Origin of the sequence: Leifsonia sp. C5G2, assembly GCF_013359685.1 — a bacterium.
Classification (GTDB): domain Bacteria; phylum Actinomycetota; class Actinomycetes; order Actinomycetales; family Microbacteriaceae; genus Leifsonia.
This window is the reverse complement of the sequence record NZ_JABFMV010000002.1, coordinates 230,360-397,827: the sequence shown is the minus strand read 5'-3', so window position 1 is coordinate 397,827 and position 167,468 is coordinate 230,360. Positions and strand designations below refer to the sequence as shown.

The following is a 167,468-nucleotide window of genomic DNA, read 5'->3' as shown; positions in this document are numbered from 1 at the left end:
ACTTCAGGATGTCGTCCGCCGCGTGGACCATGGTGTCGAAGCGGTAGTTGATCTCGGCCTGGCCGCCGGTGCCCACCTCGTGGTGCGCGCGCTCCAGGATGAGGCCCGCGTCGATCAGCTTCAGCGAGATGTCGTCGCGCAGGTCGGCCTGCTTGTCGACGGGGGAGACGGGGAAGTAGCCGCCCTTGTAGGGGGTCTTGTTCGCCAGGTTGCCGCCTTCTTCGACACGGCCGGAGTTCCAGGCGCCCTCCTCCGAGTCCACGGAGTAGAAGCTGGAGTTCTGCTTCACCTCGTAGCGGACGTCGTCGAAGATGTAGAACTCCGCCTCCGGGGCGAAGTACGCGGTGTCGGCGATTCCGGTCGACGCGAGGTACTTCTCGGCCTTCTTCGCGACCTGGCGCGGGTCCTTCGCGTAGATCTCGCCGTTGCGCGGATTGTAGATGTCGAACACCATGATGAGGGTGCGCTCGGCACGGAACGGGTCGATGTAGGCGGTCGACACATCCGGGATGAGCTGCATGTCGGACTCGTGGATCGACGCGAAGCCGCGGATCGAGGAGCCGTCGAACAGCTGGCCGACGGAGAAGAACTCCTCGTCGACGGTCGAGGCGGGGATGTTGAAGTGCTGCTGCACACCGGGAAGGTCGGTGAAGCGGATATCAAGGAACTTGACGTCGGTGTCCTTGATGAACTTGAGCACCTCGGAAGAATCACGGAACATACGGACGACTCCCAATGGCTTTGCGGGTGACCGGACTGCGCATGCAGTCCACCGACCACGCTAGGGGGAGGCCGTTTCCCCGCGGTCACGCGAATGTTTCCGGCATGTTACGTGTACCCCGGACGGGGATGGGGCGTCCAGGTCGGCGCGAACGGCGCTCGGTAGACTCGGCTGGTGCCCCAGAACCCGTCGAACCGCCCTGGCGACATCGCCCCCAGCCGTTACCCGGGGGAGCGCCTCGGCCTCCCCGAGTCGGGCCCGCGGTCGATCGGCCGGGTCGGGCGGCGCATCGGGGCGATCGTCATCGACTGGGCGATCGCATCGTTCCTGTCGTTCGCGTTCTTCCGCTACGACAGTTGGGCGACGATCGCGATCTTCGCCGTGCTGCAGATCCTGTTCATCCCCACGATCGGCGGCAGCATCGGGCACCGCATCGTCGGGATGCGCGTCGTCGCGGTCCGTGGCGGCTGGGTCGGCGTGTGGCGGCCGATCGTCCGGACGCTGCTGCTGTGCATCGTGATCCCGGCGCTGGTCTGGGACTCCGACCAGCGCGGCTTCCACGACAAGATCGCCGGAACCGTCCTCATCCGCGCCTAGCTGCCGCATCCCCACCGTCGAGTACACGAAGACTGCACGGATCCGGGCGGATTCCGTGCAGTCTTCGCGGAGTGGATGCTTGGGCGCAGGGAGCGCGGGTCAGCGGGCGCGCTGCGCGCGGACCTTCATCGGGTCGATGCCCTTCGGGATCGGCATCTGGTTCTCCATGGACTGGAGACGGTTGCTGATCGCGATGACCTCGGCCTTGGTGAGGGTCGGCTTGATCTTGGCGAGCGTGCGCGGGACCTTGTGCAGCGGCACCGAGTCGGCGTCCGGCCCGACGGTGATGATCGTGACGGGGACGTTCGGCAGCACGCGGTTCACTTTGCGGCGCTCCTCGTCCACCATGCGCTTGGTGCGCGTCGCCGGACCCTCGCTGATCAGCACGACGCCGCCGCGCCCGGTCGCCCGGTACACCGCGTCCTGCGTCTTGCCGTTGACGGCCACCGGCATCTCGGAGCCGCGCCAGCTGCGCTTGAGCGATGAGCGCAGCACGGCGCCGACGGCGCCCGGCTGGCCCTCGATCTGCGAGTAGGCCGCGCGCTCGGCACGCCGGCCCAGGATGATGAGGCCGATCAGGACGCCCGCGAGCACGCCCGCGACGATCCACAGCACCATCGTGAAGACATTGCCGCCGGACAGGAAGATCGCGAGCAGCACGCCGGCGACGATGGGAAGGACAACCCCGAGGACGATGTACAGCAGCGCGCGGTCGTCGTACCGGCGGGTCATCTGGAAGACCTGCCACATCTGCTTCAGACGGCCGGGCTCCTTGGTGGACTTGTCCTTTGCCATACCACCAAGGATACCGGCTCGCGGGTCCTCCAGATGACCTGTTCGCCGCTGGGAGAGTGCTGTCAGGAGACCGCCTGCGCGAAGCCGAGCGACGCGTCGGCGAGGTGCCTCAGCTCGTCCGGGACCGGCCGTCCCTTCGCCTGCATCGACTGCGCCCAGAGCCGCCCGGCACGGTACGACGACCGAACGAGCGGGCCGGCCAGCACGCCGAGGAAGCCGACCTCCTCCGCCTCCTGCTTGAGCTCCACGAACTCGTCCGGGTGCACCCATCGGGCCACCGGCAGGTGCCGCGGGCTCGGCCGCAGGTACTGCGTGATCGTCAGGATGTCGGTGCCCGCGTCGTGCAGGTCGCGGAGGGCGGCGCTGACCTCGTGCCGCTCCTCGCCCATCCCGAGGATCAGGTTGGACTTGGTGATGAGGCCCGCCGCGCGTCCCTGGGTCAGCACGTCGAGCGAACGCTCGTACCGGAACGCGGGCCGGATGCGCTTGAAGATGCGCGGAACCGTCTCGACGTTGTGGGCGAACACCTCGGGCTGCGCCGAGAAGACCTCGCCGAGGTACTCCGGGTTGCCGGAGAAGTCGGGCACCAGGATCTCGACCCCGGTCCCCGGCGACTGGCGGTGGATCTCGCGGATCGTCTCTGCGTACAGCCACGACCCCTCGTCCTCCAGGTCGTCGCGCGCGACGCCGGTCACCGTGGCGTAGCGCAGGCCCATCCGCTGGACGGACTCGGCGACGCGCCGCGGCTCGTCCCGGTCGAAGTCCGCGGGCCTTCCGGTGTCGATCTGGCAGAAGTCGCAGCGGCGGGTGCACTGGGAGCCGCCGATGAGGAAGGTCGCCTCCCGGTCCTCCCAGCACTCGTAGATGTTCGGGCAGCCGGCCTCCTGGCAGACGGTGTGCAGCTCCTCGGTCTTCACGAGGGACTGCAGCTGCCGGTACTCCGGGCCCATCTTCGCCTTGGTCTTGATCCACTCGGGCTTGCGCTCGATCGGCGTCTGGGCGTTGCGGACCTCGAGGCGCAGCATCCGGCGCCCCTCGGGTACGGCGCTCACGCGACGGCCTCGGCGGTGGTGAACTCGAGGTCGAAGGCCTCCATGACGAGCGGCGCGACCTCCTGCGGCGTGACGGTGCGGCCGAGGACGCGGGAGATCGTGGTGACTCCGGCGTCGCGGATGCCGCAGGCGACGATCCGGTCGTACGCGGCGAGGTCGTTGGAGCAGTTGAGGGCGAAGCCGTGCATGGTGACGCCCTCGGCGACTCGGATGCCGATGGCGGCGATCTTCTCGTCCTGCTGCGCTCCCGGGTTGTGCTCCGGGCGCATCCACACGCCGGACCGGCCCTCGATCTGCACGCCGGTCACGCCGAGGCGGGCGAGCACGTCGATGAGGACGCGCTCGAGCGCACGGACGTAGCCGACCACGTCGACGGGTTCGTGGAGTCGGAGGATCGGGTACCCCACGAGCTGCCCCGGCCCGTGCCAGGTGATCTTGCCCCCGCGGTCGACGTCGACGACGGGGGTGCCGTGGTCGGGACGCTCGTCCGGGGAGGTGCGCTTGCCGGCGGTGTACACCGGCTCGTGCTCGAGGAGGATGACGGTATCGGGCGCCTGGCCTGCGACGACAGCGGCGTGCACGGCACGCTGCTGCTGAAGGGCCTCGAGATACGGCACGGAGTTGGCGCTTAGCCCCGTGACGTCATACGTGGTCACCCGGTCAGTCTACGTCGGGCTTCGGGAAGGTGCGCACAGCTCCACGACGGCGCGACTTCTCCACAGATCTCCGGATGCCGCTCGCCGGCTTGCCCGCATCGACTGGGATGAGGGCATGACTCCGATCATGGCCTCGTCCAGCTCCCGTCCCGCTGCCGACCGCGCGGAGCTCCACCGCATCGCGGCCTCTTGGGCGCGCGCCGAAGGGTGGGAGGCGGCGGGCCCGCCGGCAGACGACCCGGGCGGGGGAGTGTTCCTGCCGCTGACGGGAGCCGCGCTGGATGGACGGGCGCGACTGCGCGTGCGCGAGCGGCGGCCCGGCGAGACAGGGCCGTCGGCCGAGCGCGAGCTTGCGGCGCGGAGGCAGGCCGCGAGCGAGCATGTCGTCGGTCTCGTGAAGGAGGTGGGCCGACGCCAGGTCCGCGGCCGCGAGGTGGATGCGGTTCTGCTCGCCGACGCTCCCGGCGGCACGCTGGCGGAGCTGATCGCGCGCCGCTCGGGGGTACCGGGAGGCGAGGCCGCGACGGTGCTGCTCTGCGTCGCGCGGGGGATCGCCGCCCTGCACGCGGCGGGCTGGGCCGGGCCGACCCTGTCACTGGAGGGCGTGGAGTTCGCTGCCGACGGATGCCCGACTCTGGGAATCCTCGACATGGTCGTGGCGCTGCAGCCCGAGGCCGCGGTGGCCGATGCGGAGGCGTACCACGCTTTCGCTCGCTGGCTATGCCTGCGCGTGGTCGACGGCTCAGGCATGCGCCTTCTGGCCGCGGTGGAGGGCGCGCTCCGCAGCGGGCGGTGGTCCGCGGTGGCGGAGGCGGTGGCGGCGGTGGCCCGGCCGGTCGCCGTGAAGCTGACGGCCGAGGGGGAGGCGTCGTCCGACGCGTCGTCGGCGAACGCGGCGGCAGCCCTCGACGTCGGCGGTTCCGCTCGCGCCCCGGCACTGGCTCGTCCGAGCGGCAGCGAGCAGGCCCGTGCTCCGCGCCTCGCTGCGGTCGTCGACCTGCTCGATGACCGTCCCCTTCACCGAGTCGGTGCGCGGCTGCTCGCTGCCGTGCGCAGGCGACCTGCCCTGGCCGTGTTCGCCGCCGTGCCCGTCATCGCCGCACTGGCAGCGGTCGCGCTTATCCCGGGTGCGCCCGCTCCCAGCGCGGCGGTGAGCCAGTCGACCGCGACGAGCGCTCCATCGGTCGGCCGTTCGGCGGCGGTAGAGGGGCGGTCCGTGGGGACGGGAACGCCGGTCGCCGACTCCGGTGCAGCCTCCACCCCGGCGGCGGAGGGCGGTGGGGAAGCCGGGACGGACGCGGCACCCGAGGGCGAGAAGCCCCGCGCTGACAGCGACGACCCGGTGGACGCAGCGGTCACGCTGCTGGACGCCCGGAAAGCCTGCTTCTCGGTGAAGCCGGCAGTCCCGGCCTGCCTCGACGACGTGCTCGAAGCCGGAGGCGCCTTGCGGACGGGCGAGGCGGCAGCCCTCGGCAGAGCGGGGGCGGCGGACGAACGCGACTACAGAGGCGCTCAGCTCTCTCTCGTGGAGCGCTGGGGCGATGCGGCGTTGGTGGCGATCTCGCCGGACGCGTCGCGCACGCCGAAAAGCGAACCGGCCTCGCTCCTGCTGGTGAGGAGCGAGGCCGGTTGGCGGCTACGGGCGGTGTTCCCGTGAGGCGATCAGATCCCGAGATTGCCTTCGAAGTTGCCACCCTCGAGACGGTTCTTGACCGCGACGAGGAAGCGGGCCGCGTCGGCGCCGTCCACGATCCGGTGGTCGTACGAGAGGGCGAGGTACACGGTCGAGCGGATGGCGATCGAGTCGCTGCCGTCGGCCGAGACGACGACCGGCTTCTTGGTCACGATGCCGGTGCCGAGGATCGCGACCTGCGGCAGGAACACGAGCGGGGTGTCGAACAGTGCGCCGCGCGAACCGGTGTTGGTCAGCGTGAACGTGCCGCCGGCGAGCTCGTCCGGCTTCAGCCGGTTGTCGCGGGTGCGCTCGGCGAGGTCGCCGATCTCCTTCGCCAGGGCTGCGATGTCGAGCTCCGAGGCATTGCGCACCACCGGGGTGAGCAGGCCGCGCTCGGTGTCCACGGCGATCGAGAGGTTCTCGTGGTCCGGGTAGACGATGCTGTCGCCGTCGACCGTCGCGTTGATGACCGGGTAGGTCTTCAGCGCCTCGGCGGCGGCCAGCGCGAAGAACGGCAGGAAGGAGAGCTTCACGCCGGTCTTGCTCAGGAAGTCGCCCTTCACGCGATCGCGGAGGGCGGCGACCTTGGTCACGTCCACCTCGACGACGCTGGTGAGCTGCGCGGTCGACTGCATCGAGACGACGGCGCGCTCGGCGACGACCTTGCGGAGGCGCGACATCGGCTGCGTGGTGCCACGCAGCGGCGAGACTTCGGGGGCCGGAGCCGCGGCGGCGGGAGCCGAGGCAGAGGCGGCGGGAGCGGCGGCCGAGAGGATGTCCTCCTTGCGGATGCGCCCGCCGACGCCGGTGCCCGTGACGGTGGAGAGGTCGACGCCCTGCTCGTTCGCGAGCTTGCGGACGATCGGCGTCACGTAGCCGGCGTTGCCGGCGTGGGCTCCGCCCGATGATGCAGGAGCGGCGGCCGGGGCAGCGGGGGCCGCCGGGGCGGCGGCCTGCGGAGCGGCAGCCTGCGGAGCGGGGGCGGCGGCAGGAGCGGCCTGAACCGGTGCGGCCTGAGCCGGAGCGGCGGGTGCTTCCTGTGCCGGAGCCGCGGGAGCGGCGGCGGCCGGCGCGGGCGCGGACTCTTGCGCGGGAGCGGCCTGAGGGGTCTCCTGCGCCGGAGCAGCCGGTGCCTCCTGGGCCGGAGCGGCCTGCGCGGGGGCGGGAGCCTCCTGAGCAGGAGCAGCCGGCTCGGCGGGCGCGGCCTCGGCGGGCGCGGCCTCAGCCGGCGCGGCCTCGGCGGCCGGGGCGGCGGGCGCCTCGGCGCCGGCACCCGAACCGTCGCCGATCGTCACGAGCGCGGTCCCTACCTCGACGGTCTCGTCCTCCTGCACCAGGATCGCCTCGATGACGCCGGCGACCGGCGACGGGATCTCGGTGTCGACCTTGTCGGTCGAGACTTCGAGCAGGGGCTCGTCCACCTCGACACGGTCGCCAACGTTCTTCAGCCAGCGGGTGACCGTGCCTTCCGTGACGCTCTCGCCGAGCGCCGGGAGGCTGACGGATTCGCTCATGAGCTTCTCTCCTTCAAAACCTGATCGTTCAGTAGCTTATTGCAGGCGGGTCCGCGCACGGCGGACCCGCCCGATACGTCCTAGAGGGTGTGCAGCGGCTTGCCCGCGAGGTAGAGGAAGGCCTCGCCGAGCGACTCGTTCTGCGTGGGGTGCGCGTGGATCAGCGGAGCGATGTCCTCCGGGTACGCCTCCCAGTTGACGGCAAGCTGCGCCTCGCCGATCAGCTCGCCGACACGGGCGCCGATCATGTGCACGCCGACCACGGGGCCGTCGTTGACGCGGACGACCTTCACAGAGCCGTTCGTCCCGATGATCTCGCTGCGGGCGTTGCCGGCCAGGCTGTAGTCGTAGCTGCTGACGCTGTCGGCGCCGTACTTCTCGACGGCCTTCGCCTCGGTGAGGCCGATAGAGGCCACCTCGGGGTCGCAGTAGGTCACCTTCGGGATGTTCACATCCGGGACGACGATCGGGTTGAGGCCCGCGATCTCCTCCGCGACGAAGATGCCCTGCTGGAAGCCGCGGTGCGCGAGCTGCAGGCCGGGGACGATGTCGCCGACGGCGTAGACGCCCGGGATGTTGGTGTGCAGACGCTCGTCGGTGATGACGAAGCCGCGGTCCATGGTGACGCCGACCTCGTCGAACCCGAGGCCCTGCGTGAGCGGGCCGCGGCCGACGGCCACGAGCAGCAGGTCGGCCTCGATGGTGTTCCCGTTCTCGAGGGTGACGACCACGCCGTTCTCGTTCTGGGTGACGCCCTGGAAACGGACACCCAGGCTGTAGTCGATGCCGCGGCGGCGGAACGCGCGCTCCAGCGACTTGCTGATCGACTCGTCCTCGTTCGGGACCAGGTGCGGCAGCGCCTCGATGATGGTGACGTCGGAGCCGAACGACTTCCACACGCTCGCGAACTCGACGCCGATCACACCGCCGCCGAGCACAGCGACCTTCTTCGGGACGAAGTCGAGCTCGAGCGCCTGCTCGGAGGTGATGACCCGGCCGCCGATCTCCAGACCGGGCAGCGAGCGCGAGTACGAGCCGGTCGCCAGGATGACGTTCTTGCCGACGATGCGGTCCTCGCCGACCTGCACGGTCGTGGGGGAGACCAGGCGGCCCTCGCCCTCGATGACCGTGATGCCGCGGGCCTTCACCAGGCCCTGCAAGCCCTTGTACTTCTTCGCGACGATGCCGGTGCGGTACTCGGTCACGCCGTTGATGTCGACGCCCTGGAGCTGGGTGACGATGCCGTACTTCGCCGACTCCCGCGAGTAGTCGGCGATCTCGGCCGCGTGGAGCAGCGCCTTCGTCGGGACGCAGCCGCGGTGCAGGCACGTGCCGCCGACCTTGTCCTTCTCGATCATGCCGACGGTGAAACCGAGTTCGGCCGCACGCAGCGCTGCTGCGTAGCCTCCACTCCCACCGCCGAGCACCACAATGTCAAAGTTCTGCTCAGACACCCAGCTACTCCCTCGCGCATCAGGATCATGTGACACGATTTGCCGCCCAGAGGGGTGGCTCCGGGTGACGTGTTGATGGGCGGGATTTCCCGCCCATACGACCCTACTACTTCCCGGAAATGGTCTCGGCCAGACGCAGAAGCGCACGTACGCTGACGGCGGACGGCCCCTTGCCGGTGAAACCGTAGGGCGCCGCGGGGCTCTTGGCGGGACCGGCGATGTCCACGTGGGCCCACGGGATGCGCGGCGCGTCCTCCTCGTCGCCGGTGCGTCCGACGAACTCCTGGAGGAACACCCCGGCCAGCAGCGCCCCGCCGGCGGTGTTCCCCGGGTTGGCGTTGGCGATGTCCGCGACGTCGGAGTTGATGGTGGCCCGAAGCTCGCCGGGGAGCGGCATCGGCCACAGCAGCTCGCCGGACTCCTTGCCCGCGGCGAGCACCTGGTCCACCAGGTCGTCCGACCCCATGACGGCCGCGTAACGCGTGCCGAGCGCGACCATCGCGGCACCGGTCAGGGTCGCCACGTCGACGATGGCGTCCGGGCGTTCCTCGCTCGCGGCGACCAGGCCGTCGGCGAGCACGAGCCGACCCTCCGCGTCGGTGTTGAGTACCTCCACAGTGCGCCCACCGCGGATACGGAGCACGTCGTTGGGCCGGATGGCCGAGCCCGACGGCATGTTCTCGGCCAGGCACAGCCAGGCGGTGACCCGCACCGGAAGTGCGAGGCGGGCGGCCGCGAGCGCGACGGCGAGCACGGTGGCGGCGCCGGTCATGTCGTACTTCATCCCGACCATCCCGGTCGCGGGCTTGAGCGACAGGCCGCCGGAGTCGAAGGTGATGCCCTTGCCGACGAGTGCCACGTGGCGGGCGGCCTCGGCGGGCGCGTACGACACCTTCACCAGCCGCGGCGGGCGGGTCGAGCCCTGGCCGACGCCCAGGATGCCGCCGAAGCCGTCCGCCGCGAGCCGCTCCTCGTCCCACACCTCGACGGTGACGGGCAGGTCCGCCGCCGCGGCCTGCGCCCGCGACGCGAAGGTCTCGGGGTAGAGGTCGAGCGGGGGCATGTTGACGAGGTCCTTGACCAGCGCGGCGGCCTCGGCGACCGCGGTCGCGCGGGCGACGAGCGCCTCGGCGCCGGGAGCGGAGCCCAGCACCTCGATCGAGCCGACCGGGTCCTTGACGCCCCCGCGGCTCTTCTCGCGGTACTCCGTGAACGCGTACGCGCCGAGTGCCGCGCCCTCCAGCACCGCGCCGACCTCGACCGCGTCCCCGGCGGGCAGGTCGAGGGCGACCGCCGCCGTCCCGGCCAGCTGCCGCACGGCGCTGCCCGCGGCGTAGCGGAGCGCGTCCGTCCCGTCCTCGGGGAGCCCGATGACGGCGAGGGAGGCGCCGGCGCCACGACCGGGCAGCCGCACCAGTTCGTCCCGGCCGCCGCCGAAGCCGACCTCGCGGAGCTGCTGCTCCAGCTCCTCACGGCGTTCGCCCGAGAGCACGGCGACGGTGTCGCGCGCCACGCGGGCGGCGACGACGAGCACGTCGGCGGAGGTGGCGGGGGTGGGGGCGTCGGTCAGCGTCAGCGAGGGAACGGTCATGCTCCGACCCTAACGCGCGTGTTCGCTGAGGGCGTGGCCGCGGAGCGTCCTGAGCAGGGCACGCCTCTGGGATGCCGCTCTAGAGTTGACGTATGCGAGACCCCGGCGAACTGTTCGAGCTCAACCCGGCACTCGATGTGCCGGAAGGCCTGCCGCTGGTCGCGGGACTGACCGGTTTCGCCGACGCGGGCTCCGGCGTGAGCCAGCTCGGCACCTACCTGCTCGGCACCCTCGACAGCGAGGTCGTCGCCACCTTCGACGCCGACATCCTGCTCGACTACCGGGCGCGCCGGCCCATCATCTACTTCGACCAGGACCACCTGACCGACTACCAGCCGGCGACGCTCAAGCTCTACCTCGCCTACGACGAGCTCCGTCAGCCGTTCCTGCTGCTCTCCGGCTTCGAGCCCGACTTCCGCTGGGAGGCCTTCACGGAGGCGGTGCTCGGCCTGATCGAACGCTTCACGGTGTCCACGATCACGTGGGTGCACTCCATCCCGATGCCGGTGCCGCACACCCGCCCGATCGGGGTCACGGTCAGCGGCAACCGCCAGGAGCTGATCGACTCCATGTCGATCTGGAAGCCGCACACCCAGGTGCCCGCCAACGCCCTGCACCTGCTCGAGTACCGCCTGCAGCAGCAGTCGTACCCGATCGCCGGCTTCATCCTGCTCATCCCGCACTACCTCGCCGACACCGAGTACCCGGCGGCCGCGGTCGCCGCGCTCGACTCCATCAGCGCGTCGACCGGCCTGATCTTCCCGACCGACCGGCTGCGGCAGGAGGACCGGGAGTTCGTGGCGAACATCGACGAGCAGGTCGCCGGCAACCCCGAGCTCGGCCGCCTGGTCGGCACGCTGGAGGAGCGGCACGACTCCTACATGGAGGACACGCAGCTGCGCTCGCCGCTGACCGACAGCGACGGCGAGCTGCCGAGCGCCGACGAGATCGCCGCGGAGCTCGAGAACTTCCTGGCCTTCCGCCGTCACGGCGACGAGGACAACCCGCGCGGGGATCGCTGACCGCGCGCTCAGCGCATACCCGGTTCCCGGCCGGTGCATAGCCGGGCGTAGGATCGTTCGGTGAATTCGCGTCGCTCCTGGATCGTCTACGGGATCGGCGTCTTCGCCTACCTGATCGCCGTCATGCAGCGCACCACCGTGGGTGTCGCGGGTGTCGCGGCGACCGAGCGCTTCCACGTCTCCGCGTCCGTGCTGTCGACGCTCGCCGTCGTGCAGCTCATCGTGTACGCCGGCATGCAGGTGCCGGTGGGCGTGCTGATCGACCGGATCGGCTCCCGTGTCCTCATGCTCGTGGGCACCGCCCTGATGGTCGTCGGACAGGTGGCCGTCGCGCTCGCGCCGAGCATTGCGATCGCGATCGTCGGCCGCATCCTGGTGGGGGCGGGGGACGCGACGGTGTTCACCTCGCTGATGCGGCTGGTGAACTCCTGGTTCCGCGGCCGCATCGTGCCGCAGCTGTCGCAGTGGATCGGCAACGTCGGGCAGCTCGGCCAGGTGCTCTCCGCCGTGCCGTTCGCCCTGCTCCTGCACCTCTCCGGCTGGACGGTCGCTTTCCTCTCCGCCGCCTCGCTCTCTGTGGTCGCGCTCATCGGCATCGTGCTGGGCGTGACCGACCGGCCGGTCGGCGCGAGCGAGGGGCCCCGGCCCGCGACGTGGTCCGACTCGCTCCGCCAGCTGCGGATCAGCCTGGCCCGGCCCGGCACGCAGCTCGGCTTCTGGTCGCACTTCGTCACCCAGTCCTCCGGGACCGTGTTCAGCCTGATGTGGGGCATCCCGTTCCTCGTCTTCGCGATCGGGATCGAGCCGGCCGAGGCATCGGCGCTGCTGACGGTGCTGGTCGGGGCGGGACTCGTGTCCGGGCCCATCCTCGGCATCCTCACCGCCCGCTTCCCGATGCGGCGGAGCAACCTCGTGCTGGGCATCGTGGCGCTGATGGCCGCCGCCTGGACGCTGGTGCTGCTGTGGCCGGGGAAGCCGCCGCTCTGGACGATCATCGTGCTCATCGCGGCCATCGGGATCGGCGGCCCCGGCTCGCTGATCGGCTTCGACTTCGCACGCACCTTCAACCCGCTGCACAGCCTCGGGTCGGCCAACGGCATCGTCAACGTCGGCGGTTTCCTCGCCAGCTTCGTGATGATGTTCCTGATCGGCGTGTCGCTCGATCTGCAGGCGCACGGCGCGGAGGGGGACGCGCAGCTCTACCAGCTCGACCACTTCCGCTGGGCGTTCGCCATCCAGTACGTGATCGTCGGGATCGGCGTCGCCTTCCTCGTCCGCGCACGCCGCCGGACGCGCCGTCATCTCCTGGAGGAAGAGGGAATAGAAGTGGCCCCTCTCTGGGTTGCACTCGTCGGAGCGTGGAGGAGGCGCGGCGGCCGCGAGGCTCTGTAACGACGTGGTCGGGGGAACACGGGGAACGTGCAATAATTGATTCCTGGACCCGTTCATCTCCTGGGGCCGGAGCATTAGACGATGCACGGCGCAGACCCCCAGGACTTGACATGGGTCTTAGTAGTGTCCGCACGCAAACCCTGAGCCAGGCCCGGCCGTCAGGATCCCGGCCCCTCCGCTTGGTATGAAAGGTGTTCACATGGCAACCCGTGCAGCAACGAAGACCCGCGAGCCGGAGGTCGAGGTCGACGAGACCGTGACCGCGGCGGCGGGCGAGGAGACGGCGAAGCCCGCAGCCAAGAAGGCGGGCACGAAGGCGGCGCCCAAGAAGGCTTCGCCCAAGTCGACGGCTGCGAAGAAGCAGGCCGCCCCGAAGGGCAAGGCTGCGGACGACGAGGACGACGATGTTCTCGACGACGAGGCCGAGGTAGTGATCGACGAGGACGACGAGACGGAGGCGGAGGGCGACTCCGACACGGAGGCCGCTGCCGAAGGCGACGCCGACACCGAGTCGGAGGAGACCGACGGCGACGAGACCGGGAGCGCTGCGCCCGTCGCGGCGCCCGCCGGCGACCTGCCCCTGCCGACCGACGCCCTGGTGCTGCGCGCCGTCGACGAGGAAGACGACATCCCCGTCTACTCGACGACGATCACCGGCGCCACCGCCGACCCGGTCAAGGACTACCTGAAGCAGATCGGCAAGGTCCCGCTGCTGAACGCGGCGGAGGAGGTCGAGCTCGCGATGCGCATCGAGGCGGGCCTCTTCGCCGAGGACAAGCTCGCGAACACGCCGAACCTCAGCAAGGAGCTCGAGCGCGAGCTGAAGTGGGTCGCCCGTGACGGCCAGCGCGCCAAGAGCCACCTGCTGGGCGCCAACCTGCGTCTCGTGGTGTCCCTCGCCAAGCGCTACACCGGCCGTGGCATGCAGTTCCTGGACCTCATCCAGGAGGGCAACCTGGGCCTCATCCGTGCGGTCGAGAAGTTCGACTACACGAAGGGCTTCAAGTTCTCCACGTACGCCACCTGGTGGATCCGTCAGGCGATCACCCGCGCGATGGCGGACCAGGCGCGCACCATCCGCATCCCGGTGCACATGGTGGAGGTCATCAACAAGCTCGCCCGCGTGCAGCGTCAGATGCTGCAGGACCTGGGCCGCGAGCCCACTCCCGAGGAGCTGTCGAAGGAACTCGACATGACCCCGGAGAAGGTCATCGAGGTGCAGAAGTACGGTCGCGAGCCCATCTCGCTCCACACTCCTCTCGGTGAGGACGGCGACAGCGAGTTCGGCGACCTGATCGAGGACACCGAGGCGGTCGTCCCGGCCGACGCGGTCGGCTTCACCATGCTGCAGAAGCAGCTGGAGAGCCTGCTCGACTCGCTGTCGGAGCGCGAGGCGGGCGTCATCCGCATGCGCTTCGGCCTCGGCGACGGGATGCCGAAGACGCTCGACCAGATCGGTGACACGTTCGGCGTGACGCGCGAGCGCATCCGCCAGATCGAGTCGAAGACGATGGCGAAGCTGCGCCACCCGTCCCGCTCGCAGTCGCTGCGCGACTACCTCGAGTAAACCGGTGCGCTACCGACTGGCGGTCATCGCCGGCCGCCTCGCCCGCTGGCTTCTGCGCCTGCGGGGAGGCGGCTCCGCGGTGCCGGGCCGCGTCGCGCTCGCGATCGCCCCGAAGTTCCTGGAGCGTGCGGTCAGCCGGCTGCCCCTCGGCGTCGTGTTCGTGTCCGGCTCGAACGGCAAGTCCACGACGACCAACATGCTCACTGCCATCTTGCGGGAGCACGGGCTGGACGTCTTCACCAACCCGTCCGGCGGCAACCTGCCGCAGGGCATCGCGTCCGCGCTGCTCGCCGATGTGCCGCTCGACGGCTACGTGCGCGGCGACGTCGGCGTCATCGAGGTGGACGAGGCCTACGGCGTCGACCTCGCGCGCGTGCTGAAGCCGCGCGGCTCGCTGCTGCTCAACGTCCAGATCGACCAGCTGAACCGCTTCTTCGAGCCGACCCGCGTCATCGGGATGCTGCGCTCGATCGCGGATGGCTCGTCCGAGTTCGTCGTGGTGAACGCCGACGACGACAGCCTCGCCCGCGTCGGTGCGGAGCTGGCGGCGCAGGGGCGCGACGTGAGCACGTTCGCGGTCGCGCCGTCCATCATCGAGGCGTCGCCGAACGGGCTGGCCAACGTCAAGGACCTGACGGGTGCCGCGGCGGGGGCGCTCCCCATCCCGTCGGTGTTCGTCAGCAAGCTGGAGGTGCAGAGCGCCCAGCTGACGATCGGCGGCGAGAACGTGCGCATCGGGCTGCCCGCGCGCGGCCTGCACTACGCGGTGGATGCCGCCGGCGCGACCGCGATGGCGCGTCGCCTGCTCGGTGACCGGTTCCAGCCGAACGCCGTCGTCGCCGCCATGGCGGCGCTGCGCACGGTCTACGGACGCGGAGAGACGCTGAAGGTCGGCGACGAGGACGTCGAGATCATCATGATGAAGAATCCGCCGAGCCTGCAGCTCAATCTTGATTACCTGAGCGAGTCGCCGGAGCAGGTGTTCGTCTCGGTCGATGAGGGCACGCCCGACCCGTCGTGGATCTACGACATCGACCTGTCGAAGCTGAGCCACGTGGATGTGATCTCCGGCACGAAGGCCTGGCAGTTCGCCACCCGCTTCGCCTACGCGGGTATCGATGTCGACCAGGTCGTGCCCGAGCTGAAGCCGGCGCTGCAGGCTTTCCTCGCGCTGCCGAAGCCGTCGCGCGGCACGAAGACCATGATCGTCAACTACGAGCAGATGATGCTGATCCGCAAGCAGCTGGGCTTCCTCGACCTGGAGGGCGGCGAGCGATGACCGTGCTGCGCATCCTGCACCTGTACCCGTCGGAGCTGGGCATCAATGGCGACGCGGGAAACGTGCTCGCCCTCGCCGAGCGCGCCCGCTGGCGCGGCGTCGATGTGGAGACGGTCAGGCACGCGCCGGGCGCCGAGCTGCCGCCGAGCGCGGACATCGTGCACATCGGCTCGGGGCCGCTGTCAGGTCAGCGCGCGGTGCACCAGGACGTACTGCGCATCGCGCCGAAACTGCGCGAGTGGCGCGATGCCGGCGTCCCGATCCTCGCGATCGCGGGAGGCTGGCAGCTGCTCGGCACGGAGCTCGAGACCGCAGAGGGCGAGGTGCTCGCCGGGGCCGCGGTGTTCCCGACGCGCGCCGCACTCGGCCCGAAGCGCCACGTCGGCGAGGTCGTGGCCCGGCTGGCCGACGGCACCGCCATCGCCGGCTTCGAGAACCACTCCGCCCGCACCGTGCTCGAGGGTGCGGAGCCGCTCGCCCGTATCGTGAGCGGGACGGGCAACGACGGCTCGACCGAGGGCGTGGTGGTCGGAGCGTCGATCGGCACGCACCTGCACGGGCCGCTGCTGCCGATGAACCCGGTGCTCGCCGACCGCCTGCTCTCGACCGCCCTCCGCGCCGAACTGCCGCCGGTGCCGCAGACGGAGCGCGTCGACCGCTACGCCACGAACGCGCGCCGAGCCATCGCCGACCGCCTCAGCGTCTCCCTCTAGCAGTCATCAGCTCCTGAGTTCTTCGACCCCGCACCGGCGTGTCGGGTCGAAGAACTCAGGAGCTGATGGCTTCGGGGGTCAGTTGATGTAGACACGGGGGACGCGGGCGGAGACGCCGGTGACCATCTCGTCGGCGATCGTCTCGGCCCAGTCGGCGTACTGCTCGGCGGTCGGCTCGCCGGCGGTGCCCGGGCCGAACAGGATGGCGGTGTCGCCCACCTCGACGCGGTGCGGGCCCGCATCGACGAGCATCCCGTCCACCTCGACGGAGATCACCGGGCAGCGCCGGCCGTTCAGCTGCACGGAGGTCTTCGCGATCCCCAGCGTGGGGACGCCGTCGCCGTACCCGATGCCGAGCCGGACGTGCGTGGTGCCGCCCACGTGCACCTCGGTGACCGGAGCCTCCAGCCGCATCACCGGGATGAGGCCGAGCTCGGCGCCCGTCGAGTCGTCGAACGGGGAGAAGCCGTAGGCGGCGATCCCGAACCGGACGAAGTCGAAGCGCGCCTCGGGCATCCGGATGCCGGCGGAGCTCGCGGCCAGGTGCAGCACCTCGAAGCGGGCGCCCAGCGACTCCGCCTCGGCGACCGCATCCCGGAACTCGGCGAGGGCCGCCTCGTCGTCCGCGATGGACGCGTCGGCCAGGTGCGACCAGGCCGCCCGGATGCGGAGCACCCCGCGCTCCTGCAGTTCCAGCGCCGTGCGGATCAGCCCCGGCCAGTCCTCGCGGGTCGCGCCGTTGCGGCTGAGTCCGGTGTCGACCTTGAGGTGCACGACGGCGGGACGGTCGGCGCCGGCCACGGCTATCGCCTCCAGCTGCCACACGGCGGAGATGCCGAGTTCGATATCGGCCTCGATGCCCGCGCGCCAGTCGGTGTCCTGCCCGTGCAGCCAGGCCAGGATCGGGACGTCGATGCCGACGCTCCGCAGGATCAGCCCGGCGGGGATCTCGAGCACGGCGAACGAGGTCGCCCCGGCGTCGAGTCCGGCGTCGGCGATCGGCAGCAGCCCGTGGCCGTAGGCATCCGCCTTCACCGCGAGCATGGTCTGCGCGGGTGCGATGAGCCCGGTCAGGTGCGCGACGTTGTGCCGGAGCGCCGCGAGGTCGATGACGGCGCGGGGGAGCGGCTCGGCGATGGCATCCACGATGGTCATGCGGGCGTCCTCACTCGCTGTACGTCCTCTCGATACGGCGCCCGAGCCGGCTGGTGATGACCGACGCCGCGACCCCGAGCGCGTCGGCCCAGTCGAGCACGGTCGGCTCGCCCAGCGCGGCATCCCCGAACAGGATGACCGCGTCGCCGGGCTCCGCTGTGTCGTCGCCGATGTCGACGACGAACTGGTCCATGGCGATGCGGCCGGTGATCCGGCCGGTGGTCCGCCCGACCCTGACGGGGGCTTTGTTCGAGGCCACCCGGAGGATGCCGTCGGCGTAGCCGAGCGCGACGAGCACGAGCGTGCTCGGCCGTTCGGTGCGATACGTGTAGCCGTAGGAGACGCCGCGGTGGGCGGGGACGCGCTTGACCGCGATCACCTCGCCCTCCAGGCGCATCGCCGGAGCGGACGGCCGCGCCGGGTCGAGCCCGAGCAGCTCCGGACCGAGCAGCACCCGATCGTGGAGGGCGGACTCCGCCTGCCCGGCGACCGTCACGTCGACCGGCAGCCCCTCGTCGGCGACGGCGGCCGCATCCTCCACCCGGGAGACGACGAAACCGCCGACCCCCGCATCCGTCAGCGTACGAGCGACGGGGATCAACCCGTGTCCGTACGCGTCGGCGCGGAGATCGGCGGCGCAGTCGGGGAGCGGTGTCGCGAGCGAGGCGACGGTCGAACGGATGACGGAGAGGTCGATGTGGGCGCGCCTGCGCACGCCGGTCCTGATCGTCATCGCCCGGTCGGACTCGCTGTTCGCGACGGCCGCGTTAAGCGCGCTGCTCTTCGAACAGGCGAGCGGTCTCGTCGTGCCAGCTGTGGGCGATCTGCGAGAGCTTCTCCTGGTGCTTCTTGCCGTGGTGGGCACAGAACAGGAGCTCGCCGTTGTTCACGACGACGCGGATGTACGCCTGCGCGCCGCAGCTGTCGCAACGGTCCGCGGCCGTCAGTTGCGGCCCCGATGCGAGCTCGTCAACCGCCCCGTTCTCCGAGGTGAGTGTCGACATGTGATGCTCCTTCCGTCGCAACCGGTGAACTCGGTACGTCTATAGAACCACGGATGTTCGGCAATCAGGCGCGCATTGGCTGCTATTTCGCTCAACGCGTAGCCTCCCGGGCGCACCCGTGTCGTGGCGTAGGCTCCACCGCCCGGCGCTTAGGCTGGAGGGGCACATGCGCCCGGACCCGCGGTGGGCGCATCGATCCACAAGGAGCGCTCGTGGCGAGTTCGGACTATTCGGCCAGGCACCTCTCGGTGCTCGAGGGGCTGGAGGCCGTCCGCAAGCGTCCCGGCATGTACATCGGCTCCACCGACTCCCGTGGTCTGATGCACTGCCTCTGGGAGATCATCGACAACTCCGTCGACGAGGCGCTGGCCGGATACGGGTCGGACATCGAGGTCATCCTGCACCCGGACGACAGCGTGGAGGTGCGCGACCAGGCGCGCGGCATCCCGGTCGACATCGAGCCGAAGACCGGACTCTCGGGTGTCGAGGTCGTCTTCACCAAGCTCCACGCGGGCGGCAAGTTCGGCAGCGGCTCGTACGCCGCCTCCGGCGGCCTGCACGGCGTCGGCGCCTCGGTCGTCAACGCGCTGTCCGAGCGCCTCGACGTGGAGGTGGACCGCGACGGCAAGACCTACGCGATGTCCTTCCACCGCGGCGAGCCCGGCGTCTTCGACGACAAGGGCGGCGAGGCGAGCCCCGACAGCCCGTTCGCGCCGTTCGTCAGCGGAAGCGAGCTGCGCGTCGTCGGCAAGGTCAAGAGGGGCGTCACCGGAACCCGTATCCGCTACTGGGCCGACCGGCAGATCTTCACGAAGGGCGCGGAGTTCTCCACCGACGACCTGATCGGACGTGCGCGGCAGACCGCGTTCCTCGTGCCGGGGCTGTCGCTGTCGATCGACGACAAGCGTCCGGCGGCCGGCGGCGCAGAGCCCGCGGGACGCACCACCTTCCGGTACGAGGGCGGCATCTCCGAGTTCGTCGACTTCCTCGCGCCGGACAGCCCGATCACCGAGACTTGGCGCCTGACTGGCGAGGGGCACTTCACCGAGACCGTCCCCGTGCTGTCGGAGACCGGAGCGATGGTGCCCACCGAGTTGAAGCGCGACTGCCAGGTCGACATCGCGCTGCGCTGGGGCACCGGATACGACACGGTGATGAAGAGCTTCGTCAACATCATCGCGACGCCGAAGGGCGGCAGCCACCAGGCCGGATTCGACCAGGGGATGCTCAAGTTCCTGCGCCAGCAGGTGGAGCTGAACGCGCGCCGGCTCAAGGCGGGCAACGACAAGCTGGAGAAGGACGACGTGATGGCCGGCCTCACCGCCGTGCTGACCGTCCGCCTCCCGGAGCCGCAGTTCGAGGGCCAGACCAAGGAGATCCTCGGCACCCCCGCGGTGCGCGCGATCGTCGCGAACGTGGTGCAGAAGGCGATGTCGGAGCGGTTCGGCTCGTCGAAGCGCGACGACAAGGCGCAGTCGGCGCTCGTGCTCGACAAGGTCGTGGCCGAGATGAAGTCGCGCATCTCCGCGCGCGCCCACAAGGAGACGCAGCGCCGCAAGAACGCGCTCGAGACCTCGTCGCTTCCGGCGAAGCTGGTCGACTGCCGCTCCAACGACGTCGCCAACAGCGAGCTGTTCATCGTCGAGGGCGACTCGGCGCTCGGCACGGCCCGTCGCGCGCGGGACAGCGAGTACCAGGCGTTGCTGCCGATCCGCGGAAAGATCCTCAACGTGCAGAAGGCGTCCATCTCGGACATGCTGTCGAACGCGGAGTGCGCGGCCATCATCCAGGTCATCGGCGCGGGATCGGGGCGCAGCTTCGACCTATCGACGGCACGCTACGGCAAGGTCATCATCATGTCGGACGCGGACGTCGACGGCGCCCACATCCGGACGCTGCTGCTCACCCTGTTCTTCCGGTACATGCGGCCGATGATCGAGGAGGGGCGCGTGTTCGCGGCCGTCCCGCCGCTGCACCGCGTGGTCGTGGTGAACCCGGGGTCGAAGCCGAACGAGACGATCTACACCTACTCGGAGGCCGAGCTGCACGCGGTGCTCGCCGACCTGAAGAAGCGCGGCAAGAAGTACCAGGAGCCGATCCAGCGCTACAAGGGACTCGGCGAGATGGATGCGGACCAGTTGGCGACCACGACGATGGACCGCGCCCACCGCACCCTGCGCCGGGTGCGTGTCTCGGACGCCGAGTCGGCCAACCGCGTCTTCGAGCTCCTCATGGGCAACGACGTGGCCCCGCGCAAGGAGTTCATCATCGCCGGCGCCGACGACCTCTCGCGCGCCCGCATCGACGCCTGACCCAAGCCAACAGCTCCGGAGTTTTTCGACCGAATCGCGGCGATTTGGTCGAAAAACTCCGGAGCTGGCGGCTGGGGAGTCGGGGGAGAGGCGGGCGGTCAGCGGATCTGGCGGCCGAGGGAGCCGACGACCGTGTCGAGCGGGGTGCCGGAGCCGTCTCGGCGTGAGCCGCCCTCCGGGAGGCTGCGCGCGACGCCGTCGGGGGCGACCGCGAGCGCGGGCCCGCGGCCGGCCCAGGCCAGCACCAGCTCGCTCTCTCCCTTGAGGAAGCGCTGGGCGCGTACGCCGCCGGTGGCGCGTCCCTTCGCCGGGTACTCGGCGTAGTCGCTGACCTTCGCAGTGCCGGGGTCGGCGCCCGGCAGGGTCGCATCGCTCGCCGCGATGGTCGCGACGACCGCCTGCTCGGCGTCGTCCGCGGCGACCGCGCCGAAGAAGATGACCCGCGCGCCGGCACCGAGGTTGATGCCGGCCATGCCGCCCGCCGCCCGGCCCTGCGGCCGCACGGACGACGCCGCGAAGCGCAGCAGCTGCGCGTCGCTCGCGACGAACACCAGCTCGTCGTCGTCGGTGACGGTCGTCGCGCCGACGACCTCGTCGCCGTCCTTCAGGCCGATGATCTCGAACTCCGGCTTGTTGGCCCAGTCGCCGGCCGCGACGCGCTTCACGACGCCCTGCTTGGTGCCGAGGGCGATCGTCCGCTCGGTGTCGGTGAGGGAGGCGAGCGCCAGGATGCGCTCCTTCTTGTCCGCGAGCGCCAGGTAGTCGCCGATCTTCACGCCGGCGCCGAGCTGGATGGAGTTGGCCGGCACGCCCGGCAGGTCGACGGGCGAGAAGCGGATGAGCCGGCCGCGGTTCGTGATCGCGCCGATCTCGCTGCGGCTGGTCGTGTCCAGCTGCGACAGGATCGCGTCGTGCTTGCTGCGGCGCGCCGGCGGCTGGATGCGGTCGAGGCCCTGCTCCTCCGTCGCACCCGCGTCGACGCGCAGGATGCGGCCGGTCGTCGACAGGTACACGCGGGTCGGCACGTCGGCGACCTCCAGCTGCACCGTCGCGGCCTTGCTGCGCGACGCCCCGGCGATGGAAGGCTTGGCCTCGGTGAGCAGCGTGCGGCGCGGCGTTCCGAAGGTCGTGGCCACGCGCTCCAGCTCGTCGGAGACGAGGTCGTTGATGCGCTGCTGCGAGGCGAGGATCGCCTCCAGCTCCTCGATCTCGGCGCGCAGCTGGTCGCGCTCGGTCTCCAGCTCGATGCGGCTGAACTTGGTCAGCCGGCGCAGGCGCAGCTCGAGGATGTAGTCGGCCTGCAGCGTGCTGAGGTCGAACACCTGCATGAGGCGTCCGCGTGCCTGCTCGGTGTCGTCGGAGGTGCGGATGACCTGGATGACCTCGTCGATGTCGAGGATCGCGATGAGCAGGCCCTCGACCAGGTGCAGGCGCTCTTTGCGGCGGGCCAGACGGAACCGGGAGCGCCGGGTGACCACGCTGATGCGGTGGTCGAGGTAGACCTGCAGCAGCTCGCGCAGGCCGAGGGTCTGCGGGCCGCCGGCGACCAGGGCGACGTTGTTGATGGAGAAGCCCTCTTCGAGCGGCGTGTGGCGGTAGAGCTGCTCCAGCACCGCTTCCGAACTGAAACCGGTCTTGATGCCGATGACCAGCCGGAGGCCGTGCTGCCGGTCGGAGAGGTCGGTGACGTCGGAGATGCCGTTGAGCTTCTTGCCGTTGACGCCGTCCTTGATCTTCTCGATGACCTTCTCGGGCCCGACGCCGTAGGGGAGCTCGGTGACCACGAGCCCGCTCTTGCGCGCGGTGATCGATTCGACGGACACCTTGGCGCGCATCCGGAAGCTGCCGCGGCCGGTCGCGTACGCGTCGCGCACGCCGGACAGGCCGGCGATGATGCCGCCGCTCGGCAGGTCGGGGCCGGGGACGTACGCCATCAGGTCGTCGAGGGTCGCGTCCGGGTTCTCCAGCAGGTGGCGGGCGGCGCCGACGACCTCGATCAGGTTGTGCGGCGCCATGTTCGTCGCCATGCCGACCGCGATGCCGCTGGCGCCGTTGACGAGCAGGTTCGGGAAGGCGGCGGGCAGCACGTCCGGCTGCATGAGCTGGTTGTCGTAGTTGGGGACGAAATCGACGACGTCCTCGTCGAGGTCCTCGGTCATGGCCAGCGCGGCCGCAGCGAGGCGCGCCTCGGTGTACCGGGCGGCGGCGGGGCCGTCGTCGAGGGAGCCGAAGTTGCCGTGGCCGTCGACCAGCGGGACGCGGAGGGTGAAGTCCTGCGCCATCCGCACCAGGGCGTCGTAGATGGCGCCGTCGCCGTGCGGGTGCAGCTTTCCCATGACCTCGCCGGTGACGCGGGCGGACTTCACGTGGCCGCGATCGGGCCGCAGGCCCATCTCGGTCATCATGTAGAGGATGCGGCGCTGCACCGGCTTCAGGCCGTCGCGCGCGTCCGGGAGGGCCCGGGAATAGATCACCGAGTAGGCGTACTCGAGGAACGAGCCCTCCATCTCGGTGGTGACGTCGACGTCTTCGATGCGCTCGGTCGTTCCGGCGGCGGGCTGGTCGTCTGCGGGGGTCATTCGTGCAATCTGTGCTGTGTGGCCTCTGGGGGAGGGGCGGGGGCCGGCGGAGCTGGCTGTGCCAGACTGGGCCGGATGCCCCCCATGCTACCGGCCGCGTTCTCCACCCGAGCGAGCCTCGCCACGGTTCTCCCGAGTTCGCTGGCCGCGCTGTCCGGGGACGCGAACGAGCTGTCCCTGCCGCGGATGGAGCACGTCGTCGTCATCCTGGTCGACGGCCTCGGTGCCGCCGCATTGCGGGCACGTTCCGGCCACGCCAGGACGCTCGCGCCGCTGCTCGGCAAGACGACCACGATCGACGCCGGCTTCCCGACGACGACCGCCGCCGCCCTCACCACCCTGACGACGGGCACGACGCCCGGCGTGCACGGGATGGTCGGCTACCGGGTGCGCGACGCGGCGGGTCGTCTCACGAACCAGCTGTCGGGCTGGGACGGCCGGATGGATCCCGCCACCTGGCAGCGCTCGCGCACGGTGTTCGAGCGTGCGGTCGAGCAGGGGGTGCGCGCCCGCGCGATCGGGCTGCCCAAGTTCGCCGGGTCGGGGTTCACGGAGGCGGTGCTGCGCGGCGCGGAGTTCGTCGGCGTCCAGTCGCTCGCGGAGCGGTTCGAGGTCGCGGCCGAGGTCGTCGCCTCCGCCGGGCCCGGGCTCACGTACCTCTACGTCGCCGAGCTCGACGCGCTCGCGCATGCCCGCGGCTGGGAGTCACCGGCCTGGACCGCCGCCCTGGAGACGCTGGACGCGCTGGTCGCCGGCTTCGCCCGCCGGCTGGGCCCGGGCCGCGGCGCGCTGCTGACCGCGGACCACGGTGTGGTGGATGTGCCCGAGAGCGGCCACATCCTCTACGACACCGCGCCGGAGCTGCTGGAGGGCGTGGCGGAGATCGCCGGCGAGCCGCGGATGCTGCACGTCTACACCGAGACGGGAGAGGCGGAGGCTGTCGCCCGGCGCTGGCGGGACGCCGAAGGGGACCGCTCGTGGGTGGCCACCCGCGAGGAGGCGGCGGAGGCCGGCTGGTTCGGAGCAGCCGTCGATCCGGAGGTCGCGCCGCGGATCGGCGACGTGCTCGTCGCCGCCCGCAAGCGCATCGCCTACTACGACGGCCGCGACCCGCAGCGCACCGGGCGCAACATGGTCGGCCAGCACGGCTCGCTCACGCCGGAGGAGACCCGCGTCCCGCTACTGCGCTTCGGCGCCGCCGGCTGATCCCTGCGCGGGGTCAGGCCAGGTCGTCGTCCGTGCGGGCGCCGAAGACGATCTCGTCCCAGCTGGGCATGGAGGCGCGGCCCTTCTTGCGGGCCGAGGGCTGCGGGCCGGAGTCGTTCGTGGAGGCCGGGGTCGTCGATGACGAGGACGCAGGGGGAGCGGGCACATCCAGCGGCAGCGGCGGCTGCTCCACGACCGGGATGGGCTCCTCGACGACGCGGAACGCCGGCGGCAGAGGCTGCACGGGCGCGCTCGCCTCGGGCTCGGGCGCAGCGGGCTGGTCGTCGTAGCTCGCGGACTCGCGCTCGCCCCGGCGGCGGCGCAGCGCCTCCAGCAGGTCGGCGGTCTGGTGCAGGTCGCGCGGGGTGCCGTCGTCGGCGCGCTTCATCGCCGACACCGGGATGGAGTTGTTGGCACCCGGGATGCGCCCGGACGGCAGCGGCTCGATCGGCTGGGTGATCTCCGGGCCGAGCAGGTCGACGCTCGGCGCCGGGAACGTGAAGGCACCGCTGTCGAAGCGGGAGGTGTCCGGCTCGGTCTCGTGAGGCAGCACCGCGCGCAGCCGCGGGATGAGCGCCCCGCCGCGCAGCTCGCCCGCCTGCGAGAGCGTGGTGGCCTCGGAGTTGAGCGGCGCGAGCGCGTGCTTGCGCACGTCGTACGACCAGCGGGCGTCGTGGTCGATCGTGTCCGCTGTGAACTCCAGCTTAACGATCCAGCCCGTCTCGCTGTCCTTCCAGCTCGCCCAGCGCTCGCCCACGACGCCCAGCGATGCCAGCCGGTCGCGGATGACGGACCCGAAGGTCTCGCCCTCGCCCAGCGGGTCGACGGCGTCAGTGGTGTGCACGGGCACGCTGAGCGCGCTCGCGACGATGTGCTCGCGCTCGGCGAGGATGGGTCCCTCGAAGCGCTGGACGTACTCCAGGGGAGCGCCGGTGACCGCGGCGACGTCCTCCGCGGACATGCCGGACCGGATGTGCGCCTGCACTTCGCGCGGGGAGAGCTTGGGTGCCTCGGCGGACGTCTCCTGCCGCACCTGGCGCACCTTCGACTGCAACGCCTCGTCGACGGCGATGCGGAAACGCTCACCGTCGTCGCCGACGGCGACCAGCGCGCCGTTCTCGACCCCGATGACCTTCAGATCCTGCATGTGGATTGCCTTCCGAGCTCGTTCGTACCGGCCCAGAATGCCACGGGAGCACAGGCATTCCGGGGAATAGCGCGGGCGTGCCGGAAGTTGCACATCCAGCAATCGCTGAGAGGCTCCTGAACGGTTTTGCTATTCGGGGGCTATTGATGCAAACTATGGCCGCCGATTGCGAGAATCGGCCGTTACGACGAGAAGTGGATGGGCATGGCAACGGATTACGACGCACCGCGGAAGACCGAGGACGACTCCGAGTCGATCGAGGCCCTCAAGGAGCGTGTCCCGGACAAGATGTCGGGGGTCGTCGACGTCGAAGATGCTGACAACCCCGGCGGATACGAGCTCCCCGGTGCCGACCTCTCCGACCTCGACCTCGATGTCGTGGTGCTGCCTCCCCAGGCGGACGAGTTCACCTGCGTGAACTGCTTCCTGGTGAAGCACCGCTCCCAGATCGACCACGAGACCAAGCTCGGGCCGATCTGCGTGGAGTGCGCCGCCTGACGACAGGTCGACTAGGAAGCGAGGCGAGCCTCATCGAGAACCCGGACCAGCTGGTCCGGGTTTCTTGTCGAGAGGAGCCAGTAGGGGGCCGGGTCGTCGGTATCCAGGACCGGCACCTTCACGACCGGCTTGATCCAGCCGCGGATGAGCAGCCAGGCCCGCGCGTCGAGGCGCCGTCCGCGCTCCAGCACGGCGTCTTCGCCGCGGTAAGCGGTCGGCTCGCCGGTGAGCGCGAGCGGGATGCGGGCGCTGCCGGCGACCAGCTCGTCCTTCGTCACGCGGACGGTCGGGGCCGTGGCGACCAGGAAGACGGCCCAGGCGGCGTAGATCGCGATCGCGAGCACGATGCCGATCGTGAGGTTGATCGGGGCGAACACGAGCATCACGGCAGGGATGACGAGCAACGTGGAGATGAACAGCCAGGGGGTCGCCCACAGCCGTTCGCGGTAGAGGTCCATGCCCCCTATTCGATCAGACTTCTGCACTAGCCTCGACACGTGACCGATACCGTCGACATCCCCATCATCGCCACGTTCCCGCCCGCCTACGCGCACCCGGGCGACGCCGGCGCCGACCTGTCGGCGGCCGAGGCGGTCACGCTGGGCCCGGGGGAGCGGTTCACGATGCCGACCGGCGTGTCGATCGCCCTCCCCGAGGGGTATGCGGCGTTCGTCGTCCCGCGCAGCGGCCTGGCCATGCGCCACGGCCTGACCATCGTCAACGCGCCGGGCACGGTGGACGCCGGGTACCGCGGCGAGATCCGGGTGACCCTCCTCAACACGGACAGGTCGATGCCGTACGATATCGCCGTCGGCGACCGGATCGCCCAGCTGATCGTCATGCCGGTCACGCGAGCCCGGTTCATCCCCGTCGACACCCTCCCGGACAGCCACCGCGGCACCGCGGGCTTCGGCTCGTCCGGGTACACCGTGACCGAGGCAGGAGAACACGCGTGAGCGACACCAGCGACACCCCTCGCGGGGCCGACCGGGGCGCCGAGCTCGAGCAGCAGACGGCCGAGGCCGAGGAGTTCGAGAAGTCGGCGCCGGAGGACCGCGCCACCGAGGGGCCGCTCGACGAGAGCGAGGCGAACCCGGTTCGCCCGTACGTCGACCTGGGCGGCGTGAAGATCCTCCCGCGCGAGGGCCTGCACCTGCGCCTGGAGGTCGAGGAGGAGTCGCAGCGCGTCGTCGCCGTCGGCCTCGACTACGCCAACTCGACGCTGCAGGTGCAGCCGTTCGCCGCGCCGCGGTCGAGCGGGCTGTGGCACGAGATCCGCGATCAGATCACCGATCAGATCCAGCGCCAGGGCGGCCGGGTGTCGGAGCGCGACGGCGCGTTCGGGCCGGAACTGGTGGCCGAGATCCCCGTCGCGGCGGAGCCGAACGGCGCGGTCGAGACGCGGGTCGCGCGCTTCGTCGGCGTCGACGGACCCCGCTGGTTCCTCCGCGGTGTGATCGCGGGCGACGCGGCGGTGAAGCCGGAGGCCGCGGCGCTGGTCGAAGACCTCTTCCGCAGCATCGTGGTCGTGCGCGGCTCGGTGCCCATGCCCCCGCGCGACCTCATCCCACTGCGCATGCCGACCGCTCCGACGGCCGGCAACGAGAACGACTACTCCTCTCTTTAAGGCGTCACCATGACCGATCAGGACCGGCCGGACCCGACGACCGGCGGACCGCAGAGCGGCACGCCCGCGGCGGACGAGCCCATGCCGGGCGAGCCCACGACGGACGGCGCGCCGCGCCTCGGCGACAGCATCGCCGCGGCCGCGCGCCGCTCCGGCCTCGGGCAGCTGACCGAGGCGGACACCTCGACCGGCGCGGCCCTGCTCGGTGCACTCGGCGGCATCCGCGGCCTGTGCGAGACGATCCTGCCCGGGCTCGTGTTCCTCGTGCTCTTCACCTTCACGCAGAACGTGCCGCTCTCGATCGTCGCCTCCGTGGCGGTCGCTGCGGTCTTCACGGTCGTCCGCATCGTCGGCAAGACGCCGGTCACTCAGGCCATGGCGGGGCTGATCGGCGTGGGCATCTCCGCGATCCTGGCGCTCATCACCGGCCGCGGGGAGGACAACTTCCTCCTCGGGATCTGGACCAACGCCGCGTACGCCGCTGCCATCCTGATCTCCATGCTCGTGCGGTGGCCGGTCATCGGCCTGGCCGCCGGGTACCTGATGGGCGACGGCGTGGCCTGGCGCAAGGACAAGCGGAAGTTCCGCGTGATGCAGGCGCTGACCTTCCTCTGGTTCCTCCTGTTCGCCGCTCGGCTGGTCGTGCAGGTGCCGCTGTACCTCGCGCACACGGACGCCGCCACCAGCGCGCTGGCGCTCACGAAGCTCCTGATGGGCGTGCCGCTCTATGCGCCGCTCCTGCTGGTGACCTGGTTCGTGGTGAAGGGACAGTTCCCGCAGAAGCCCGCCGAGGGCGCCCGACGGACCACGTCGGCGGGGTAGAGCGGGCGTACGAGGGGGACGGATGCCGGAGGTGGGGACGCGCGACGGGCTGACCGCCGCTGAGGTGGCCAGGCGTGTCGCGGACGGCCGCGTCAACACCCAGACCCAGCCGAGCTCGCGGTCGCTGGGCGACATCCTCCGCGAGAACATCTTCACGCTGTTCAACGGCATCCTCACCGCCTGCTTCGTCGCGGTCCTGCTGCTGGGCGACCTGCGCGACGGGTTCTTCTTCGGCATCGTCGTCGTCAACGCGCTCATCGGGATCGTGCAGGAGTACCGCGCGAAGCGCGTGCTCGACCGCGCCGCGCTGCTCGCCGCACCGCACAGCCGCGTGCGCCGCGACGGCCAGGCCGTGACGGTGGCGCTCGAAGACGTGGTGATCGACGACCTGCTCGTGCTGCGGCCGGGCGACCAGATCCCCGCCGATGCCGTCGTGGTGGAGAGCACCGGGCTGTCCCTCGACGAGTCGATGCTGACCGGGGAGTCCGACCCGGTGTTCAAGGACGAGGACGCGCTGCTCCTCTCCGGCTCGCACGTCGTGACGGGCACTGGGCTCGCGCTGGTCACCGCAGTGGGTGCCGACTCGTACGCCAGCCGGCTGACGAGCGAGATCCGCAAGCACTCGCTCGTGCGGTCGGAGCTGCGGGAGGCGACCAACCGCATCCTGGTCTACCTCTCGTGGGTGCTCGGCCCGCTCATCCTGGTGACGCTCGTCGGCCGGGTGCTCACCTACGGCGGGTTCTCCGAGGTGTTCGTCGACGACCGCTGGCGGCGCGCGCTGCTCGACGCGGTCGCGGCGGTGGTCGGCATGATCCCGGAGGGACTCGTGCTACTGACCAGCCTCGCCTTCGGGGTGGCGGCCATCCAGCTCGCCTCGCGCAAGGTGCTGGTGCAGGAGCTCGCCGCCGTCGAGGTGCTCGCCCGCGTCGACGTGCTGTGCCTCGACAAGACCGGGACGCTGACCACCGGCGAACTCGACCTGCACGGCATCGAGCCGCTGTGCGCGCCGGCGGGGGAGGAGCTCGCCGAGATCGCTCTCGCGGCGTTCGGGTCGGACGAGGCTGGGAACGCGACCTCGGGCATCCTCGGCTCGACGTTCCGCAGCGACCGCTTCCACGTGAGCCGCCGCATCCCGTTCTCCTCCGCCACCAAGTACAGCGCCCTGACGATGACCGTCGACGGCGAGGAGAGCTCCTGGGTGCTCGGCGCGCCGGAGCGAGTACTGGAGGCGCACCCCGAACAGCTCGCTCGGGCCACGGAGCTCGCCGCGAGCGGCCTGCGGACCCTGGCGCTCGCCCGCGCGATCGACCCGCTGCCCGCTGAGGTGCACACGCCGCTCGCCGGGACGCGCGTCGAGCCGGCCGAGCTCGTGCTGCTCGCCGAGACCCTCCGCCCGGAGGCGCGCGACACGCTCGGCTACTTCCGGGAGCAGGCGGTGCGGGTCGTCGTCATGTCCGGCGACAATCCGGTCACCGTCGCGGCCATCGCGCGGGAGCTGCAGTTGGAGGGCGAAGCGGTGGACGCGTCCACCCTGCACACCGACGAGCAGCTGGCCGACGCGCTGGAGACCGCGAGCGTGCTGGGCCGGGTGAGCCCGGACCAGAAGCGCGCGGCCGTGCGGCTGCTCCAGGAGCGCGGCAGGACGGTCGCGATGACCGGCGACGGCGTGAACGACGCGATGGCGGTGAAGGACGCCGACCTCGGGATCGCGATGGGCACCGGAACCGCGGCGACCAAGGCGGTCTCGCGCGTCGTGCTGCTCGACGACCGGTTCGACCGGCTTCCGGACGTGCTCGCATCCGGGCGGCGGGTCATCGCCAACGTGGAGCGTGTCTCGAACATCTTCCTGGCGAAGACGACCTACGGCATCCTGCTCGCCCTGGTGAGCGCCGTCGTGCTGTGGCCGTTCCCGTTCCTGCCGCGGCAGCTGACGCTCGTTTCGACGCTCGCCATCGGCATCCCGTCGTTCTTCCTGGCGCTCGCGCCCAACAAGCGCATCTACACGCCGGGGGTGCTCGGCCGCATCCTGCGCTACTCCGTGCCGACCGGCCTCATCGCCGGGGTGACCGCGATCGTCGCCTACGCGCCGCTCTACCACAGCGTCCCGCTGCACGAGGCGCGCAGTGTCACCACGGTCGCGTTGTTCTGCGTCTCGCTGTGGATCCTGTGCGTGCTCACCCGGCCGCTGACGGGAGCGCGCTGGCTGCTGCTCGCGGCGGTGGCCGCGGCGTTCGTGCTGGTGTGCGTCATCCCGTTCACCGCGTCCTTCTTCGAGATGCACGTCGCACTGGATGCCGCACTCGCCTGGGGTGTGCTCGTCGGGGCCGCCGGGGCGGTGGGCGTGGAGCTGTTCTACCGGTTCGCCAAGCGGCGCGGCCTGGTCTTCGACCGCCTCTGAGCGTGGTAGATTTATCTCGACGTCAAGATACTTTCCGTTCACGGTGAATTAGGCTTACCTTGCTGGAAAGGCGCTTCGACGGACGACGAAGATGGACGAGGCGTGCGTGGACATCGCCTGCCGACGAAGGAGAGGGCATTGTGGCTGCTGTGAACAGCTTCGGCGCGAAAAGGGCGCTGACCGTCGGGGATCGTGACTACACGATCTTCGGAATCGACACCGTCGAGGGGTACCAGCGACTGCCGTTCAGCCTCAAGGTGCTGCTCGAGAACCTGCTGCGCACCGAGGACGGCGCGAACATCACCGCCGACCACATCCGTGCGCTCGGCGGCTGGGACCCGACGGCCGAGCCGGACACCGAGATCCAGTACACGCCGGCGCGCGTGATCATGCAGGACTTCACCGGCGTCCCCTGCATCGTCGACCTCGCGACCATGCGCGAGGCGGTCTCCGCCCTCGGCGGCGACCCCAAGAAGATCAACCCGCTCGCGCCGGCCGAGATGGTCATCGACCACTCCGTCATCGCCGACCTGTTCGGCACCGAGAACGCGCTGGAGCGGAACACGGACCTCGAGTACGAGCGCAACGGCGAGCGCTACCAGTTCCTCCGCTGGGGCCAGACCGCGTTCGACGACTTCAAGGTCGTCCCGCCAGGCACCGGCATCGTGCACCAGGTCAACATCGAGTACCTGGCGCGCGTCACCATGACCCGCGAGGTCGACGGCGAGCTTCTGGCCTACCCGGACACCTGCGTCGGCACCGACTCGCACACCACCATGGTCAACGGGCTCGGTGTGCTCGGCTGGGGCGTCGGCGGCATCGAGGCCGAGGCGGCCATGCTGGGCCAGCCGGTCTCCATGCTCATCCCGAAGGTCGTCGGCTTCAAGCTGACCGGCGCCATCCCGACCGGTGTGACCGCGACCGACGTCGTGCTCACCATCACGCAGATGCTGCGCAAGCACGGCGTGGTCGGCAAGTTCGTCGAGTTCTACGGCGCCGGCGTCGCCGAGGTCCCGCTCGCCAACCGCGCCACCATCGGCAACATGAGCCCGGAGTTCGGCTCCACCGCCGCCATGTTCCCGATCGACGACGTCACCCTCGACTACCTGCGCCTCACCGGCCGCAGCGAAGAGCAGGTGAAGCTCGTCGAGGAGTACTCCAAGGCGCAGAGCCTGTGGCACGACCCGGCGAACGAGCCGGTCTTCAGCGAATACCTCGAGCTCGACCTGTCGACGGTCGTCCCGTCGATCGCCGGCCCGAAGCGCCCGCAGGACCGCATCGAGCTCAGCCAGGCGAAGGACCAGTTCGAGAAGGACCTGGTGGACTACGCGGACGTCTCGCACGACCTGGTCGACCTGACCATCTCCGAGTCGTTCCCGGCGTCCGACCCGGGGGAGCTGCAGCCGGAGGACGACCGCAGCATCCACGTGCACACGCACCACAGCCACGCGCCGAAGGCCGCGTCCAACCCGACGCCGGTCACGCTGGCCGATCAGGACGAGTCGTTCGTGCTCGACCACGGTGCCGTCGCCATCGCGGCCATCACCTCGTGCACCAACACGTCGAACCCGTCGGTCATGCTCGCCGCCGGCCTCCTCGCCCGCAACGCGGCGAAGAAGGGCCTCAAGGCCAAGCCGTGGGTCAAGACCACGCTCGCCCCGGGCTCCAAGGTCGTCACCGACTACTACGAGAAGGCCGGCCTCACGCACGACCTGGAGGCCCTCGGCTTCTACACGGTCGGCTACGGCTGCACCACCTGCATCGGCAACTCGGGCCCGCTGCTCGACGAGATCTCCGAGGCGGTCAACCAGAACGACCTCGCCGTCACCGCGGTGCTCTCGGGCAACCGCAACTTCGAGGGCCGCATCAACCCCGACGTGAAGATGAACTACCTGGCGAGCCCGCCGCTGGTCATCGCCTACGCGCTCGCCGGTTCGATGAACTTCGACTTCGAGGTCGACCCGCTGGGTCAGGACTCCGAGGGCAACGACGTGTTCCTGAAGGACATCTGGCCGGACGCCGCCGAGGTGCAGGAGACCATCGACTCCTCCATCAACGAGGGCATGTTCGTGGACCAGTACTCCTCGGTCTTCGAGGGCGACGAGCGCTGGAAGTCGCTGCCCACCCCGACCGGCTCGGTGTTCGAGTGGGACGAGAAGTCCACCTACGTGCGGAAGCCCCCGTACTTCGACGGCATGACCCTCGAGACCACCCCGGTCACCGACATCGTCGGCGCCCGTGCGCTCGCGAAGCTGGGCGACTCGGTCACCACCGACCACATCTCGCCCGCCGGCTCCATCAAGGCGGACAGCCCGGCCGGCCGGTACCTGAACGAGCACGGCATCGACCGCAAGGACTTCAACTCCTACGGCTCGCGCCGCGGCAACCACGAGGTGATGATCCGCGGGACGTTCGCGAACATCCGCCTGAAGAACCAGCTCCTCGACGGGGTGGAGGGCGGCTACACCCGCGACTTCACCCAGCCCGACGCCCCGCAGTCGTTCATCTACGACGCCTCGCAGAACTACCAGGCTCAGGGCACCCCTCTGGTCATCCTCGGTGGCAAGGAGTACGGCTCCGGCTCGTCGCGCGACTGGGCGGCCAAGGGCACCAGCCTCCTCGGTGTCCGTGCGGTCATCACCGAGAGCTTCGAGCGCATCCACCGCTCGAACCTCATCGGCATGGGCGTCGTCCCGCTGCAGTTCCCGGCGGGCGAGTCGGCCGACTCGCTCGGCCTCGACGGCACCGAGGTCTTCTCGATCACGGGCCTCGAGCAGCTGAACGAGGGCACCACCCCGAAGACCGTGCACGTGGTCGCCGAGCCCAGCGAGCACTCGCCGGCCGGCAAGCAGACCGTGGAGTTCGACGCCGTGGTGCGGATCGACACCCCCGGTGAGGCGGACTACTACCGCAACGGCGGCATCCTGCAGTACGTGCTGCGCAGCCTCGTCTGAGCGGACCCTGCTGAACCCGAGCCCCCGGTCGTCGCGTCTGCGGCGGCCCGGGGGCTCAGTTCGTCCGGGCGAACTCGGGCCAGTCGGCGTAGAAGTCGTCGAGCGCCGGCGAGAGCGGCTCGTGCTCGACGAACCAGCGGCGGGCGGTGGGGCTGATGCTGTTGAGGACATCGCGCATCGCTCGCCGTTTGCCTCGCAGGTCGAGGGCGAAGACCGGTTCGTGGTGGGCGATGCGGTTGCGGAAGTCGGACACGATCGCAACTGATCGCGCGATCTGGTCGACTCGGACTCCTTGGCGGTTGGCGAACGCGTGCTGGAGGGCTTCCTCCCACAGCGCCTGCTTCCAGCGGTGCCGCTTCGATGGCAGCAGATTGCGCCACACACCCAACGTGATCTGAGCGATCACATCGTCGTGCGTCGGCCGCCGACGGCCCCGGACTGCTCTAGCGGCGTCGAGGCCGGCTCTGCGGAGGCGGTCGGCCGGGATCACGGATGCGAGGAGGCTTCCAGGCTCGAGCGCCCATTCGGTTGTTCCGTACACCGAAAGATTCCAGGTCCGCAGCTCCCGATCGAGCGCATTGCGGAGCATCACCTCGAAATAGTGGATCGCCGCATGGGCCACTCCGCTGATCTGAGCGTTGGCGCGATACAGCTCGAGCGCGCGCACCTCGTCGCCACCGCATCGCGCGCGGTACGTCGCGATGCGCGGTTCGCTGAAATAGGTCACGATCTCCGCCGTCATGCCGCGAGCGTAGTAATCTTCTGCTCAGGACGTCGGCAACACTAACGGCGTCACGCTCTCAGCGGCCCGGGTTCTCCCGGGCCGCTGTGTTTAACCCGGTGCTCTTGCGGACAGCATCCGGTCGGCCGGTCCGAAGTCAAGGGGAGGCCCGGAATGCGTCCTTCTGAGCCTCTCTTCATACGGGCGCGCCTAGACTCTGAGCATGGGCATCCTCGAGACGATCCACGGCCCCCGTGACCTCGACCGGCTGACCGAGCAGGAGCTCGTGCAGCTGGCCGCAGAGGTCCGGGCGTTCCTCGTCGCCAACGTTGCGAAGACGGGCGGTCACCTCGGACCCAACCTCGGCGTCGTCGAGACGACCATCGCCATCCACCGTGTGTTCGAATCGCCGCGCGACGCCATCGTGTTCGACACCGGCCACCAGTCGTACGTGCACAAGCTGCTCACCGGGCGTCAGGACTTCTCCAAGCTGCGGCAGCGCGGCGGCATGGCCGGCTACCCTCAGCGCTCGGAGTCGGAGCACGACATCGTCGAGAGCTCGCACGCCTCCTCGTCGCTCTCGTGGGCCGACGGCATCTCGCGCGCGTTCGAGCTGACCGGCCAGAAGGACCGGCACGTGATCGCGGTCGTCGGCGACGGCGCCCTCACCGGTGGCATGACGTGGGAGGCGCTCAACAACATCTCCGACGACAACAACCGCCGGCTCATCATCGTCGTCAACGACAACGGCCGCTCCTACGCCCCGACGATCGGCGGCATGGCGCGCTTCCTCAACACGGTCCGCACGCGGAAGAGCTACCGCAGCCTGTACCTCACGTCGCAGCGGGCGTTCGACAAGCTGGGCACGCCCGGCCGGTCGTTCTACCGCGGCGTGCGCGGCGGCCTCCACGGCTTCCTCAGCCGGTTCTCCAACAACGAGGCTCTGTACTCGAACCTCGACATCAAGTACATCGGCCCGGTCCACGGCCACGACATCGAGGCGATGGAGGAGGCGCTGCGTCAGGCGAAGAACTACGGCGCCCCGGTGATCGTCCACGCGATCACGCAGAAGGGCCGCGGCTATGAGCCGGCACTACGCGACGCGGCCGACCAGTTCCACTCCGTCGGGCAGATCGACCCCGAGACCGGTGAGCCGATGGAGGGGTCGAGCAAGCCGTCCTGGACCGGCGTCTTCGCCGACGAGATCGTCCGGCTGGCCGAGCAGAACCCGAAGATCGTCGGCATCACCGCGGCCATGCTGCGGCCGACCGGACTGCACAAGCTGGCCGAGCGGTTCCCCGAGCGGGTGCACGACGTCGGCATCGCCGAGCAGCACGCGGCGACCAGCGCGGCCGGCCTCGCCTTCGGTGGGCTGCATCCCGTCGTCGCCATCTACGCCACCTTCATGAACCGCGCGTTCGACCAGGTGCTGATGGATGTCGCCCTGCACAAGGCGGGGGTTACCTTCGTGCTCGACCGCGCCGGTGTGACCGGGCCCGACGGGCCGAGCCACCATGGCATCTGGGACCTCGCCATCCTCCAGGTCGTCCCCAACATCCGGCTGGCCGCGCCGCGCGACGGCACGCGGTTCCGGGAGGAGCTGGCGGAGGCCGTGGCGGTCGACGACGCGCCGACCGTGCTGCGCTTCCCGAAGGGGTCCGTGCAGCCCGACATCGACGCCGTGCGGCGCCTCGAGGACGGCGTGGACGTGCTGCGGGAGGGCGAGCGCAACGACGTGCTGCTCGTCACTGTCGGCCCGATGGCCGACCTCGGCCTGAAGGTCGCCGACCGGCTGGCCGCGCAGGGCATCGGCGCCACCGTGGTCGACCCGCGCTGGGTGGTCCCGGTGCCGAAGAGCATCCTGTCGCTGGCCGCGGAGCACCGCATCGTCGTCACCATCGAGGACGGCATTCGGGTCGGCGGCATCGGCACGCGCGTGCGGCAGGACCTCCGCGAGGCCGGAATCGACACGGCCGTCGACGAGCTCGGCCTGCCCGACGCGTTCATCGAGCACGCCTCCCGCGACCAGATCCTCGAGGACGCAGGCCTCACCCCGCAGAAGATCGCGCGCGACCTGGTGGCCCAGGTGCTCGGCAGCCGCGTCCCGATCGCGCGCCCGCTGCCCGACGACTCCGCGGTCCCCGACGACGCCCCGGCCCCGGTCAAGAAGCGCCGCGCCTGACCCCCGACATTCGTGCTGAATGTGCGCAATGGTGACGCCATTCCGGAGATTCGGCACGAATCTGCGGGCGGTTGACTTGGAGTGCGCTCGAAGTTCTACTGTGGCGGTATGACCGACACACGAACGGCGATGTCGATCTCCGACGTCGCCGAGCGGACCGGGCTCACCACCCACACGTTGCGCTACTACGAGCGGGAGGGGCTCATGCTCACCCCGGTCGGGCGGGCGTCGTCCACCCATCGCCGCTACACGGAGGCCGACGTCACCTGGGTGACGTTCCTCACCAAGCTGCGGTCGACCGCCATGCCGATCGCGACGATGCGCGAGTACGTCGTGCTCGCGCGGCAGGGCGACGGCACCCAGGCCGATCGGCTGGAGCTGCTGCTCCTGCACCGGATGGCCGTGGTGCGGCAGCTGGAGGAGATGACGGCGAGCCTGGCGGCCATCGACTACAAGATCGACCTGTACCGGCGCAACGTCGGCCTGGTCACGGAAGGGAACGACGCATGAAGAGGATCGCACTGGGAACCGAGAAGCTGGAGGTCTCGCAGCTGGGACTCGGCTGCATGGGGATGTCCGCGTTCTACACGGGAGCCGGGTCCGACGAGGCGGGCTCGATCCGCACCATCCACCGCGCGATGGACCTCGGCGTCACGTTCTTCGACACCGCCGAGATCTACGGCCCGTACGCGAACGAGGAGCTGCTGGCGAAGGCGTTCGCCGACGGCCGCCGCGACCGCGTCGTCATCGCGACGAAGTTCGGCACCATCCTGCACCGCGGGAACGGCGAGCGCGGCCTGGACGGCTCTGCTGAAAACGTGCGCCTCTCGGTCGAGGGGTCGCTGAAGCGGCTGCAGACCGACCACATCGACCTGTACTACCAGCACCGGATGGACCCGGGCACCCCGGTCGAGGAGACCGTCGGCGCGCTGAAGGAGCTGATCGAGGAGGGCAAGATCCGCCACTACGGTCTGTCCGAGGCCGCGCCCGAGACGATCCGCCGGGCGAACGCGGTGCACCCGGTGACCGCCATCCAGACCGAGTACTCGCTGTGGACGCGCGACCCGGAGGCCGAGGTGCTGCCGACCGTCCGCGAGCTCGGCATCGGCTTCGTGCCGTACTCGCCGCTCGGCCGCGGGTTCCTCACCGGCACCATCCGGTCGCTCGACCAGCTGTCGGAGGACGACTTCCGCCGCTTCAACCCGCGCTTCGAGGGCGACAACCTGGAGACCAACATCCGGATCGTGGAGCAGGTGGATGAGGTGGCGCGCGAGGCGGGAGCGGCGCCCGGCCAGGTGGCGCTCGCCTGGCTGCTGTCGAAGGGCGACGACATCGCCCCGATTCCGGGGACCACGAAGGTGGCGAACCTGGAGCAGAACGTCGCCGCGACCGACCTGGTGCTGACCGAGGACCAGCTGGCCCGGCTCGACGCCATCGCCGCGCCCGTCGGCGACCGGTACCCGGACATGTCCGGCGTCAACCGCTGACCCGCTGACACACCAACAGCTCCGGAGTTCTTCGAGCGATCAGACGCGATCGGCTCGAAGAACTCCGGAGCTGTTTGCTTGGGGTGTGCCTACGCGACACCCTTCACCGGCGGGTGGTGGAAGGTATCGCCGAAGACGCGCTCGGAGGCGCCCACGCGGTCCAGGTACGGCGTGATGCCGCCCATCTGGAACGGGAAGCCCGCCCCGAGGATCATGCACAGGTCGATGTCCTCCGGAGCCTCCACGACGTGGTCGTCGACCAGCATGCGGTGGATCTCGTCGGCCAGGCCGTCCTCCAGCGTGCGGAGGATCTGCTCCTTCGACCACGGGTTCTTGCCGCCCGAGACGATCTTCGCGGCGCCCTTGTCGAGGCCTTTCACCTTGCCCTTGGCGTCCTTCTCCAGCAGCGTGCCGTACTCGGCCAGCTTGTGGAGGTTCTCCGACCGGTAGAACCGGTCCGGGAACGCGGCGTGGTGGGTGTCGAGCACGTGCGCGCCGACCTTCAGCCCGACCAGGTCGAGCAGGGCGGAGGGCGCCATCGGCAGGCCCAGCGGCGCGATGGCCTCATCGACCACCTCGAACGGCGTGCCGTCGTCGACGGCGTGCATCGCGTCCCCGAGGATCTTCGCCAGCACGCGGTTGACCACGAAGCCGGGGGTGTCGGCGGTGATGACGGCGTTCTTCTTCAGCGCCGCCGCGGTCACCATCGCGGTCGACAGCGTCGCCTCGTCGGTGTGCGGCGTCCTCACGACCTCGATCAGCGGCATGACCGCGACCGGGGTGAAGAAGTGGAAGCCGACGAGCCGCTCCGGATGCTTCAGCTTCGCGCCGATCTGCTCGACCGACAGCGACGAGGTGTTGGTGGCGATGACGGCCTCGTCGGAGAGGAACGGCTCCACCTCGGCGAAGACGTCCTGCTTCACCGACAGCTCCTCGAAGACGGCCTCGATGACCCAGTCGCAGTCGGCGAAGTCGGCCTTGTTCGTCGTGCCGGTGACGAGCGCACGCAGGCGGTTGGCCTCGTCGGGGGAGATGCGGCCCTTCTCCTGCAGCTTGCCGATCTCGTCGTGGATGTACGCCACGCCCTTGTCGACGTGCGCCTGGTCGAGGTCGGTGATGACCACCGGCACCCGCAGGCGGCGCACGAACAGCAGCGCGAACTGGCTGGCCATGTAGCCGGCGCCGATGACGCCGATCTTGGTGACCTTCTTCGCGAGTTTCCTGTCGGGCGCGCCGGCCGGCCGCTTCGCGCGCTTCTGCACCAGGTTGAAGGCGTAGATGCTGGCCTGGAACTGGTCGCCCGAGATCAGCTCGGCGAGGGCCTCGTCCTCCAGCTCGAAGCCGGCGGCGCGGTCGTTCGACTTGGCGGCCTTCAGCAGGTCGAGCGCCTTGTACGGCGACTTCGGGACGGTGCCGATGCGCGACTCGAGCATCTTGCGGGCGATGCCGATGGCGGCGTCCCACTTCACCATGCGCTCGATCTTGCCCGGCTCGTTGGGGCGTTTCACGACGACGTCGCCGGTGAGAACCTTGTCGGCCCACTTCAGCGAGTCCTCCAGGAAGTTGGCCGAGTCGAAGATCGCGTCCGCGATCCCGAGGTCGAACACTTCCTGCGCCTTGAGCATCCGGTTCTGCTTGAGCGGGTTCTCGACGACGACCTTGAGCGCGTTCTCGATGCCGATCAGGTTCGGCAGGATGGTCGCCCCGCCCCAGCCCGGGATGAGGCCGAGGAACACCTCGGGCAGGGCGAACGCGGCCGTGTTGCGGTCGATGGTGCGGTAGTCGGCGTTGAGGCCGATCTCCACGCCGCCGCCGAGCGCGAGGCCGTTGGTGAACACGAACGACGGGACGCCGAAGGTCGCCTGCTTGCCGAGCACGTAGTGGCCCAGCTGCGGGAGCAGCTTCGCCACCTCGACGCTCGGGATGTCGCTGACCCGGCTGAGGTCGGCCCCGGCGGCGAGGATGAACGGCTTGCCGGTGACCCCGACCGCGTCGATCTCGCCGCGCTTCGCCCGCTCCGTCAGCTCGTCGAAGACGCGGCCGAGCTCCAGCAGGGTCGCGGGGCCCAGCGTGTTCGGGCGGGTGTGGTCGCGGCCGTTGTCGAGGGTGACGAGCGCGAGGGTCTTGCCGCTGGGCAGCGGCACGTCCTTCACGAACGCGTGGGTGACGACCTCGTCGTCGGCCACGGCCTCCAGGGGGCTGAAGTCGATGGTGCTGTAGTCCGTCACGTGTCTCAGCCCTTCCGCGCCGCGCGCTTGTCGTAGTTCGGGTTCTCCCAGATCACGGTGCCGCCCTGGCCGAGGCCGACGCACATCGCGGTGATCCCGTAGCGCACCTCCGGGTGCTCCTGGAACTGGGCCGCGAGCTGGATCATCAGCCGGACGCCGCTGGCCGCGAGCGGGTGGCCGATCGCGATCGCGCCGCCCCACTGGTTGACGCGCGGGTCGTCGTCATCGATCCCGAAGTGGTCGAGGAACGACAGCACCTGGATGGCGAACGCCTCGTTCAGCTCGAACAGGCCGATGTCGTCGATGGTCAGCCCCGCCTTGCGCAGCGCCTTCTCGGTCGACGGGACCGGGCCGATCCCCATGATCTCCGGCTCGACGCCGGCGAACGCGAAGCTCACCATCCGCATCTTCGGGGTCAGGCCCAGCTCCTTGACCGCATCGTGCGAGGCGAGGAGCGACGCGGTGGCGCCGTCGGTCAGCGGGGACGAGTTGCCCGCGGTGACGCGCCCGTGCGGGCGGAACGGCGTCTTGAGGGTGGCGAGACCCTCCATGGTCGTCTGCGGGCGCATGCCCTCGTCCTGCGTGGCGAGGCCCCAGCCGGACTCGGAGCGGATCGCGACCGGCACGAGGTCCGGCTGCAGCTTGCCCGCTCCGTACGCCGCGGCCGTCTTCTGCTGGCTGCGCATTGCGAAGCGGTCGGAGCGCTCCTTGGTGAGCGCGGGGAAGCGGTCGTGGATGCGCTCGGCCGTCATGCCCATGTTGAGCGCGTCCTCGGCGACCATCTTCTCGGAGAGGAAGCGCGGGTTCGGGTCGGCGCCGAATCCCATCGGGTGGCGGCCCATGTGCTCGACGCCACCGGCGATGACGAGGTCGTAGGCGCCGAACGCGATGCCGGAGCCGAGCGTGGTGACGCTGGTCATGGCGCCCGCGCACATCCGGTCGATTGCGAAGCCCGGCACCGACTTGGGGAGCCCGGCGAGCAGCGCCGCCGTGCGGCCGAGGGTGAGCCCCTGGTCTCCCTGCTGGGTGGTGGCGGCGATCGCCACATCGTCGATCCGGTCCTTGGGCACCTCGGGGTTGCGCTCGAGCAGACCGATCATCGCCTTCACGACGAGGTCGTCCGCCCGGGTGTTCCAGTACTGCCCTTTTTCGCCGGCCCGCCCGAACGGAGTACGGACTCCGTCAACGAACACGACTTCGTTCCTATCGGCCACAGTGCCTCCCAAATCAAGGTCGGAAACGATCCTAGGTACACGACTGTGCACGAAAAGAATCGTTTGATCCTTCCTACGAAACGGGGTCGGACCCGTCGTCGGCGCTTTGGGGCCCTTCTACAAAAGCCTGGGCGATCACCTGTGCGGTTGCATCAACCTGCCAGGGTCGTGCGCCGTGCGCCGCGAGCGCCTCTCCGACGGTCTGCGGAGTGATCTCGGCCGGCGGCGCCCAGGCCACCCGGCGCAGCGTGTCGGGGGTGAGCAGGTTCTCCAGCGGGATGGCGCGTTCCTCCGACACGGCGGTCAGCGCCGTGCGGGCGGCCTTCAGCCGGGCGTCCGCGTCCGGGTTGCGGTCGGCCCAGGCGCGCGGCGGTGGGAGGCTTTCGCCGGTGCCGCGCAGCACGGGGAGGTCGTCGGTGGTGCGGCCGGCCTCGATGGCGGCCCACCAGCGGTCGAGCTCGGTGCGGCTGGCGCGACCGGTGAACTCCCGCATGGCCGCGAGCGCACGCTTGCTGTCGGGCATCGCCTTCGCCGCGGCGGTCAGCGACGCGTCGGGGACGAGGCGGCCGGGGGCGGTGTCGAGCTCGCGCGCCAGCGCGTCCCGGCTCAGCCACAGCTCGCGTGCGACCGCGAGGTTGCGCAGGCCGCGGATCGAGTGGATGCCGGACAGCCGGCGCCACGGCTCGGCCCGCACGGGAACGAGGTCGCGCACCAGCTCGTCGGCGAACTCCTGCCGCGCGATGTCGAGCTTGCCCGCCTCCTCCAGCAGGGCGGCGATGGCGTCGCGCAGGTCGGGCAGCAGTTCCACGTCGAGGGCGGCGTAGGTGAGCCACGGTTCCGGCAGCGGGCGGGTGGACCAGTCGGCCGCGCTGTGCTCCTTCGCCAGGTGGATGCCGAGCAGCTCCTCGACGACCGTGCCGAGGCCGACCCGCGGCATCCCGAGCAGGCGCGCGGCGAGCTCGGTGTCGAACACGATCGACGGGTCCAGCCCGACCTCGCGGAGACAGGTGAGGTCCTGCGTCGCCGCGTGCAGCACCCACTCGTCGTCGTGGATGGCCTCGTTCAGCTCGTCGAAGCGGCCGACCGCCGGCGGGTCGAACAGGAACGTGCCGGCGCCGCGGCGGAACACCTGGATGAGGTACGCGCGCTGAGAGTACTTGAAGCCGCTCGCCCGCTCCGCGTCCACCGCGATCGGGCCGTCGCCCGCGGCGATGCGCTCGACCGCGGACAGGTAGCCCTCGCGCGTGTCGATGACGGAGTGTTCAGCCACGCGGTGCCTTCCTCGACGCGGACGTGCGCGAACTCAGCAGGCTCACACCCTCGCCCGTCGGCGGCAGTCCCGCGAGCATGCACAGCAGCTCGCCCCAGCCCTCGACGTGCGCCGAGATGTCCGACTCCAGCGGGCTCCAGGAGGCGCGCAGCTCGATCTGGGAGCCGTCGCCCTGCGCGGCGAGCTCGCCGAAGCCGGTGGAGATGATCTTCGTCGCGGTGCCGCTGGCGGCGGTGTAGTGGGCATGCCGCGCGTCCAGCGCATCCACCAGCCACGACCAGGCGACGTCGGCGAGGAACGGGTCGAGCCCGATGTCGGTCTCCAGCGGCGCCTGGGCGAAGCAGACGATGCGGAACGGGCCGCCCCACGCCTCCGGCTCGTCGGGGTCGTAGAGCAGGATGAACCGTCCGGTGCCGAGGTCCGAGTCGCTGCCGTGACGTGCGGGCCGCACGTCCGCCGCGAGCGCGACCGAGTACGGCGCCAGCTGCGCGGGCGCGGGGATCTCCTCGATCACGAGCTCCGGACGCGACACTGCGGCGCGGATCGACTGCAGCGCCGTGGCGAACTCCGCCGGGGGGATCGGTGGGGATGTCGGTGTCGGCACGCTTCGAACATTAGAAGCCTTTCCGGCGTCCCGTCTGTAAGGCACGCCGCCTGGGGAAGTCCTGAGGGTGCTCCCGGGGTCGCGCCGGTACGCTGCTGACCATGACGGCACGCGGCACGGGATCGGCGTTCGGCAGGGCACTCGGGACCGCGGCGGTCGTCGCAGGGGGACTCGTGCTCGCCACCGCGGCGGGGGCCGCCTGGGTGACCACCCGCGTCGCCCGCACCGTCATCACGCCGGTGCGGCGCCGGCCGCAGAACCAGACCATCCGCTCGTTCGACGAGACGCTCGGGACCGTGACGCTGCGTGACACCCCCGACGCGGCGATGCCCGGCCGGTTCGGTCTGTGGTGGGGGAGCGAGACCGCCTTCGCCAAGCTCGGCGGCCTGATCGAGCGCGGCGACGGGACGGTGACCCGCGAGCTCGAACGCGTCGAGTTCGGCGAGCTGCGCGAGGGACGCGCCCGCATCTCCGGGTACTACTACCTTCAGCCGGAGGAGCTCGGCCTGCCGGTGAACAGCGTCGAGATCGCCACCGACCTCGGCCAGGCGCCCGCGTGGGTGTTCCCAGCGCCGGAGGGCGCCGGCGACGACCGCTGGGTGATCCAGGTGCACGGCTGGGGCGCCACCCGCCAGGAGGGTCTGCGCGCCGTCCGCGTGTACCACGAGGCCGGCTTCACGTGCCTGCTCGCCTCCTACCGCAACGACGGCGACGCCCCCGAGAGCGAAGACCGCCGCTACGGCCTCGGCGGCACGGAATGGCGCGACATCGAGGCGGCGATCGGCTACGCGGCCGAGCACGGCGCCCGATCGATCGTGCTGATGGGCTGGTCGATGGGGGGAGCGGTCGTGCTGCAGACCATCACCCGTTCCCGGTCGCTCGACCTCGTGACGGGCATCGTCCTCGAGTCGCCGGTCATCGACTGGGTCGACACGCTCGAGTACCAGGGCACCCTCCTGCGCCTGCCCGACATGGTGACCCGCGCCGCCATGCGTCTCATCGAGTCCGAGTGGAGCGGGCCGATCACCGGCCAGGGCGCTCCGATCGACCTGCGCAGCATGGATTTCGTCGCCCGCGCCTCCGAGCTCAGCCTCCCGATGCTCATCCTGCACAGCGACGACGACGGCTTCGTCCCCTCCACCGGATCGCGCGCGCTCGCCGCGGCCCGCAGCGACATCGTCACCCTCGTGTCGTTCGACGTCGCCCTCCACACCAAGCTGTGGAACTACGACGAGGCGAAATGGACCGCCGCCATCGCCGGTTGGCTCGCCGAGCACCTGCCGGCGGAGTAGAGCCAGACATGTCCCGCGTCACAATCACGGAAGCTCGCGCGCACCTCGCGTCGATCATCGACGACGTCCGTGTCGCACCGGTCTATCTGACGCGCCGGAACCAGACCGTCGCCGCCGTGGTCGAGGCGGGCCACCTGGAGCAGTTGCTGGAGGATTCTGCGGAGCTCGCCGATATCCGCGCGGTCGACGCTGCGTGGGAGGAGACAGCGAGCGGCGGCGAGGCGGCCGTTCCTTGGGACGAGGTCAAGCTCGACCTGGGCTTGTCTCGCTGACTTGTTGGCGCCCGTCGTCGCTAGGCGGCGAGCTTCTCCCGCACCTGGCGCTTCGCCCGGCCGAGCAGCGCCGACATACCGCGCAGGCGGAGCGGCGACACCGCGGCCGCCAGCCCGAGGGTCTGCGGGAAGTCGTCCGGCACCGCGAGCACCTCGTCCGCGGTCAGCCCGGCGAGGCCCTGCACCAGGATGGACGCGAACCCGCGCGTCGTCGGCGCCTCCCGCGGGGCAGTGGCGAACAGGTGCACGACTCCGGCGGCATCCACCTCGACGAAGATGAACACGGGCGCTTGGCACTCCTCGACCCGCTCCAGCAGGTCGGGGTGGTCGCGGTAGCGCTCCGGAAGCTCGGGCAGCTCGTCCGAGAACTCCAGAAGCAGCTGCAGCCGGTCGTTCTGCTCCAACGCCTGGAAGTCGTCGCGGATCTCAGCCAGAGTGCCGGTCAGTTCGGTCATCCCTCAAGGCTACGTCGGATTCGACTCAGCGCGACGGGACCTCGCCCGGCTCGCTGCCCGTCACGATCGGGACGCGCACAGCCGAGCCCCACTCCGTCCACGAGCCGTCGTAGTTCTTCACGTTCTCGAAGCCGAGCAGGTGCGTGAGCACGAACCAGGTGTGGCTGGAGCGCTCGCCGATCCGGCAGTAGGCGATGACGTCGTCGCCGGGCTTGAGCCCCGCGCCGTCGAAATACACCTCCTCGAGCTCCGCCCGGCGCTTGAACGTGGCGTCGGGGGCGGCGGCCTTCGCCCAGGGCACGGACTTCGCCGACGGGATGTGGCCGGCACGCAGCGCGCCCTCGGTCGGGTACCCGGGGATCTCGGTGCGCTCGCCGCTGTACTCCTCGGGCGAGCGGACGTCGATCAGCGGCTGCCCGAGGTGGGCGAGCACGTCCTCCTTGAAGGCCCGGACGACGGTGTCGTCGCGCTCCACCACCGGGTACTCGGCCGCGGCGGGCGTCGGCACCTCCCGGGTGATCTCCCGGCCCTCGGCGATCCACTTGTCGCGGCCGCCATCGAGCAGTCGCACGTCTTCGTGGCCGAAGAGGGTGAACACCCACAGCGCGTAGGCGGCCCACCAGTTGTTCTTGTCGCCGTAGATGACGACGGTGGTGTCGCGCGCGATGCCCTTCGAGCCGAGCAGCTCGGCGAAGCGCTCGGAGCTGACATAGTCGCGGACGACGGGGTCGTTGAGGTCGGTGTGCCAGTCGATCTTGACCGAGCCGGGGATGTGGCCGGTGTCGTAGAGGAGCACATCCTCGTCCGACTCCACGACCGCGAGACCGGGTTCGCCCAGGTGCGCGGCGAGCCATTCGGTGCTCACCAGCCGCTCGGGGTGCGCGTAGCCGGCGAACTCGGGCGACGGGTCGGTCTCGATGGTCATGATGTGTCTCCTCGGAAGGTGCGTCCAGGATCCCGTCCGCATCGCGGGACTAGGCTGGATGAGCCCCGCGAGCGCCGGCGATCTACGTCCAGCGTAGGCGGCCGGAAGAGGCCGCGGGTAAGACTTCGACACAAAGGTGCACAACACGCCATGACCCTCGAACAGACCGGCGCCCTGCCCCGTCTCGCCGACCGTTCGCCCGAGATCACGGGCACCGAGATCGCCGGCAGCCTGGTCCCTCCGTCGCAGTTCGAGCACGCCAGCTTCGAGTCGTACCGCCCCGACCACGACTACCCCTCGCAGGCCGAGGCGGTGGCGACCCTGAAGCTGTTCGCCAAGTCGTGGGAGCCGCAGCGCCCCGCGGGCCTGTTCAGCCGTAACCGCAGGAAGGTCGAGGCGATGAAGCCCGGCGTCTACCTGGACGGCGGCTTCGGCGTCGGCAAGACTCACCTGCTGGCGGCGCTCTGGCACGAGGCCCCCGGACCGAAGTACTTCGGCACCTTCATCGAGTACACCGCGCTCGTCGGCGCGCTCGGCTACGCGGGCGCGGTCGACCTGCTCCGCGGCTCCACCCTGATCTGCATCGACGAGTTCGAGCTCGACGACCCGGGCGACACCATGATGATGACCAGGATGCTCGGCGAGCTCGTCGCGTCCGGCACCCGCATCGCCGCCACCAGCAACACCCCGCCGAACGCGCTCGGCGAGGGCCGGTTCGCCGCCAGCGACTTCCTCCGCGAGATCCAGTCGCTCTCGTCGAACTTCCAGACCATCCGCATCGACGGCCTCGACTACCGCCGCCGCGACACCACCGGCACCGCCATCGCCGTCGACCGGACCGACTACGACCGCGCGCTCGCCGCGATGGCCGGGCGGGGAGAGACGGTCACCAGCGACGGCTTCCAGGACCTCATCGCGCACCTGGCCACGGTGCACCCGTCCCGCTACATCAAGATGATCGAGGGCGTGGATGTGATCGGCCTGACCGATGTGGAGGTGCTGCACGACCAGATGGCCGCGCTGCGCCTGGTCGCGTTCATCGACCGCGTGTACGACGCCGAGATCCCCGTCGTCCAGACCGGCCTTGCGCTGAGCGAGGTGTTCGACGACGAGATGCTGAGCGGCGGCTACCGCAAGAAGTACCTCCGCTCCACCTCGCGCATGATCGCGCTCACCGCGGGGGAGCTGCCGCCGCACGACGAGTGACCCGGCAGCCGCGCCCGGCGCGCACCCCGGCGAACGTGAGGCACTGTGCGAGCACATCGGCAGCCTCCCGAAACACAGTGTTTACACGACGCCCGGATGCGTAACACCCGCGAAACACGACCAGCCCTCTGTCGAAACCTCCTGGTCCAAGACTGGCTCCACCCCGAAACCCGAGGGGTGCACGCACAGAGAGGTAGACAATTCGCATGGTGCTCCACACAGCAGCGGACTACGCGGAGGCGGGGACGGTCAACGCCCTATGGCTCCTGGTCGCCGCAGCCCTCGTCCTGCTGATGACCCCCGGTGTCGCCTTCTTCTACGGCGGCATGGTCCGAGCGAAGAGCGTCATCAGCATGATGATGATGAGCTTCGGGGCGATGGCCCTGGTCGGCGTCCTCTGGGTCGTCTACGGCTACGGCCTCGCGTTCGGTCCCCCCAGCATCCCCCACTGGCTCGGAACGCCGGACTGGTTCCTCTCCAGCCTGATGGGCAAGGACGGCATCACGCCCGACCTGGGCGGCCTCGCCTTCGCCGGCTTCCAGGCCACCTTCGCCATAATCACCGTCGCCCTGATCTCGGGCGCGATCGCCGACCGCGCCAAGTTCGGCTCCTGGATGGTGTTCGCCGGCATCTGGGTGACCGTCGTCTACTTCCCGGTCGCGTACTGGGTCTTCAACCTCGCCGACGGCTGGGCCCCGGCCGTGCTCCACGTGAACGACTTCGCCGGCGGCACCGCAGTGCACATCAACGCCGGTGCCGCGGGTCTCGCCCTGGCCCTCGTCCTCGGCAAGCGCGTCGGGTTCCAGAAGGGCATGTCCAAGCCGCACAACGTCCCCCTGACGCTGCTCGGCGCGGCTCTGCTGTGGTTCGGCTGGTTCGGCTTCAACGCAGGCTCCGAGGCCGCGGTCGACGGCGTCGCCGCGATCGCCTGGGTCAACACCCTGGCAGCTCCCGCCGCGGCGACGATCGGCTGGCTGATCGTGGAGAAGTTCAAGGACGGCAAGCCGACCTCGATCGGTGCCGCGTCGGGTGCCGTCGCCGGTCTGGTCGCGATCACCCCGGCCTGTAACATCCTGACCCCGGGCTTCGCGATCCTCCTCGGCCTGGTCGCCGGCGCCGTCTGCGCCCTGGCCATCGACCTGAAGTTCCGCCTCGGCTTCGACGACTCGCTCGACGTGGTCGGCATCCACCTCGTCGGCGGCCTCATCGGAACGCTGTGGATCGGCGTCTTCGGCTTCACCCACATCTACAACTCGAAGGGCGAGGCGACGGACCAGTTCTCCAGCCTCCTCTACGGCGGCAGCTTCTACCAGCTGGGCGTCCAGGCGGCGGGAGCCTTCGCGGTCCTGATCTACTCCTTCGTGCTGGCCTACGCCATCGGCTGGGTCATCCAGAAGACGATCGGCTTCCGGATCAAGAACGAGGACGAGCTGGCCGGTGTCGACACGGTCGTGCACGGCGAGGAGGGCTACGCGCTCGAGACGGTCTGAGCGCGCGTCTTCCAGGCATCGGACGGGGTGCCGCCTTCGGGCGGCGCCCCGTTCCGCTGTCGCTAGGGTGTGGGTGACGGTTTCCGGCGAAGGAGAGGCATGGCTCACGCGACGCCCGACCAGGTGGACGCGCTGCTGCTGTTCTTCTGCGGCGCGCTCGTACTGCTGGCCGCCTTCGGACTGGCGCTCTTCTCCGGCGGGATGGCGGGCCGCGCCCGGGCGACACGCGCGTTCCGGTTCGTGCTGGTGGGGGCGGCCGTCGCGGTCGTGCTCTCGGTGCTCGGCGGGTATGGCGCGGTGACCGGCCGGCCGCTCGTGCGGCACCTGCTCGGCGTGCCGGACCCGGGTCTTGCCGCCGTCGCCGGCACCGACCCCGCATCCTCGTCGCCATACCCTGCGGCGCGGGCGGGCTACCTCATCGCCGTGCTGGTCCTGGTCACCGCCGTCGTGGCGGTCGCGGTGGCGTCGCGCGTGACCCTGCGGGCCTGGATCGTGTTCGCCGTGTTCTGGCTGCCGCTCGTGGTCTACCCGGTGGCGTACGGGGTGTTCGCGCTCGACGACGGCTGGGCGGTCGCGGGCCTTCACGTCGTCGACTTCGGGGGAGCGCTCCTGGTCGTCGCCGCAGGCGGCAGTGCGGTCGGGCTCCTGCTGGCGGGCGGGCGGAGCGAGCACCTGCCGCCGCTGTCGCCGCGCCCGACGCTCATGGCCATCGGCGGGGCGATGCTGTGGGTGGGCTGGCTGGGCCTCATCGTCGGCTCCGAGGCCGCGCTCGACGCCTACGCGTCGCTGATGGCGGTCGGCGGCTTCCTGGCCTCGGCGACCGGGGTTCTGATGTGGATGCTGGTGGATGCCGTGCTGCTCCGGCGTCCCACCCTCAGCAGTGCGCTCTGCGGTGCGTTCGCCGGTCTGGTGGCCGTGACCGCCGCATCCGGTGTGCTGACGCTCGGCTGGTGCATGCTCGTCGGCGCGCTGTCGTCGCTGGCCTGCGCGACGATGCTCGACCTCGCGGCCCGGGCGCGCTTCGGCCCGGCGCTGAGGCTCTGCGTCATCGCGATCGTCGGCGGGCTCGTGGGCCTGCTCTTCCCCGGCCTCTTCGCGACCGGCAGCGGGATGGTCGACAGCGGCAACTTCGACCTGTTCATCGCGCAGGGGATCGCCGGGATGGCGGTGCTGCTGTACTCCGTCACCGTGTCGCTGCTGCTCGGGCTGGCCCTGCGCTTCACGATCGGGCTGACGCGCGTCCGCTATCGTGCCCGACGTGGCATCCGTGAGAAGCATCCTGTCGGCAGTGACCGCGCTGTTCCGCCCCTCCCGCGCGGGCAGGACCGCCCCACCATCGAGTGAGCCGGGTCGTACCGGCACTACCGCGACCGTGCAGGTCGACCCGCGGCGCCTCGGTCGCATCCGCACCGCGTACACCCCGAGTCTCGACGGCGACGCCGACCCCGGCGAGATCGTCTGGACCTGGGTGCCCTACGAGGAGGCCGACGGCCGCGGGAAGGACCGGCCGGTGCTGGTCGTGGCCGCGGAGCCGTCGGGCGCCGTGCTCGCCGTGCCGCTGACCAGCCAGGAGCATCCCGGGCGCCCGGAGTACCTGCCGATCGGCACGGGGGAGTGGGACGGCCGCCGCCGCCCGAGTTTCGTGCGCCTCGACCGCGTCTACCGGGTGCACCAGGCCGGCATGCGCCGCGAGGCGGCCGCGCTGGACGCGCGCCGGTTCGCGCTCGTGCGCGAGGCGCTCTCGGCGCGCTACCGCTGGCGCTGAGCGGCCGCGATTCGTCACGAATACGTGCCGTTCGTCACGAATACGTGCCGTTCGTCACGAGTCGGCACCGGCTGCGGAAACGGCGAAACCCTCGGCGGACCGGGGGTTTCTGGTGGTGGGCGATACCAGACTCGAACTGATGACCTCTTCCGTGTGAAGGAAGCGCGCTACCAACTGCGCCAATCGCCCATCCGCACCCGCTTCAGCGGCTGCGAGATTCGATACTAGCCGACTCGGAGGCCCGGATGCACATCGACACGGGCCCGCCCGGCGACACACCCGGACGGCCTGTCCGGTTTTGTCTTGCGCGCGCGGATCGGCTAGAGTCTTTCAAGTGCCGCAGGGAACTGCGGAACGAAATGCGGATGTAGCGCAGTTGGTAGCGCATCACCTTGCCAAGGTGAGGGTCGCGAGTTCGAGTCTCGTCATCCGCTCGAGTCGGCCCGGTCTTCGGATCGGGCCTCTCGGGTACGGTACGGTTTTTCCGTGTTGTGGCGTTCGGTGGATTGGCCGAGAGGCGAGGCAGCGGCCTGCAAAGCCGTATACACGGGTTCGAATCCCGTATCCACCTCGAATCTGACGCAAGTCAGACTCGGGCGATTGGCGCAGCGGTAGCGCGCTTCCCTGACACGGAAGAGGTCACTGGTTCGATCCCAGTATCGCCCACAGAGACAACAAGAAGCCCTCGGCGAAGCCGGGGGTTTCGTCGTTTCCTGGTTGCGGCGCAGGGCTCTGGTGGCTGTGATTCGCGAACGGTCACGCGGACAGCCCACTGGCAAGACCGTCGACGGGCTGGGGCGGAAAGGCGAAGAGCTCGTCAGGGTCGTGTTCCCTGCGGACCTTCACGAGTCGATCGCGCTGCTCGACACTCCACGATCCGGCGACGGCGGCTGCTGTGTTGGCCCGGCCGACGAAGTTGATCAGCGTCGTCGGCCCCTGCCACGGGGTGGTGGAGTCCAGCGCGGTGCGGACAGCGGCGAGGCGCGTGTCATCGGCGATGCCGGCCGCCTGCGCCGCGTAGACGTTGAGGATGTGTGACGCTGACCGACCGCCGACGCTGTCGTCGCCCCCTGTCGGCTGATGGGCGGCGTGTCCGAGAGTGCGGATCTCGACCGACGACAGCGGCAGGTCGGAGTCGGGCCCGGCGGCGGTGAGCAGAGCGTCGATGGTCGCAGGCGTCAGCTTGTCGAGCGAGGCGGTCCCGTTCGCGACGGGCATCGGTTCCGTCGGGTCGTTGTGGACCGTTCCGATGCGGGCGTAGGGGAGTGGTCCGACCGTGTTCAGCAGTGGCCGCGCTGCGCCGGTGAGGGCGGCGAGTTGGCTGTCTGAGTTGCTGATCGGGTCGAGGGAGGCGAATCGCACCTGGGCGATGTGCCGACCGCGGATCTCTGCGGGGACGGTGTCGACGGCGGGCAGGCGCAGGAGGGCGACGGATGTCGTGGAGGTCGCGGGGAGGCCAGGCGCCCACTCGGCGTAGGTCGAGAGCACCTTCGGGACATCCTCGGCGGCGAAGAAGAGTCCGCCCCCGACGATCTCGCTGAACGGGAGCAGTCTCACGACGATCGAGGTGACGACGCCGAAACCGCACTTGCCACCGCGCATGGCCCGGAACAGCTCGGGGTGGCTGTCTGCCGAGACCGTGATCGGCCCGTCGGCCGGCGTGACGACGTCGAAAGACAGGACATAGTCCGAGCTGAAGCCGATGCTGCTGATGAGGGGCCCGCATCCACCACCGAGCAGATACCCGGTGACTCCGACCGACGGGGCCGAACCGCACGGCGCTGCGAGCCCGTGCTGCGCGGCCGCGGCGACGACGGGATCCCAGCTGCAGCCTGCACCGATCGTCGCGGTCCGAGCCGCGGGGTCGATGCGCACGCCGGTCAGCGACCGAACGGTGATCGCCAGCCCGTGGTGGATCGGTCGGAGCAGTCCGTGGCCGGAGCCGAGCACGGTGACCTTGGTCGTGTGGTCGGCGGCGACCGCGACGGCGGAGGCGACGTCTGCGGCTGTCTGCGCGTCCACCACGATGTCTGGTCTGATCGGCTGGCCAGTGTCGAAGCCGGCCACCGCGTCGCTGTAGCCGTCATCTCGCGGCTCGAGCACGCGGGACACTCCCGCCTGGCGGAGAGTCGTACTCAGGCTCATGCTCGTGTCTCCTCGATCCGATGCGAGCGAGCGGACGCTGAAGGATTCGGCAGTCACCCGCGACCCGTACGCGGTTAGCGTACCCACAGCGGATGCCCGCACCCAGGGGGAGATCGACGCAGAACGGAGCAGCCATGAACGAGCACGAGCACTCGCGAATCCCGGTGAAGGGCTCCACGTACGGCGTGCAGTACGCAGGCTGGACTCCTTCGGCCGTGGCATTCGAGGGGTTGGGCTCGCGCACTCTCCCCGATCAGTTCATCCCGGTGGGCGACGGCGCCCGGCTCCATGCCGACGTCTACCTGCCCAAGAAGGAGGGACGCTACCCCGCGGTCGTTTCGTTCGCCGCGTACACCACGGAGGGCCACACGGCGGGGATTCCCACGGGATCGAACGAGATCGGTTCACCGCCGGTCTTCACGGACCGAGGGTATTGCCCGGTGATCGTGGAGCGACGCGGCATGGGGCGCTCAACGGGGGAGCAAGTGGTGTTCTTCGACCCGCAGGACGTCGACGACCATGAGAAGGTCATCGCCTGGGCGGCGGAGCAGCCGTGGTGCAACGGCGACGTCGTGCTGTTCGGGACCTCTTACTACGGGATGACGCAGCCGTTGGTGGCTGCGCGCCGGCCCCCTGCGTTGCGCGCCTTCTTCGCGAACGAGATGTGCACCGACTTCTACCGCCACCTCGTGGCTTTCGGCGGGGTGCCGGCGCTGTTCTTCCTCGATGTCTGGATGGGCGCGAACTTCACGCAGAAGGACTACGACGAGCGCATCTCGCCCGACCGGCGCGCGCTCATCAGCCATGTGACCAACAGCATGGCGCATCCGCTGCTGGAGAAGCTGGTGCACAAGAACGTGCACCGGATGTTCGACTCCTTCATGTCCAAGACCCCGGTCGACGCGGTCCGGCGCATGTACGTGAATTGGATGTTCGACGGCAAGACCCGGGAGACCTCCACGATCCCCACCGGGTCGACGGACGTGCTGGGCGATATCGAGGTGCCTTTCGTGGTGGTGCAGAACCTGGGCTACTTCAACCTGCACCAGTTCGGCAGCTACGACCTGTTCGAGAATGCCGGAACGCCCGATGATCAACGGTGGATGATTCTGGGCGCCCCGCAATTCGACCTCCCGGTGTACGCGTGGCAGGGCGAGGCGCTCGCCTTCTTCGACCATGTCCTCCACGGCGTCGAGAACGGCTACCGCGGCCAGCCACGGGTGCGGTACTGGGTCGAGGGCGCTGACGAGTTCGACGCCGCGGACTCGTTCCCTCCACGGGACGGGGAGGCGCTCCGCCTGTACCTGGGGTCGTCCGGCCCAGACGCGGACACGCACGTCCTCGCAACGGAGGAGACCCCGGAGGGTGCGAACACCTGGGTCGCCGTGCCGATCGGGCTGCCCGTGCTCGGCGGTCTGGACGACGTGGCCGCGCAGTCCCTCGGCTTCGAGCTGGTCGCCGACCACGATACGGTGCTGGCCGGGCCGGTGACGGCGAACCTGCGGTTCAGCTGCAACGAGATCGACTCGTACGTCGTCGCGCGGCTCTCCCGAATCGACCGCGAGGGCACGCGACACCAGCTGTCAATGGGAGCGGTCCGTCCGGCTGCGCACACCGAGGACGTCGGACGCTCGACCGCGAACGAGATCGCCATCGACTCCGGGGTTCGCAGGCCTCTGACCCCTGGCGAGCCGGTGACGCTGCGGTTCAGCCTCACTCCCGCCCCCACCCGGATCAGAGCAGGCGAAAAGCTCCGACTGGACGTCGCCAGCCGGACCGACCTGCTTCGGATGGACCCGAGCGAGGGCTACGCGCAGTTCGACCTGCCCGTCCCGCCGTACCTCTGCCGCAACACCCTCCACTTCGGCGGCGATAGCTGGATCGACGTCGTGGAGGTGACGAGAGGGGAGGGCGTCTAGAGCGCGGACAGGCCCGCCATCGATCCGACGTCCTTCGCCGTCAGGAGCACACGGCGTCGCGGGCGGGCGTCAGCTCGCCCAGAACGTCGGCGATGACACCGGGAAGCTGGGCGATCGCCATGTCGCCGTTCGGGCCCGACAACGCACGCACCTGTTCGTCGAGTTTCCCTGCGGCGTCGTGGGGGCGTGAGGCCGTCGCCGTGTCGCCGGGCGTCTCGGCCTTCAGAGAGTTCTCGATCCCGTTCACCCATCCAGCCGCGGCGGCCGCATCGTGGTGGTCGACGCACCACGCTCGGAGCGCCTCCAGGTTGGTGGCGGTCGAGCGCAGGTTGAGGCAGGCGACGCCACCGGACGCTGTGGCCTCCGGGTCCGGGAGCGTGGAGCAGCCGGCGAGGCCGACGGCCAGAGCGAAGGCGGCGACGGTCGTGGTGCCGAGTGCGCGGGCGCGCGTGTTCATGGTTCCCCCTGTCGACGATGACATCCACCGCGATCCTACGACCCGGGCGTCGCCGCCGGTGTCGGGACGATGAGACGTCCATCGTCGGCGTCGCCCACCTGGAGGCGCCCGTCCGGACGGGTCGCGACATCCCGGTCATGCCGACGGGGAGTGGGTGGAAGGATCCCGCGACAGCCTGTCCGACGGGCGCTCCGGAGCCGGTTGCGCACGGTACTCCCACGCTTTGCGACGCCGCTGGTCTAGATCTCCCAGTCGGAGCGGTACGTCCGGTGCGCCAACAGATCGCGCAGTTCCTCGTGCACGGCGACGGTCTTCGCAAGGCGGGCGCGGAGACTGTCGGTGAAGCCCTGCTCTGGGCTCAGGTCCCGGTCCGAGGCATAGACCACGTACGGGTTCACGACGCATTTGAAGTCGAGCATCATCGACGCGGCGATCTGGCTGTACGCCATGTAGGAGTGCGGAAGCCCGCCGGCGCACAGGAAGGTGATCACCTTGTCGAACCACGCCGCGCGGCGGCCCTTCTCGCCGGTCGCGCCGGTGAGTTCGATGAAGTTCTTGGCCGAGCTTCCGGCGCCCCAGTTGTAGATGGGCATGGCCATCACGATGCTGTCGGCCTCCGCGACGAGCGCGTGGATCCTGCGGAAGGTCTCCCCGTCGAAAGCCGCTCCGTTGTCGAACGGCGGCAGTGACAGATCCCGCAGGTCCAGCAGGTACGCTGTGCCGCCCCCACGTTCGAGCTCGACCTGCGCCTCCCGGGCAAGAAGCGCACTCCGGCTCTCGGTGTCCAGACTTGTCGAGACCACCAGGGTGTATCGCGAAGGGTCGGCGAGCGACATGTCCCGATCCTTCCACGTCACCGCCCGGTAAGTGAGAGCGCAGGCGGTGACGCGGAACGCTACGCGCTCAGCCGCGGGTAGTCCGTGTACCCCTCGGCGCCGGTCCCGTAGAAGGTCGCGGGGTTCGGCTCGTTCTCCGGGTGCTCGCCCTTCCAGCGCTCGACGAGGTCGGGGTTGGCGATCGCGAGGCGTCCGACGGCCACCGCGTCCGCGTGCGCGTCCTCGACCAGGGCGATCGCCTCGTCGCGCGTCGTGACCGAGCCGAAGCCGCTGTTCACGATGAAGGGACCGCCGAAGCGCTCGCGCAGGTCCTGGACGAGGGAGCCCGTCGGGTCCTTGTGGAGCACGCTCACGTAGGCGAGGCCGAGCGGGGCGAGCCCGTCGACGACGGCCTCGTAGGTGGCGGTGACGTCGGCGAGGTCGGTCTCGTGCACATCCTGGATGTTGTGCATCGGCGACAGGCGGATGCCCACCCGGCCAGCGCCGATGGCGTCGGCGATCGCCGCGGTCACCTCGACGACGAAGCGGGCGCGCGCCTCCGGGCTCCCGCCGTACCGGTCGTCGCGCACGTTCGACACCGGCGAGAGGAACTGGTGCAGCAGGTAGCCGTTCGCGCCATGCACCTCCACCCCCTCGAAGCCGGCCGCGATGGCGTTCTTCGCCGCCGCGACGAACTCGTCGCGCACGGTCGCGAGCTCCTCGATCGTGAGCGCGTGCGGCACCGGGTAGGGCATCTTGCCCGCGGGGGTGCGCGCCTCGCCGTCGATGGCGACGGCGCTCGGGGCAACGACCCGGTCGACGCCGTTGATCAGCGGATGCGAGACCCGGCCGCTGTGCATGAGCTGCATCACGATGCGGCCGCCCTCGGCGTGAACGGCGTCGGCGACCGCGCGCCAGCCGGCGAGCTGCTCGTCGGTGACGATGCCCGGCTGGCCCGGGTAGGCGCGGGACTCGTGGCTCGGGTAGGTGCCCTCGGAGATGATCAGGCCGACGCTCGCCCGTTGCGCGTAGTGCTCCGCCACCAGCGGCCCCGGGATGCCCGCGTCGCCCGAACGGGTGCGGGTCAGCGGCGCCATCACGACGCGGTTGGGGAGGTGGAGGTCGCCGAGCGATACGGGGGAGAACAGATCCATCGAGGGGGAGCCTTTCGGTGTTGCGGAGGGGAGGCGACCCGGGCGCCGCCGTGAAGGGCAACGGTGTGCATAGCCTAGCTATTCCATCCCGGCATCGCCGTCTATCGCCGCCCGGCGGAGCGTCGCTACCGTGACCGCATCCACGCAACGCTGAGGAGAGAGCCGGCATGACCATCCAGACCGACACCGTGCACACGCCCGCCGTCGCCGCCACCGAGCGCGGCCCCCTGGAGTTCCCGCTCGGAGCGCCCACCGCCGAGGCCGCGGACCGCGCCTACGACATCCTCGACCGGGAGAACGCCTACCGCGCGTACCGCAACGGCTACCCGGCCGTCTCCGAGTGGATGCTGCGCAAGGGGCTCGTCGAGGCCGGCGTCCACGACGGCGACGTTCTGATCACCCGGAAGCTGCTCGACAGCCGGTCGCTGTTCCTGACCGCGAATGCCGACACGGTGTACTTCATGACCTACCTCGACCTCACCGACGGCCCGGTGATGATGCGGGCGCCGGAGGACGTGCTGACGGTCGTGGACGACATGTGGTGGCGCTGGGTGACCGATGTCGGCATCCCGGGGCCCGACCGCGGCGCCGGCGGCCTGTACCTGTTCGTCGGCCCGGACTACGACGGGCCGCTGCCGGAGGGCGGCTGCTTCGTCCGCCGCTCCCGCACGCACCGGGTCAGCGTGCTCGGCCGCGCCTTCCTGGAGGACGACGATCCGGCGCCGGCGGTGGAGCGGATCACGTCGACGCTGGCGTTCGGGCGCTGGCAACCGGGCGGGTTCGGCTTCTCCATCGGGGCGTTCCTGGAGGGCGATGGCCCGCTCGGCGCGCTGCAGCCGCTGGCGAGCCCGCGGTTCGTCGAGGGCTCGGGACTGGTGGTCGACACCATCCCGCCGTCCGACTCCTCCTACTTCGACCTCCTGAACGACGCCGTCCAGGCCGAACCGGCGAGCGCGCTCGACGCCGAACTGGCCGGCCCGATCGCGGCGATCGGCATCGTGCACGGCTCGCCGTTCGCGCCGGACGACCGGATGCGCGAGCTGCTCGCCGAGGCGGTCGCCCGGGCCGACGCGGTCACGCGCGCCGTGGCGTTCCGCCCCCGCGCGTCCGAGGGCTTCGAGTACTACCCGGGGACCGGGCTGCACTGGTCGAACCCGCTCTTCGCGGGCGGGTACAGCTTCCAGGTGCCCCCGCCGCGGATCGGGCCGAACGGGCTCGTGCCGTTCCCGGACCACGGCGCCAAGCTGACGACCGCGCGCTCGTCGTTCCTCTACCTCGCGACGGGGATCACGCCGGCGATGTGCATGAACCTGCCCCATGTCGGCTCGCAGTACATCCTGGCGACGGTGGATGCGGCCGGAGACGCGCTCGACGGCGGCGCGCACTACACGCTCAGCCTTCCCGCGGGCATCCCGGCGGAGAAGTTCTGGTCGGTCACCCTCTACGACAACCGGACGCGGTCGATGCTCGTCAGCGACCAGCTGTATCCACGCGCCGGCTCCCAGGCCTACCCGACGCCTGCGGCCGTTCCCGGTCCGGACGGCACGACGGTGCTGCACCTCTCGCCCGAACGGCCGGACGGCGTCGAGCCGGGCAACTGGGTGCAGACGGTCCCGGACGAGGGGTTCTTCGCGATCCTGCGCTTCTACAGCCCGGCCCGTGCCTTCTTCGACCGGTCGTGGGAGCCGTCGGACATCACGCGCGTGTGAGCAGGGCCTGCGGTGCTGCGGCCGCACGGCGAGGACGCCGGCGCGGGCGCACTAGGCTTGAGCCATTCCTCTTACCAACGACACAAGGAGTGGACAGGTGGCCGACGGCTTCGAGCTCTTCACCGACCGTTCCGTTGTCGCGATGCGCGTCAACGGTGAGCTGAAGGATCTCGCGACCACCGTCACGACGACCGATGTCGTCGAGCCTGTCACCATCGACTCGCCCGACGGCCTCAGCATCCTGCGCCACTCCACCGCGCACGTGCTGGCGCAGGCCGTGCAGGCGATCAACCCGGAGGCGAAGCTCGGCATCGGCCCGCCCATCACCGACGGGTTCTACTACGACTTCGACGTGCTCGAGGCGTTCACGCCGGAAGACCTGAAGGCGCTCGAGAAGGAGATGCAGCGCATCCAGCGCGCGGGCCAGCGGTTCGTGCGCCGGGTCGTGACCGACGACGAGGCGCGCGCCGAGCTGGCCGACGAGCCCTACAAGCTGGAGCTGATCGGCCTCAAGGGCGGCGTGCAGCATGGCGACACCGCCGCGTTCGACGAGAGCGAGTCGGTGGAGGTCGGCTCCGGCGAGCTGACCATCTACGACAATGTCGACCCCAAGAGCGGCGAGACGGTCTGGAAGGACCTCTGCCGCGGCCCGCACCTCCCGAACACCCGCATGATCGGCAACGGCTGGGCGCTCACCCGCGTCGCGGCGGCCTACTGGCGCGGCAACGAGAAGAACAAGCAGCTGCAGCGCATCTACGGCACGGCGTGGCCGAGCAAGGACGAGCTGCGCGCCTACCAGACGCGCATGGAAGAGGCCGCCAAGCGCGACCACCGCAAGCTCGGCGCCGAGCTCGACCTGTTCTCCTTCCCCGACGAGATCGGCTCGGGCCTTGCGGTGTTCCACCCCAAGGGCGGGATCATCCGCAAGGAGATCGAGGACTACATGCGCGATCGGCTGATCGCGAACGGCTACGAGCTCGTCAACACGCCGCACATCACCAAGGCGCACCTGTTCGAGACCAGCCAGCACCTCAACTGGTACAAGGAGGGCATGTTCCCGCCGATGCACCTCGACGAGGAGCGCGACGCGGACGGCAACATCACCCGGCAGGGCCAGGACTACTACCTGAAGCCGATGAACTGCCCGATGCACAACCTGATCTTCCGGGCACGTGGGCGCAGCTACCGCGAGCTGCCGCTGCGGCTGTCGGAGTTCGGGACGGTGTACCGCTACGAGAAGTCCGGCACGCTCTCCGGGCTCACCCGCGTCCGGGGCCTCACCCAGGACGACGCGCACATCTACGTGACCGAGGACCAGATCAAGGACGAGGTCGCCCGCCAGCTGGAGTTCGTTCTCGAGACGCTGCGCGGCTACGGCCTGACCGACTTCTACCTGGAGCTCTCCACCAAGGACCCGGACAAGTACGTCGGCAGCGACGAGTCGTGGGAGACCGCGACCGAGACGCTGCGCGAGGTCGCGATCGAGTCCGGGCTGGAGCTCGTGGACGACCCGGGCGGGGCGGCGTTCTACGGACCGAAGATCTCCGTGCAGGCCCGCGACGCGATCGGGCGCACCTGGCAGCTCTCGACCGTCCAGCTCGACTTCAACCAGCCGGAGCTGTTCGAGCTGGAGTACAACGCGGCCGACGGCACGCGCAAGCAGCCGGCGATGATCCACCGGGCGCTGCTCGGCTCCATCGAGCGGTTCTTCGCGATCCTGCTGGAGCACTACGCGGGCGCGTTCCCGGTGTGGCTGTCGCCGGTGCAGGTGGTCGGCATCCCCGTCGCCGACCAGTACGCGCCGTTCCTCGACGACGTGATCTCGCGGCTGAAAGCCCGCGGGGTGCGCGCCGAGGTCGACCACAGCGACGACCGGATGCAGAAGAAGATCCGCACGCACACCAAGGCGAAGGTGCCGTTCCAGCTGATCGTCGGCGAGGAGGACGCGTCGGCAGGCACGGTCAGCTTCCGCTTCCGCGACGGCACGCAGCGCAACGGCGTGACGGTCGACGAGGCGATCGAGCGGATCGTGGAGAGCATCCGCAGCCACGAGCTGGTCGACACGGCATGGCACGACTGAACCTCGGCTCGTACGAGGACGGCGGCGGTGCGGACGGGGCCGACGGTCCCGTCCGCATCGACGACCCGTCGTACCTGGTCGGGGTGCCGGACGAGTTCCAGCGGCTGTGGACCCCGCACCGGATGGTCTACATCCAGCAGGGCGACCCCGGTCACCACGACTGCCCGTTCTGCGTCGCGCCCACCCTGAGCGACGAGGATGCGCTGATCGTCGCGCGCGGCACCCATGCCTACGCGCTGCTGAACCTGTTCCCGTACAACAGCGGCCACCTGCTGGTGTGCCCCTACCGCCACATCGCGATGTACGACGAGGCGACGCCGGAGGAGGTCGCCGAGATCGGCAGCCTGACGCAGACGGCGATGCGCGTCATCCGTGAGGTCTCCAAGAACGACGGCTTCAACATCGGGATGAACCAGGGCGCCGTCGCCGGCGCCGGCATCGCGTCGCACCTGCACCAGCACATCGTGCCGCGCTGGGCGCAGGACGCGAACTTCCTCCCGATCATCGCCAAGACCAAAGCGCTGCCCCAACTCCTCGGCGAGGTCCGCACCGCCCTGGCCGCCGCCTGGCCGCACTCCGCCTAGCCATCAGCTCCTGAGTTCTTCGAGGTTTTCGCGGCGATTCGCTCGAAAAACTCAGGAGCTGACGGTTGGGGATGCGGAGGAGGGGGCGCGGGTCAGCGGACGCGGCGGACGGTGAACTGCTCGCGGGGGTGGGCGTAGGAGTCCTGGGACTCGACGAGCTGCAGTTCGCGCTCGCCCGAGGCGAGGGTGCGCTCCAGGAGGTCGAAGACGCTCGAGACGGTCTTGCCCAGGGCGAGCGCGGCGTCGCCGGTGCGGACGTAGTGCGCGGTGAACAGCGCGGCCGTCACGTCGCCCGAGCCGTTCGCCTTCATCGGGAGGCGCGGGGTCTGCACGATCCAGGCGCCCTCGTCGTCGACGGCGAGCATCTCGATGGTGTCCGCGGGCGCATCCGGCCGCTCGACGCTCGTGACCAGCACCGTGCGCGGGCCCATCGCGCGGGCCGCATCCACCGACGCCAGCGTCGACTCGAGGGTGTCGGGCTCGGTCCCGGTGAGGAAGCCGAGCTCGAACTGGTTGGGCGTGATGATGTCGGCGACCGGCACGACGCGCTCGCGCAGCAGCACCGGGATGGCCGGCGCGACGAAGCAGCCCGACTTGGCGTTCCCCATCACCGGGTCGCAGGCGTACACCGCGTTCGGGTTCGCCCCCTTGACGCGCGCGACCGCGTCGATGATGACGTCGCCGATCCCCTCGCCGCCCTGGTACCCGGACAGCACGGCGTCGATCTGGCCGAGCACCCCGCGCTCTTCGATGCCGGTGATGACCTCGCGGACGTCGTCCGGCGAGATCAGCGGGCCGCGCCACGCGCCGTAGCCGGTGTGGTTCGAGAAGTTCACCGTGTACACCGGCAGCACCTCGACGCCGATGCGCTGCAGCGGGAAGACGGCGGCCGAGTTGCCGACGTGACCGTAGGCGACCGCGGACTGGATCGAGAGGATCTTCATCCTCCCATCCTCTCATCGGCGCGGGCCCTCACTTCCCGAGGGCGGCCTCGGTCAGGTCGTCGAGCAGGCGCCCGGTCTCGTCGTCGTCCAGGTCGTGCACCGTCAGCCGGAGGTGCTGGGAGGGCGCGGGATGCTCGGCGAGCTGGAACTCGTCCCCGGTGCGCGCCAGCCAGCCGCGGCGCATCAGCCGTTCCACGACGACCCGCGCCTCGACCGGCAGCGGCACCCACAGGTTGAGCCCATCGCCGGGCTCGGTCGGCAGCCCGCGCTCGGTGAGGCGCGCGGCGAAGGCGGCGTTGCGGTCCGCGTAGTACCGCCCGGCGTCCGCCACGCGGCCGAGCACGTCGTCGTCGGTGAGCTGCGCCAGCACGAGGCGCTGCAGGATGTGGCTGACCCAGGTGGTGCCCGGGCTCAGCCGGAAGGCGAGCCGCTCCGCGGTCTCCGGGTCGGTCGCGGCCACCGCGAGGCACACGTCCGGGCCGAGCGACTTCGACACCGAGCGGACCAAGGCGTACCGGCGGTGCGACGGGCCGATGAGGGTCTCGTAGCCGCGCTGGGAGAGCATCGAGAAGTGGTCGTCCTCGATCACGAGCACGTACGGATGGTCGGCGAGCACCGCGCGCAGCGCGGCGGCGCGCGCCGGGGAGAGCGAGGCGCCGGTCGGGTTCTGGGCGCGGGGTGTGCAGATGACGGCGCGCACGCCGGCGTCGAGAGCGGCGCGCAGGCCGTCGACGGTCATGCCCTCCGCATCCACCGGGACCGGGACCGCGCGGTAGCCGCCGAGCCGGACCGTGTGGATGGACGCCAGGAAGCACGGATCCTCCAGCGCGACCGCGTCGTCGCGGTGCAGGGCCTGAGCGAGCAGCCGCTCGACGGCATCCACTGCGCCGTTGGTGACCGTGATGCGCACGTCCGTGCCCGGAAGGTCGGCGCGCACCCAGGCGAGCGCGCGCTCCTCGAGCTCGGGGTCGATGACGGGCTCGCCGTAGAGCACCGGGCGGCCGATGGCACGTGCCAGGGCGGGGGAGAGGTCCGGGATGCGGCCAGGGTCGGGGTTGCCCGTCCCGATGTCGCGCAGCACGCTGTCGGCGGCGTAGCCCTCCTGCGCGACCGCCTCGCGTCCTGCGACGACGGTGCCGGCGCGGCCGCGCGCGGTGACGACGCCGGCCTGCGCGAGCATCCGGTAGGCGGCGACGGCGGTGTTGCGGTTGACGCCGAGCATGACGGCGAGCTCGCGGACCGGCGGGAGCGCGTCGCCCGGCCGCAGGGCACCCCGCTCGTGCAGGGCGCGCACGCTCGCGGCGATCTCCGACGCGGTCGTGCCCGCGATGCTCAGCTGGTCCATCGGGTCGAGTCTAACCAGCCGCGACGAGGATGCTATCGTTCGGCATAGGCCAAAAGATTCTTTGTTCCGCACGAGAGGGCGACGATGACAGACAACGACCAGGGCACGTTCACCGGATCGAGCCGCGTGAAGCGCGGACTCGCCGAGATGCTGAAGGGCGGCGTCATCATGGACGTCGTCACGCCCGAGCAGGCTCGGATCGCCGAGGACGCCGGCGCCGTCGCCGTCATGGCTCTGGAGCGCGTCCCCGCCGACATCCGCGCGCAGGGCGGCGTCGCCCGCATGAGCGACCCCGACCTCATCGAGGCCATCATCGCCGAGGTGTCGATCCCCGTCATGGCGAAGGCCCGCATCGGCCACTTCGTCGAGGCGCAGGTGCTGGAGGCGCTCGACGTCGACTACATCGACGAGTCCGAGGTGCTCTCGCCCGCCGACTACGTGAACCACATCGACAAGTGGAAGTTCACGGTCCCGTTCGTCTGCGGTGCCACCAACCTCGGCGAGGCGCTGCGCCGCATCAACGAGGGCGCGGCCATGATCCGCTCGAAGGGCGAGGCGGGCACCGGCGACGTGTCGGAGGCGACCAAGCACATCCGCAAGATCACCTCGGAGATCAACGCGCTGAAGTCGATGACGAAGGACGAGCTGTACGTCGCGGCCAAGGAGCTGCAGGCGCCGTACGAGCTGGTGGCCGAGGTCGCCGAGACCGGCACGCTCCCGGTCGTGCTGTTCACGGCGGGCGGCGTCGCCACCCCGGCGGACGCGGCGATGATGATGCAGCTGGGCGCGGACGGCGTGTTCGTCGGCTCCGGCATCTTCAAGTCGGGCAACCCGGCGCAGCGTGCGGCCGCGATCGTCAAGGCGACCACGTTCTACGACGACCCGTCGGTGATCGCGGAGGTCTCCCGCGGCCTCGGCGAGGCGATGGTCGGCATCAACGTGGGCGACCTCCCCGCCCCGCACCGCCTGGCCGAGCGTGGCTGGTAACGGTCCGCGCGTCGGCGTCCTCGCCCTGCAGGGCGACTTCCGCGAGCACCTCGCCGTGCTGCGCGGGCTGGGCGCCGACGCGGTCCCCGTGCGGCGTCCGGCCGAGCTGGACGCGGTGGAGGGCCTGGTCATCCCGGGCGGCGAGTCGAGCGTGATGGACAAGCTGTCGCGTGCGTTCGGACTGGCCGAGCCGCTGCGCGACGCGATCGCTGGCGGGCTGCCGGTGTACGGGACGTGCGCCGGGCTCATCATGCTGGCCGACCGGGTCCTGGACGGGATCGCCGGGCAGCAGAGCCTCGGCGGCCTGGACGTCTCGGTGCGGCGCAACGCGTTCGGGTCGCAGGTGGACTCCTTCGAGACCGACCTCGAGATCCCGGCCGTCGGGGCGGAGCCGATGCATGCCGTGTTCATCCGCGCGCCCATCGTCGAGGAGGTCGGGCCGAGCGCGACAGCGCTCGCCCGTGTCGACGACGGCCGCGTGGTCGCGGTCGAGCAGGGCAACCTGTTGGGCACCTCCTTCCACCCGGAGATCACGGGGGACACCCGCTTCCACGAGTACTTCCTGACGAAGGTCAGGGACGCGGTGCAGAAGGCGGCCTGACTCTCGGCCGTCCTCGGTGCCGGTGCCCCGTGCCCCGGCACCGTCGAACCGGGAGTGGGGAGCGTTCGAATCTCCGTCTGGGCAGCCCTCCGTCGGAGATTCGAGCCCATAACGACCGGATGTCCGACCGAAGTCGGGGCCCGGCGGGAGCGTCGCGCGGGCGGTCGGGGAGACCGCTCGCGTACAATGGACGAGTTTTCGGTACGTAGACGAGGGAGCACCAGTGTCCGGGCATTCCAAGTGGGCAACGACCAAGCACAAGAAGGCGGTGATCGACGCCCGCCGCGCGAAGTCCTTCGCCAAGCTCATCAAGAACATCGAGGTCGCGGCGAAGACCGGCGGCGCCGACCTGTCCGGCAACCCGACGCTCGTCGACGCGGTGCAGAAGGCCAAGAAGACCTCGGTCCCCAACGACAACATCGACCGCGCGATCAAGCGCGGCGCCGGCCTGACCGGTGAGTCCATCGACTACACGACGATCATGTACGAGGGCTACGGTCCCGGCGGCGTCGCCCTGCTGATCGAGTGCCTCACCGAGAACAAGAACCGCGCCGCCGCCGAGGTGCGCACGGCGATGACCCGCAACGGCGGCACCATGGCCGACCCGGGCAGCGTGGCCTACAACTTCCACCGCAAGGGCGTCATCGTCGTGCCGCACGCCGACGGGGTCGACGAGGACACGGTCCTCGCCGCCGTCCTCGACGCGGGCGCCGAGGAGGTCACCGACCGGGGCGAGAGCTTCGAGGTCCTCACCGAGGCGTCCGATCTGGTCGCGGCCCGCACCGCGCTGCAGGAGGCCGGCATCGACTACGACTCGGCCGACGCCGAGTTCGTGGCCACGGTCAACGTGGACGCCGATGTCGAGGTCGCCCGCAAGGTCTTCCGGCTGATCGACGCGCTGGAGGACTCGGACGACGTGCAGAACGTCTACACCAACCTCGACATCAGCGCCGAGGTGCAGGCGCAGCTCGACGACGAAGAGTAGAGGGCAGCCGTGACGATCCGGGTGCTCGGCATCGACCCGGGTCTGACGCGCTGCGGCGTCGGCATCGTGGATGTGCGACCCGATCGCCGCGCGGCGCTCGTCGCGGTCACCGTCATCCGGACGCCGCCCGACATGCCGCTCGAGGAGCGGCTGCTCACCGTGGGCAACGGCATCGAGGCGCTGCTCGACGAGCACGGCCCCGCGGTCGTGGCGATCGAGCGTGTCTTCGCGCAGCACAACCTCCGGACCGTCATGGGCACCGCCCAGGTGAGCGGCGTCGCCCTGCACTCGGCGGCCAAGCGGGGGCTCCCGGTCGCGCTGCACACGCCGAGCGAGGTGAAGGCGGCGATCACGGGATACGGCTCCGCCGACAAGAAGCAGGTGCAGGCCATGGTGGCGCGCATCCTCGGACTCGACGAGGCGCCGAAGCCCGCCGACGCCGCGGACGCCCTGGCCATCGCGATCTGCCACGCCTGGCGCGGCGGCCCGGTCGCACCGGGGACCGGGGGAGCGACCGGCACGGCGCTGACGCCCGCGCAGGCGGCGTGGCGCGCCGCCGAGCGCTCCAGCCGCACGTCGGCGGCTCCCCATAGGCTTGCCAAGTGATCTCCTCCCTCCGCGGCACCGTGCTCTCGGCCGTCGGCGGCTCCGCCGTCGTCGAGGTCGGCGGCGTCGGCTTCGCCGTCCAGCTGACCCCCGACCACGTGCTCTCGCTGCGCGTCGGCGAGGAGGCCTTCCTCTACACCTCGCTCATCGTCCGGGAGGACGCGCTTCAGCTGTTCGGCTTCGCCGACCGCGAGCAGCAGGAGGTGTTCGAGCTGCTCAACGGCGTCTCCGGGGTCGGCCCGAAGTCGGCCATCGGCGTGCTCTCGGTGCTCTCGCCCGACGACATCGCCGCCGCCGTCTCGGCCGACGACGACGCCCCCTTCCGCAAGGTCTCGGGCATCGGTCCGAAGACGGCCAAGCTCATCGTCGTGTCGCTGACCGGAAAGCTGACCGCATCCCGGCGTCCCGCGCGGGTCGCCAAGACCGCGGGTGCGCCCTCCTCGGTGGCCGACAGCGTGCTGGTCGCCCTCGTCGGCCTCGGGTGGCCCGAGAAGGTCGCGTCGGAGGCCGTCGCGGAGGTCGTCGGCGACACCGACGAGAAGCAGCGGGACAGCGTCCAGAGCCTCCTGCGTCTCACCCTCGCCCGCCTCGGCCCGGCACAGCAGGCCGCACGATGAGCGACGACGACCTGACCACGCCCGAGCTGGAGTCGGAGTCCGAGCTCGCGTTCGAGGGCGCGCTCCGGCCGCGCAGTCTCGCGGAGTTCGTCGGCCAGGCGAAGGTGCGCGGGCAGCTGCAGCTGCTGCTCACCGCGGCTCGCATGCAAGAACGCACGGCCGACCACATCCTGCTCGCCGGTCCTCCCGGGCTCGGCAAGACGACGCTCGCCATGATCGTGGCGCACGAGAGCGGGCGGCCGCTGCGGCTCTCCAGCGGTCCCGCCATCCAGCACGCCGGCGATCTCGCTGCCCTGCTGTCGTCGCTGACGCCCGGCGAGGTGCTCTTCATCGACGAGATCCACCGCATGGCGCGCTCGGCGGAGGAGATGCTGTACCTCGCCATGGAGGACTTCCGCATCGACATCATGGTCGGCAAGGGGGCGGGGGCGACCTCCATCCCGCTCGACCTCGCGCCGTTCACCCTGGTGGGCGCGACCACGCGCTCGGGCCTCCTGCCCAATCCGCTGCGCGACCGCTTCGGCTTCACCGCGCACCTGGAGTTCTACGACGACGCCGAGCTGACCCAGGTGCTGACGCGCGCCGCCGCGATGCTGGAGTTCGAGGTCGACCGCGAGGCGCTTGCCGAGATCGCCGGACGCTGCCGGGGCACTCCGCGCATCGCCAACCGGCTGCTTCGCCGGGTGCGCGACTACGCGCTCGTCCACGGCGGCCGGGCCGACGTGGCGGCCGTGCGTGCGGCGCTGGAGCTGTACGACGTGGATCCGCTGGGGCTCGACCGGCTCGACCGCGCCGTGCTGCACGCCATCCTGGAGCGCTTCGACGGCGGACCGGTCGGCCTCAATACCCTGGCGGTGTCCGTCGGAGAGGAGGCGGAGACGATCGAATCGGTCGTGGAGCCGTTCCTCGTGCGCATCGGGCTGCTCTCACGCACCCCGCGTGGGCGGGTGGCGACGCCCGCGGCCTGGCGGCACCTGGGGATCCCCAGCCGCTCGCGGGACAGCTCACAGCCTCCCACGCTGATAGATGACATATAATCCAAGCTGGCCGTTCGGCCAAGCCCTTGCCCCCATTGAAAGGTTCGGCAACTCCCCATGGCTGGATTTGATCCGCTGACCATCGTGATGGTCGTCATCCTGGCGGCCCTCGTCTTCTTCATGTTCCGCAACAGCCGCAAGCGGCGTCGCGACCAGGAGGAGACCCGCTCGAAGATGGTGCCCGGCGCCGAGGTGATGACCAACTTCGGTCTCTACGGCACGCTGAAGTCCGTGGACGAGGAGAACAACACCGCCGTCATCGAGACGAGCCCCGGCCACGAGGTCAAGGTGCACCGCCAGGTGCTCGCGCGCGTCGTCGAGCCGACCGAGACCGAGCCCGCAGCCGACGATGCCGCGCCGGCCACCGATGTCGAGCTCAACGAGGACCACGCCATCCCGGCGGAGGGCAGCACGCAGCCCGAGTACGGCGAGCGTCTCGACGACGGCTCGAAGAAGCCCGGCTCGAAGAGCGACGACTGACCGATTCCCTGTGCTCACGCGCCGCAGCGGCGCGGGGGTGCTCGTAGAAAGCTGAGTTCCTGGTGGCAAAGTCGACCCCGGTCAAGAAAGCCTGGCGTTCGCTGACGTGGCTCGGCGTCCTCGTGGTGGTGCTCCTCGGCACCCTCACGGCCGGCGTCCTGTTCAGCAATGCCACCTGGCTGCCCAAGCTCGCCCTCGACCTCGAGGGCGGCACGCAGATCATCCTCGCCCCACAGGTCGAGAACGGTCAGGCCGTGCAGCAGCAGCAGCTCGACCAGGCGGTCTCCATCATCCGCCAGCGCATCGACGCCTCCGGTGTCTCGGAGGCGCAGATCTCCACCGAGGGTTCACGCAACATCGTGGTGTCCCTCCCGGGCAAGCCCGACCAGGCGACGCTCGACCGCGTCAAGTCGAGCGCCCGGCTCGACTTCCGCCCCGTGCTCATCGCGGGTGGTCCGACGAACGAGGTGGTGGGTGCCGACGGCAAGTCGACGCCCGCACCGAGCCCGGCGCCCGGCCTCCAGTCGACCCCGTCGACCAAGCCGACCAACGGCTCCGACCTCGCCTGGGTGACGCCGGAGCTGCAGGCGCAGTTCAACGCCTACGACTGCAAGGCCAACGCCAACAAGACCACCAGCCAGGCGCCGACCGACAAGCCGCTCATCACCTGCGACGACCAGAACACGGTCAAGTATCTGCTCGGCCCGGTCGAGGTGAAGGGTCAGGACATCCAGGACGCGAACGCGGGCCTCGTGCAGAGCTCGCAGGGTGTCACGACCGGGCAGTGGGCCGTCAACATCGTCTTCAACGGTGCAGGCACCAAGGCGTTCGCCGACGTGACGACGCGACTGGTCGGGCTGCAGGGCTCGCAGAACCAGTTCGCCATCGTGCTCGACGGCAAGGTCATCTCGGCGCCGACCACGCAGGCCGCCATCACCGACGGCAAGCCGCAGATCACCGGAAACTTCACCGAGACCACGTCGAAGGCCCTCGCCGACCAGCTGAAGTTCGGTGCGCTGCCGTTCAGCTTCAAGGTGCAGAGCCAGGACACCATCTCGGCGACCCTCGGAACCTCGCAGCTGCTCGCGGGTCTGATCGCCGGTCTCATCGGCCTGATCCTGGTCGGCATCTACACGTTCTTCCAGTACCGCCTGCTCGGCTTCGTCACGATCTTCTCGCTGGTCGTGGCGGGCGTGCTCACCTGGCTGACGATCTCGCTGCTGTCGTGGCACTACGACTACCGGCTCTCGCTTGCGGGCGTCGCGGGTCTGATCGTCGCGATCGGCTTCACGGCCGACTCGTTCATCGTCTACTTCGAACGCATCAGAGACGAGTTGCGCGACGGGCGCGGGCTCGAGTCCGCCGTCGAGGCGGGCTGGGGACGCGCGCGTCGCACGATCTACGCCTCGAAGGCCACCAACCTGCTCGCGGCCATCGTGCTCTACGTGCTCGCCGCGGCGAACGTGCGCGGGTTCGCGTTCACGCTGGGGCTCACCACGATCATCGACGTCATCGTCGTGCTGCTCTTCACCCACCCGACGCTGCAGCTGCTGGCGCGAACGCGCTTCTTCAGCTCCGGCCACCCGCTCTCGGGTCTCGACCCGGAGGCGCTCGGCGCGGTCTACCGGGGTGCGGCGCAGTTCCGCACGCCGACTGCCGTCAAGGCCGGAACCGCCGCGCGCAGCGGCAAGGAGGCGGCCCGCCGCCAGACGATCGCGGAGCGCAAGGCGTCGGAGCTCGCCGGCGCGTCGACCTCCGCCGATCGTTCGACCGAGGGGAAGGACTCCTGATGGCCAGCCGTCTCGTCACGTTCGGAAACGACCTCTACACCGGGGCCCGGTCGATCGACTTCGTCGGTCGCCGGAAGATCTGGTACTCGATCGCGGCCGTCATGGTCGTGCTGTCGATCCTCATCCCGGTCATCAAGGGCGGGTTCAACTTCTCGATCGAGTTCCGCGGGGGCTCGCAGTTCCAGATCAGCGACGTGTCGAGCACCGACACGTCGAAGGCCCAGAGCGCGGTGACCAGCGTGGTCCCGAACGCGGTCTCGCACGTCAGCGTGGTCGGAGACAACGCGGTGCGCGTGCAGACCGATCAGCTGTCGGAGTCTCAGACCCGCGAGGTGTCGGACGCGCTGGCGAAGGCGTACGGCGTGAACTCGTCGGAGATCTCGGCGACGTTCATCGGCCCGTCGTGGGGCGCGGACGTGACCCAGCAGTCCATCCAGGGTCTCGTCGTCTTCCTGCTGCTGGCCTTCATCGCCATGGCGCTGTACTTCCGCACCTGGAAGATGTCTGCGGCCGCGATCGTCTCGCTGTTCCACGACCTCATCATCACCGCGGGCGTGTACGCGCTGGTCGGTTTCGAGGTCTCGCCGGCGACCATGATCGGCTTCCTGACCATCCTCGGCTACTCGCTGTACGACACCGTCGTGGTGTTCGACAAGATCCGCGAGAACACCAAGGAGGAGATGGAGCTCACGAGGCGCACCTTCCCGGAGGCCGTCAACCTCGCGGTGAACCAGACGCTGGTCCGGTCGATCAACACGGCCGTCGTCGCGGTGCTGCCGGTCGCCTCCATCCTGTTCATCGGCGCCTACGCGCTTGGTGCGGCGACGCTGCGCGACATCTCGCTGGCCCTCCTGATCGGCATCATCGTCGGAACGTACTCGACGATCTTTCTCGCGGCTCCGATGTACTCGCAGTTCCGCGAGAAGGAGCCGGCGATCCGCAAGCACGACCAGAAGGTGCTCTCGATCCGGCCGAAGGCCGCGGCGAAGACCTCGGCCGACGCGGTCACCGCGAGCGCGGAGTAGCCGGCCCGGATGAGCGACGGCGTGCCGCAGCAGCGCTTCCTCTCCGAGGACGAGGTGTCGGCCGCGCGTGCGCGGGAGCTCACGGAGGCCGGAGGCGCCTGGCTGCTCGACGTCCGGGAGGACTTCGAGTGGGAGGCCGGGCACGCGCCGGGCGCCCACCACATCCCGCTCGGGGAGTTGGGGGCCCGTCAGCACGAGTTGCCGGAGGACCGCCAGCTGCTGGTGATCTGCCGTAGCGGCGCCCGCTCCCGGATGGTGACCGACGCGCTCACCGAGGCGAACTATCCCGCCGCGAACGTGGCCGGCGGAATGGGCGCCTGGCAGGCCTCCGGAGGCCCCGTGCTCCGCGACGACGGTACGCCAGGAGCGATCGTCTAGACCCGGATGCGTTCACCGTGACAGAACGGTGATCCGAAGCGGTCATAATGGACGACAGGAGGCGCGCGCGAATGGTTGACACGACGACATCGCAGAGCGCTTCGCTGCGCCGCCTCGTGCCGCGCATCTTCTCGCGGGCGCAGCCATCCGGCGCCGTGGACACGCTGATCCGCACTGTCCGGATGCACCACCCGAAGGCGGACCTCTCGCTCATCGAGCGCGCGTACTCCGTGGCCGAGCGCGCCCACCGGGGGCAGAAGCGCAGGTCGGGGGAGCCGTACATCACGCACCCGGTCGCGGTGGCGCAGATCATCGCCGACCTCGGCATCGGCGCCAAGACGATCGCGGCCGCGCTGCTGCACGACACGGTCGAGGACACCGAGTACACGCTCGACGAGCTGCGCGACCAGTTCGGCGACGAGATCGCCATGCTCGTCGACGGGGTCACCAAGCTCGACAAGGTCAAGTACGGCGACAGCGCCCAGGCCGAGACCGTGCGCAAGATGATCGTCGCGATGTCGAAGGACATCCGCGTGCTGATCATCAAGCTGGCGGACCGACTGCACAACGCTCGTACCTGGGGCTTCGTTCCTGCCGCCTCCGCAACCCGCAAGGCGACGGAGACGCTGGAGATCTACGCCCCGCTCGCGCATCGCCTCGGCATCCAGGCCATCAAGTGGGAGCTGGAGGACCTCTCGTTCGCCGTGCTCTACCCGAAGCTGTATGCCGAGATCGAGAGCCTGGTCAAGCAGCGCACGCCCGAGCGTGAGCGGCTGGTGCAGCAGGTCATCGACGCGATCAACGACGACCTGAAGTCGGCGAAGATCCGCGGCAAGGTCGTCGGCCGCCCGAAGCAGTACTACTCGATCTACCAGAAGATGGTCGTGCGCGGCCGCGAGTTCGACGACATCTACGACCTCGTCGGGATCCGCGTGCTGGTGAACACCGTGCGCGACTGCTACGCCGTGCTCGGGCAGATCCACGCGCGCTGGACCCCGATGCCCGGGCGCTTCAAGGACTACATCGCAACGCCGAAGTTCAACCTGTACCAGTCGCTTCACACCACGGTGATCGGCCCTCAGGGACGGCCCGTGGAGATCCAGATCCGCACGGAGGAGATGCACCAGCGGGCCGAGTTCGGTGTGGCCGCGCACTGGAAGTACAAGGAGCAGACGACCGGGAAGAGCTCCGGCGGCCCGTCCAAGGTTGACACCGACCTGGCCTGGCTCGCGCACATCTCCGACTGGCAGGCCGAGACAGCGGACCCGAGCGAGTTCCTCGACTCCCTGCGCTTCGAGATCGGCGCGAAGGAGGTCTACGTCTTCACGCCGAAAGGCCGCGTCATCGGCCTGCCTGCGGGTGCGACGCCGGTCGACTTCGCCTACGCCGTCCACACCGAGGTCGGCCACCGCACCATGGGCGCGAAGGTCAACGGCCGGCTGGTGCCGCTGGAGAGCAGCCTCAACACCGGTGACGTCGTCGAGATCTTCACCTCGAAGAACCCCGACTCGGGCCCCAGCCAGGACTGGCTGAACTTCGTCAAGAGTCCGCGTGCGCGCAACAAGATCCGCCAGTGGTTCACCAAGGAGCGACGCGACGAGGCGATCGAGCAGGGCAAGGACGCGATCGCGCGCGCGATGCGCAAGCAGAACCTGCCGCTGCAGAAACTGATGACGCAGGACGCCCTGGTCGAGGTCGCGTCGTCGCTCAAGCACCCCGACGTCTCCTCGCTCTACGCCGCGGTCGGCGAGGGCCACATCTCGACGCAATCGGTGATCGAGAAGATCGTGGCCTCCCTACAGACCGAGGCCGAGTCGGACGGCGAGCTCGAGATCCCGGTCAAGGGCCGCCGGCAGCTGCGCAACAGCGACTCGGGCGTGCTCGTGCGCGGCGCCCCCGACATCCTGGTCAAGCTCGCGAAGTGCTGCACCCCGGTCCCGGGCGACCCGATCGTCGGATTCATCACCCGCGGCCAGGGAGTCTCGGTGCATCAGGCGAACTGCCACAACGTGCAGTCGCTTCTGCAGGAGCCCGACCGCATGATCGATGTGGAGTGGGCGCCGAGCTCGAAGAGCGTCTTCCTGGTGCAGATCCAGGTGGAGGCACTCGACCGCTCCGGCCTGTTGAGCGACGTCACCCGGGTGCTCTCCGAGCATCACGTGAACATCCTCTCGGCCACCGTGACGACCTCGAGCGACCGCCTGGCGCTCAGTCGCTTCGTGTTCGAGATGGGCGACACCACGCACCTCGACCGCGTGCTCAACGCTGTTCGCCGCATCGACGGCGTCTACGACGTGTACCGCGTCAGCGCGGGCTGACCGGACCATCAGGCCGCCTCCGGCGGCGCGCCGACGAGCGAGGCCCGGGCGACCTGCGGCAGCCGCGTCCGTGCGAGGTCGCGCCCGCGGCGACGGGCGGCGCGCAGCCGCTCGTCGAGCCGGGCGGGCGTCACCTCGGCGAGGACGAGCAGGTGCCGGATCTCGAGGGCGTCCGCATCGGTGAAGCGCCCGGGTGAGCAGAGCAGATCGTGCGCCGTGCGGAGCGGGGCGGTCACGCGGATGCCCGCGAACGTCAGCGTCTCGTCTGGGGAGACCGCGCGATACGCCGTGTCGAGCCGGGCGAGGGTTCCACCGCCGCGATGCGAGGGCGGGACGCACACCTGCGGCACGGGCGGCGGCGAGGCCCGCGTGCCGTGGATCCACGCCGCCGTCCCACGATCTGCGATCGCCCAGGGCGGAGCGCTTCGTGCGAAGGCGTGCGACCGCAGCTCGGGGCCGTCAGGGGTGTCGGCCGATGCGAACGCGTCACCGACCCGGTAGACCTGGCCGTCGAGACAGAGGGCGAGCAGCTCGACCATCGGCAGTACGTCGTCGTCGAGCAGGGGAGAGCGGGTGGGGGTCATGGCTCCACCCTCGCGGGAATCGGCCGCGTGCGGCGGCCGGGGACGGGAACGGTGGAGAACTCGGGCGGAGCCCGGGCTGTGGACGGGCGGGCTCAGCCCAGCGCGTCGAGCCAGATCTTGCGCGCGTCGAGCGCTTCTTGCGCCGCCTTCACCTTCGCTGCGTCGCCGGAGGCCTGGGCCTCGGCGAGCTCCTGCTCCAGCTTGGCGATCGCGGCGTTCAGCTGGCCGGCGAGACCCTCCGCGCGCGCCTTCTTCTCCGGGTTGTTCTTCTCCCAGTGCTCCTCGTCGAGGCGGCGGACGGCGGCCTCGACGCGGCGCAGGCGGTCTTCGATGGGACGCACCTGATCGCGCGGCACGCGACCGATCTGGTCCCAGCGCTCCTGGATCGACAGCAGCTGGGCGCGGGCCTGCTCGCGGTCGGTGGCTTTGAGCAGCGGCTCCGCCTCGTCGAGCAGGGCGAGCTTCTGCTGCAGGTTGGCGTCGTACTCGGCGTTGTCGCGCGCATCCACCTCGGCCTTGGCGGAGTAGATCGCGTCGCCCGCGGCCTTGAAGCGCGCCCACAAGGCGTCGTCGTTCTTCTTGCCCGCGCGGCCCGCGGCCTTCCACTGGTCGAGCAGGCGCCGGTACTCCGGCACACCATCGGCGCCGAGCGGGATGAGCTGCTCGGCCTGCTCGATGAGCTCATTCTTCCGGTTGCGGACGTCGCGGTGCTGCGTGTCGAGCTCGGCGAAGAAGGCCTTGCGGTTGTGCTCGATGGTCGACCGCGCGGCGCGGAACCGCTTCCAGAGCTCGTTCGCCTCGTTCTTCGGCAGGCGCGGGCCGTCGTGCTGGTGGGCCTGCCAACGGGCGAACAGGGCGTCGAGCGCGGTGCTGGTGGACTTCCACTGCGTGCGGGCCGGGTCCTGGGCAGCCAGCGCCTCCGCCTCTTCGACGATGGCGGTGCGCTCGGCGATGGCGGCTTCCAGCGCTGCCTTGGCCTCGGCGCTCTGCTGCTCGGTCAGCTCCTCGACGGTGCCGCCGAGGGCGTCGAGCCGGGTGAGCAGCGACGCGAGGTCGCCGACGGCGTTCGCGCCCTCGACCGACGAGCGGAGGTTGGCAACCGACTTGGCGATGTCGGTCGCCGGGGCGCCGCGGCGGGCGCGCTGCTCCAGCAGGCCGACCTGGCCGGCGAGGTCGTTGTACTTGCGCTCGAAGTAGGCGAGCGCCTCGTCGGCCGTGCCGTCGGGGTACTCGCCGACGACGCGTTCGCCGTCGCCCTCCCGGACGTAGACGGTGCCGCTGTCGTCGACGCGTCCCCAGGGGTGCTGTTCAGAAGTAGCCAAGAGCCTCACCTTGCTGCTGCGTGGTCGGGCGGGGATGCCGCCCCACGTGTCGGGAATCAGCCTATTGCACGCGCCGGGATCACTGCAGGGTGAAGCCGTCGATCGTCGTCTTCACGGCCGGGGCGCCGTCGGTCTTGCCGCCCTCGATGCCCTTGTCGGTGACCTGGGCCTTGAGCTCGTCGAGTCCCGAGGTGACGTGACCGATCACGGTGTACCCGCCGGCGTTGTCGGCGCCGATCGTGGTGTCCTCGTAGACGATGAAGAACTGGCTGCCCTGGCTCGCCGCGTTGTTCCCCTGGCGCGCCATGGCGATCGTTCCCGCCTTGTAGACGTTGTCGGCCGGCGCGTTCTCGATCGGTCCGTAGGAGTAACCGGGGCCGCCGCTGCCGTCGCCATTGGGATCGCCGCACTGGAGCACGTAGAACCCGCCGTTCGTGAGGCGGTGGCAGGTGAGCCCGTCGTAGAACTTCTTCTGCACGAGCGACACCGTCGACGAGACGGCCTGGGGTGCCGCGGCGCCGTCGAGCGAGACCCCGAGCGGCACGTTGTTGATCGTCAGCGTGCCGGTCCAGGTGCGGTCCTCGGCGAGCCTCTTGGGCGGTACCGTCGCGGTGGAGGTCGGCGACGCCGACGGCGAGGCCGAGGAGGACGCCTTCGCGGCGCCGGGACCCGCGGAGAAGTAGAGCAGCTGCGTGCCGACCGCCAGGGCGACGATCACGACGGCCGCGATTCCGGCCACCCAGTTGTCACGACGGCGTCGCTTGGCCTTGTGCACGTGCACGGTCTGACGGGCCTGGTAGGCGCGCAGCCGCTCGCGGGCCTGGCGCGCTTCTCTGTCGTTCTGCTTCGGTGCCACGTGTGTCCTCCGGAGGCGGGTTCGGGGGATCTCCGCGAGACCTGGCCCGCTGGATCATGGAGAACCCTATCCGGCGCCGCTATGGACGACAAAGTCACCGCTCACAGCGAGAGTATCGGTGGTCGCGACTAACCTTGTCGGGTGGTCGACGTGCAACCAGGGCTCCGGACGGGAGCGACACCGCTCGCGGTCCGCATGCGCCCCAAGTCGCTCGACGAGGTCGCGGGGCAGCGGCACCTGCTGAAGCCGGGGTCTCCGCTGGTCGCGCTCGCGTCCGACAAGGAGGGTCAGTCGGGCTCGGTGTCCGTGATCCTGTGGGGTCCTCCTGGCACGGGCAAGACCACGCTGGCGCAGGCCATCGCGCACTCCTCCGGCCGCCGGTTCGTCGAGCTGTCGGCGGTCACCGCCGGAGTGAAGGACGTGCGACTGGTGATGGACGAGGCGCTCTCGACCCGCGACCTCTACGGCGTCTCCACGGTGCTCTTCCTCGATGAGATCCACCGGTTCACCAAGGCGCAGCAGGACGCGCTGCTCCCGGGCGTCGAGAACGGCTGGGTCATCCTCGTCGCGGCGACCACGGAGAACCCGTCGTTCTCGGTGATCTCGCCGCTGCTCTCGCGCAGTCTGCTGCTCACGCTCGAGACGCTCAGCGACGACGACCTCGGCGTGGTCGTCGACCGCGCGGTGGCGGACGACCGGGGCCTCGGCGGCCAGTACAAGCTCGACCCGGAGGCGCGTGCCGCGCTGATCCGGCTTGCGTCCGGCGACGCGCGACGGGCACTCACCGCGTTGGAGGCCGCGTCGGTGACGGCCGCCTCCGCCACGCCGGCGACGTCCAAGAAGAAGCCCGTGATCACCGCGGAGCTGGTGGCGCAGGCCGTCGACCGCGCGCTGCTGCGCTACGACCGCAACGGCGACGAGCACTACGACGTCATCAGCGCCTTCATCAAGTCGGTCCGGGGCTCCGACGTGGACGCGTCCCTCCACTACCTCGCCCGCATGATCGAGGCGGGGGAGGACCCGCGGTTCATCGCCCGGCGCATCATCGTGCTGGCGTCGGAGGACATCGGCATGGCCGACCCGACCGCGCTCGGCGTCGCGATCGCCGCGGCCGACGCCGTGCAGTACATCGGGATGCCGGAGGGCCGCATCCCGCTCGCCCAGGCCGTGGTGCACCTGGCGACCGCCCCGAAGTCGAACGCGGCCTACATGGCGCTCGACGCCGCGATCGCCGACGTGCGCGCCGGCAAGATCGGCCGGGTGCCGAAGCATCTGCGCGACGCGCACTATCCCGGAGCGAAGCGGCTGGGGCACGGCAAGGGCTACAAGTACCCGCACGACGACGCGCTCGGTGTGCTGCAGCAGCAGTACCTGCCCGACGAATTGGACGGCACGACCTACTACTCGCCGACCGAGCACGGCAACGAACGGGACGTGTCGGCGCGCCTGGCGAAGCTGCGCCGCATCGTGCGCGGACGCTGACTGCGCTCTGCTATCATTGATCCGCCTAGAAGCGTGTGCGGGGTCGGCTGCCGAGTACACGATTCGACGGGACAGGCCCTGTAGCCGGGCGTCCCTGGCGACAATCCCTCTCTCTTCGGGCGCGCGTGTGCGCCCGCATCCATCACTTCAGAGAGAAACTTCGAAAGGAAACCGTGTCTTCACGTTCCCGCAGCAAGACCCGCGAGTCGCGGGCCCTGGGCATCCCGCTCACCCCGAAGGCGGCGCGCTACATGGAGAAGCGCCCCTACGCTCCCGGTGAGCACGGCCGCACCAAGCGCAAGGCCGACTCCGACTACGCGGTGCGTCTGCGCGAGAAGCAGCGCCTGCGCGCCCAGTACGGCATCCGCGAGAAGCAGCTGCGCATCGCCTTCGAGGAGGCCCGCCGCACCCAGGGCCTGACCGGTGAGAACCTGGTCGAGCTGCTCGAGATGCGTCTCGACGCCCTCGTGCTCCGCGCCGGCTTCGCCCGCACCATCACGCAGGCCCGCCAGTTCGTCGTGCACCGTCACATCCTCGTCGACGGCAAGCTCGTCGACCGTCCCTCCTTCCGCGTGAAGCCGGGCCAGCTCATCCACGTCAAGGCCCGCTCGGAGGGCACCGAGCCCTTCCAGGTCGCGGCCGCCGGCGGTCACGTCGACGTCCTGCCGAAGACCCCGGGCTACCTCGAGGTCGAGCTCGACAAGCTGCAGGCCCGCCTGGTGCGCCGCCCGAAGCGCGCCGAGGTCCCCGTGACCTGTGAGGTCCAGCTGGTCGTCGAGTACTACGCGGCCCGCTAAGGTCCCAGGTACGACCCGGACGGGGTCGCGGCTTCAGGCCGCGGCCCCGTTCGTCGTTCCTGCCGGGCTGCGGGCGGACTACGCTTGATCCGTATACCGGCAGCGGAATGGAAGGGGCGCACGTGTCCGGAGGAGACATCGCAGGGTTGATCGCGGCCGTCGTGTTCGCGGTCCTCGTGGGCTTCATCGCCATCCCGCTCGTGAAGCTGGGGCGTGTGCTCGACTCGACGCGGGATGCGATCAAGGAGGCGAGCGACGGCATCACGCCGATCCTCGACGAGACCGCTACCACCCTGCAGGAGACCAACAAGCAGCTGGCGCGCGTCGATGTCATCACCAAGAACGTGGCGGACGTGACCGGCAACGTCTCGGCACTCGTCGCGCTGTTCGCGGCGACCGTCGGCGGCCCGCTGATCAAACTCGCCGGCTTCAGCGCGGCGGCCAGGGCGGCCTTCAGGGCGGCGGGCGGCTTCGGCTCCCGGAAGCCGCGCGGCGGGTCGCACTAGACTTGGCTCTCGTGCGCCCGCGTCCGCGCGCGGCGCCGTCCAGAGAGGGAGGATCAGCATGAAGAGTTTCCTGTGGCTGCTCGTCGGCGTGGCCATCGGCTTCGCCGTGGCCCACAAGGTCAACGAGACCCCCAAGGGTCGCGAATTCTTCAGCGCCATGGACCGCAAGGCGCGCGATTTCGGGGAGGCCGTCACCGACGGCTACCGGCAGCGCGAGGCCGAGATCCGCTCGGCCATCCAGGGCGACTGACGCCGCCACCCCTCACAGACTTCTAGACAAAGAACCCATGCAGACTGCTGAAATCCACCGCCGCTGGCTCGACTTCTTCGCCAAGCGCGGCCACACCGTCGTCCCCTCCGCCTCCCTGGTCAGCGACGACCCGTCGCTGCTGTTCACGGTGGCCGGGATGGTGCCGTTCGTCCCCTACCTGACCGGAGTGGTGCCCGCGCCCTTCCCGCGTGCCACGAGCGTCCAGAAGTGCATCCGCACCCTCGACATCGACGAGGTGGGGAAGACCCCGCGGCACGGCACGTTCTTCCAGATGGCCGGTAACTTCTCCTTCGGCGACTACTTCAAGGAGCAGGCCATCACGTTCGCGTGGGAGCTGCTGACGACCTCCGAGGAGGAAGGCGGCCTCGGCTTCGACCCCAAGGACCTGTGGGTCACGGTGTACGAGGACGACGACGAGGCGCGCGAGATCTGGCAGCGCGTCTCCACGCTGCCGCCGGAGCGCATCCAGGGGCTCGGCAAGGACACCAACTACTGGTCGACCGGCCAGCCCGGGCCTGCGGGGCCGTGCTCGGAGATCTTCTTCGACCGCGGACCTGCGTACGGCATCGACGGGGGACCGGCGACCGACGACGACCGGTACGTCGAGATCTGGAACCTGGTCTTCATGCAGTACCTGCGCGGCGAGGGCGACGGCAAGAAGGACTTCGAGATCCTCGGCGACCTGCCGAAGAAGAACATCGACACGGGCCTCGGGCTCGAGCGCGTCGCGTTCATCAAGCAGGGCGTCGACAACATGTACGAGATCGACCAGGTGCGGCCGGTGCTCGACCGCGCGGCCGAGCTCGCGGGCAAGCCCTACGGCAACGAGGCGCACGAGGACGACGTCCGGCTGCGGGTCGTCGCCGACCACGTCCGCAGCGCACTGATGCTCATGGCCGACGGCGTCACCCCGTCGAACGAGGGCCGCGGCTACGTGCTGCGCCGCCTGCTCCGCCGCACGGTGCGCGCGATGCGCCTGCTGGGCGTCGAGACGGCGACCTTCCCCGAGTTGTTCCCGGTGTCGCGCGACGCGATGAAGGCGGCGTACCCGGAGGTGGACACCGAGTTCGAGCGCATCTCGCAGCTCGCCTACGCGGAGGAGGAGACCTTCCTCCGCACCCTCGCTGCGGGTACCAGCATCCTGGACACCGCGGTCGCGTCGACGCAGAAGGAGGGCCGCAAGCAGCTCGCGGGCGACACCGCGTTCCTGCTGCACGACACCTACGGCTTCCCGATCGACCTGACGCTGGAGATGGCGGAGGAGGCCGGCCTCAGCGTCGACCGCACCGCCTTCGACAAGCTGATGGCCGACCAGCGCTCCCGCGCGAAGGCGGACGCGAAGGCCAAGAAGACGGCGCTGGCCGACCTCTCGGTCTACAGCGGCTTCCGCTCGCTCGGCGAGACGGTCTTCACGGGCTACACCGAGCTACAGACGGAGTCGAGCGTGCTCGGCCTCATCGTCGACGGCCGCACGGTCGACCGCGCGAGCGAGGGCCAGGTCGCCGAGATCATCCTGGGCGCGACCGCGCTGTACGCGGAGTCCGGTGGCCAGGATGCGGACGCGGGCACGATCGTCGGCCCGGGCTACGAGCTCGAGGTGCTCGACGTGCAGAAGCCCGTCAAGGGCCTCATCAGCCACAAGGTGCTGGTGCGCAGCGGCGAGGTGGGCGTCGGTGCGCCGGCGACGAGCATCGTGGATGCGGACTACCGTCGTGGGGCGCGCCAGGCGCACTCGGGCACGCACATCATCCACGCGGCGCTCCGGCAGGTGCTGGGCTCCAACGCGCACCAGTCCGGCTCGTACAACAAGGCCGGCTACCTGCGCCTCGACTTCTCCTGGAACCAGGCGCTCTCGGCCGAGACCCGCAGCGAGATCGAGGAGATCTCGAACAACGCCATCCGGCAGAACCTCGAGGTCACCACGCGCGAGCTGCCGCTCGCGGAGGCCAAGTCGCTGGGCGCGATGGCCCTGTTCGGTGAGAAGTACGGCGACGTCGTGCGCGTCGTCGACATCGGCGGGCCGTGGTCGCGCGAGCTGTGCGCGGGCACCCACGTGTCGACGAGCTCCGAGATCGGGATGATCAACCTGGTCAGCGAGTCGTCGGTCGGCTCCACGAACCGCCGCGTCGAGTCGCTGGTCGGTCTGGAGGCCTTCAAAGACCTGGCGGTGGAGCGCACGATCGTCTCGCAGCTCTCCAGCTCGCTGAGGACGCCGCGCGAGCAGCTCCCGGAGAAGATCGCCGACCTGATGGCGAACCTGAAGGCGGCGGAGAAGCGTATCCAGGCGTTCGAGGCGCGCGCGGTACTCGACAAGGTGCCTGCGCTGCTCGAATCGGCGACCCGCCGAGGAGCGATCACGGTCGTGGCGGAGGATGCGGGGACGCTGAACACCGCCGACGACCTGCGCCTGCTCGTCACCACCGTGCGCGAGCGCCTCGGCTCCGACCCGGCGGCCGTCGCCCTGGCGGCGCGGGCGGGCGGCAAGCCGGTCGTCATCGTCGCCACCAATCAGGCGGCGCGCGACGCGGGCGTCAACGCGGGCGCTCTCGCGAAGACGGCGGCGGGCGTGCTCGGCGGCGGGGGCGGCGGAAAGGCCGACTTGGCGCAGGGCGGCGGCACCGACGCGGACGCGATCCCCGCGGCGCTCAGCGCGGTCGTCTCGGCGATCGGATAGCGCCGGGTGCGCAGCGGGGTGCGGGTCGGCATCGACGTCGGCAAGGTGCGGATCGGCGTGAGCCGGTCCGACCTGCACGGGATGCTGGCCACGCCCGTCGAGACGGTCGCACGCTCCGAGGACGCTGCGGATCGCCGCAGGATCGCGGAGATCGTCGGGGAACTCGGAGCCTTCGAGGTTATCGTCGGACTGCCGCTGGCGCTCTCGGGAGCGCGCACGGCCTCCACCGCGGATGCGATCGGTTTCGCCGAATCGCTGGCTTCGGAGGTCGATGTTCCGGTACGAATGGTGGACGAGCGTCTTTCGACCGTGTCCGCGACCTCGGCGCTCCGCGCGTCGGGCAGGAATACGAAGAAGGCGCGTCCCGTCGTCGATCAGGTCGCGGCCACGATAATTTTGCAGCACGCCCTCGATGCGGAGCGGGCCACAGGCCGTCCGCCGGGTGACACCGTCGAATCGAGCATTGGACCTTAGCTTGTCTCACAACCCCCAGGAGCGGCCGGAGCCGCCCGCCTTCCCGGCTGTGAACCGGCCGCCGGCGGCTCCGCAGAATCCGCCCGCGAGCCTGTCGGCTCCGGCGGAGCGCCCGCCCATGACCCGGCGCGAGGCTCGTGCCGCCCGCGAGGCGGAGGAGGCACGGCTCGCTCCGCAGGAGGAGCCGCAGCCCGAGAATCCTGCCCCGCCGGTCTCCGCCGCATCCACTCCGTCCGCTGCCGGGTGGACCCTCGGCGGCGAGCCCATCTCGTCGCCGACGCCGACGCAGGAGTCGTCCGCCGACCTCGCCGCCCTCGCCGGGCTCGACTTCGACGCCGTCATGACCGGCCCGATCGCCCAGGTGGAGGAGCCGCAGCCCGTCGGGGCCGCCGCCCGTCACGGGTCCGACGACCGGGTCGCCTCGCCCCCGGACCATCCTGCGCGTACTCTGTCCGGCGTGCTCGAGGACACCGAAGACGAGACCGCCGAAGACGGCCATCCGCTGATCTGGCGACAGCAGCACTACCTGTCGCACGACGAACCGCCGAAGAAGCGCCGCTGGGTGCGGGGGCTCATCGTCACCGTCGTGATCCTCGCGGTCCTCGGCGGCCTGGCCGGGGGAGCGTACGCCATCTTCCAGCCGCAGATCGTGAAGCTCCAGGATGCGTTGTTCCCGCCCGCGAACGACTACACCGGCAGCGGCAGCGGCGAGGTCATGTTCACGATCAAGTCGGGCGACGACGGCTCGACCATCGCGAACAACCTCGCGAAGGCCGGGGTCGTGAAGACGTACGAGGCGTTCTACTCGCTTCTGCTGCGGCAGAAGTCCGATCCCGAGTTCCAGCCCGGCGTCTTCAAGCTGGCGAAGAAGATGAGCGCCGCGTCGGCGCTGGCCGCCCTGCAGGACCCGCAGTCGCGTGTCGAGAACACGGCGGTCATCCCGGAGGGGACGGCCGAGAAGGACATCCTGCAGACGGTCGCCGACGCCACGAAGATCCCGCTGGCCGACCTGCAGGCGGCCGCGGCGAATCCGCAGGCGTACGGCGCCCCGGCGGAGGCGAAGTCGCTCGAGGGCTTCCTGTTCCCCGCGACGTACACGTTCGCTCCCGGCACCACGGCGCAGCAGGCGATCAAGACGATGGTCGACCGGATGTTCCAGGCGCTGGACCAGGCGGGCGTCGCTCCCGAGAACCGCTGGAACACGATCGTGCTGGCCTCGATCGTGCAGCGGGAGGCCGGCCTCAAGGACGACTACCCGAAGGTGGCCCGCGTCTTCCTCAACCGCATCGCGCAGGGCTGGGACCTGCAGTCGGACGCCACGGTGGCCTACGGCACCGGGCACACCGACCGGGTGACGACGACCGACGCCGAGCGCGAGGACCCCAACAACCCGTACAACACCTACGTGCACCCCGGCCTCCCGGTCGGTCCGATCTCGAACCCGGGCGACCTGGCGATCAACGCGGTGCAGCATCCCGCGGACGGGTCGTGGATGTACTTCGTGACCTGGAACCTGCAGACCGGCGAGACGATCTTCTCGACGACGCAGGCCGAGCACGAGGCGGCCGTGGAGAAGTGGCAGCAGTGGATGAAGGACAACCCCGGCTATGGATGAGCGCAAGCGCACGGACGAGGAGACGGGTGAGCCTGCGGTGCTCGAGGACGATCGCGAGATGACGGCCGGAGCAGAGGCGGAGGACGAGCCTGCGGTCGAGGACGGCGTCTCCGAAGCGTCGGCGGAGGCCGGCATCGCGGAGCTCGTCGAGGCCGAGCGCGAGCGCGAAGCCGAGGAGGCCGCGGTCGCGGAGGCCGAGGCGGCGGTCGAGCGCGAAGAGCCGGGGGACTCGGAGCCGGAGCCCGTCGTGGAGCCCGAACCGGCGCCCGCGAAGGCGGCTGCCAAACCGAAGGCCAAGCCGCGGAAGGCCGCAGCGCCGAGCCGCCGCCTCGCGGTGCTCGGGTCGCCCATCCAGCACTCCCAGTCGCCTGCCCTTCACCGGGCGGCCTACGAGGCGCTCGGCCTGGACTGGTCGTACGAGGCCGTCGAGGTGACCGAGGACGGCCTCGCCGACTTCGTCCAGGAGCTCGGCCCGGAGTGGCGCGGGCTCTCGCTCACGATGCCGCTGAAGAAGGCCGTGCTCCCGCTGCTGGCGGAGAGCGACCGCTACGCCGAGCAGACCGGCGGCGCGAACACCGTGCTGCTCGACGGGGACAGCCTGCGCGGATTCAACACGGACGTCGTCGGCATCGTGCGCGCCCTGCAGGCCGCGGGGCTCGACGAGGCGCGCTACGTCCACATCCTGGGCGGGGGAGCGACGGCCGCGTCGGCGCTGGTCGCCGCCGCGGAGCTCGGGGCCGAGCGCGTCGACGTGCACGTGCGCGACCTCACCCGCGCCGGGTGGATCGAGCCGCTCGCGAACGACCTCGGACTGCGCGTGCGCATCCGCCCGTTCTCGCAGGCCGACCGTTCGCTCGACGTGCCGGAGCTCGTGATCAGCACCCTCCCGGGCGGCACGCAGACCGAGGCCGTCTACACCGACTCGACGCGCCGCCGCTCGCTGCTGTTCGACGTGGCGTACGAGCCGTGGCCGACGCCGCTTGCACGGCAGTGGGAGGCCGTGGGCGGACGGGTGGTCTCCGGGCTCGCGATGCTCGCGCACCAGGCACTGCTGCAGGTGCGGATCTTCGTCTCCGGCGACCCGCTGCAGCCGCTCCCGGACGAGCCGGACGTGCTCGCCGCGATGCTCGACGCCGTCGGCATCGACGAGCAGGGCGCCCCGCTGGAGGTCTGACCGCGGCGCGGGAGCTCCATGGCCGTGTGCCAGAATCGAAGCATGCTTCGTTGGCTCACGGCCGGGGAATCCCACGGTCCCGAACTCATCGCCGTCCTGGAGGGTCTCCCCGCCGGGGTCCCGGTGTCGCTCGACGCCATCCGCGCCGACCTCGCGCGCCGCAAGCTCGGCTACGGCCGCGGCGCGCGCATGAAGTTCGAGCAGGACGCGCTGGAGGTCTCCGGCGGCGTGCGCCACGGCTACAGCCTGGGCAGCCCGATCGCCCTCCGCATCGGCAACACCGAGTGGCCGAAGTGGGTGGATGTGATGAGCCCGGAGCCCGTCGACCCGGCCGTCCTCGAGACCGGCCGTGGCGCGGCGCTGACCCGGCCCCGTCCGGGCCACGCCGACCTGGTCGGGATGCAGAAGTACGGCTTCGACGAGGCCCGGCCCATCCTGGAGCGCGCCAGCGCCCGCGAGACCGCCGCGCGCGTGTCGCTCGGCGCGGTCGCCCGGTCGTTCCTGGCCGAGCTCGGCATCACGCTGGTCAGCCACACCCTCTCCATCGGTCCGGTGCGCGTCCCCGAGGACGCCCCGCTGCCGCGCCCGTCGGACGTCGACACCCTCGACGCCGACCCGCTGCGCTGCTTCGACCCGGCGACCTCCGAGCGGATGGTGGCCGAGGTGGATGCCGCCCACAAGGACGGCGACACGCTCGGCGGCGTCGTCGAGGTGCTCGCGTACGGCCTCCCGCCGGGGCTCGGCTCGCACGTGCACTGGGACCGCAAGCTCGACGCGCAGCTCGCCGCCGCGCTCATGGGCATCCAGGCGATCAAGGGTGTGGAGATCGGCGACGGCTTCCTCACCACCACCCGCCGCGGGTCGGAGGCGCACGACGAGCTGATCGCCGAGGACGGCACGATCGTGCGCACCAGCGACAAGGCCGGCGGCACCGAGGGCGGCATGAGCACGGGCGGCGTCCTGCGCGTGCGGGCCGGCATGAAGCCGATCGCGACCGTGCCGCACGCGCTGCGAACGGTGGATGTCGCCACCAGCGAGGCCGCGCCGGCGCACCACCAGCGCTCCGACGTCTGTGCGGTCCCGGCCGCCGGGGTCGTCGCGGAGGCGATGGTCGCGCTCGTGCTGGCGAACGCCGTGCTGGAGAAGTTCGGCGGCGACTCGATCGCCGAGACGCGGCGCAACCTGCAGAGCTACCTCGACAGCATCCCGCAGAACCTCGCCACGGAGCGCGTGAGCGCTCCCTACGCCTGACGCCGTGACACGCGACACCATCGCGCTGATCGGGCCGCCCGCGGCCGGCAAGTCGCGCGTCGGCAAGCGGGTCGCGAAGCTCCTCGACCTGCCGTTCGTCGACACGGATGCCGTCGTGGTCGCCGGGCACGGCCCGATCGCGCAGATCTTCGCGGACCACGGCGAGCCGCATTTCCGCGCGCTCGAACGGGAGGCCGTGGCGGAGGCGCTGCGCAGCCCCGGCGTCGTCTCGCTCGGCGGCGGCGCAGTCCTCGACCGCGACACGCAGGCCGACCTCGGAGCCGCGCGGGTCGTGCTGCTGACCGTGCGTCCGGAGGCCATCGCGAAGCGCATCGCGGGCGGGAAGCGGCCGCTGATCACCGACCTGGAGTCGTGGAAGCGGCTCGTCGCCTCCCGGAGCGAGCTGTACGCGTCGCTCGCGGACTACACGGCGGACACCTCGTCCCGCCCCATCGAGACCATCGCCGACGAGATCGCGCGCTGGGTGCAGAGCACACCGGCCCGCGACGACCGAGCGCAGACGGAAGGACCAGCATGACCGACGCCCCCACCGAGATCCTGGTCACGGGCACGCACCCGTACCCGGTGCTGGTCGGCCGCGGCCTGCGCTACCGGCTCGCCGAGCACCTCGGCACCGGCGTCGCCAAGGTGCTCGTCGTGCACCCGCCGACGCTCGGCGCCGCCGCGGCCGAGCTGCGCGAGTCGCTCGTCGGCCGCTACGAGGTGCTGCTCGCCGAGATCCCGGATGCGGAGGCGGCCAAGCGCGTCGAGGTGGCGTCGTTCCTCTGGCAGATCATGGGCCAGGCCGATTTCACCCGGTCGGACGCCGTGGTCGGCTTCGGCGGAGGATCGGTCACCGACCTCGCCGGCTTCGTGGCCGCGACCTGGCTGCGCGGCGTAAAGCTCATCCAGGTGCCGACGACGCTGCTCGGGATGGTGGACGCCGCGGTCGGCGGCAAGACCGGCATCAACACCGCGGAAGGCAAGAACCTGGTCGGCGCGTTCTATGCGCCCGACGCCGTGATCTGCGACCTCGACACGCTCACCTCGCTCCCGCGCAACGAGATCCTCGCCGGGTTCGCCGAGGTGGTGAAGTACGGCTTCATCGCCGAGCCGGAGATCCTGGACACGATCGAAGCCGACGTCGACCGGGCGACCGATCCCGAGACACCGGAGTTCCGCCGGCTGGTGGAACTCTCCATCGGCATCAAGGCGCGGGTCGTGGGGGAGGACTTCACCGAGCAGGGACTCCGCGAGATCCTCAACTACGGCCACACCCTCGGCCACGCGATCGAGCACGCCGAGCGGTACCAGTGGCGGCACGGCGCCGCCATCTCGGTGGGGATGGTGTTCGCCGCGGAGCTCGCCCGGCTGAGCGGCCGGCTGAGCGACGAGGTCGCCGACCGGCACCGCCGCATCCTGGAGTCGCTCACACTGCCCGTGACCTACCCGGCGGGCCGATGGCAGACACTGCTGGCCACCATGCAGCGCGACAAGAAGGCGCGGGGCAGTATGCTGCGCTTCATCGTGCTCGACGACGTGGCCCGGCCGACCGTGCTGGCCGGCCCGGACCAGAGCCTGCTGTTCGCCGCATACCAGGAGGTGGCTTCGTGAGCCGGAAGACCGTGCTGGACGAGACCTGGTCGGCGGTGCGCGTGCGCGCGCTGAAGGACGGGGAGGAGTGACCGTGGCGACCATCCTCGTCCTGAACGGGCCGAACCTCGGCCGCCTCGGCACCCGCGAGCCGGACGTCTACGGTTCGGCGACGCTCGACGACCTGCGCGCGGTGCTCGCGGAGGACGCGGGCGACGACACCGTGGACCTGCGCCAGACCGACGACGAAGGCCAGCTGCTGCGCTGGCTGCACGAGGCGGCCGACACCGGCGCGCCCGTCATCCTGAACGCCGGCGCGTGGACGCACTACTCGTTCGCCCTGCGCGACGCCGTGTCGCTCGTCACCTCCGCCGGCGGGGTCGTCGTCGAGGTGCACCTGTCGAACCCGCACGCGCGCGAGGAGTTCCGCCACACCAGCGTGATCACCGCGGTGTCGACCGGCGTGATCGCCGGATTCGGGTTCGAGTCGTACCGGCTGGCGCTGGCGTTCATTCGCCGAAACGCGCGCTGACGTCTAGAATCTTTCCCGGACCGCTCCGCGCGGTCGCCGTGGGCCGCCCTCTCGTGCGCGGCATCCACCCGAATCTTCACACCGAACGAACGGAACATTCGCCTTGGCTTCTACCGCTGACATCAAGAACGGCATCGTCCTCAACATCGACGGACAGCTGTGGTCCGTGATCGAGTTCCAGCACGTCAAGCCGGGCAAGGGCGGGGCGTTCGTCCGCACCAAGCTGAAGAACGTCACCACGGGTAAGACGGTCGACCGCACCTACAACGCCGGCGCCAAGATCGAGATCACCAACGTCGACCGCCGCGACTACCAGTACCTGTACCAGGACGGCGCCGACTTCGTCTTCATGGACACCTCCGACTACGACCAGATCACCATCCCGGGCCCGGTCGTCGGCGACGCCGCCAACTTCATGCTCGAGAACCAGAACGTCACCGTCGCGCTGCACGAGGGCGAGCCGCTGTACGTCGAGCTCCCGGCCTCCGTTGTGCTGGAGATCACCTACACCGAGCCGGGCCTGCAGGGCGACCGCTCCACCGGCGGCACCAAGCCGGCGACCGTCCAGACCGGCTACCAGATCCAGGTCCCGCTGTTCCTCGAGACCGGCACCAAGGTCAAGGTCGACACCCGCTCGGGCGACTACCTCGGCCGCGTCAACGACTGAATGAGCGCGCGGACCAAGGCGCGCAAGCGCGCCCTCGACGTGCTCTACAGCGCGGACCTGCGGCAGACGCCGTTCCGGCAGGCGCTGGCGACCGAGGCGGAGCGCGCGGCGAACGAGCCGGCGCGGGAGGCCTCGTGGCTGTACGCGCGTGAGATCCTCGACGGTGTCATCGAGCACCAGGACGAGATCGACGAGCAGATCGAGACCTACGCCCAGGGGTGGACGCTCGCGCGCATGCCCGCCGTCGACCGCGCCATCCTGCGCATCGGCGTGTGGGAGGTGCTGTACAACGACGAGGTGCCGGACGGCGTCGCGATCTCGGAGGCCGTGGAAGCGGCGACCGTGCTCTCGACCGACGATTCGGCCGGGTTCGTGAACGGGCTGCTCGCCAAGATCGCGCAGGCCAACGGAGACACGGGCAGGGGCGTTTGATGCGCCTCCCAGGCCTGCGTCGCGCCGCGGTCGTCGCGGTGCTCGCGGTGGGCGTCGCCGTCGCGGCTGCGGGCTGCTCGATGCTCGGGGGAGCCTCGAACGTCCCGGTGGCGACCGACCCGCCGCCGAAGGGTTCCGACGGCGCCGTGGACTTCGACGGCGGCTTCATCGCCGTCGGCGACGGCGCGAAGAAGGTCGACATCTGGTTCGACGCGATGTGCCCGGTGTGCGGCGCCTTCGAGCAGGCCAACGGCAAGACTCTCGCGAGCGCGGTCGACGACGGCTCGATCACGCTGCGGCTGCACCCGCTGACCTTCCTGGATGCGGTGTCCAACGGCACCGGCTACTCCACCCGGGCGGCCGCCGCCCTGACCTGCGTGGCCGTGACCGACCGGAACGCGGTCCTGCCGTTCTACCAGGCGCTGTACACGGACCAGCCGGAGGAGAACTCCGACGGCCTCACGGACAAGCAGCTGGCGCAGCGCGCGAGCGACGCGGGGTCGCAGGACATCTCGACCTGCGTCGCCGACAGCGGGCCGTACCGGGCGTGGGCCCAGCGCAACACCGCGAACTCGCAGAAGGGCCCGATCGAGGTCGACGGCACGAAGGTGCTCGACACGATCAAGGGCACCCCGACCGTGCTCGTCGACGGCAAGCAGTACACCGGCGGCGTCTCCGACGCGAAGGCGTTCTCCAAGTTCCTCGCCTCCCGCTGACCGTCTCCCGACCAGCGACTGCGGGTGCTCGGAACGTGTGCGGGGGCGCGCGCACCCGCACACGTTCCATGGGCCCGCAGTCGCGGCTGGTAGGGTGGTGGGCGGAAGTACGTAGGCATCCTTTAAGAGCCGTCCTGTGAGGCGGGGAAGGAGGTCGGCATGACAGCGCGCACTGTGCTGCAGCAGGCTGACATCGCCCGGGCGTTGACTCGGATCTCTCACGAGATCCTGGAGTCCAACCGGGGAACGGACGAGCTGGTGATCCTGGGGATCCCGACCCGCGGCGTCGTGCTCGCGCGGCGGATCGCGGAGAACATCCAGCGGATCGAACCGGCGGCGGTCCCCTCGCCCGCCGACATCGTGGGCGCGCTCGACGTCACGATGTACCGCGACGACCTGTCGCGCCACCCCACCCGCACCCCGCAGCCGACCTCGCTGCCCGGGCCCATCGACGGCAAGACCGTGGTGCTGGTGGACGACGTGCTCTTCTCGGGCCGCACCATCCGCGCCGCGCTCGACGCCGTCAGCGATCTGGGCCGGCCGCGCGCCGTGCGGCTCGCTGTACTGGTCGACCGCGGCCACCGGGAGCTGCCCATCCGGGCCGACTTCGTGGGGAAGAACCTGCCGTCGGCGGCCTCGGAGCGCATCTTCGTGCGTCTCGACGAGGTGGACGGCGAGGAGTCGGTGACCATCGACGAGCCCCACGAGAACCAGGAGGCCGGAGTATGAGGCACCTGCTGTCGACGCGCGACCTCGCGCGGGAGGACGCCATCCGGCTGCTCGACGTCGCCGAGGACATGGCGGACGTGCAGGAGCGCGAGGTCAAGAAGCTCCCGACGCTGCGCGGCAAGACGGTCGTGAACCTGTTCTTCGAAGACTCGACCCGCACGCGCATCTCGTTCGAGGCGGCCGCGAAGCGGCTGTCGGCGGACGTGATCAACTTCTCCGCCAAGGGCTCCAGCGTCTCCAAGGGCGAGAGCCTGAAGGACACCGCCCAGACGCTGCAGGCGATGGGCGCCGACGCCGTGGTGATCCGGCACGGGTCCTCCGGCGCTCCGCAGACGCTCGCGACGAGCGGCTGGATCGAGGCCGGCATCCTGAATGCGGGGGACGGCACGCACGAGCACCCGACGCAGGCGCTGCTGGACGCGTTCACGATGCGCCGCCGCCTGCACGGCACGGCGTCGCGCGGGAAGGACCTCGCCGGGGTCTCCGTCGCGATCGTGGGCGACATCCTGCACTCGCGCGTCGCCCGCTCGAACGTCTGGCTGCTGCGCACGCTCGGCGCCCACGTCACTCTGGTGGCGCCGCCGACGCTGCTGCCGGTGGACGTGTCCGGCTGGCCGGTCGGGGTGCAGTACGACCTCGACGCGGCGATCGCCGACGGACCGGACGTGGTGATGATGCTGCGCATCCAGGCCGAGCGGATGAACGCGGCGTTCTTCCCGACCACACGCGAATACTCGCGGCGCTGGGGCCTGGATGAGGAACGCCTCGGGCGTCTGCGGGCCGATAGCATTGTGATGCACCCGGGACCGATGAACCGCGGGCTGGAGATCTCGGCCGCGGCCGCGGACTCCCCGCGCTCGACGGTCCGGGAGCAGGTCGCGAACGGCGTCTCCGTGCGGATGGCAGCTCTGTACCTGCTGCTGTCGGGTGCCGGTCGAGAGCAGGCGGTGTGAAAGTGAGCATGGGCGAAAGATTCTTGATCGGCGGCGCGACGCTGGCCGACGGCAGCCGCACCGACCTGCTGCTGGAAGACGGCCGGATCGTCGAGACCGGCACCGGTCTGAGCGCCGCGGGCGCCACCCCGATCGACGCGGACGGGCTGCTCGCGCTGCCCGGACTGGTCGACCTCCACACGCACCTCCGGGAGCCCGGCTACGAGCAGAGCGAGACCGTGCTGACCGGTACGCGCGCCGCCGCGGCCGGCGGCTTCACCGCGGTGTTCGCCATGGCGAACACGTCGCCGGTCGCCGACACCGCCGGCGTGGTCGAGCAGGTGCTGAGCCTGGGGGAGGCCGCCGGCTACGCCACGGTCCGCCCGATCGGCGCGGTCACGGTGGGCCTCGAGGGCGAGCGGCTGGCGGAGCTGGGCGCGATGGCGCAGTCCCGCGCACGCGTCCGCGTGTTCTCCGACGACGGCACGTGCGTCTCCGACCCGCTGCTGATGCGCCGGGCGCTGGAGTACGTGAAGGCGTTCGACGGCGTGATCGCGCAGCACGCGCAGGAGCCGCGGCTGACGCAGGGCGCGCAGATGAACGAGGGCGCGCTGTCCGGCGAGCTGGGGCTCACCGGCTGGCCGGCGGTCGCCGAGGAGTCGATCATCGCCCGGGATGTGCTCCTCGCCGAGCACGTCGGCTCGCGCCTGCACGTGTGTCACGTGTCGACGGCGGGAAGCGTGGACGTCATCCGCTGGGCCAAGGCGCGTGGCATCGACGTGACCGCCGAGGTGACGCCGCACCACCTGGCGCTCACCGAGGAGCTGGCGACCGGCTACGACGCGCGCTACAAGGTGAACCCGCCGCTGCGCCGCCGCGAGGACGTGGAGGCGCTCCGCGCGGGCCTCGCCGACGGCACGATCGACATCGTCGCCACCGACCACGCTCCGCATCCCGTCGAGGCGAAGGACTGCGAGTGGGACGCCGCGGCGTTCGGGATGGTCGGGCTGGAGTCGGCGCTCTCGGTGGTGCAGGCGAGCGTGGTGGACAACGGGCTGCTCGACTGGGCCGACGTCGCCCGGGTGCTCTCCGCGACGCCCGCGCGCATCGGCCGGCTGCACGGCCACGGCGGTCCGCTGGAGGCCGGTGCGCCCGCGAACCTGTTCCTCTACGACCCCACCGCCTCGCGCTCGTTCTCCACTTCCGACCTGGCCGGGAAGGGCGTCAACTCGCCCTACCTCGGGCTCACGCTGCCGGGGCGGGTCGTGGCGACCTTCCACCAGGGCCGGGCGACCGTGCTCGACGGCGCGGTGCGCGACGCCGAGGAGGTGGGCGCCCGTGGATAAGCTGCTCCCCACCCTCGGCATCCTCGCGGTCGTCGTCATCGTGCTGGCGCTGGCCGTCGTCGGCTGGCGGCGGCGCGTGCGGCGCGACAGCGGCGCGGGCGGCGGCTACTCGACGCCCGGAACGCTGAGCGCTCCGACCGCCGAGGCCGAGGCGCTGTACGTCGCGACCACGAAGGCCGGACAGCACCTGGAGCGGCTCGCCCTCCCGGGGCTCGCGTACCGCGGCAAGGCCACGGTCGCCGTCCGGCCGGAGGGCGTCGGGATCGCGGTGACCGGAGAGTCGCCCGTCTTCATCCCGGCCGCCGTCGTCACCGGCGCGGGCCTCGCGAGCGTCGCCATCGACCGGGCGGTCGAGCGCGACGGGCTGCTTCGCCTCGGCTGGACCACCAGCGGCGGCACGGCCGCCGACACGTACTTCCGGGTCGTCGACCCGGCCGGCCGGGCGCAGGTCGCCGCGGCCATCGAACAGATCGTCCCGAACGACAAGGAGGTGTGACGTGCTCGCAACGGAACCAGCGGTGCTCGTCCTCGAAGACGGCCAGCGGTATGTCGGCCGGGCCTACGGCGCCCGCGGGCGCACGCTCGGCGAGGCCGTGTTCGCCACCGGCATGACCGGCTACCAGGAGACCCTGACCGACCCGTCGTACGCGGGCCAGATCGTCCTGCAGACGGCGCCGCACATCGGCAACACCGGCACCAACGACGAGGACATGGAGTCCCGGCAGATCTGGGTCGCCGGCTACGTCGTCCGCGAGCCCAGCCGCATCGTGTCCAACTTCCGCGCCCAGCGCAGCCTCGACGACGACCTCGTCGCGCAGGGCGTCGTCGGCATCAGCGGCATCGACACGCGCGCCGTGACCCGGCACATCCGGTCGGCGGGCGCGATGCGCGCGGGCATCTTCTCCGGCGACGACTTCGACCTGAGCGACAGCGAGCAGCTCGACCTCGTGCTCGCCGGGGCGCCGATGGCGGGCCGCAACCTCTCCGCCGAGGTCTCCACAGTCGAGCCGTACACGGTCCCCGCGGTGGGCGAGAAGGTCGGCTCGGTCGCGGTGCTCGACCTCGGCGTGAAGAAGTCCACGCTCGAGAATCTCGCGGCCCGCGGCCTCGACGTCCACGTGCTGCCGCAGCAGGTGACGGCGCAGGATGTCCTGGGCCTCGGTGTCTCCGCCCTGTTCTTCTCGAACGGTCCCGGCGACCCGCAGGCCTCCGACAAGCACGTCGCCCTGCTGCAGGAGACCCTGCGCGCGGGCCTTCCGTACTTCGGCATCTGCTTCGGCAACCAGCTGCTCGGCCGCGCGCTCGGGCTCGACACCTACAAGCTGCCGTTCGGCCACCGCGGGATCAACCAGCCGGTGCTCGACAAGCGCACCGGCCGGGTGGAGATCACCGCGCAGAACCACGGCTTCGCCGTCAAGGCGCCGATCGACGCCGAGTTCGACTCGCCCGCCGGTTTCGGCCGCGTCGAGGTGAGCCACTTCTCGCTCAACGACCAGGTCGTCGAGGGGCTCAACTGCCTCGACCTGAACGCGTTCAGCGTGCAGTACCACCCGGAGGCGGCGGCCGGCCCGCACGACGCCAACTACCTCTTCGACCGCTTCCTGGACATGGTCAGGGCCCAGCACAGCGAGTCGGCGACCAAAGACCAGGAGAACAACTGATGCCCAAACGCGACGACATCAACTCCGTCCTCGTCATCGGCTCCGGCCCGATCGTCATCGGCCAGGCGGTCGAGTTCGACTACTCGGGCACGCAGGCCTGCCGCGTGCTGAAGGCCGAGGGCGTTCGCGTCATCCTGGTCAACTCCAACCCGGCGACGATCATGACCGACCCCGACTTCGCCGACGCGACCTACGTCGAGCCGATCACCTGGCAGGTCATCGAGACGATCATCGCCAAGGAGAAGCCGGACGCGATCCTCCCGACCCTCGGCGGCCAGACCGCGCTCAACGCGGCCATGCAGCTGCACGAGCACGGCATCCTCGAGAAGTACGGTGTCGAGCTGATCGGCGCGAAGTTCGAGGCCATCCAGAAGGGCGAGGACCGCCAGATCTTCAAGGAGCTGGTCGTCGAGGCCGGCGCGGAGGTGGCCCGCTCGCACATCGCCCACACGGTCGACGAGGCCTTGGAGTTCGCCGAAGACCTCGGCTACCCGCTGGTGGTCCGTCCGTCGTTCACCATGGGCGGCCTGGGCTCCGGCTTCGCCCACACGCCGGAGGAGCTGCGCCGCATCGCCGGCGACGGCATCCACCAGAGCCCGACCAGCGAGGTGCTCCTGGAGGAGTCCATCCTCGGCTGGAAGGAGTACGAGCTCGAGCTCATGCGCGACACGGCCGACAACACGGTCGTCGTCTGCTCGATCGAGAACGTCGACCCCGTCGGCGTGCACACCGGCGACTCGATCACCGTGGCGCCCGCGCTGACGCTGACCGACCGCGAGTACCAGCGGATGCGCGACATCGGCATCGACATCATCCGCGCGGTCGGCGTCGACACCGGCGGCTGCAACATCCAGTTCGCGGTGAACCCGGAGAACGGCCGCATCATCGTCATCGAGATGAACCCGCGCGTCTCCCGCTCCTCCGCCCTGGCGTCGAAGGCGACCGGCTTCCCGATCGCCAAGATCGCGGCGAAGCTCGCCATCGGCTACCGGCTCGACGAGATCCCGAACGACATCACCAAGGTCACCCCGGCGAGCTTCGAGCCGACGCTCGACTACATCGTCGTCAAAGTACCGCGGTTCGCGTTCGAGAAGTTCCCGGCCGCTGACCCGACGCTGACCACGACCATGAAGTCGGTCGGCGAGGCGATGGCGATTGGCCGCTCGTTCACGAGCGCGCTGCAGAAGGCGCTGCGGTCGCTGGAGAAGCGCGGCTCGTCGTTCCACTGGGGACCGCAGGCGCGGACCGTGGACGAGCTGCTCGCCTCCATCGCGACCCCGACCGACGGCCGCATCGTCGACGTGCAGCAGGCGCTCCGCCTCGGCGCGACGCCCGAGCAGGTCTTCGAGGCGACCAAGATCGACCCCTGGTTCATCGACCAGATCGTGCTCATCAACGAGGTCGCGGACCAGATCCGGGATGCTCCGACCCTCGACACCGACACGCTGCGCTTTGCGAAGGACCACGGCTTCTCCGACGCCCAGATCGGCGAGCTGCGCGGCTTCGGCGAGGCCGACGTGCGCGAGGTGCGGCACATCCTCGGCGTCCGGCCGGTCTACAAGACGGTGGACACCTGCGCCGGCGAGTTCCCGGCGCTCACGCCGTACCACTACTCCAGCTACGACCTGGAGACCGAGGTCGAGCCGAGCGACAAGCGCAAGGTCGTCATCCTGGGCTCCGGCCCGAACCGCATCGGGCAGGGCGTCGAATTCGACTACTCCTGCGTGCACGCGTCGTTCGCGCTGCACGACGCCGGGTTCGAGACCATCATGATCAACTGCAACCCGGAGACGGTGTCGACCGACTACGACACCAGCGACCGGCTCTACTTCGAGCCGCTGACGCTGGAGGACGTGCTGGAGGTCATCCACGCGGAGTCGCAGACCGGCGAGCTGGTCGGCGTCGTCGTGCAGCTCGGCGGCCAGACCGCGCTCGGGCTCGCGAAGGGCCTGGAGGCGGCGGGCGTCCCGATCCTCGGCACCACGCCGGAGGCGATCGACCTGGCGGAGGAGCGCGGCCTGTTCGCCGAGATCCTCGAGAACGCCGGACTGGTCGCGCCGCGCAACAGCACGGCCGTCGACTACCCGTCGGCCGCGCACGCGGCGGAGCAGATCGGCTACCCGGTCCTGGTGCGCCCGAGCTTCGTGCTCGGCGGCCGCGGCATGGAGATCGTCTACGACAACGCGTCGCTGGCGGACTACTTCGAGCGCGTCGCGGGCCAGGGGATCGTCGGTCCGTCGCACCCGCTGCTGGTGGACCGCTTCCTCGACGACGCCATCGAGATCGACGTCGACGCGCTGTACGACGGCGAGCGGCTCTACATCGGCGGCGTGATGGAGCACATCGAGGAGGCGGGCGTCCACTCGGGCGACTCCTCCTGCACCCTCCCGCCGATCACGCTCGGTCGCCGTGAGATCGACCGCGTGCGCGAGGCGACGCTGAAGATCGCCGAGGGCATCGGCGTTCGCGGCCTGCTGAACGTGCAGTTCGCGATCGGCGCGGGCGTGCTCTATGTGCTGGAGGCCAACCCGCGCGCGTCCCGGACCGTGCCGTTCGTCTCCAAGGCGCTCGGCATCCCGCTCGCGAAGGCGGCCTCCCGGGTCATGGTCGGCGAGACCATCGACGGTCTGATCGCGGAAGGCCTGCTGCCCGAGCAGGACGGCTCGATCATCCCGATGGACTCGCCGGTCGCGGTGAAGGAGGCCGTGCTGCCCTTCAAGCGGTTCCGCACCGCCGAGGGCACCGTGGTGGACTCGGTGCTGGGACCTGAGATGCGCTCGACCGGCGAGGTCATGGGCATCGACAAGGACTTCCCGACCGCGTTCGCGAAGAGCCAGTCGGCCGCGTACGGCGGGATGCCGCTGACCGGCACGGTGTTCGTCTCGGTCTCCGACCGCGACAAGCGCGCCGTCGTGCTGCCGGTGCTCCGCCTCCACCAGCTGGGCTTCGGGATCGTCGCGACCGAGGGCACCGCAGAGGTGCTCAACCGCAACGGCATCGAGGCGCGCATCGTGCGCAAGCACAGCGAGGCGCAGGAGTCGGGTGGCGACTCGATCGTCGACATCATCAACCGGTCCGAGGTGGATGTGGTCATCAACACCCCGAGCGGCCGCTCGGCCCGCGCGGACGGCTACGAGATCCGCGCCGCCGCGGTGGCCGCGGACAAGCCGCTGTTCACGACGATCGCGGAGCTGAGCGCGGCGGTGGCGTCGCTCGACGCCATCCGCGAGGGCTTCGACGTGAAGTCGCTGCAGGAGTACGCGCGAGAGAGGCTCGCCCGAGCATGACGTTCGGCGACCGGCTCGCGGCGGTGTTCGCCGAGCGCGGCCGGCTGTGCGTCGGCATCGACCCCCACGCCCACCTGCTGGAGGCGTGGGGGCTGCCGGCCTCGGCCGACGGCCTGCGCTCCTTCGGGCTCACCGCGGTGGACGCGGTCGCCGGCCGTGCGGGCATCGTCAAGCCGCAGGTGGCCTTCTTCGAGCGGTTCGGATCGGCCGGCTACGCGGCCCTGGAGGACGTGCTCGCGGCCGCCCGCGCGGCGGGCCTGCTGGTGATCGCGGACGTCAAGCGCGGCGACATCGGCACGAGCGTCACCGCCTACGCGGAGGCCTGGCTCACGCCGGGGTCGCCGCTGGAGTCCGACGCGATGACGGTCGCGGCCTACCAGGGCGTCGGCTCGCTCGCCGACGCGATGGTCCTCGGCGAGAGCGCGGGGAAGGGCTTGTTCGTGCTCGCGGCGACCTCCAATCCCGAGGCCGCGGCGGTGCAGCAGGCCCTGGTGCAGTCCGGGCCGCGGGCGAACCAGTCCGTCGCCCGTGCGATCATCGAAGACGTGCATGCTTTCAATCAGGAGCAGTCCGGGCCGCGCCCGTTCGGTTCGGTCGGGCTGGTGCTCGGGGCGACGGTCGACCTCGCGGACTACGGGATCGACGTGGCGACGGCGGGGGAGCGGACGCCCGCCCTGCCCGTGCTCGCGCCGGGCTTCGGCCACCAGGGCGCCCGGGTGGAGGACGCGGCGCGCCTGTTCGGCTCGCTGGCGTCCGGAGTCATCGTGAGCGAGTCCCGCGGGCTGCTCGGCGCCGGGCCCGCCGGTCTCGCGGACGCCGTGGCGCGCCGCGCCGAGGAGGTGCGCGCCGCACATGTCTGAGGCCACCGCAGACTCCGCGACCGCCGCAACCCGTGCGTCGAGCCGCCCGGCCCCGCCCGAGGTGGACCGCCGCGCTGCCTCGCAGGCGGCCGTCGCCGCCCGCCGCGCGCGGGCCGCCGTGAAGGCCGCGATCGCCGCACGCGACGTGTCGCCGCTGACCGTGCTCGACCGGGCGACGGCCGACCCCGACGGCGTCGAGGGCCGCCTGCGGGTGACCGAGTTCCTGCTCAGCGTTCCGGCCATCGGCACGACCAAGATGGAGGAGGCGCTGAACCGGCTCTCCATCTCGCCCGCCAAGCGACTCGGCGGCCTCGGCCGGCACCAGCGACTCCGCCTGCGGCAGTTCCTCATCGAGCGCGAGAACCGCTCCGAGCGGCAGCGGAACCGCCTCGTCGTGCTGGCCGGCCCGACGGCGGTCGGCAAGGGGACCGTGTCCACCTACATCCGGGAGAACTATCCCGACGTGCTGCTGTCGGTCTCCGCGACCACCCGCACGCCGCGTCCTGGCGAAGTCGACGGGGTCAACTACTACTTCGTCGACGACGCCGAGTTCGACCGCATGATCGAGGGCGGCGAGCTGCTGGAGTACGCGACCGTGCACAACGCCTACCGCTACGGCACGCCGCGCGCCCCGATCGAGAAGGCGCTGGCCGAAGGCCGGAGCGTGCTGCTCGAGATCGACCTGCAGGGCGCGCGCCAGGTGCGCCGGTCGATGCCGGAGGCGCGGCTGATCTTCCTGCTGCCGCCGACCTGGGAGGAGCTGGTCCGGCGCCTGATCGGACGCGGCACCGAGGACCAGGCCGAGCAGCAGCGCCGGCTGGAGACCGCGAAGGTCGAGCTGGCCGCCCAAGACGAGTTCGACTACCGCGTGGTCAACCACGACGTCGCGACCGCCGCCCGCGAGGTCGTAGACTTGATGAAGGTCCGCGCGGCGCCGTCGCGTCCGTAGACCTTCTTCGCGCCGCCGCAGGCAGCGCCCACCGACCCCGGTCGTGCCGCCACGACCGCCCGATCGCGCGTGACCGTGTGATCGATCAGAACAAGGAGCAGCCGCATGGCAACCAGCAACAACGGCATCATCGACCCGCCCATCGACGACCTGCTGTCCCGCGTCGAGTCGAAGTACGCGCTCGTGATCTTCGCCTCCAAGCGCGCGCGCCAGATCAACGACTACTACGCCGACCTGCACGAGGGCAGCCTGTTCGACAACGTCGGCCCGCTGGTCGACTCCTCGGTCGACGACAAGCCGCTCTCCGTCGCGCTGCACGAGATCAACGAGGACAAGCTCGTCGTAAAGCCGATCGCCGCCGAGTAGGGCGGACCGTACCGCAAGACGTCGTACCAGGCCCGGCCGCAGCCGGCGCCCGGCCGAGGAGAGGTGCCGCCGTTGAGCCCACGATTGACCGTCGTCGTCGGAGTGACCGGCGGCATCGCCGCGTACAAAGCCGTCGGAGTCATCCGCGCCCTGGTCCTCGAAGGGCACTCGGTGCACGTGGTCGCCACGGAGAACGCGCTGCGGTTCGTCGGCCGGCCGACCCTGGAGGCGATCAGCCGCAACCCGGTGGCGACGGACCTCTACGAGGGCGTCGCCGAGGTGCGGCATGTGGCGATCGGGCAGTCGGCCGACCTGATCGTGATCGCTCCCGCGACCGCGAACACGATCGCCAAGCTGGCCGCCGGCCTCGCCGACGACCTGCTCGGCAACACGGTCCTGGCCTCCACGGCGCCGCTCGTGATCGCCCCGGCGATGCACACCGAGATGTGGCGCAACCCGGCCACGGTCGCCAACATCGCGACCCTCCGCGCCCGCGGCGTCACCATCGTCGGCCCGGCGAGCGGACAGCTGACGGGCTCCGATTCCGGACCCGGCCGCATGGAGGAGCCGGAGGTCATCGTGCGGGCGGCCCTGCGCGCCGCCGGGGCCACACCGCGCGCGGTGGAGGCGCCCGCGCCGATCGCCCTCCCGTCCGGCTCCCCGGTCAACGACGTGGTCGTGCTCTCCGAGCGCCGCCGCGCCAACGAGGCCGCGCGGCTGCCGCGCGGCGGCGTCGACCTCGCAGGCAAGCGGGTCGTCGTGACCGCCGGGGGTACGCGCGAGCCGCTCGACCCGGTGCGCTTCCTCGGGAACCGCTCCAGCGGCCGCCAGGGCGTCGCCATCGCGAGCGCAGCACAGGCCCGCGGCGCCGATGTGATCCTGATCGCCGCGCACCTCGAGGTGGAGCCGCCCGAGGGCGTGGAGCTCATCGAGGTGCAGACAGCGCTCGAACTGCAGGAGGCGGTCGAGGAGGCCGCGCGCGCCGCCGACATCGTCGTGATGACCGCGGCGGTGGCCGACTACCGCCCGGCCGAGACGCAGGACGCCAAGATCAAGAAGTCCGACCACGGCGACCGGCTGACGCTGGAACTCGTCGCCAATCCCGACATCCTCGCCGGACTCGCCGCACGCAAGCGCGACGGCCAGGTCGTGGTCGGCTTCGCTGCGGAGACCGAGCCCGACCCGCAGGCCCTCATCGACCTCGGCCGCACCAAGCTGGAGCACAAGGGCAGCGACTTCCTGGTGCTCAACCAGGTGGGCTGGACGCACGGCTTCGCAACGGAGAGCAACGAGGTCGTGGTCCTCCGGAAGGGCGGCGATATAGTGATGGAGGCCTCCGGGAGCAAGCTGTCGGTGGCCGACCGTATCCTCGACGTCATCGCCTGAGAGCGCGGCTCGCCAGAGCATCGCCCGGCAGGCTCGCGCCGGGAGCATCCGGTCGCGCTCGCATCCCGTCGACCAGGAAGAACCATGGCAGATCTGCGTCTCTTCACGTCCGAGTCCGTGACCGAAGGCCACCCCGACAAAATCTGCGACCAAATCTCCGACAGCATCCTGGATGCGCTGCTGACGGTCGACCCGCACAGCCGGGCCGCCGTCGAGACGCTCGTCACCACCGGTCTCGTGCACGTCGCCGGCGAGGTGACCTCCAACGGCTACGTCGAGATCCCCGCGATCGTGCGCAACAAGCTGGTCGAGATCGGCTACGACTCGTCCGACGTCAGCTTCGACGGCACGCAGTGCGGCGTCTCGGTGTCGATCGGCGCGCAGTCGCCCGACATCGCGCAGGGCGTCGACAACGCGCTGGAGACCCGGGCCGAGCAGAGCCACGACGACCTCGACCGCCAGGGCGCGGGCGACCAGGGCATCATGTTCGGCTACGCGACGACGGAGACCCCGCAGTACATGCCGCTGCCGGTCTGGCTGGCGCACCGCCTCGCCGAGCGGCTCGCCACCGTCCGCAAGGACCGCACGCTCGACTACCTGCGGCCGGACGGCAAGACGCAGGTCACCATCGGCTACGCGGGCGCCGTGCCGAAGTCGGTGCAGACCGTCGTGCTCTCCACGCAGCACGCCCCGCAGGTCTCCAACGAGCAGCTGCAGGCGGAGATCGTGGAGGAGGTCATCCGCCCGGTGCTGCACGACGCGGGCCTCGACTCGTCGCACGTGCGCACACTGATCAACCCGACCGGACGGTTCGAGATCGGCGGCCCGAAGGGCGACGCCGGGCTCACCGGCCGCAAGATCATCGTCGACACCTACGGCGGCGCATCCCGTCACGGCGGGGGCGCGTTCTCGGGCAAGGACCCGTCGAAGGTCGACCGCTCGGCGGCCTACGCCATGCGGTGGGTCGCCAAGAACGCGGTCGCCGCGGGCCTGGCCGACCGGCTCGAGGTTCAGATCGCGTACGCGATCGGCAAGGCCGCGCCCGTGGGGCTGTACGTGGAGACGTTCGGAACGGCGACCGTGCCGGAGGAGCGCATCATCCACGCCATCCGCGAGGTGTTCGACCTGCGGCCGGCGGCGATCATCCGCGACCTCGACCTGCTGCGCCCGATCTACGCGCAGACGGCGACCTACGGCCACTTCGGCCGCGAGCTGCCGGACTTCACCTGGGAGCGCCTGGACCGCGTCGACGACCTGCGCTCGGCCGCGGGGCTCTAGCGGTGACGGCGGCCGGACGGGTCGCCCGGGTCGTCATCGACTCCCCGCTCCCGCAGCTCGACCACCTCTTCGACTACAGCATCCCGGAGGAGCTGGCGGAGGAGGCCGTCCCCGGCGTGCGCGTCCGTGTGCCGTTGCGGTCGGCCGGCCGGGTCGCCGACGGCTACCTGGTCGAGGTGGGCGAGCCGGACGACGGCTTCGAGGGCGCCCTGAGCCCGCTGGAGGCGGTCGTCTCACCGGCGCGCGTGCTGACTCCCGGCGTCTGGCGCCTCGCCCGGCGGCTGGCGGACCGCAGCGCGGGGACCGCGAGCGACATCCTCCGCCTCGCGGTGCCCGGCCGCATGGTGCGCGTCGAGAAGGCATGGCTCGCCGCCCGCAGCTCCGGAGTTTCTCGACCCGACACGCCGCCGGAGGGTCGAACAACTCCGGAGGCGACGGCGGGGGTGCGGGGGTACGGCGAGCGGGTGCTGGAGGAGGCGGTGGCGCGGGACGAGCGGCTCGCGCTGCGCGCCATCCCGCGGCTCGTGCCGCTGCCCGACGGGACCTGGGTCGGGGAGTGGGCGGTGACGCTCGCCGCCCTCGCGACCGACTGCTGGCGCGGGGGACGCACCGCCATCGTCGCGGTGCCCGACCACCGCGACCTGGAGCAGCTGGCCGCAGCACTCGCGGCGGTCGCGCCATCCGAGGCCGTGGTGCGTGCGGATGCCGGCCAGGCCAACGCCGACCGCTACCGCGGGTTCCTGGAGGCCCTGTCCGGTCCGCGCATCGTCATCGGCAACCGGTCGGTCGTATACGCGCCCGCCGAGCGCCTCGGACTCATCGCGGTCTGGGAGGACAGCGACCCGCTGCTCGCCGAACCGCTCAGCCCGTACGTCCACACCCGGGACGCGGCGCTCGTGCGGCAGGAGCTGGAGGGCTGCGCGCTGGTGCTGAGCGGCAACATCCGGAGCGTCGAGACGCAGCGACTGGTCGAGGTGGGCTGGCTCCGGGATGTGGGGCCGGAGCGAGTCACGACGCCGAAGGTCGTGCTCACCGCCAACCAGCAGGCCGACGAGCCGGCGGCGCGCGCCGCCCGCATCCCGTCGACCGCGTGGCGCACCGCCCGGGAGGCCCTGACCGGCGAGAGCGGACGGCCGCGCGGCCCGGTGCTGGTGCAGGTGGCGCGGCCGGGCTACGCGCCGGTGATCGCCTGCGCGAACTGCGGGCAGGCCGCCCGCTGCATGAACTGCCACGGCCCGCTGCACCAGACGCGCGCGGGCGCGCCGCCGTCGTGCACGGTGTGCGGTCGGCTCGCCACGGGCTGGCGCTGCGAGCACTGCGAGCACACCCGGTTCCGGCTGGTGACGGTCGGCTCGGGGCGCACCGCGGAGGAGCTGGGGCGCGCCTTCCCGGGGACGCGCGTGATCCTGGCCGACGGCGACCATCCCGTGCAGCGCATCGGCTCCGCGCCCGCGCTCGTCGTCGCCACGCGCGGCGCGGAGCCGATCGCCGAGGGCGGCTACCAGGCGGTGCTCCTGCTCGACGGCGAGCGGATGCTGGCGCGCGAGAGCCTGCACGTGGCCGAGGACTGCCTGCGCTGGTGGCAGAGCGCGGCCGGTCTCGCCGCGCCCGGTGCGCCGACCGTGCTCGTCGGGGTCTCGGGGCCGCTCGCGCGCGACTTCGCCACCGGGCGCCTGGTCGAGTTCGCCCACGAGGAGCTGGTGGACCGCCGCGAGCTGCGCTTCCCGCCCGCAGTGCGCCTGGCGTCGGTGACCGGAGCCGAGGCGACGGTGGACGAGGTGCTCGCCGCGGTCGACCCCGCCCTCCTCATCGACGTGCTCGGCCCCGCGGCGGTCGAGCCGGACGCCGGACCGGCCCGGGCGACGCGTGCCTCCGCCGATCAGGTGCGGGCGGTGCTGCGCTTCGAGTACGCCCGCGGGGCGGAGGTCGCCGCCGCCGTGCGCGCCGCCGTGGTGAAGAACGCGACGCGCCGCCGACGCGCGCCGGCCGGCAAGCCGGGCTACCGCCCCGCTCCGACCCTCCGCGTGCGCTTCGACGACCCGGAGATCCTGTAGCGCTACATCCATGGGGCGCAACACGCCGCTCACGTTCGCGCGACACGGCGCGTTGCGTCCCATAGATGCACCGCGGCGGCGGCGGAGGCGGCGGCGTGCGGGCGCATGCGCCCGCGAACCCGTCGCGTCCCATGGATGGGCTGTCCGGGCGCGCGCGGTAGGCTGGGTGGCCGTCCCGAAACGGAGGAACATGCGCATCGTCTTCGCCGGCACCCCCGCGGTCGCCATCCCCTCGCTTGCGGCCGTCGCGGCCCGCCACGAGGTGGTCGCGGTCGTCACGCGCGAGGACGCTCCGCTCGGGCGCAAGCGCGTGCTCACGCCGTCGCCCGTCGCCGAGGAGGCCACGCGGCTCGGGCTCCCCGTCATCAAGGCCAACCGGCTGCGCGAAGAGGTCACCGAGCGTATCGCGGAGCTGCAGCCGGACCTCGGGGTCGTCGTCGCCTACGGCGGCCTGGTGCGGGAGCCGCTGCTGTCTCTTCCGCGGCTCGGCTGGGTCAACCTCCACTTCTCGCTGCTCCCGCGCTGGCGGGGCGCCGCCCCGGTGCAGCACGCGGTGATCGCGGGCGACACCGAGACCGGCGCCGCCGTCTTCCGCCTCGTGCCCGAGCTGGATGCCGGCGACGTCTATGCCGAGCTGCGCCGCCCGATCGGCCCCGACGAGACCGCGGGCGAGCTGCTCGACGCCCTCGCGGTGGACGGTGCAGCGCTACTGGCCGACACGACCGACGCCCTCGCAGCCGGCACCGCCGTCGCCGTTCCCCAGCAGGGCGACGTGACCCTCGCGCCGAAGCTGTCCCTCGACGACGCCCGGCTCGACCTGACCCAGCCGGCGGAGCACGTGTACGCACGGCTCCGCGGCGTCACGCCCGAACCCGGCGCGTTCGCCCTTCTCGGCGGCGAGCGGTTCAAGCTCCATGCGGCGCGCCGCACCACCGGCGAACCGCCCCTCGCGCCGGGTGCGGTCGAGGCCCGCGGTCGTCGCGTGCTGCTCGGCACCGGCACCGATCCGCTGGAGCTCGTCACGGTGCAGCCGGCAGGCAAGCGCGCGATGCCCGCGGCCGATTGGCTGCGCGGCGCCGCATCTCCGACGGGGCTGGTGCTGTCATGACGCCGCAGAACCGTTCCGGCCACGCGGGCCGCGCCGCCCGCCCGCAGCAGACCCGGGCGCAGCCCTCGCGCCAGGTCGCCCTCGACGTGCTGCAGGCTGTGCGCGAGTCCGACGCGTACGCGAACCTGCTGCTTCCCACCCGCATCGCCCGCGCCGGTCTGTCTGCGGCGGATGCCGCGCTCGTCACCGAGCTCGCCTACGGCACGCTCCGCCTGCAGGGCTTCTACGACCGGGTGATCGCCATCGCCGCCGGACGCCCGGTGGACCGGATCGACCCCCCGCTGCTCGATGTGCTGCGCCTCGGCGCCCACCAGCTGCTCTCCACGCGGGTCGCCGCGCACGCCGCCGTCAACGAGTCCGTCGGCCTCGCGCGCACGGTCGGCAGCCGCTCCGGCACCGGCTTCGTCAACGGCGTGCTCCGCGAGATCGGCCGCCACACCGTCGAGGAGTGGCGGGACGAGGTCGCCCGCCGCGCGAAGAACGACGACGACCGCCTCTCCGCCCTGTATTCGCACCCGGTCTGGATCGTGCGCGCGTTCCGCCGGTCGCTCGAGAGCGAGGGCCGGGGCGAGGAGCTGGAGAGCCTGCTGGAGGCCGACAACGCCGCGCCGCGCGTCAACCTGATCGCGCTGCCCGGTCTCGCCGAGATCCCGGACGACGCGCGACCCGACCGCTTCTCGCCGCCGGGGTTCACCGCAGGCGGGGGAGACCCGCAGGGGATGGTGGAGGCCGCCGACGGCCGCATCCGGGTGCAGGACGAGGGGTCGCAGCTCGCCGCCCTGGCGCTGACCCGGGCCCAGCCCGTGACGCCGGGGGAGCGCTGGCTCGACCTGTGCGCCGGCCCGGGCGGGAAGGCCGCGCTGCTCGCCGCGGAGGCGCTCGCGGGTGGAGCGGAACTGGTCGCGAACGAACTCGTCCCGGCCCGCGCCCAGCTCGTGCGCAGGGCCCTGGCCGCCGTGCCGCTCGACGTGCCCGTGTGGGAGCTCGACGGCACCGTCCTCGGGAGCGAGCATCCCGAGGCGTTCGACCGCATCCTGCTCGATGCGCCGTGCACCGGCCTCGGCGCGCTGCGTCGCCGCCCGGAGGCGCGCTGGCGGAAGACGCCGCGCGACGTCTCCGAGCTGACCGCGCTCCAGACCGCGCTGCTTGATTCCGCGATCGCGGCGCTGAAGCCGGGCGGCCTGCTGGCCTACGTCACGTGTTCGCCGCACGTCGCCGAGACGCGCGGGATCGTGGCCGACGCCCTGCGCCGCCACGGCGACGTGCTGGAGGCGGAGCAGACGGCCACCGTCGTGCAGGATCTCGCCGTCGAGCGGCTCGATCTCGCGGGCGACCCGTCCGCCGTGCAGCTGTGGCCGCACCGGCACCTGACGGACGCGATGTTCATCGCTCTGCTGCGCAAGCGCTGAGGGGACAGGGAGGCGGCGGAGGGCTCGTGTGCTGATCATGCCCACCACCTTTCCGGGGCGCGCTCCTGTGGTGTGCCCGGCCGCTGCTTCTGTGGAAAGCTCGCCTCCGGCTCCGCCTGTGTGCACCAGCGCTCGAACGGTCGAATCTCCGTCCGGGCCGCCTCGGGTCGGAGAATCGAACGGCACGAGACCGAATCTCCGACCGAGCAAACACGGACGAATAGGCTGGAGGCATGGCTCCCCTGCGCATCAACCCCAGCATCCTCGCGGCCGACTTCGTCAACATGCAGCGCGAGCTGGAGCGCATCTCCACCGCCGACCTGGTGCACGTGGATGTGATGGACAACCACTTCGTGCCCAACCTGACCTTCGGCCCGCAGATGGTGGGCCGCATCCAGGACGTCAGCCCGATCCCGCTCGACGTGCACCTGATGATCGACGACCCCGACCGCTGGGCGCCCGGCTACGCCGAGCTCGGCGTGTACTCCGTCACCTTCCATGCCGAGGCCGCGGCCGACCCGGTCTCCTTGGCCCGGGAGCTGCGGGCCAGGGGCGCCCGCGCCGGCATCGCGGTGAAGCCCGGCACCGGAATCGAGCCCTACCTCGACCTCCTGGAGGAGTTCGACCAGGTGCTCGTGATGACCGTGGAGCCCGGCTTCGGTGGCCAGTCGTTCATGCCGGAGACGATGCCCAAACTCCGTGCGCTGCGCGAGGCGGTCGAGGCGCGCGGCCTCGACGTCTGGCTGCAGGTGGACGGCGGCATCACCGAGGAGACCATCGTCACGGCCGCGGCTGCGGGCGCCGACACCTTCGTCGCCGGCTCGAGCGTCTTCCGCGGCGAGCCCGCCGAGCGGATCACGGCGCTGCGCGACGCCGCCGCGGCGCACGCGCACTGACAGTCCCGCTACGCTAGAACGGTGAAAACCTTCGACGACCTCTTCGCCGAGCTGACCGAGAAGGCGCGCACGCGTCCGGAGGGCTCCGGCACGGTCCGCGAGCTCGACGCCGGCGTGCACGCCATCGGCAAGAAGATCGTCGAGGAGGCCGCCGAGGTGTGGATGGCCGCCGAGTACGAGTCCGATGAGGCCCTCGCCGAGGAGGCCTCGCAGCTGCTCTACCACCTGCAGGTGCTGCTGCTCGCGAAGGGCCTGACGCCGGCCGACGTGTACCGACATCTGTGATGGGCCACCCCATCCACTCGTCCGTCACGTCACGAAAGTCACCACCATGCTGAAGATCGCCGTCCCCAACAAGGGCTCCCTCTCCGAGACCGCGGCGCAGATGCTGCACGAGGCCGGGTACGTCGGCCGCCGCGACCCCAAGGAGCTGATCGTCGCCGACGCCCGCAATGGCGTCGAGTTCTTCTACCTGCGCCCGCGCGACATCGCCACCTACGTCGGCTCCGGCGCGCTCGATGTCGGGATCACCGGCCGCGACCTGCTGCTCGACTCCGGCTCGCCCGCCGCCGAGATCGCGGCACTCGACTTCGCCGCCTCCACCTTCCGCTTCGCCGGTCCCGCCGGCGTGTTCGCCGAGCTCTCGGACCTTGAGGGCAAGCGCGTCGCCACCAGCTACCCGGGTCTCGTCGGCGCGTTCCTGGCCGAGAACGGCGTCAGCACGTCGCTGATCAAGCTGGACGGCGCGGTCGAGTCGGCCGTGCGCCTGGGCGTCGCTGACGCGGTCGCCGACGTGGTGGAGACGGGCTCGACGCTGCGCAAGCAGGGGCTGGAGATCTTCGGCCCGGTCATCCTGGAGTCGGAGGCGGTCCTCGTCTCCTCGCCGGCGCCCGCGTCCGGCGTCGACACGCTGCTGCGTCGCCTGCAGGGCGTCATGGTCGCCCGCCAGTACGTGCTGATCGACTACAACCTGCCGGTCGCCCTGCTGGAGAAGGCCGTCGCGCTCACCCCGGGCGTCGAGTCCCCGACCGTGTCGCCGCTGGGCGAGCCGGAGTGGGTCGCCGTCCGGGTGATGATCAAGCGCGACCAGACCAACCACATCATGGACGACCTGTACGAGCTGGGCGCCCGCGCCATCCTGGTCACCTCCATCCACGCTGCGCGGATCTGATGGGCGTCTCGGTTCGCGTCATCCCGTGCCTCGACGTGGCCGCCGGCCGCGTGGTCAAGGGCGTCAACTTCCAGAACCTGCGCGACCAGGGCGACCCGGTCGAACTCGCGGCGCGCTACTTCGAGCAGGGCGCCGACGAGCTGACCTTCCTGGATGTGACCGCCACCGTCGACGACCGCGCCACCACTTACGACGTGGTGCGGGCGACGGCGGAGCAGGTCTTCATCCCGCTCACGGTCGGCGGCGGCGTGCGGAGCCCGGAGGATGTCGCGAAGCTGCTCGGCCACGGCGCCGACAAGGTGGGCGTCAACTCGGCCGCGATCGCCCGCCCCGAGCTGATCGCCGAGATCGCGGAGCGCTTCGGCGCCCAGGTGCTGGTCCTGTCGCTGGATGTGAAGCGCTCGGCCGCCACGCCGTCCGGCTTCGTCGTCACCACGCACGGCGGCCGCACCGAGACCGATCTGGACGCGCTGGACTGGGCGCGCCGGGCGATCGAGCTGGGCGCGGGGGAGCTGCTGGTCAACTCCATCGACGCCGACGGAACGAAGGAGGGCTTCGACCTGGAGCTGATCCGCGAGATGCGGGCGCTGAGCACCGTCCCGGTGATCGCCTCCGGCGGCGCCGGACGGCTGGAGCACTTCGTGCCCGCCATCGAGGCGGGAGCCGACGCGGTGCTCGCCGCGAGCGTGTTCCACCAGGGCGAGCTGACGATCGAGCAGGTCAAGGACAAACTGGCCGCGGCCGGGATGGAGGTCCGCCGATGAACGCCACGAGCAGTGCGAGCGCCGACGCGGTGCTGGAGCGCATCCGCTTCACGGACACCGGGCTGGTGCCCGCGATCGTGCAGCAGTGGGACACCCGCGAGGTGCTGATGATGGGCTGGATGGACGCGGAGGCGTTCCGCCGCACCATGAGCGAGGGCCGGGTGACGTTCTGGTCGCGTTCGCGTCAGGAGTACTGGCGCAAGGGCGACACCTCCGGTCACGTGCAGTACGTGAAGGGCGTGGCGCTCGACTGCGACGGCGACACCCTTCTCGTCACCGTCGAGCAGATCGGCGCTGCCTGCCACACCGGCACGCGCACGTGCTTCGACGCGGACGTGCTGCAGCCGGTCGTCGGGGAGAGCCCCGAGCTGGAGGCGACCGACCTGTGATCGACACCGCCGCCGCCACGACCTCGCGCGAGGCGTTCGACGCCCTCGCGGCCGACCACCGTGTCGTGCCGGTGATCCGCGAGCTGTTCGCCGACGGGGAGACCCCGGTCGGCATCTACCGCAAGCTCGCCGCCGGACGGCCGGGCACCTTCCTGCTGGAGTCGGCGGAGCAGGGCGGGATCTGGTCCCGCTTCTCGTTCGTCGGCGCGGCGTCGTTCGGCGTGCTCACGCAGCAGGGCGACGCGGTCCGCTGGCTCGACTACGGGCTGTGCGCCGAGCGCGCGCTCGGCACGGCGGGGGTGCTCCGCCCGCTGGAGGCCCTGGCGGCGCTGCACGCGCGCTGGCAGACCGCGCGCATCCCCGGGCTGCCTCCGCTCACGGGCGGCCTGGTCGGCTTCATCGGCTGGGAGGCGATCCGGCAGATCGAGCGGCTCCCCGACGCACCGCCCGCCGACGTCGACGTGCCGGGCCAGGCGCTGGCGTTCGTCGCCGACCTCGTCGTGATCGACCACCGCTCCGGCACCGTGAAACTGGTCGCCAACGCCCTGGCCGACGGCACGGACGACGCCGACGACCTGTGGGCCGACGCGCAGCGCCGCCTCGACCGGATGCAGACGCAGCTCGCGCAGCCGTCGGAGGCGTGGCTCGCGGAGGTCGACCTCGGCACCCCGGCGGATCCCGTGTCGCGGACCCGCCGCGAGGACTTCCTCGCGTCGGTGGTCACGGCGAAGGAGCGGATCGTGGACGGCGACATCTTCCAGGTCGTCATCTCGCAGCGCTTCGAGCTGGAGTGCACGGCCCCCGCGCTCGACGTATACCGGGTGCTGCGGGCGCTGAACCCGAGCCCGTACATGTACCTGCTGTCGCTGGAGAAGCCGGACGGCGAGCCGTACCAGATCGTCGGCTCCTCGCCCGAGGCGCTGGTGAAGGTGCAGGAGGGACGCGCGTTCACGCATCCCATCGCCGGCTCCCGCCCGCGCGGCGCGACCCCGGAGCAGGACCTCGACCTCGAGGCATCGCTGCTCGCCGACGACAAGGAGCGGGCCGAGCACCTCATGCTGGTCGACCTGGCCCGCAACGACCTGCTCAAGGTCTGCGCGGCCGGGACGGTCGAGGTGACCGAGTTCATGCGCATCGAGCGGTTCAGCCACATCATGCACATCGTCTCCTCGGTGGAGGGCGACCTGCTGCCGGATGCGACGGCGATCGACGTGTTCCGCGCCACCTTCCCGGCGGGGACCCTCTCCGGTGCGCCGAAGCCGATGGCGCTGCGGATCATCGACGAGCTGGAGCCCGCCCAGCGCGGCGTCTACGGCGGCGTGATCGGGTACTTCGACTTCGCCGGGGACGCCGACCTCGCCATCGCGATCCGCACCGCCACAATCATGGGCGGCGTGGCGCGGGTGCAGGCGGGCGGCGGACTGGTGGCCGACTCGGTTCCGGAGAGCGAGTTCCAGGAGTCGCAGAACAAGGCCGCCGCCCCGCTCCGGGCCGTCGCGGTCGCGAACGCGATGAGACGGGTGCGCGATGCGGGCTGACGGCAGCACCGGCCGCCGCGTCAAGTACTCGACGATGCTCCTCCTGCTGGTGGGGAGCGGTCTCGCGCTGCTCGCCGCGACGCAGCCGTGGTTCACGATCCGGCTGACCGACACGGCGCAGCACGCGACGACGGTCTCGGTGGCCGGGTCGGTCGCGGCGCCCGCGCTCACCGCGCTCGCGTTGGCCGGACTCGCCCTGACGGCCGCGCTGGCGATCGCCGGGCCCGTGTTCCGGATCGTGCTCGCGCTGCTCGGCATCCTGCTCGGCGTCTCGGTGCTGATCTCGGCGATCACGGCCGTGTCGGACGCGGTACGCGCCTCGGCCTCCGCGATCACGACGGCGACGGGGGTCGCGGGCGACGCGTCCGTCCGCCACCTCGTGCACACCGTCGACACCGCCTTCTGGCCGTGGCTGGCAGTGGTCGCGGGCGTCGTGATCATCCTCGCGAGCGCGGCCGTGGTGGTGTTCTCGCGGCTCTGGCCCGGCCCGTCACGCAAGTACCAGACCCGGTTCGCCGGCGAGGACGGCCGCCCGGCCGACGAGGTCGTCGCCGAAGCCACGGAGGAGTCCCCGGAGGCCGCCGACGCCGACGAGGAGCCGCCGTCGGATCCCGCCGCGCCGGCGGGCACCCTCGACCGCGACACCGCCATCGACTCCTGGGACGACCTCACCCGCGGCGACGACCCCACCCGCTGACCCAACCCTGGGACGCAACACGCCGTGTCGGCACGCGCCGCGACGGCGTGTCGCGTCGACCGGATGGCGCGGCGGGGGAGCGGGGGCGGAACCACTAGACTGGATGCGTTCCACAACACCGTGCGTGCCGTCGGGCGCGCACCCGACGTGCAGGAGTCCCATGAGCAGCGAGTCAGTCGAGCCAGGCCACGGTCACTCGCCGGCGGCGTGGACGGCCGTGATCATCATGCTGATCGCATTCGCGATCGGCGCGGTCGCCTTCTTCTACGACGCCCCGGTCATCGTCTGGGCCGCGGCCGGACTCGCGGTCGTCGGGCTCATCGTCGGCTGGATCATGAAGCGCGCGGGCTATGGCGTCGGCGGCGACAAGTACACCCCGAAGGGCCACTGATCCGTGCTCGCCGACCTCGTCGCCGGCGCGCTGGAGGACGCTGAGCGGCGACGGGCCGACCGCCCGCTCGCCGAGGTGGAGGCCGCAGCGCTCGCGCGCCCGGCCGCCCTCGACGCCCTTGCGGCGCTCGCTCCGGCCGACCGCGTCAAGATCATCGCCGAGGTGAAGCGGGCGAGCCCGTCCCGCGGGTCGCTCGCCGCCATCCCGGATCCCGCCGCCCTCGCGGCGTCGTACCAGACCGGCGGCGCCAGCGCGATCAGCGTCCTCACCGAGGAGCGGAAGTTCCACGGCTCCCTCGCCGACCTGGAGGCCGTGCGCGACGCCGTGTCCATCCCGGTGCTGCGCAAGGAGTTCGTCGCAGAGCCGTACCAGGTGTTCGAGGCCCGCGCCGCGGGCGCCGACCTGGTGCTGCTGATCGTCGCCGCGCTGGAGCAGAAGCAGCTGGTCGAGCTGCACGGGCTCATCACCCAGCTCGGCATGACCCCGCTGGTGGAGGCGCACTCGGCCGACGAGCTGAGCCGTGCCCTCGACACCGGCGCGTCCCTCGTGGGCGTCAACGCCCGCGACCTCACCACGTTCGAGCTGGATCGGGATCTGTTCGGCCGCCTGGCCGACCGCATCCCGTCCGGCGTCATCCGCGTCGCGGAGTCCGCCGTGAAGTCGGCCGACGACGTCGCGCACTACCGGGCGGCGGGCGCGGATGTCGTGCTCGTCGGCGAGGCGCTCGTCACGAGCGACCCCGTCGCGACGCTCGGCGAGTTCCTGGGAGTCTGATGTCCCTCCGCACTGAGCAGGGTCCATATTTCGGCGACTTCGGCGGGCGGTTCGTCCCCGAGTCGCTGGTCGCAGCGCTCGACGAGCTGTCGGCGGCGTGGGAGGAGGCGAAGGCCGACCCCGCGTTCCACGCCGAGCTCGACGAGCTGCACCGGTCGTACACCGGCCGTCCGTCGATCGTCACCGAGGTGCCGCGGTTCGCCGAGCACGCCGGCGGCGCGCGCATCATCCTCAAGCGCGAAGACCTGAATCACACCGGCTCGCACAAGATCAACAACGTGCTCGGGCAGGCGATCCTCACCAAGCGCATCGGCAAGACCCGCGTGATCGCCGAGACCGGCGCCGGCCAGCACGGCGTCGCGACCGCGACCGCGGCCGCCCTGTTCGGTCTCGAGTGCACGATCTACATGGGCGAGGTCGACACCGAGCGGCAGGCGCTCAACGTCGCCCGGATGCGCCTGCTCGGCGCCGAGGTCGTGGCCGTCAAGACCGGCTCCCGCACGCTCAAGGACGCGATCAACGACGCCATGCGCGACTGGGTGACCAACGTCGAGCACACCAACTACATCTTCGGCACGGTCGCCGGTCCCCACCCGTTCCCGGCGATGGTCCGCGACCTGCAGAAGATCATCGGCGAGGAGGCGCGCGAGCAGGTGCTCGGCCTGACCGGCCGGCTGCCGGACGCGGTCGTCGCCTGCGTCGGCGGCGGCTCGAACGCCATGGGCATCTTCCACGCCTTCCTCGACGACGAAGACGTTCGTCTCGTCGGCTTCGAGGCCGGCGGCGAGGGCGCGGACACCCCGCGCCACGCCGCCACCATCACGAAGGGCCGCCCCGGCGTGCTCCACGGTGCCCGCTCGATGCTGCTGCAGGACGAGGACGGCCAGACGATCGAGTCGCACTCGATCTCCGCCGGTCTCGACTACCCGGGCGTCGGCCCCGAGCACGCCTGGCTCGCGAACATCGGCCGCGCCGAATACCGTCCGGTGTCCGATGCGGACGCGATGGAGGCGCTGCGCCTGCTGAGCCGCACCGAGGGCATCATCCCGGCCATCGAGTCCTCGCACGCCCTCGCCGGCGCGCTGGCGCTGGGACGCGAGCTCGGGCCGGAGGGCGTCATCCTGGTGAACCTCAGCGGCCGCGGCGACAAGGACATGGAGACGGCGGCCCGCTACTTCGACCTCATCGACGCCGGGGCGGTGCAGTCGTGAGCGGCACCGTGACGAGCCGCGTCGCCGACACGATCGCCCGTCGCAACCGCGAGGCGTCCGGCGCCCTGATCGGCTACCTGCCCGCCGGGTTCCCCGACCTCCGCACCAGTGTGGACGCCGCGGTCGCGCTCGCCCAGAACGGCGTCGACGTCATCGAGCTGGGCCTGCCCTACTCCGACCCGGTGATGGACGGCACGGTGATCCAGGCCGCGACCCAACAGGCGCTGAGCGCCGGCTTCCGGCTGCGCGACGGCTTCACCGCCGTGCGCGAGATCGCCAAGCAGGTCGACATCCCGGTGCTCGTGATGACGTACTGGAACCCCGTGCTGCAGTACGGCGTCGACCGGTTCGCCGACGACCTCGTCGAGGCCGGGGGAGCAGGGCTCATCACGCCCGACCTCATCCCGGACGAGGGCGCAGACTGGCTCGCCGCCTCCGACCGCACCGGGCTCGACCGCGTCTTCCTCGCCGCCCCGAGCTCGACCGACGCGCGCCTCCGTCAGGCCGTCGACGCCAGCCGCGGCTTCGTCTACGCCGTCTCGACCATGGGCATCACCGGTGCGCGCACCGATGTGGACGCGGCGGCCCGCACGCTCGTCGGCCGCCTCCGCGAGGCGGGCGCGACCAGCACCTGCGTCGGCCTCGGCATCTCCTCGGCGGCCCAGGTGGCCGAGGTCCTGGAGTACGCCGACGGCGCCATCGTCGGCTCGGCGCTGGTGAAGGCGCTCGGCGACGGCGGCGTGGCGGAGGCCGGCCGGGTGGCCGCCGAGCTCGCCGGTGGCACTGCGGCCTGACCGCGCGGCTTAGAATATGCAGGCCGAGCGCGCTCCCGCGCGGCGGTCGTCCCATGAAGAACGAAAGGTAGTCATCGGGTGTTCGCGACGATGAGCGGCTGGATGACCAGCATCCCCAGCCCCAGCCCCGAGTGGGCGCAGATCCCGTTGCCCTTCTGGCCGTACCGCGTCCAGACCTACGCGCTGGTCATCCTGGTGGGCATCATCATCGCCGCCATGTGGACGTCCCGCCGGCTCACCAAGCGCGGCGCAGAGCCCGGGGTCGTGCTCGACATCCTGCTGTGCGCCGTCCCGCTCGGCATCGTCGGTGCGCGGCTGTACCACGTGGTCACGCACCCGCAGGACTTCTTCTACCCGGGCGCCAACATCTGGAACCCGTTCCAGCCCGGCAGCATCTGGGCGATCTGGGAGGGCGGCGGCGCCATCTTCGGCGCGATGATCGGCGGCGCGATCGGCGTCTGGCTGGGCTGCCGATGGACCGGCCTGCGCTTCTGGACCTTCGCCGATGCCGTCGCGCCCGCGCTGCTGCTCGCGCAGGCCATCGGCCGCTTCGGCAACTACTTCAACCAGGAGCTGTTCGGCCTCCCCACCACCCTCCCTTGGGGCCTGGAGATCGACCCCGGCAACAAGGCGATCCCGGTGGGCCTCCCGGAGAACACGCTGTTCCAGCCGCTGTTCCTCTACGAGATGATCTGGAACGTCATCGGCGTGATCGTCATCGTCTTCCTCCAGCGCAGGTTCACGCTGCAGTGGGGCAAGGTGCTCGCCGTGTACCTCATCTGGTACGGCCTCGGCCGCTCCTACCTGGAGTCGATCCGCATCGACCCGAGCGAGTTCAACTTCCTCGGCATCCCGAGCAACGTCTGGGCCGCCTTCGGCGCGGTCGTGCTGGGCGTCATCATCTTCCTCGTGCAGTCGCGCCGGCACCCCGGGCTCGAGCCGAGCCCGTACCAGCCGGGTCGTGAATGGGTTCGCCCGGATGCTGAGGTAGACTCGGACGACACGGACCTGGAGGACGAGGACACCGCCGATGCTGACGGTGTGCCTGCCGGGTCCGCTTCGGCCAAGGCCACAAGCCCCACGAACGGATGATCCGGACGGCTCGAAGGAAGCAACTCGTCGAGGCGATCCCACGCACCTGACCCTCCCGACCGGGCCGCACACAGCCCAGCCGCAGACGGCAAAACCTCCCCGCATCGGGCCGATGGCGTCCCCGCACCCAACATCCCCACATCCACGACACTGTGAGGACGGTCGACAGATGGCGCTCACGCCTCCCCATTCCCGCTTCGGGACCGTGCCAGGCCCCCAGGGCCTGTACGACCCTGCCCATGAGAAGGACGCCTGCGGCCTGGCCATGGTCGCCACGCTCCGCGGCACCGCCGGGCACGACATCATCGACGCCGCGCTCGAGGCGCTCCGGCACCTGGAGCACCGCGGCGCGGTGGGCTCCGACGCGGGCACCGGCGACGGCGCGGGCATCATCACGCAGGTTCCCGACGCGTTCCTGCGCGCCGTCGCGGGCTTCGAGCTTCCCGCCGCCGGACGCTACGCCGTCGGCAACGCCTTCCTGCCCACGGAGGAGTCCGAGCGCGGCGAGGTCAAGGCGGCTCTCGAGGCGATCGCGGTCGAGCACGAGCTGACCGTGCTCGGCTGGCGTCCCGTGCCGGTGCGCCCGGAGGAGCTGGGCACGCTCGCGCGCCAGGCGATGCCGGTCATCGAACAGCTGTACGTCACGTCGACGCGTCTCGACGAGAAGGGCGAGCCGGTCGCCGGCATCGCGCTCGACCGTCTGACGTTCTTCCTGCGCAAGCGCGCCGAGCGCGAGCTCGACCTCTACTTCTCGTCGCTCTCCAGCCGCACGCTGGTCTACAAGGGCATGGTCACCACGCTCCAGCTGGAGCCGTTCTACCCCGACCTCTCCGACGAGCGCTTCGCCTCCAAGCTCGCGCTGGTGCACTCGCGCTACTCGACGAACACGTTCCCGTCGTGGCCGCTCGCCCAGCCGTTCCGCATGATCGCGCACAACGGCGAGATCAACACCGTGCAGGGCAACCGCAACTGGATGCGCGCGCGCCAGTCGCAGCTGGAGAGCGAGCTGCTCGGCGACCTCCGCCCGATCTTCCCGGTCGTGACGCCCGGCGCCTCCGACTCGGCCTCGTTCGACGAGGTCGTGGAGCTCATCTCGCTGAGCGGCCGCCCGCTGCCGCACGCGGTGATGATGATGGTGCCGGAGGCCTGGGAGAACCAGACCGAGATCGACCCGGTCCGCCGCGCCTTCTACGAGTACCACTCGATGCTCATGGAGCCGTGGGACGGCCCTGCCGCGATCGTCTTCACCGACGGCTCGCTGGTCGGCGCGACCCTCGATCGCAACGGCCTGCGTCCCGGACGGTACGTCGTCACGAACGACGGCCTGGTGGTGCTCGCCTCCGAGATCGGCGTGCTCGACATCGAGCCGAGCCGGATCGTGCGCAAGGGCCGCCTGCGCCCGGGCCGCATGTTCCTGGTGGACACGGTCGCGGGCCGCCTGATCGAGGACGAGGAGATCAAGTCCGAGCTCGCCGCAGGCGCCCCCTACGGCGACTGGCTGGACGAGGGCCGGATCAACCTGAAGGACCTCCCGGAGCGCGAGCACATCGTCCACACCCCTGCGTCGATCGTGCGCCGGCAGCGGACGTTCGGCTACACCGAGGAGGAGGTCCGCATCCTCCTCAAGCCGATGGCGACGACCGGTGCGGAGCCGCTCGGCGCGATGGGCTCGGACACGCCCGTGGCGGTGCTCTCCGAGCGCCCGCGGCTGCTCTTCGACTACTTCACCCAGCAGTTCGCGCAGGTCACCAACCCGCCGCTCGACTCCATCCGCGAGGAGGTCGTCACCTCGCTGAAGCTGGGCCTCGGCCCGGAGCGCAACCTGCTCACCGCAGGCCCGGAGCACGCCAAGCAGGTCGTGCTCGACTTCCCGGTGATCGACAACGACGAGCTGGCGAAGATCCAGCACATCGACCCGCGACCCGGCAGCACGCTCACGACCACCGTGCGCGGCCTGTACCGCTCCGACGCCGGCCCCGACGCCCTGGAGCGCCGCCTGGCCGAGATGTGCGACGAGGTGGACGAGGCGATCGCGCAGGGCGCGCAGTTCATCGTGCTCAGCGACCGCGACTCCACCAAGGACCTCGCGCCCATCCCGTCGCTGCTCATGCTCGCGGCCGTGCACCACCACCTCATCCGCTCCGAGACCCGCATGAAGGCGGGCCTCATCGTGGAGGCGGGCGACGTGCGCGAGGTGCACCACGTCGCGCTGCTCATCGGCTACGGCGCCTCGGCGATCAACCCGTACCTCGCGATGGAGACCTGCGAGGAGCTCGTCCGCAGCGGCATGATCACCGGCGTCACCCCGGAGAAGGCCGTCAAGAACGTGATCAAGGCGCTCGGCAAGGGCGTGCTCAAGATCATGTCGAAGATGGGCATCTCGACGGTGTCGTCGTACGCCGGCGCCCAGGCGTTCGAGGCCGTCGGACTGAGCCAGGAGTTCGTCGACCAGTACTTCACCGGCACCACGAGCAAGCTCGGCGGCGTCGGGATCGAAGTGATCGCGGCCGAGAACCTGGCCCGCCACGAGAGCGCCTACCCGTCGGAGGGCGCCGCCCTCGCTCACGAGCGGCTGGCGACCGGTGGCGAGTACCAGTGGCGCCGCGACGGCTCGCCGCACCTGTTCAACCCGGAGACGGTGTTCCGCCTGCAGCATTCGACGCGCACGCGCCGCTACGACGTGTTCCGGGAGTACACGGAGCTCGTCGACGACCAGTCGGCATCCCTGATGACCCTGCGCGGGATGTTCTCCCTCAAGGAGGGCGAGCGACCGCCGGTGCCGCTGGAGGAGGTCGAGCCCGTCTCGTCGATCGTCAAGCGGTTCTCCACCGGCGCGATGAGCTACGGCTCCATCTCGAAGGAGGCGCACGAAACGCTCGCGATCGCCATGAACCGGCTCGGCGCCAAGTCGAACACCGGTGAGGGCGGCGAGGACCTCGACCGCCTGCTCGACCCGGAGCGCCGCAGCGCGATCAAGCAGGTCGCGTCGGGCCGGTTCGGCGTCACGTCGATGTACCTGACGCACGCCGACGACATCCAGATCAAGCTCGCCCAGGGCGCGAAGCCCGGCGAGGGCGGCCAGCTTCCGCCGACCAAGGTGTACCCGTGGGTCGCGCGCACCCGGCACGCGACCGCCGGCGTCGGCCTCATCTCGCCGCCGCCGCACCACGACATCTACTCGATCGAAGACCTCAAGCAGCTGATCTTCGACCTGAAGCGCGCGAACCCGGGCGCCCGCATCCACGTCAAGCTCGTCTCCGAGTCGGGCATCGGCGCGGTCGCGGCGGGCACGGCGAAGGCGCTGGCCGACGTCATCCTGGTCTCCGGCCACGACGGCGGCACCGGCGCGTCGCCGGTCAACTCGCTCAAGCACGCGGGCACGCCGTGGGAGCTGGGCCTGGCCGAGACGCAGCAGACGCTGATGCTGAACGGGATGCGCGAGCGCGTGGTCGTGCAGGTCGACGGCCAGCTGAAGACCGGCCGCGACGTGATCGTCGGCGCCCTGCTCGGCGCGGAGGAGTTCGGCTTCGCGACCGCACCGCTCGTGGTCTCCGGCTGCGTCATGATGCGCGTCTGCCACCTGGACACCTGCCCGGTCGGCGTCGCCACGCAGAACCCGGAGCTCCGCGCCCGGTTCTCCGGCAAGCCGGAGTTCGTCGTCAACTTCTTCGAGTTCATCGCGGAGGAGGTGCGCGAGTACCTCGCGGCGCTCGGCTTCCGCACGCTCGACGAGGCGATCGGCCACGCCGAGCTCCTGGATGTGGACCGCGCGATCGAGCACTGGAAGGCGTCCGGTCTCGACCTCACGCCGATCCTGCGCGGCCCCGCCTTCGGGCCGGAGGCGCCGCGCAAGAACGGCCGTGCGCAGGACCACGAACTGGAGCAGCACTTCGACGTGCAGCTGATCGAGGCGGCCGAAGACGTGCTGACGAACGGCGGACGGATCGAGCTGAGCCTCCCCATCCGCAACACCGAGCGCGCCGTCGGCACGATGCTCGGCCACGAGGTGACCGTCCGCCACGGCGAGAACGGGCTGCCGGCCGGGTCGATCGACATCACGCTCACCGGCTCGGCAGGCCAGTCGTTCGGGGCCTTCCTGCCCGCGGGCATCACGCTCCGGCTCGTCGGCGACTCGAACGACTACGTCGGCAAGGGTCTCTCGGGCGGCGAGATCGTCGTGCGCCCGCCGCAGGGCACCGTCTTCGCGGCCGAGCGGAACGTGATCGCCGGCAACGTGATCGGCTACGGCGCGACGCAGGGCAGCATGTTCATCCGCGGCATCGTGGGCGAGCGGTTCCTGGTGCGCAACTCCGGGGCGACCGCGGTCGTCGAGGGCGTGGGGGACCACGCGCTCGAGTACATGACCGGCGGCCTCGCCGTCATCCTCGGCGGCACCGGCCGGAACCTCGGTGCGGGCATGTCGGGCGGCACGGCCTACGTGTACGACCTGAAGCGCGAACGCGTGAACCGGGACTCGCTGGCGAGCGGGGAGCTGGAGCTCCTTCCGCTCGGGAGCGCCGACATCGAGATCGTGCGCGACCTGCTGGAGCGGCACGCTGCCGAGACCGGCTCGACGCTCGCGACCCGGATGCTGGAGGACTTCGACGAGACCGTCGCGAAGTTCGTCAAGGTGCTGCCGCGCGACTACGCCGCGGTGCTGCAGATGCGCCAGGAGGCCGTCGACGAGGGTCTCGACCCCGACGGCGACATCGTTTGGAACCGAATCTTGGAGGTGACCGGTGGCTGACCCGAAGGGTTTCCTGAAGACGACCGAGCGGGAGCTGCCGAAGCGCCGCCCCGTCTCCGTGCGACTCATGGACTGGAAAGAGGTCTACGAGGCGCAGGACCCGGCGCAGCTGCGCCGGCAGGCCGGCCGCTGCATGGACTGCGGCGTGCCGTTCTGCCACTCCGGCTGCCCGCTGGGCAACCTGATCCCGGAGTGGAACGACCTGATGTGGCGCGGGGAGGGCCGCCAGGCGATCGACCGCCTGCACGCGACCAACAACTTCCCGGAGTTCACGGGGCGCCTCTGCCCGGCCCCGTGCGAGTCGTCGTGCGTGCTCGGCATCAACCAGCCGGCCGTGACGATCAAGCAGGTCGAGGTCTCGATCATCGACCAGGCCTGGCAGAACGGCTGGGTGCAGCCGCACCCGCCGGAGCGCCTCACCGGCAAGACGGTCGCCGTCGTCGGCTCCGGCCCGGCCGGCCTCGCCGCCGCGCAGCAGCTGACCCGTGCCGGCCACACCGTCGCGGTGTACGAGCGCGACGACCGGATCGGCGGCCTGCTGCGGTACGGCATCCCGGACTTCAAGATGGAGAAGAAGCACCTGGAGGCGCGGCTCAACCAGATGATGGCCGAGGGCACCCGCTTCCGTGCGGGCGTGAACATCGGCGTGGACATCGCCTGGGACGACCTGCGCGCCCGCTACGACGCCGTCGTGGTGGCGACCGGGGCGATGGTCCCGCGCGACCTGCCCATCCCGGGCCGTGAACTCTCCGGCGTGCACTTCGCCATGGAGTACCTGGTGCAGCAGAACAAGGCGGGCGCCGGCGACCAGATCGCCGACCAGATCACCGCGGACGGCAAGCACGTCGTCGTCCTCGGCGGCGGCGACACCGGCGCGGACTGCATCGGCACCGCCCACCGTCAGGGCGCGGCGAGCGTCACCAACCTGGCGATCGGCAAGCAGCCGCCCGCGGAGCGCCCGGAGAACCAGCCGTGGCCGATGACCCCGACCCTTTTCGAGGTGCAGTCGGCGCACGAGGAGGGCGGACGGCGCGAGTACCTCGCGTCGACCGTCGAGTTCCTGGCCAACGAGTTCGGCGAGGTGCGCGCGCTGCGCGTGGCCGAGACCGAGTTCCTGGACGGACGCCGCGTGCCGAAGGCCGGCACCGAGCGCGAGATCCCCGCAGATCTCGTGCTGCTGGCTCTCGGCTTCACCGGCCCGGAGCAGCAGGACCTGTCCTCGCAGCTGGCCCTGCCGTTCGACGGCCGCGGGAACGTGGCGCGCGACGGCGAGTACCAGACCGAGCAGGAGGGCGTGTTCGTCGCCGGCGACGCGGGCCGCGGGCAGTCGCTCATCGTGTGGGCGATCGCCGAGGGCCGTGCAGCGGCGGCCGCCGTCGACCGGTATCTTGAAGGGGAGACGCAGTTGCCGTCTCCGATCCGTCCCACCGACCGCGGCATCCTCGTCTGAACGAGGAGATGCCCGAAAGACCGGGCGTCAGCTTGAAATCCAGCGCCCAGGGCGCAGAAAAACGGAGCGAACAAAAAGCATGAGAAGGGCCAAAATCGTCGCGACCCTCGGGCCGGCGACCTCCAGCTATGACAACATCCGCGCGATCATCGACGCGGGTGTGGACGTGGCGCGCATGAACCTCAGCCACGGCAGCTACGAGGTGCACGAGGGGGTCTACGCGAACGTGCGGAAGGCCGCCGAGGACGCCGGGAAGCCGGTCGCCGTGCTGGTCGACCTGCAGGGTCCGAAGATCCGTCTCGGCAAGTTCGAGGCCGGCCCCTACGAGCTCGCCGAGGGCGACATCTTCAAGATCACCACCGAGGACATCATCGGTACCAAGGAGATCTCGTCGACGACGTTCAAGGGCCTGCCGAACGACGTGCGCCCCGGCGACTACCTGCTCATCGACGACGGCAAGGTGCGCGTCCGCGTGGTCTCCGTCGACGGTCCGGTCGTCACGACCGAGGTCGTCGTCGCGGGCCCGGTGTCGAACAACAAGGGCATCAACCTCCCGGGCGTCGCGGTCAACGTGCCCGCGCTGTCCGAGAAGGACGAGGCCGACCTCCGCTGGGGCCTCAAGCTCGGCGCCGACCTGATCGCGCTGTCGTTCGTGCGCAACGCCATCGACATCCGCCGCGTGCACGAGATCATGGCGGAGGAGGGCCGCAAGGTCCCGGTCGTCGCGAAGATCGAGAAGCCGCAGGCCGTCGAGGCGCTGGAGGAGATCATCGAGGCGTTCGACGCCATCATGGTCGCCCGCGGCGACCTGGGCGTCGAGCTCCCGCTGGAGGCGGTCCCGATCGTGCAGAAGCGCGCGGTCGAGCTGGCCCGCCGCGCCGCGAAGCCGGTCATCGTCGCCACCCAGATGCTGGAGTCGATGATCTCGAGCCCGGTCCCGACCCGCGCCGAGACCTCCGACGTCGCCAACGCGGTGCTCGACGGTGCGGACGCGGTCATGCTCTCCGGTGAGACCAGCGTCGGCGAGTACCCGGCGATCACGGTGCAGACCATGTCCCGGATCGTCACCTCCACCGAGGAGCACGGCCTGGAGCGCATCCAGCCGCTCGGCACCCGCCCGCGCACCCAGTCGGGTGCGATCACGCTCGCGGCGACCGAGGTCGCCGACTTCGTCGAGGCGAAGTTCCTCTGCGTCTTCACGGAGTCGGGCGAGTCGGCCCGCCGCATGGCGCGACTGCGCAACAAGATCCCGATCCTGGCGTTCACGCCGGAGGAGTCGGTGCGCCGCCGCATGTCGCTGTTCTGGGGTGTGGAGTCCTTCGTCGTGGGCCGCGTCACCCACACCGACCAGATGGTCGCGCAGGTGGACGAGGCGCTCAAGTCGACCGGCCGTGCCGTCGACGGCGACAAGGTGATCATCATCTCCGGCTCCCCTCCCGGGATCCCCGGAACCACCAACGACATCCGCGTGCACCGGGTCGGCGACGTCCTGTAGCACCGGTCACGGAGGGCCCCGCTCGACGAGCGGGGCCCTCCGTGCGTCCGGCGCGCGTGCCGTGTCATCCTGGGGGACGACACGGCGTCAGACCGGGGGATGAAGTCCCGGTTTCCCATGCAATCCGCAGGGTCGGATGGGGTGGGGCGCGCGTACCCTGAGGTCATGGAACACCGTTGGATGCGCTGGGCGCCCGCCGTCGTCGTACCGGCCGCGATCGCCGCCGCCGTGATCGTCGCGCCGCTCGCCGCCGGCGCATCGGACCTGCCCGTGAAGTCGCCCGCCGATGTGCTCCGGCTGGTCGCCGCGAGCGACACCCGGTCGTTCTCGGGCACCGTCTCGCAGAGCTCCGACCTGGGCCTTCCCGACCTGCCCGTGAGCGCGACGAAGGGCACCGACGGCGGCGCCGCCGGCCTGCTCGAGCTGGCCCTCGCCGACCACACCGCCAAGGTGTGGGTGGACGGACCGAGCAAGGTGCGCGTCCAGGTGCTCGACCGCCTCGCCGAGCGCGACGCGATCCGCAACGGCTCCGACCTGTGGCTCTACCAGTCCAGCGGCGAGAAGGTGCTGCACGCGACGGTCCCCGCGCACAGCGAGAAGACCCCCGCGCCGGATGCGACCGCGCTCACCCCGTCGCAGCTCGCGCAGCGCTTCCTCGACGCCGTCGACCCCTCCACCCAGGTCACGCTCGGCTCCGACACCTCGGTGGCCGGCCGTGACGCCTACGACCTCGTGCTGAAGCCCAAGGCGACCACCACGCTCATCGGAAGCGTGTCGATCGCCGTGGACGGGAAGACCGGCATCCCGCTGAAGGTGGCCGTCACCGCACGCGGCGCGAGCTCGCCCGCGTTCGAGGCCGGGTTCACCGCGTTCAGCGACCAGCGGCCCGACGCCTCCGTGTTCTCGTTCACGCCGCCGAAGGGCGCCTCGGTCACCGAGCAGGCGCTGCCGAAGGGCGACTCTGCCGGCAAGGGCGCCCACGAGCACCCGAAGCCGACCGTCACGGGCACAGGATGGGCGACCATCGTCGCGCTGCCCGCCGGCTCCGCGCCGTCGTCGGTCGCCGACGATCCGCTGTTCGCTCAGCTGACCCAGCCGGTGGACGGCGGCCGGGCCCTCAGCTCGTCGGTGGTCTCGGTGCTCGTCACCGCGGACGGCCGGGTGCTCGCCGGCTCCGTGCCGGTCTCCGCCCTCCAGGCGGCGGCCGCCCAGCCGGCCCCGCAGGCATCGGGCCAGTGACCGACGCGGCGATCGCGACCAGCGGGCTCACCAAGCGCTTCCGGTCGCGGGCGGTCGTCGACGGCCTCGACCTGAACGTGCCCCGCGGGTCGGTGTTCGGTTTCCTCGGCCCCAACGGCTCGGGCAAGACGACCACGATCCGGATGCTGCTGGGCCTCGTGTCCCCGTCCGCCGGGTCCATCCGGCTGCTGGGGGAGGCGATGCCCGACCGCGGCGCGCGGGTGCTGCCGCGCGTCGGTGCGCTGGTCGAGGGGCCGGCCTTCGCGCCGTACCTCTCGGGCACCGCGAACCTGCTGCGGCGCGACACCGCCGACCGCTACGCACCGGGGGCGACCCGGAAGGCGCGCGTGTCGGCGGCGCTCGACCGGGTCGGCCTGTCCCACGCGGCGGGAAAGCACGTGCGCGCGTACTCGCTCGGGATGAAGCAGCGGCTCGGCATCGCCGGCGCGCTCCTCACCGACCGCGACCTGCTGGTGCTCGACGAGCCGACGAACGGGCTCGACCCGCAGGGCACGCGCGAGGTGCGCGCCCTGGTCCGCTCGCTCGCCGACGAGGGCACCACCGTGTTCGTCTCCAGCCATCTGCTCGCCGAGATCGAGCAGGTGTGCACGCACGCCGCGATCATGCGCGCCGGCCGGCTCGTCGCGCAGGGATCGCTCGACGAGCTGCGGAGCGCCTCCGGGCCGCGGGTGGCGGTCGAATCGCCGGACACGGCCCTGGCGGTCGCCACCCTCCGCCGCTTCGGGCTGGACCCCGTCGCGACCGGTTCGGGGGTGGAGGCCGGGCTCGGCGCGGCCGCGCCGGCCGCAGAGGAGCTCTCCGCCGCGCTCGTCGGCGACGGCGTGCGCCTGCGCGGCTTCGCCGTGCGGTCGTCGAGCCTGGAGGAGCGGTTCGTCGAGCTCACCGGGGAGGGCTTCGATGTCGAGCAGTGAGCTGACCGCGGTGCCGGACGGGGAGGCGCCGCGCGCAGCCCGTGACGCCCATGCGATGTCCGTCGCCGCCCGGCGGGAGCGTCCGGCCGCCGGCTGGGCCCTGCTCGGCTCGGAGCTGTCGGTGATGTTCCGCCGCTGGCGCACCTGGGCGATGCTGGCGGCCCTCGCGGCGATCCCGCTGCTCATCGCGGTGGCCGTGCGGATCACCGGGGGCAGCTCGCGCGGTCCGGCGTTCCTCAGCGACATCACCTCGAACGGCGTCTTCGTCGCGTTCACCGCGCTCGTGGTGTGCGTCCCGCTGTTCCTGCCGCTGACCATCGGCGTGGTCGCCGGCGACACGATCGCGGGGGAGGCGAGCCACGGCACGCTCCGCTACCTCGTGATCGCACCGGCCGGGCGCCTGCGGCTGCTCGCGGTGAAGTATGTCGGCAGCGCCGTGTTCTCCCTGGCCGCGGCCCTCGCGGTCGCGGTGGCGGGCGCGCTGATCGGCGTGCTGCTGTTCCCGATCGGACCGGTCACACTGCTTTCGGGGGTGCAGGTGAGCCTGGGGGAGGCGTACCTCCGGCTGCTCCTCATCTCGCTGTACATCGTGGTCTCGCTGCTGGGGCTGTGCGCGATCGGGCTGTTCCTCTCGACGCTCACCGACGTCCCGGTGGGGGCGATGGCGGCGACCGCGGTGCTGGCGGTGGTCTCGCAGGTGCTCGACCAGCTCCCGCAGCTGGACGCCCTGCATCCGTGGCTGTTCAGCCACTACTGGCTCGGCTTCGGCGATCTGCTGCGCGACCCGATCTCGTGGGACTCGTTCGGCTCCAACGCGCTGCTGCAGCTCGGCTACATCGCCGTCTTCGGCGCCCTGGCCGTCGGCCGCTTCACCACCAAAGACATCCTCAGCTGAGCTCGGTTGAGGTCAGGGGATGGATTCGGCCGTCTGCTCCAGCTCGGAGCGCGGCTGCTCCCGCTGGGTCGCGATGGTGATGCCCGCGGCGGCGCACACGATCAGGATGCCGACCAGCTGCACGAGCGAGAACCGCTCGTGCAGCACGATGACGCCGAACACCGTCGCGACGACCGGGCCGAAGCTCGTGATGACGGCGTACAGCCGCGGGGTGATCCGGCGCAGGATGAACGTGTCGAGGCTGTACGGCACCGCCGACGACAGCACGCCGAGCGCGAGCAGCAGCAGGAGCACCTGCGCGTCCAGCCGGCTGTAGTCGATCACGACCAGGGCGAGGGGGACCGTCAGCACCGTCGAGACGACGCTCGCGACGCTCAAGCCCTCGAGCCCCGGGAGGCGCGTCGCGACCTGCCGCGTGAGCAGGATGTAGGCCGCCCAGGCCGCGGCGGCGGTGAGGGCGAGCACGACCCCGAGCGGGTCGACGCTGCCCTCGGTCGCGGTGAGGAGCAGGACGCCCGCGGCCGCGGCCACCGCGCATCCCGCATCCAGCCAGCGCCGGGATCCGGCCAGAGCGAGCGCGAACGGCCCGAGGAACTCGATGGTCGCCGCCATCCCGAGCCCGAGCCGGCCGACCGACTCGTAGAAGCTGAGGTTCATCGCCGCGAGCACGACGCCGAGCGCGAGCGCCGGCCACAGCCGCCGCCAGGTCAGTTCGGCGCGGCGCGGCCGGTAGAAGGGGAGCACCACGACCGCGGTGACCACCTGGCGCGCGGCGACGACGACGACCGATCCGACGACCGGGATGAGGAGGCCGGCGAGCGACGAGCCGTAGTTGATGCTGATCTCGGTCGCGACCTGGGTGCCCGCACCGACGAGACGGTCGCGACGGCTGGAGCTCACCCGATCGAGCTTACCGGCGCGCCGGGCGGCGAACGCTCAGAGGGCGAGCCGCATGATCGCCCGGGTCGTGCTCGGCCGGCGGACGACCTCGAATCCGCCGTCGCGGAACAGCGAGACCGTGCCGTGGTACCGCTCGGCGCTCGACAGCGACGGCCGCAGCTCCGTGTCCACCGGGTAGCCCTCGACGACCTCGGCGCCCTGCGTCCTGGCGTGCTCCACGGCGCCCTCCAGCAGGGTCCGGGCGACGCCCTGGCGCCGGAAGTCGAGGCGGACCACGAAGCAGGTCACGGCCCACGGGTCGGCCGGGTCGCCCTCCACCCGTTTCGTGATGGGGGAGCGGGCGAGGTTCGGGTAGGCCGAGTACGGCGCGACCGCGGCCCAGCCCGCCGGTTCGCCATCGACCCACGCCAGCACGCCCGGCGATCCGCTGCGGACCTGGTCGTGCAGGCGGTCGCGACGGTCGCCGACCGAGAGCTCGTCGCGCTGCCGGCCGGGCACCGTGAACCACTGGCACCAGCACCCCGACGGATCGCCGCGGGTGCCGAACACCGTCTCCAGGTCGCCCCACACGTCATCGTCGACCGGCCGGACCACTGTGTCGCTCATGCGTCGACGCTAGCGCCCGCCCCCGACAGCCGCCAGGGGCGGCCGACCGTGGACCGCACCTGACGCGGTCACCCGGGCCGCGTAGGATGCGCGTGAACCGGCCAGCGACCAGGGGAGCCCCGATGAGCGACACGTCCACCGCGTCCACGCAGCACGACCTCTCCGAGCAGACGCTCGACGCCCTCGACGCCTGGTGGCGCGCGGCGAACTACCTCTCCGTCGGGCAGATCTACCTGCTCGACAACCCGCTGCTGCGGCGGCCGCTCAGCCGAGACGACATCAAGCCGCGGCTGCTCGGGCACTGGGGCACGACGCCGGGGCTGAACTTCGTCTACGCGCACCTCAACCGTGCGATCCGGGAGCGCGACCTGGACACGCTGTTCGTCGCGGGCCCGGGCCACGGCGGCCCCGGCGTGGTCGCCAGCGCCTACCTCGACGGCACCTATAGCGAGCTCTACAGCGCCATCGACCGCAGCGAGGACGGCCTGCGCCGGCTCTTCCGGCAGTTCTCCTTCCCGGGCGGCATCCCGAGCCACGCGGCGCCGCAGACGCCGGGCTCCATCCACGAGGGCGGCGAGCTCGGCTACGCGCTGTCGCACGCGTACGGCGCGGCGTTCGACAACCCCGATCTGCTGGTCGCGGCGGTCGTCGGCGACGGCGAGGCCGAGACCGGTCCGCTGGCGACGGCCTGGCACTCCAACAAGTTCCTGAACCCGGCGCAGGACGGGGTGGTGCTGCCGATCCTGCACCTGAACGGCTACAAGATCGCCAACCCGACAGTGCTCGCCCGCATCCCGGAATCCGAACTGCTGGACCTGATGCGCGGCTACGGCTACGCGCCCTACGTCGTCTCCGGAGGCTTCGACGGCGAGGACCCGCGCGAGGTGCACAAGCGGATGGCCGCGACGCTCGACGAGATCCTCGACCGCATCGCGGAGATCAAGCGCGCGGCGGCCGACGGCTCGCTCGACGGACGGCCCGCCTGGCCGATGCTCATCCTGCGCACCCCGAAGGGCTGGACCTGCCCGCCCGAGATCGACGGGCACCCCACCGAGAACAACTGGCGCTCGCACCAGGTCCCGCTCGCGAACGCGCGCGACACCGAGGAGCACACCCGGCTGCTGGAGAGCTGGCTGAAGTCGTACCGCCCGGAGGAGCTGTTCGACGAGGAGGGCCGCCCGGTCCCGCTGGTCACCTCGCTGGCGCCGGAGGGCGAGCGGCGGATGAGCGCCAACCCGGTCGCGAACGGCGGCCTGCTGCGGCGCGACTTGCGGCTGCCCGACTTCCGCGACTACGCCGTCGACGTGCCGAGCCCGGGGGAGACGGTGGCGGAGGCGACGCGCGTGCTCGGCGAGTGGTTCCGGGATGTGATGGCCGGCAACCCGCACGACTTCCGCCTGTTCGCGCCCGACGAGCTGGCGTCCAACCGGCTGCAGGCGGTGTACGACACCACCAGCAAGCAGTGGAACGCGGAGTACCTGCCCATCGACGACGACAACCACCTGGCGACGACGGGCCGGGCGATGGAGGTGCTCAGCGAGCACCAGTGCCAGGGCTGGCTCGAGGGCTACCTGCTCAGCGGGCGGCACGGCGTCTTCACGTCGTACGAGGCGTTCATCCACATCGTCGACTCGATGTTCAACCAGCACGCGAAGTGGCTGAAGTCGGCCGGCGAGGTCGCCTGGCGGCGCCCGGTCGCGTCCCTCAACTACCTGCTCAGCTCGCACGTCTGGCGGCAGGACCACAACGGCGCCTCGCACCAGGACCCCGGCTTCATCGACCACGTCGTCAACAAGAAGGCGGACGTCGTCCGCGTCTACCTGCCCTTCGACGCGAACACCCTGCTCTCCACCTACGACCACTGCCTGCGCTCGGTGGACTACGTGAACGTGGTCGTCGCGGGCAAGCAGCCGTCGCCGCAGTGGCTGACCATGGAGGAGGCGATCGCGCATTGCACGCGCGGCATCGGCATCTTCCCGTGGGCGGGCAGCGAGGTGGAGGGCGAGGAGCCGGATGTGGTGCTCGGCTGCGCCGGCGACATCCCGACCCTGGAGACGCTGGCCGCGGCGAGCATCCTGCGCGACCGGCTGCCCGACCTGAAGGTGCGTGTGGTCAACGTCGTCGACCTGATGCGGCTGCAGGACGAGCGCGAGCACCCGCACGGCCTCTCGGACCGCGAGTACGACGCGCTGTTCACCACCGACAAGCCGGTCATCTTCGCCTACCACGGCTACCCGTGGCTCATCCACCGCCTCACCTACCGGCGTCGCGGCCACGACAACCTGCACGTGCGCGGCTACAAGGAGGAGGGCACGACGACGACGCCGTTCGACATGGTGATGCTCAACGACCTCGACCGTTACCACCTGGTCATCGACGTGATCGACCGGGTGCCGGGGCTCGCGGCGCGCGAGGCCGAGCTGCGCCAGGAGATGCAGGACGCCCGCCTGCGCGCCCGGCAGTACACGCGCGAGCACGGCGAGGACATCCCCGAGGTGGCCGAGTGGACCTGGGCCGGCGGCGAGCGCACCACCCGCATCGACACCACGGGCGGCGACAACGACTGACCCGCCCTTGCCGCGCGGCGACTGCGGCCCTGCGTAACGTGTGCCCCTGCGCGACCCGCCGCAGACGTTCCGAGCGGCCGCAGTCGCGCGCGCCGCGGGGCGGTCAGAGCGGGCGGAGGGTCTCCGGGTCGACCACGGTCAGCTCGGCGATCTTCGCCGCGCGGCCGTCGCCGGAGGAGCGGCCGGTGAGCCGGCGCCCGATCCACGGCAGCACGTGACGGCGGTAGTAGGCGGCCGTGCGGCGGGTGCGCTCGCCTGGGGGCGCTGCGGCGACCTCCTCCACGCCCCACTCGGCGGGCACCGGCACGCCGAGCGCGGTGAGCACGTTGCTCGCGACCCTGGCGTGACCCAGCGGGCCAAGGTGGAGGCGGTCCTCCGACCAGTAGCGGATGTCCTCCAGGCCCTCGTCGGCCCAATTGTCGACGAACGTGATCCCGTCGCGCGGCAGCATCTCCCGCACCGCCACCGCCAGCTCCTCGCCGCGGCGCCGGATGAGGCCGCCGAGCGGGAGGTGCCGGCTCGGGTTCGCGCCGCTGAGGAGCAGCATGTGGCTGCCGGAGGCGACCACGCGGTCCGCCGCATCCATCAGCGTCTTCGCGACGCCCTCGATGGAGACGCGCGGGCGCATGATGTCGTTGCCGCCGCCGTTCAGGCTGACGAGATCCGGATGCTGGGCGATGGCCGGCTCGACCTGCTCGGCAACGATCGGCCCGAGTTTCCGGCCGCGCACCGCGAGGTTCGCATACCGGAACGGCGTCGGGGAGGCCGCCGCCATCCCGAGCGCCACGAAGTCGGCCCAGCCGCGCACGCGGCCGTCGGGGAGCTCGTCGCCGACGCCCTCCGTGAAGCTGTCCCCGATGGCGATGTAGCTGGTGAATGCGGTGCCGGTCACAGGGCAACGCTACTCCGCCCCGCGGCCCGTCCTTGTCGCTACGATGGGCGCCAGGCGACGACGCCGGAGGGGGTCACCATGCAGAAGGTCACGACGTTCCTGTGGTTCGAGAGCGGGGTGGAGGAGGCGGCGCAGCGGTACACCTCGCTGCTGCCGGACTCCGAGGTGCTGGAGGTGCAGCGGTTCGGCGGCGAGATGCCGGGCGGACTGGTGGTGGTGCGGTTCCGGCTCGCCGGCGTCGAGTACCAGGCGATGAACAGCAACACCGTCGCCGGCTTCACGGAGGCGTTCTCGCTGTCGGTGCTGTGCGACGATCAGGCCGAGGTCGACCGATTGTGGGAGGCGCTCACCGCGGACGGCGGCGAGGAGAGCATGTGCGGCTGGCTCCGCGACCGCTGGGGCGTCAGCTGGCAGATCGTCCCGCGACGGCTGCTCGAGCTGCAGTCCGACCCGGACCGGGAGCGCGCGGCGCGTGCGAACCAGGCCATGCTGTCCATGCGCAAGCTCGACATCGCCGCGCTGGAGGCCGCCGCCGACGGTCGCTGACCCTGCGAGGTGCTCGTCGTTGCGGTCGCGCGCGGCGTGTCGCGTGCACCTGCGAGCACCTCGGCGGTAGGTCAGCGCGCGAGGAGGTCCTGCCAGGAGAGCAGGTGCTCCACGGTGACGCCGCCGTAGCCACGGAGCGACGAGAGCGCGGTGCGGACCTTGGCGGTCTCCGACTCCAGCAGCGCGGCCGAGTCGTCGCCGAACGTCGCACCGGGACCGCCGGCGACCTCCGGGGTGTCGGTCTCCACGCCGATGGTGAACGGGATGCGCTTCGCGGCGGCCGCGGTGGCCGCGGGCTTCGCGAAGGCGACGATCCCGTCGGAGCCTGCGGCATGGTCGCTGAACGCCACGATCGCCACAGAGCGCAGGTGGGGGAGCAGGGCGTCGAACGCCGTGCCTCCGGTCGGCTGCGGCTTGGCGGCAAGCCACCACGGCAGGTCTGCGCCGATCGGGACGCTGCCCGCGGCGACCTTCGCGCGGTCGTACATGGTCTGCAGCTTCGCGACGACCGCCGGGAGCTCGGAGTCGGAGGACACCACCCACGGCTCGACGTCGAACTGGATGGCGTCGAACGGCGCGGCGCGGAGTGCGGCCGAGGTCCAGGTCGCCGCCAGGTCCGGGTCGTCGGCCCAGCCGCCGTCGCCGCCGAGCGCGGCCACCGTCGTGACGCCGGCGCCGTGCAGTGCTCTGACGGCCTCCGTCAGCCACGCCGAGAAGGGGCCCTCGTCGGCCGCCCACGGCACCGAGAGGTAGACCGTGCGCAGGCGGTGCGCGGCGGCGAAGGAGGCGAGCGCCTGCGGCTCGAACTGCGGCATCCCCTGCCCGCGCGCGTCCACGGCCGGGTCGATCGGGTTGCCCCAGGCCCACATCGAGGAGATCGCGGAGGTCGGCGTCGAGCCGTCCGTCCGGGTGCTCACGGCCGCCGCCGGGGAGGTCGCGGCGAGGGCGGCTCCGGAGAGCGACACGGCGAGCACGGACGCGGCGATCGCGGCCTTGAGACGTCGAACCCGCACGGCACACCCTTCCTGGACAGGACAATTCCGGTACTGCGGTTTCGGGTGTGCAGTACGTCCATCATGTCAGGATCCAGTGCGGAGTCTATGCCGCGTTCGGGGTACACGACATGGGGCACAGGTGTGCCCCATGCGTTCGTCCCCCGCGCGTTCCTCAGTCGCGCCAGCCGAGCGCGGGCGCGATCTGGGTGACGATCGTCTCCAGCAGGTGCGCGTTGTAGTCGACGCCCAGCTGGTTCGGGACGGTCACGAGCAGGGTGTCGGCGTCGGCGACCGCGGCGTCCTCCCGCAGCTCCTCGACGATCCGCTCCGGCTCGCCGACGTGGCTCTTGCCGAACCGCGCCAGGCCGCCGTCGAGGTGCCCGACCTGGTCGTGGCGCTCGGCGAGCGCCGAGGCGCCGAAGTAGCGGCGGTCGAGGTCGGTCGTGATCGGCAGGATGCTGCGGCTCACGGAGACGCGCGGCTCCCGTTCCCAGCCTGCGGCCTTCCAGGCGTCCCGGTACTGCTGCAGCTGCTCGGCCTGCAGGTCGGAGAAGGCGACGCCGGTGTCCTCGGTGAGCAGGGTCGAGCTCATCAGGTTCAGGCCCTGCTCGGCCGCCCAGACCGCGGTCGCGCGCGTGCCCGCGCCCCACCAGATCCGGTCTCCGAGGCCGGGGGACTGCGGCTCGATCGCGAGCGCGCCGCGCTGGCCGCCGGTCATGGCCGGGTTCGCCTCCGCCACGCCCGCTCCGGCGATCGCGGCGCGGAACAGCTCGGTGTGCCGGCGCGCCATGTCCGCATCCGTCTCGCCCTCGGCCGGGACGTAGCCGAACGACTCCGACCCGCGCAGCGCGGTCTCGGGTGACCCGCGGCTGACGCCGAGCTGCAGCCGGCCGCCGCTGATGAGATCGGCCGCCGCCGCGTCCTCGGCCATGTAGAGGGGGTTCTCGTACCGCATGTCGATCACGGCCGTCCCGATCTCGATGCTCGAGGTGCGCGCGCCGATCGCGGCGAGCAGGGGGAACGGCGACGCCAGCTGCGGCGCGAAGTGGTGGACGCGGACGAACGCGCCGTCCGCGCCGAGCTCCTCCGCCGCGACGGCCAGCTCGATGGTCTGCGTGAGGGCGTCGGCCGCGGTGCGCGACACGGAGCCGGGGATGGGCTGGTAGTGCCCGAAGCTGAGGAACCCGATGCGTTTCACATCCACTCCAATCGGTCCTGCGTGCAGCGTATTCCGTCGAGGCGTCCGCCGGGTGGTGACATCACCTCACCACTCGACCGGGATTCCCGCGATGACTCACCACTCGGCGGCGCATCCGCGGCTAGGCTCGCGGACATGGCGGAGTGGCTGTGCGCGACCTGCGCGGTGGAGACGACCCCGATCGTGGATGGGGCGGGCGAGCATCCGCCCGCGGCCTGCCCGATCTGCGAGGACGAGCGGCAGTACGTGCCGCCGACGGGGCAGGAGTGGACGACGCTGCAACGCCTGCAGCGCGACGGCGAGCGTGTCGTCGTCACCGAGCTGGAGCCCGACCTGTACGGCCTGCGCAGCGAGCCGCGGGTCGGCATCGGGCAGCAGAGCATCCTGCTGCGCACTCCGGAGGGCAATCTGCTGTGGGACCCGACCGGCTACGTCGACGAGGCCGCCGCCACCGCCGTGCAGGACCTCGGCGGCGCCGCCGTGATCGCGACCAGCCACCCGCACATGTTCGGCGCGCAGGTGAGCTGGTCGCGCATGCTGGGCGACCCTCCCGTGCTCGTCAACGCGGCCGACCGGCACTGGGTGCAGCGGGAGGACCCGGCCATCCAGTCGTGGACGGGCGACGTGGAGGTGCTGCCCGGCGTCACCCTGCGCACGGTCGGCGGGCACTTCCCCGGGAGCGCGGTGGTGCACTGGGACCGCGGTGTCGTGCTCAGCGGGGACACCGTGTTCCCCGGGCCGTCGCAGCGGTGGGTGACGTTCCAGCGCAGCTACCCGAACGACATCCCGCTGTCGGCCGCCGTGGTACGACGGATCGCCGACACCGTGTGCGACCGGCCGTTCGACCGGATGTACGGCAACCTCGGCAACGTCGTCCCGGTGGACGCGCGCGAGGCCGTGCTGCGCTCCGCCGAGCGGTACATCGGCTGGGTGAGCGGGGCGTTCGACCACCTCACGTGAGCTGCGGCCGGCCGCGCCCCGGTCAAAGGAACGCGGCGAGCTCCAGCTCCATGGCGGGCTTCGGCTTGGCGCCGATGATCGTCTTGACGACCTCCCCGCCCTGGAACACCTTCATCACCGGCAGGGCGAGGGCCTTGTAGGCGACCGTCGTCTCCATGTTCTCGTCGGCGTTGATCTTGACGATGCGGATGCGGTCGGCGTGCTCCTCCTGCAGCTGCTGCAGGATGGGCGACAGCGCGCGGCACGGACCGCACCACTCCGCCCAGAACTCGACGACGGTGGTCCCCGGGGCCGCGAGCACCTCATCCGGGAAGCTGGCGTCCGTGACGCTCTCGATCGTGGTCATGCGGCCACGTTAAGGTCTGACCCCGGGGGCAGAGTCAAGCGGTGCCCCGCGGAACCTGTGCGAGCATGGGACGAGGAGGTGCGCATGGAGATCCTGAGCCCGCAGCAGATCCGCGAGTCGTTCGTCAACTGCTCCCGCAGCGAAGCCGAGGAGCTGCCGCTGCCGCCGGGGCTGCACGAGGTGGACTGGGCCCGGCGCGAGTACCTCGGCTGGCGCGACCCGAAGCTCCCGCAGCGCGGCTACGTCGTCATCCCGACCGCCGACGGCCCGGTGGGCATCGTGCTCCGCGCGTCGGAGGCCAGCATGCGGTCGCACGCGCCCTCGATGTGCGGCTGGTGCCAGGACGTGCACCTCACCAACGACGTGTGGTTCTGGTCGGCGCGCCGAGCGGGCCAGTCGGGGCGCAACGGGGACACGGTCGGGACGCTGGTGTGCGGCGCGTTCGAGTGCAGCGCCAACGTGCGCAGGACTCCGCCGCCGTCGTATGTCGGCTTCGACGCCGACCGGGTGGTGGAGGAGAGGATCACGGGCCTCGCCGAGCGGGCAAGGCGCTTCGCCGCGACGGTGGTCGGAGCCCGCATCTAGTCGTGCCGCTGGTGGGACTCGAACCCACACGCCCTTCCGGACAAAGCATTTTGAGTGCTCCGCGTCTGCCATTCCGCCACAGCGGCGCACAACATCACCTGAACAATACCGTAGGCTTTTACGCGTGACTGACCAGGAATCGACTCCCACCGCACCCCGCCGCGTCGTCGTGGCGGAGGACGAATCGCTCATCCGCCTCGACATCGTCGAGATCCTGCGCGACAACGGTTTCGAGGTCGTCGGGGAGGCCGGCGACGGCGAGACGGCCGTCGCGCTGGCGACCGAGCTGCGCCCCGACCTGGTGATCATGGACGTCAAGATGCCCCAGCTCGACGGCATCTCCGCGGCCGAGCGCCTCTCGAAGGACCACATCGCGCCCGTCGTGCTGCTGACCGCGTTCAGCCAGAAGGAGCTCGTGGAGCGCGCGACCGAGGCCGGCGCGCTGGCCTACGTCGTGAAGCCGTTCACCCCGAACGACCTGCTGCCCGCGATCGAGATCGCGCTGGCCCGCTACCAGCAGATCATCGCGCTCGAGGCCGAGGTCTCCGACATGGTGCAGCGCTTCGAGACCCGCAAGCTGGTCGACCGCGCGAAGGGCCTCCTCAACGAGAAGATGGGTCTCAGCGAGCCGGAGGCGTTCCGTTGGATCCAGAAGGCGTCCATGGACCGCCGACTCACCATGCACGACGTCGCCCAGGCGATCATCGACCAGCTCGCCCCCAAGAAGTAGGGGCCTCCCCAGCCGACAGCTCCTGAGTTCTTCGAGCGGATCGCGGCGATCCGCTCGAAGAACTCAGGAGCTGTTCGCGTGTCAGAGCTCCTTGATGAGGTTCGTGATGCGGATCGTGGAGCAGCGGCGGCCCTGGTCGTCGGTGATCGCGATCTCGTGCGTCGTCAGCGTCCGGCCCAGGTGGATGGGCGTGCACACCCCGGTCACGTAGCCGCTCGTCGCCGAGCGCGTGTGCGACGCGTTGATCTCGATGCCGACCGCGAGGCGGCCCTCGCCGGCGTAGAGGTTGGCCGACATCGAGCCGAGGGACTCGCCCAGCACGACGTAGGCGCCGCCGTGGAGGAGGTCCGCGGGCTGCGTGTTGCCCTCGACGGGCATGCGCGCCACGGCACGCTCCACGGTGAATTCGAGCATCTCGATGCCCATCTTCTCGGCCAGTCGGCCGAGCCCCCTCTGCTGCACGTACGCGAGCGCGTCTCCGGTCATCCTCGGCCTCTCCTGACGGTCGTCTGGACTGTCACCGGCCCCTTGTAGGCTGGCCTGGTGTCAGACTCCGAAAAGCCTACCCTCCTCGTCATAGACGGCCATTCGCTCGCTTTCCGGGCCTTCTACGCACTCCCGGTGGACAGCTTCGTGAACCGCGAGGGTCAGCACACGAACGCCATCCACGGCTTCATCGCGATGTTCATCAACCTGCTGCAGCAGCAGAAGCCGACCCACCTCGCGGTCGCGTTCGACATCTCCCGCTACTCCTTCCGCACGCGCGAGTACCCGGAGTACAAGGGCACCCGCGGCGAGACGCCGTCGGAGTTCGCCGGGCAGGTCCCGCTGCTCGAAGAGGCGCTGCACGCGATGAACGTGACGACCATCGCGAAGGAGGACTACGAGGCAGACGACATCCTCGCCACTCTCGCGCGACAGGGCGTGGAGCAGGGCTTCCGGGTGCTGCTGGTCTCGGGCGACCGCGACACCATCCAGCTGGTCAACGACGACGTGACGCTGCTGTACCCGAACGTGCGCGGCGTCTCCGAGCTCAAGATCTACGACCCGGCGGCGGTCCGCGAGAAGTACGGCATCGAGCCGCACGAGTATCCCGAGATCGCGGCCCTCGTCGGCGAGACCAGCGACAACCTGATCGGCATCGACAAGGTCGGCGAGAAGACCGCCGTCAAGTGGGTGCAGCAGTACGGCACGGTCGAGAACATCGTCGCGCACGCCGACGAGATCAAGGGAGTGGTCGGCCAGAACCTGCGCGACCAGAAGGAGAACGCGCTCCGCAACCGCCGGCTGAACCAGCTGCGCGACGACGTGGAACTGCCGATCGGCCCGGCCGACCTGGAGCGCAAGCCGCTCAACGAGAGCGCGGTGCGCGACATCTTCGCCCGGCTGCAGTTCAAGACGCTGCTCGAGCGGCTGATGAAGACGGCCGCCGAGGAGGGCATGCTCGATGGCGCCGTGGGTGCCCTCGAGGTCGGCGACGCGGGTGCGGTGAGTGCGCCCGCCGTGCGCACGATGATCGACGAGGAACTCGGCAACTGGCTCACGAAGGCCTCCGCCGACGGCACGGCGATCGCGGTGCAGCTGGAGACCGGCCCCGCGGGCATCACCGGCTTCGGTCTCGCCACCGCCGACGACTCCGTCTACGTGCCGTGGGTCGCCGGCCGGCCCGACTACACCGCGCTGGAGGAGTGGCTCGCGAGCAGCGCTCCGAAGTACTTCTTCCACGCCAAGCCGCAGTTCAAGGCGCTGAGCCGGGCCGGCTTCGTCGTCGACGGGCTCGCCTTCGACACGCGCATCGCCTCCTGGCTCGTGAAGCCGGGAGCCGCCGCGCAGTCCCTCGCCGAGCAGGTCTACGAGGTGCTCGGCGAGACGCTGCCCGTCTCCGACCCGAACCAGCTCGTCCCGATCAACGACGCGGTCAGCCCGGCCACCGAGGCCTGGTTCATCCGCCGCGTCGCCGAGGGGCAGATGATCGCGCTCGACGAGGGCACCCGCGGGGTGCTCGACGACATCGAGCTCCCGCTGGTCGCCGTGCTCGCCGAGATGGAGCTGAACGGCGTCACCATCGACAGCGCCGTGCTCTCCCGGCTGCGCGGCCAGCTGACCGACAAGGCCAACGACTTCGCGGCGCAGGCGTACGCGCAGATCGGGCACGAGATCAACCTCGGCTCGCCGAAGCAGCTCCAGCAGGTCCTCTTCGAGGAGCTCGGGATGCCGAAGACGCGCGCGACGAAGACGGGCTACTCGACCGACGCCGGCTCGCTGGCCGACCTGCAGGAGAAGAACCCGCACCCGTTCCTCGGGCTGCTGCTGCAGCACCGCGACGCCACCAAGCTCAAGCAGATCGTGGAGACCCTGGAGCGGTCGGTGGAGAGCGACGGGCGCATCCACACCACCTACGACCAGACCGGCACGAGCACGGGCCGCATCTCGTCGAACGACCCGAACCTGCAGAACATCCCGATCCGCACGGAGGAGGGGCGCGAGATCCGCGCCGCGTTCCGGCACGGCGAGGGCTTCGAGACGCTGCTGACCGCCGACTACTCGCAGATCGAGATGCGGATCATGGCGCACCTCTCCGAAGACCCGGGGCTGATCGAAGCGTTCAACGCGGGGGAGGACCTGCACCGGTTCGTCGGCTCGCGCGTCTTCGGCGTCTCGCCGGCAGAGGTGACGGCCGCGATGCGCACGAAGGTCAAGGCGATGTCGTACGGGCTCGCCTACGGCCTGAGCGCGTTCGGCCTCTCGAAGCAGCTGCGCATCGAGACGTCGGAGGCGCGTCAGCTGATGAGCGACTACTTCGAGCGGTTCGGCTCGGTGCGCGACTACCTGCGCAACGTGGTCGAGCAGGCGCGCGTCGACGGCTTCACCGAGACGATCTTCGGCCGCCGCCGGCCGTTCGCCGACCTCACCTCCACCAACCGGGTCCTGCGCGAGAACGCCGAACGCCAGGCGCTGAACGCGCCCATCCAGGGCTCGGCCGCCGACATCATGAAGGTCGCGATGCTCGGCATCGCGGGCGACATGATCGACCAGCGCCTCGAATCCCGGATGCTTCTGCAGGTGCACGACGAGCTCATCTTCGAGGTGGCGACGGGCGAGTGGGAGGCGCTCGAGTCGATCGTGCGCACGCGCATGGCGGGCGCCGCCGACCTCCGGGTTCCGCTCGAGGTGCAGGTCGGCCGCGGCGCGAACTGGGACGCCGCCGCGCACTGATCCGCCCGGCGTACGCTGACGTCGTGAGCGAGCTGGAGCCGCGAGGCCGGGGACGACTGCGCAGGTCGCGGCGGAAGGCCGCCGTTCCGCGTCGCATCCCGAGCGAGGTCGTCCCGGTGCCGATCGCGGAGGTGCGGGAGTTCGTGCGGGACGCGGTGCGGGGGACCAGCCTGACGGACCCCTTCGCCCAGCTCCTCGGCGGCTACGCGCTGTTCGAGCCGCGACTCCGGTTCGTGGCGGTGGACGATGGGCACACGCGCATCGAGTTCGACGCGGCCGGGCGGGTCGCCGGAGCGGAGACACTCCTCTACACGCGTCGCCTGGGCGAGATCGACCGGTTCTTCGTCGCGCTGCGGGACGAGCTGGATCGCCGGGAGAGTCACAGGAGACCGGCCGCGAACGGACCGGCCGTCGAACGCGGCGAGTGACGATGGGCGGATGAGGAGAGTCGTCCACAGCCCGGCGCGTCCGACGACCTGTCCACACCCTCGGGCTTTCCGTGCGGCCGGGAGGCGGTCGTCGGTAGGGTCGAACCATGACCAACGATCAGAAGCGCGAACCCACCCCGGTCGACACGATCGCCGAGGAGTGGGTCGACACCCAGCTCGAGCTGTACCCGGAGTACCACGTCTGGCTCGGCCGCCCCGGCCGTGAGGGCGAGTACGCCGACTACTCGCCCGCCGGCGCGGAGCACGCGACCGCCAAGGTGAAGGAGGCGCTCGCCCGCATCGAGGCGGCGGAGCCGGTCGACGAGATCGACCGCATCACCAAGATGGACCTCGCTCGCGAGCTGCAGCTCACCGTCGAGAAGCACGAGGCCGGCTTCGGGCAGCGCGACCTCAACGTCATCGCCTCGCCGGCGCAGGAGCTGCGCGAGGTTTTCGACCTGGTCCCGACCGACACCGAAGACGACTGGGCCAACGTCGCCAAGCGGCTGCACAACCTCCCGGCCGCCATGCAGGGCTACATCGAGACGCTGCGCAGCGGCATCGCGGCGGGCAACGTCCCGGCGGTGCGGCAGGTGCGCGAGGTGCTCGCCCAGGCCCGCAAGCAGGTCGCCGACACCGGGTTCTTCTTCGAGTTCGCGGCCGGGGCCCGTCCGCTGAACGGCGAGCTTCCCGAGTCGCTGAAGAACGACCTGGCGGCGGGCGCGACCGAGTCGGCGCAGGCGTACGCGGCGCTGGCGGAGTTCCTGGAGAACGAGCTCGCCCCGCACGCCCCGGAGAAGGACGCGGTCGGGCGCGAGCTCTACGCTCTCGCGTCGCGCGGGTTCCTCGGGGCGACGGTCGATCTCGACGAGACCTACGAGTGGGGCATCGAGGAGCTCGCCCGCATGCGCGCCGAGCAGGAGTCGATCGCGAACGAGATCAAGCCGGGCGCGAGCGTGCTCGAGGCGATCGCGTTCCTCGACGGCGACGCCAGCCGCAAGCTGCACGGCACCGACGCGCTGCAGCGCTGGATGCAGGAGACCAGCGACCGCGCGATCGAAGAGCTCGGGAAGTCGCACTTCGACATCCCGGCCGAGATCCGCCGGCTGGAGTGCATGATCGCCCCGACCCAGGAAGGCGGCATCTACTACACCGGCCCGAGCGACGACTTCGCGCGCGCCGGCCGCATGTGGTGGAGCGTCCCGGAGGGCGTGACCGAGTTCGACACGTGGCGCGAACTCACCACCGTCTACCACGAGGGCGTCCCGGGGCACCACCTGCAGATCGCGCAGGCCACTTACAACAAGGCGCAGCTGAACTCGTGGCGGCGGATCGCCGGCACGTCCGGCCATGCCGAGGGCTGGGCGCTGTACGCGGAGCGGCTCATGGAGCAGCTCGGCTACCTCGACGACCCGGCCGACCGCCTGGGCATGCTCGACGGGCAGCGCATGCGCGCGGCCCGCGTCGTGCTCGACATCGGCGTGCACCTCGAGAAGCCGCTGCCCGACGGATCGCGGCCGTGGACGGGGGAGGACGCCTTCCCGTTCCTCCGCGAGAACGTCAACATGAACGACGGGTTCGTGCGGTTCGAGGTCAACCGCTACCTGGGCTGGCCGGGGCAGGCGCCGTCGTACAAGATCGGTCAGCGCATCTGGGAGCAGCTGCGCGACGAGTACGCGCGCCGCGAGGGCGACGCGTTCGACATCAAGGCGTTCCACAAGAAGGCGCTCGACATCGGCGGCGTCGGCCTCGACACGCTGAAGGCGGCGCTGCTCGACTGAGCGGCCGTCGTGCGCATCCCGACCTCCCCGTGACCTCTCCCTACCGCGCCGTGCTGGGCCAGGCGTTCGATGAGCTGCACCCTCGGCTGCAGACGTACTTCGACGCCATCCCTCCCGGCGCGGTGGGGCGCGGCTCCGGCGAGTTCGACACCGTGGGGACCCCGCGGCGTTGGCTGTGGCCGGTGCTCGCGCTGTTCGCGCCGGCGCACGTGCTGTTCCCGGTCTGGCAGCGGCGGGTCCCGTTCACGGTCGAGAACCGGCCGGTCGTGCGCGGCGACGGCTCACCGGCCGTCGCCGCCGAGCGGGTGTTCGCCCTGCGCGGTCGCACGGTGACGATGCTCGACGAGATCGGGGTGGAGGACGGCGCGCTGATCGATCGGCTCGGGAGCCCGGTGCGCACGGTCGCCCGCTTCGCCGCGTCCGTGCGCGACGGCGGACTCCGGCTGCGGTCGACAGCGGTCTGGATCGTGATCGCGGGGCGGAGGGTGCGCATCCCACGGCCGCTCGCACCGATCGTGGTGCTGACCGAGCGGTGGGACGACGAGGCGGAGCGCCAGCGGGTCTCGATCACCGTGACCGCGCCGGTGATCGGGCGGGTCTACCAGTACGGCGGCCGGTTCCACTACGGCATCGAGGCGACGACCGATCAGAGCAACGAACAGAAGGGGGAGCGGTCGCCGTGAGCGAACGCATCGTGATCGCCGGGGCATCCGGCTTCGTCGGGCGGTACCTGGAGCAGCACTACCGGAGCGCGGGAGCGGAGGTCGTGCTGCTCGGGCGCGCAGGTCCCGATGTCCGCTGGGACGATCCGGACGGGCTTCGGGCGGCCGTCACGGGGGCCGCTGCGGTGATCAATCTCGCCGGCAAGAGCGTGAACTGCCGCTACAACGACGCCAACCGGGCCGAGATCTTCCGGTCGCGCCTGGAGACCACCCGCGCCGTGGGCGACGCGATCGCCGCGAGCGACGCGCCGCCTCCGGTCTGGTTCAACGCCTCGACCGCGACGATCTACCGGCACGCCGAGGACCGGCCGATGACCGAGTCGACCGGGGAGCTCGGCACCGGCTTCTCGGTCGAGGTCGCGAAGGCGTGGGAGCGGGAGCTGTTCGCCGGCGACCTGCCCACCACGCGCCGGGTCGCCCTGCGCATGGCGATCGTGCTCGGCGACGGAAGCGCGCTGACGCCGCTGGTGAACCTGGTCCGTGCGGGACTCGGCGGGCCGCAGGTCGACGGGCCCTGGGTCGCCACCTCGGCGCGGCGGAGCGCCGGGACGTTCCACGAGTTCCGGGCGCGCGGGGGAGCGCAGCGGTTCAGCTGGGTGCACATCGCCGACGTGCTCGGCGCGATCGAGTTCCTCCGCGACCGGCCCGACCTGGACGGCGCGGTGAATGTGTCGGCGCCGAACCCGACCGACAACCGCACCTTCATGGCGACGCTGCGCCGCCTGCTCGGCCGGCGGATCGGCCTCCCTGCGTACCGCTGGATGCTCGAGATCGGGTCCGCGGCGATCTGCACCGAGACCGAACTGGTGCTGAAGAGCCGGTGGGTGCTGCCCGAACGACTGCTCGACGCCGGCTACTCGTTCGTCCATCCCGAACTGGAGCCGGCGCTCCGCGACATCCTGTCCGAGCGCGGCTTGCTGGACGGCGTCGCAGGCCGGTAGACTAGAACGTCACTTGTGTGACATCCCTATCCGCTTGCCCTTCGCGGAACACACGAAAATCATCGCGATCGGCCTGATTCCTGTCCAATACGGAGCACCCACTACATGACAACCGCAACGACCGACAAGGCACCCAAGCAGGTCGCCGTCAACGACATCGGATCTGCTGAGGACTTTCTTGCCGCGGTCGAAAAGACGCTGAAGTTCTTCAACGACGGAGACCTGATCGAGGGCACTGTCGTCAAGATCGACCGCGACGAGGTCCTCCTCGACGTCGGTTACAAGACGGAGGGCGTCATCCCCTCCCGCGAGCTTTCCATCAAGCACGACGTCGACCCCAGCGAGGTCGTCGAGGTCGGCGACACCGTCGAGGCCCTCGTTCTCCAGAAGGAGGACAAGGAGGGTCGCCTCATCCTGTCCAAGAAGCGTGCGCAGTACGAGCGCGCCTGGGGCGATGTGGAGAAGATCAAGGAGGCCGACGGCGTCGTCACCGGTACGGTGATCGAGGTCGTCAAGGGCGGCCTGATCGTCGACATCGGCCTGCGCGGCTTCCTGCCGGCGTCGCTCATCGAGCTGCGCCGCGTCCGCGACCTGACGCCGTACCTGGGCCAGGAGATCGAGGCCAAGATCCTCGAGCTCGACAAGAACCGCAACAACGTGGTGCTCTCGCGCCGCGCGCTGCTGGAGCAGACCCAGTCGGAGTCCCGCACCACCTTCCTCAACAACCTGCACAAGGGCCAGGTCCGCAAGGGCGTCGTCTCGTCGATCGTCAACTTCGGTGCGTTCGTCGACCTCGGCGGCGTCGACGGCCTCGTCCACGTGTCGGAGCTCTCCTGGAAGCACATCGAGCACGCCTCCGAGGTCGTCGAGGTGGGCCAGGAGGTCACCGTCGAGATCCTCGAGGTCGACCTCGACCGCGAGCGCGTCTCCCTGTCGCTCAAGGCGACGCAGGAGGACCCGTGGCAGGTCTTCGCCCGCACCCACGCGATCGGTCAGGTCGCACCGGGCAAGGTCACCAAGCTGGTTCCGTTCGGTGCGTTCGTCCGCGTCGCCGACGGCATCGAGGGCCTCGTGCACATCTCGGAGCTGTCCGGCAAGCACGTCGAGCTGGCCGAGCAGGTCGTCTCGGTGGGCGACGAGGTGTTCGTCAAGGTCATCGACATCGACCTGGAGCGCCGCCGCATCTCGCTGTCGCTCAAGCAGGCGAACGAGGGCGTCGACCCGGAGGGCACCGAGTTCGACCCGGCGCTCTACGGCATGGTCACCGAGTACGACGACCAGGGCAACTACAAGTACCCGGAGGGCTTCGACCCGGAGACCAACGAGTGGAAGGAAGGCTTCGAGACGCAGCGCGACGAGTGGGAGCAGCAGTACGCTGCGGCCCAGGCGCGCTGGGAGGCGCACAAGCGCCAGGTCGCGAAGGGCCTCGAGGAGGCTGCTGCCGACAGCGGCACCTCGACCTACTCCTCCGAGACGGGTTCGGGCGGAACGCTCGCCGACGACGAGTCGCTCGCGGCTCTGCGCGAGAAGCTCAGCTCCAACAACTGAGAAACCTCTCTCAGAGACGGCCGGTCCTTCGGGGCCGGCCGTTTCGTCGTTCCCGGGGCTCGCGACTGCGGCCGGGCCGCGCGGCTAGGCTGGGCAAGTGCAGCTGATCGGACTCACCGGCGGGATCGCCTCCGGAAAATCGACCATCGCGTCCCGGCTCGCCGAGCACGGCGCGGTCGTCGTGGACGCAGACCGCATCGCCCGCGAGGTCGTCGAGCCCGGCACACCCGCTCTCGCGCAGATCGCCGAGCGTTTCGGCGACGGGGTGATCGCACCGGACGGAAGCCTCGACCGGCCCGCCCTCGGTGCGATCGTCTTCGGGGATCCCGAAGCGCTGCGGGCGCTGAACGGGATCACGCATCCGGCCGTGCTCGCCGCGTCGACGGCCCGCTTCCGGGCAGCGGCCGAGGCGGACCCGGACGCGATCGTCGTCTACGACGTTCCGCTGCTGGTCGAGTCCGCCAACGAATACCCGTTCGACCGCGTCGTCGTGGCGCACGCCGATGAGGCGACCCGCATCCGCCGGCTGGTCGAGCTGCGCGGGATGGACGCCGCCGAGGCCGAGCGGCGCATCCGCTCGCAGGCATCCGACGAGGAGCGGCTCGCCGTCGCCGACGACGTCATCGACACCGGCGGGACGCTGCAGCACACGCGCGACCAGGTGGATGCGCTCTGGAGACAGCTCCGCGGCCGCGCCTGACCGCGCCGTGCAGCGGAGGCGTTCCGCTGTGAGCGAGAGCGGGCCCCGGTGTCGGTGGTCCTTCCTAGACTGAAGACATGCTTCCCACGCGCTCCGTCCGTCCCTTCGAGGTCGTCAGCGAGTACAGCCCGAGCGGCGACCAGCCCCAGGCGATCGCCGAGCTGGCCGGGCGCATCAACGCGGGCGAGACCGACGTGGTGCTGCTGGGCGCGACCGGTACGGGCAAGTCCGCGACGACCGCGTGGCTGATCGAGCAGGTGCAGCGGCCGACGCTGGTGCTCGCCCACAACAAGACGCTCGCGGCCCAGCTCGCCAACGAGTTCCGCGAGCTGCTGCCCAACAACGCCGTCGAGTACTTCGTCTCGTACTACGACTACTACCAGCCCGAGGCGTACGTCCCGCAGACCGACACCTTCATCGAGAAGGACTCCTCGATCAACGCCGAGGTGGAGCGGCTGCGGCACTCGACCACGAACTCGCTGCTCAGTCGGCGTGACGTGGTCGTCGTGTCCACCGTGTCGTGCATCTACGGCCTCGGCGCGGCGGAGGAGTACCTGGAGGCGATGGTCGCGCTGCAGGTGGGGCAGAACGTCGGCCGCGACGCTCTCATCCGCCGCTTCGTCAACATGCAGTACGAGCGCAACGACGTCGACTTCTCGCGCGGCAAGTTCCGTGTCCGCGGCGACACCATCGAGATCATCCCGGTGTACGAGGAGAACGCGATCCGCATCGAGCTGTTCGGCGACGAGATCGAGGCGCTGTACTCGCTGCACCCGCTCACCGGCGAGGTGATCCAGAAGATGGACGCCGTGTCGGTCTTCCCGGCGACGCACTACGCCGCCAGCCCGGCGACGATGCAGCGCGCCATCGGCACCATCCAGGAGGAGCTGGGGGAGCGGCTGCAGGAGCTGGAGCGCGAGGGCAAGCTGCTCGAAGCCCAGCGGCTGCGCATGCGCACGCAGTTCGACCTGGAGATGATGGAGCAGATCGGCTTCTGCTCCGGCATCGAGAACTACTCGCGGCACATCGACGGCCGCCTCCCGGGCGAGGCGCCGCACTGCCTGCTCGACTACTTCCCGGACGACTTCCTCGTGGTCATCGACGAGTCGCACGTGACGGTCCCGCAGATCGGCGCCATGTACGAGGGCGACGCGTCCCGCAAGCGCACGCTGGTGGAGCACGGCTTCCGGCTGCCGAGCGCGCTCGACAACCGGCCGCTGAAGTGGAACGAGTTCAAGGACCGCGTCGGCCAGACCGTGTACCTGTCGGCCACCCCGGGCAAGTACGAGATGGGCATCGCCGACGGCGTGGTGGAGCAGATCATCCGCCCGACCGGCCTCGTCGACCCCGAGATCGTGGTCAAGCCCACCAAGGGCCAGATCGACGACCTGCTCGAAGAGATCCGCGTGCGCGTCGAGCGCGATGAGCGCGTGCTCGTCACCACGCTGACCAAGAAGATGGCCGAGGAGCTCACCGACTTCCTCGCCGAGGCCGGGGTGAAGGTGCGCTACCTGCACTCCGATGTCGACACCCTGCGCCGCGTCGAGCTGCTGACCGAGCTGCGGGCGGGCGTGTACGACGTGCTCGTCGGCATCAACCTGCTGCGCGAGGGACTCGACCTGCCGGAGGTGTCGCTCGTCGCGATCCTCGACGCCGACAAGGAGGGCTTCCTGCGGTCGTCGACCTCGCTCATCCAGACGATCGGCCGTGCCGCGCGTAACGTCTCCGGCTCGGTGCACATGTACGCGGACGTCCTGACCGACTCCATGAAGAGCGCGATCGAGGAGACCGAGCGCCGCCGCGAGAAGCAGATCGAGTACAACCGGGTGAACGGGATCGACCCGCAGCCGCTGCGCAAGCGGATCGCCGACATCACGGACGTGCTCGCGCGCGAGGAGGCCGACACCGCCCGCATGCTCGCGGGCCGGGAGCAGAAGCGCAAGAGCCCGACGCCGAACCTGCGCAACGGCGGCATCGCCGCGCAGGGTGCGGCCGAGCTGGAGTCGCTGATCGCCGACCTCAACCAGCAGATGCTGGCGGCGGCGGGCGAGCTCAAGTTCGAGCTGGCGGCGCGGTTGCGCGACGAGCTCTCCGACCTCAAGCGCGACCTCCGGCAGATGGAGAAGGCAGGCCACCTGGGCTGACCGTCGCCCGCCGGCCGCCACGGCGGGTTACGGTGGCAGGGTGGCAGCGAGGACGACGGGACGCCGGTGGACGCTCGCGGCCTGCGTCGTCCTGGTGGGGATCGCCGTGGTGGCGGTCGCGTTCCAGGGCGCACCGGAGTTCAGCGCGCCACGGATGTTCCTGCCGCCGGGGCCGGTCCGCACCGGCGCCCCCGACCAGGGGATGACGGGGACGCCCGAGCCGCAGGAGGCGTCCCACCCGCTCCGCCTCGACCTGACCTGGCTCCTGGTCGCGCTCGTCATCCTGGCCGTCATCGTCGTCCTGGCGATCCTCTGGCGCCGCCGTCGGCGTCCGCAGGCGCCGCCGAGCCTGCCCGAGCTCGCCGACCTGTCCGGCAGCGAGCTCTCCGACGCACCCCGCGAGGCGGAGCCGGAGCCCGAGCCCGAGCAGGTGCGCCGCGGCCTCGACCGCGCTGCCGAGGAGCTCGCCGGGCCACGCGAACCGCGCGACGCCATCGAGCGCGCCTGGGTGGGGCTGGAGGAGGGCGCGGCCGATTCGGGCGTGCGCAGGCTCCCCGCGGAGACGCCCGCCGAGTTCGCGGCCCGGATCGTCGCCCGGGTCGACGCCGACCGAGACGCCGCCGCACGCCTCCTCGCCGTCTACCAGCGCGCCCGCTTCGGCTCCGCGCCCGTCACCGCGGAGGACGTGGACATCGCCCGCGCCGCCGTCGAGACCCTCCGAGTCTCCTGGGGCCGCCATCCCGCCGTCGGCCGAGGGGCGACCTCGTGAGCCGCGCGCGCCGGCTCCCGCCGCGCGTACTGCGACGGCTGATCCTGTCCGTCCTCCTCGGCGTCGCCGTCGGGGCCGCGGCGTGGTCCCTCGGGATGGACGCCGCGCACGCCGTCGGACTGGGAGCGGCGGCCGCGGCGCTCGTCGCCTGCCTGTCGGCCCTGGGGGAGGCGGCGGACCTGACCTGGGCCGTCCCCGCTCCGGAGCCGCGCCCCGGCGCCCGGCGCGACATCGTCCAGCTCGGCTGGTCGCTCGGCTCCCGCGGCGGCCGCGTCTCGCCGGAGGGACTGCGCCGCCTGCGGCTGGTCGCCGAGCGCGCCCTCGCCATCCACGGTCTCGACCTGCACGACAGCGCCGCCGACCCCTCGCTGGAGCGACTGCTCGGCGCCGAGGTGCTGGCCGTGCTCCGCCGCGGGTCCACCGCTGCCCCGCCACGGACGGCGTTCGTCGCGGTCGTGCTGCACCGACTCGAGGCGCTCGACGACGCCACGCCCATCCGTCCCACCGCCCACCCCGCCCCCGAGGAGACGCACCGTGCACGATGACCCCCGCACCACCGACCCGGAGCCGCTCGCCGTCCCCGAGGTCGCCCGGCTCGGCGCCGAGGTGCTCGACCGCGTCGGCACTGTGGTCGTCGGGATGCGCGGCCCGCTCCGCATCGCCTTCGCGACCCTCCTCGCCGGCGGTCACGTGCTGTTCGAGGACGTGCCGGGGCTGGGCAAGACGCTGGCCGCGCGCAGCATCGCCGCCGCGGTCGGCCTCGACTTCCGCCGGCTGCAGTGCACGCCCGACCTGCTGCCGTCCGACATCACCGGCTCGTTCGTCTACGTGCCCGGTTCGGCCGACTTCGAGTTCCGGCCCGGGCCGGTGTTCACCGGACTGTTCCTGGCCGACGAGATCAACCGCACGTCGCCCAAGACGCAGTCCGCGCTGCTGGAGGCGATGGCGGAGGGGCAGGTGTCGGTGGAGGGCCGCAGCTTCCCGCTCCCGACGCCGTTCCACGTCGTCGCCACCGCCAACCCGATCGAGTCGGAGGGCACGTACGCGCTGCCCGAGGCGCAGCTCGACCGGTTCATGGTGCGGCTGAGCGTCGGCTACCCGGACGAGGAGGGGGAGTCGCGCGTGCTGCTCGCCCGGGTGGCCCGCCGCCACGAGGTCGCACAGGTCGAGCCGGTGATCGACGCGGCGACGCTGGCCGCGATGCAGGCCGGCGTGGAGGCGGTGGATGTGGACCCGGACATCGCCGCGTACTGCGTGCGCCTGGCCGCCGCCACGCGCGCGCACCGCTCCGTCGAGGTCGGAGCGTCCCCGCGCGGCTCGCAGGGTCTGCTGCTGGTCGCCCGCGCCCTCGCCGTGCTCGACGGCCGCGACTTCGTCCTCCCGGACGACGTCAAGGCGGTCGCCGTGCCCGTCCTCGCGCACCGGCTCACCTTGACGGTTCAGGCCTGGACCGGCGGGGTCGGCGCCGAGCAGGTGGTCCGCGAGGTCGTCGCCACGGTCGCCGGTCCTCCCGCCGTCGGCGTCGGCCGGCGCGCGCACGCGGACGGCCGTGACTGACCGCGGGCGACCGCCCGCCGGTGGCGGCTGGATGCTGAGCCCGGCGCTCGCGGGCGCGGTGATCGTCGGCCTCGTGGGGCTGGTCGCGGCGTTCGTGATGTCGCGCCCGGAGCCGGCGTTCGTCGGCGCGCCGCTGCTGCTGGCTGCGGCGGTGGCGTGGGATCGCCGTCCGCCCGCGGATGCGGACGGGGATGACGACGCGCAGCCCCGCATCACCGTCGCCGCGGACGAGACCGCTTCCGGCTCGTCCGCCGCTCCGACGGTCGCCGTGCGCATCGCGGCGACCGCCATGCGGCATCCCGATGCCGTGCAGGTGCGGCTCGAGCTCGGTGGAGCGGCGCCGGTCGACGCCGTCCTCACCCCGCGGGCCGCGGCGCGGATCGCCGCGGACGTCCCGGTCGTGCACTCCGGCCGGCAGCGGGTCGCCGCCGCGCAGGCGCGGGAGCTCGGGGCCGACGCGTCCTGGGCGTCCGAGCCGGCGGAGCAGGCGGAGCTCGAGCGGGTGGTCCGCCCGCGACGCCGTCCGGTGCGCAGTCTGCCGCTGCCCGCGCGCCTGCTGGGGCTGACCGGGCAGCACGTCTCCACCCGGCCCGGCGACGGCGGCGAGTTCCGTGACGTCGACCTGTTCCATCCGGGCGACCGCCTGCGCCGGATCGACTGGCGTGCGACCGCCCGGGCCGGCCGGGCGGGCGAGTTGTACGTCCGCCGGACGACGGCGACTTCGGATGCCGCGGTGCACCTGGTCGTGGACGCGCGCGACGACGTGAGCGGCGTGGTGGCGGACTGGTCGCGGGCGTACCCGCGCCCCGCCCTCTCGTCGCTCGATGTCGCGCGGGAGGCCGCGGCGTCCCTTGCCGCGGCCTACGCGGCGGCGGGGGACAGGGTCGGCTTCGACGACCTGGGCGGCGCGCAGCGGGTGCTCCCGCCCCGCGCCGGCGCCCGGCACCGCGAGCGGGTGCTCCGGGCGATCGACCTGACGACGGCGACCGGCACGCTCTACCAGCGGGTGAGGTCGCCCCGGCTCTCACCGGGGGCGCTGGTCTTCGTGCTCTCGACGTTCCTCGACGACCAGCCGATCACGCTCGCCCTCACCTGGCGGGCGGCCGGGCACCGGGTGATCGCGGTGGATGTGCTGCCCGCGCGCGACGCCCGCGACCTGAGCGCGCGCGAGCGCCTGGCGCTGCGGACGGTCGAGCTCGAGCGCCGGCTGCGGCTGCAGCAGCTGCAGTCGGGTGGTGTGGAGCTGATGCCGTGGGCCGACGTCCCCGCTCGCGAGGCCGCTCTGCGCGCCCTGACCGGCGGAGGGCGGAGGCGATGAGCCAGGAGCGCGCGCCGGACCGCAGCGCCGGGCGGGCCTCGTCCCTCGGCGTCCGCACCCTGCCCGGCTGGTCGGTGCGCGCCCTGTTCGCCGCCGTCGCCCTCACCCTGCTCCTCGCCGGGGTGCCGGAGGGTCCGTGGACCGCGATCGGCGCCCTGCTGGTCGGCGTCTCGGTGTGGCGCCCGCGGTGGAGGACGGTGTGGGTGCTCGCCGGCGTCCTGGTGCTCTCGTCGCTGGTGGAGCCCGGCACGCTCACCCTGCGCATCCTCGCGCTCGTCGCCGGAGTGCATGCGCTGCACGTCCTCGGCTCGTGGATGCTCGCGGTCCCCTCGGCGGCGCGGCTGCAACCGGCCGTGCTGCTCCCGTCGTTGCGTCGGTTGGTGTTCATCCAGGTCCCGGTGCAGGCGGCCACGGTCGCCCTGCTCGTCGCCGGGCAGCGGGCGTCGCTCCCGCTGCTGGCCGCGGTCGCCGGGGCCGCACTGGTGGCCCTGGCGGCGATGCTGCTGCCGCCGCTGCTCCGCCGCCCGCCGCGCTGAGCGCGTCCGATCCCATCGCAGCGGTTCCAATGTCGGTGGTCGCGCATAGACTCGCGCGTGCGTGGGATGCACCTGCCCGAGAGGGTAGAATCGAACGGATGTTCGATGGTCGGGTGCGGTGCGCGGTGGGCGAACACGGGCCGACCACGCGGAGAGATGGCGGAGAATAGAGCGAGTGAGTGGCGGGCGAGTGAGCAGCGGGCGAGTGGACGACGAGCGAGTGGGTGGCGAGACCGGGAGCATCGGCTCCGGGGGCTTCGGCGGCAGCATCAGCCGCGTGACGGGTTCGCACCTCAGCGTGCGCGGAGCGCGGGTGCACAACCTGCACAACGTCGACCTCGAGATCCCGCGCGACTCGATGGTCGTGTTCACCGGGCTGTCCGGATCGGGCAAGTCGTCGCTCGCGTTCGACACGATCTTCGCCGAGGGCCAGCGCCGCTACGTCGAGTCGCTGTCGGCGTACGCGCGCCAGTTCCTCGGCCAGGTCGACCGCCCCGACGTCGACTTCATCGAGGGGCTGAGCCCCGCCGTCTCGATCGACCAGAAGTCGACCAACCGCAACCCGCGGTCGACCGTCGGCACGATCACCGAGATCTACGACTACATGCGCCTGCTCTGGGCCCGCATCGGCGTGCCGCACTGCCCGGTCTGCGGTGAGCGCATCCAGCGCCAGACCGTGCAGCAGATCGCCGACCAGCTGATGGAGCTCGAGCCGGGCACCCGGTACATGGTCGTCAGCCCTGTCGTCTCGCAGAAGAAGGGCGAGTTCGTCGACCTGTTCAAGGAGCTCGCGGCGAGCGGCTACTCGCGCGCGCTGGTCGACGGCGAGCAGGTGCAGCTGTCCGACCCGCCGACGCTGAAGAAGCAGTACAAGCACGACATCTCCGTGGTGATCGACCGCCTGGTGGCCGGCCCCGACATCCTCGGCCGCCTCACCGACTCGCTGGAGACCGCCCTCCGGCTCACCGACGGGCTCGTGCAGGTCAACTACGTCGACCGCGAGGGCCCGGCCGCGTGGCAGAACTTCAGCGAGAAGCTGTCCTGCCCGAACGGCCACCCCATCCAGCTCACCGAGATCGAGCCCCGCACGTTCTCGTTCAACGCGCCGTTCGGCGCCTGCCCCGAGTGCTCCGGCCTCGGCACGCGCATGTCGGTGGATGAGGAGCTCCTGCTCGGCGACGACCACCTCAGCATCGCCGAGGGCGTCATCGTGCCGTGGACGACCCAGGGCAAGGGCCTGTTCAACTACTACGAGAAGCTGCTCGACGGCCTCGCGCGCGACCTCACGTTCTCGCTCAAGACACCGTGGGCGAAGCTCCCGAAGGATGTGAAGGACGCCGTGCTGCACGGCGACAACTTCGAGGTCAAGGTCAAGTGGAAGAACCGCTACGGCCGTGAGATGTCCTACACCTCCGGCTTCGAGGGCGTGGTGCCGTACATCGAGCGCCAGTACCTGCAGGCCGAGACCGACACGCAGCGCGCCCGCTGGGCCGAGTACCTGCGCGAGGTGCCGTGCCCGGTCTGCGGCGGCAAGCGGCTGAAGCCCGAGGTGCTCGCGGTGCTCGTGCACGGCAAGAGCATCGCCGACGCGTCGCTGCTCAGCCTGAGCGACGCCCGCGCCTTCATGGAGAAGCTGCACCTGACCGAGCGCGAGCAGAAGATCGGCGCGCAGGTGCTGCGCGAGATCAAGGTCCGCCTCGACTTCCTCATCCAGGTCGGCCTCAGCTACCTCGACCTCGCCCGCGCGGCCGGCACGCTCTCGGGCGGCGAGGCGCAGCGCATCCGGCTGGCGACGCAGATCGGCTCCGGCCTCACCGGCGTGCTGTACGTGCTCGACGAGCCGAGCATCGGCCTGCACCAGCGCGACAACCGCCGGCTGATCGACACCCTCGTCGCCCTGCGCGACCTCGGCAACACGCTGATCGTGGTCGAGCACGACGAGGACACCATCCGCACCGCCGACTGGATCGTCGACATCGGCCCGGGCGCCGGTGTGAACGGCGGTCACGTGGTCCACTCGGGCTCCTACGACGAGCTGCTGAAGAACACCGAGTCGCTCACGGGCGACTACCTCGCCGGCCGGCGCGAGATCGCCATCCCGGCGAAGCGGCGCAAGGTCGACAAGAAGCGCATGATCCGGGTGGTGGACGCGGAGGCCAACAACCTCAAGAAGGTGACGGTCGACTTCCCGCTCGGCACCTTCGTGGCCGTCACCGGCGTCTCCGGTTCTGGCAAGTCGTCGCTGGTCAACGACATCCTGTACCGGGTGCTGGCGAACAAGCTCAACGGCGCCCGCAAGGTACCCGGCAAGCACCGCACGGTCACCGGGCTGGAGAACCTCGACAAGGTCGTGCACGTCGACCAGGCGCCGATCGGCCGCACCCCGCGGTCCAACCCGGCGACGTATACCGGTGTCTTCGACCGCATCCGGACGCTGTTCGCCGAGACGCCGGAGGCGAAGACCCGGGGCTACCTGCCCGGCCGGTTCAGCTTCAACGTCAAGGGCGGCCGCTGCGAGGCGTGCTCGGGCGACGGCACGATCAAGATCGAGATGAACTTCCTGCCGGACGTCTACGTCGCGTGCGAGGTGTGCGGGGGAGCGCGCTACAACCGCGACACCCTGTCGGTGCACTACAAGGGCAAGAACATCGCCGAGGTGCTCGACATGCCGATCAGCGAGGCGGCGGAGTTCTTCAAGCCGATCTCGGCCATCCACCGCTACCTGCAGACCCTCGTCGACGTGGGCCTCGGCTACGTGCGGCTCGGCCAGTCGGCGACGACGCTATCCGGCGGCGAGGCGCAGCGCGTCAAGCTCGCGACCGAGCTGCAGCGCCGCTCCAACGGCCGCAGCGTGTACGTGCTCGACGAGCCGACCACCGGCCTCCACTTCGAGGACGTCCGCAAGCTGCTGCTGGTGCTGAACGGCCTGCTCGACAAGGGCAACACCGTGATCGTCATCGAGCACAATCTCGACGTCATCAAGTCGGCCGACTGGATCATCGACATGGGTCCGGAGGGCGGCGCCGGCGGCGGCGAGGTCATCGCGACGGGCACCCCGGAGCGGGTGGCCGAGACCCCGGGCAGCCACACCGGGTTCTTCCTCAAGGAGATACTGCAGGGAGAGTCCGCCCGGGGCGCGGCGTAGGGGATGGCCGACACCGTCAGCTACCGGCCGAAGGCCGGCGAGATCCCGACCCAGCCGGGGGTGTACCGCTTCCGCGACAGGAACCGCCGCGTGCTGTACGTCGGGAAGGCGAAGAACCTCCGGTCGCGGCTGAGCAACTACTTCCAGCCGCTGCGCAGCCTGCACGAGCGCACCCGGCGCATGGTGACCACCGCGTCCAGCGTCGAGTGGACGGTGGTGGGCACCGAGTACGAGGCGCTGCAGCTCGAGTACACCTGGATCAAGGAGTTCAACCCGCCATTCAACGTCAAGTTCCGCGACGACAAGACGTACCCGTACCTCGCGGTCACTCTCGGCGACCGCATCCCGCGGGTGATGATCACCCGCAACCGCAACATCAAGGACGCGCGCTACTTCGGCCCGTACACGAAGGTCTGGGCGATCCGCGAGACCGTCGACCTGATGCTGAAGGCGTTCCCGGTGCGGTCGTGCTCCGACGGCGTGTACCGCCGGGCCGAGCTGACCGGGCGCCCGTGCCTGCTCGGCGACATCGGCAAGTGCGCGGCGCCCTGCGTCGGCCGGATCACTCCGGAGGACCACAAGTCCCTCGCGATCGACTTCGCGTCGTTCATGGCGGGCAACGACAGCGGCTACCTGCGCGATCTGACCGAGAAGATGAAGCAGGCCGCGAGCACGATGGACTACGAGGCCGCCGCGCGCCACCGCGACGCCATCCAGGCGCTGGAGGGCGTGCTCGGCAAGAGCGCGGTCGTGCTGCCCGAGACCATCGACGCCGATGTCTTCGGCATCGCCCACGACGAGCTGGCGGCCGCGGTGCAGCAGTTCATCGTGCGCGGCGGCCGTGTGCGCGGCGTGCGCAGCTGGGTCGTCGACAAGGAGCTCGACATGGACCTCGGCGAGCTCGTCGAGACCGTCGTGCAGAACGCCTACGATGGGCCGGACGCCCCGCCGCGCGAGATCCTCGTGCCCGAGCTGCCGGACGACACCGCCGAGCTCGAGCAGTGGCTCACCCAGCGCCGCCGGGAGACCCCCGACCCCTCGGCGCCGCGCGGCCGACACACCGGACGCGTCGAGCTGCGCACCGCGCAGCGCGGCGACAAGGCAGCCCTGGCGCAGACGGTCTCGATGAACGCGAAGAACGCGCTGGTGCTCTACAAGACGCGGCGCAGCTCCGACTTCGTCGCGCGCTCCAAGGCCCTCAACGACATCCAGGACGCCCTGGGGATGGACGACGCGCCGCTCCGGATGGAGTGCTACGACGTCTCGCACCTGAGCGGCACGAACATCGTCGCGTCGATGGTCGTCTTCGAGGACGGCCTCCCGCGCAAGGACCAGTACCGTCGGTTCAGCATCCCCGAGTCCACCGACGACACCGAGTCGATCTACCAGGTCATCTCCCGGCGTCTCGCCTACCTCAAGGAGACCCCGGCGACGGAGTCCGTGGCCGGCACCGACGAGACCGCGCTGGACGCCGAGGCGGAGGCCGCGCTCGACTCCGAGGGCGCCGCGGGCGCCGACGAGGTCGTGGAGGCCGCCGCAGAGCGCCGCCGCCGCAAGTTCTCGTACCCGCCGAACCTGCTCATCGTCGACGGCGGCCAGCCGCAGGTCGCGGCCGCCAAGCGCGCGCTGGACGAGTCCGGCGTGACCGGCATCCAGCTCGCGGGCATCGCGAAGCGGCTGGAGGAGATCTGGCTGCCCGACTCCGACTTCCCGGTCATCCTGCCGCGCAACAGCGACGCGCTGTTCCTCATCCAGCGGCTGCGGGATGAGGCGCACCGGTTCGCGATCACCTACCAGCGGGCGCGCCGCAAGCGCGACATCGGCACCGTCCTCGGTGAGATCCCGGGCCTCGGCCCCTCGCGGGTGAAGGAGCTGCTCAAGCACTTCGGGTCGGTCGCGCAGCTGCGCACGGCGTCGCCGGAGCAGATCGCGGAGGTCCGCGGCGTCGGCCCGACCCTCGCGACGGCGATTTTCGAGCGGCTCGCGGAGGGCGGCCGCGGCGACACCGCGGATGCGCAGCCGGAAGAGGGCCAGGCGGCGGACGCCAGAAGCTAGGCTTGGGGTCACATCCAGTAAGCGGAGGAGACCGGTCGATGGCCACCGACGGCGACACACAAGCAAGCGCCGAGCAGCAGGAAGTGCTCATCGTCACGGGGATGTCGGGCGCGGGCCGCTCGACCGTCGCCAACGCCCTGGAGGACCTCGACTGGTACGTCGTCGACAACCTCCCGCCGCAGATGCTGCGGCCGCTGATCGAGCTGGCGAACCGGGCGGAGTCCGGGTTGCCGCGGATCGCCGCGGTCGTCGACGTGCGCGGCCGCAACTTCTTCACCGACCTGCGCGAGATGATCCAGAGCCTGCGCGAGGGCACGAAGGTGCGCGTCCTGTTCCTGGAGGCGTCGGACGCGGTCCTGGTGCGCCGCTTCGAGCAGGTGCGCCGGCCGCACCCGCTGCAGGGCGACGGCACGATCCTCGACGGGATCTCGGCCGAGCGCACGCGGCTGCGCGAGATCCGGGAGGCGAGCGACATCATCGTCGACACCTCCGACCTGAACATCCACCAGCTGGCGACCAACATCACCGACACGTTCGCGGCGGAGGACGCGGCCGACGTGCAGGTGACGGTGATGAGCTTCGGCTTCAAGTACGGGCTGCCCGCCGACGCCGACATGGTCGCCGACGCCCGCTTCCTGCCCAACCCGTTCTGGAATCCCGAGCTGCGCCCGCACACCGGCCTCGAGGAGGTGGTACGCGACTACGTGCTGGAGCAGGACGGCGCAGAAGACTTCATCCAGGGCTATGTGTCGGCCCTGCGCCCGATCATGGCGGGCTACCAGCGTGAGAACAAACGTCACGCGCTGATCGCGATAGGCTGCACTGGCGGAAAACACCGGTCCGTCGCGATTGCGGAAGAGCTCGCGGCGCGGTTGCGCACCTTCCCCGGTCTGTCGGTCAACACCAAGCACCGAGACCTCGGCCGAGAATGATCACGGCCCATCCCCACACGGCACCATCCCTGCCTTGAGACAGTAAGGAATCCGATTGGCTCTCACCGCCGACGTCAAGGACGAGCTCACGAAGGTCGAGGTCAGCAAGACCACGGTCCGGGCAGCAGAACTGGCCACCATCCTCCGGTTCTCGGGCGGACTCCACCTGATCGGCGGCCGGATCGCGGTCGAGAGCGAGCTGGACACCCCCGAGCTCGCGCGGCGGGTCCGGAAAGACCTGGCCGAGCTGTACGGCGTCCGCAGCGACGTCTCCGTGACGCCGGCCTCCGGCGTCCGCCGCTCCAGCCAGTACCTCGTGCGGGTGCTCGACGGCGGCGAGACCCTCGCCCGGCAGACCGGCCTGCTGGATGCGCGGCGCCGCCCGATCCGCGGCCTCCCGAACCGGCTCACCACCGGCTCCCGCGACGAGCTCGCCGCCGTCTGGCGCGGCGCGTTCCTCGCCAACGGCTCGCTGACCGACCCGGGCCGCTCCGCGGCGCTGGAGATCACCTGCCCGGGCAACGAGGCCGCGATGGCCCTGGTCGGCGCGGCCGGCCGGCTCGGGATCTCGGCGAAGGCCCGCGAGGTCCGCGGCGTCCACCGTGTCGTCATCCGCGACGGCGAGGCGATCAGCGCGATGCTCGTCGCGATGGGCGCCGACCGGACCGTCGCGAACTGGGAGGAGCTGCGCCAGCGCCGCGAGGTGCGCGCCAACGCCAACCGGCTGGTGAACTTCGACGACGCCAACCTGCGCCGCTCCGCCCAGGCCGCGGTGGCCGCGTGCGCCCGGGTCGAGCGTGCGCTCGAGATCCTCGGCCCCGAGGTCCCGAAGCACCTGCACTACGCGGGAGAGCTCCGCCTCGCGCACCGCGACGCCAGCCTCGACGAGCTCGGCCACTACGCCGACCCGCCGATGACCAAGGACGCCGTCGCCGGCCGGATCCGCCGCCTCCTCGCGATGGCGGACAAGCGCGCGAACGATCTGGGCATCCCCGGCACCGAGGCCAGCCTCCCCGCCGATCTCGACGAGGTGTAGCTTTCCCGGTGTACGTTTCGAAGGGGGACCCGCGTCGGCGGAAGTATCCGCCGGCCGCCCGGGTTGCACCCGATGACTCGACGAGTCGCTCGAATCACAACAACAGTGGAGATGAGTAATGGCTGACTACACGCTGCCTGACCTTCCGTACGACTACTCGGCCCTCGAGCCGAACATCAGCGGCCGGATCATGGAGCTGCACCACGACAAGCACCACAAGACGTACGTGGACGGCGCCAACACCGCGCTGGCGAAGCTCGCGGAGGCCCGCGACGCCGACGACCTGACCTACGTCAACAAGCTGGAGAAGGACCTGGCGTTCAACCTCGCCGGCCACGTCAACCACACCGTGTTCTGGAACAACCTCTCCCCGGACGGCGGCGACAAGCCGGTCGGCGAGCTGGCCGCGGCGATCGACGAGTTCTTCGGCTCGTACGACAAGTTCCGCGCCCACTTCACGGCGTCGGCGCTCGGCATCCAGGGTTCCGGCTGGTCGATCCTCGCGTGGGACTCGCTCGGTCAGAAGCTCATCATCGAGCAGCTGTACGACCACCAGGGCAACCTCGCCGCGGCGACCGTCCCGCTTCTCATGCTCGACATGTGGGAGCACGCCTTCTACCTCGACTACGTCAACGTGAAGGCCGACTACGTCAAGGCGTTCTGGAACATCACCAACTGGGCGGATGTGAACGACCGCTTCGTCCGCGCGCGCGAGAAGACCGCGGGTCTGCTGCTACTGTCGTAACCAGGATGGCGTCCCGGGAGGGTGCCTCCCGGGACGCCGACGTCCGCAACAACCACCCACCAAAGTGCGCCGTGCGGCGCCCATCGAGTAACTGGAGACATCTGTGTCCGTAAAGATCGGAATCAACGGGTTCGGTCGCATTGGTCGTAACTACCTGCGCGCCGCCCTCGCGAAGGGCAGCGACCTCGAGATCGTCGCGGTGAACGACCTCACCGACAACAAGACGCTCGCGCACCTGCTCAAGTACGACTCCATCACGGGCCGTCTCGACGCGACGGTCGAGCTGGACGGCGACAACATCGTCGTGAACGGCAAGCCGATCAAGGTGCTCGCGGAGCGCGACCCCGCCAACCTCGGCTGGGGCGACCTGGGCGTCGACATCGTCATCGAGTCGACCGGCCGCTTCACCAAGGCCGACGACGCGCGCAAGCACCTCGAGGCGGGCGCCAAGAAGGTCATCATCTCGGCCCCGGCCACCGGCGAGGACGCCACCTTCGTGATCGGTGTCAACGAGCACCTGTACGACCCGGCGAACCACGACATCATCTCGAACGCCTCCTGCACCACGAACTGCCTCGCGCCGCTCGCCAAGGTGTTCAACGACGAGTTCGGCATCGAGCGCGGTCTGATGACCACGGTCCACGCCTACACCGCCGACCAGAACCTGCAGGACGGCCCGCACTCCGACCTCCGTCGTGCGCGCGCCGCCGCGATCAACATCGTCCCGACCTCGACCGGCGCCGCCAAGGCCATCGGCCTGGTCCTCCCGGAGCTGAAGGGCAAGCTCGACGGCTTCGCCCTCCGCGTCCCGGTGCCCACCGGCTCGATCACCGACCTCACCGTGACCGCCTCGCGGCCGGTGACCGTCGACGAGATCAAGGCCGCCTACAAGAAGGCCGCCGAGGGTCCGCTCAAGGGCATCCTGAAGTACACCGAGGACGAGATCGTGTCCTCCGACATCGTCTCCGACCCGCACTCGTCGATCTTCGATTCCGGCCTGCTGCGCGTCATCGGCGACCAGGTGAAGCTCTCGAGCTGGTACGACAACGAGTGGGGCTACTCCAACCGTCTCGTCGACCTGACCGAGTACGTCGCCGAGCGCCTCTAACCCCCGGCGACCGACGTGACGCTCCGTACCCTCGACTCACTCGGTTCGCTCGCCGGCAAGCGCGTCGTCGTCCGTTGCGATCTCAACGTGCCCCTGGAGGGCTCGAAGATCACGGACGACGGCCGCGTGCGGGCGTCGATCCCCACCCTGAACGCCCTGATCAACCAGGGTGCGCGGGTGGTCGTCATCTCCCACCTGGGCCGCCCTGACGGCGCGCCCGACGCCAAGTACAGCCTGGCTCCGGTCGCCCAGCGGCTCTCGGAGCTGCTCGGCAAGCCGGTCACCTTCGCCCGCGACACCGTCGGCGGAGGCGCTCAGGACGCCGTCGCCGGCCTTGCGGACGGCGACGTCGCCCTGCTGGAGAACCTCCGGTTCAACCCGGGGGAGACCGCGAAGGACGAGGCCGAGCGCACGAGCTTCGCCGAGAAGCTCGCCGCGTTCGGCGACGCCTTCGTCTCCGACGGCTTCGGCGTCGTCCACCGCAAGCAGGCCAGCGTGTACGAGCTCGCGAAGCTCCTCCCGAGCGCCGCGGGCACGCTCATCCAGGCCGAGCTCGAGGTGCTCGACCGGCTGACCGAGACCCCGGAGCGCCCGTACGCGGTCGTCCTCGGCGGGTCGAAGGTCTCCGACAAACTGGGTGTCATCGGCCACCTGCTGCCGAAGGTGAACTCGCTGCTCATCGGCGGCGGGATGCTCTTCACCTTCCTCGCGGCGCAGGGCCACAAGGTGGGCTCGAGCCTGCTCGAGGCCGACCAGATCGACACCGTCAAGGGCTACCTGGCGAAGGCCGAGGAGCTTGGCGTCGAGATCGTGCTCCCGCGCGATGTCGTCGTCGCCTCGAAGTTCGGCGCCGACGCGGAGCACGCGGTGCGCCCGATCGACGCCATCGAGGACACCGACTGGGGCGACAAGGGCCTCGGGCTCGACATCGGCCCGGAGACCGCCGAGCTGTTCTCGGAGTACATCCGGGGCGCGAAGACGGTGTTCTGGAACGGCCCGATGGGCGTGTTCGAGCTCGCTCCGTTCGCCGCGGGCACGAAGGCGGTCGCCCAGGCGCTCACCGAGGTCGACGGCCTCAGCGTCGTCGGCGGCGGCGACTCCGCGGCGGCCGTGCGTGCGCTCGGCTTCCGCGACGACCAGTTCGGTCACATCTCGACGGGCGGGGGCGCGAGCCTCGAGTTCCTCGAAGGCAAGCGACTCCCCGGACTGGAGGTCCTCGGATGGCAGCAGTGAGCCCCACGGTGCGGCGCGTCCCGCTCATCGCCGGCAACTGGAAGATGAACCTGGACCACCTCCAGGCGATCGCGTTCGTGCAGAAGCTGGCGTGGACGCTGAAGGATGCGAACCACGACTTCTCCGCCGTCGAGGTCGCGGTGTTCCCGCCGTTCACCGACCTCCGCAGTGTGCAGACGCTGGTCGCAGCCGACAAGCTGCCGCTCGCGTTCGGCGGCCAGGACGTCTCCGAGCACGAGTCCGGCGCCTACACCGGCGAGATCTCGGCCGCGTTCCTGGAGGCGCTGGAGACCCGCTACGTCATCATCGGCCACTCCGAGCGGCGCACGCTGCACGGCGAGACCGACGAGCAGGTGGCCGCAAAGGTGACCGCTGCGCTCAAGCACAACATCGCCCCGATCATCTGCGTCGGCGAGACCGCGGAGGACCTGGAGACCCACGGCGCGAGCGCCGTCCCGGTCGCCCAGCTGCGTGCGGCCCTGGCCGGGGTCGACTCGGCCGCGGACGTCGTGGTGGCCTACGAGCCCGTGTGGGCCATCGGCTCCGGTCAGGCGGCGACGCCCGAGCAGGCCGAGCAGGTCTGCGCCGCGCTGCGGGGCGTGGTCGCCGAGGTCCTGGGCGACGATGTGGCGGCGAAGACGCGCATCCTGTACGGCGGATCGGTGAAGTCGGGCAACATCGCCGGCTTCATGCGCGAGCCCAATGTCGACGGCGCGCTCGTCGGCGGGGCGAGCCTCGACGTGAACGAGTTCGCGGCCATCGTCCGGTATCAGAAGCACGTCGGGCTCTGAGAGCGCCCGCGAGTTATACTGGCAGTTGGTTTTCCCCGGGGTTCGGCCCCGGGTCGCTTCCCGAAAGGTTCTCCGTGCTGATTCTCCAGGTCGTCCTGCAGGTCCTGCTGGGCATCACCAGCCTCCTGCTGACCTTGCTCATCCTTCTGCACAAGGGCCGCGGTGGCGGTCTGTCCGACATGTTCGGCGGCGGTGTCACCTCCAACCTCGGCGCGTCCGGGGTGGCGGAGCGCAACCTCAACCGGATCACGGTCATCCTCGGGCTGATCTGGATCACGTGCATCGTGGTCCTCGGTCTGATCACCAAGTTCAGCGCGTAAGCGCGCCCCGACCGGAGAAGGAGAAGAGCATGGCTTCCGGAGGCAGTGCCATCCGTGGCTCGCGCGTCGGCGCGGGTCCCATGGGCGAGCAGGACCGCGGCTTCCACGCGGAGCGCATCGCCGTGTCGTACTGGGACGCGCTCGGCAACGAGACCGTCCGCTACTTCGCTGCGAACCTCCCCGAGGAGGAGATCCCCGACGTCATCGACTCGCCGTCGACCGGCCTTCCCGCCGGCCGCGACAAGGAGAACCCGCCGTCGGTGGCGAAGACCGAGCCGTACAAGACGCACCTCGCGTACGTGAAGGAGCGCCGCAGCGAGGAGGAGGCGGAGCAGCTGCTCGAGGACGCCCTCAACCAGCTCCGCGCCCGTCGCGGCCGCCCCACCACGAACTAGCACCACGCGCACGAAGGCCGTCCACCTCCCGGTGGGCGGCCTTGGCCGTTCCCTGCCGCTGTTCCTGACGAATCGCGCCCGTTCGTGACGAATCGCGCCCGTTCGTGACGAATCGCGCCC

Annotated in this window: 150 protein-coding genes and 5 tRNA genes; 117 read left to right on the top strand and 38 right to left on the bottom strand. The window is 70.8% G+C overall.

What is annotated here, in order from left to right; genetic code table 11:
• The coding region (locus HNO83_RS04690) for a glutamine synthetase beta-grasp domain-containing protein (protein WP_175336335.1) at positions 1 to 721 on the bottom strand (721 nt) is incomplete at its 3' end.
• 174 nt (positions 722 to 895) lie between these two features.
• On the opposite strand from HNO83_RS04690, the gene HNO83_RS04685 reads away from it, so the two are divergent.
• Positions 896 to 1,318 (top strand): RDD family protein, encoded by a 423-nt coding sequence (locus tag HNO83_RS04685; protein ID WP_175336334.1) that lies wholly within the window; start codon positions 896 to 898, stop codon positions 1,316 to 1,318.
• A gap of 99 nt (positions 1,319 to 1,417) precedes the next feature.
• On the opposite strand, the gene HNO83_RS04680 is transcribed toward HNO83_RS04685, so the two are convergent.
• The 3 genes from HNO83_RS04680 to lipB form a co-directional block, all read right to left on the bottom strand.
• The gene (locus tag HNO83_RS04680) at positions 1,418 to 2,113 is read right to left on the bottom strand and encodes a DUF4191 domain-containing protein (protein ID WP_175336333.1); all 696 of its coding nucleotides are present in this window, start codon (positions 2,111 to 2,113) and stop codon (positions 1,418 to 1,420) included.
• A 62-nt stretch (positions 2,114 to 2,175) separates the two neighbouring features.
• Positions 2,176 to 3,165, bottom strand: coding sequence for a lipoyl synthase (gene lipA, locus HNO83_RS04675; protein WP_175336332.1), 990 nt, complete (start codon positions 3,163 to 3,165; stop codon positions 2,176 to 2,178).
• Complete coding sequence (lipB, locus tag HNO83_RS04670; protein ID WP_175336331.1) at positions 3,162 to 3,821, bottom strand: lipoyl(octanoyl) transferase LipB; 660 nt, start codon at positions 3,819 to 3,821, stop codon at positions 3,162 to 3,164. The genes lipA and lipB overlap by 4 nt, the downstream gene beginning before the upstream one ends.
• A 115-nt stretch (positions 3,822 to 3,936) precedes the next feature.
• On the opposite strand from lipB, the gene HNO83_RS04665 reads away from it, so the two are divergent.
• Positions 3,937 to 5,478 (top strand): hypothetical protein, encoded by a 1,542-nt coding sequence (locus HNO83_RS04665; protein ID WP_175336330.1) that lies wholly within the window; start codon positions 3,937 to 3,939, stop codon positions 5,476 to 5,478.
• A gap of 5 nt (positions 5,479 to 5,483) precedes the next feature.
• Here HNO83_RS04665 and sucB read toward each other — a convergent pair whose 3' ends face one another.
• The 3 genes from sucB to HNO83_RS04650 form a co-directional block, all read right to left on the bottom strand.
• Positions 5,484 to 7,010, bottom strand: a complete 1,527-nt coding sequence (sucB, locus tag HNO83_RS04660) for a 2-oxoglutarate dehydrogenase, E2 component, dihydrolipoamide succinyltransferase (protein WP_175336329.1) — start codon at positions 7,008 to 7,010, stop codon at positions 5,484 to 5,486.
• A gap of 80 nt (positions 7,011 to 7,090) precedes the next feature.
• Positions 7,091 to 8,464 (bottom strand): dihydrolipoyl dehydrogenase, encoded by a 1,374-nt coding sequence (gene lpdA / locus HNO83_RS04655; protein WP_175336328.1) that lies wholly within the window; start codon positions 8,462 to 8,464, stop codon positions 7,091 to 7,093.
• 106 nt (positions 8,465 to 8,570) lie between these two features.
• Positions 8,571 to 10,055, bottom strand: coding sequence for a leucyl aminopeptidase (locus tag HNO83_RS04650; protein ID WP_175336327.1), 1,485 nt, complete (start codon positions 10,053 to 10,055; stop codon positions 8,571 to 8,573).
• 92 nt (positions 10,056 to 10,147) lie between these two features.
• Between HNO83_RS04650 and HNO83_RS04645 the strand changes: the two genes are divergently transcribed.
• From HNO83_RS04645 to HNO83_RS04625, 5 genes are all read left to right on the top strand, one after another.
• The gene (locus HNO83_RS04645) at positions 10,148 to 11,077 is read left to right on the top strand and encodes a proteasome assembly chaperone family protein (RefSeq protein ID WP_175336326.1); all 930 of its coding nucleotides are present in this window, start codon (positions 10,148 to 10,150) and stop codon (positions 11,075 to 11,077) included.
• A gap of 60 nt (positions 11,078 to 11,137) precedes the next feature.
• Complete coding sequence (locus HNO83_RS04640; protein ID WP_175336325.1) at positions 11,138 to 12,469, top strand: MFS transporter; 1,332 nt, start codon at positions 11,138 to 11,140, stop codon at positions 12,467 to 12,469.
• Positions 12,470 to 12,668: 199 nt separating this feature from the next.
• A complete protein-coding gene (locus HNO83_RS04635; protein WP_175336324.1) occupies positions 12,669 to 14,036 on the top strand; it encodes an RNA polymerase sigma factor in 1,368 nt (455 codons plus the stop codon).
• Positions 14,037 to 14,040: 4 nt separating this feature from the next.
• On the top strand, positions 14,041 to 15,315 hold the full coding sequence (locus HNO83_RS04630; protein ID WP_175336323.1) for a MurT ligase domain-containing protein: 1,275 nt from the start codon (positions 14,041 to 14,043) through the stop codon (positions 15,313 to 15,315).
• Positions 15,312 to 16,028 (top strand): type 1 glutamine amidotransferase, encoded by a 717-nt coding sequence (locus HNO83_RS04625; RefSeq protein ID WP_175336322.1) that lies wholly within the window; start codon positions 15,312 to 15,314, stop codon positions 16,026 to 16,028. Before HNO83_RS04630 ends, HNO83_RS04625 begins: the two co-directional genes overlap by 4 nt.
• A 78-nt stretch (positions 16,029 to 16,106) precedes the next feature.
• Here HNO83_RS04625 and alr read toward each other — a convergent pair whose 3' ends face one another.
• The 3 genes from alr to HNO83_RS04610 are packed head-to-tail and all read right to left on the bottom strand — an operon-like array spanning position 16,107 to position 18,187.
• Complete coding sequence (gene alr / locus HNO83_RS04620; protein WP_175336321.1) at positions 16,107 to 17,183, bottom strand: alanine racemase; 1,077 nt, start codon at positions 17,181 to 17,183, stop codon at positions 16,107 to 16,109.
• A gap of 10 nt (positions 17,184 to 17,193) precedes the next feature.
• The gene (locus tag HNO83_RS04615; RefSeq protein WP_217498653.1) at positions 17,194 to 17,916 is read right to left on the bottom strand and encodes an alanine racemase; all 723 of its coding nucleotides are present in this window, start codon (positions 17,914 to 17,916) and stop codon (positions 17,194 to 17,196) included.
• 34 nt (positions 17,917 to 17,950) lie between these two features.
• Positions 17,951 to 18,187: a DUF7455 domain-containing protein gene (locus tag HNO83_RS04610; protein WP_018191296.1), complete on the bottom strand. Its 237-nt coding sequence runs from the start codon at positions 18,185 to 18,187 to the stop codon at positions 17,951 to 17,953.
• A gap of 212 nt (positions 18,188 to 18,399) precedes the next feature.
• On the opposite strand from HNO83_RS04610, the gene HNO83_RS04605 reads away from it, so the two are divergent.
• On the top strand, positions 18,400 to 20,499 hold the full coding sequence (locus HNO83_RS04605; protein ID WP_175336320.1) for a DNA gyrase/topoisomerase IV subunit B: 2,100 nt from the start codon (positions 18,400 to 18,402) through the stop codon (positions 20,497 to 20,499).
• Positions 20,500 to 20,597: 98 nt separating this feature from the next.
• On the opposite strand, the gene HNO83_RS04600 is transcribed toward HNO83_RS04605, so the two are convergent.
• A complete protein-coding gene (locus HNO83_RS04600) occupies positions 20,598 to 23,078 on the bottom strand; it encodes a DNA gyrase/topoisomerase IV subunit A (protein ID WP_175336319.1) in 2,481 nt (826 codons plus the stop codon).
• An 84-nt stretch (positions 23,079 to 23,162) separates the two neighbouring features.
• Here HNO83_RS04600 and HNO83_RS04595 point away from each other — a divergent pair, with 84 nt between their 5' ends.
• Complete coding sequence (locus HNO83_RS04595) at positions 23,163 to 24,284, top strand: alkaline phosphatase family protein (RefSeq protein ID WP_175336367.1); 1,122 nt, start codon at positions 23,163 to 23,165, stop codon at positions 24,282 to 24,284.
• 13 nt (positions 24,285 to 24,297) lie between these two features.
• On the opposite strand, the gene sepH is transcribed toward HNO83_RS04595, so the two are convergent.
• Entirely contained in the window at positions 24,298 to 25,431 is a 1,134-nt protein-coding gene (sepH, locus tag HNO83_RS04590; protein ID WP_175336318.1) for a septation protein SepH, read from the bottom strand.
• 204 nt (positions 25,432 to 25,635) lie between these two features.
• On the opposite strand from sepH, the gene HNO83_RS04585 reads away from it, so the two are divergent.
• A complete protein-coding gene (locus tag HNO83_RS04585) occupies positions 25,636 to 25,929 on the top strand; it encodes a DUF4193 domain-containing protein (RefSeq protein ID WP_026307201.1) in 294 nt (97 codons plus the stop codon).
• A gap of 11 nt (positions 25,930 to 25,940) precedes the next feature.
• Here HNO83_RS04585 and HNO83_RS04580 read toward each other — a convergent pair whose 3' ends face one another.
• Entirely contained in the window at positions 25,941 to 26,387 is a 447-nt protein-coding gene (locus HNO83_RS04580; RefSeq protein WP_175336317.1) for a DUF3093 domain-containing protein, read from the bottom strand.
• 39 nt (positions 26,388 to 26,426) lie between these two features.
• On the opposite strand from HNO83_RS04580, the gene dut reads away from it, so the two are divergent.
• From dut to acnA, 5 genes are all read left to right on the top strand, one after another.
• Positions 26,427 to 26,885, top strand: coding sequence for a dUTP diphosphatase (gene dut, locus HNO83_RS04575; RefSeq protein ID WP_175336316.1), 459 nt, complete (start codon positions 26,427 to 26,429; stop codon positions 26,883 to 26,885).
• Positions 26,882 to 27,556, top strand: coding sequence for a DUF3710 domain-containing protein (locus HNO83_RS04570; RefSeq protein WP_175336315.1), 675 nt, complete (start codon positions 26,882 to 26,884; stop codon positions 27,554 to 27,556). Before dut ends, HNO83_RS04570 begins: the two co-directional genes overlap by 4 nt.
• A gap of 9 nt (positions 27,557 to 27,565) precedes the next feature.
• Positions 27,566 to 28,378: a DUF3159 domain-containing protein gene (locus HNO83_RS04565; RefSeq protein ID WP_175336314.1), complete on the top strand. Its 813-nt coding sequence runs from the start codon at positions 27,566 to 27,568 to the stop codon at positions 28,376 to 28,378.
• A gap of 22 nt (positions 28,379 to 28,400) precedes the next feature.
• Positions 28,401 to 30,776 carry a cation-translocating P-type ATPase gene (locus HNO83_RS04560; protein ID WP_175336313.1) on the top strand — a complete coding sequence of 792 codons (2,376 nt, stop codon included), beginning with the start codon at positions 28,401 to 28,403 and terminating at the stop codon, positions 30,774 to 30,776.
• Positions 30,777 to 30,916: 140 nt separating this feature from the next.
• Positions 30,917 to 33,730, top strand: a complete 2,814-nt coding sequence (gene acnA, locus HNO83_RS04555) for an aconitate hydratase AcnA (protein WP_175336312.1) — start codon at positions 30,917 to 30,919, stop codon at positions 33,728 to 33,730.
• Between the two features lie 55 nt (positions 33,731 to 33,785).
• Here the strand turns inward: acnA and HNO83_RS04550 are convergent, their stop codons facing one another.
• Positions 33,786 to 34,472, bottom strand: a complete 687-nt coding sequence (locus HNO83_RS04550; RefSeq protein ID WP_175336311.1) for a hypothetical protein — start codon at positions 34,470 to 34,472, stop codon at positions 33,786 to 33,788.
• 202 nt (positions 34,473 to 34,674) lie between these two features.
• Between HNO83_RS04550 and dxs the strand changes: the two genes are divergently transcribed.
• From dxs to HNO83_RS04535, 3 genes are all read left to right on the top strand, one after another.
• On the top strand, positions 34,675 to 36,633 hold the full coding sequence (dxs, locus tag HNO83_RS04545) for a 1-deoxy-D-xylulose-5-phosphate synthase (protein ID WP_175336310.1): 1,959 nt from the start codon (positions 34,675 to 34,677) through the stop codon (positions 36,631 to 36,633).
• A 108-nt stretch (positions 36,634 to 36,741) separates the two neighbouring features.
• Positions 36,742 to 37,143 carry a MerR family transcriptional regulator gene (locus tag HNO83_RS04540; protein ID WP_175336309.1) on the top strand — a complete coding sequence of 134 codons (402 nt, stop codon included), beginning with the start codon at positions 36,742 to 36,744 and terminating at the stop codon, positions 37,141 to 37,143.
• A complete protein-coding gene (locus HNO83_RS04535; protein WP_175336308.1) occupies positions 37,140 to 38,120 on the top strand; it encodes an aldo/keto reductase in 981 nt (326 codons plus the stop codon). The genes HNO83_RS04540 and HNO83_RS04535 overlap by 4 nt, the downstream gene beginning before the upstream one ends.
• Before the next feature lie 89 nt (positions 38,121 to 38,209).
• Here HNO83_RS04535 and HNO83_RS04530 read toward each other — a convergent pair whose 3' ends face one another.
• The 4 genes from HNO83_RS04530 to HNO83_RS04515 all read right to left on the bottom strand — a co-directional run bounded on the left by HNO83_RS04530 (position 38,210) and on the right by HNO83_RS04515 (position 43,436).
• Positions 38,210 to 40,348, bottom strand: a complete 2,139-nt coding sequence (locus HNO83_RS04530; RefSeq protein WP_175336307.1) for a 3-hydroxyacyl-CoA dehydrogenase NAD-binding domain-containing protein — start codon at positions 40,346 to 40,348, stop codon at positions 38,210 to 38,212.
• Between the two features lie 5 nt (positions 40,349 to 40,353).
• Positions 40,354 to 41,562, bottom strand: a complete 1,209-nt coding sequence (locus HNO83_RS04525) for a thiolase family protein (RefSeq protein WP_175336306.1) — start codon at positions 41,560 to 41,562, stop codon at positions 40,354 to 40,356.
• A gap of 73 nt (positions 41,563 to 41,635) precedes the next feature.
• Positions 41,636 to 42,832: an HRDC domain-containing protein gene (locus HNO83_RS04520; RefSeq protein ID WP_175336305.1), complete on the bottom strand. Its 1,197-nt coding sequence runs from the start codon at positions 42,830 to 42,832 to the stop codon at positions 41,636 to 41,638.
• Entirely contained in the window at positions 42,825 to 43,436 is a 612-nt protein-coding gene (locus tag HNO83_RS04515; RefSeq protein ID WP_175336304.1) for a DUF3000 domain-containing protein, read from the bottom strand. The genes HNO83_RS04520 and HNO83_RS04515 overlap by 8 nt, the downstream gene beginning before the upstream one ends.
• Before the next feature lie 101 nt (positions 43,437 to 43,537).
• On the opposite strand from HNO83_RS04515, the gene HNO83_RS04510 reads away from it, so the two are divergent.
• Together HNO83_RS04510 and HNO83_RS04505 are read left to right on the top strand one after the other, a co-directional pair.
• Entirely contained in the window at positions 43,538 to 44,728 is a 1,191-nt protein-coding gene (locus HNO83_RS04510) for an alpha/beta hydrolase family protein (RefSeq protein WP_175336303.1), read from the top strand.
• A gap of 8 nt (positions 44,729 to 44,736) precedes the next feature.
• Complete coding sequence (locus HNO83_RS04505) at positions 44,737 to 45,000, top strand: type II toxin-antitoxin system Phd/YefM family antitoxin (protein ID WP_175336302.1); 264 nt, start codon at positions 44,737 to 44,739, stop codon at positions 44,998 to 45,000.
• Positions 45,001 to 45,020: 20 nt separating this feature from the next.
• On the opposite strand, the gene HNO83_RS04500 is transcribed toward HNO83_RS04505, so the two are convergent.
• Positions 45,021 to 45,455 (bottom strand): SufE family protein, encoded by a 435-nt coding sequence (locus HNO83_RS04500; RefSeq protein WP_175336301.1) that lies wholly within the window; start codon positions 45,453 to 45,455, stop codon positions 45,021 to 45,023.
• A 25-nt stretch (positions 45,456 to 45,480) separates the two neighbouring features.
• The gene (locus HNO83_RS04495; RefSeq protein ID WP_175336300.1) at positions 45,481 to 46,380 is read right to left on the bottom strand and encodes a sulfurtransferase; all 900 of its coding nucleotides are present in this window, start codon (positions 46,378 to 46,380) and stop codon (positions 45,481 to 45,483) included.
• Positions 46,381 to 46,530: 150 nt separating this feature from the next.
• Here HNO83_RS04495 and zapE point away from each other — a divergent pair, with 150 nt between their 5' ends.
• From zapE to HNO83_RS04475, 4 genes are all read left to right on the top strand, one after another.
• Positions 46,531 to 47,586: a cell division protein ZapE gene (zapE, locus tag HNO83_RS04490; protein WP_175336299.1), complete on the top strand. Its 1,056-nt coding sequence runs from the start codon at positions 46,531 to 46,533 to the stop codon at positions 47,584 to 47,586.
• Between the two features lie 206 nt (positions 47,587 to 47,792).
• On the top strand, positions 47,793 to 49,076 hold the full coding sequence (locus HNO83_RS04485) for an ammonium transporter (RefSeq protein ID WP_175336298.1): 1,284 nt from the start codon (positions 47,793 to 47,795) through the stop codon (positions 49,074 to 49,076).
• Positions 49,077 to 49,175: 99 nt separating this feature from the next.
• On the top strand, positions 49,176 to 50,420 hold the full coding sequence (locus tag HNO83_RS04480; RefSeq protein ID WP_175336297.1) for an ammonium transporter: 1,245 nt from the start codon (positions 49,176 to 49,178) through the stop codon (positions 50,418 to 50,420).
• Positions 50,421 to 50,448: 28 nt separating this feature from the next.
• Positions 50,449 to 50,841, top strand: coding sequence for a type II toxin-antitoxin system PemK/MazF family toxin (locus tag HNO83_RS04475; RefSeq protein ID WP_349627072.1), 393 nt, complete (start codon positions 50,449 to 50,451; stop codon positions 50,839 to 50,841).
• A 113-nt stretch (positions 50,842 to 50,954) separates the two neighbouring features.
• On the opposite strand, the gene HNO83_RS04470 is transcribed toward HNO83_RS04475, so the two are convergent.
• Positions 50,955 to 51,030: transfer RNA gene (locus HNO83_RS04470), tRNA-Val, on the bottom strand.
• 172 nt (positions 51,031 to 51,202) lie between these two features.
• Here HNO83_RS04470 and HNO83_RS04465 point away from each other — a divergent pair.
• From HNO83_RS04465 to HNO83_RS04455, 3 genes are all read left to right on the top strand, one after another.
• Positions 51,203 to 51,275, top strand: a tRNA-Gly gene (locus HNO83_RS04465).
• A 66-nt stretch (positions 51,276 to 51,341) separates the two neighbouring features.
• Positions 51,342 to 51,412, top strand: a tRNA-Cys gene (locus HNO83_RS04460).
• A gap of 23 nt (positions 51,413 to 51,435) precedes the next feature.
• Positions 51,436 to 51,507 (top strand) — tRNA-Val (locus tag HNO83_RS04455).
• 90 nt (positions 51,508 to 51,597) lie between these two features.
• Here the strand turns inward: HNO83_RS04455 and HNO83_RS04450 are convergent.
• Positions 51,598 to 52,986: an FAD-binding oxidoreductase gene (locus HNO83_RS04450; protein ID WP_175336295.1), complete on the bottom strand. Its 1,389-nt coding sequence runs from the start codon at positions 52,984 to 52,986 to the stop codon at positions 51,598 to 51,600.
• A gap of 134 nt (positions 52,987 to 53,120) precedes the next feature.
• On the opposite strand from HNO83_RS04450, the gene HNO83_RS04445 reads away from it, so the two are divergent.
• Entirely contained in the window at positions 53,121 to 54,905 is a 1,785-nt protein-coding gene (locus HNO83_RS04445; RefSeq protein WP_175336294.1) for a CocE/NonD family hydrolase, read from the top strand.
• 40 nt (positions 54,906 to 54,945) lie between these two features.
• Here HNO83_RS04445 and HNO83_RS04440 read toward each other — a convergent pair whose 3' ends face one another.
• From HNO83_RS04440 to HNO83_RS04430, 3 genes are all read right to left on the bottom strand, one after another.
• Complete coding sequence (locus HNO83_RS04440) at positions 54,946 to 55,386, bottom strand: hypothetical protein (protein WP_175336293.1); 441 nt, start codon at positions 55,384 to 55,386, stop codon at positions 54,946 to 54,948.
• Positions 55,387 to 55,601: 215 nt separating this feature from the next.
• Entirely contained in the window at positions 55,602 to 56,198 is a 597-nt protein-coding gene (locus tag HNO83_RS04435) for an NADPH-dependent FMN reductase (RefSeq protein WP_175336292.1), read from the bottom strand.
• A gap of 59 nt (positions 56,199 to 56,257) precedes the next feature.
• The gene (locus HNO83_RS04430; RefSeq protein ID WP_175336291.1) at positions 56,258 to 57,331 is read right to left on the bottom strand and encodes an alkene reductase; all 1,074 of its coding nucleotides are present in this window, start codon (positions 57,329 to 57,331) and stop codon (positions 56,258 to 56,260) included.
• Positions 57,332 to 57,498: 167 nt separating this feature from the next.
• On the opposite strand from HNO83_RS04430, the gene HNO83_RS04425 reads away from it, so the two are divergent.
• The 3 genes from HNO83_RS04425 (at position 57,499) to HNO83_RS04415 (ending at position 61,704) form a co-directional block, all read left to right on the top strand.
• Positions 57,499 to 59,040, top strand: a complete 1,542-nt coding sequence (locus tag HNO83_RS04425) for a DUF1254 domain-containing protein (protein ID WP_175336290.1) — start codon at positions 57,499 to 57,501, stop codon at positions 59,038 to 59,040.
• 97 nt (positions 59,041 to 59,137) lie between these two features.
• On the top strand, positions 59,138 to 61,120 hold the full coding sequence (gene thrS, locus HNO83_RS04420; RefSeq protein WP_175336289.1) for a threonine--tRNA ligase: 1,983 nt from the start codon (positions 59,138 to 59,140) through the stop codon (positions 61,118 to 61,120).
• Positions 61,108 to 61,704, top strand: a complete 597-nt coding sequence (locus tag HNO83_RS04415) for an HIT family protein (RefSeq protein ID WP_249776482.1) — start codon at positions 61,108 to 61,110, stop codon at positions 61,702 to 61,704. The genes thrS and HNO83_RS04415 overlap by 13 nt, the downstream gene beginning before the upstream one ends.
• Before the next feature lie 92 nt (positions 61,705 to 61,796).
• Here HNO83_RS04415 and pdxY read toward each other — a convergent pair whose 3' ends face one another.
• Positions 61,797 to 62,648 (bottom strand): pyridoxal kinase PdxY, encoded by an 852-nt coding sequence (gene pdxY / locus HNO83_RS04410; protein ID WP_175336288.1) that lies wholly within the window; start codon positions 62,646 to 62,648, stop codon positions 61,797 to 61,799.
• 28 nt (positions 62,649 to 62,676) lie between these two features.
• Positions 62,677 to 63,993 (bottom strand): aminotransferase class I/II-fold pyridoxal phosphate-dependent enzyme, encoded by a 1,317-nt coding sequence (locus HNO83_RS04405; RefSeq protein ID WP_175336287.1) that lies wholly within the window; start codon positions 63,991 to 63,993, stop codon positions 62,677 to 62,679.
• A gap of 84 nt (positions 63,994 to 64,077) precedes the next feature.
• Between HNO83_RS04405 and pdxS the strand changes: the two genes are divergently transcribed.
• The 11 genes from pdxS (at position 64,078) to HNO83_RS04350 (ending at position 74,817) form a co-directional block, all read left to right on the top strand.
• Entirely contained in the window at positions 64,078 to 64,980 is a 903-nt protein-coding gene (pdxS, locus tag HNO83_RS04400; protein ID WP_175336286.1) for a pyridoxal 5'-phosphate synthase lyase subunit PdxS, read from the top strand.
• The gene (pdxT, locus tag HNO83_RS04395) at positions 64,970 to 65,581 is read left to right on the top strand and encodes a pyridoxal 5'-phosphate synthase glutaminase subunit PdxT (protein WP_175336285.1); all 612 of its coding nucleotides are present in this window, start codon (positions 64,970 to 64,972) and stop codon (positions 65,579 to 65,581) included. The genes pdxS and pdxT overlap by 11 nt, the downstream gene beginning before the upstream one ends.
• A gap of 223 nt (positions 65,582 to 65,804) precedes the next feature.
• Positions 65,805 to 66,566 carry a YebC/PmpR family DNA-binding transcriptional regulator gene (locus HNO83_RS04390; protein ID WP_175336284.1) on the top strand — a complete coding sequence of 254 codons (762 nt, stop codon included), beginning with the start codon at positions 65,805 to 65,807 and terminating at the stop codon, positions 66,564 to 66,566.
• A 15-nt stretch (positions 66,567 to 66,581) separates the two neighbouring features.
• The gene (gene ruvC, locus HNO83_RS04385; protein ID WP_175336365.1) at positions 66,582 to 67,172 is read left to right on the top strand and encodes a crossover junction endodeoxyribonuclease RuvC; all 591 of its coding nucleotides are present in this window, start codon (positions 66,582 to 66,584) and stop codon (positions 67,170 to 67,172) included.
• Entirely contained in the window at positions 67,169 to 67,789 is a 621-nt protein-coding gene (gene ruvA, locus HNO83_RS04380; protein ID WP_175336283.1) for a Holliday junction branch migration protein RuvA, read from the top strand. Before ruvC ends, ruvA begins: the two co-directional genes overlap by 4 nt.
• Positions 67,786 to 68,826 carry a Holliday junction branch migration DNA helicase RuvB gene (ruvB, locus tag HNO83_RS04375; protein ID WP_175336282.1) on the top strand — a complete coding sequence of 347 codons (1,041 nt, stop codon included), beginning with the start codon at positions 67,786 to 67,788 and terminating at the stop codon, positions 68,824 to 68,826. Before ruvA ends, ruvB begins: the two co-directional genes overlap by 4 nt.
• 57 nt (positions 68,827 to 68,883) lie before the next feature.
• The gene (yajC, locus tag HNO83_RS04370) at positions 68,884 to 69,306 is read left to right on the top strand and encodes a preprotein translocase subunit YajC (RefSeq protein WP_175336281.1); all 423 of its coding nucleotides are present in this window, start codon (positions 68,884 to 68,886) and stop codon (positions 69,304 to 69,306) included.
• 62 nt (positions 69,307 to 69,368) lie between these two features.
• Positions 69,369 to 71,096 (top strand): protein translocase subunit SecD, encoded by a 1,728-nt coding sequence (gene secD / locus HNO83_RS04365; protein WP_175336280.1) that lies wholly within the window; start codon positions 69,369 to 69,371, stop codon positions 71,094 to 71,096.
• Positions 71,096 to 72,121, top strand: coding sequence for a protein translocase subunit SecF (gene secF / locus HNO83_RS04360; protein WP_175336279.1), 1,026 nt, complete (start codon positions 71,096 to 71,098; stop codon positions 72,119 to 72,121). Before secD ends, secF begins: the two co-directional genes overlap by 1 nt.
• A 9-nt stretch (positions 72,122 to 72,130) precedes the next feature.
• Positions 72,131 to 72,499, top strand: coding sequence for a rhodanese-like domain-containing protein (locus HNO83_RS04355; protein ID WP_175336278.1), 369 nt, complete (start codon positions 72,131 to 72,133; stop codon positions 72,497 to 72,499).
• Between the two features lie 71 nt (positions 72,500 to 72,570).
• Positions 72,571 to 74,817 (top strand): RelA/SpoT family protein, encoded by a 2,247-nt coding sequence (locus HNO83_RS04350; RefSeq protein WP_175336277.1) that lies wholly within the window; start codon positions 72,571 to 72,573, stop codon positions 74,815 to 74,817.
• 8 nt (positions 74,818 to 74,825) lie between these two features.
• On the opposite strand, the gene HNO83_RS04345 is transcribed toward HNO83_RS04350, so the two are convergent.
• From HNO83_RS04345 to HNO83_RS04335, 3 genes are all read right to left on the bottom strand, one after another.
• A complete protein-coding gene (locus HNO83_RS04345; protein WP_175336276.1) occupies positions 74,826 to 75,401 on the bottom strand; it encodes a type IV toxin-antitoxin system AbiEi family antitoxin in 576 nt (191 codons plus the stop codon).
• 92 nt (positions 75,402 to 75,493) lie between these two features.
• Positions 75,494 to 76,723 (bottom strand): DUF349 domain-containing protein, encoded by a 1,230-nt coding sequence (locus tag HNO83_RS04340; protein ID WP_175336275.1) that lies wholly within the window; start codon positions 76,721 to 76,723, stop codon positions 75,494 to 75,496.
• 79 nt (positions 76,724 to 76,802) lie between these two features.
• Positions 76,803 to 77,579, bottom strand: coding sequence for a peptidylprolyl isomerase (locus HNO83_RS04335; protein WP_175336274.1), 777 nt, complete (start codon positions 77,577 to 77,579; stop codon positions 76,803 to 76,805).
• A 141-nt stretch (positions 77,580 to 77,720) separates the two neighbouring features.
• On the opposite strand from HNO83_RS04335, the gene HNO83_RS04330 reads away from it, so the two are divergent.
• The 47 genes from HNO83_RS04330 (at position 77,721) to HNO83_RS04100 (ending at position 129,603) form a co-directional block, all read left to right on the top strand.
• Complete coding sequence (locus HNO83_RS04330; protein WP_175336273.1) at positions 77,721 to 79,061, top strand: replication-associated recombination protein A; 1,341 nt, start codon at positions 77,721 to 77,723, stop codon at positions 79,059 to 79,061.
• A gap of 173 nt (positions 79,062 to 79,234) precedes the next feature.
• The gene (gene rpsD / locus HNO83_RS04325; RefSeq protein ID WP_175336272.1) at positions 79,235 to 79,858 is read left to right on the top strand and encodes a 30S ribosomal protein S4; all 624 of its coding nucleotides are present in this window, start codon (positions 79,235 to 79,237) and stop codon (positions 79,856 to 79,858) included.
• Positions 79,859 to 79,980: 122 nt separating this feature from the next.
• The gene (locus tag HNO83_RS04320; protein WP_175336271.1) at positions 79,981 to 80,364 is read left to right on the top strand and encodes a DUF948 domain-containing protein; all 384 of its coding nucleotides are present in this window, start codon (positions 79,981 to 79,983) and stop codon (positions 80,362 to 80,364) included.
• 58 nt (positions 80,365 to 80,422) lie between these two features.
• A complete protein-coding gene (locus HNO83_RS04315; protein WP_175336270.1) occupies positions 80,423 to 80,614 on the top strand; it encodes a hypothetical protein in 192 nt (63 codons plus the stop codon).
• Positions 80,615 to 80,651: 37 nt separating this feature from the next.
• A complete protein-coding gene (gene alaS / locus HNO83_RS04310) occupies positions 80,652 to 83,309 on the top strand; it encodes an alanine--tRNA ligase (RefSeq protein WP_175336269.1) in 2,658 nt (885 codons plus the stop codon).
• A 6-nt stretch (positions 83,310 to 83,315) separates the two neighbouring features.
• Positions 83,316 to 83,783 (top strand): Holliday junction resolvase RuvX, encoded by a 468-nt coding sequence (ruvX, locus tag HNO83_RS04305; RefSeq protein WP_175336268.1) that lies wholly within the window; start codon positions 83,316 to 83,318, stop codon positions 83,781 to 83,783.
• 1 nt (position 83,784) lies between these two features.
• Positions 83,785 to 85,398, top strand: a complete 1,614-nt coding sequence (gene mltG, locus HNO83_RS04300; protein WP_249776481.1) for an endolytic transglycosylase MltG — start codon at positions 83,785 to 83,787, stop codon at positions 85,396 to 85,398.
• A complete protein-coding gene (locus tag HNO83_RS04295; protein ID WP_175336267.1) occupies positions 85,391 to 86,572 on the top strand; it encodes a shikimate dehydrogenase in 1,182 nt (393 codons plus the stop codon). Before mltG ends, HNO83_RS04295 begins: the two co-directional genes overlap by 8 nt.
• Before the next feature lie 42 nt (positions 86,573 to 86,614).
• Complete coding sequence (aroC, locus tag HNO83_RS04290) at positions 86,615 to 87,823, top strand: chorismate synthase (RefSeq protein WP_175336266.1); 1,209 nt, start codon at positions 86,615 to 86,617, stop codon at positions 87,821 to 87,823.
• 4 nt (positions 87,824 to 87,827) lie between these two features.
• Positions 87,828 to 88,361: a shikimate kinase gene (locus tag HNO83_RS04285; RefSeq protein WP_175336265.1), complete on the top strand. Its 534-nt coding sequence runs from the start codon at positions 87,828 to 87,830 to the stop codon at positions 88,359 to 88,361.
• Positions 88,358 to 89,437, top strand: a complete 1,080-nt coding sequence (gene aroB / locus HNO83_RS04280) for a 3-dehydroquinate synthase (protein WP_175336264.1) — start codon at positions 88,358 to 88,360, stop codon at positions 89,435 to 89,437. The genes HNO83_RS04285 and aroB overlap by 4 nt, the downstream gene beginning before the upstream one ends.
• A 73-nt stretch (positions 89,438 to 89,510) precedes the next feature.
• Positions 89,511 to 89,948, top strand: coding sequence for a type II 3-dehydroquinate dehydratase (locus HNO83_RS04275; protein ID WP_175336263.1), 438 nt, complete (start codon positions 89,511 to 89,513; stop codon positions 89,946 to 89,948).
• Positions 89,949 to 90,051: 103 nt separating this feature from the next.
• On the top strand, positions 90,052 to 90,615 hold the full coding sequence (gene efp, locus HNO83_RS04270; RefSeq protein WP_175336262.1) for an elongation factor P: 564 nt from the start codon (positions 90,052 to 90,054) through the stop codon (positions 90,613 to 90,615).
• Positions 90,616 to 91,047, top strand: a complete 432-nt coding sequence (gene nusB, locus HNO83_RS04265) for a transcription antitermination factor NusB (protein WP_175336261.1) — start codon at positions 90,616 to 90,618, stop codon at positions 91,045 to 91,047. It begins immediately after the preceding gene.
• Positions 91,047 to 91,763: a DsbA family protein gene (locus HNO83_RS04260; protein ID WP_175336260.1), complete on the top strand. Its 717-nt coding sequence runs from the start codon at positions 91,047 to 91,049 to the stop codon at positions 91,761 to 91,763. The genes nusB and HNO83_RS04260 overlap by 1 nt, the downstream gene beginning before the upstream one ends.
• Positions 91,764 to 91,922: 159 nt before the next feature.
• A complete protein-coding gene (pyrR, locus tag HNO83_RS04255; RefSeq protein ID WP_175336259.1) occupies positions 91,923 to 92,492 on the top strand; it encodes a bifunctional pyr operon transcriptional regulator/uracil phosphoribosyltransferase PyrR in 570 nt (189 codons plus the stop codon).
• Positions 92,489 to 93,445 (top strand): aspartate carbamoyltransferase catalytic subunit, encoded by a 957-nt coding sequence (locus HNO83_RS04250; RefSeq protein WP_175336258.1) that lies wholly within the window; start codon positions 92,489 to 92,491, stop codon positions 93,443 to 93,445. The genes pyrR and HNO83_RS04250 overlap by 4 nt, the downstream gene beginning before the upstream one ends.
• An 8-nt stretch (positions 93,446 to 93,453) precedes the next feature.
• Positions 93,454 to 94,770, top strand: a complete 1,317-nt coding sequence (locus tag HNO83_RS04245) for a dihydroorotase (protein ID WP_175336257.1) — start codon at positions 93,454 to 93,456, stop codon at positions 94,768 to 94,770.
• Positions 94,763 to 95,266, top strand: coding sequence for a PH-like domain-containing protein (locus HNO83_RS04240; RefSeq protein WP_349627071.1), 504 nt, complete (start codon positions 94,763 to 94,765; stop codon positions 95,264 to 95,266). The genes HNO83_RS04245 and HNO83_RS04240 overlap by 8 nt, the downstream gene beginning before the upstream one ends.
• 1 nt (position 95,267) lies before the next feature.
• On the top strand, positions 95,268 to 96,431 hold the full coding sequence (carA, locus tag HNO83_RS04235; protein WP_349627070.1) for a glutamine-hydrolyzing carbamoyl-phosphate synthase small subunit: 1,164 nt from the start codon (positions 95,268 to 95,270) through the stop codon (positions 96,429 to 96,431).
• A complete protein-coding gene (gene carB, locus HNO83_RS04230; RefSeq protein ID WP_175336256.1) occupies positions 96,431 to 99,718 on the top strand; it encodes a carbamoyl-phosphate synthase large subunit in 3,288 nt (1,095 codons plus the stop codon). The genes carA and carB overlap by 1 nt, the downstream gene beginning before the upstream one ends.
• Complete coding sequence (gene pyrF, locus HNO83_RS04225; RefSeq protein WP_175336255.1) at positions 99,715 to 100,578, top strand: orotidine-5'-phosphate decarboxylase; 864 nt, start codon at positions 99,715 to 99,717, stop codon at positions 100,576 to 100,578. The genes carB and pyrF overlap by 4 nt, the downstream gene beginning before the upstream one ends.
• Complete coding sequence (gene gmk / locus HNO83_RS04220) at positions 100,571 to 101,527, top strand: guanylate kinase (RefSeq protein WP_175336254.1); 957 nt, start codon at positions 100,571 to 100,573, stop codon at positions 101,525 to 101,527. Before pyrF ends, gmk begins: the two co-directional genes overlap by 8 nt.
• Positions 101,528 to 101,632: 105 nt before the next feature.
• The gene (gene rpoZ / locus HNO83_RS04215; protein ID WP_175336253.1) at positions 101,633 to 101,893 is read left to right on the top strand and encodes a DNA-directed RNA polymerase subunit omega; all 261 of its coding nucleotides are present in this window, start codon (positions 101,633 to 101,635) and stop codon (positions 101,891 to 101,893) included.
• An 84-nt stretch (positions 101,894 to 101,977) separates the two neighbouring features.
• A complete protein-coding gene (locus HNO83_RS04210; protein ID WP_175336362.1) occupies positions 101,978 to 103,279 on the top strand; it encodes a bifunctional phosphopantothenoylcysteine decarboxylase/phosphopantothenate synthase in 1,302 nt (433 codons plus the stop codon).
• 84 nt (positions 103,280 to 103,363) lie between these two features.
• On the top strand, positions 103,364 to 104,557 hold the full coding sequence (metK, locus tag HNO83_RS04205) for a methionine adenosyltransferase (protein WP_175336252.1): 1,194 nt from the start codon (positions 103,364 to 103,366) through the stop codon (positions 104,555 to 104,557).
• Between the two features lie 2 nt (positions 104,558 to 104,559).
• A complete protein-coding gene (locus HNO83_RS04200; protein ID WP_175336251.1) occupies positions 104,560 to 106,611 on the top strand; it encodes a primosomal protein N' family DNA-binding protein in 2,052 nt (683 codons plus the stop codon).
• 190 nt (positions 106,612 to 106,801) lie between these two features.
• Positions 106,802 to 107,719 carry a methionyl-tRNA formyltransferase gene (gene fmt / locus HNO83_RS04195; RefSeq protein ID WP_175336250.1) on the top strand — a complete coding sequence of 306 codons (918 nt, stop codon included), beginning with the start codon at positions 106,802 to 106,804 and terminating at the stop codon, positions 107,717 to 107,719.
• Positions 107,716 to 109,128 carry an RsmB/NOP family class I SAM-dependent RNA methyltransferase gene (locus HNO83_RS04190; RefSeq protein WP_175336249.1) on the top strand — a complete coding sequence of 471 codons (1,413 nt, stop codon included), beginning with the start codon at positions 107,716 to 107,718 and terminating at the stop codon, positions 109,126 to 109,128. Before fmt ends, HNO83_RS04190 begins: the two co-directional genes overlap by 4 nt.
• 233 nt (positions 109,129 to 109,361) lie before the next feature.
• The gene (gene rpe, locus HNO83_RS04185; protein ID WP_175336248.1) at positions 109,362 to 110,024 is read left to right on the top strand and encodes a ribulose-phosphate 3-epimerase; all 663 of its coding nucleotides are present in this window, start codon (positions 109,362 to 109,364) and stop codon (positions 110,022 to 110,024) included.
• Between the two features lie 21 nt (positions 110,025 to 110,045).
• Complete coding sequence (locus tag HNO83_RS04180; RefSeq protein ID WP_175336247.1) at positions 110,046 to 110,309, top strand: phosphoribosyl-ATP diphosphatase; 264 nt, start codon at positions 110,046 to 110,048, stop codon at positions 110,307 to 110,309.
• Between the two features lie 46 nt (positions 110,310 to 110,355).
• Positions 110,356 to 111,195 (top strand): ATP phosphoribosyltransferase, encoded by an 840-nt coding sequence (gene hisG / locus HNO83_RS04175; protein ID WP_175336246.1) that lies wholly within the window; start codon positions 110,356 to 110,358, stop codon positions 111,193 to 111,195.
• On the top strand, positions 111,195 to 111,959 hold the full coding sequence (hisF, locus tag HNO83_RS04170; RefSeq protein WP_175336245.1) for an imidazole glycerol phosphate synthase subunit HisF: 765 nt from the start codon (positions 111,195 to 111,197) through the stop codon (positions 111,957 to 111,959). Before hisG ends, hisF begins: the two co-directional genes overlap by 1 nt.
• Positions 111,956 to 112,348 (top strand): phosphoribosyl-AMP cyclohydrolase, encoded by a 393-nt coding sequence (gene hisI / locus HNO83_RS04165; RefSeq protein ID WP_175336244.1) that lies wholly within the window; start codon positions 111,956 to 111,958, stop codon positions 112,346 to 112,348. The genes hisF and hisI overlap by 4 nt, the downstream gene beginning before the upstream one ends.
• Positions 112,345 to 113,886, top strand: coding sequence for an anthranilate synthase component I (locus tag HNO83_RS04160; RefSeq protein WP_175336243.1), 1,542 nt, complete (start codon positions 112,345 to 112,347; stop codon positions 113,884 to 113,886). Before hisI ends, HNO83_RS04160 begins: the two co-directional genes overlap by 4 nt.
• On the top strand, positions 113,876 to 114,583 hold the full coding sequence (locus tag HNO83_RS04155; RefSeq protein WP_175336242.1) for a Trp biosynthesis-associated membrane protein: 708 nt from the start codon (positions 113,876 to 113,878) through the stop codon (positions 114,581 to 114,583). The genes HNO83_RS04160 and HNO83_RS04155 overlap by 11 nt, the downstream gene beginning before the upstream one ends.
• Positions 114,584 to 114,743: 160 nt before the next feature.
• Positions 114,744 to 114,974, top strand: coding sequence for a DUF6704 family protein (locus HNO83_RS04150; protein ID WP_175336241.1), 231 nt, complete (start codon positions 114,744 to 114,746; stop codon positions 114,972 to 114,974).
• 3 nt (positions 114,975 to 114,977) lie between these two features.
• Positions 114,978 to 115,748: an indole-3-glycerol phosphate synthase TrpC gene (gene trpC / locus HNO83_RS04145; RefSeq protein WP_175336240.1), complete on the top strand. Its 771-nt coding sequence runs from the start codon at positions 114,978 to 114,980 to the stop codon at positions 115,746 to 115,748.
• The gene (gene trpB, locus HNO83_RS04140) at positions 115,748 to 116,959 is read left to right on the top strand and encodes a tryptophan synthase subunit beta (RefSeq protein WP_175336239.1); all 1,212 of its coding nucleotides are present in this window, start codon (positions 115,748 to 115,750) and stop codon (positions 116,957 to 116,959) included. Before trpC ends, trpB begins: the two co-directional genes overlap by 1 nt.
• Positions 116,956 to 117,753 carry a tryptophan synthase subunit alpha gene (gene trpA, locus HNO83_RS04135; RefSeq protein ID WP_175336238.1) on the top strand — a complete coding sequence of 266 codons (798 nt, stop codon included), beginning with the start codon at positions 116,956 to 116,958 and terminating at the stop codon, positions 117,751 to 117,753. Before trpB ends, trpA begins: the two co-directional genes overlap by 4 nt.
• Positions 117,754 to 117,843: 90 nt before the next feature.
• Entirely contained in the window at positions 117,844 to 118,845 is a 1,002-nt protein-coding gene (gene lgt / locus HNO83_RS04130) for a prolipoprotein diacylglyceryl transferase (protein WP_175336361.1), read from the top strand.
• A 169-nt stretch (positions 118,846 to 119,014) separates the two neighbouring features.
• On the top strand, positions 119,015 to 123,592 hold the full coding sequence (gltB, locus tag HNO83_RS04125; RefSeq protein ID WP_175336237.1) for a glutamate synthase large subunit: 4,578 nt from the start codon (positions 119,015 to 119,017) through the stop codon (positions 123,590 to 123,592).
• Positions 123,585 to 125,042: a glutamate synthase subunit beta gene (locus HNO83_RS04120; RefSeq protein ID WP_175336236.1), complete on the top strand. Its 1,458-nt coding sequence runs from the start codon at positions 123,585 to 123,587 to the stop codon at positions 125,040 to 125,042. The genes gltB and HNO83_RS04120 overlap by 8 nt, the downstream gene beginning before the upstream one ends.
• Positions 125,043 to 125,121: 79 nt before the next feature.
• On the top strand, positions 125,122 to 126,537 hold the full coding sequence (gene pyk, locus HNO83_RS04115; RefSeq protein ID WP_175336235.1) for a pyruvate kinase: 1,416 nt from the start codon (positions 125,122 to 125,124) through the stop codon (positions 126,535 to 126,537).
• A 165-nt stretch (positions 126,538 to 126,702) separates the two neighbouring features.
• The gene (locus tag HNO83_RS04110; RefSeq protein ID WP_502708417.1) at positions 126,703 to 127,776 is read left to right on the top strand and encodes a LolA family protein; all 1,074 of its coding nucleotides are present in this window, start codon (positions 126,703 to 126,705) and stop codon (positions 127,774 to 127,776) included.
• Entirely contained in the window at positions 127,773 to 128,708 is a 936-nt protein-coding gene (locus tag HNO83_RS04105; RefSeq protein WP_175336234.1) for an ABC transporter ATP-binding protein, read from the top strand. The genes HNO83_RS04110 and HNO83_RS04105 overlap by 4 nt, the downstream gene beginning before the upstream one ends.
• 55 nt (positions 128,709 to 128,763) lie before the next feature.
• On the top strand, positions 128,764 to 129,603 hold the full coding sequence (locus HNO83_RS04100) for an ABC transporter permease (protein ID WP_175336359.1): 840 nt from the start codon (positions 128,764 to 128,766) through the stop codon (positions 129,601 to 129,603).
• Between the two features lie 12 nt (positions 129,604 to 129,615).
• Here HNO83_RS04100 and HNO83_RS04095 read toward each other — a convergent pair whose 3' ends face one another.
• Complete coding sequence (locus HNO83_RS04095; protein ID WP_175336233.1) at positions 129,616 to 130,503, bottom strand: EamA family transporter; 888 nt, start codon at positions 130,501 to 130,503, stop codon at positions 129,616 to 129,618.
• 36 nt (positions 130,504 to 130,539) lie between these two features.
• The gene (locus HNO83_RS04090; protein ID WP_175336232.1) at positions 130,540 to 131,109 is read right to left on the bottom strand and encodes a GNAT family N-acetyltransferase; all 570 of its coding nucleotides are present in this window, start codon (positions 131,107 to 131,109) and stop codon (positions 130,540 to 130,542) included.
• Positions 131,110 to 131,231: 122 nt separating this feature from the next.
• On the opposite strand from HNO83_RS04090, the gene HNO83_RS04085 reads away from it, so the two are divergent.
• Positions 131,232 to 133,676 (top strand): phosphoketolase family protein, encoded by a 2,445-nt coding sequence (locus HNO83_RS04085; protein ID WP_175336231.1) that lies wholly within the window; start codon positions 131,232 to 131,234, stop codon positions 133,674 to 133,676.
• 103 nt (positions 133,677 to 133,779) lie between these two features.
• Here the strand turns inward: HNO83_RS04085 and HNO83_RS04080 are convergent, their stop codons facing one another.
• Positions 133,780 to 134,568 (bottom strand): SGNH/GDSL hydrolase family protein, encoded by a 789-nt coding sequence (locus tag HNO83_RS04080; protein ID WP_175336230.1) that lies wholly within the window; start codon positions 134,566 to 134,568, stop codon positions 133,780 to 133,782.
• A 78-nt stretch (positions 134,569 to 134,646) separates the two neighbouring features.
• Between HNO83_RS04080 and HNO83_RS04075 the strand changes: the two genes are divergently transcribed.
• Positions 134,647 to 135,114 carry a VOC family protein gene (locus tag HNO83_RS04075; protein ID WP_175336229.1) on the top strand — a complete coding sequence of 156 codons (468 nt, stop codon included), beginning with the start codon at positions 134,647 to 134,649 and terminating at the stop codon, positions 135,112 to 135,114.
• Between the two features lie 71 nt (positions 135,115 to 135,185).
• On the opposite strand, the gene HNO83_RS04070 is transcribed toward HNO83_RS04075, so the two are convergent.
• Together HNO83_RS04070 and HNO83_RS04065 are read right to left on the bottom strand one after the other, a co-directional pair.
• Positions 135,186 to 136,127 carry a hypothetical protein gene (locus HNO83_RS04070; protein WP_175336228.1) on the bottom strand — a complete coding sequence of 314 codons (942 nt, stop codon included), beginning with the start codon at positions 136,125 to 136,127 and terminating at the stop codon, positions 135,186 to 135,188.
• Positions 136,128 to 136,281: 154 nt separating this feature from the next.
• On the bottom strand, positions 136,282 to 137,313 hold the full coding sequence (locus HNO83_RS04065; protein ID WP_175336227.1) for an LLM class flavin-dependent oxidoreductase: 1,032 nt from the start codon (positions 137,311 to 137,313) through the stop codon (positions 136,282 to 136,284).
• Between the two features lie 129 nt (positions 137,314 to 137,442).
• Between HNO83_RS04065 and HNO83_RS04060 the strand changes: the two genes are divergently transcribed.
• Positions 137,443 to 138,267 (top strand): MBL fold metallo-hydrolase, encoded by an 825-nt coding sequence (locus HNO83_RS04060; RefSeq protein ID WP_175336226.1) that lies wholly within the window; start codon positions 137,443 to 137,445, stop codon positions 138,265 to 138,267.
• A 22-nt stretch (positions 138,268 to 138,289) separates the two neighbouring features.
• Here HNO83_RS04060 and HNO83_RS04055 read toward each other — a convergent pair whose 3' ends face one another.
• Positions 138,290 to 138,613, bottom strand: a complete 324-nt coding sequence (locus HNO83_RS04055; RefSeq protein ID WP_175336225.1) for a thioredoxin family protein — start codon at positions 138,611 to 138,613, stop codon at positions 138,290 to 138,292.
• Positions 138,614 to 138,697: 84 nt separating this feature from the next.
• Here HNO83_RS04055 and HNO83_RS04050 point away from each other — a divergent pair, with 84 nt between their 5' ends.
• The gene (locus HNO83_RS04050; protein ID WP_175336224.1) at positions 138,698 to 139,198 is read left to right on the top strand and encodes an FBP domain-containing protein; all 501 of its coding nucleotides are present in this window, start codon (positions 138,698 to 138,700) and stop codon (positions 139,196 to 139,198) included.
• A 3-nt stretch (positions 139,199 to 139,201) separates the two neighbouring features.
• On the opposite strand, the gene HNO83_RS04045 is transcribed toward HNO83_RS04050, so the two are convergent.
• Positions 139,202 to 139,284, bottom strand: a tRNA-Leu gene (locus HNO83_RS04045).
• Between the two features lie 38 nt (positions 139,285 to 139,322).
• Here HNO83_RS04045 and HNO83_RS04040 point away from each other — a divergent pair.
• A complete protein-coding gene (locus tag HNO83_RS04040; RefSeq protein WP_175336223.1) occupies positions 139,323 to 139,928 on the top strand; it encodes an ANTAR domain-containing response regulator in 606 nt (201 codons plus the stop codon).
• Between the two features lie 81 nt (positions 139,929 to 140,009).
• On the opposite strand, the gene HNO83_RS04035 is transcribed toward HNO83_RS04040, so the two are convergent.
• Positions 140,010 to 140,414: a hotdog fold thioesterase gene (locus HNO83_RS04035; RefSeq protein WP_175336222.1), complete on the bottom strand. Its 405-nt coding sequence runs from the start codon at positions 140,412 to 140,414 to the stop codon at positions 140,010 to 140,012.
• Positions 140,415 to 140,471: 57 nt separating this feature from the next.
• Here HNO83_RS04035 and polA point away from each other — a divergent pair, with 57 nt between their 5' ends.
• The 23 genes from polA (at position 140,472) to HNO83_RS03920 (ending at position 167,348) form a co-directional block, all read left to right on the top strand.
• Positions 140,472 to 143,144 (top strand): DNA polymerase I, encoded by a 2,673-nt coding sequence (polA, locus tag HNO83_RS04030; RefSeq protein ID WP_175336221.1) that lies wholly within the window; start codon positions 140,472 to 140,474, stop codon positions 143,142 to 143,144.
• A gap of 23 nt (positions 143,145 to 143,167) precedes the next feature.
• Complete coding sequence (locus HNO83_RS04025; protein ID WP_175336220.1) at positions 143,168 to 143,572, top strand: hypothetical protein; 405 nt, start codon at positions 143,168 to 143,170, stop codon at positions 143,570 to 143,572.
• 107 nt (positions 143,573 to 143,679) lie between these two features.
• A complete protein-coding gene (locus HNO83_RS04020; protein ID WP_175336219.1) occupies positions 143,680 to 145,353 on the top strand; it encodes a DUF885 domain-containing protein in 1,674 nt (557 codons plus the stop codon).
• A gap of 29 nt (positions 145,354 to 145,382) precedes the next feature.
• Positions 145,383 to 146,036: a DUF4166 domain-containing protein gene (locus HNO83_RS04015; RefSeq protein ID WP_175336218.1), complete on the top strand. Its 654-nt coding sequence runs from the start codon at positions 145,383 to 145,385 to the stop codon at positions 146,034 to 146,036.
• Entirely contained in the window at positions 146,033 to 147,016 is a 984-nt protein-coding gene (locus HNO83_RS04010; protein WP_175336217.1) for an epimerase, read from the top strand. The genes HNO83_RS04015 and HNO83_RS04010 overlap by 4 nt, the downstream gene beginning before the upstream one ends.
• 105 nt (positions 147,017 to 147,121) lie before the next feature.
• On the top strand, positions 147,122 to 148,564 hold the full coding sequence (gene rpsA, locus HNO83_RS04005; RefSeq protein WP_175336216.1) for a 30S ribosomal protein S1: 1,443 nt from the start codon (positions 147,122 to 147,124) through the stop codon (positions 148,562 to 148,564).
• Positions 148,565 to 148,661: 97 nt separating this feature from the next.
• Positions 148,662 to 149,264 (top strand): dephospho-CoA kinase, encoded by a 603-nt coding sequence (coaE, locus tag HNO83_RS04000; protein WP_175336215.1) that lies wholly within the window; start codon positions 148,662 to 148,664, stop codon positions 149,262 to 149,264.
• Between the two features lie 77 nt (positions 149,265 to 149,341).
• Positions 149,342 to 151,408 (top strand): excinuclease ABC subunit UvrB, encoded by a 2,067-nt coding sequence (uvrB, locus tag HNO83_RS03995; protein WP_175336214.1) that lies wholly within the window; start codon positions 149,342 to 149,344, stop codon positions 151,406 to 151,408.
• A 40-nt stretch (positions 151,409 to 151,448) separates the two neighbouring features.
• On the top strand, positions 151,449 to 152,177 hold the full coding sequence (locus tag HNO83_RS03990) for a DUF4129 domain-containing protein (RefSeq protein WP_349627069.1): 729 nt from the start codon (positions 151,449 to 151,451) through the stop codon (positions 152,175 to 152,177).
• A complete protein-coding gene (locus HNO83_RS03985) occupies positions 152,174 to 152,722 on the top strand; it encodes a hypothetical protein (protein WP_175336213.1) in 549 nt (182 codons plus the stop codon). The genes HNO83_RS03990 and HNO83_RS03985 overlap by 4 nt, the downstream gene beginning before the upstream one ends.
• The gene (locus HNO83_RS03980) at positions 152,712 to 153,734 is read left to right on the top strand and encodes an AAA family ATPase (RefSeq protein ID WP_175336212.1); all 1,023 of its coding nucleotides are present in this window, start codon (positions 152,712 to 152,714) and stop codon (positions 153,732 to 153,734) included. Before HNO83_RS03985 ends, HNO83_RS03980 begins: the two co-directional genes overlap by 11 nt.
• Complete coding sequence (locus tag HNO83_RS03975) at positions 153,727 to 155,052, top strand: DUF58 domain-containing protein (protein WP_349627068.1); 1,326 nt, start codon at positions 153,727 to 153,729, stop codon at positions 155,050 to 155,052. The genes HNO83_RS03980 and HNO83_RS03975 overlap by 8 nt, the downstream gene beginning before the upstream one ends.
• On the top strand, positions 155,049 to 155,588 hold the full coding sequence (locus HNO83_RS03970; protein WP_249776480.1) for a hypothetical protein: 540 nt from the start codon (positions 155,049 to 155,051) through the stop codon (positions 155,586 to 155,588). Before HNO83_RS03975 ends, HNO83_RS03970 begins: the two co-directional genes overlap by 4 nt.
• A 241-nt stretch (positions 155,589 to 155,829) precedes the next feature.
• On the top strand, positions 155,830 to 158,733 hold the full coding sequence (uvrA, locus tag HNO83_RS03965) for an excinuclease ABC subunit UvrA (protein ID WP_175336356.1): 2,904 nt from the start codon (positions 155,830 to 155,832) through the stop codon (positions 158,731 to 158,733).
• Between the two features lie 3 nt (positions 158,734 to 158,736).
• Positions 158,737 to 160,788 carry an excinuclease ABC subunit UvrC gene (uvrC, locus tag HNO83_RS03960; RefSeq protein WP_175336211.1) on the top strand — a complete coding sequence of 684 codons (2,052 nt, stop codon included), beginning with the start codon at positions 158,737 to 158,739 and terminating at the stop codon, positions 160,786 to 160,788.
• A gap of 38 nt (positions 160,789 to 160,826) precedes the next feature.
• Positions 160,827 to 161,720 carry an RNase adapter RapZ gene (rapZ, locus tag HNO83_RS03955; protein ID WP_175336210.1) on the top strand — a complete coding sequence of 298 codons (894 nt, stop codon included), beginning with the start codon at positions 160,827 to 160,829 and terminating at the stop codon, positions 161,718 to 161,720.
• 55 nt (positions 161,721 to 161,775) lie between these two features.
• Positions 161,776 to 162,756 carry a DNA-binding protein WhiA gene (gene whiA, locus HNO83_RS03950; protein ID WP_175336209.1) on the top strand — a complete coding sequence of 327 codons (981 nt, stop codon included), beginning with the start codon at positions 161,776 to 161,778 and terminating at the stop codon, positions 162,754 to 162,756.
• A gap of 118 nt (positions 162,757 to 162,874) precedes the next feature.
• Positions 162,875 to 163,501: a superoxide dismutase gene (locus HNO83_RS03945; RefSeq protein ID WP_175336208.1), complete on the top strand. Its 627-nt coding sequence runs from the start codon at positions 162,875 to 162,877 to the stop codon at positions 163,499 to 163,501.
• A gap of 103 nt (positions 163,502 to 163,604) precedes the next feature.
• Complete coding sequence (gene gap, locus HNO83_RS03940; protein ID WP_175336207.1) at positions 163,605 to 164,609, top strand: type I glyceraldehyde-3-phosphate dehydrogenase; 1,005 nt, start codon at positions 163,605 to 163,607, stop codon at positions 164,607 to 164,609.
• A gap of 15 nt (positions 164,610 to 164,624) precedes the next feature.
• Complete coding sequence (locus tag HNO83_RS03935; protein WP_175336206.1) at positions 164,625 to 165,842, top strand: phosphoglycerate kinase; 1,218 nt, start codon at positions 164,625 to 164,627, stop codon at positions 165,840 to 165,842.
• The gene (gene tpiA / locus HNO83_RS03930) at positions 165,830 to 166,633 is read left to right on the top strand and encodes a triose-phosphate isomerase (protein ID WP_175336205.1); all 804 of its coding nucleotides are present in this window, start codon (positions 165,830 to 165,832) and stop codon (positions 166,631 to 166,633) included. The genes HNO83_RS03935 and tpiA overlap by 13 nt, the downstream gene beginning before the upstream one ends.
• Positions 166,634 to 166,707: 74 nt before the next feature.
• Positions 166,708 to 166,953, top strand: coding sequence for a preprotein translocase subunit SecG (secG, locus tag HNO83_RS03925; RefSeq protein ID WP_018191139.1), 246 nt, complete (start codon positions 166,708 to 166,710; stop codon positions 166,951 to 166,953).
• A 29-nt stretch (positions 166,954 to 166,982) separates the two neighbouring features.
• Positions 166,983 to 167,348 (top strand): RNA polymerase-binding protein RbpA, encoded by a 366-nt coding sequence (locus HNO83_RS03920; protein WP_175336204.1) that lies wholly within the window; start codon positions 166,983 to 166,985, stop codon positions 167,346 to 167,348.
• Positions 167,349 to 167,468: the final 120 nt, after the last annotated feature.

Coding starts and splice junctions, on each gene's coding strand:
- tpiA (WP_175336205.1), top strand. CDS start 165,830: ATGGCAGCAGTGAGCCCCACGGTGCGGCGCGTCCCGCTCATCGCCGGC.
- HNO83_RS03945 (WP_175336208.1), top strand. CDS start 162,875: ATGGCTGACTACACGCTGCCTGACCTTCCGTACGACTACTCGGCCCTC.
- hisI (WP_175336244.1), top strand. CDS start 111,956: ATGAACGCCACGAGCAGTGCGAGCGCCGACGCGGTGCTGGAGCGCATC.
- sucB (WP_175336329.1), bottom strand. CDS start 7,010: ATGAGCGAATCCGTCAGCCTCCCGGCGCTCGGCGAGAGCGTCACGGAA.
- HNO83_RS04355 (WP_175336278.1), top strand. CDS start 72,131: ATGAGCGACGGCGTGCCGCAGCAGCGCTTCCTCTCCGAGGACGAGGTG.
- HNO83_RS04295 (WP_175336267.1), top strand. CDS start 85,391: ATGGATGAGCGCAAGCGCACGGACGAGGAGACGGGTGAGCCTGCGGTG.
- HNO83_RS04345 (WP_175336276.1), bottom strand. CDS start 75,401: ATGACCCCCACCCGCTCTCCCCTGCTCGACGACGACGTACTGCCGATG.
- HNO83_RS04060 (WP_175336226.1), top strand. CDS start 137,443: ATGGCGGAGTGGCTGTGCGCGACCTGCGCGGTGGAGACGACCCCGATC.
- HNO83_RS04635 (WP_175336324.1), top strand. CDS start 12,669: ATGGCAACCCGTGCAGCAACGAAGACCCGCGAGCCGGAGGTCGAGGTC.
- HNO83_RS04600 (WP_175336319.1), bottom strand. CDS start 23,078: ATGACCCCCGCAGACGACCAGCCCGCCGCCGGAACGACCGAGCGCATC.
- rapZ (WP_175336210.1), top strand. CDS start 160,827: ATGGCCACCGACGGCGACACACAAGCAAGCGCCGAGCAGCAGGAAGTG.
- HNO83_RS04405 (WP_175336287.1), bottom strand. CDS start 63,993: ATGGACCAGCTGAGCATCGCGGGCACGACCGCGTCGGAGATCGCCGCG.
- HNO83_RS04155 (WP_175336242.1), top strand. CDS start 113,876: ATGCGGGCTGACGGCAGCACCGGCCGCCGCGTCAAGTACTCGACGATG.
- HNO83_RS04580 (WP_175336317.1), bottom strand. CDS start 26,387: ATGGACCTCTACCGCGAACGGCTGTGGGCGACCCCCTGGCTGTTCATC.
- hisG (WP_175336246.1), top strand. CDS start 110,356: ATGCTGAAGATCGCCGTCCCCAACAAGGGCTCCCTCTCCGAGACCGCG.
- HNO83_RS04440 (WP_175336293.1), bottom strand. CDS start 55,386: ATGTCATCGTCGACAGGGGGAACCATGAACACGCGCGCCCGCGCACTC.
- HNO83_RS04090 (WP_175336232.1), bottom strand. CDS start 131,109: ATGAGCGACACAGTGGTCCGGCCGGTCGACGATGACGTGTGGGGCGAC.
- HNO83_RS04500 (WP_175336301.1), bottom strand. CDS start 45,455: ATGACCGAACTGACCGGCACTCTGGCTGAGATCCGCGACGACTTCCAG.
- fmt (WP_175336250.1), top strand. CDS start 106,802: ATGCGCATCGTCTTCGCCGGCACCCCCGCGGTCGCCATCCCCTCGCTT.
- rpe (WP_175336248.1), top strand. CDS start 109,362: ATGGCTCCCCTGCGCATCAACCCCAGCATCCTCGCGGCCGACTTCGTC.
- HNO83_RS04510 (WP_175336303.1), top strand. CDS start 43,538: ATGACGGCACGCGGCACGGGATCGGCGTTCGGCAGGGCACTCGGGACC.
- aroB (WP_175336264.1), top strand. CDS start 88,358: ATGACCGACGCCCCCACCGAGATCCTGGTCACGGGCACGCACCCGTAC.
- HNO83_RS04585 (WP_026307201.1), top strand. CDS start 25,636: ATGGCAACGGATTACGACGCACCGCGGAAGACCGAGGACGACTCCGAG.
- HNO83_RS04075 (WP_175336229.1), top strand. CDS start 134,647: ATGCAGAAGGTCACGACGTTCCTGTGGTTCGAGAGCGGGGTGGAGGAG.
- HNO83_RS04540 (WP_175336309.1), top strand. CDS start 36,742: ATGACCGACACACGAACGGCGATGTCGATCTCCGACGTCGCCGAGCGG.
- metK (WP_175336252.1), top strand. CDS start 103,364: ATGGCAGATCTGCGTCTCTTCACGTCCGAGTCCGTGACCGAAGGCCAC.
- trpB (WP_175336239.1), top strand. CDS start 115,748: ATGTCCCTCCGCACTGAGCAGGGTCCATATTTCGGCGACTTCGGCGGG.
- HNO83_RS04610 (WP_018191296.1), bottom strand. CDS start 18,187: ATGTCGACACTCACCTCGGAGAACGGGGCGGTTGACGAGCTCGCATCG.
- HNO83_RS04430 (WP_175336291.1), bottom strand. CDS start 57,331: ATGGATCTGTTCTCCCCCGTATCGCTCGGCGACCTCCACCTCCCCAAC.
- HNO83_RS04250 (WP_175336258.1), top strand. CDS start 92,489: ATGAGGCACCTGCTGTCGACGCGCGACCTCGCGCGGGAGGACGCCATC.
- HNO83_RS04505 (WP_175336302.1), top strand. CDS start 44,737: ATGTCCCGCGTCACAATCACGGAAGCTCGCGCGCACCTCGCGTCGATC.
- pyrR (WP_175336259.1), top strand. CDS start 91,923: ATGACAGCGCGCACTGTGCTGCAGCAGGCTGACATCGCCCGGGCGTTG.
- pyrF (WP_175336255.1), top strand. CDS start 99,715: ATGACGTTCGGCGACCGGCTCGCGGCGGTGTTCGCCGAGCGCGGCCGG.
- ruvB (WP_175336282.1), top strand. CDS start 67,786: ATGAGCGACGACGACCTGACCACGCCCGAGCTGGAGTCGGAGTCCGAG.
- HNO83_RS04150 (WP_175336241.1), top strand. CDS start 114,744: ATGAGCAGCGAGTCAGTCGAGCCAGGCCACGGTCACTCGCCGGCGGCG.
- HNO83_RS04535 (WP_175336308.1), top strand. CDS start 37,140: ATGAAGAGGATCGCACTGGGAACCGAGAAGCTGGAGGTCTCGCAGCTG.
- uvrB (WP_175336214.1), top strand. CDS start 149,342: ATGCTTCCCACGCGCTCCGTCCGTCCCTTCGAGGTCGTCAGCGAGTAC.
- hisF (WP_175336245.1), top strand. CDS start 111,195: ATGGGCGTCTCGGTTCGCGTCATCCCGTGCCTCGACGTGGCCGCCGGC.
- HNO83_RS04035 (WP_175336222.1), bottom strand. CDS start 140,414: ATGACCGGAGACGCGCTCGCGTACGTGCAGCAGAGGGGGCTCGGCCGA.
- HNO83_RS04445 (WP_175336294.1), top strand. CDS start 53,121: ATGAACGAGCACGAGCACTCGCGAATCCCGGTGAAGGGCTCCACGTAC.
- lgt (WP_175336361.1), top strand. CDS start 117,844: ATGAGCGGCTGGATGACCAGCATCCCCAGCCCCAGCCCCGAGTGGGCG.
- HNO83_RS04085 (WP_175336231.1), top strand. CDS start 131,232: ATGAGCGACACGTCCACCGCGTCCACGCAGCACGACCTCTCCGAGCAG.
- carB (WP_175336256.1), top strand. CDS start 96,431: ATGCCCAAACGCGACGACATCAACTCCGTCCTCGTCATCGGCTCCGGC.
- HNO83_RS04480 (WP_175336297.1), top strand. CDS start 49,176: ATGGCTCACGCGACGCCCGACCAGGTGGACGCGCTGCTGCTGTTCTTC.
- HNO83_RS04190 (WP_175336249.1), top strand. CDS start 107,716: ATGACGCCGCAGAACCGTTCCGGCCACGCGGGCCGCGCCGCCCGCCCG.
- HNO83_RS04435 (WP_175336292.1), bottom strand. CDS start 56,198: ATGTCGCTCGCCGACCCTTCGCGATACACCCTGGTGGTCTCGACAAGT.
- sepH (WP_175336318.1), bottom strand. CDS start 25,431: ATGCAGGATCTGAAGGTCATCGGGGTCGAGAACGGCGCGCTGGTCGCC.
- HNO83_RS04645 (WP_175336326.1), top strand. CDS start 10,148: ATGCGAGACCCCGGCGAACTGTTCGAGCTCAACCCGGCACTCGATGTG.
- HNO83_RS04100 (WP_175336359.1), top strand. CDS start 128,764: ATGTCCGTCGCCGCCCGGCGGGAGCGTCCGGCCGCCGGCTGGGCCCTG.
- secF (WP_175336279.1), top strand. CDS start 71,096: ATGGCCAGCCGTCTCGTCACGTTCGGAAACGACCTCTACACCGGGGCC.
- HNO83_RS04615 (WP_217498653.1), bottom strand. CDS start 17,916: ATGACGATCAGGACCGGCGTGCGCAGGCGCGCCCACATCGACCTCTCC.
- alaS (WP_175336269.1), top strand. CDS start 80,652: ATGCAGACTGCTGAAATCCACCGCCGCTGGCTCGACTTCTTCGCCAAG.
- HNO83_RS04650 (WP_175336327.1), bottom strand. CDS start 10,055: ATGACCGTTCCCTCGCTGACGCTGACCGACGCCCCCACCCCCGCCACC.
- HNO83_RS04550 (WP_175336311.1), bottom strand. CDS start 34,472: ATGACGGCGGAGATCGTGACCTATTTCAGCGAACCGCGCATCGCGACG.
- zapE (WP_175336299.1), top strand. CDS start 46,531: ATGACCCTCGAACAGACCGGCGCCCTGCCCCGTCTCGCCGACCGTTCG.
- yajC (WP_175336281.1), top strand. CDS start 68,884: ATGGCTGGATTTGATCCGCTGACCATCGTGATGGTCGTCATCCTGGCG.
- HNO83_RS04055 (WP_175336225.1), bottom strand. CDS start 138,613: ATGACCACGATCGAGAGCGTCACGGACGCCAGCTTCCCGGATGAGGTG.
- dxs (WP_175336310.1), top strand. CDS start 34,675: ATGGGCATCCTCGAGACGATCCACGGCCCCCGTGACCTCGACCGGCTG.
- HNO83_RS04595 (WP_175336367.1), top strand. CDS start 23,163: ATGCTACCGGCCGCGTTCTCCACCCGAGCGAGCCTCGCCACGGTTCTC.
- gltB (WP_175336237.1), top strand. CDS start 119,015: ATGGCGCTCACGCCTCCCCATTCCCGCTTCGGGACCGTGCCAGGCCCC.
- nusB (WP_175336261.1), top strand. CDS start 90,616: ATGAGCGCGCGGACCAAGGCGCGCAAGCGCGCCCTCGACGTGCTCTAC.
- HNO83_RS04450 (WP_175336295.1), bottom strand. CDS start 52,986: ATGAGCCTGAGTACGACTCTCCGCCAGGCGGGAGTGTCCCGCGTGCTC.
- HNO83_RS04315 (WP_175336270.1), top strand. CDS start 80,423: ATGAAGAGTTTCCTGTGGCTGCTCGTCGGCGTGGCCATCGGCTTCGCC.
- HNO83_RS04020 (WP_175336219.1), top strand. CDS start 143,680: ATGACCAACGATCAGAAGCGCGAACCCACCCCGGTCGACACGATCGCC.
- gmk (WP_175336254.1), top strand. CDS start 100,571: ATGTCTGAGGCCACCGCAGACTCCGCGACCGCCGCAACCCGTGCGTCG.
- HNO83_RS04625 (WP_175336322.1), top strand. CDS start 15,312: ATGACCGTGCTGCGCATCCTGCACCTGTACCCGTCGGAGCTGGGCATC.
- HNO83_RS04560 (WP_175336313.1), top strand. CDS start 28,401: ATGCCGGAGGTGGGGACGCGCGACGGGCTGACCGCCGCTGAGGTGGCC.
- alr (WP_175336321.1), bottom strand. CDS start 17,183: ATGACCATCGTGGATGCCATCGCCGAGCCGCTCCCCCGCGCCGTCATC.
- HNO83_RS03970 (WP_249776480.1), top strand. CDS start 155,049: ATGAGCCAGGAGCGCGCGCCGGACCGCAGCGCCGGGCGGGCCTCGTCC.
- pyk (WP_175336235.1), top strand. CDS start 125,122: ATGAGAAGGGCCAAAATCGTCGCGACCCTCGGGCCGGCGACCTCCAGC.
- aroC (WP_175336266.1), top strand. CDS start 86,615: ATGCTTCGTTGGCTCACGGCCGGGGAATCCCACGGTCCCGAACTCATC.
- HNO83_RS04680 (WP_175336333.1), bottom strand. CDS start 2,113: ATGGCAAAGGACAAGTCCACCAAGGAGCCCGGCCGTCTGAAGCAGATG.
- HNO83_RS04495 (WP_175336300.1), bottom strand. CDS start 46,380: ATGACCATCGAGACCGACCCGTCGCCCGAGTTCGCCGGCTACGCGCAC.
- pdxS (WP_175336286.1), top strand. CDS start 64,078: ATGACAGACAACGACCAGGGCACGTTCACCGGATCGAGCCGCGTGAAG.
- HNO83_RS04665 (WP_175336330.1), top strand. CDS start 3,937: ATGACTCCGATCATGGCCTCGTCCAGCTCCCGTCCCGCTGCCGACCGC.
- HNO83_RS04350 (WP_175336277.1), top strand. CDS start 72,571: ATGGTTGACACGACGACATCGCAGAGCGCTTCGCTGCGCCGCCTCGTG.
- HNO83_RS04110 (WP_502708417.1), top strand. CDS start 126,703: ATGGAACACCGTTGGATGCGCTGGGCGCCCGCCGTCGTCGTACCGGCC.
- rpoZ (WP_175336253.1), top strand. CDS start 101,633: ATGGCAACCAGCAACAACGGCATCATCGACCCGCCCATCGACGACCTG.
- HNO83_RS04245 (WP_175336257.1), top strand. CDS start 93,454: ATGGGCGAAAGATTCTTGATCGGCGGCGCGACGCTGGCCGACGGCAGC.
- HNO83_RS04050 (WP_175336224.1), top strand. CDS start 138,698: ATGGAGATCCTGAGCCCGCAGCAGATCCGCGAGTCGTTCGTCAACTGC.
- HNO83_RS04425 (WP_175336290.1), top strand. CDS start 57,499: ATGACCATCCAGACCGACACCGTGCACACGCCCGCCGTCGCCGCCACC.
- uvrC (WP_175336211.1), top strand. CDS start 158,737: ATGGCCGACACCGTCAGCTACCGGCCGAAGGCCGGCGAGATCCCGACC.
- HNO83_RS04485 (WP_175336298.1), top strand. CDS start 47,793: ATGGTGCTCCACACAGCAGCGGACTACGCGGAGGCGGGGACGGTCAAC.
- HNO83_RS04260 (WP_175336260.1), top strand. CDS start 91,047: ATGCGCCTCCCAGGCCTGCGTCGCGCCGCGGTCGTCGCGGTGCTCGCG.
- HNO83_RS03920 (WP_175336204.1), top strand. CDS start 166,983: ATGGCTTCCGGAGGCAGTGCCATCCGTGGCTCGCGCGTCGGCGCGGGT.
- HNO83_RS04415 (WP_249776482.1), top strand. CDS start 61,108: ATGGCACGACTGAACCTCGGCTCGTACGAGGACGGCGGCGGTGCGGAC.
- rpsA (WP_175336216.1), top strand. CDS start 147,122: ATGACAACCGCAACGACCGACAAGGCACCCAAGCAGGTCGCCGTCAAC.
- pdxY (WP_175336288.1), bottom strand. CDS start 62,648: ATGAAGATCCTCTCGATCCAGTCCGCGGTCGCCTACGGTCACGTCGGC.
- HNO83_RS04565 (WP_175336314.1), top strand. CDS start 27,566: ATGACCGATCAGGACCGGCCGGACCCGACGACCGGCGGACCGCAGAGC.